General features: G+C 44.5%; 193 protein-coding genes and 1 pseudogene. 96 read left to right on the top strand and 98 right to left on the bottom strand.

The features are described from left to right. Positions 1 to 106: 106 nt before the first annotated feature. Entirely contained in the window at positions 107 to 394 is a 288-nt protein-coding gene (locus R7Z47_RS02955; RefSeq protein ID WP_017821594.1) for an alternative ribosome-rescue factor A, read from the bottom strand. Positions 395 to 759: 365 nt separating this feature from the next. Here R7Z47_RS02955 and R7Z47_RS02950 point away from each other — a divergent pair, with 365 nt between their 5' ends. The 4 genes from R7Z47_RS02950 (at position 760) to R7Z47_RS02935 (ending at position 2,604) form a co-directional block, all read left to right on the top strand. Further along, positions 760 to 969: a cold-shock protein gene (locus R7Z47_RS02950; RefSeq protein WP_005375625.1), complete on the top strand. Its 210-nt coding sequence runs from the start codon at positions 760 to 762 to the stop codon at positions 967 to 969. 89 nt (positions 970 to 1,058) lie between these two features. Continuing rightward, positions 1,059 to 1,604, top strand: a complete 546-nt coding sequence (locus R7Z47_RS02945; protein WP_064376786.1) for a YaeQ family protein — start codon at positions 1,059 to 1,061, stop codon at positions 1,602 to 1,604. Further along, positions 1,591 to 2,133 (top strand): hypothetical protein, encoded by a 543-nt coding sequence (locus R7Z47_RS02940; RefSeq protein ID WP_225477756.1) that lies wholly within the window; start codon positions 1,591 to 1,593, stop codon positions 2,131 to 2,133. Before R7Z47_RS02945 ends, R7Z47_RS02940 begins: the two co-directional genes overlap by 14 nt. Before the next feature lie 111 nt (positions 2,134 to 2,244). Continuing rightward, complete coding sequence (locus R7Z47_RS02935) at positions 2,245 to 2,604, top strand: glutaredoxin family protein (protein WP_005375631.1); 360 nt, start codon at positions 2,245 to 2,247, stop codon at positions 2,602 to 2,604. Between the two features lie 191 nt (positions 2,605 to 2,795). Here the strand turns inward: R7Z47_RS02935 and R7Z47_RS02930 are convergent, their stop codons facing one another. After that, the gene (locus R7Z47_RS02930; protein ID WP_225477758.1) at positions 2,796 to 3,422 is read right to left on the bottom strand and encodes an OmpA family protein; all 627 of its coding nucleotides are present in this window, start codon (positions 3,420 to 3,422) and stop codon (positions 2,796 to 2,798) included. 282 nt (positions 3,423 to 3,704) lie between these two features. On the opposite strand from R7Z47_RS02930, the gene R7Z47_RS02925 reads away from it, so the two are divergent. Both R7Z47_RS02925 and R7Z47_RS02920 read left to right on the top strand, forming a co-directional pair. After that, positions 3,705 to 4,337 carry a thiol:disulfide interchange protein DsbA/DsbL gene (locus R7Z47_RS02925; protein WP_005375635.1) on the top strand — a complete coding sequence of 211 codons (633 nt, stop codon included), beginning with the start codon at positions 3,705 to 3,707 and terminating at the stop codon, positions 4,335 to 4,337. A gap of 13 nt (positions 4,338 to 4,350) precedes the next feature. Next, on the top strand, positions 4,351 to 4,824 hold the full coding sequence (locus R7Z47_RS02920) for an FKBP-type peptidyl-prolyl cis-trans isomerase (protein WP_005375638.1): 474 nt from the start codon (positions 4,351 to 4,353) through the stop codon (positions 4,822 to 4,824). Positions 4,825 to 4,906: 82 nt separating this feature from the next. Here R7Z47_RS02920 and cyoE read toward each other — a convergent pair whose 3' ends face one another. From cyoE to R7Z47_RS02900, 4 genes are read right to left on the bottom strand one after another with little or no spacing between them, the layout of a single operon-like run. Beyond that, positions 4,907 to 5,806, bottom strand: coding sequence for a heme o synthase (cyoE, locus tag R7Z47_RS02915; RefSeq protein ID WP_005375639.1), 900 nt, complete (start codon positions 5,804 to 5,806; stop codon positions 4,907 to 4,909). After that, positions 5,799 to 6,818 (bottom strand): COX15/CtaA family protein, encoded by a 1,020-nt coding sequence (locus R7Z47_RS02910; protein ID WP_017635865.1) that lies wholly within the window; start codon positions 6,816 to 6,818, stop codon positions 5,799 to 5,801. The genes cyoE and R7Z47_RS02910 overlap by 8 nt, the downstream gene beginning before the upstream one ends. Before the next feature lie 11 nt (positions 6,819 to 6,829). Then, on the bottom strand, positions 6,830 to 7,366 hold the full coding sequence (locus R7Z47_RS02905; RefSeq protein WP_017635864.1) for a hypothetical protein: 537 nt from the start codon (positions 7,364 to 7,366) through the stop codon (positions 6,830 to 6,832). Further along, positions 7,356 to 8,147 (bottom strand): SURF1 family protein, encoded by a 792-nt coding sequence (locus R7Z47_RS02900; protein ID WP_031777208.1) that lies wholly within the window; start codon positions 8,145 to 8,147, stop codon positions 7,356 to 7,358. Before R7Z47_RS02900 ends, R7Z47_RS02905 begins: the two co-directional genes overlap by 11 nt. Here R7Z47_RS02900 and R7Z47_RS02895 point away from each other — a divergent pair. Then, complete coding sequence (locus R7Z47_RS02895) at positions 8,146 to 8,382, top strand: DUF2909 domain-containing protein (protein ID WP_005375504.1); 237 nt, start codon at positions 8,146 to 8,148, stop codon at positions 8,380 to 8,382. The genes R7Z47_RS02900 and R7Z47_RS02895 overlap by 2 nt on opposite strands. A 24-nt stretch (positions 8,383 to 8,406) precedes the next feature. Here the strand turns inward: R7Z47_RS02895 and R7Z47_RS02890 are convergent, their stop codons facing one another. The 4 genes from R7Z47_RS02890 to coxB are packed head-to-tail and all read right to left on the bottom strand — an operon-like array spanning position 8,407 to position 12,694. Beyond that, the gene (locus tag R7Z47_RS02890) at positions 8,407 to 9,291 is read right to left on the bottom strand and encodes a cytochrome c oxidase subunit 3 (protein WP_054574394.1); all 885 of its coding nucleotides are present in this window, start codon (positions 9,289 to 9,291) and stop codon (positions 8,407 to 8,409) included. Between the two features lie 51 nt (positions 9,292 to 9,342). Further along, on the bottom strand, positions 9,343 to 9,882 hold the full coding sequence (locus R7Z47_RS02885; protein WP_005385211.1) for a cytochrome c oxidase assembly protein: 540 nt from the start codon (positions 9,880 to 9,882) through the stop codon (positions 9,343 to 9,345). A 20-nt stretch (positions 9,883 to 9,902) separates the two neighbouring features. Next, positions 9,903 to 11,534 (bottom strand): cytochrome c oxidase subunit I, encoded by a 1,632-nt coding sequence (ctaD, locus tag R7Z47_RS02880; RefSeq protein ID WP_005375510.1) that lies wholly within the window; start codon positions 11,532 to 11,534, stop codon positions 9,903 to 9,905. After that, positions 11,531 to 12,694, bottom strand: a complete 1,164-nt coding sequence (gene coxB, locus R7Z47_RS02875; protein ID WP_136976477.1) for a cytochrome c oxidase subunit II — start codon at positions 12,692 to 12,694, stop codon at positions 11,531 to 11,533. Before coxB ends, ctaD begins: the two co-directional genes overlap by 4 nt. A gap of 330 nt (positions 12,695 to 13,024) precedes the next feature. On the opposite strand from coxB, the gene R7Z47_RS02870 reads away from it, so the two are divergent. After that, positions 13,025 to 14,719 (top strand): phospho-sugar mutase, encoded by a 1,695-nt coding sequence (locus R7Z47_RS02870; RefSeq protein ID WP_262606512.1) that lies wholly within the window; start codon positions 13,025 to 13,027, stop codon positions 14,717 to 14,719. A 99-nt stretch (positions 14,720 to 14,818) separates the two neighbouring features. Here R7Z47_RS02870 and R7Z47_RS02865 read toward each other — a convergent pair whose 3' ends face one another. Continuing rightward, a complete protein-coding gene (locus tag R7Z47_RS02865) occupies positions 14,819 to 15,241 on the bottom strand; it encodes a GNAT family N-acetyltransferase (RefSeq protein WP_262606513.1) in 423 nt (140 codons plus the stop codon). A gap of 79 nt (positions 15,242 to 15,320) precedes the next feature. Then, complete coding sequence (locus R7Z47_RS02860; RefSeq protein WP_005375522.1) at positions 15,321 to 15,953, bottom strand: LysE family translocator; 633 nt, start codon at positions 15,951 to 15,953, stop codon at positions 15,321 to 15,323. Between the two features lie 229 nt (positions 15,954 to 16,182). Here R7Z47_RS02860 and R7Z47_RS02855 point away from each other — a divergent pair, with 229 nt between their 5' ends. The 3 genes from R7Z47_RS02855 to R7Z47_RS02845 all read left to right on the top strand — a co-directional run bounded on the left by R7Z47_RS02855 (position 16,183) and on the right by R7Z47_RS02845 (position 18,111). Continuing rightward, positions 16,183 to 17,010: an AraC family transcriptional regulator gene (locus tag R7Z47_RS02855; RefSeq protein WP_167415929.1), complete on the top strand. Its 828-nt coding sequence runs from the start codon at positions 16,183 to 16,185 to the stop codon at positions 17,008 to 17,010. A gap of 79 nt (positions 17,011 to 17,089) precedes the next feature. Next, positions 17,090 to 17,800, top strand: a complete 711-nt coding sequence (locus tag R7Z47_RS02850; RefSeq protein ID WP_054574397.1) for an AzlC family ABC transporter permease — start codon at positions 17,090 to 17,092, stop codon at positions 17,798 to 17,800. Then, complete coding sequence (locus tag R7Z47_RS02845; protein WP_005385193.1) at positions 17,800 to 18,111, top strand: AzlD domain-containing protein; 312 nt, start codon at positions 17,800 to 17,802, stop codon at positions 18,109 to 18,111. Before R7Z47_RS02850 ends, R7Z47_RS02845 begins: the two co-directional genes overlap by 1 nt. On the opposite strand, the gene R7Z47_RS02840 is transcribed toward R7Z47_RS02845, so the two are convergent. Together R7Z47_RS02840 and R7Z47_RS02835 are read right to left on the bottom strand one after the other, a co-directional pair. After that, positions 18,108 to 18,722: a fumarylacetoacetate hydrolase family protein gene (locus R7Z47_RS02840; RefSeq protein WP_017635857.1), complete on the bottom strand. Its 615-nt coding sequence runs from the start codon at positions 18,720 to 18,722 to the stop codon at positions 18,108 to 18,110. The genes R7Z47_RS02845 and R7Z47_RS02840 overlap by 4 nt on opposite strands. A gap of 221 nt (positions 18,723 to 18,943) precedes the next feature. After that, the gene (locus R7Z47_RS02835; RefSeq protein ID WP_042521502.1) at positions 18,944 to 20,002 is read right to left on the bottom strand and encodes a porin; all 1,059 of its coding nucleotides are present in this window, start codon (positions 20,000 to 20,002) and stop codon (positions 18,944 to 18,946) included. Positions 20,003 to 20,611: 609 nt separating this feature from the next. Here R7Z47_RS02835 and R7Z47_RS02830 point away from each other — a divergent pair. From R7Z47_RS02830 to R7Z47_RS02820, 3 genes are all read left to right on the top strand, one after another. After that, a complete protein-coding gene (locus R7Z47_RS02830; protein ID WP_005375535.1) occupies positions 20,612 to 21,583 on the top strand; it encodes a porin in 972 nt (323 codons plus the stop codon). Positions 21,584 to 22,047: 464 nt separating this feature from the next. After that, complete coding sequence (locus tag R7Z47_RS02825; protein ID WP_005375542.1) at positions 22,048 to 22,905, top strand: DMT family transporter; 858 nt, start codon at positions 22,048 to 22,050, stop codon at positions 22,903 to 22,905. Between the two features lie 43 nt (positions 22,906 to 22,948). After that, positions 22,949 to 23,563, top strand: coding sequence for a glutaredoxin domain-containing protein (locus R7Z47_RS02820; protein WP_005385185.1), 615 nt, complete (start codon positions 22,949 to 22,951; stop codon positions 23,561 to 23,563). Between the two features lie 127 nt (positions 23,564 to 23,690). Here the strand turns inward: R7Z47_RS02820 and R7Z47_RS02815 are convergent, their stop codons facing one another. The 3 genes from R7Z47_RS02815 to R7Z47_RS02805 form a co-directional block, all read right to left on the bottom strand. Beyond that, positions 23,691 to 23,825 (bottom strand): hypothetical protein, encoded by a 135-nt coding sequence (locus R7Z47_RS02815; RefSeq protein ID WP_262606514.1) that lies wholly within the window; start codon positions 23,823 to 23,825, stop codon positions 23,691 to 23,693. Between the two features lie 133 nt (positions 23,826 to 23,958). Beyond that, positions 23,959 to 24,306: a hypothetical protein gene (locus R7Z47_RS02810; protein WP_005375501.1), complete on the bottom strand. Its 348-nt coding sequence runs from the start codon at positions 24,304 to 24,306 to the stop codon at positions 23,959 to 23,961. 176 nt (positions 24,307 to 24,482) lie between these two features. Beyond that, on the bottom strand, positions 24,483 to 25,676 hold the full coding sequence (locus R7Z47_RS02805) for a multidrug effflux MFS transporter (RefSeq protein WP_017821607.1): 1,194 nt from the start codon (positions 25,674 to 25,676) through the stop codon (positions 24,483 to 24,485). A gap of 105 nt (positions 25,677 to 25,781) precedes the next feature. Here R7Z47_RS02805 and R7Z47_RS02800 point away from each other — a divergent pair, with 105 nt between their 5' ends. After that, on the top strand, positions 25,782 to 26,669 hold the full coding sequence (locus R7Z47_RS02800; protein WP_025768470.1) for a LysR family transcriptional regulator: 888 nt from the start codon (positions 25,782 to 25,784) through the stop codon (positions 26,667 to 26,669). A gap of 183 nt (positions 26,670 to 26,852) precedes the next feature. Next, a complete protein-coding gene (locus tag R7Z47_RS02795) occupies positions 26,853 to 28,673 on the top strand; it encodes a putative bifunctional diguanylate cyclase/phosphodiesterase (protein ID WP_005375494.1) in 1,821 nt (606 codons plus the stop codon). A 106-nt stretch (positions 28,674 to 28,779) separates the two neighbouring features. On the opposite strand, the gene R7Z47_RS02790 is transcribed toward R7Z47_RS02795, so the two are convergent. Together R7Z47_RS02790 and R7Z47_RS02785 are read right to left on the bottom strand one after the other, a co-directional pair. Then, complete coding sequence (locus tag R7Z47_RS02790; RefSeq protein WP_318129806.1) at positions 28,780 to 30,063, bottom strand: peptidoglycan DD-metalloendopeptidase family protein; 1,284 nt, start codon at positions 30,061 to 30,063, stop codon at positions 28,780 to 28,782. Positions 30,064 to 30,187: 124 nt separating this feature from the next. Then, positions 30,188 to 30,817 carry a hypothetical protein gene (locus R7Z47_RS02785; RefSeq protein WP_017635850.1) on the bottom strand — a complete coding sequence of 210 codons (630 nt, stop codon included), beginning with the start codon at positions 30,815 to 30,817 and terminating at the stop codon, positions 30,188 to 30,190. Positions 30,818 to 31,017: 200 nt separating this feature from the next. Here R7Z47_RS02785 and R7Z47_RS02780 point away from each other — a divergent pair, with 200 nt between their 5' ends. The 4 genes from R7Z47_RS02780 (at position 31,018) to R7Z47_RS02765 (ending at position 36,372) form a co-directional block, all read left to right on the top strand. Continuing rightward, positions 31,018 to 31,419, top strand: a complete 402-nt coding sequence (locus tag R7Z47_RS02780) for a GFA family protein (protein ID WP_025768472.1) — start codon at positions 31,018 to 31,020, stop codon at positions 31,417 to 31,419. Between the two features lie 153 nt (positions 31,420 to 31,572). Then, positions 31,573 to 32,244 carry a YoaK family protein gene (locus tag R7Z47_RS02775; protein ID WP_005375484.1) on the top strand — a complete coding sequence of 224 codons (672 nt, stop codon included), beginning with the start codon at positions 31,573 to 31,575 and terminating at the stop codon, positions 32,242 to 32,244. A 455-nt stretch (positions 32,245 to 32,699) separates the two neighbouring features. Beyond that, positions 32,700 to 34,064 (top strand): YjiH family protein, encoded by a 1,365-nt coding sequence (locus R7Z47_RS02770; RefSeq protein ID WP_017635848.1) that lies wholly within the window; start codon positions 32,700 to 32,702, stop codon positions 34,062 to 34,064. 436 nt (positions 34,065 to 34,500) lie between these two features. Continuing rightward, positions 34,501 to 36,372, top strand: coding sequence for a methyl-accepting chemotaxis protein (locus R7Z47_RS02765; RefSeq protein WP_017821611.1), 1,872 nt, complete (start codon positions 34,501 to 34,503; stop codon positions 36,370 to 36,372). Positions 36,373 to 36,516: 144 nt separating this feature from the next. Here the strand turns inward: R7Z47_RS02765 and R7Z47_RS02760 are convergent, their stop codons facing one another. The 3 genes from R7Z47_RS02760 to R7Z47_RS02750 all read right to left on the bottom strand — a co-directional run bounded on the left by R7Z47_RS02760 (position 36,517) and on the right by R7Z47_RS02750 (position 39,283). Further along, the gene (locus R7Z47_RS02760; RefSeq protein WP_080276968.1) at positions 36,517 to 36,858 is read right to left on the bottom strand and encodes a hypothetical protein; all 342 of its coding nucleotides are present in this window, start codon (positions 36,856 to 36,858) and stop codon (positions 36,517 to 36,519) included. Positions 36,859 to 37,090: 232 nt separating this feature from the next. Beyond that, positions 37,091 to 38,248 carry an amino acid permease gene (locus R7Z47_RS02755; protein WP_017821614.1) on the bottom strand — a complete coding sequence of 386 codons (1,158 nt, stop codon included), beginning with the start codon at positions 38,246 to 38,248 and terminating at the stop codon, positions 37,091 to 37,093. A 723-nt stretch (positions 38,249 to 38,971) separates the two neighbouring features. Next, on the bottom strand, positions 38,972 to 39,283 hold the full coding sequence (locus R7Z47_RS02750) for a hypothetical protein (RefSeq protein WP_318129805.1): 312 nt from the start codon (positions 39,281 to 39,283) through the stop codon (positions 38,972 to 38,974). 141 nt (positions 39,284 to 39,424) lie between these two features. Here R7Z47_RS02750 and R7Z47_RS02745 point away from each other — a divergent pair, with 141 nt between their 5' ends. Further along, positions 39,425 to 39,757, top strand: coding sequence for a helix-turn-helix transcriptional regulator (locus R7Z47_RS02745; RefSeq protein WP_005375470.1), 333 nt, complete (start codon positions 39,425 to 39,427; stop codon positions 39,755 to 39,757). Between the two features lie 111 nt (positions 39,758 to 39,868). On the opposite strand, the gene R7Z47_RS02740 is transcribed toward R7Z47_RS02745, so the two are convergent. The 3 genes from R7Z47_RS02740 to R7Z47_RS02730 all read right to left on the bottom strand — a co-directional run bounded on the left by R7Z47_RS02740 (position 39,869) and on the right by R7Z47_RS02730 (position 41,781). Further along, positions 39,869 to 40,117 (bottom strand): hypothetical protein, encoded by a 249-nt coding sequence (locus R7Z47_RS02740; protein WP_005385163.1) that lies wholly within the window; start codon positions 40,115 to 40,117, stop codon positions 39,869 to 39,871. A gap of 299 nt (positions 40,118 to 40,416) precedes the next feature. Next, complete coding sequence (locus tag R7Z47_RS02735; RefSeq protein WP_170893337.1) at positions 40,417 to 40,803, bottom strand: GlcG/HbpS family heme-binding protein; 387 nt, start codon at positions 40,801 to 40,803, stop codon at positions 40,417 to 40,419. 9 nt (positions 40,804 to 40,812) lie between these two features. Further along, a complete protein-coding gene (locus R7Z47_RS02730; protein ID WP_170893338.1) occupies positions 40,813 to 41,781 on the bottom strand; it encodes an aldo/keto reductase family oxidoreductase in 969 nt (322 codons plus the stop codon). A 141-nt stretch (positions 41,782 to 41,922) separates the two neighbouring features. On the opposite strand from R7Z47_RS02730, the gene R7Z47_RS02725 reads away from it, so the two are divergent. Next, positions 41,923 to 42,798, top strand: coding sequence for a LysR family transcriptional regulator (locus R7Z47_RS02725; RefSeq protein ID WP_136976484.1), 876 nt, complete (start codon positions 41,923 to 41,925; stop codon positions 42,796 to 42,798). 9 nt (positions 42,799 to 42,807) lie between these two features. Here the strand turns inward: R7Z47_RS02725 and R7Z47_RS02720 are convergent, their stop codons facing one another. Next, positions 42,808 to 44,565, bottom strand: coding sequence for an SgrR family transcriptional regulator (locus R7Z47_RS02720; protein WP_136976485.1), 1,758 nt, complete (start codon positions 44,563 to 44,565; stop codon positions 42,808 to 42,810). A gap of 564 nt (positions 44,566 to 45,129) precedes the next feature. Here R7Z47_RS02720 and R7Z47_RS02715 point away from each other — a divergent pair. Beyond that, the gene (locus R7Z47_RS02715) at positions 45,130 to 45,669 is read left to right on the top strand and encodes a redoxin domain-containing protein (RefSeq protein ID WP_005385152.1); all 540 of its coding nucleotides are present in this window, start codon (positions 45,130 to 45,132) and stop codon (positions 45,667 to 45,669) included. Between the two features lie 511 nt (positions 45,670 to 46,180). Then, complete coding sequence (locus R7Z47_RS02710; protein WP_115386741.1) at positions 46,181 to 46,864, top strand: hypothetical protein; 684 nt, start codon at positions 46,181 to 46,183, stop codon at positions 46,862 to 46,864. A 180-nt stretch (positions 46,865 to 47,044) separates the two neighbouring features. Here R7Z47_RS02710 and R7Z47_RS02705 read toward each other — a convergent pair whose 3' ends face one another. Together R7Z47_RS02705 and R7Z47_RS02700 are read right to left on the bottom strand one after the other, a co-directional pair. Next, positions 47,045 to 47,410 carry a winged helix-turn-helix transcriptional regulator gene (locus tag R7Z47_RS02705; protein ID WP_005375456.1) on the bottom strand — a complete coding sequence of 122 codons (366 nt, stop codon included), beginning with the start codon at positions 47,408 to 47,410 and terminating at the stop codon, positions 47,045 to 47,047. A 167-nt stretch (positions 47,411 to 47,577) separates the two neighbouring features. Continuing rightward, positions 47,578 to 48,162 carry an NAD(P)H-dependent oxidoreductase gene (locus R7Z47_RS02700; RefSeq protein ID WP_017635228.1) on the bottom strand — a complete coding sequence of 195 codons (585 nt, stop codon included), beginning with the start codon at positions 48,160 to 48,162 and terminating at the stop codon, positions 47,578 to 47,580. Positions 48,163 to 48,432: 270 nt separating this feature from the next. On the opposite strand from R7Z47_RS02700, the gene R7Z47_RS02695 reads away from it, so the two are divergent. Together R7Z47_RS02695 and arsB are read left to right on the top strand one after the other, a co-directional pair. After that, complete coding sequence (locus R7Z47_RS02695) at positions 48,433 to 48,774, top strand: ArsR/SmtB family transcription factor (RefSeq protein WP_005375451.1); 342 nt, start codon at positions 48,433 to 48,435, stop codon at positions 48,772 to 48,774. Positions 48,775 to 48,859: 85 nt separating this feature from the next. Further along, the gene (gene arsB, locus R7Z47_RS02690; protein WP_005385145.1) at positions 48,860 to 49,915 is read left to right on the top strand and encodes an ACR3 family arsenite efflux transporter; all 1,056 of its coding nucleotides are present in this window, start codon (positions 48,860 to 48,862) and stop codon (positions 49,913 to 49,915) included. A 36-nt stretch (positions 49,916 to 49,951) separates the two neighbouring features. On the opposite strand, the gene R7Z47_RS02685 is transcribed toward arsB, so the two are convergent. Then, positions 49,952 to 50,731, bottom strand: a complete 780-nt coding sequence (locus R7Z47_RS02685) for an AraC family transcriptional regulator (RefSeq protein WP_005385142.1) — start codon at positions 50,729 to 50,731, stop codon at positions 49,952 to 49,954. Positions 50,732 to 50,750: 19 nt separating this feature from the next. Further along, a complete protein-coding gene (locus tag R7Z47_RS02680) occupies positions 50,751 to 51,284 on the bottom strand; it encodes a YbhB/YbcL family Raf kinase inhibitor-like protein (protein ID WP_017635230.1) in 534 nt (177 codons plus the stop codon). A 187-nt stretch (positions 51,285 to 51,471) separates the two neighbouring features. Between R7Z47_RS02680 and R7Z47_RS02675 the strand changes: the two genes are divergently transcribed. From R7Z47_RS02675 to R7Z47_RS02660, 4 genes are all read left to right on the top strand, one after another. Further along, entirely contained in the window at positions 51,472 to 52,263 is a 792-nt protein-coding gene (locus R7Z47_RS02675; RefSeq protein WP_115386742.1) for a PhzF family phenazine biosynthesis protein, read from the top strand. Positions 52,264 to 52,470: 207 nt separating this feature from the next. Then, complete coding sequence (locus tag R7Z47_RS02670) at positions 52,471 to 53,421, top strand: HlyD family secretion protein (RefSeq protein ID WP_373417462.1); 951 nt, start codon at positions 52,471 to 52,473, stop codon at positions 53,419 to 53,421. Between the two features lie 4 nt (positions 53,422 to 53,425). Then, entirely contained in the window at positions 53,426 to 54,352 is a 927-nt protein-coding gene (locus R7Z47_RS02665) for an ABC transporter ATP-binding protein (protein WP_213885946.1), read from the top strand. Beyond that, on the top strand, positions 54,352 to 55,449 hold the full coding sequence (locus tag R7Z47_RS02660) for an ABC transporter permease (RefSeq protein WP_318129836.1): 1,098 nt from the start codon (positions 54,352 to 54,354) through the stop codon (positions 55,447 to 55,449). The genes R7Z47_RS02665 and R7Z47_RS02660 overlap by 1 nt, the downstream gene beginning before the upstream one ends. A 109-nt stretch (positions 55,450 to 55,558) precedes the next feature. Here R7Z47_RS02660 and R7Z47_RS02655 read toward each other — a convergent pair whose 3' ends face one another. Together R7Z47_RS02655 and fdhF are read right to left on the bottom strand one after the other, a co-directional pair. Beyond that, a complete protein-coding gene (locus tag R7Z47_RS02655) occupies positions 55,559 to 55,930 on the bottom strand; it encodes a hypothetical protein (protein ID WP_005375433.1) in 372 nt (123 codons plus the stop codon). Between the two features lie 391 nt (positions 55,931 to 56,321). Beyond that, positions 56,322 to 60,560, bottom strand: coding sequence for a formate dehydrogenase subunit alpha (gene fdhF / locus R7Z47_RS02650; protein ID WP_318129804.1), 4,239 nt, complete (start codon positions 60,558 to 60,560; stop codon positions 56,322 to 56,324). Positions 60,561 to 60,875: 315 nt separating this feature from the next. Here fdhF and R7Z47_RS02645 point away from each other — a divergent pair, with 315 nt between their 5' ends. From R7Z47_RS02645 to R7Z47_RS02615, 7 genes are all read left to right on the top strand, one after another. After that, positions 60,876 to 61,298, top strand: a complete 423-nt coding sequence (locus tag R7Z47_RS02645; protein ID WP_318129803.1) for a hypothetical protein — start codon at positions 60,876 to 60,878, stop codon at positions 61,296 to 61,298. A 135-nt stretch (positions 61,299 to 61,433) separates the two neighbouring features. Then, a complete protein-coding gene (locus R7Z47_RS02640; protein WP_045394664.1) occupies positions 61,434 to 62,825 on the top strand; it encodes a TolC family protein in 1,392 nt (463 codons plus the stop codon). Positions 62,826 to 62,989: 164 nt separating this feature from the next. Continuing rightward, complete coding sequence (locus R7Z47_RS02635) at positions 62,990 to 64,708, top strand: efflux RND transporter periplasmic adaptor subunit (protein ID WP_318129802.1); 1,719 nt, start codon at positions 62,990 to 62,992, stop codon at positions 64,706 to 64,708. Between the two features lie 2 nt (positions 64,709 to 64,710). Further along, positions 64,711 to 67,878, top strand: coding sequence for an efflux RND transporter permease subunit (locus R7Z47_RS02630; protein ID WP_171344139.1), 3,168 nt, complete (start codon positions 64,711 to 64,713; stop codon positions 67,876 to 67,878). A 76-nt stretch (positions 67,879 to 67,954) separates the two neighbouring features. Next, positions 67,955 to 68,506 carry a copper-resistant cuproprotein CopI gene (copI, locus tag R7Z47_RS02625; protein WP_318129801.1) on the top strand — a complete coding sequence of 184 codons (552 nt, stop codon included), beginning with the start codon at positions 67,955 to 67,957 and terminating at the stop codon, positions 68,504 to 68,506. Between the two features lie 324 nt (positions 68,507 to 68,830). Continuing rightward, positions 68,831 to 69,682 (top strand): carbenicillin-hydrolyzing class A beta-lactamase CARB-42, encoded by an 852-nt coding sequence (locus tag R7Z47_RS02620; RefSeq protein WP_005375420.1) that lies wholly within the window; start codon positions 68,831 to 68,833, stop codon positions 69,680 to 69,682. Positions 69,683 to 69,964: 282 nt separating this feature from the next. Then, on the top strand, positions 69,965 to 71,014 hold the full coding sequence (locus R7Z47_RS02615; RefSeq protein ID WP_025998663.1) for a sensor domain-containing diguanylate cyclase: 1,050 nt from the start codon (positions 69,965 to 69,967) through the stop codon (positions 71,012 to 71,014). 112 nt (positions 71,015 to 71,126) lie between these two features. Here R7Z47_RS02615 and R7Z47_RS02610 read toward each other — a convergent pair whose 3' ends face one another. Further along, positions 71,127 to 71,279 carry a hypothetical protein gene (locus tag R7Z47_RS02610; RefSeq protein ID WP_005375418.1) on the bottom strand — a complete coding sequence of 51 codons (153 nt, stop codon included), beginning with the start codon at positions 71,277 to 71,279 and terminating at the stop codon, positions 71,127 to 71,129. Between the two features lie 246 nt (positions 71,280 to 71,525). On the opposite strand from R7Z47_RS02610, the gene speG reads away from it, so the two are divergent. Further along, entirely contained in the window at positions 71,526 to 72,065 is a 540-nt protein-coding gene (gene speG / locus R7Z47_RS02605; RefSeq protein WP_005375417.1) for a spermidine N1-acetyltransferase, read from the top strand. A gap of 47 nt (positions 72,066 to 72,112) precedes the next feature. Here the strand turns inward: speG and R7Z47_RS02600 are convergent, their stop codons facing one another. The 7 genes from R7Z47_RS02600 to R7Z47_RS02570 form a co-directional block, all read right to left on the bottom strand. Beyond that, positions 72,113 to 72,910, bottom strand: coding sequence for a hypothetical protein (locus R7Z47_RS02600; RefSeq protein ID WP_053350521.1), 798 nt, complete (start codon positions 72,908 to 72,910; stop codon positions 72,113 to 72,115). A gap of 176 nt (positions 72,911 to 73,086) precedes the next feature. Further along, positions 73,087 to 74,190: an OmpP1/FadL family transporter gene (locus R7Z47_RS02595; RefSeq protein WP_053350522.1), complete on the bottom strand. Its 1,104-nt coding sequence runs from the start codon at positions 74,188 to 74,190 to the stop codon at positions 73,087 to 73,089. A 120-nt stretch (positions 74,191 to 74,310) separates the two neighbouring features. Continuing rightward, positions 74,311 to 77,451, bottom strand: a complete 3,141-nt coding sequence (gene vmeQ, locus R7Z47_RS02590; protein ID WP_170893349.1) for an efflux RND transporter permease subunit VmeQ — start codon at positions 77,449 to 77,451, stop codon at positions 74,311 to 74,313. Between the two features lie 10 nt (positions 77,452 to 77,461). Beyond that, the gene (gene vmeP / locus R7Z47_RS02585) at positions 77,462 to 78,604 is read right to left on the bottom strand and encodes an efflux RND transporter periplasmic adaptor subunit VmeP (RefSeq protein WP_005385108.1); all 1,143 of its coding nucleotides are present in this window, start codon (positions 78,602 to 78,604) and stop codon (positions 77,462 to 77,464) included. Positions 78,605 to 78,694: 90 nt separating this feature from the next. Continuing rightward, the gene (locus R7Z47_RS02580; RefSeq protein WP_262606521.1) at positions 78,695 to 79,486 is read right to left on the bottom strand and encodes a hypothetical protein; all 792 of its coding nucleotides are present in this window, start codon (positions 79,484 to 79,486) and stop codon (positions 78,695 to 78,697) included. A 527-nt stretch (positions 79,487 to 80,013) separates the two neighbouring features. Beyond that, complete coding sequence (locus tag R7Z47_RS02575; RefSeq protein WP_258480878.1) at positions 80,014 to 82,173, bottom strand: prolyl oligopeptidase family serine peptidase; 2,160 nt, start codon at positions 82,171 to 82,173, stop codon at positions 80,014 to 80,016. A 206-nt stretch (positions 82,174 to 82,379) separates the two neighbouring features. Then, on the bottom strand, positions 82,380 to 83,951 hold the full coding sequence (locus R7Z47_RS02570; protein WP_137283091.1) for an ATP-binding cassette domain-containing protein: 1,572 nt from the start codon (positions 83,949 to 83,951) through the stop codon (positions 82,380 to 82,382). A 445-nt stretch (positions 83,952 to 84,396) separates the two neighbouring features. Between R7Z47_RS02570 and R7Z47_RS02565 the strand changes: the two genes are divergently transcribed. The 3 genes from R7Z47_RS02565 to R7Z47_RS02555 all read left to right on the top strand — a co-directional run bounded on the left by R7Z47_RS02565 (position 84,397) and on the right by R7Z47_RS02555 (position 87,567). Continuing rightward, positions 84,397 to 84,822, top strand: a complete 426-nt coding sequence (locus R7Z47_RS02565) for a universal stress protein (protein WP_005375398.1) — start codon at positions 84,397 to 84,399, stop codon at positions 84,820 to 84,822. Between the two features lie 166 nt (positions 84,823 to 84,988). Next, entirely contained in the window at positions 84,989 to 85,606 is a 618-nt protein-coding gene (locus R7Z47_RS02560; RefSeq protein ID WP_005375391.1) for an NAD(P)H-dependent oxidoreductase, read from the top strand. Further along, positions 85,603 to 87,567 (top strand): monovalent cation:proton antiporter-2 (CPA2) family protein, encoded by a 1,965-nt coding sequence (locus tag R7Z47_RS02555; protein WP_005375390.1) that lies wholly within the window; start codon positions 85,603 to 85,605, stop codon positions 87,565 to 87,567. The genes R7Z47_RS02560 and R7Z47_RS02555 overlap by 4 nt, the downstream gene beginning before the upstream one ends. A gap of 92 nt (positions 87,568 to 87,659) precedes the next feature. Here the strand turns inward: R7Z47_RS02555 and R7Z47_RS02550 are convergent, their stop codons facing one another. Beyond that, positions 87,660 to 87,953 carry a hypothetical protein gene (locus R7Z47_RS02550; protein ID WP_005375389.1) on the bottom strand — a complete coding sequence of 98 codons (294 nt, stop codon included), beginning with the start codon at positions 87,951 to 87,953 and terminating at the stop codon, positions 87,660 to 87,662. Positions 87,954 to 88,198: 245 nt separating this feature from the next. On the opposite strand from R7Z47_RS02550, the gene R7Z47_RS02545 reads away from it, so the two are divergent. Continuing rightward, positions 88,199 to 88,492 carry an ArsR/SmtB family transcription factor gene (locus R7Z47_RS02545; protein ID WP_005375388.1) on the top strand — a complete coding sequence of 98 codons (294 nt, stop codon included), beginning with the start codon at positions 88,199 to 88,201 and terminating at the stop codon, positions 88,490 to 88,492. Positions 88,493 to 88,600: 108 nt separating this feature from the next. Here the strand turns inward: R7Z47_RS02545 and R7Z47_RS02540 are convergent, their stop codons facing one another. Further along, positions 88,601 to 89,950, bottom strand: a complete 1,350-nt coding sequence (locus R7Z47_RS02540) for an alpha-amylase family protein (protein ID WP_318129799.1) — start codon at positions 89,948 to 89,950, stop codon at positions 88,601 to 88,603. Between the two features lie 519 nt (positions 89,951 to 90,469). Between R7Z47_RS02540 and R7Z47_RS02535 the strand changes: the two genes are divergently transcribed. Together R7Z47_RS02535 and R7Z47_RS02530 are read left to right on the top strand one after the other, a co-directional pair. Then, positions 90,470 to 90,826: a MerR family transcriptional regulator gene (locus R7Z47_RS02535; RefSeq protein WP_239945595.1), complete on the top strand. Its 357-nt coding sequence runs from the start codon at positions 90,470 to 90,472 to the stop codon at positions 90,824 to 90,826. A gap of 58 nt (positions 90,827 to 90,884) precedes the next feature. Continuing rightward, on the top strand, positions 90,885 to 91,262 hold the full coding sequence (locus R7Z47_RS02530; RefSeq protein WP_042521541.1) for a carboxymuconolactone decarboxylase family protein: 378 nt from the start codon (positions 90,885 to 90,887) through the stop codon (positions 91,260 to 91,262). A 77-nt stretch (positions 91,263 to 91,339) separates the two neighbouring features. On the opposite strand, the gene R7Z47_RS02525 is transcribed toward R7Z47_RS02530, so the two are convergent. Together R7Z47_RS02525 and R7Z47_RS02520 are read right to left on the bottom strand one after the other, a co-directional pair. Next, entirely contained in the window at positions 91,340 to 91,570 is a 231-nt protein-coding gene (locus R7Z47_RS02525; RefSeq protein WP_005375384.1) for a PAS factor family protein, read from the bottom strand. Positions 91,571 to 91,852: 282 nt separating this feature from the next. Further along, positions 91,853 to 94,279: a M9 family metallopeptidase gene (locus R7Z47_RS02520; protein WP_262606522.1), complete on the bottom strand. Its 2,427-nt coding sequence runs from the start codon at positions 94,277 to 94,279 to the stop codon at positions 91,853 to 91,855. 448 nt (positions 94,280 to 94,727) lie between these two features. On the opposite strand from R7Z47_RS02520, the gene R7Z47_RS02515 reads away from it, so the two are divergent. After that, positions 94,728 to 95,705, top strand: coding sequence for a hypothetical protein (locus tag R7Z47_RS02515; protein WP_151515396.1), 978 nt, complete (start codon positions 94,728 to 94,730; stop codon positions 95,703 to 95,705). 31 nt (positions 95,706 to 95,736) lie between these two features. On the opposite strand, the gene accD is transcribed toward R7Z47_RS02515, so the two are convergent. Continuing rightward, complete coding sequence (gene accD, locus R7Z47_RS02510; protein ID WP_193837195.1) at positions 95,737 to 96,600, bottom strand: acetyl-CoA carboxylase, carboxyltransferase subunit beta; 864 nt, start codon at positions 96,598 to 96,600, stop codon at positions 95,737 to 95,739. Between the two features lie 141 nt (positions 96,601 to 96,741). On the opposite strand from accD, the gene R7Z47_RS02505 reads away from it, so the two are divergent. Continuing rightward, a complete protein-coding gene (locus R7Z47_RS02505; RefSeq protein ID WP_262606523.1) occupies positions 96,742 to 97,641 on the top strand; it encodes a LysR family transcriptional regulator in 900 nt (299 codons plus the stop codon). Positions 97,642 to 97,788: 147 nt separating this feature from the next. Here R7Z47_RS02505 and R7Z47_RS02500 read toward each other — a convergent pair whose 3' ends face one another. Further along, complete coding sequence (locus R7Z47_RS02500; protein WP_017635256.1) at positions 97,789 to 99,348, bottom strand: methyl-accepting chemotaxis protein; 1,560 nt, start codon at positions 99,346 to 99,348, stop codon at positions 97,789 to 97,791. Between the two features lie 549 nt (positions 99,349 to 99,897). Next, positions 99,898 to 100,974: a nickel/cobalt efflux protein RcnA gene (locus R7Z47_RS02495; RefSeq protein WP_213969312.1), complete on the bottom strand. Its 1,077-nt coding sequence runs from the start codon at positions 100,972 to 100,974 to the stop codon at positions 99,898 to 99,900. A gap of 135 nt (positions 100,975 to 101,109) precedes the next feature. On the opposite strand from R7Z47_RS02495, the gene rcnR reads away from it, so the two are divergent. Then, positions 101,110 to 101,382: a Ni(II)/Co(II)-binding transcriptional repressor RcnR gene (gene rcnR, locus R7Z47_RS02490; protein WP_005375370.1), complete on the top strand. Its 273-nt coding sequence runs from the start codon at positions 101,110 to 101,112 to the stop codon at positions 101,380 to 101,382. Positions 101,383 to 101,648: 266 nt separating this feature from the next. Here rcnR and R7Z47_RS02485 read toward each other — a convergent pair whose 3' ends face one another. From R7Z47_RS02485 to ltnD, 6 genes are all read right to left on the bottom strand, one after another. After that, on the bottom strand, positions 101,649 to 103,142 hold the full coding sequence (locus tag R7Z47_RS02485; protein ID WP_005375369.1) for a GntP family permease: 1,494 nt from the start codon (positions 103,140 to 103,142) through the stop codon (positions 101,649 to 101,651). Then, on the bottom strand, positions 103,142 to 104,101 hold the full coding sequence (gene denD / locus R7Z47_RS02480) for a D-erythronate dehydrogenase (protein WP_005375367.1): 960 nt from the start codon (positions 104,099 to 104,101) through the stop codon (positions 103,142 to 103,144). The genes R7Z47_RS02485 and denD overlap by 1 nt, the downstream gene beginning before the upstream one ends. Before the next feature lie 61 nt (positions 104,102 to 104,162). After that, the gene (otnI, locus tag R7Z47_RS02475; RefSeq protein ID WP_213969311.1) at positions 104,163 to 104,939 is read right to left on the bottom strand and encodes a 2-oxo-tetronate isomerase; all 777 of its coding nucleotides are present in this window, start codon (positions 104,937 to 104,939) and stop codon (positions 104,163 to 104,165) included. Then, positions 104,939 to 105,586, bottom strand: coding sequence for an aldolase (locus tag R7Z47_RS02470; RefSeq protein ID WP_005385078.1), 648 nt, complete (start codon positions 105,584 to 105,586; stop codon positions 104,939 to 104,941). Before R7Z47_RS02470 ends, otnI begins: the two co-directional genes overlap by 1 nt. An 11-nt stretch (positions 105,587 to 105,597) precedes the next feature. After that, entirely contained in the window at positions 105,598 to 106,854 is a 1,257-nt protein-coding gene (gene otnK / locus R7Z47_RS02465) for a 3-oxo-tetronate kinase (protein WP_213969429.1), read from the bottom strand. Between the two features lie 25 nt (positions 106,855 to 106,879). Continuing rightward, complete coding sequence (gene ltnD / locus R7Z47_RS02460; RefSeq protein ID WP_064354560.1) at positions 106,880 to 107,788, bottom strand: L-threonate dehydrogenase; 909 nt, start codon at positions 107,786 to 107,788, stop codon at positions 106,880 to 106,882. A 274-nt stretch (positions 107,789 to 108,062) separates the two neighbouring features. Between ltnD and R7Z47_RS02455 the strand changes: the two genes are divergently transcribed. Beyond that, positions 108,063 to 108,821 carry a DeoR/GlpR family DNA-binding transcription regulator gene (locus R7Z47_RS02455; protein ID WP_005375354.1) on the top strand — a complete coding sequence of 253 codons (759 nt, stop codon included), beginning with the start codon at positions 108,063 to 108,065 and terminating at the stop codon, positions 108,819 to 108,821. Positions 108,822 to 108,998: 177 nt separating this feature from the next. Here R7Z47_RS02455 and R7Z47_RS02450 read toward each other — a convergent pair whose 3' ends face one another. From R7Z47_RS02450 to ppiC, 6 genes are all read right to left on the bottom strand, one after another. Further along, a complete protein-coding gene (locus R7Z47_RS02450; protein WP_411913049.1) occupies positions 108,999 to 110,753 on the bottom strand; it encodes an ABC transporter permease subunit in 1,755 nt (584 codons plus the stop codon). A gap of 4 nt (positions 110,754 to 110,757) precedes the next feature. After that, positions 110,758 to 112,272: an ABC transporter substrate-binding protein gene (locus tag R7Z47_RS02445; protein ID WP_005441857.1), complete on the bottom strand. Its 1,515-nt coding sequence runs from the start codon at positions 112,270 to 112,272 to the stop codon at positions 110,758 to 110,760. Then, a complete protein-coding gene (locus R7Z47_RS02440) occupies positions 112,262 to 113,110 on the bottom strand; it encodes an ABC transporter ATP-binding protein (protein ID WP_262606524.1) in 849 nt (282 codons plus the stop codon). The genes R7Z47_RS02445 and R7Z47_RS02440 overlap by 11 nt, the downstream gene beginning before the upstream one ends. Positions 113,111 to 113,130: 20 nt before the next feature. After that, positions 113,131 to 113,892, bottom strand: a complete 762-nt coding sequence (locus tag R7Z47_RS02435) for an ATP-binding cassette domain-containing protein (RefSeq protein WP_256913285.1) — start codon at positions 113,890 to 113,892, stop codon at positions 113,131 to 113,133. Between the two features lie 148 nt (positions 113,893 to 114,040). Next, positions 114,041 to 115,369 carry an MATE family efflux transporter gene (locus tag R7Z47_RS02430; RefSeq protein ID WP_262606525.1) on the bottom strand — a complete coding sequence of 443 codons (1,329 nt, stop codon included), beginning with the start codon at positions 115,367 to 115,369 and terminating at the stop codon, positions 114,041 to 114,043. Between the two features lie 343 nt (positions 115,370 to 115,712). Further along, positions 115,713 to 116,054, bottom strand: coding sequence for a peptidylprolyl isomerase PpiC (gene ppiC / locus R7Z47_RS02425; RefSeq protein WP_080276970.1), 342 nt, complete (start codon positions 116,052 to 116,054; stop codon positions 115,713 to 115,715). A 215-nt stretch (positions 116,055 to 116,269) separates the two neighbouring features. Here ppiC and R7Z47_RS02420 point away from each other — a divergent pair, with 215 nt between their 5' ends. Next, the gene (locus R7Z47_RS02420; protein ID WP_033906782.1) at positions 116,270 to 117,184 is read left to right on the top strand and encodes a chemotaxis protein; all 915 of its coding nucleotides are present in this window, start codon (positions 116,270 to 116,272) and stop codon (positions 117,182 to 117,184) included. Positions 117,185 to 117,264: 80 nt separating this feature from the next. Here the strand turns inward: R7Z47_RS02420 and R7Z47_RS02415 are convergent, their stop codons facing one another. The 4 genes from R7Z47_RS02415 to hutW form a co-directional block, all read right to left on the bottom strand. After that, on the bottom strand, positions 117,265 to 117,801 hold the full coding sequence (locus R7Z47_RS02415) for an ATP:cob(I)alamin adenosyltransferase (protein WP_005375333.1): 537 nt from the start codon (positions 117,799 to 117,801) through the stop codon (positions 117,265 to 117,267). A 97-nt stretch (positions 117,802 to 117,898) separates the two neighbouring features. Further along, complete coding sequence (gene hutZ, locus R7Z47_RS02410) at positions 117,899 to 118,429, bottom strand: heme utilization protein HutZ (RefSeq protein WP_005375331.1); 531 nt, start codon at positions 118,427 to 118,429, stop codon at positions 117,899 to 117,901. Positions 118,430 to 118,485: 56 nt separating this feature from the next. Then, on the bottom strand, positions 118,486 to 118,989 hold the full coding sequence (gene hutX / locus R7Z47_RS02405; protein WP_132936320.1) for a heme utilization cystosolic carrier protein HutX: 504 nt from the start codon (positions 118,987 to 118,989) through the stop codon (positions 118,486 to 118,488). Positions 118,990 to 119,021: 32 nt separating this feature from the next. Further along, positions 119,022 to 120,392 carry a heme anaerobic degradation radical SAM methyltransferase ChuW/HutW gene (gene hutW, locus R7Z47_RS02400; protein ID WP_213885929.1) on the bottom strand — a complete coding sequence of 457 codons (1,371 nt, stop codon included), beginning with the start codon at positions 120,390 to 120,392 and terminating at the stop codon, positions 119,022 to 119,024. A gap of 160 nt (positions 120,393 to 120,552) precedes the next feature. Here hutW and R7Z47_RS02395 point away from each other — a divergent pair, with 160 nt between their 5' ends. The 6 genes from R7Z47_RS02395 to R7Z47_RS02370 are packed head-to-tail and all read left to right on the top strand — an operon-like array spanning position 120,553 to position 125,134. After that, a complete protein-coding gene (locus R7Z47_RS02395) occupies positions 120,553 to 121,299 on the top strand; it encodes an energy transducer TonB (RefSeq protein ID WP_318129794.1) in 747 nt (248 codons plus the stop codon). Next, complete coding sequence (locus tag R7Z47_RS02390; protein ID WP_005385044.1) at positions 121,299 to 121,997, top strand: MotA/TolQ/ExbB proton channel family protein; 699 nt, start codon at positions 121,299 to 121,301, stop codon at positions 121,995 to 121,997. The genes R7Z47_RS02395 and R7Z47_RS02390 overlap by 1 nt, the downstream gene beginning before the upstream one ends. Next, complete coding sequence (locus tag R7Z47_RS02385; protein ID WP_005375322.1) at positions 121,994 to 122,407, top strand: ExbD/TolR family protein; 414 nt, start codon at positions 121,994 to 121,996, stop codon at positions 122,405 to 122,407. The genes R7Z47_RS02390 and R7Z47_RS02385 overlap by 4 nt, the downstream gene beginning before the upstream one ends. A 28-nt stretch (positions 122,408 to 122,435) precedes the next feature. Further along, a complete protein-coding gene (locus R7Z47_RS02380; protein WP_182016438.1) occupies positions 122,436 to 123,305 on the top strand; it encodes a hemin ABC transporter substrate-binding protein in 870 nt (289 codons plus the stop codon). 9 nt (positions 123,306 to 123,314) lie between these two features. Continuing rightward, positions 123,315 to 124,352: a FecCD family ABC transporter permease gene (locus R7Z47_RS02375; protein WP_053350537.1), complete on the top strand. Its 1,038-nt coding sequence runs from the start codon at positions 123,315 to 123,317 to the stop codon at positions 124,350 to 124,352. Next, a complete protein-coding gene (locus R7Z47_RS02370; RefSeq protein ID WP_005385036.1) occupies positions 124,352 to 125,134 on the top strand; it encodes a heme ABC transporter ATP-binding protein in 783 nt (260 codons plus the stop codon). Before R7Z47_RS02375 ends, R7Z47_RS02370 begins: the two co-directional genes overlap by 1 nt. A gap of 112 nt (positions 125,135 to 125,246) precedes the next feature. Here R7Z47_RS02370 and R7Z47_RS02365 read toward each other — a convergent pair whose 3' ends face one another. Next, positions 125,247 to 125,708: a TetR/AcrR family transcriptional regulator gene (locus R7Z47_RS02365; protein WP_005385033.1), complete on the bottom strand. Its 462-nt coding sequence runs from the start codon at positions 125,706 to 125,708 to the stop codon at positions 125,247 to 125,249. 607 nt (positions 125,709 to 126,315) lie between these two features. Between R7Z47_RS02365 and R7Z47_RS02360 the strand changes: the two genes are divergently transcribed. Beyond that, a complete protein-coding gene (locus R7Z47_RS02360; RefSeq protein WP_042521564.1) occupies positions 126,316 to 126,615 on the top strand; it encodes a YfcZ/YiiS family protein in 300 nt (99 codons plus the stop codon). Positions 126,616 to 126,703: 88 nt separating this feature from the next. Here R7Z47_RS02360 and R7Z47_RS02355 read toward each other — a convergent pair whose 3' ends face one another. After that, entirely contained in the window at positions 126,704 to 126,976 is a 273-nt protein-coding gene (locus R7Z47_RS02355; protein WP_047101743.1) for a YnjH family protein, read from the bottom strand. 319 nt (positions 126,977 to 127,295) lie between these two features. Between R7Z47_RS02355 and R7Z47_RS02350 the strand changes: the two genes are divergently transcribed. Next, positions 127,296 to 127,895: a hypothetical protein gene (locus R7Z47_RS02350; protein WP_017821237.1), complete on the top strand. Its 600-nt coding sequence runs from the start codon at positions 127,296 to 127,298 to the stop codon at positions 127,893 to 127,895. Between the two features lie 74 nt (positions 127,896 to 127,969). Here the strand turns inward: R7Z47_RS02350 and R7Z47_RS02345 are convergent, their stop codons facing one another. Then, positions 127,970 to 129,079 carry a 1-acyl-sn-glycerol-3-phosphate acyltransferase gene (locus R7Z47_RS02345; protein WP_053350090.1) on the bottom strand — a complete coding sequence of 370 codons (1,110 nt, stop codon included), beginning with the start codon at positions 129,077 to 129,079 and terminating at the stop codon, positions 127,970 to 127,972. Positions 129,080 to 129,270: 191 nt separating this feature from the next. On the opposite strand from R7Z47_RS02345, the gene R7Z47_RS02340 reads away from it, so the two are divergent. After that, a complete protein-coding gene (locus tag R7Z47_RS02340) occupies positions 129,271 to 129,879 on the top strand; it encodes a hypothetical protein (protein ID WP_064369671.1) in 609 nt (202 codons plus the stop codon). 109 nt (positions 129,880 to 129,988) lie between these two features. Here R7Z47_RS02340 and R7Z47_RS02335 read toward each other — a convergent pair whose 3' ends face one another. Continuing rightward, entirely contained in the window at positions 129,989 to 130,471 is a 483-nt protein-coding gene (locus R7Z47_RS02335; RefSeq protein ID WP_104976466.1) for a hypothetical protein, read from the bottom strand. 14 nt (positions 130,472 to 130,485) lie between these two features. Beyond that, on the bottom strand, positions 130,486 to 131,019 hold the full coding sequence (locus tag R7Z47_RS02330) for a nicotinate-nicotinamide nucleotide adenylyltransferase (protein WP_005375300.1): 534 nt from the start codon (positions 131,017 to 131,019) through the stop codon (positions 130,486 to 130,488). A gap of 178 nt (positions 131,020 to 131,197) precedes the next feature. Between R7Z47_RS02330 and nadE the strand changes: the two genes are divergently transcribed. Next, positions 131,198 to 132,028, top strand: a complete 831-nt coding sequence (gene nadE, locus R7Z47_RS02325) for an ammonia-dependent NAD(+) synthetase (RefSeq protein WP_005385021.1) — start codon at positions 131,198 to 131,200, stop codon at positions 132,026 to 132,028. 100 nt (positions 132,029 to 132,128) lie between these two features. On the opposite strand, the gene R7Z47_RS02320 is transcribed toward nadE, so the two are convergent. Continuing rightward, the gene (locus R7Z47_RS02320) at positions 132,129 to 133,946 is read right to left on the bottom strand and encodes a hybrid-cluster NAD(P)-dependent oxidoreductase (RefSeq protein WP_005385020.1); all 1,818 of its coding nucleotides are present in this window, start codon (positions 133,944 to 133,946) and stop codon (positions 132,129 to 132,131) included. Between the two features lie 267 nt (positions 133,947 to 134,213). Between R7Z47_RS02320 and R7Z47_RS02315 the strand changes: the two genes are divergently transcribed. Continuing rightward, on the top strand, positions 134,214 to 134,378 hold the full coding sequence (locus R7Z47_RS02315; protein ID WP_005375297.1) for a YqaE/Pmp3 family membrane protein: 165 nt from the start codon (positions 134,214 to 134,216) through the stop codon (positions 134,376 to 134,378). Between the two features lie 155 nt (positions 134,379 to 134,533). Beyond that, positions 134,534 to 135,562, top strand: coding sequence for a dihydroorotase (pyrC, locus tag R7Z47_RS02310; protein WP_005385019.1), 1,029 nt, complete (start codon positions 134,534 to 134,536; stop codon positions 135,560 to 135,562). 95 nt (positions 135,563 to 135,657) lie between these two features. On the opposite strand, the gene R7Z47_RS02305 is transcribed toward pyrC, so the two are convergent. Further along, a complete protein-coding gene (locus R7Z47_RS02305) occupies positions 135,658 to 136,563 on the bottom strand; it encodes a DUF808 domain-containing protein (RefSeq protein WP_017821242.1) in 906 nt (301 codons plus the stop codon). 172 nt (positions 136,564 to 136,735) lie between these two features. On the opposite strand from R7Z47_RS02305, the gene R7Z47_RS02300 reads away from it, so the two are divergent. Then, positions 136,736 to 137,653, top strand: coding sequence for a M14 family metallocarboxypeptidase (locus tag R7Z47_RS02300; protein WP_005385015.1), 918 nt, complete (start codon positions 136,736 to 136,738; stop codon positions 137,651 to 137,653). Here R7Z47_RS02300 and R7Z47_RS02295 read toward each other — a convergent pair. After that, positions 137,648 to 138,436 (bottom strand): AraC family transcriptional regulator, encoded by a 789-nt coding sequence (locus tag R7Z47_RS02295; protein WP_005385013.1) that lies wholly within the window; start codon positions 138,434 to 138,436, stop codon positions 137,648 to 137,650. The two genes, R7Z47_RS02300 and R7Z47_RS02295, sit on opposite strands and share 6 nt — an antisense overlap. Before the next feature lie 98 nt (positions 138,437 to 138,534). Here R7Z47_RS02295 and R7Z47_RS02290 point away from each other — a divergent pair, with 98 nt between their 5' ends. From R7Z47_RS02290 to R7Z47_RS02280, 3 genes are all read left to right on the top strand, one after another. Next, on the top strand, positions 138,535 to 139,440 hold the full coding sequence (locus tag R7Z47_RS02290; RefSeq protein ID WP_149191610.1) for a DMT family transporter: 906 nt from the start codon (positions 138,535 to 138,537) through the stop codon (positions 139,438 to 139,440). A gap of 145 nt (positions 139,441 to 139,585) precedes the next feature. Further along, positions 139,586 to 140,071 (top strand): acyl-CoA thioesterase, encoded by a 486-nt coding sequence (locus R7Z47_RS02285; RefSeq protein WP_005375279.1) that lies wholly within the window; start codon positions 139,586 to 139,588, stop codon positions 140,069 to 140,071. A gap of 171 nt (positions 140,072 to 140,242) precedes the next feature. Then, positions 140,243 to 140,488 carry a hypothetical protein gene (locus tag R7Z47_RS02280; protein WP_005375277.1) on the top strand — a complete coding sequence of 82 codons (246 nt, stop codon included), beginning with the start codon at positions 140,243 to 140,245 and terminating at the stop codon, positions 140,486 to 140,488. 367 nt (positions 140,489 to 140,855) lie between these two features. On the opposite strand, the gene malG is transcribed toward R7Z47_RS02280, so the two are convergent. From malG to malE, 3 genes are all read right to left on the bottom strand, one after another. Then, complete coding sequence (malG, locus tag R7Z47_RS02275; RefSeq protein ID WP_005375275.1) at positions 140,856 to 141,746, bottom strand: maltose ABC transporter permease MalG; 891 nt, start codon at positions 141,744 to 141,746, stop codon at positions 140,856 to 140,858. A 12-nt stretch (positions 141,747 to 141,758) separates the two neighbouring features. Then, entirely contained in the window at positions 141,759 to 143,333 is a 1,575-nt protein-coding gene (malF, locus tag R7Z47_RS02270) for a maltose ABC transporter permease MalF (RefSeq protein WP_005375273.1), read from the bottom strand. A 79-nt stretch (positions 143,334 to 143,412) separates the two neighbouring features. Then, positions 143,413 to 144,591 carry a maltose/maltodextrin ABC transporter substrate-binding protein MalE gene (gene malE / locus R7Z47_RS02265; RefSeq protein WP_005375272.1) on the bottom strand — a complete coding sequence of 393 codons (1,179 nt, stop codon included), beginning with the start codon at positions 144,589 to 144,591 and terminating at the stop codon, positions 143,413 to 143,415. A 672-nt stretch (positions 144,592 to 145,263) separates the two neighbouring features. On the opposite strand from malE, the gene malK reads away from it, so the two are divergent. The 17 genes from malK to R7Z47_RS02180 all read left to right on the top strand — a co-directional run bounded on the left by malK (position 145,264) and on the right by R7Z47_RS02180 (position 163,395). Beyond that, a complete protein-coding gene (malK, locus tag R7Z47_RS02260; protein ID WP_005375271.1) occupies positions 145,264 to 146,382 on the top strand; it encodes a maltose/maltodextrin ABC transporter ATP-binding protein MalK in 1,119 nt (372 codons plus the stop codon). A gap of 422 nt (positions 146,383 to 146,804) precedes the next feature. Further along, positions 146,805 to 148,205 carry an undecaprenyl-phosphate glucose phosphotransferase gene (locus R7Z47_RS02255; RefSeq protein ID WP_033906767.1) on the top strand — a complete coding sequence of 467 codons (1,401 nt, stop codon included), beginning with the start codon at positions 146,805 to 146,807 and terminating at the stop codon, positions 148,203 to 148,205. A gap of 10 nt (positions 148,206 to 148,215) precedes the next feature. Beyond that, complete coding sequence (locus R7Z47_RS02250) at positions 148,216 to 149,421, top strand: outer membrane beta-barrel protein (protein WP_262606527.1); 1,206 nt, start codon at positions 148,216 to 148,218, stop codon at positions 149,419 to 149,421. Between the two features lie 12 nt (positions 149,422 to 149,433). Continuing rightward, positions 149,434 to 149,967, top strand: coding sequence for a polysaccharide biosynthesis/export family protein (locus R7Z47_RS02245; protein WP_005375265.1), 534 nt, complete (start codon positions 149,434 to 149,436; stop codon positions 149,965 to 149,967). Positions 149,968 to 149,982: 15 nt separating this feature from the next. Further along, entirely contained in the window at positions 149,983 to 152,163 is a 2,181-nt protein-coding gene (locus R7Z47_RS02240; protein ID WP_262606528.1) for a GumC family protein, read from the top strand. Then, the gene (locus R7Z47_RS02235) at positions 152,141 to 152,950 is read left to right on the top strand and encodes a putative capsular polysaccharide synthesis family protein (protein ID WP_262606529.1); all 810 of its coding nucleotides are present in this window, start codon (positions 152,141 to 152,143) and stop codon (positions 152,948 to 152,950) included. The genes R7Z47_RS02240 and R7Z47_RS02235 overlap by 23 nt, the downstream gene beginning before the upstream one ends. 2 nt (positions 152,951 to 152,952) lie before the next feature. Further along, on the top strand, positions 152,953 to 154,005 hold the full coding sequence (locus R7Z47_RS02230; protein ID WP_085569347.1) for a glycosyltransferase: 1,053 nt from the start codon (positions 152,953 to 152,955) through the stop codon (positions 154,003 to 154,005). Further along, positions 153,971 to 155,218, top strand: coding sequence for an O-antigen ligase family protein (locus tag R7Z47_RS02225; protein ID WP_262606530.1), 1,248 nt, complete (start codon positions 153,971 to 153,973; stop codon positions 155,216 to 155,218). Before R7Z47_RS02230 ends, R7Z47_RS02225 begins: the two co-directional genes overlap by 35 nt. A 15-nt stretch (positions 155,219 to 155,233) precedes the next feature. Beyond that, positions 155,234 to 156,067 carry a putative capsular polysaccharide synthesis family protein gene (locus R7Z47_RS02220; protein ID WP_137283063.1) on the top strand — a complete coding sequence of 278 codons (834 nt, stop codon included), beginning with the start codon at positions 155,234 to 155,236 and terminating at the stop codon, positions 156,065 to 156,067. Next, entirely contained in the window at positions 156,064 to 157,095 is a 1,032-nt protein-coding gene (locus R7Z47_RS02215; RefSeq protein WP_262580338.1) for a glycosyltransferase, read from the top strand. The genes R7Z47_RS02220 and R7Z47_RS02215 overlap by 4 nt, the downstream gene beginning before the upstream one ends. Before the next feature lie 8 nt (positions 157,096 to 157,103). Continuing rightward, the gene (locus R7Z47_RS02210) at positions 157,104 to 158,411 is read left to right on the top strand and encodes an oligosaccharide flippase family protein (RefSeq protein WP_262606531.1); all 1,308 of its coding nucleotides are present in this window, start codon (positions 157,104 to 157,106) and stop codon (positions 158,409 to 158,411) included. A 2-nt stretch (positions 158,412 to 158,413) separates the two neighbouring features. After that, the gene (locus R7Z47_RS02205) at positions 158,414 to 158,809 is read left to right on the top strand and encodes a VanZ family protein (protein ID WP_149191616.1); all 396 of its coding nucleotides are present in this window, start codon (positions 158,414 to 158,416) and stop codon (positions 158,807 to 158,809) included. Between the two features lie 67 nt (positions 158,810 to 158,876). Continuing rightward, positions 158,877 to 159,197, top strand: a complete 321-nt coding sequence (gene yqfB, locus R7Z47_RS02200) for a N(4)-acetylcytidine aminohydrolase (RefSeq protein ID WP_005385855.1) — start codon at positions 158,877 to 158,879, stop codon at positions 159,195 to 159,197. Between the two features lie 50 nt (positions 159,198 to 159,247). Further along, positions 159,248 to 159,847 (top strand): TetR/AcrR family transcriptional regulator, encoded by a 600-nt coding sequence (locus R7Z47_RS02195; RefSeq protein WP_005385858.1) that lies wholly within the window; start codon positions 159,248 to 159,250, stop codon positions 159,845 to 159,847. 151 nt (positions 159,848 to 159,998) lie between these two features. Then, positions 159,999 to 161,033: an NADP-dependent oxidoreductase gene (locus R7Z47_RS02190; RefSeq protein WP_213873852.1), complete on the top strand. Its 1,035-nt coding sequence runs from the start codon at positions 159,999 to 160,001 to the stop codon at positions 161,031 to 161,033. 14 nt (positions 161,034 to 161,047) lie between these two features. Next, the gene (locus tag R7Z47_RS02185; protein ID WP_005375238.1) at positions 161,048 to 161,665 is read left to right on the top strand and encodes a glutathione S-transferase family protein; all 618 of its coding nucleotides are present in this window, start codon (positions 161,048 to 161,050) and stop codon (positions 161,663 to 161,665) included. A gap of 290 nt (positions 161,666 to 161,955) precedes the next feature. After that, positions 161,956 to 163,395: a catalase gene (locus R7Z47_RS02180; protein WP_017821260.1), complete on the top strand. Its 1,440-nt coding sequence runs from the start codon at positions 161,956 to 161,958 to the stop codon at positions 163,393 to 163,395. 195 nt (positions 163,396 to 163,590) lie between these two features. On the opposite strand, the gene R7Z47_RS02175 is transcribed toward R7Z47_RS02180, so the two are convergent. The 4 genes from R7Z47_RS02175 to norV form a co-directional block, all read right to left on the bottom strand. Next, positions 163,591 to 164,469 (bottom strand): NAD(P)-dependent oxidoreductase, encoded by an 879-nt coding sequence (locus R7Z47_RS02175; protein ID WP_262580341.1) that lies wholly within the window; start codon positions 164,467 to 164,469, stop codon positions 163,591 to 163,593. A 184-nt stretch (positions 164,470 to 164,653) separates the two neighbouring features. Then, on the bottom strand, positions 164,654 to 164,992 hold the full coding sequence (locus R7Z47_RS02170) for a DUF1971 domain-containing protein (RefSeq protein ID WP_005375231.1): 339 nt from the start codon (positions 164,990 to 164,992) through the stop codon (positions 164,654 to 164,656). 42 nt (positions 164,993 to 165,034) lie between these two features. Further along, on the bottom strand, positions 165,035 to 166,183 hold the full coding sequence (gene norW, locus R7Z47_RS02165) for an NADH:flavorubredoxin reductase NorW (protein WP_104976452.1): 1,149 nt from the start codon (positions 166,181 to 166,183) through the stop codon (positions 165,035 to 165,037). An 8-nt stretch (positions 166,184 to 166,191) separates the two neighbouring features. Continuing rightward, a complete protein-coding gene (gene norV / locus R7Z47_RS02160) occupies positions 166,192 to 167,694 on the bottom strand; it encodes an anaerobic nitric oxide reductase flavorubredoxin (protein WP_372052361.1) in 1,503 nt (500 codons plus the stop codon). Positions 167,695 to 167,884: 190 nt separating this feature from the next. Between norV and norR the strand changes: the two genes are divergently transcribed. The 4 genes from norR to azu all read left to right on the top strand — a co-directional run bounded on the left by norR (position 167,885) and on the right by azu (position 172,043). Beyond that, complete coding sequence (gene norR / locus R7Z47_RS02155; RefSeq protein ID WP_318129786.1) at positions 167,885 to 169,417, top strand: nitric oxide reductase transcriptional regulator NorR; 1,533 nt, start codon at positions 167,885 to 167,887, stop codon at positions 169,415 to 169,417. A gap of 398 nt (positions 169,418 to 169,815) precedes the next feature. After that, the gene (locus R7Z47_RS02150; RefSeq protein WP_005375218.1) at positions 169,816 to 170,334 is read left to right on the top strand and encodes a hypothetical protein; all 519 of its coding nucleotides are present in this window, start codon (positions 169,816 to 169,818) and stop codon (positions 170,332 to 170,334) included. A 270-nt stretch (positions 170,335 to 170,604) separates the two neighbouring features. Further along, positions 170,605 to 171,255, top strand: a complete 651-nt coding sequence (locus R7Z47_RS02145; RefSeq protein ID WP_042521594.1) for an HAD family hydrolase — start codon at positions 170,605 to 170,607, stop codon at positions 171,253 to 171,255. Positions 171,256 to 171,590: 335 nt separating this feature from the next. Beyond that, positions 171,591 to 172,043 (top strand): azurin, encoded by a 453-nt coding sequence (gene azu / locus R7Z47_RS02140; RefSeq protein WP_005375211.1) that lies wholly within the window; start codon positions 171,591 to 171,593, stop codon positions 172,041 to 172,043. Between the two features lie 226 nt (positions 172,044 to 172,269). On the opposite strand, the gene R7Z47_RS02135 is transcribed toward azu, so the two are convergent. From R7Z47_RS02135 to R7Z47_RS02110, 6 genes and pseudogenes are all read right to left on the bottom strand, one after another. Then, complete coding sequence (locus R7Z47_RS02135) at positions 172,270 to 172,620, bottom strand: ethanolamine utilization protein EutQ (protein WP_005375208.1); 351 nt, start codon at positions 172,618 to 172,620, stop codon at positions 172,270 to 172,272. Then, positions 172,617 to 173,933: an NAD(P)/FAD-dependent oxidoreductase gene (locus R7Z47_RS02130; RefSeq protein WP_042521596.1), complete on the bottom strand. Its 1,317-nt coding sequence runs from the start codon at positions 173,931 to 173,933 to the stop codon at positions 172,617 to 172,619. The genes R7Z47_RS02135 and R7Z47_RS02130 overlap by 4 nt, the downstream gene beginning before the upstream one ends. 12 nt (positions 173,934 to 173,945) lie before the next feature. After that, a complete protein-coding gene (locus R7Z47_RS02125) occupies positions 173,946 to 175,229 on the bottom strand; it encodes an NAD(P)/FAD-dependent oxidoreductase (protein ID WP_238975715.1) in 1,284 nt (427 codons plus the stop codon). Beyond that, a pseudogene (locus R7Z47_RS02120) lies at positions 175,218 to 175,379 on the bottom strand (rubredoxin); the annotation flags it as partial. The gene R7Z47_RS02125 and the pseudogene R7Z47_RS02120, both read right to left, overlap by 12 nt. Before the next feature lie 142 nt (positions 175,380 to 175,521). Beyond that, positions 175,522 to 176,958 carry an aldehyde dehydrogenase family protein gene (locus R7Z47_RS02115; RefSeq protein ID WP_104980126.1) on the bottom strand — a complete coding sequence of 479 codons (1,437 nt, stop codon included), beginning with the start codon at positions 176,956 to 176,958 and terminating at the stop codon, positions 175,522 to 175,524. A 1-nt stretch (position 176,959) separates the two neighbouring features. Then, a complete protein-coding gene (locus tag R7Z47_RS02110) occupies positions 176,960 to 178,147 on the bottom strand; it encodes an aromatic ring-hydroxylating oxygenase subunit alpha (protein ID WP_042521602.1) in 1,188 nt (395 codons plus the stop codon). Between the two features lie 319 nt (positions 178,148 to 178,466). Between R7Z47_RS02110 and R7Z47_RS02105 the strand changes: the two genes are divergently transcribed. Next, positions 178,467 to 180,203 (top strand): BCCT family transporter, encoded by a 1,737-nt coding sequence (locus tag R7Z47_RS02105; RefSeq protein ID WP_044129598.1) that lies wholly within the window; start codon positions 178,467 to 178,469, stop codon positions 180,201 to 180,203. A 93-nt stretch (positions 180,204 to 180,296) separates the two neighbouring features. On the opposite strand, the gene R7Z47_RS02100 is transcribed toward R7Z47_RS02105, so the two are convergent. The 6 genes from R7Z47_RS02100 to R7Z47_RS02075 all read right to left on the bottom strand — a co-directional run bounded on the left by R7Z47_RS02100 (position 180,297) and on the right by R7Z47_RS02075 (position 187,462). Further along, the gene (locus R7Z47_RS02100; RefSeq protein ID WP_115386780.1) at positions 180,297 to 181,223 is read right to left on the bottom strand and encodes a LysR substrate-binding domain-containing protein; all 927 of its coding nucleotides are present in this window, start codon (positions 181,221 to 181,223) and stop codon (positions 180,297 to 180,299) included. Between the two features lie 247 nt (positions 181,224 to 181,470). After that, positions 181,471 to 182,835, bottom strand: a complete 1,365-nt coding sequence (locus R7Z47_RS02095) for a TrkH family potassium uptake protein (protein WP_025768536.1) — start codon at positions 182,833 to 182,835, stop codon at positions 181,471 to 181,473. 1 nt (position 182,836) lies between these two features. Beyond that, complete coding sequence (locus R7Z47_RS02090) at positions 182,837 to 183,490, bottom strand: potassium channel family protein (RefSeq protein WP_053320111.1); 654 nt, start codon at positions 183,488 to 183,490, stop codon at positions 182,837 to 182,839. 151 nt (positions 183,491 to 183,641) lie between these two features. Beyond that, positions 183,642 to 184,340: a response regulator transcription factor gene (locus R7Z47_RS02085; RefSeq protein ID WP_171342477.1), complete on the bottom strand. Its 699-nt coding sequence runs from the start codon at positions 184,338 to 184,340 to the stop codon at positions 183,642 to 183,644. Continuing rightward, positions 184,337 to 185,371 (bottom strand): DUF4118 domain-containing protein, encoded by a 1,035-nt coding sequence (locus tag R7Z47_RS02080; protein ID WP_171342591.1) that lies wholly within the window; start codon positions 185,369 to 185,371, stop codon positions 184,337 to 184,339. Before R7Z47_RS02080 ends, R7Z47_RS02085 begins: the two co-directional genes overlap by 4 nt. A gap of 237 nt (positions 185,372 to 185,608) precedes the next feature. Then, positions 185,609 to 187,462, bottom strand: coding sequence for an ABC transporter ATP-binding protein (locus R7Z47_RS02075; RefSeq protein ID WP_318129783.1), 1,854 nt, complete (start codon positions 187,460 to 187,462; stop codon positions 185,609 to 185,611). Between the two features lie 145 nt (positions 187,463 to 187,607). Between R7Z47_RS02075 and R7Z47_RS02070 the strand changes: the two genes are divergently transcribed. From R7Z47_RS02070 to fhuB, 4 genes are read left to right on the top strand one after another with little or no spacing between them, the layout of a single operon-like run. After that, positions 187,608 to 189,710 carry a TonB-dependent siderophore receptor gene (locus R7Z47_RS02070; RefSeq protein WP_171342476.1) on the top strand — a complete coding sequence of 701 codons (2,103 nt, stop codon included), beginning with the start codon at positions 187,608 to 187,610 and terminating at the stop codon, positions 189,708 to 189,710. Between the two features lie 51 nt (positions 189,711 to 189,761). Continuing rightward, the gene (locus R7Z47_RS02065; RefSeq protein WP_005383893.1) at positions 189,762 to 190,547 is read left to right on the top strand and encodes an ABC transporter ATP-binding protein; all 786 of its coding nucleotides are present in this window, start codon (positions 189,762 to 189,764) and stop codon (positions 190,545 to 190,547) included. Further along, positions 190,538 to 191,467 carry an iron-siderophore ABC transporter substrate-binding protein gene (locus R7Z47_RS02060; protein ID WP_171342475.1) on the top strand — a complete coding sequence of 310 codons (930 nt, stop codon included), beginning with the start codon at positions 190,538 to 190,540 and terminating at the stop codon, positions 191,465 to 191,467. Before R7Z47_RS02065 ends, R7Z47_RS02060 begins: the two co-directional genes overlap by 10 nt. Further along, positions 191,464 to 193,431 (top strand): Fe(3+)-hydroxamate ABC transporter permease FhuB, encoded by a 1,968-nt coding sequence (fhuB, locus tag R7Z47_RS02055; RefSeq protein ID WP_171342474.1) that lies wholly within the window; start codon positions 191,464 to 191,466, stop codon positions 193,429 to 193,431. Before R7Z47_RS02060 ends, fhuB begins: the two co-directional genes overlap by 4 nt. Positions 193,432 to 193,526: 95 nt before the next feature. Here fhuB and R7Z47_RS02050 read toward each other — a convergent pair whose 3' ends face one another. From R7Z47_RS02050 to R7Z47_RS02015, 8 genes are all read right to left on the bottom strand, one after another. Then, a complete protein-coding gene (locus R7Z47_RS02050) occupies positions 193,527 to 194,375 on the bottom strand; it encodes a mechanosensitive ion channel family protein (protein ID WP_005375171.1) in 849 nt (282 codons plus the stop codon). Between the two features lie 95 nt (positions 194,376 to 194,470). Further along, on the bottom strand, positions 194,471 to 195,811 hold the full coding sequence (locus R7Z47_RS02045) for an HlyD family type I secretion periplasmic adaptor subunit (protein WP_005383906.1): 1,341 nt from the start codon (positions 195,809 to 195,811) through the stop codon (positions 194,471 to 194,473). After that, positions 195,786 to 197,504: a type I secretion system permease/ATPase gene (locus tag R7Z47_RS02040; protein WP_005383908.1), complete on the bottom strand. Its 1,719-nt coding sequence runs from the start codon at positions 197,502 to 197,504 to the stop codon at positions 195,786 to 195,788. Before R7Z47_RS02040 ends, R7Z47_RS02045 begins: the two co-directional genes overlap by 26 nt. 152 nt (positions 197,505 to 197,656) lie before the next feature. Then, a complete protein-coding gene (locus R7Z47_RS02035) occupies positions 197,657 to 198,247 on the bottom strand; it encodes a calcium-binding protein (RefSeq protein WP_005375168.1) in 591 nt (196 codons plus the stop codon). Between the two features lie 206 nt (positions 198,248 to 198,453). After that, on the bottom strand, positions 198,454 to 199,110 hold the full coding sequence (locus tag R7Z47_RS02030; protein ID WP_005383910.1) for a LuxR C-terminal-related transcriptional regulator: 657 nt from the start codon (positions 199,108 to 199,110) through the stop codon (positions 198,454 to 198,456). Positions 199,111 to 199,338: 228 nt separating this feature from the next. After that, positions 199,339 to 200,007 (bottom strand): LuxR C-terminal-related transcriptional regulator, encoded by a 669-nt coding sequence (locus tag R7Z47_RS02025; protein WP_021707603.1) that lies wholly within the window; start codon positions 200,005 to 200,007, stop codon positions 199,339 to 199,341. A 246-nt stretch (positions 200,008 to 200,253) separates the two neighbouring features. Beyond that, positions 200,254 to 200,454, bottom strand: a complete 201-nt coding sequence (locus tag R7Z47_RS02020; protein WP_005375165.1) for a restriction endonuclease subunit S — start codon at positions 200,452 to 200,454, stop codon at positions 200,254 to 200,256. 56 nt (positions 200,455 to 200,510) lie between these two features. After that, a complete protein-coding gene (locus tag R7Z47_RS02015; RefSeq protein ID WP_053303850.1) occupies positions 200,511 to 202,427 on the bottom strand; it encodes a methyl-accepting chemotaxis protein in 1,917 nt (638 codons plus the stop codon). Positions 202,428 to 202,737: 310 nt separating this feature from the next. Here R7Z47_RS02015 and R7Z47_RS02010 point away from each other — a divergent pair, with 310 nt between their 5' ends. The 5 genes from R7Z47_RS02010 to R7Z47_RS01990 all read left to right on the top strand — a co-directional run. Beyond that, the gene (locus R7Z47_RS02010) at positions 202,738 to 203,694 is read left to right on the top strand and encodes an AAA family ATPase (RefSeq protein WP_017635415.1); all 957 of its coding nucleotides are present in this window, start codon (positions 202,738 to 202,740) and stop codon (positions 203,692 to 203,694) included. Positions 203,695 to 203,707: 13 nt separating this feature from the next. After that, positions 203,708 to 204,634: a DUF58 domain-containing protein gene (locus R7Z47_RS02005; RefSeq protein WP_262606533.1), complete on the top strand. Its 927-nt coding sequence runs from the start codon at positions 203,708 to 203,710 to the stop codon at positions 204,632 to 204,634. Between the two features lie 37 nt (positions 204,635 to 204,671). Then, a complete protein-coding gene (locus R7Z47_RS02000) occupies positions 204,672 to 205,148 on the top strand; it encodes a DUF4381 domain-containing protein (protein ID WP_054578630.1) in 477 nt (158 codons plus the stop codon). After that, positions 205,141 to 206,145 (top strand): VWA domain-containing protein, encoded by a 1,005-nt coding sequence (locus R7Z47_RS01995; protein WP_318129781.1) that lies wholly within the window; start codon positions 205,141 to 205,143, stop codon positions 206,143 to 206,145. The genes R7Z47_RS02000 and R7Z47_RS01995 overlap by 8 nt, the downstream gene beginning before the upstream one ends. Beyond that, positions 206,138 to 207,475, top strand: a 1,338-nt coding sequence (locus R7Z47_RS01990) for a vWA domain-containing protein (protein ID WP_318129779.1), incomplete at its 3' end; no start/stop codon positions are given. The genes R7Z47_RS01995 and R7Z47_RS01990, both read left to right, overlap by 8 nt.

Here is a 207,475-nt window from a genome sequence, read left to right as displayed (position 1 = left end):
GCAGTTGAAGCAGTTGAAGCAGTTGAAGCAGTTGAAGCAGTTGAAGCAGTTGAAGCAGTTGAAGCAGTTGAAGCAGTTGAAGCAGTACATGATAAATTAGGAAAACTTATCTGGTACTAAAAAATTGAATATCATCAGTTTTGCAAACACCTAGTACCAATAAAAAAGCCCTATTCAAAATCCACCTTGGGGAGAACTTTGAATAGGGCTCTTTGCCTCTATGCTTCATTTTACGGCTGAAGCTACCTTTACCTTTTTTCGCTTTAACGACTCGTGTTTGGAACAGCTGACTGGTAACAACCGCTTTTAACGCGTTGTCTTTGATTTCACCTCTGCCGAAGTCGGTCTCATGTTGTGAGCCACTCGGTTGAGGACTGATTTTACGCTTTGCCATAAATCCTCCTTAATGGTCGAACCAGATTGGACAATAATTATATAAATAAGTCAAATTTATAGATTTAGTTGAATTTTATGCTAAAAAACTTCACATCACCGTCATTTATTTGAAATTTAATCAAAAACATGCTGGTTAAATAGTGACTAAATACAAATATTTGTCCATAAAGCACTAATATATGTTGACTCTTCGTGGAATTAACCTAGACTCAAACACGGCTAGAAAGAAAGTTCTTTGTTTTCACATTTCGTTGGATTACTTGTAACCCGTCGTCCTGTGGTACGCAATAGCAATTTATTTTTCCACGCTATAAGCGCCGTTGAGGCGAAAGATTACATTATTTAGATATTTAGGAAATAGACATGTCTAACACAGCTACTGGCACAGTTAAGTGGTTCAACGAAACTAAAGGCTTCGGTTTCATTCAACAAGAAAACGGTCCTGACGTATTTGCTCACTTCTCTGCAATCACTGGTGACGGCTTCCGTACTCTAGTTGAAGGCCAGAAAGTAGAATTTGTTATCTCTCAAGGTCAAAAAGGCCCTCAAGCAGAGCAAATCAAAGTACTTTAATTCTTAAAGAATTTGATACGATAGCCAGCTTTTAAAGCTGGCTATTTTTTTGCCTAAAACTTATTTTGCCAACAAAACGATATAAATCTATGGCTCTTAAACCAACCATTTACAAATTTCGTATCGCCATTTCCGATATGAATAATGACTATTACGATTCTAAAAATCTAACTATCGCCCTTCATCCTTCTGAAAAGCCGCAACGAATGTTGGCTCGCATTCTAGCTTACTGTTTAAATGCTCAAAGCAATCTGGAGTTTACAAAAGGACTCTCTACGATTGAAGAGCCTGATTTATGGCATGTTGGCGATGATCAAAGCATTACTCACTGGATTGAAATTGGCGAACCAGAACCAGACAGAATTAAGAAAGCTTCTCGCCTCGCAAAGCATGTAAAAGTTTACACTTATAACACCAAAGCGGCTGTCTGGTGGGACAAAATGTCAGGAAAGTTCTCAATGCTTCCCGTCAACGTAGAGAGCTTTGACTATGACGCTATCGACTTGATTTGTCAGCATCTTGACCGAGGTACTAACCTTTCTGTTATGATTACTGGCAGCTCAATTTTTGTTGATATCAATGATCAACATATCGAAGTAACGGTGAAGGAACTAAAAAACCATGACGTCTCTTAGTGAACTGAGTCAAGAGATGGGATTTGAAGAAATCCCCTTTGTTAAAGAACATAAAGCAGCAAAGCGACGTTGGTTAAAAGAACAGTCACAACTATTTACAAAAGTTTGTGAGAACAAACCCTCAACAGCACCTACTCTTCACCTGCTTGGCCTTTTGACCAAATCACATATTGAAGCAAGTGCTAACTACGAGCAACATGCTCACTCTACCCAGCTTATGCAGCAAGTTCTGACTGACTCCTTGGGTAATGAGCACGCGGATAAGTTTACTAACCAATCTGCTGAAGACCTAATCTTAGTCACCCACCTTTGGTTATACACGCAAGGCTATTTAAATATGGATTTCAGCTTGGCGCACGATCATGCCGAGCAGACTCAAAATACATTGCAGCATGAGCTTGTCATAAAACGCATGGACGTTGATGCATTCAGAACCGAACTCATGCAAAGTTTTTATCAAGGTAAAGAAGCCCGTCCGGCTTCAGCAAGTGGCTTTTGGGGTTGGTTTAAACGTCTATTTTCCGCATAAAATACATGGTTTTATCCATTTCAAACAACTGATAGACTTCACGTTCAGTGCAACAAGCATCATGATTGCATTCTTAAAGGACAATTACCCAATGAACATCAAGGGATCATTATGAAGTTTATCCGTTGGATTTTAGGCAAGGTTATCTTATTGCTGAACGCGGTGTTCTCACCTCGTGGTATTAAGCGCACCGCAGAAGAACAGCAACGTATTGATGAAAAAGCGAAACAATACGCACTTTACCAATTTGAAGCCTGCCCTTTTTGCGTAAAGGTCCGCCGTGCAATGAAGCGTCAATCGGTGAACATTGAGCTACGTGATGCAAAAAATAACCCGACTCATCGAGCTGAACTAGAGCAAGGTGGTGGGCGAGTTAAAGTCCCTTGTCTTCGTATCGAAAAAGATGGCGAGACACAGTGGTTATACGAGTCATCTGACATCGTCGCTTACGTTGAAAAAGAATTTGCCTAAGTTCCCCCTATGAACATTGGCGGATGTAAAAGAGGCACCTAACGGTGCCTCTTTTCTATTTTTTCTAGCTAAATGTTGCCGTGCGAGCTTTCCTTATTCAGTCTTCTTGCTCAACTCCGAACTTAAACTCCACTAAGCAAATAACGGGTATGCGAGAACAACACAACGAAGATTACCGCCTAACGTCTGCGTTATTCATCCACGATCAATGTTAGCTCTACGCGCCGATTGCAAGCTTTACCACTCGCTGTCACATTGCTGCACTTCGGTACATACTCTCCGAAGCCTCTAGAAAACACTCGTTGACGTGGAATACTCGTCGCCAATAGTTGTTTTTCTACTTCACGAGCTCGCTTTTCAGATAGCGTGTCATTGAAGCTTTCAGCTCCCGTGCTATCCGCATGACCATCAATCACGACATCAACATCAGTTCTTCCAGCCAGATAGTGACCAATGTTTCGAATCCAGTCTTGAGATTGAGCAGATAACCGTGCAGAACCCGTTTGAAAATGCACTTGCTCTTTCAAACGTATCATCAGGTGACCACCACTGAGCGTCTCGTGAGGAATGTTATGCCTGCTCAGGAACATTTCCAGAGAGGTCACGTTTTGCGACTTTTTTACTGACGCCCTCGCCGTTTGATATGAACGAGGGGAAGAAGCCACATTGGATGCGCTCGGGTATCCCCACTCTGGGTGTCTCAGCTCAGTGTTTGATTTAGGAGCTGTATCTAAAATGTTCCCACCAGGGACCATATCTTGATCGAGGCTGCTGCACCCGGCCAGAATGCCACAAACAATTAAAAACCAATGCTTCATACCATTACCAACGTAGAAAAACTCTTGTTCATTGTGTCGACAAAACACGCCGAATCTTTAGCGCTTTTGTCCACCGACTGGTTTGTCTATGCAGCGTTCATGCCACTGGAGTCAATGCAAAATCATCTCTCAAATAAAACGCAACACTAAAATACCCTACCCTTACAGTCCATACGTCAGGCAAAGTCTGTTACCAATGGTCTCACTTTATTGTTATTTAATGGTTTTAGTCACTATCGTTAACCGATAAACTAACGCAAATTTCTCATTTAGAGCACTACTATGTTAAAAACCATATCGAAAGGCTTTGCTGTTGTTGTTGCCGTAATGGCTTTGTCGGCATGCGATAGCGGCAAGAGTCAGCCTCAGCAAGGCAAACAATACGAAGTTTTGCCAGTATCCCTTGAAGAATATGATTTAGCTCCCCTGACTGAAGCATTCTCTTTAACTTGTGGCCACTGCCGCTCAATGGAAGAGTTTGTCCCTCAAATTGAATCATTGACCGATCAAAGCGTTGAAAAAATGCATGTAACGTTCAATGAAAGTGCACAAGTGAGCGCCATCATCTTCTATACTGCCGTAATGCAGCTTGAATCAACACCAGATAAAGCGTTTATGGCGGATCTTTTTACTGCTGTGCAAATGGGTGCCGATGCAACGGCTGAGGAACGCCAAATCGCCGTAGAGAAAGCCTTTGAGTCTCGCAACCTTATCAGCCCTTACCATTTAGATGAAGCACAGCAAAAAACGCTGTTTGAGTACATCACTAAGGCAGAAGCGATCACGACTCGCGGCCAAATTAACTCCGTTCCAGCCTTTATCGTAAACGGAAAATATCAAGTGATTACTGGTGGTCATGACAGCGTTGAAGCCATGGCAGAAACCATCAACTTTTTGCTAAAACAACCTAAATAGACAAGGAGATTACGTGTCTAAATTTTTGTTTCCTCTTATTATTTTTATTTTGGCGGGCTTTTTCATTTACCGTACTTGGACAAACCATAAAGTAGCGGATGAAAACTTTGCCAAAGGCCAAGCATTCTTACTAGAAAATGCGAAAAAAGAAGGCGTTATCACAACAGAAAGTGGCCTTCAATACATGGTTCTTGAAAAAGGCGAAGGTGAGGTTCACCCAACTGCAACAAGTAAAGTAAAAGTACACTACCACGGCACCTTGATTGATGGAACGGTATTCGATAGCTCTGTTAATCGTGGTGAGCCGATTTCATTTGGTCTTAACCAAGTCATTAAAGGCTGGCAAGAAGGTCTACAATACATGGTAGAAGGTGAGAAAATCCGCCTTTTCGTACCAAGCACGCTTGGCTATGGTAAGAGTGGCTCTGGCCCAATTCCACCAGCAAGTGTTTTGATCTTTGATGTTGAACTGCTAGAAATTCAATAAATCTAGAAAGCTTTGTCTTAAAGCCAAAGTATCAAAACCAAAAACGCCGCGAACCACGCGGCGTTTTCTGTTTTAAGAGAGGTTAAAAACCAATATAGTGATCCGAAAGCAATGCAATGAACAACGCCAAAAGATGATAGATAGAGAATTTAAACGTCTCCATCGCGGTATTTGGCTCTGGTGCATATTTTAGCTTCCATGCATGGTACATAAAGCCAACATTGAGTAGTAGCGAGGCAAAAAGATACACCACGCCGACCATGCCAACCAAAACCGGTAGAACACAAACCAAAGTCAATAGCACCGTATACAACAGAATAGAAGTTTTGGTGTACTCAATGCCGTGTGTCACTGGCAGCATGGGAATATCTACCTTGCGGTAATCCTCGACACGATGAATAGCGAGAGCCCAAAAATGTGGTGGCGTCCAGATAAAAATGATCATCACGAGCAGCCAAGCATTCGCATGTAATTGCCCTGTTACAGCAGTCCAACCGAGAAGAGGCGGCATCGCACCGGCAATCCCTGCAATGACGATATTTTGGGGCGTAGCACGTTTGAGGTACATTGTGTATACCATCGCATAGCCGAGCAAACTCATCAAAGTCAACCATGCCGTCAGCGGGTTGACCATCGCATATAGAAGTACAAACCCTAAGACACCTAAAACTGTAGCGAAGGCTATCACCGATGATGGCTTAGTCTCACCCGATGGCAATGGTCGTTTGTGTGTGCGTGCCATTCTCGCATCAATTCGGCGGTCAATTAGATGATTAAACGCTGCCGCAGACCCTGCCATCAGACCAATCCCCGTTAGGCCAACTACCGCCTGCAACCAGGGGAAATCATCAACCGGGGCTAAGCTCATCCCTACAACTGCCGTCACCAACATTAACGCCACCACTTTAGGTTTCGTTAACTTCAAATAAACGGAACTTAGTCGCTTTCGCCCATTTAACGACAGCGCGATTTCTTTACTCATAGCGAACTCCTTTCGCGGTGTAATTCCAAGCCGTTTTACCCTGCCACAAGTAAAACTGGCTAACACAAACGAGACTCAACATAACAGCGGCACCAAGGTTGTGCGCCACCGCGACATAGATAGGAAGTTGAAATACTACGTTGCTTACACCCAGCATAATTTGGCACACCAGAGTGAATAACAACCACCCACCGATTCTCTGTGAATGATGAGAATCTTGCCTCATAAGCCCAATACTATAAGCCAATACCACGGTGGCGGTAACAATAGCGCCTATACGATGAGTGACGTGTATAGTCATTCTTGCCGGATACTCCAAAACACCAAATTCATAATTCTCGAATCCAGTTTGCCAGAAAGAAAACGCTTCTTTCCATGAGAGATGGCTCATCCAGTCTCCCTCACAAATCGGCAGTGTGGTACACATCAGCGCAGCATAATTTGACGAAGTCCATCCTCCAAGGAGCACTTGCACCAAAACAACCAGGAAAACCAACAATGAAAAGCCTCTCAGAGAGCTAGAAGATGGAGAGAAATAGAGATTGTTTTGCGCTTTTAATTGGCAGTAAAAAATCGCCTGTAACGCCAATAAAACAAAACCACCGAGCAAGTGAAGCATCACGATGACGGGCATTAATTTAAGAGTAACTGTCCACATTCCCAAAAGTGCCTGCCCAATCACCAATACGCTTAGCAACATCGGAATGGTTGAATTTACACGCTCAGACCTTACTGATATCGCTGCCATCGCAAAAATGACTAAACCTAACGTTCCTGCAAAATAGCGATGAATCATCTCAAGCCATGCTTTCTCATGCTCTACTGCCCGCTCGGGGAAGTTCAGGTTAGCACGTATGACGTCTTCTTCTTGATGCGGCACAGAAAAGTGCCCATAACAACCAGGCCAGTCCGGGCAACCTAACCCTGCATCTGAAAGGCGAGTATATGCCCCTAGCATGATCACCACGAGAGTTAGGAGCAAACTGAATCTAACCAACTGAATTAATTTCATATGCACTTCCTCTAACCGACTCGTGACAGTTTTAAGAGCTTGCGTAAGTCCGCCAACATACCTTTATTCAATAGGACTAAGTCCTCATTTGGTTTCGGCGAGTAAGACATCACCAGTTGCCCAAGAGGATCAACGATCAACATTTGCCCAGGTTTCACTTTAGCGGTAACCAATTCATTCATTTGCATCGCTAACATCGATACTTCCATGGGATCTGAATGCTCAGTCTGCCAAACGACTGGCACTACTCGCTCTTGATACTTACCTAAAGCAACATGGCTTTGCTGAAGCAGGTAAAGCTGCTGTTTACACTGTTCAGTGCATTCGTTAGGCAATACATAAGCGAGTTGCCAACCATGGTCTTTGAGAGGTGACTCTTGACCAAGCTGCTCTAACGTCGTGTATGGTTCGACTAACTCGCCTCTATTGGTCACTCCGCTTTGATACCACCCTTGTGTGAGAATGACTTTTGCAATGACAGCGGGAAGCGCGAACGTACAAACCAGCGCAATCAACATTAGTCGTCCTTTGGTTACTTTAGATGTCATGCTTCACCTCCATGTGACGCAACTTTTTTTGCCAACGAACAAAAACAATTAAAGTCAGTATTAAGAAAACACCTGCCATCGAAAACCATTGAATCGAATAGCCAAAATGTTTGGCACTATTGAGTGGTAATGGATTCCAAGGAAAGTCATAGGGCCAACGAGTTAAATTGTCTGGCTGCAAGACTGCGGGCATAAGTTCAATATTCAGTAGCTGATTCAATTGAGCGATGTTTAGGTTTTGCACGCGAATAACATCGCCAACTTCCGGCATTAACTCTGAGCTCAGTGGATTAGTAGATTTTCGGTACAGGCGTCCTGTGATGAAAATCGAATTATCGAGTTTGGTGACCGTTGGTAACATTGAGCGATCTGCTCTTCCCTCGACAAAACCAAGCTCCAATAACGCATAGGTACTAGGCTCATCGCTCGTCAATACAATCTGAAATGCTAAATATCCCACACTGCCTTGATGCGTTTGGTTGTCTAACAAAATTACGGGAAACGCCTGAGGAACAACATTAACTTCCACTTTTTTCCCGAGGATACTTTCCTCTCGCCAGTCGTTGTCTTCAAGAACGACGCTTAGTGCTTGGTACGCACTATCCGCACGCGCGAGAATGGCTTGTTCCAATGCTTGTTTTTCTTGCCCTCTCTCAAACTGCCAAAAACCCAGTTTGACCAAAAGAGAAAACACAACCACAGTTAAACCAACTGCAACCCAAAACCGTTTCGATAGCCATAATTGTCTTGATAACAACAATGATGAAACCGGAGGTGCCATGTCCACCGTATTTCTATTCAAACTGACGCTTGTCCTTTTGCTGCTTTTCATTATCTTCAACCTCGCAAAAGCGCTTATCGAAATGGTTCGTGAAGACCCAGATAATCCTGAAAAAAGAGACAAACCCATGAGTCATTACTTAGGCCGTCGAGTCATGTTCTCCGCTTTGGTGGTCGTCCTTTTGCTTATTGCGCTCAGCTCGGGTTGGCTAGCACCAAACCCTCGCCCTTATTAGTCGAACCAAGAGTTCACACTGCGCCTAAAGTACGTAAACAAACACAAACAGACATAACCAAACCACATCCACGAAATGCCAATACCAGCTGCCGGCTTGAAAGGCAAAATGGTTCTTTGGCGAAAAGTGATCTTTAGCGATTCTGAACAGCAGCACGATCAAGAAGATAGTCCCAAGACAAACGTGTAAACCGTGGAACCCCGTCAACATGAAGAACGTGTTACCGTAAATACCGGACTGCAACGTGAGCCCTATGTCTTGATAAGCATGAACATACTCAACCGCTTGGTAATATAGGAAAAAGCCAGCAAGTACGATGGTTATCTCTAACCAAACAATCAGTGCCGTTCTTTTGTCTTGTTCAAGGCTTATATGCGCCATATGTAGCGTAATAGACGACAATAGCAGCAAGATAGTATTGGTAAGGGGTATGCCCTGCCACGGCATAGCTTGTGTTGTTTCTCCCCCCGGTGTCAGTGTGAGTGGCCACATCGCTTCGAAGGTTGGCCACAGGACTTCGTTGGTCATGAAGTTATTATCTGCCCCACCTAACCAAGGCACAGAAATCATTCTGGCGTAAAACAAGGCACCAAAAAAGGCACCAAAAAACATCACTTCAGAAAAGATAAACCAGCTCATTCCTTGGCGAAAAGAACGAGTAATTTGCGAGCTGTATTTTCCATTCAGTGATTCAGTAATCACATTACTAAACCAACCAGCCAACATGTAAAGCAAGAACAAGAAGCCCACCGCTAGCACAATGCCACCAATGGTTCCCACTGCACCGTCACTTTGTGTCCCCTGGACGGTCATGCCCGCGCCAACAGCAACCAAAAACAGAGCAAATGCACCGATGATCGGCCAGCTACTTTGAGCGGGAACATAATATGTTCCTGGCTTGTTACTCATAATTTTTCTCCTTACTGACCAACCTTGGTCTGTATCTCTCTCCCTGAGTGGCTAAGAGCCTGTAGGAGGGGGAAGTTTATAGAGTGTGTAAGACAGCGTTAACGTGTGTATAGACTCCGGCAAGTCCGGTTCGATATAAAAAATCAACGGCATTTGAGCTTGCTGTTTACCATCCAGAGGCTGCTGGTTAAAACAAAAACACTCAATCTTATTGAAGTAAGCAGCTCCAGTCCCGGGAGAAACAGAAGGAACGGCTTGCCCCACCAACTTCTGCCCGCTTTCATTAAATGCAAGGTATTCGGTTTGCACGACTTCACCTGGGTGAACATCCATCGAAATCACTTTGGGTCTAAACTCCCAAGGCATATCTGGGCTTACATGCGCCATAAACTCCACGCGAACAGTTCGGCTCATGTCCGGTTGCATACCTGTCGGTTGAATGGCGGCTACTTCACTTGTCTTTCCATTGATTCCCAGTGCGTCGCACATCACGTCATAAAGTGGGACTAGTGCATAGCCGAAGCCAAACATTAACAGGGTCGCCAAAAGCAACTTCACTGTGAGCTTCTTGTTTGATGGATTCGGTTTCATGTCACTCACCCCACTCTTTGCTAGTCAATCTTAGGCGGTGTAGTAAACGTATGATGTGGCGCAGGGCTTGGCACTGTCCATTCTAAGCCTTCCGCACGTTCCCACGGTTTTGCAGAAGCCTTCTCCCCGCCACGAATACACTTGATCACCAACCATAAGAAGATCAGTTGTGACAACCCAAATGCAAACCCACCAATTGATACTATTTGATTAACATCAGCAAACTGAATGGCGTAATCCGGTATGCGCCTTGGCATGCCTGCTAAGCCTAGGAAGTGCATTGGGAAAAACAGGACATTGACGGAAATAATTGAGCACCAGAAATGCCATAAACTCAGCTTGTGGTCGTACATATTGCCCGTCCACTTAGGTAGCCAGTAGTATGCCGCTGCCATGATCGAGAATACCGCACCAGATACCAACACATAATGGAAATGGGCAACTACGAAGTAAGTGTCATGATATTGGAAGTCCGCCGGCACAATCGCCAACATTAGTCCCGAGAAGCCACCAATGGTAAAAAGCACAATAAAGGCAATGGCAAACAACATTGGCGTTTCAAATGTCAGAGCTCCACGCCACATGGTGGCAACCCAGTTAAAGACTTTCACCCCCGTTGGTACCGCAATCAGCATAGTGCAATACATGAAGAAGAGCTCAGCAAAAACTGGCATCCCCGTGGTAAACATGTGGTGCGCCCACACAAGGAAAGATAACAATGCAATGCTGCACGTCGCGTAAACCATCGAATGATAACCAAACAGCTTCTTACCACTGAAAGCAGGCAGAATGGCGGAAATGATTCCAAACGACGGTAAAATCATGATGTACACTTCTGGGTGACCAAAGAACCAAAAGATGTGTTGGAACATTACCGGGTCACCACCACCAGCTGCGTCAAAGAAGCTAGTCCCGAAATATTTGTCAGTAAGAACCATGGTCACCGCACCCGCTAGTACCGGCATAACCGCGATCAACAAGAAAGCGGTGATTAGCCAAGTCCAAACAAACATTGGTAACTTGAACCAAGTCATTCCCGGAGCTCGCATATTTACGATCGTCACGATAACGTTGATCGCGCCCATAATGGAGCTGATACCCATGATATGAACAGAGAATACAAACAGCGCAGTGCTATCCGGGCCATAAGTCGTGGACAGCGGAGCATAAAACGTCCAACCAAAATCAGGACCGCCACCAGGTAAAAACAACGAGCTCAACAAAATAAGAAATGCAAAAGGTAAGATCCAAAAGCTCAAGTTGTTCATACGCGGCAGCGCCATATCTGGAGCGCCGATCATCATCGGGATCATCCAGTTAGCAAGACCCGTAAATGCTGGCATCACCGCACCAAATACCATTACTAAACCGTGTACCGTGGTCATTTGATTAAAAAACTGCGGATCGACTAGCTGTAGCCCTGGCTGGAACAGTTCGGCACGAATGATCATAGCCATCGCACCACCTGTTAGAAACATCGCAAAGCTAAACCAAAGGTAGAGGGTGCCTATGTCTTTATGGCTTGTAGAATACAACCAACGAGTGATGCCCTGGGGTGCATGATGCTCGTGACCATCATCAATCGCAATCGTACTGTTCGCACTGGCTTCTGCTGGCGCAGACTTCACTGCCTTATCTATTGGCTTACTCATATTTCCTCCTTAGCACTGCCTTGTGCCTTAAAGGCATTCACATCGGATGCTTGCACTGTATCGCCAGTATCGTTGCCCCATGCATTTCGTTGATATGTGATAACCGCGCCAATTTCTTTGTCACTTAACTGATTAGAAAAAGCCTGCATTGCGGTGCCAGGGCGACCGTTGACAATAATATCTATGTGCTCTGTAACATCTCCGGTTGCAATAGGACTGCCTTTAATCGCGGGAAATGCACCCGGAATCCCCTCACCATTTGCCTGATGACACACAGCGCAACGCGCCGTGTATATCGATTCGCCTTGCGACATCAATTCGCCCATAGATAAGTCTTGAGAGAGCGCTTCTTGTGCCGCCGCTTTTTGAAGTGCGAGTTCTTGCTTCTTACTCGCTAGCCATTCATCGAACTTTTCTTCTTCCATCGCATGCACCACCACTGGCATAAATCCATGTGCACGACCACATAGCTCCGCACACTGACCGCGATATACGCCTGGCTCATCAATTCTTGTCCATGCTTCATTAATAAAGCCTGGAATGGTGTCTTTCTTGACGGCAAAGTCCGGTACCCACCAAGAGTGAATGACATCATCAGAAGTCATCAAAAAACGCACTTTGCGATTCACAGGCAACACCAAAGGGTTGTCTACTTCCAGTAAGTAATGTGCGCCTTTAGCTTCGATTCCATCAATTTGTTTTTGGCTGGTGGCAAGCAAACTAAAAAACTCAACATCTTCACCAAAATAGCTGTAATGCCATTTCCATTGCGAGCCTGTGATCTTGACCGTGATATCCGATTGGCTTGTGTCTTCCATTGCTACTAGAGTTTTTGTTGCGGGAATCGCCATAGCGACAAGAATGATGATGGGTATGACCGTCCAAATAATTTCCACTTTTGTGCTTTCATGGAAATGTGCGGCAACTGCTCCTTTTGACTTGCGATGACGGAAGATGGAATAGAACATCACACCAAAAACAATCAAAGCAATTACACAGCAGATATAGAAAATCAGCATATGTAATTCATACACTTGCCCACTTATCTCTGTGACCCCTTTTGTCATGTTGTAGTCATTTTCCTTTGACCAACCAAAAGAGGAAAATGTGATTAAAATCACATTCAGTGATAAGGCTAGAGTAGTCGTTAATCTTTTCAAAAGATCTCTCCTCTGCTCAGCCGCTACGCCTACGCGAGCTTCCTTGCGTCCCGATGCAAATATCGAACAACTTTACGAAAAATCACAAAAACTACGATTTCGACACGGTTTGTTATATTTATGTTAAAAGGCTAGTTATAGTTCCAAGGTTCTTCAAGAAATTAAATATGATTAAATTTTGTTCGGATAAGAAAAATTAATTCGGTTTATCGATTGCCCTCTTTGAAATGTAATTGAGAACCATTTACATTGATTTAAAAGAAAACATTGAGATACTTACCAAACGAAGTGTCCAAGAAAGTAGGCTCCCCCTACTAAGGAATGACTGATATGACAGCACTAATTACGCAATGGCTAGAACGAGACCCTGATCCTAAGACTCGTGAAGAGCTACAACACCTCGTCGATACGAACAATGAACAAGAACTTACTGATCGCTTTGGCTCACGCCTTGCCTTTGGTACTGCAGGCTTACGTGGCAAAGTGGGCGCAGGTCCAAACCGAATGAACCGCTTGGTGATTCAAGAGACCGCCACTGGTTTAGGGCACTATTTGCTTGAGCAAGTCAAAGATGCAGCGAGTCGTGGTGTCGTTATTGGCTACGACGGTCGTCCCGATTCAAAACAATTCGCGCATGATACCGCATCCGTACTGACGGCCCTTGGTATCAAGGTTTACCTAACGTATGACGTTGCAGCAACCCCAATTGTTGCGTTTGGTGTCCGTACATTGAATGCTGCGGCCGCTGTTGTTGTTACTGCCAGCCACAATCCACCAGAATACAATGGCTTCAAAGTATATTGGGAAAATGGCGCACAGATTATTCCTCCACACGACTCTGGAATCGCAGCGAAAATTGATGACGCAACAACGAAGCCATTACCTTTAATGTCTCTCGATGATGCAAAACAGCACGGTTTGTTAGTTTGGTTGGAAGACGACTACTACCAAACTTACCGTAAGACAATGAATGAAAACGCGCTGCTTACTCCTGACAACAATACCGATATATCTATTGCTTACACCGCAATGCATGGCGTTGGCGCGAATATGGCGGAAACGCTACTTGCCGACGCAGGCTTCCAAAAAGTGGCAAGTGTTAAGGAACAGCGCGAACCTGATGGAAGCTTCCCAACCGTCAACTTCCCAAACCCTGAAGAAGCCGGTGCAATGGATATGGTGATGGCATTAGGCAAGTCCGTAGATGCCGATATCGCTTGCGCGAACGATCCAGATGCAGACCGTTTTGCCGTGGCAGTTAAACGCCCAGATGGCGAGTATCAAATGCTAACAGGTGATCAGGTGGGCTCACTGTTTGGCGATTACTTGCTGGAACAGCAACCTAACGCTTTGGTTGGCAACACCATCGTATCCTCAAGAATGCTGAGCAGCATCGCTAAGGCGCATGGCGCACAATACTATCAAACATTAACTGGCTTTAAATGGCTTACTAATGTTGCCATGGAACAAGAGACAGAAACCAACCCATTCTTGTTTGCTTATGAGGAAGCGCTCGGTTATACCGTGGGTAACAAGGTGTGGGATAAAGATGGTTTATCTGCAATCGTCGCGTTTTCACAGCTAACAGGCAAGCTTAAAGCGCAAAGCAAAACACTGTGGGATAAACTGGAAGAGCTGTACCGCGAGCACGGTTTCTACTTCAACGCACAACGCAGCATTGCTCTCGACCCGAACTCTCCACCAATCGGCGACAAACTCCGAGCAAATCCACCAACAGAGATTGCTGGTAAAAAAGTTGCAGTAACCGAAGATCTTAAAACATCGGTTCGCATGTTTGACGACGGCTCTGAAGAATCCATTGACTTACCAGCAAGTGACGTATTGATTTATCACCTAGAAGATCAATCTCGCGTGATTGTTCGTCCTTCTGGTACTGAGCCAAAACTAAAATGTTACTACGAAGTCATCAACCTCTTCCCTGCGGATATGAGCTATGAACAAGCACAGAAAGCAGCAGAAGCGAAGATGAACGAACTTATCGACGCGCACCAGCAAAGTTTGTAAGTCAAAGAGAAACATAGATATTTTATACAACAAGAGGCGCAAATTCGCGCCTCTTTTTTTGATTTTAACTAGAACAAGTCAAGCTAACCCGTGCTTTCCCTAGCCTGCAATTTCCTTTTGTAGAAAGTACTTGTGGATGCCCTCTGCAGGATAGCCTGAGTACTGCCCCACTTTCTCAAAACCCAATTTGAGATAGAACTCAAGAGCTTGAAAGCTGTAGGTATCCAAATAAACATGGGTAACCCCATGAGGCTTTACTTTTTGTTCTAGCATCGACATTAATTGACTACCGAGACCAGAGGTTCGACTTTCAGCGTCTACCCACAAAAACTCAACAAACACCGTATTTTTAAACATTTCGCCAGTCAAGCCACCCATGATCTTGCCATTCTCATCTTTTGCGAAACAGCCTATAGCATGCACTTCCCCTTCAGGTAAATGCAGTCGGTTATAAGATCGAATACCTTCACGAACAAAATCAAGGTCTGTTTGATCTGGATTTAAACAAAATTCAAGCTTCATATACCCTCTCCTTAGGAAACACCAATATCCTAAAACAAAAAGCCAGCAATTGCTGGCTTTCTGATGGAATATGATAACTTTACAAGGCGAAACTACTCAGCATCCACAACGCCAGAATAACAAACACTAACCCCATTAGTTTATGTTGATACGTGCGGAATTTTTCGTTCTCGAGCAGCCCTTTGCCCAATGTGCCTGCTAACCCAACAAGTAATAAATTGAATGACAAGCCAAGAACGTTCAACAATAACCCTAGCGCTAGCATCTGCTCACCAGAAGATGCCGTGATATTGCTTGAGACAAACTGCGGCAAAAACATCACAAAAAAGACCAAGGCTTTAGGGTTGAGCAAATTACTCATCAAAGCACGTTGATAATAAGTTGATGCCATTTTGTTTTGACCATCAAGCTCTGGAGCCGAAGATGCCTCAGCTCGTAAGCAGTCCCAACCCATTTTTAACAAGTAAGCGCCACCTAGTAGATGAAGGACTTTAAGGGCTATTGGGCTCATGGCAATCAGGGTAGATACGCCCATCGCAGCAAGCAAAGTAAGAATAACACCAGACGTCGCATTGCCTAAGCTAGCAAAAAGACCGACCTTCTTACCGTAACTCATACTAGAACTCGCTATCAGCAACATATCGGGCCCTGGTAACAGCAACAAAGCCACTACTGCGGTGAGATAAACAGGAAGTACAGATAAATCAATCATGATGGAACCGCTTTTCTACAACAAGGCGGCGAATGTTATACCAACAAAATAACATCATCCAGCCCAAAATAGCCAAGATAAATCAAAAAATAAAAATCATAGTTTGCCCAGCTGAAAAATAGCAATCAATTCGCCTGTTTATCAAAATCGAATAGCAATTTTGTACAAAAATAAGCACGATGGATCCGTTACACTTCTAAAATGATTTTCTTGAGCAGACCGGATAAAGATGAAAGAAAAGAATAAGGAAATCGCTACCTTCAAGATAGCTCAAGAGCTCGGCGGTTTAGAAATTCTCGATGCAAAGTATGAGAAGCAGAATTTTTCACGCCATAGCCACGAAGGTTACACTATTGGTGTCATCGAAAAAGGGGCACAACAATTTTTTAGGACGGGCGGGAATCATATCGCGCCACAGGACAGCATCATCCTTGTTAATGCAGATGAAGTACACAACGGGCATTCAGCCTCGGAAGGCGGCTGGGAATACAAAGCAATGTACCCCGTACCTCAGCAGTTTCAAACTTTAGGACAAGAGCTTGGTTCACCAAATGTAGCTCTGCCCTATTTCCCTCAACCTGTGGTTTACGATCCTGAGCTGGCTAGTCAGTTACGATTGGTATTTGAAACACTAGAAAAATCAGACAACCGTTTATTGAGAGAAACTTTGGTTTACGGCACGTTGATCAAGCTAGCCAGTAAACACAGCACTCATCGGGCACCACTGAAAGAGTCAACCAGAGCTCAGCGACAAGTGCAGCTAGTCAGAGAATTTTTGGAAGACTTTCCACAAACGGACGTCTCACTAGAAGAACTCGCCAAACTGTCTGGATTAAGCCCTTTTCATCTGCTGAGAGAGTTTCAAAAGCAATTTGGCTTTCCGCCTCATGCCTATCAAATTCAGCAACGTTTACGTATGGCGAAGAAGCTACTAAAAATGGGACAAAAAATTTCAGACGTGGCACAAGAATGCGGCTTCCATGATCAAAGCCATCTGCATCGACACTTTAAAAAAGCCATGGGCGTCACTCCCGGCCAATACGTCCGTCACAGCTAAAGCAGCAATATTGTACAAGGCGTTATGCGACTACCGAGCTATCTTGGTAATCTGATTTAGGAATAAATAAGAAGAAACTATGGACCACACTTTGCCGTTACAAAAAGAATCAAAAGCCACGCTATTTTGGCAAGGTACACTTGCGATGATGCCTCTGAGTATCGCAGTGCTCCCTTGGGGCTTACTCGCAGGCTCATTCGCAATTGATACTGGGCTTCACCCTTTGGAAGGACAAGCACTATCCGCCATTCTGTTCGCAGGTTCTGCACAGCTCGTCGCGATGGGTATGATTAAAACGGGAGCAGGTCTAGTGACCATGTTACTGACAACGTTTTTTATCACCTCTCGACACTTCCTCTACAGTGTATCGATGCGCAGTAAAATTGCACCGCTCCCTCTAAAATGGCGATTATCACTCGGCTTCTTACTTACTGACGAGCTGTTTGCGATTGTAGGCCACCATTCCGATAAACAATTTAATCGCTGGTATGCACTTGGGGCTGGTCTGAGTTTTTACCTGTTTTGGAATGTCGCGACATTGACGGGCATTATTGCGGGAAGTCTAATCCCTGAACTGAACGAAATGGGTTTGGAATTTGCTGTAGCCGCTACTTTTATCGCGATAGTAGTACCCACCATTAAAAATGCAGCGGTGCTCGCGAGTGTTATTGTGTCTTTGGTGAGCTCAGTTGCCCTAACCTATTATCAAATTGAGGGAAGTTTGATGATTTCGAGCATTTTAGCCATGCTTACTGGTTACTTTGTGGAACAAGTAAAGGAGAAACGCTAATGATCATGTTGGCTATTTTGCTGATGACGGTACTTGTTTTCACCAGCCGCTACTTGTTTTTAGAACCCAAGCTACCATTGCGATTAGGGACGCGCACTCAAAAAGTACTCAATTACGCTAGCCCCGCAGTACTGACTGCGATCTGGGCACCGATCGTTTTCATTCCCGATGGGGAGCTCAGCGTCAATGTGCAAAACCCATTTTTACTGGCTGCCGTACTGGCTGCTTTAATCGCGTATTTTACTAAAAATGTTCTTTTAACGACGGTTATCAGTATGGTGGTATTTCTCGTTCTACGAATTTGGCTTTAATCCGCCAACCACTCAATCTCCAACAAGGTGACATCGCCACACTTTAATCGACCAAGGAAGATGTCACCTTCATGTACCTCACCAACGCCCTTTGGTGTACCAGTCATCACTACATCGCCATCTTGAAGTGTTGTGTAACTGGTTAATTCATCCAGGATAGTTAGCGGCGGATAGAGCATTTGGTTAACGTGACCTTTTTGTACACGAACACAGTTGATTAAGAGCTCAAGGTTAAGATCATTGATATCAATGTTATCCAAAGAGACAAACCGACTAAACACAGCAGAGCCATCAAATGCCTTAGCTCGCTCCCACGGCAACCCCTGATTTTTAAGCGAGGATTGCAAACCACGCTTGGTCAGATCCAATCCCAAACCAACCGCTGAATAACGTCCATCCTTGATCAAAAAGCAGATTTCAGCCTCATAATGAAGGGGCTCTTGATGGAATGAACGCAGAGTTGTTGATACGGAAGTTGCGGGTTTATTAAATACAACCATTTGCTCAGGCATTGCATTATTAAGCTCATGAATGTGTTCAACGTAATTTCGTCCAACACAAAGCACTTTACCCACTTCTACTTTCTTTTCTTCAACTTGAATAACACTCATCATTCTTCCCTGCAAAACAAAAATCCCATCATAATCTAACCTATTGACTTAACGACACTAAATAGCAACCTCTAGTGTAAAAAATAAGACATTCACCCCGTTTTGAGTTTTGTATCATCTAATTGAAACAGCAAAGTATTTGTAAAACAAATAGACAAAAAAGCCAGCACGAGGCTGGCTTTAGATCAATGAGCTTGAATAATAGTTCTCGCTAAACCCTATTATAGGTAGTAACGAGCACCTAACGCCCATTTGTCATCAGTTTCACGACCATTGTCGTCATTTAGGTCAAACTGGTAACCCGCGTAACCAACAAATTTAGGCGTGAAGTTGTATTCTGCTTGTAGTGCCATTTCTTCACGAGCAGTTTCTGTTTTAGAGCTCTTAAACTCTTTACCTTCCACCATCTCATAGTTAACACTCAAGTTTAGGCTGTTTGCTAGAGCGTATGCGATGATCGCTTCGTATGCATCACTTTCTTCTAAACGGTCGCCTTTTGCACTGAAGTTCATGTTTTCGTTTGAACCATAAACCGCAGCAAGGAATAGGCCTTGGCCGTACGCACCGTAAGATGCTGATACAACGTGTGATTCCGCCGTGTGCTTACCTGCATATGCAGGGTGCTGGAAATCGCCGCCATTGTAAGAGTAACCGATTTTAGCGCCCATGATTGAGTAAGAAAGCGCAGCTTGCACACGGTCATCGTATTTAGCACCGCCAGTTATAACTCCAGCATCGTTGCGCGTGTAATCATCGTTTGCACCCTGCCAACCAAGACCAAAGTTGATCACACCTGCTTCACCCAGCTCGATGGCATTACGGTAAGAAAGCATTTTATCCGCACGGCCAGTGCCAAGGTTTCCATGATCGTCATAGATGAAGTCGTTGGCAAACGCGATTGGCATATCTGCAATACCTGCGACATCGTAGTAAGGTGACCATTGCGTACCACCTACTGCACGACCATAAACCTCATGCGTTATACCTAAGTAACCTAGACGAGTTTTAAACGACTCTTCACCACCGTCTAAGTAGTTTAGCGCCCATTCACCACGTGCGTCTGCGGTGAAGCCATTACCCAAATCCTGTGTCGCAGAGATATTGATACGAGGAGAGTTAGTACCCACATCCGTGTCACCTTGCTCTGATCCATTTAAATTAACAGAAACGTGGCCGCCCATCGAAAATGTTGTGCCATCGTTATTATATAGTTCCACTGCAACTGCTTGAGTACCGAAGGTTGCTGCCGCGATTGCCGCTGCTAATAATTTTTTATTCATTTCTAAATCCATTACTTATTAGTTGGTTAGTCAGTTTTAGACCCGGCTTTGGTTCACTTTCGTAAAAACGAAATGATGAACAAAGAGAGGAATACAAAGGCTATCCGAGGCATCGTTTCCACCAGATTAGTTTTACCTTTGTGTAACAACTGCCGACACTTTATTTGATTAGTTCCTGACAACCGAGTGAAAAGATCTCAGACAAAACCTAAAAAGCAATCGTTTACTTAGCCTTCAAGAAATCGAGAAATAAAAACCTTACAATAAGAAATGCTTTAGAGAGAGTTAGCTCACAAATAGCTGATGATTCGCTATTTTTAGGCCAAACTTCCCTGCCAAATTGAAATGTTTACTTACATTTAGGGTCAAGAAACAATTCAGGAACTTTTTGAAAAAAACACAGTCTTCAACGGAGAGGAAAAAACCTCAAAAAAGATAAACCTTTCTTTTTATAAGTGGTATGAGAAGGGGCACTTATTCTCGCCAGCAATAAAAGTGCAATCAAATCATAACTTAACAGAAATCTATCTTTCATTTTCAGCCTTTACCTTAGCGTCATCAACACATCGGGCAAGAAAGCCCATCGATTACAACTAGGGTAATAAGAAAATGAAAAAGGCAGCACTAACTACTGCAATTCTTACAGCATTGGTATCAGCACCATCATTCGCAGCAACTGTATACAAAAACGACGGTACTGAATTAAAAGTTGGCGGCCGCGTTGAGTTTCGTGGTGACTTCATCGGTTCAGACGGTGCTGAAGTTGAAGGTTCCATGGAAGATAAAAGCCGTGCTCGTCTTAACCTAAAAGGTAAAACAGACATCGGCAACGGCCTTTCTGCTTTCGGTGTTTACGAAGCCGAACAAAAAACGGGCAAGAGTGAATTCAAAAACCGCTACATGTATGCAGGCGTCGACTCTGATATCGGTGCTTTCTCTGTAGGTCGTCAAGACATGGCTGCAGTCATCATCTCTGACATGACGGATATCACAGAATTCTCTGGTGTTCAGCAAGTTATTGATTCGTCTTCTGATAAGCAAGACAGCGTTTTCGCATACCGTGGTGCGTTTGATGCACTACAACTTCAAGCAACCTACCAAGCAAACTCTAGCGATAACGAAGATAAATACGGCATCTCTGGAATGTACTCACTACCAATGGGCCTCGACTTTGGTCTTGCATACTCTGGTGGCGATGTAGATAAAGATAACTCTGAAGATCAAATTCTAGGTGGTATCGCTTACTCGATGGACAACCTTTACCTAGCAGGTACTTATTCTCAAGGTTCCCTGACTGACTCTGAAGACTTTACGGCTTACGAGCTAGTCGCAAGCTACAAAGTAGCAAGCAAAGTGACACTTGCAGCTCTATACACAGCTCAAGAGAATGATCCAGACAACGGTTCAAAGTACGACACAGTTGAAGGTATCGAGCTTGTTGGTTACTACAAACTAAACAGCAACTTCCGTACTTACCTGTCTTACTACATCAACCAACTTGATGAAGCAAAAGATGCAACAACAGGTCTAGTAACAGAAGGCGAAGATACACTGCGCCTAGGCGTACGTTACGATTTCTAATTCACTCTTGTCCTAAGAGCGAGTCCACTTGGCCAGCACCTTTGCTGGCCATTTTTTATGTAACCCAACACAACTCGATAAGTTTTCACACTATCCAAGCATCGCTCAGCAATGAAAAACGAGCGTAACGACGCCTACTTCTGCCCTCTTTTAATGCGATTGATCACTAAGTTAGTGCATTTCATCTAATCGACAAAATAGAAAAACCAAAAAACCATTTAAAATCAAACATATAAAAGTTGGCACGTGTTCTGCAATATTATTTATGCAAATGCATGGCAGCGTTTGTGCTTCTCGTTCTTTGTACCTGTTATAACAGGCACGTCCTTTGAATTGGTAATGTCGCCTCCCTCTGGGAGGCATTTTTTTATTGGCGCGAAAAACAATAGGACGTATGATCCCGCCACCTCTATCAAACTGGAATTTTTCAATTGAATCATCATCCTGTTCAAGGTGCGTCCTGGATGCTAACAGCTGGCTTGGCATTCGCCATAGTGAACAGCTTCGCCCAAATTGCTAGCATCAACTTTGGTGTCTCCTCCACCACATTTGCGTTATTCCAATATGCAATCGCCTTATTTGTTATTCTGCCCTACCTACGTACACTTGGGATTAGACGTTCTTTAAGAACCCAACACTTTGGCTGGCATGCATTCCGCATTTTTCTCTCTGTTATCGGGATTCAACTTTGGTTATGGGCTCTCGCTTACCCAGTTCCAATTTGGCAAGGTATTGCACTTCTCATGACCTCCCCGTTATTTGCCACAGTTGGTTCTGGCTTGTTACTCAAAGAGAAAGTAGGTACTGCACGCTGGCTCGCTACATTGACGGGGTTTGTTGGTGCCATGATCATTCTTGAGCCTTGGGCAGACTCATTTACATGGGCGACCCTGCTCCCTGTTGGCGCCGCATTTTTCTGGGCAGCGTATTCATTAATGGTTAAAAAAATGTCGGTAAACGATCCGCCTTCAACCATGGTTGTCTATTTATTACTGCTGATAACGCCATTTAATATCTTGTTAGCGATACCGACGTTTACTATGCCAGATACGTGGACGATATGGGGTGTGCTTTTAGCCGCAGGTGCACTTACAGCACTCGCTCAATGGGCTATCGTTAAAGCATATGCAGTAGCAGACGCCTCATTTGTGCAACCATTTGATCACGCCAAACTGCCTTTGAATGTTGTTGCTGGTTGGTTGGTGTTTGGTTGGGTGCCTCCTGGTCGTTTATGGTTAGGTGCTGCGATTATTATTGCATCTATTGCGTTTATTACGCATTGGGAAGCGAAAAAGACAAAGTTAGTTGAAAGAAAAATCTAATTTAAAAGTTCTATATTTTCAGGAAAGGAAATGAGGAACCCATATGAGTCAACCAATCAAAATTACACTGTATCGCTGGGCTGGTAGTTGGGGCCCATTCAAAGTCAATATTCCTTGTGGTGAATGTACATTAACCAAAGATATTTTAAAGGATACTTTTGAAAACGAACTAGCCGATGTGCCCGTTGAACTTGAAGTAAAAGATTGGTTATCGCACTGGTGGGAACCATTAAAAGCTGGTGCTTGGCATGCACCCATTCTTCTTGTCGAAGGGAAAGTTATCAGCCAAGGAGAAGCATTGAATCGGGGTGTGCTTGTACAGTCTGTTATTGCTGAGTGGGTAAAACGCGATGAGCTAAAAGGCAACATTGTTTATGGTAAAGCAACTTGCCCTTACTGTGTCAAAGCCAAACAATTACTTGACGAGGCTGGCGTTCAGTATGAGTACCATGATGTAGTTAAAGACAGCGCCGCCTTATACCGCATGATTCCTGAAGTAAAAGCCATCATTGGCGAAAAAACACCGGTAACAGTGCCGCAAATCTGGTTAGATGGAAAATATATTGGAGGTGCTGACGATTTAGAAAAGTGGTTATCAGCAAAGGGGCTAGATAAAGTGCCTAACAATGTTGTGGAGATACCAAGCCAATCCGCGTAATTCTAGATTTAAATGTCATCAGTCTTTGAGTAGCGTTTTGCCAATGTTGTGCAATATGTTGGCTACTTACTAACAATAAAACAGAGAAAAGCAAAAAGCCCTGATTTTTCAATCAGGGCTTTTTAAATTATTTCGCCAGTTTTTTAATAACACGAACAAAAACAGAAGCTTTTTTCTTCTTCGCTTTACCGTAAAGCGCTTTGTGCATCGCGTCTTTTGCAATCATCTGGCCAATATAAGCACCACCAAGTTCGTTACCCATGACCTTCTCCTGAATGTATTGACTTAACTATGTTGTAATTTTACACCACAATTAGATAAAAACAAGACTCCAGTCACATTTATTTTGTAATTAACTTTCAGTTTGATTTTCGTGGATTTCTTGAAATGAGCGTCTATCGCTTAGGTTGTTGGTATGTTTTTCCCGCTGCGACGTACGTATCTTTCTGTTTGATTTCAAAGAATGTTTCAAAGAACCACGCAGCAAACTTGATCAAGTGATCGCCTTCATTCATGACGTGCTCTACGTATTCTTGCTCTTCTCCGGACTCATCTTCTTGAGTGGTAATATGGTAAATACGTTTCTCACCATCAACTTCTGCAAGGCCAAACTGACCCGTTAGGGATTGCGCCGCTTGTGCAACTTCTTCTTCCTCACACGCCTTCAAGATTTCAAGTGCCTTTGGCATGCTTTCTTGCTGAGTAATTTCTTTTACCAGTGTTTCAAATTCGTTTTGTTGCATTCTTTCACCTAACGATTAGAGATCGGATAGCCATTGGGCAGAAATGTATTCCAAGCTTGAGAGAAGTATCAAGGTTCGCCCTCTTCCTTTCAAACCAAGTCATTCAGTATACACAACAGGCCTAGCTTAATTTAGCTGCGCATTTTAGAAAGCCGACCTTCTGGTTGCAAGTATATTCAGATGGAAGTTTCTGCTTGAACCGTCCCTTCTGGCACTTTACGAAATTGGCTTAGTACAAGAACAAAGCAAGAAAGTAACGCAATAAACAAATAAAACACCCCAAGCTGCTGCTGATTCGTAACCCATGAGTCTACTAAGTACCCACCAAACAAACCTGCTAAACACATTTGAATAGAGCCAGATAACGCAGAAACCGCGCCTGCCTGTTGCTTATGTGGCGAAAGTAGCAAACTGATCGATACTGGGAATGACATGCCTTGGGCAAAACTTAAACACGTGAATGCCGTCAGCAATGAAAATACACTGAAGGGGGTAACCAACAACATGAAGCCAGCAACAGCAACAATCGCGAAACTCATCAGCAAGATTTGCTGAGCTTTGTAACGAGCATTGATCAAATTCAGCACTAAGCTACCCGTCAGCAAACCAACTGACGGTATGATCATCAAAGAGCCGTAATCTGCCGCCGTTAATCCTAACTCTTGTTGCATTAAAAATGGATACAAGGAGAGCGTAACCAGAGCCGATAAATAACTAAGCCAGTTGTAGCTCGCACTACCAATCACTTGTGTATTCGTTAACAGACGCAAATAGTTCGCGCTTACTTCGCCTACTTTAAATTTTCTCTTCGGATAAGGCAGCGTTTCTGGCAGCACCAATAAACCAAGTGTAAAAATTGCCATTAAGTAAATCAGCACAAACACGAAGACAGCATGCCAACTCAGGTGAAAAGCGATCCAGCCACCAAACAGCGGAGCAATAATTGGCATCACTGAAGCAGTGACTGAAATATAAGATAGCGCTTTGGTTAGTTGCATACCGTCATAACTATCACGCAGTACTGACCGACCAAGTACCGAAGCGCTGCCCGCTCCTAGGCCTTGCAGTAACCGTCCCGCTTCAAGGGCAACAATGTTGTCCGAAAACGCGATGCAAATAACCGTACCAACTAAATATACACTTTGCCCCAGAATAAACACCGGCCGACGACCAATCGCATCAGACAATGGGCCGTAAAAAAGCTGAGAGATACCGAAGCCAACGAGAAATAGCGTGACGAGATTCTGAATCGAATGTTGCGGCAAATTCAAGTCATGACCAATCAATGGCAAAGAAGGAAGATAAATACTAACGCCAACTTGGCCTGTGGCAATGATCATCATCGCTAATAACAATGGTGTTTTACGCAAACGTTCCTCCTACTTTGTGACAGATTGATGGCAAACAGTGTATATTTGATACTCAAAGATGATAATCAGCTAAGTTGGAAAGGAATTAATTCCCAAGGAGATACAATGGACTGGATTCAAAGCGTGAAGAGTTATATTCGTGTGGTCGAAGAAGGTAGCTTTAATGCCGCAGCGCGGAAACTCAATACCACCAGCTCAGCTATCAGTAAGCGAGTTCAATGGCTAGAAGATAAAATTGGCGTTCAACTACTCAAACGTACGACCCGCTCAATTAGCCAAACTGAAGCTGGTGCTCTGTTTTATCAACGAGCAAAAAGTCAGCTTGATTCATGGCAATCGGTATTAGATGAAACTCGCTCAGTCAACCAATCACCAGCGGGGCTATTAAAGATTGGGGCAACGTTGGCCGTTGGTTCTAAATTTCTAGTTCATTATCTTGATGATTTTCTTGATAAATATCCAGACATCACACTTCAATTAACAACAACGCTACCAGGTCAATTGCCAGAGCTAAGCTTAGACCTGTTTATTAGCCGGGAATTAGAGCAACTGAACTCTCTGAGTTTCAAAGCCACTGCGCTTTTCGAACATAAAGCCCAGTTTTACGCTGCGCCTAGTTACCTAAAAAAATACGGCACCCCACAATGCGTTGAGGATCTGACAGAGCATAATGTCCTGATTTGGGGAGAAAAACCCTCACGAGAAATCAAAACAAATCGAGGCAAACGTATCAGCTTGTCCGGTAACTTTGCCACGACCAACCCAGAAGCGCTGTTTCATGGTGCCAAAAGAGGCATGGGTATTTTGATGACGAACAACGTCATGATCAAAGATGATCTCAAATCCGGCGCGTTAGTCCCTATCCTGCCCGATATCACAGCGGATAAAGCCACTGTATATGCCTACTATCCAAAGCTGGATTATCAGCATACCCGAACTAAGCTATTCCTCGATTATCTCAAATCACGATTAGAAGAGGAGAAGCGCGCCTAGCTTAGCGTTTTTATCGCTATAGCTTTAAAAGGTTCAAGCATAAAAACATGAAAATAATGATTTGTTCGTTCACAAAATTTGAAAAATCTGCCTTAGTAACCGATAGTTTATTTGATGCATATCAAATAATAATTCGTCGTGTCTTACACGATATGTAAATAACAACGCTAGGTGAAATGCTCAATGGGTCAGGTACAAATCAGTTTCCACAAAATTGATGAGATATTGAAGCTAAACGGCACGGCTCAGCTAAACCGAGTCACGCTAGATATTCATCAACACTTGCAGAGCCATTGCACTTGCGTTGTAGAAGTTGCGCATCTTCAGCATTCGGCTCATACCATTTCCTTCGCCAGCAATGGAAAAATTACAGACAACCTAAGCTACCACCTTTCAGGCACCCCCTGTGAAAAAGTGGCGAAAGACATTGGCGAACATATTTTCTATCAAGACCAGGTATACAAGCGTTTTCCTGAAGATCAGATGTTTCAAGAAGATGGCATTCAAGCTTACATTGGCCTGCCATTGAAGACACAAAATGGCGAAGTTCTGGGAATTTTACTGTCTACCTTTACCCGAAGCATCCACGCGAAAGAAGCGCAAGATATCCTCGACTTCCACCGATTTTATGCCAATGTCATTATTCATAGCTTACGTGAAAAGTGGGTCAGTGAACGTTCAGATAAGCTTCTTAATCAGCTTAGCTATGAGGTATCGCATGATAACCTAACTGGACTGCTCAACCGTAGCTGTTTAGCTGATACCTTGGAGACATTAACGCAGCAGGCGACTCGCCCATTCAGTTTGGCGTATCTTGATATCGATAATTTCAAATCGATCAATGATATCAACGGAAACTATATCGGCGACCAAATCATTAAGTTCACAGCTAACGCCATTCAACAGAGCTTGTCGTCGCCAAACAATGCGTTCCGTGTTGCAGGAGATGAATTCGCCTTCATCACGTACGACGAAGATCCTGTCGCCGTGTGTCAGGAAGTACTCGACAAAATTGAAAGCGGCTACAGCGACAAATCTAACCGGATTTCTTTCACCGTTAGTATTGGTATTGCACGTGCCCCAGTACATATGTTGAACAGCGATGAGCTGATTTTGAATGCCAGTCTCGCTCTCAAAGATTGTAAAAAACACCGCGATACACGGATTCAGCATTACGACACACACCTTAGTGCTTTATACCACCGTAGGACGCAGCTTATTGAGGCAATGCGAATCCAGCTAAGTACTGATATACAAGACAGCGATGAGTTGTATGTAGTGGTTCAACCGATCGTCGATATCACGAGCGACCGCTGGAATTACTTTGAAATTTTGACTCGTTGGAATAGCAATATCTATGGAAATATCTCTCCAGCGGAGTTCATTGAAGCTGCCGAACAATCAGGCCTGATTATCGAGTTAGGTGAACGGATTATTGAACTCGCGTGTATCGCAAAGCAAGAACTCGAAGCGAACCTAGGCTATAAAGTCAAACTCTCCATCAATTGCTCAGCGTATGAGCTGGTTGATTCCAACCGTTATATTAATCACTTAACCAACATGGTTGAAAAGTATCAGCACGAAGCAAAAGACTTTGTTATAGAGCTCACCGAGACCGTCTTACTCTCACAAAGTGGCCGTGAACAGATGGTACTTAACTCGTTGCGATACTTGGGTTTTAAAGTCGCACTGGATGATTTTGGTACGGGATACTCAAGCTTGAACTATATACACAATTATCCAATTGATAGCATCAAAATCGATGCTACCTTTGTGCAGAACATGCTCTCAAATACAACCTCTGAACAAGTAGTGTTTTTGATAGCGCAATTGGCAGAGCTGCTTGATGTGGATTTGATTGCCGAAGGCGTAGAAGACGATAGAGCACTACAAAAGTTAATTGAAATGGGCTGCCACTACATCCAAGGTTATTTTTACTCTCGTCCACACAGTGTTGAAGAAATCGTACACCTGATAAATGAACGTGAAGTGCGGAGTGCCTAACGTACTGAACAGACTGCTGTCATAGAATTCAAATCTAGTTAATGCACAAAGTAAAAGAGACCAAGCTATGCTTAGTCTCTTTTTGTTTTTTAAGCGAAGTACTTTATTACAGCACTGCTTTCTCTTTATCGCGTAATAGTCTATCCATTTCATCTCTGTTCGCGACAAAAGTAGCCATCTCTTTCTTAGGAACAGAACTCGCCATTGGGATATTTGCTCGCATAGCGTTAACTGGACGGCCGTATTCAATCAACTCATAGTGAAGGTGTGGCCCAGTCACTCGACCTGTTTTACCAGAAAGACCGATACGCTGGCCTCGAGAAACCTTTTGCCCTTTCTTCACCAAAATCTTACTTAGGTGTAAGTAACGGGTTTTGTATTTGCTGCCGTGCTCAACAACCACGTAGTTACCCGCATAGGGGTGTTTACGAGTCATGATCACTGTACCATCACCAGTAGAAACGACTGGTGTACCGGTTGGTACAGCAAAGTCAGTGCCGTTGTGCGGCGCAACACGCCCCGTTACTGGATGTAAACGATTAGGGTTGAAGCCAGAACTGATACGCCAACGGCTACTTACAGGGTAACGCTGGAATGCGCGCTGTAAGCTTTCACCTTTGGCATTGTAGAATTGACCATCAGTATGAAGGTAAGCGGTGATCTCGCGGCCGCGATTATAAATCTTAATCGCCTCAATTTCGTTCTTACCTGTTGGTACACCATTGATGCTTTGTGAGCGACGAACAACTTCAAATCGATCACCTGCACGAAGGTCACGTCCAAAGTTAAGTTGTTCTTTGAGTAAGCTTACGACTTGACTCACTTCCGCCGACGTTAAACCTAAACGACTCGCAGAAGAAGAAAAACTGCCTTGAATAACGCCAACTAAAGGCTCTTGGCTCCACACGCCAGGAATGGAAATATCAGTAAAGTCATAGCTACCATCACTATTCAGCTTGTAGACCACTTTATCTGCAATAGAAAATTGCAGTTCCATTTTCGCTAACTCGCCTGTCGCATCATCACGCCAGAAACGGAGCGTATTGCCCGGCTTAAGTGTATCAAGTGCCAAGTAGTTCAAATCCGTTTCCATTACTTTCATTAACGAGCTGTAACCGAAACCGAGCTGACTAAAAATAGTGCTTAGGTTGTCACCTGCTTGGATTTGATATTCGAAGTTCGGGGGAGTGGCAACTTCGGCAGTTGTCGCATCAAGAATTTTTTCAACGACCTGAGATTCAGGTAGGTTCAATGCGATGGTTTTGGTTAAAGATGACTCTTTGAGAGAGTGAGAAACACCAATCGCAACTAAAACTGGCAAGGAGTATAACAGCAGCGCTCTACGACTTGTCAGATTCGGCAACCGTCTTGTAATTTCATTTGTAGACACGGGAATTACTATCTCCTTTCAAACAAGGCTCATAGCTTATGCATTCCCGAATAAGAAATCACTAGGAAATTTCGAGATCTAGCGCAGAAAATACTGAATTTTTACAGAACTCAAAAAAAATTCATCACTGTTGCATATGTAAGTTATTCCCTACACGCTGTAATGTGGATGAATTGAATTGATTTGGCGTGTCTGCCATTGCTTGATCGTCACCGTGCGCTAAATATGAAAGCGTGATAGTTGTATCACTTTTCCATTCGAGCTGAGTAAATTTCACGCGGTCACCAACAAAAATACTGTCTAAAAGTACAACTCGGCTCGGCACGGGGTCAAACTTGAACAAGCCAACATAGTTAAACGAACCGCTACCTTGTGTCGTTACAATCATCGGTGCAACAACCCATGAAACACCTTCAATCTCACGCTGACTAATCGACGCAGTTGGGACAAGTACCTGACCTTTCGTCGCACCTGCATCATAGTCACCTATCAAATAGCCGTTTTCTTTATCCCACTCATCAAGAAAAGTGACCGCACCCTGCTCGGGGACTTGGATCGTCCAAGGATTACGTGCAGTGATACCAAGCGTCTCTTGCACAATAACGTTAGTTTCTACTTCTGTTTGAGGAAACTTAGCCATGATCTCGTCATCAGACAAACTAAAACGATAAACACCCGCGATCACAACCACAACTAATAAAACGATTGGAATAAGTAGAATAAGTGGTATCGGCAGGATTTTTTTGTGAGTCATGAAAGCTTCCTTGTTTCAAGGTATAAACGAAAAGCGAGTATACCATTGTATACCCAAATGATTTCACCTCTTCAAGTGTTTCAAAATTAAACTAAACTGATTATATCCAAATAGTTTCAAGTCCAGAGCTCATAACGAGCTAGTGACACAAGCTCTGTGCTCTAGGTCTATTGGTGTATTGGGACAAATAGGTAATCACGATGACAAAAACCATTCATACATGCGAGTGCGCCTGCGGTTTAGTTGAGATCCGTTGTAAGGGAGAGCCCACCCACACGTCTGTCTGCCATTGCTTCGAATGCCAAAAACGAACTGGCAGTGTTTTTGGGGTACAAGCTCGCTTTGAAAAAGAGCACGTCACTTTAAACGGTGAAGTCACTAGCTATACCCGAATTGGCGATGATGGCAGTGAGGTTCAGTATGACTTTTGTCCATCCTGCGGCACGACAATGAGGTTGTTCGTTGCTGCATACCCAGAAATCATGATCATTCCCGTCGGTCTATTTACCGATAAAGAGTTCCACCAACCTACCGTTTCAGTCTATGAACAAATGAAACACGGGTGGGTGAGTTTCGAATGCACAACGGAACACATCTGCTAGCGGGCAATCCACGTTCACATATTTACTTTGGCTCGGACAAACACCCTATAAGTGAGATTTTTTTGAGAATGATCAATCGAGTTTTACTGTAAAGGGTTTCGTAACTCGGTGTGAGCGTTATAATCGGCTCCTAATATTTGGTGGGGGTTTATTGTGATTTCCAGACTTCCTCGTTGGGTGGAATATGGCGCGTTTCTACTAGCTCTTCTCGCGGGCTGCGTCAACGCCGTTGGTCTTCTCGGCTTTCAACACCAAGCGATAACTCATCTTTCGGGAACCGTAACTCAGCTAGGGAACAGCTTGCTAACAGGTGTGGATAGCTCCATTCACCTGCTCTTCATCGTATTTAGCTTTTTGATTGGCGCTGCCTTTAGCGGCTTTTTTATTGAAAGCAGTGCGTTAAAGCTAGGACGAAGATATGGTGTTGCACTGTGCATAGAAGGAAGCTTGCTCTTACTCAGCTTGGGCTTTTTGGTGCAAGGGGATTTGTACGGCCAATATCTAGCATCAGCAGCATGTGGATTACAAAACGCAATGATCACCACGTTTAGCGGCGCAGTAGTCAGAACCACACATATGACCGGAATCATCACCGATCTAGGGATTATGATTGGAGAGAGCTTGAGAGGTCGTCAATTTGACCGACGTAAAGCAAAATTATTCCTATTCATTTTCTTTGGCTTTTTGTTTGGCGGCGTCGCGGGAGCGGCTCTATTTACGGTATATGGTTTATATACGCTGGTTTTCCCAGCAATATTGGCTTTTTCTACAGCTCTGATTTACTGGAGTTACCTATACATACTTAGCCGTCAACAAAAAGCATAAAATTTCGATCCGATTGAAGCGACATGCTTCAATCGGATTTGGCTCAATAGGTTCACACTGCAACGGTACAAGAAACGCTGAACGGTATTTTGACACCACTAAAAACCTTAAAATAGATAAGGCTAACTGAATTTCTGGCAAAGAAGTTAGTTAGATCAAAATCACATTTGTTTACCATTTTATTATTCCAGTCACAATGCGCCCCATAATTCACTGCGCAATTCGCCTCTCGTGCTACAATTTTCTAACACAAGCAACATATTCGCATACACTTAGACGTTATTTGACCAATTACCCGACAAATCGGCTGAATAACTAGATGTATTTAATGAATAGTATTGCAATGGATGCAGTTTGCGGGTACCCTCCGCAAAACTGTGATTAAATACGGATGTTTAGTGAATATTTATGTCATGGAAATGGCAAGTATTGACTAGTAGTAACACGAGACAACTATGCATAACACCACTAATGCTACTGAAGCTCCTAAGGGCAACTTTTGGATGTTTTTCATCCCTTCCCTAATTGGTCTTCTACTCTTTATGGCTCCGATCTCTTACGATGGCGGCCTAACCATTCCCGTTGCCGTGATGGCAAAAGTCATCCCAGCGGTGTTAGGCGATACCTTGATTGCTATCGTCACCAGTATCATCGCTTTCATGGCCGTTGCTTCTGTTCTTTGCAAAATTTTTAAGCCAGCTGCAATTTTACGTAATGGTTTTTTAAACGGTCTCTTCAACCCATCTCCACTTTGGCTCGTTGTTCGTTTAATCGGCGGCGCTGCCGTGTTAATGACGTTCTTCCAAGTGGGTCCAAAAGCAATTTGGGAAGAGAACACTGGCGGGCTTGTTCTTACTGGTCTCCTACCTACTCTGTTTGCCGTTTTCATTTTCGCGGGTTTACTGCTTCCGCTTCTTTTGAACTTCGGTCTTCTGGAGCTATTTGGTGCGTTACTCAGTAAAATAATGCGTCCGGTATTCAACCTACCTGGCCGCAGTGCAATTGACTGTATGGCATCTTGGTTAGGCGACGGAAGTGTTGGTATCTTGCTAACCAGCAAGCAATACGAAAATAAGTTCTATACTCAGCGTGAAGCGGCTGTTGTCGGGACCACTTTCTCAGCAGTATCGATCACGTTTAGCCTAGTTGTTATCGCTCAGGTAAAACTAGAGCACTTATTTTTGCCTTTCTACGGCGCTATCTGTCTAGCTGGTATCGTAGCTGCGATTATCATTCCTCGCCTGCCTCCGCTTAGTCTGAAGAAAGATCGCTACATTGACGGCAGCAACCCTGATAAAGACGCAGATGCAGTACCAGAAGGCCACACCACATTCTCTTGGGGTATGGATCTAGCTCTTAAGCGAGCTGGTCAAGTCACATCGGTTCAGTCTGTATTTAAAGAAGGCGTACACAACGCAGTCGACATGGTATTTGGCGTACTACCTGTAGTTATGGGTCTTGGTACCGTTGCATTGGTGATTGCAGAATACACGCCTGTATTTGCAATTCTGGGTCAACCGTTTATCCCATACCTAGAGCTACTGCAAGTCCCTGAAGCTGTTGCAGCATCACAGACAATCGTGGTTGGCTTTGCGGATATGTTTATTCCAGCAATTTTAGCGGCCTCAATCGATAACGAAATGACACGTTTTGTTATTGCGGCAATGTCAGTAACTCAGCTTATCTACATGTCGGAAGTAGGTGCCCTACTGTTAGGCAGCAAAATTCCAGTAAACATTGTAGAGCTCTTCGTAATCTTCATTTTACGTACGTTAATCACATTACCTGTGATTGCTGGCGTTGCTCATCTTATTTTCTAAAATCGAGACGTCAATAAACAAAGGCTCCGCATCGTCGGGGCCTTTTTTATACCCAAAACTCCGTTCACATTAGGCTTTTAGTAAAAAGCTCATAATTTACAAAGACAAAACTTGAACAAAACACCTGCCAGCACCAACAAAATTTTCACCACCTCACCTGTAAAACCAGTTGATACCACTGTTTGTTAAGCAATTCTTTTCATTATGACGATTTCATTAATCGAGCTCGCAAACATGATCACACTCACAAGTTTTAACGTAAACTATCGTTTTGTTTAAATTTAGTTAAAAAAGACGACAAATGAGTTCATGTTTTTGACAAAGATGTCGATAAAGATATAACCAAACACAATAGGTTTCTCTTTATACCCAATTCGCTCGGTTTAAAAGAGGCGAAAGCAAAGTGGAACCAACCGGGAGAATCAGAGGAAAGCTCATGAAATTCAGACATAAGGTTGTCACAGCCTCTTCATTTTTGCTGCTAATTACCGTGTCGTTATTGTCGACACAACAAGTTATGACCATCCGCTCCCAAACTCAGGAGCAAATCGACTCAAGTGTCAACGAGATATTGACCAGTGTTGGTAACACTGTGCAATCAGAAATGAATGCAAAGAAGGATCTCGCTCGCTCCATTACTGAAGTGATTGAGCTTGATCCCAGTTCACATAGCTATGTTCAAAACATACTTGAAAGACCCACACCAAAAAGCAGCTTCCTTGCCATCGGTTTTGGTTATGAAAGTAATGGCTTTGTGATTGAAAATGACGACGGCTGGGATGCGGGTCCAGACTACGACCCACGTCAGCGTCCTTGGTTTATTGCAGCTAAGAGCAAAGGCGATTTGGTCGTAACCGATCCGTACGTCGATGCGTCTTCGAAAAACGTTATCATCTCTGTTGGTACACCAGTAAAAGAAAATGGCCAGTTTTTAGCCGGTATGTTTTATGACCTCGAATTAACTACCCTTTCAGATCTGGTCAACCAAGTGAATCTGTTTGATGCTGGTTACTTATTTCTGGTCACCGCTGATGGCACAACCATTGCTCACCCTCAAAGTAAATACAACGGTGAGAAAGTCGGTAGCTACCTCCCACAAATCGAACTTACGCAATCAGCACAACATGTTGAGATTGATGGCAACCGCTACATGGTTAACCTGACTCACATTCCTGGAGAGAACTGGTACGTAGGTTCGGTGATCGATGAAGCTGTTGCCTATTCTGCCGTAGGAGAGCTCCGTAACAACGCTATTATTTATTCAATCATTGCCGTGATTGCATCTATTATCGCCCTAACTCTGTTGATTCGCACTCTCATGCGTCCTTTGGACACGCTAAATAATGCGATTAAAGATGTAGCATCAGGGAAAGGCGACCTTACACAACGCCTCGAAACAGATACTGACCAAGAGTTTTCTGAGCTTGCCACAAACTTCAATACGTTCATGGAGAACTTACAACAGCAAATCATTGAGTCGAAACGTATTTCTGATCAAATTTTAAACGGAACTCAAATCACCGCTGAGGGCGCAAAAGACTCGGCAGGCGCAATTCACACTCAGCTGCAAGAGCTAGAACAACTTGCTACCGCGATGCATGAGATGTCTGTCACCGCGACAGAGGTTGCTAATAATGCGCAAGGTGCGGCAAGTGCAGCCAAAGAAGCCGACCAAGCAACGGTTGAGGGGTCTTCTATCGTTGGTGAATCGACACAAACGATAAACATGCTTTCCGATAGCATTGACCTTGCAGTCGAAGAAGTACAAGTGTTGGAATCTGCTACCGCCAATATCGAAACGATTCTAAAAGTCATCAACGATATTGCGGACCAAACGAACTTACTCGCGTTGAATGCCGCAATCGAGGCTGCACGTGCGGGAGAATCTGGCCGAGGCTTCGCCGTTGTTGCAGATGAAGTCCGTACACTGGCACAACGTACTCAAGAGTCGACAACAGAGATTCGTACTATGATTGAGCAACTACAATCTGGCGCTTCATCTGTGGCAAATGCCATGCATCAAAGCAAAGGTAGTGCTATAGAGGCCGTTGAAAAAGCGGGTTTAGCAAATAGTGCGTTACAACGCATTCGTGACGCGATTCAGCGTATTTCCGATATGAACTTGCAAATTGCCTCAGCAGCGGAAGAGCAAAGCCTTGTCGCTGAAGAGATCAACAACAATACGGTGAATATTAAAGACCTATCGACTCAAGTCGCCGAATCGGCAAATCGAACCAACGACGCGATGCAGGCGCAACAAGAAGATGTACATAAACAAGATCAAATCTTAAATAGATTTACTGTCTAACACTCATTTAAGCGAAAACAGCGAGCACCGGCTCGCTGTTTTTGTTTTTAACCCTCTACCCTAGTATTGGTCGATGTTACATGTGCCATGTTGGTGCTATTAAGCTCAACATTACAAGAACGCCGACTATGTGTCCTTTCAAGTTTAATTGAACTCGACATGGATATAGCGATCATTAGAACGACGATAATAGCGGTCGTCCACTTTTAGATAAGTGAAATCTCCAATCTTTATGTAGGTACTATTCCGAGGAATTCGGTCATGGTAATAGTAACTGCGCCTTGGTCGTCGGGTCTCCACATAAATAACGTCACGATGTTTATGTTTATGCTTGTGCTTGCGCTTGTGTTTATGATGGTGGTGATGCGCATGATGGTGATCGTACCGATGTCCATGCTTATGCTTCGGGTCAGCCACCGCTTCTGTACTCAACACACCTAAAGACAACATAACGCCAACCATGGCAAAAGATAATTGCTTTGACACAACAGAGCCTCTTATTCATATCAACATCGATATAATAGAAGGGTGAATCACTGTACATGTCAGCCTTTCGCTAAGGAGTTTTACTAAAAAGTCAGCGCTAACCGTGATTATCAGAGAAACGTCAAACATCACAAATGCTGATGACTTTGAGTGGCCTGGGTTCGGCTATGAATACAAAAAAGCCGCCCGTTTGACTACGAGCGGCTCAGTTTTTAAATAAGCTAGCGTGATTTTATACTGCTTGGGCAAACAGCAAGAAACAGCCGAATAGGAAGATCATGCTCATTCCCATTGCGCCGCCACCAGCTTCATAAATATTGTCATCTTCTACCGGCACTTGGCGCACTTTCATGGTCATTGATAATGGGACAAAGACCGCGAGAAACACGAGAATAATCCCCGCGTAGCTGAGAATAGCTAGGAAGTGTTCTGGCGCAAATACAGCACCTAATAGTGGTAGCACAAAAGTAGTAACAAAAATCACTGGCTTACTTGCTTTCAGTAGGTCTGCATTTTGATCGTATAGCGCCATTGCAACACCTAAGAACGACGTTAGTAGTGCCAAACCAGTAAACATGGATAGGATGAACTCTAAGCCCTCGTATTGCTGACCTAGTACCGATATCAACTCTGTTACGTTGGAGTATTGAACAAGCTCATGAGGTGGTAGGTTGCCGACAACCGCTAACAACCATAATAGGTAACAAACAAGCGGAATAGTTGAGCCCACAATAATCATATTACGCAGCTGTGTTTTACTCGCTTCTTTGTTGTAAGTTACAAGCGATGGGATCACGACCATAAAACCGAAACTGGTGAAAAGCACCGAACTGGTTTTGATAAGTGCCATTTTATCGTCGCTCACAACCTCATCAAGTCCTTCAAACGAGACGCTTGGTGCAAGCGCAAAAAGTGTCAGGATCAGCGCTACGATCATGCCTAGGAACAAACCGCGATTCAGCTTATCTACTACCCCTGTACCTGCCGAAACAATGATACCAACTAAAAGAGTAAAACCGACTTGGCTTGAGATCGTAGATGTTGGAAGCCCAATTGAGGCTGTTACTTTTTGTACCAGATCACCCGCACCAATGATGTAAGCCATTAATAGACAAACTAACAGGGCGTAAAGCAAGCTGTTGGTTACCAACTGACCTCCTTTACCAAGCGTTTCGCGAGCAATTGCATTCATGCTCACACCACCACCTACTTTGCAACTGGCTTCAAGAAGGAGCAGCGCAGCATAAGTCGTTCCAGCCCAGATGAACAACATAAGAAGAGTGCCCCAAAGGAGGCCAAATTGAGCAAGCACCATTGGTATAGCAAGCATACCAGCGCCAAGAGCAGTACCTGCAACGATCAGGGAGCTGCCGACAAGTTTTAGGTTCACGGTTAATACCTCTAAATTCAATCCGTTAATTTCTCGCCAGTTGTGCTTTATCTAAAGCACACAACAAAACGCTCCGACTTAGTCAAAATTTGGTTACAAGAGCACTATGTTACAAGAGCCCTGTATGGCTAAGAAAACATGCAACAAAAGGTGGTTAATCATTTGCACATGAACACTTGAGAGTCATTTTTGGCGATGTCATCGTTGATGAAATGTGCGCAACTTTGGGTTCGAAGCAAAATTGTTCATCTTAATTCATCAACCCCATTCGTTATGAATGGATTTGGTTCGAAAAGATTGTAAGGCATAAGCAGGACGATTGAAAAGCAAAAGGTCAATCTTATAGCGATATATTTTAACAACTCTTATCTTTTACCTAAGATGTGTTGTTTTTTTCGTCACTAATTAGTCTTTTATCGCTTAAAGAGAAGGAAGAACGTGCTCAATGGCTCAATTTGGCTGGGTGTACAGATTAATTTACAGTTTAAGTGAAGGTGTTAGATTCCAAGGACGTAGCCTAGATCGGACAATATCGCTATTATTCGCTGCGTACCGACACTGTTCGGTTCACATACCTCTAAACACTGATTTACGGTTCGAAAATATAGGTAAATGAGTGTCCGAATGCTGGGTGTGGTTCCCCAGCATTTGCACCCTTTCTTTTAGATGTCATCAATTGATCGAAATTGCATAAATCTTGTATCGCCCGACGTTACGATTGTGTTAATACGCTTTATCTAGCGCGCCAATGATATAAGTTAACACTGGAATACCCATATCGGCGACCTGCTTCTCAGTCTCACTCATATTTTCATGCGCCATCCGCAGCTCTACTTCACTTATCGATTCTTTGTGAAGGTAAAGCTCTTTGTAGTTCATCAATCGCTGTTGTGACTGTTGAATCAGTGTCACAACATTCTCTTTAGTCTCACGATGTTTCTGATCAATTTCACTAAATAAATGATCTAAAATGCGTTGCATTTTGCGAATAGAAGCTTTCGTTTCTATTGATTTGTATGATTGATACTTTTCCATTGAGTTAATAACTGACTAAAATATTTACGTTTTTATAAGACAGTTATTTTTATACTGATTGCAAAGCAGGTAAATATGTGGTGGTTAAACTGGTCCACTTCTTGCTCCGTTTAGGTCAAAACTGTCCTTTCAGGAGAGCACATGCAGGTAGACCCTATAATTCAAGCACTGATCGCAAGACGAAAATCGAATGGCCTCTCCCGTGAGCAAATGGCAAACATCGCTGGAATGAGCGTAAAAACATATCAAAGGATCGAGCGCGGAGAGTCCGATCTTAAACTCTCACAATATCGTGCCATATTGCGTTCGCTTCATTTGACTGACCTAGATATTGCTTTAGATGTACGTGATGTTCAGCATGTCACAGCAAATGACTTAACGGCCGTGGCGCGATTGCTCTCACCGGAAGCTCAGTCCCTGCTCGTTCGCCTGTTATCGTTAATCCTTGAACAAAAGAACAAGAAAGGTGATTAACGACATTACTCATACCCAAACGATGAATGCCCTGTTGAGCGTTGAAACATGAATCGTTTAGACAAAAATAAAACTCGTCAAATGACGAGTTTTATTCTTTATATCAGTCCGTTACTCTAGGCTTTTCAATTCCGATGTATCAACGCCTTTTATTGCATCTTTCGCCACTTTATCAGGATCAAAGACATCACGTTCTTCATATGAATTATCAATCATGCCTTGTCCTATCGCGGTCGCCTGCTTTTGTAACTTGTTACCCTCTACCTCACCAGCATCCCAGCCTTGTCGATAATCTGAGTCGGTTTGATACCTTGTTTCGTCCTTAATATAGTGTTCAAAATCATTCCCTGCCTCTTGCATACCACTATGCCGACCGTCATGAAAGCCTTAGATATAAGCTTCATCATAACCGCTCTCTTTTAACGCGCTGTCACTCGTACCACAGCCTGAGAGGAGAACAAAAAATAGCGAAACGAATACCTTATGAAACATATTTAGGCCTCAAAGCTTTCAAATAAATTAATCATAGTTCGCGATTTCAACTTCTGCTTACTTCAGGCTATTAGATAGCACTGTGACTCGACGAAGCCTGTGAACTTGAGTCCCTACAGTGAGTACAAAGCTGGACAAAGCATCACACCTACTGATAAACATTATACTCAACGCGCGTTTAATACTTCCATCGCAAGTGCTTCATCATCTTGCTCAGCCAAACCACTGATACCAATTGCACCGACGACTTTCCCCTCTTGTTCTACAGGTACACCACCCATAAAGCCTGTGATCTTTGGGTCAGTCCAATAACTCAACTGCTTACCCGTCTCACGAGCCCAAGCGCCCAGATTGCCGCTAGGTTGGCGGTCTCTAGCCGAGGTGTAAGCTTTGTTCTGTGCCAACAAACCTGCTTGTACGCTCACATCATCCATTCGGGCAAAACCGAGCAATTCACCATGCGTATCAACCACGGCAATCGCAATGTTTTGCTTGCGAACAGCAGCAATTTCCAATGCCGTTTGAATCAGAGTTTGAACTTGTACGTATTTCATTTTTCTCTCCTAAGGGATCTCATGACCAAGGGTTTTCTCGAACAATCCATACCAATGGCTGCGTGATAGCGTGACGTTCTCTACTTGAGCACAAGCGCGAATACGCTGTGGGTTTGCAGTACCAATAACAGGCTGAATTTGGTTTGGGTGACGCGTCAGGAAGGCTAAAACAATCGCCTCTGACGGCACGCCATATTCAGCTGCTAGCGCCATCACCATCTCCGCCGTCTGTCTGGTGTTGTGATCATCAGAATGTAAGCCACGCTCTGAGAATCTTCCTTGCGCCATACTGCCCCACGCTTGCAGTTGGATATTGTGCTTACGGGCATGTTCCAATGTTCCCGCAACGTAGTCAGATGCCGACGAAGGAAGCCCCATACCTTGCTTGAAGAAGTCAGACTTAGCCAGACTCATTTCCAACTGGTTCGCCACAACAACTTCGCCCGTTGCTTGTTGAAGAAGATCAATTTGAGCACTGTTCATGTTAGAAACACCGAAGTGGTTAACTTTGCCAGCTTGTTTCAGTGCTTGGAGCGCTGTGCCCAGTTCTTCAAATTCAACCAGAGGATCAGGACGATGCAGCATCAAAACATCAAGGTTTTCCACGCCAAGGCGCTCAAGAATGCCCTCAACAGAAGCCGTCACCCATTTGGCAGAGAAGTCATACTGCTTAACACCTTGCTCATCTCCTAGACGGATGCCGCACTTGGATTGCAGATAAATTCGTTCTCGTAAGGTTGAGTCATTGGCTAAGATGCGCCCAAACACTTCTTCAGCCTTACCGAATTTGTAGATATCCGCATGATCAAAGAGATTGATGCCAACCTCTAATGCTGCCTCTACAGCGGCATAAGCTTGGTTTTCATCTTGGGCGGTTAATGGGTTGCGATTCCACTCCCCTCCAAGTCCCATACAGCCGAAGACCAAGCGGCTAACGTTAGGTAAGGTTTTGGCGAGCGGTAGTGTTGGATTGTTCATCGTTATTCTCACTTTTCCGATTTCTGCATCTTCAATTTCTTAAATTAACTCGAACCATCTTACCGTTCGTAAAAATTAGTTTAATACCGTAAAATCGAATTCATTTTCCTCGTTACCGAACAATTAAAGCGAGCAATAAAGATGGCAGATTATAAGAGAATCGAAAAACTGATGCTGTTTGCTGAAGTGGCTCAAACACTCAACTTTTCTAGAGCAGCAGAGCAACTTGGCATTTCTAAAAGTTACCTGTCGGAACAAATCAAGCGTTTGGAATCGGAACTCGCCACGCCTTTGATTGTTCGAACCACACGCAGCGTGAGACTAACAGCAGAAGGTGAATCGATCTTTGCACAAGCGGAAGATCTCAAACGCCGCGTAATGGAAATGGAAAAGAGTTTAAGTCAGCGATCTGAACAAATAGACGGTCTGATTCGTCTTACCGCTCCCAAGATGTTTGCTGAAGCGGTGCTGCATGATTTGTGCGTAGCGTTTCGCGCTTTACATCCAAACGTAGAGTTCGAGATTCTTTCTAGCTATCAAGCGTTTAATCTGACGGAAACCAGCGTTGATTTTGCGTTTCGAGCGACAAGAACGCCGCCAGAGAATATGATTGCTCATCACCTTTTGGACTACCACCACTGGCTGGTTGCCTCTCCTCAGTATCTGCAAGAAGAAGGTACGCCGGAGACATTAGATGATTTACAAGAGCATCAATGCTTAACCACATTGCATCAAAAAGAGTGGCCGTTAAAAACGGGAACAGTTCAAACCCAAGGTTGGCTTTCAAGCAATGAAAACCGCTTACTCAAAGAATCAGCCCTGTCTGGCAATGGCATTGCTCGGTTAGCAAGTTACTTTGTCGAACAAGACGTTGAGCACGGCCGTCTAGTGCAGGTTCTATCGGAAGAAACCGACCACCAGCACAACGCGGTTTACTTGGTGTATCCGCAGCTCATCTATCAATCGGCGAAAACCAGAGCCTTCATTGAATTTGTGAAGCAGCACTTTGCTCAATAACTAAAGCAGTTAATCCGCCGACCACACCGAGCGAATATCTGGCCAACCCCAGTTAGTAAGAGCGACGTCTTCTAAAACGCCTTGGAAACGCAAAGTTTGTGTATGGTGGAACATGGGTGCAATCCAGTATTCGCTGATCAACGTCGATGCAATTGGCTCCAATGCATTAAGGTAGTCCTCAAGTGGAACGAAAGATCTGACTCTCTGTAGTTGTTCATCTAACCATTGTGCGTTCTTTTCTCCCAAAGTGTGGAATAGCACAGCGTTGCTGAAGAAGTTCGTGAACGCTGAGGCATGACGATTATCATCTAGGTTTATGTTCGTTACGACCATTGTCTCATTTAGCTCACCGTTCTTAGCCTTCTCGTTCAGCTCACGGTAGGAATACATAACAATTTCTACTTTACTGCCAACACTCGCCAAACGATTAGAAATAGCCCGCGCACAGCGACGCAATGCGGTATAGTTATATCCTGCTATCGTAATGTGTTTAGGTAACTTAAGCGGCTCACTGAACGGACGGAGCACTGGCTTCCAACCTGGTAGCAGGTTATAAGCGGGTATACTCCCAAACACAATATTCTCGCGGCGCATCACTTCGGCCAAGTGCTCAGGTTGAATTAGCTCACTAATATAACGGCGCTGCGCTAAAGAGAGTTTGTGCTTAGCGTGCTGATTAAATAAGGCGAATAAACAACCATCTTCTACTCGGCTACGCTTGCTCGCCGATGAGTTTTCTCGGTTTTGCGTCGACATATAGTGTCCACACAAATCCTCCGCGGGCGACGCATCCCTTTGCAACGTATTTGCTGCCAATGACGGGTTCTCCATTTGCTCGTCATTAACAATCCAGATAGTCACCAAATCCGTTAGAACTCTACATGCATAGTAACCATTAAATGCTTGCAGTTTTAAACGACTTTCATTGTGCTCGACAACAGAGAATGGGCCACTTCCGACCACCAGCTTGTTATTCGCTACGTTAACTTGGCTTACTGGTTGAATGCCGTATTTCACTCCAGAAATAAGTCCAGCAAAGCCCAAGTCAGCTCGATTAAGCTTAAAAACAACTTTCAATGGCGTTGGCGCAGTAATGTTAGCAACATGTGCCAACTCTTTTTCGTAGTACTGTAGTGAACTCAACTTTGCAAACAAGCTAACCACTGTTTCTGCATCAATGGAATTACCATTATGAAAAGTCAGACCTGGACGAAGGTAGAAAGTCCATTCGTAGGTGTCTTCGTCATAACGCCAGTGATGTGCGAGTTCTGGTTGCACTTTCCCATTGTTATCACTCGAAACTAAGCAACAATAGATTTGCCTTAATAAGAAACGTTCGCTGCTACGCTGAAGTTGATGTGGAACGACGCGCTCAAACATTCGCTTATAGGTTAATTGAATATTGAGCTGTCCTTCTTGAACAGAAGCACCAGACGTTGTTTTTAACAAACGGCCAAATGCCATTTCGTCTTCATCTAATATCGCCAGTGCTTTTTCATACTTGCCTAACTTGATACGTTCAAGAGCCAAGCTCTCTTTTAAAACGTCTAACTCCATATTCAGAATAAGAGTCGATCGTTGGTTCCGCCCAGCTTTCGGGTGCCAGCTCAACCACGCCTTCTGCTGCATCTGCGTTAGCAGGCTACGAGCATGCCGAGAAGAAGTGAACATGATGTCGGCAATGTCCTGTAACGTGGTTTTTGTTTCATCACCAACGCTAAACGAGAGTAATCGTTGGTAATAGCGAAACAAATTGAGATCAGACACTGAATCAACCTTAGATCTGTGAAGTTTGTGGATAGGAATAGTTTACTTAAGTTGGCGGTAATAAAATAAGAAAACTTCCTAATTATCTGTTCCCCTTTTCCACAATTAACCTCCAAATTCGGCTTTAAAGCCCCATATATTTACGTTATTAGGAAAAAAGCCAACAAAAGCACTCTCTTTTTTATATCCCCTTTTATACACATAATTTACTCGTCAGCTAAAGGAGGAAAAAATGAAGAAGCCAATGATGGCGTACTTTTTTCGCCAACGCCTAGCTCAATCGAGTAATAAAATAGAAGTGATGACTCTGGTTTATCTTAACGATATGTTCCAGTGGTCATAGCCTAACCTCAAGCAGAACTTAGCTCCTGATACTACACCCCCACTTCGTTGTATCTTAAGTTCTGCTTTTTCATCTTTTGCACTCTACTACCTTATTTCAGGTTACTAAAAGTTAACTAGTTGAAACACCGCAAAACAGAGTCTACATTGAAGTCTCATCCCCCAATCGCTTTGTTGAGAAAGGGGCATTCATGGATATACACCACCAATTCGGGAGTCAATATGGCAACTTCAGTGAAACTTAAAGCGGGCGACAGCTTCCCTCATCTTCAAGCCACTTTGCTAGATGGTTCAAGCGTGACGTTGGGTCAGCCGCAAGGTGATGCGACTTGGCAAGCAGTATTCGTTTATCGTGGTAAACACTGCCCTCTTTGTACTAAGTACCTCAACGAGCTTGAGAGTTACAAACAGGCTTTCGCTGATGCTGGCGTCGATATTCTTGCCGTTTCTGGCGACTCAAAAGCACAGCTAGAGGGGCATCTAGAGAAACTCGAAATCAGCTTCCCTATCGCTTACGGCCTGACCGAAGAACAAATGAAAACGCTAGGCTTGTATGTATCTATTCCTCGATCTGAACAGGAAACCGATCATAATTTCGCAGAACCAGGTCTGTTTGTGGTGAATGAACACGGCGACTTACACGTGGTGGATATTTCAAACAACCCGTTTGTTCGCCCTGAGCTTGGCGCGCTATCACGCGGATTGGCATGGATTCGCGATCCAAACAATAACTACCCTATCCGTGGCACATTGGATTACTAATATCTTCTACACCCAAGTAAACTTTCTATCCTTAAATAAGCTAGGATTCTTGCCTCAGTGAGAATAACTTGGAATGCATATCAGATCCGTGAGATCTGATATGTATCAACAAGTTGGAAATAGAGTCCTTGTTCATTATACAACGCCTTGATGAAAAACGAGATCAGTGAAGCTCAGGCTCCCCTCAAACGACGTTAAGTATTTACTTCTAAGTCACTTTCACGATAAATACATGAAATTAAGACTAAAAACTTAGACTTAACGGATATATAAATCATAACGGTATCTACACAAGTAGTTGGCTAGCGATTATTATCCTATTGCAGCCCACAATTGTGCAATTCTAATAATTCATACCATAAATGAAAACATAGATACCGTAAGAGACAAAATAAAAGCAAACGATTAAATTATAAATAAAACACCGTTCAATTAAAAATAAAAATTTTCACTTTATATAAATATAATTAATCGTTATTTGCAATCACACATCTTAATTGAGAAATACAGTATGAATAAAATCTCTTTGCTTTATATGGCCGTTTGTATCGGATTAGTTGGATGCGGTTCAGGAGGAAGCGACAACGATCCAGCAAAATATATACATCCCACCATTTCAAATCCGGAACAAGTCAACGCAATGATGGTGGACAAAGGTCATTTCTATTGTTCTGTAAACCAACAAAAACTGGAACACGGAGGGACATCTGCAAGCATGTCCTACCTGATTGAAAAGACAAGAAATTCTACGGTTGTCGATGATTATGAATGTACCGAATACGGTTTAAAGAAAGGTGAGTCAATTATCGTCACTAAAAGTGTAATTGAAAACTTTTCATACTCAAAACATTATAAAAGCACGAAGAAGAATGACATTCATGGGTTTAAAATCATCTACCCTACAGGCCTTACGACTCCGATTAATAAAGATTATGAAAAAATTACGATCACGTATAATACGGAGAGACCTGACGTTAACATTAAGATAATTCAATATTTTGACGAAAAGTCTAAATTATATACCATCAAAAAATATGAAAGCCACGTTAACGACAACTCACCAATAGGTTTAGTTGAGAAAGAGGAATTCGATAAATATTCCGATTTTGAAAAGAAACTGGAATTAAATAGTGCTTTTTTAAATTCAACTGAAGTGAGTGATTTATTCTACAACTTATTAAGTATGATAAAATAATAACTAAAAATCAAAAACTTAAAAAGTACGATTATGCTCAAGTAGCCTCGAAAGAGTACGTTGTTTTACGAAACAAATTACGATTTGAATGAAGCACATCTAAGTTACTTGAGCATAAAAGGCGATGTGTTGTTATCAGCTTTCAAAAGAGAGTAACGTTTGCGATTAACTACTTTGGTCTTAACGAAGCTCAATTTGATGCTTTTCAGACCAAATTCGCAAATCATCGAGAATCTTAAGTGCGGTACGGCCGAACTCTGTTAGTTCATAGCTGACTGCAATTGGGCGGTCGCTGATCACTTTGCGCACCACCATACCTTCCGCTTCTAGCTCTTTAAGGCGTTGATCGATCATCTTTTTACTTGCACCGCCTAGCATGCGTGCTAAGTCATTGAAACGAACTGGGCCGTCTTTCAAATGATAAATCAAAGAACCTTTCCATTTACCACCAATTAGACGCATCCCTTTCTCGATAGCACATGGCTCCGCACATACGTTCGCCACTGACTTACGACCTTTGCTATCTACACTGATTCTGCTTTCCACAATACACCTCAAGATACGCACCTAATCTAGGTAACGAAAAGTAAGCTAGATACATTTAGTGCTTTAGAGTAATAAAAACGTCACCTCGCCGCAAACAAATAAAAATGGACCGCATGTAGCAGTCCATCTCAATTCATCATTCAGTTCGCACTATCTTTCTAAAAGGATTAGAAGTTTTCGTTAATGTGAGCTTCGAAACGAACAAAATCGTTTTCGATATCTGCGTTCTTCATCACGTCGTAACAAGCGAATGTAGGCAGTGCTGACATACCAAAGAAGCGGAAGTTAGCGTGCATGTGGAACATCAAATCGTCCACGCCTTTACCTTGGAATAGGTATTCGCTCTCATCATCAAACGATTCTTCTGGCGCGTTGAATGTCAGTGACAGCATGTATTTGCTGTTGGTTTGAGTGCCGCCTGTACCATAGTTTTTCTTTGGTTCTTCTGCGCTACGGCCATCGAATGCACATAGTGCGCCGCCCATACCCGCAGTAAACACGTCGTCCATGTATTTTTTGAATGACCAAGGCACAGACATCCAGTTGATTGGGCTTTGGATGATCACGCGATCAGCCCACTCAAAGTGTGCGAGTTGCTCATCTACGTTGATCTCATCTTGCATTGTCACAACGCGAACCTCATGGCCTTTTGCTTGCAGAAGCGTCTGTGCTTTGTCGACAAGAGAAGCATTTAGACGACCTTCTGAATATGGTGATGGTTCGTGTGCATTGATGATCAGTACGTTGCTCATGGGATTACCTTTAAATAAGTTCACAAGATGACGCAGTAACCATTGTGCGTCGGATGTGGTTTATTATGGTAACCTAGAAATATAGTGCAATTAGTTAACTTTTAGTAACCTACTTAATTTTTTATTATATCACTGTTTTTAAAACATATATTTTTTCAATTTTTTATTCATCGTTATTTTACGATTAATTTTTTCATCGAGTTGTTGCATCTTCCACAGAGCAGGCGTACACTTTATCGCAATTCGACGATTAACTATTAAGGCCAGCGAATGAGTGATAAGTGCAAGGACACGTGCGAAGTTGTTTTTCAGACAACGCAACAACAGCTCGAGAAAGAACAAACTCTCGCAGCGCAAGCAAAAGCTTTGTCGCATCCAGCACGTTTGCGCATTCTGCATATCCTGCACACGCTCGATACCATGGGCGGTTGTTTGAACAGTGATTTGGTTTCTGAACTGGGTCTTGCGCAATCTACTGTTTCCGAGCACTTGCGTATTCTCAAGCAAGCAGGCTTTATCAGCGCCGAGCCAAACCCACCTAAGGTGTGTTACCGCATTCAACGCGACGCGTTTGATCAGTTCAATCTAGGATTTTCCAAGTTATTTGATTAATTCCCTTTGCACGCTGGTCAGGCGTGCAGAGATAAACTATACCTTTAACTATCGCCTTTCGACGATAAACGAATAAGAGAACACTATGACTACTCAAGTTTTAAATAGTGCCAGCGACAAAATGAGCTTCTTGGACCGTTACTTAACGGTGTGGATTTTTGTTGCAATGGCAATCGGTGTAGGTATTGGCGCAGCATTCCCTCAAGTTGCTGAGTGGAACGAGTCAATGTCAGTTGGTAGCACAAACGTACCGCTAGCGATTGGTTTGATTTTGATGATGTACCCGCCACTCGCAAAGGTGAACTACAACCTGCTAGGCACAGTGACGAAAGATAAAAAAGCAATCACGCTGTCTTTGGTCATGAACTGGATTGTCGGCCCTATTTTGATGTTCATCCTTGCATTGACTTTCCTAGGTGATCATCCGGGTTACATGGTTGGTATCATTCTGATCGGTCTTGCTCGTTGTATTGCGATGGTATTGGTATGGAACGATATCGGTGGTGGTAACAAAGAATACGGCGCAGCCCTAGTTGCATTAAACAGCGCTTTCCAAATCGTGACTTACAGTGTGATGGCATGGTTGTTTATCACTGTGTTGCCACCAGTCTTTGGTTACGAAGGTTTCGTAGTTGATATCTCGATGATGGACATCGCGGAAAGCGTTCTTATTTACCTTGGTATCCCATTCCTAGCGGGCTTCCTAAGCCGCAAATGGCTGGTCGCTGCGAAAGGTGAACAATGGTACAACGACGTATTCATCCCACGCATTTCACCAATTACGCTTATCGCCCTGCTTGCGACCATCGTACTGATGTTCAGCTTGAAAGGTGAAATGATTCTTGAACTGCCAATGGATGTATTCCGTGTAGCAATTCCACTGGCTATCTACTTTGTGTTGATGTTCTTTGTCAGCTTCTTCGTTGGTAAGAAAATGGGCATCGACTACGACAAAAACGCGTCAATTGCTTTCACGGCAACAGGCAACAACTTTGAATTGGCTATTGCGGTTTCTATCGCGGTGTTTGGCCTAAACTCAGACCAAGCTTTTGCTGGTGTCATTGGTCCGCTGATCGAAGTGCCTGTGTTGATTGCTTTGGTGAATGTAGCATTGCGAATGAAAGCCAAATATTATGGCTAACTTAAAAAGCACAAAAAATACAAAAGCGGTAAAACATTAACTCACTACCGTTTTAATATACTCGCTGGGCGTTAGGCCGAACTTACTTTTAAAGCGTTGGCTAAAACGCCCCTCTGACTGATAACCACACAACTGTGCGAGCATAGCAACGTTATACGAGCCATTTTGCATCAAGTAAAGTGCGTGATTTAAGCGCACTTCTGCCAATACTTCACGATACTGGGTACCTTCTTGTTTCAGTTTTCGTATCAATGTTGCTCGGCTCATAGCAAAGTGCCCCGCGACCATATCTAATGGATGCTCCTCCCCTGGAGAGCGCGATAAGTAACGACTAAGTTTCTGACTAAAAGAGATATGTGAACTCGAGAACAACCGATGCAATAACCCTCTCTCAGCTAGCTGCTGATATAGGCCCATAATCCAATAGCGTTGTGTCGCTTCACTTAAGCTTTCCCGCTCAAACGAAAACAAAGCATTTAACGTCGCTTGCAATGCTTTATCTGTCTCAACAACGGGTACATAGTTTCCTAATGCGTTGCTCATGCTTAGCTCCAACATTTCATCGCTAGGCACACAGTGAAAACTGAACATTCGAGAAAGAAATCGCCCTTGTAGAGGAAGATTTTCAAAATTTAGGGATGCATTTGCTTCACAAAGCATGATATTTGGATGATGGATGTCGAGTACTTCATCTTTCCAGAAAAGATGTTTACTCCCCTTAACAATCTGAATAAGGCTTGGGGAGTGAATCCTGACATTACGAAGCTTCTGCTGCTGCTCCGCACGAAACAGCGTAACCTGATATTGGTGACCCATTCTCTCCCCTTATATTCAATTATCGCGTGTAAGTCGTGGTTAATGTCGCTTTACCCAAAGCAACACTATTCAAAGTAAACCCTACAATGGCTGGTGGCGTGTTTTCATCCAAGTTCAGTTCTTCAGTTGGCAATGCCCACACCGTAAACTGGTAACGATGCATCCCATCATTCTTTGGAGGACACGCGCCGCCGAACCCCGTTGTGCCGTAGTCAATACGAGATTCTTTGCCGCCTAACTTGTTCATATCAATGCCTCGAGGTAGCTCGCTAACGGTGGATGGAATATTAAACGCTATCCAATGCCAAAAACCACTGCCTGTTGGTGCATCGGGGTCATACACGGTGATCGCAAAACTTTTTGTGCCCTTTGGAGCTTCTTTCCACATCAATTGTGGTGATTGATTCCCGCCATCACATCCCCAACCAGAGTATTCAAATGTCTTCGCCATCGGGTGGCCTTCTTGAATATCTCTACTCACGAGTTCAAATGCATGGGCAGAACCGACCGCAAAAACACTCAATACCAAAACTGACTTGTATATCGCTTTCATGTTTTTCTTCCTTTCAATGAATTCAACACTAGTCTAAATACCCAGCAGTCCGAATCCTTGTCAGTAAGTATCAAAAACCACAAAATAATCTATAATTTTGACACTTTAAGATTCTAACACAAACTTCTTACTCTCTTAATTGCACTTGGTTTATGCTAATTAATCGCTCACGGAATAAGGAAGGAAAATGGAATTGGATATCTACGTGGTGGACGCCTTCACCGATACGCAATTCAAAGGCAACTCAGCAGCGGTGATACCTTTAGAGGAATGGCTAGCCCCAGAATTGATGCAAAATATCGCGACAGAAAACAACTTGTCGGAAACGGCTTTTCTAAAATCCATTGGCGCAAACCGATATGAGATTCGTTGGTTCTCTCCGATTACTGAAATCGATTTCTGTGGACACGCGACACTGGCCTCGTCGTTAGTTCTGTTTGATGAGTTTGGCATTAATGGCACGATTGAATTTCATACTCTGGAAGTAGGAACCCTCACCGTAGAGAAGAATGCGCAAGGTAAGATCGAGATGACGTTCCCTGCTCGTCCTCCAAAAGCCGTTTCTGATATTCCCTCGGCATTGATTGAAGGCCTAAGTTGCGATGTGGAACGCGTACTGCTTAGCCCTCAAGCGTATTTCGTGGTGGTCGGCAACCAGCAGGAGGTACTTGAGGTTCAATACCGTTCAGAGCACCTCAAGACACTCGCTCCTTACGATGTGGTCGTTACCGCAAAAGGCGATCAACAAGACTTTGTATCTCGTTACTTTTGGCCTGCAAATGGTGGTGACGAAGACCCCGTAACTGGCTCGATTCACGCTGGATTAGCACCGTTCTGGACAGAAGAATTAGGCAAGACGTCACTGGTCGCTTACCAAGCTTCTCAGCGCGGAGGTATTTTGCACTGTGAAGTTACTGGCGAACAAGTAAGAGTATCTGGCGACGGCGTGCTCTACATGAAAGGCAAGATTTTTGTTTAAATGATATTCATGTAATCAACTTAAAAGAGCCAAGTAAAGCACGGCTTCCGCAGGATCAAGCCAGCTTCAATAATTAATCAATTGATGAATATTGAAGGAATTAACTTCCTAGCCGGACAAAACTGACTCACGTTACATTGAATGCAGTCCCACACTCTTCTATAGCTTGATACGATTTCGAGCTCACCTTCTTAGAGGAAGCGTCGCATGATGAAGCGAATCATTCTTTGCACCCTAGCCCTGACTCTTTTAACTGCCTGTTCCAAAGATGACGGACAGCAAGCCCTTGGTACGCTTGAGCGTGACCGCGTAACTTTTACTGCAACCTCTAGCGAGATAATTCGTGCCCTACCCATTAAGGAAGGCAGCCAAGTCACCGAAGGAGAAGTGCTGGTTCAGCTCGATACAAAGAACCAAGAAGCCGTTTTAGCTCACGCCGTTGCCGAACAAGCCAAGGCTGACGCCTATCTTTTGAAATTGACCAATGGTGAGCGACCAGAAGACATTGCCGCAGCGCAAGCTCGCGTTGCCAGAGCGGAAGCTCAATTGATTGAAGCGCAAAAGAACTACCAACGTAAAGCGGAATTAGTTCGTAAAAAGCTCATCAGCCAATCAGAAAAAGACACCGCTTTAGCAGCCAGAGATTCTGCCCGTGCAGAGCTAGACTCCTCACAAGAAGAGTTCAGCAAACTGACCGCTGGCTCTCGTCCTGAAGATATTGAACAAGCGAAAGCCGCACTCATGGCAGCAAAAGCCGATGTGGCACTGCAAGAACAGAAACTGGCAGAACTCACCATCACGGCCACGCGAGATGGCTTGTTAGATAACCTACCGTTTAACCTTGGCGAACGCGTTCCTGTGAATGGTGTGGTTGCTGTAATACAAGCCAGCCGCGTCCCATACGCTCGCGTTTATGTTCCTGCTAACTATCGAGTCGACTTTGTGCCTGGTAAAACGGTTAACGTGCATGTAGATGGCGTTGAGCAACCATATAGCGGCACCGTTCGTTGGGTAGCGACTGAGCCTTCATTTACGCCTTATTTCGCGCTTACCGAGGAAGAACGCTCGCGTTTGATGTACTTAGCAGAAGTCGACCTTCAAGACTCAGCACAACCCTTGCCTTCGGGCATTCCAGCGCAAGTGGATTTGGTGGAGTAAGCCAATGACCGAATACGCGATTCAAGCTGAAAATGTAGTGAAGAAGTTTGGTGACTTCACCGCCATCAACAACATCACGCTTAATGTGCCCAAAGGCAGTATTTATGGTTTTCTTGGCCCTAACGGTTGCGGTAAATCGACAACCATTCGTGTGTTGACTGGCTTGCTTAGCCCAAGTGAGGGCAATGTCGATGTACTCGGGCTAGAGATCCCAAAACAATCTGAGCTTCTGCGCCTCAAGATTGGCTACATGACACAAAAGTTCTCGCTTTATGATGACCTGACGGTTCAAGAGAATCTTGAGTTTATTGGACAAATCTTTGGTATGGAAACCAAGGCCCTGAAAGCTCGCATCGAAGAACAACTAGCCACCTACGGTCTCGACCAGTTGCGTAAACAGCGCGTCGGCGGAATGAGTGGCGGCCAGAAACAACGCTTGTCTCTCGCCGCAGCCACTATGCACAAGCCAGAACTGTTGTTTCTCGATGAGCCCACATCTGCGGTTGACCCAGAGAACCGACGCGATTTCTGGGAGCAGTTGTTTGATCTCTCTGACCAAGGCACGACGATTTTAGTCACAACGCACTACATGGATGAAGCAGAGCGCTGTCATCGTCTGGCTATTATGGAAGCGGGGGAAATCCGCGCCGATGGTGAGCCAGAAGAACTCATGGCCCAAATGGGCGTTAACATCGTTGAAGTCAAAGCGGATAACTTACGCGAGCTAAAAGAGAAAGTCATTCGACGCGAAGAAGTCCGTTCTGCCGCACAGCTCGGCATTCGCTTACGCATTTTGATCCACCAGCACATCGAACAACCGATCGAATGGTTAACCCAAACCTTTCCTGAGCTTGATGGCTGCGAGATGAACATTGCTCGTCCTAGCTTGGAAGATGTGTTTGTCAGCGTGACGGGAGAAGGTCGCCAATGATGAAATCTATTGCCCGCATGAAAGCGGTGATGATCAAAGAGATCCGTCAGCTTTCACGTGACCGCATTACCTTTGGCATGGTCGTAATGATCCCCCTGATTCAACTTCTGCTATTTGGCTTTGCCATTAATACGGATATTCGCAACATTCCCGTTGGCGTCGTCGATCAAAGTGGCAGCACTGCCGGGCGCGTGATCACTGAGTCCGTCAAAGTCACACAAGTGGTCGATGTGGTCGAAACCTTCGCTACCGCTTCTGAAGCCGAGCAAGCCATTCAAGACGGTTTGGTGCGAGCGGCTTTAATTCTACCTAGCGACCTAACCCAACGCATGGTGCAAGGTAGAGAGCTTGGCCAGTGGATTGTGGATGGCTCAGACACCATGATCAGCTCAGCGATTCTCTCACTGCAAACCATGCCGTTAACGGATTTTGATTTTGAGATACGCCCTGCCCCAACCAAAACCTTTGAAGTTGCGCTGTATTACAACCCGAGTCGGCGCTCGGCGGTGAACATTGTCCCCGGTTTATTGGGCGTGATTCTAACCATGACGATGATCTTGTTCACCAGCGCAGCCATTATTCGAGAACGGGAACGTGGCAATTTAGAGTTACTGATTACTACGCCAATCCACTCCATCGAACTCATGGTAGCGAAGATCATTCCCTACATCTTTGTTGGTCTGATACAGGTGTTTATCATTTTAGGCTTGGGTCATTGGATATTTGGTGTACCGATAAACGGCGCCATTAGTCAGATACTGTTTGGCACGCTGTTGTTTATCGCCGCGAGTTTAACCTTAGGTTTGGTGATATCCACCATTGCGACGACGCAGCTTCAAGCAATGCAGATGACGGTGTTTATTCTTTTGCCATCGATTCTTCTGTCCGGATTTATGTTCCCTTATGAAGGAATGCCCATCGCGGCACAATGGATATCCGAAGCGCTGCCTGCCACCCACTTTATGCGAATTATTCGTGGTGTGGTGCTGCGTGGTGCAGACCTAATGGAGCTATGGCGAGATACAGTTTGGTTACTTGGATTCACCGTTATCGGCCTTATTGTCGCTTCATTTCGCTTCAAAAAATCACTCGACTAATTCCACGATATTGCGTTCATTCCTTAAAAACAAAAATAGCCCCAACGAAGGGCTATTTTTTGTTTCTGTATTCATACACTGCGCTATCGAGCTCAACTCTCAGACAATATTAATAGTACTCACCGTAGGAACAATCTCGTAAATCGGAAATATTGTAGTTTTTCAAAGAGTTTATTTTAAAGTTGAACACTACCTGTTTACAGACAACGCCTTCGCGATCCGTGTACGTGATAATACCTTCACTGTACGCACGCTGACCATCAGAGGATGTCACGTCAGCAACAAGTTCCAAATGGCCCTTGTGCGCGTCTACGCGATTCATCATCTCAAACACATCGACCCACTCTTCGCGATTTGCCATTTGTATTAGCATGGACTTCGCCTGTGTTTCCAACTGCTGGGGGTATACATAATAACGGTTGTAACCAAAGTATGCGCACATAAGTAATAAAACGAGTGCAAATGAGGTTGTTCTTGTCATACAAGCTTCCTCTTGTTGTTATAAAAATCTTGCTTCGTTAATTCAGTATAGGAAGCGAGCAAAGTTTAGGTTATAGAACTTGCCCAAATAACAGGGGACAGTCAGAGACAGTCAATTCTATGACAAGCTCAACAACAAACTTTATTGCACTCTCATCATGGGCTTGAACAAAAATACGCCACAGAGACAGTAAGAAGTAAGAAGTAAGAAGTAAGAAGTAAGAAGTAAGAAAGGAAAACTAACCGGAGCGCGGTGATAACAGAAAAGTAAAAGGAGTTGGAAGAAAAAGACAATCCGAGTGAATGTAGTGAGAGCGGAAATCAAGATTAGATTATCCGCCCATCAACTAGGCTCAAATTGTCAGTGACCACAACAATGTGACTCACCGAATTTAAACGTGTTGGTAACTATCTTCGAGAGACTCTGTCTGCGTTGTTTTTTCGCTCACTTCCACTTTAACCGCAGCGACCTTGAACTCAGGGATCTTCGCATGCGGATCCGTCGCCGTTGTCGTTAAACGGTTGACTGGCGATTCAACAAAGTGGAATGGAATGAACACCACTCCTTTTTGAATACGCTTAGTCACAAAAGCATCAATCTCAATGCTGCCGCGACGTGTAGACACCGTCAGACGCTGACCATTACTGATGCCAAGTGCTTCTGCGTCTTCCACGCTCACCATCGCGCGAGGGCCAGCAAGGTTATCCAACCCTTTGGTTTTGCGCGTCATGGTGCCAGTGTGGAACTGCTCAAGTACGCGACCCGTCGTTAACACAAGTGGGTACTCTTCATCTGGCAACTCAGCCGCATAACGGAACGGTACACCCACCATCTGCCCTTTACCACGTGTAAACTGGGTTTGGTGCATGATGCGAGTACCTGCCGGGTTGTTCTTGTTGCTCGGCCATTGCACACCGTTTGGCGTAATGGCATCCCAACGAAGACCCGCGTATTGAGGTGTCACACGTGCGATTTCGTTAGTGATATCAGACACGCAGTGGTAATCCCAATCACTGCCCATGGCATTGGCAATTTCTTGAATAATCCACCAATCTTCTTTCGCTTCACCCGGCGCCGTTACGACAGGATTCACACGCTGAACACGACGCTCCGTATTGGTGAAGTGACCCGCTTTCTCTGCAAACGAGCAAGAAGGCAGAACCACATCCGCGTATTGCGCGGTTTCCGTTAAGAAGATGTCTTGAACCACCAAGAAATCGAGCGCTTCTAAACCTTCAATCACATGCGCTTGGTTCGGATCACTCAACACTGGGTTCTCACCCATGATGTACATACCACGAACGTCACGATGGCAAGCCGCATCAATGATTTCTGTCAGGGTTAGACCTTGCTCAGAAGGCAGATTAGGTGCGTTCCATTCAATCGCAAACTTCTGACGCACAATTGGGTTGTATACCTTTTGGTAGCCTGGGAAGCTGTTTGGCAAAGCGCCCATATCACACGCGCCTTGCACGTTTGATTGACCACGCAGCGGGTTGATACCACCACCTTCAATACCGATGTTGCCACACAGCAATTGCAGGTTAGCGATAGAACGCACGTTGTCATGACCTGTCGTGTGCTGAGTAATCCCCATCGAGTAGTACACAGCCGTACGATCTGCCGTACCGATCATGCGCGCCATTGCTTGAATGTCTTCGGCTTTTACGCCCGTAACCAACTCCACTTTATCGAGGTTGTAAGCTGGCGACATCACCTCTTGCAACAAGGTATCAAAGCCGTCGACACGTTCTTCGATGTACTCTTGATCGTACCAACCGTTCTTGATGATCTGCTGCATGACGCCGTTCAGGAGCATCACATCCGTACCCGGACGGTGCGCCATATACAGCTCTGCATGCTCCGCCATATCGACACGTTTCGGATCAGCCACAATCAAACGAGCGCCGTGGTGACGAATTGCTTGTTTGATGTGTGAAGCGATAATCGGGTGCGCCGATGTGGTATCCGAACCAATAATAAAGATCACATCAGAGTGCTTAATACTTGGGATGTCGTTGGTCATTGCACCACTACCGAGTGATGCCTCAAGACCTGTTACACTCGATGCGTGACACAAGCGCGCACAGTGATCGACGTTGTTAGTACCCAGTTCACGACGGACAAATTTTTGGAACGCGTAGTTGTCTTCGTTAGTGGTTTTCGCTGAAGAGAAACCCGCCAATGCGTTGCTGCCAAAATCTTGCTTGATGCCAGAGAACTTGCTCGCAATCAGTTGAATCGCCTCTTTCCAACTTGCAGGCTGCAACCAACCGTCTTTGCGGATCAATGGCGTGGTAAGACGCTCTTCACTGCCAATGAAATCAAAACCAAAGCGCCCTTTCACACACAGCATGCCTTGGTTCACTGGCGAGTCACCGCCCTTCACGTAACGAATCGTATTGGTTGCTTCATCCAAGAACATAGTCAACTTACAGCCCACACCACAGTATGTACAAATGGTGTCGACCGCTTTCAGATCTTCGGTACGACCTTGTGAACGGTCACGACTATCGACCATTGCGCCCGTTGGACACACTTGAACGCACGCGCCACATTGCACGCAGTTCGAATCACCCATTAGGGTTAAGCCATTCTTGTTACTTCCAAAGTGTGGACGATCGTCAGGACGTAATGCCGGACGACCTTGTTTATCGCACACGAAGTTCAGTACACCGTGTACGGCTTTGTCGCGGCACGCTTGGATGCACTGACCACAGCTAATACAGCGGTTAGCATCAAACTCAATAAACTCAGAACTGCGGTCAACTTCGTACTTATGACGCAAGTCTTTCGCACGAAGATCTAACCAATCTTGGTGTGATTTAATCTGCAAGGAGAAGTCAAAGCTTTGCTCGGCTTCATATTCGGTGGAGTAGTCACGTAGCGCACAATCGGTATTTGCCTGACAGCCACATTCTAGACAGCGCGCAGCTTCCTTCATCGCTTCTTCGTTATCAAAGCCTAACTCCACTTCAGCGAAACTTTGCTCGCGTTGTGCTGGAGTCAGTTCAGGCATGATAGAGCGAGCGACTTTCTGGATGTTCTCAAAGTGAAGCGGATCGACTTGAGAAAGTTTCTTCTCTTTGCGCGAGTTGAACGCCACCTTTGGCATGTCTGCCATATCGCCATTCAAAAACAGGTCAATCGCTTTTGCCGCAACGCGACCATCACCCACGGCTTCAACTGCCGTTGCTGGACCACGGCGGAAATCACCAATACTGAAGATGTTACCCGTGCCTGTGTGCATGGTCTTTTCATCTGCATCGGAGGTGTTCCAACGCGTAAGCGGAATCGACAAATCTTCGCCCTCTAGGAAGCTCAGATCTGGCTTTTGCGATACTGCCGCAATCACGGTGTCGAACTCTTCGGTGAAGAACTCGCCGGTTGGTTTAGGGCTTCGACGACCAGATGCATCCGGCTCACCCAACGCCATGCGTTCTAGACGAATCGCATTCACGCGTCCGGTTTCATCGGCAAGGTTTTCTGCCGGGTTGGTTAAGAAGTGGAATTTCACCCCTTCGTGTTCCGCTTCGACAATCTCGTAGTCTTCTGCCGGCATTTCGTCACGGGTACGACGATAAATCAACGTGGTGTCTGCACCAGCACGACGCGCAGTACGAGCACAGTCAATTGCTGTGTTACCACCACCGATCACCGCGACTTTATGACCCGTTACATAGTTTTGCTCAGTAACGTAATCTTTAAGGTAATCAACGCCTAAGTAGCAACCTTCAAGGTCGCTGCCTGTGTAATGCATTTCAACCGCTTGAGACGCGCCAACAGCCAAACACACTGCGTCGTATTCTTCACTCAATTGAGAAAGCGTGAAATCCACACCCAGCTTTTGATTGGTGTGAACTTGCATGCCATTGCGGCACATCAGTTCGATTTCTTTATCGAGAATGTCTTTTGGTAAACGGTATTCTGGAATGCCATAACGCAACCAACCGCCCGCTTTTGGCATGGATTCAAAAACCGTAACGTCGTAGCCTTCGTTCGATAGGTAGTAGCCAGCTGTCAGACCACCAGGACCACTGCCGACGACGGCAATGTTCAAACCTTTGCTTGGTTTCTTTTCTGGTACGTAGGCTTCATGCGCAGACAAATCCGCATCCGCGGCATGACGTTTAAGCTGACGAATTGCAATAGGCTCATCGACTAACGAACGGCGACATTCGCTCTCACAAAATGCCGGGCATACGCGGCCAATCGATAACGGCATAGGAAGCGTACGCTTAATCACTTCAATCGCTTTTTGATGATCGTTCTGTGCGATGTGATAAAGGTACGATTGGATATCCACGCCCGCAGGACACGCGGTTTTACATGGCGCTTCACAATCGGCGTAATGGTCCGTCATGATGCGGTTGAGTGCTTTTCTGCGGTGCTCGCTTAATTGTTCTGATTGCGTGACCACATTAAGGCCGCGGTAAACTTCGAGTTCACACGCACGCTTAGTACCGCCACTTTCGACTTCAACCTCACACAAGTCACACGGTACTTTTTCATTACTTTTGTTCATTCCGCACAGCGATGGGATCTCGACCCCACACACTTTTGCTGCTTCTAAAAGGGTTAGACCCTCTTCTACAATTCTATATTTTCCATCGATGACAATTTCTATCATGCAACCCCCGCAGCAAAGCAAATCCAAATCTGCACAAGTAAAACCATGCATTCTATAAGGATAATCATTTGTAAGACAAGTTAGTGTGATGTAAAACTTATAAACCACATTTTTCACGTGTCATAAAAAGCGAGGGCTTCTTTCGCTAACTTTCAACACTCGGTATTTAACAAACGTTTTACTCCCTCGAAAGTGCGAAAACTGAAGGGGTGGACTATTTTGATAATAAGAGTAATAAATGATTGACCTTACCCTTAGGTTAACCTTTAGAATCGAAGGGTTTTCATCATTTTCATCAAACACATGGGAAAGGGTATGCACTTAAAATCGCTGCATACAATCTGGTTAACTCTCTTCACGACACTAGTGCTATTAGTATCTAGTGTGGCGAACAGTGAGCCGTTGATGAATATTCAAATGATGTCTACTGGCATGGCTCATCATCCTTCTATGATGAGTGACAGCGAACACTGCGGTATGCCTCGCATGATGGACGTCTCCATGACTGACGCTTCTATGTCCGAAGATGGCGATGCAAGAGAAACCAGCATGAACTGTGGTGGAGGCTCCGGCATGGTTCATACCTGCTGTACTGCCGCGTGTACGATAGTTTTCGTCCCCCTACCGAATCCTATCAATAGCCCAATGCCCGTCGTCTATCGCGCAACTATTACTCCTGAAGTTGCTTCCCCTGTCGTACACGTAAGCCGCGACCTATACCGACCTCCTATAGCCTAAATCCGTCCTAGCATTCGACCCTGCGCGTGTATCGCAGGCTGTTTTAATGCGCCTGAACGATGAGGTAACAAGGCTTTACTGTTCCCGCAATAAAATCCGCACCTCCATCGATCCGGCGAACACTGGATTTAGATTATGGATATCAAACCATACCGCTTAGCTGCACCTATTTTTATGGTGGCTCTGGTCGCTGCGCCAACCTTGGTTAACGCCGCTGGTAAAGAGACGCACGCAGCACAAAATTCCGCATCAAGTGAGCGAGCTTCGACGACCAAGCTTGCCCAACTGATCAACGTCGCTTTGAGTAACGATGGCAATCGTAAGCAATACTCAGCGCAATCTGCTGCCATGCGTGAAACGGGCGTCGCGAGCGCGACCTTGATGGACCCAAAACTGAAAGTGGGTTTTGGCGGCTTGCCTGTCGACAGCTTCAAATTCGATGAAGACCCAATGACCAATATCTCCGTTGGTTTAATGCAACAGTTTGAGCGTGGCTCTACGCTTGATTTACAGCAGAAGAAAGCCAATCAACAAGCCGACGGCCTTGGGCTTCAAGTTCATGCTCGTGAGCTTGAGGTAGCCAACAGCATGACTCAACTTTGGTTAGAGCTTGGTTACCAGCAACGCGCTGAACAAATCATGCTTGAGAATCGCAAGTTGATGAAGGAGATGGAAAGCTTTATTCAAACCAACTATTCGATTGGTAAGAGTGAAGCGCAAGATCTGCTCAACGCCCAGCTTCAAGTCAGTAAGTTAGATGAGAAACTGCAAGCCAATGCACAAATGCAACGTCGTCTTATCTCTCAACTCTCCGAATGGTTGGGGTCAGATTGGTTGGCAAACGAACAGGCTTTGCACGCGAGCAACCAATTGAACTGGGACACACTGAACAGCAAACTTGCTGCCAGTCAGGGTTCCACCAAGCATTATCAGCAACTCAGCCAACACCCGATGGTTAAGATGGCCGACGTCAGCATTTCTGCCAATAAAACGCAGGTGGAAATTGCTGAGCAAGCCTACAACCCGCAGTTTGGCGTCGAAGTAATGTACGCCTACCGCCAAGCCGACAACATGATGGGTGAGCCCGCCTCTGATTTGGTTAGCGCTTACCTCACCATGGACATTCCGTTGTTTACGGGTGACCGCCAAGATCGCAATCTTGCTGCCGCTCAATACCAAGTTGGCGCGGCACAATCGCAAAAAGACACCTTACTAACGCAGATGAATGCCAAGGTGAACACTTTGCTGGTTGATCGCGGCAACTTAACCCAGCGTTTAGAACGTTATCAATCCACCTTATTGCCTCAAGCGAAAGCGCGCATTCAAGCCGTTGAGCGGGGTTATCAAAACAACACAGCGCAGTTTAACGATGTGATTTCCGCCACGACTGACGAGTTGGCTCTGCAATTGGAGCAACAACGTCTACTGACCGATCTCAACATCGCAAACAGCAATTTAGCCACCCTACTCGGTGGTTTCGACTACCAAGTGGCTTCACCGGAAGCTCGCTCTATTTCGACATATTAATTTGTGATTCCCCAAGACAGTTGGGGCTGCAGCTAGACGGCAAACGAGAGAATCCCATGAGCACTTTCCCTTATAAACCAAGGGATCTTCTATGTGATTTGGGTGAACGAGAGCAGGCAACAACGCTGTAGCGTCAAATGTGAAGGGGAAAATAAGGTAAAACAATGAAAACATTAAAAATTGCAACCATCGCGCTGATTGTTGGTGGTGCTTTAGGGTTTGGTGCTAATCATTTTCTTACGGGCTCGGCTCACGACATGAGTGCAATGGGTGGCAAATCTGCTGCAAGCTCTAATGATCCACTTTACTGGGTTGCCCCAATGGATCCGAATTACAAACGCGACAAACCGGGTAAGTCCCCAATGGGCATGGATTTGATTCCGGTTTACGCAGAAGACCTATCCGGTGAACAAGACGCACCGGGTACAGTGACTATTGACCCTTCAGTAGAAAACAACCTCGGGGTTAAAACCGCAAACGCGACACTGCAACAGCTATCACCACGCATCGAAACGGTTGGCTATATTGCCTTTGATGAAAGTCTGTTATGGCAAACCAACGTTCGTGTGGCGGGTTGGGTAGAAAAACTCTACATCAATGCCGTGGGTGAGAAAGTGAAGAAAGGCGATGTGCTTTTCACGCTCTACTCTCCAGAACTGGTTAAAGCACAAGAAGAATTGCTGAATGCGTACCGCACTGGCCGCAAAGGTCTTGTAAAAGGCGCGACCGAACGCTTGGTAACGCTTGGTGTTGACCGCGCTCAAATCAAATCCATTACTCGTAGTGGTAAAGCATCGCAAACCATTGAAATCAAAGCGCCTGCTGATGGCGTTATCGCGAGCTTAAACGTGCGTGAAGGTGGCTATTTATCCCCTGCTCAAGCGGTGATCAGTGCAGGTCCTTTGGACAATGTTTGGGTTGATGCAGAAGTCTTTGAGCGTCAAGCACACTGGATGAAAGCGGGCTCTCAAGCCACGATGACCCTTGACGCGATTCCGGGCAATGAATGGCAAGGTGTCGTAGATTACGTGTACCCAATCCTCGATCCGAAAACACGTACGTTGCGTGTGCGTCTTAAATTCCCTAACCCAGATGGCGCATTGAAGCCAAACATGTTCGCCAATATTGCCTTGCAGCCTGTCACTGACGACGCAGTGTTAACGATTCCTAAGTCATCTGTTATCCGCTCTGGCGGTATGACTCGCGTTGTTCTGGCGGAAGGTGATGGCAAATACCGTTCTGCTCGAATTGAAGTTGGCCGCGAAGCTGGCGAACAAATCGAAGTATTACAAGGACTTAAACAAGGCGACAAGATCGTTACTTCATCTCACTTCATGCTCGATTCTGAATCAAGCCAGTCTGCGGATCTGTCTCGCATCAATGGTGTAGAAGCAGCGGCAGAAACAGCATGGGCCAAAGGTGAGGTCACAGACGTAATGAAAGATCACCGCATGCTGACCATCAACCACCAGCCTGTACCAGAATGGGATTGGCCGGGCATGGTAATGAACTTCACTTTCGCAGATAGCGTTGAGATGGGTGACTTGAAAAAAGGTCAGGCTATCGAATTTGAAATGCAAAAGACGGAGTCCGGTCAGTACCAAATCGTCAACTATAAGGCTGATGAAAGCGTCATTGCCGCAGAAGTTTGGCTAACTGGTGACATCACCATGCTGATGGCCGACTTTGGCATGATCACCTTAAACCACTTACCGGTTGCAGAATGGAACTGGGATGCGGGTGAGATGAACTTCTCTGTGGGTGAAGACGTTGATCTATCGGGTTTTGAAGAAGGACAGAAAGTTCGGTTTCTAGTTGAAAAACAAGGATCTGACTACGTTCTTAAACAGCTAGTTCCTGCAACATCAGCCGTCGAGGGTTAATTATGATCAATGCTATTATTCGTTGGTCACTGAGCAACCGATTCCTAGTGTTGGTCGCGACCTTAGCCCTTGTATTAGGCGGACTTTACAGTGTAAAGAATACGCCTGTTGATGCGATTCCGGATCTTTCTGATGTGCAAGTGATCATCAAGACAAGCTATCCGGGTCAAGCTCCTCAAGTCGTCGAGGATCAAGTTACTTACCCACTCACCACCGCCATGCTTGCCGTGCCGGGTGCTGAGACGGTTCGTGGCTACTCTTTCTTTGGTGACTCTTACGTTTATATCATTTTCAACGATGATACCGACATGTACTGGGCACGCTCACGCGTGTTGGAGTACTTAAGCCAAGTAGCACCAAAGCTGCCACCGAACGCAAAACCAACCCTAGGTCCTGATGCAACGGGCGTGGGCTGGGTTTACAGCTACGTATTACAAGACAAAACCGGCAAGCATGATTTGGCGGATCTTCGCAGCCTGCAAGACTGGTTCTTGAAGTACGAATTGCAAACCGTTGATGGCGTTTCTGAAGTCGCGACCGTGGGCGGTATGGTGAAGCAGTATCAAGTGCAGATTGATCCTGCCAAGCTACGTGCTTACAACCTCACTCTGCAACAAGTGAACATGGCAATCCAAAACGGTAACCAAGAAACTGGCGCGTCCGTTATCGAAGTGGCTGAAGCCGAACACATGGTTCGTACCACGGGTTACTTAACCAGCATTGAAGACATCAAATCACTGCCGCTAAAAGTCACCGAGAAAGGCACGCCGTTGCTATTAGGGGACATCGCAGACATTAACCTTGGCCCACAAATGCGCCGTGGTATCTCAGAGCTGAATGGCGAAGGTGAAGCGGTCGGCGGCGTTATCGTGATGCGCTTTGGTGAAAACGCCAGTGAAGTGATTGCGAAAGTTAAAGACAAACTCGCAGACTTACAACGCAGTCTACCAGAAGGCGTGGAAATTGTTGCAACCTACGACCGTTCTACCCTCATCGATTCAGCGGTAGAAAACCTATGGAAGAAGCTTGCAGAAGAGTTCATCGTCGTCGCGATTGTGTGTGCGTTGTTCCTGTTCCACATTCGTTCTTCGTTGGTTATCGCTCTGAGCCTACCGGTTGGTATTCTTAGTGCGTTTATCGTAATGCATTGGCAAGGCATCAACGCCAACATCATGTCTTTGGGTGGTATTGCGATTGCCATCGGTGCCATGGTGGATGGTGCAATCGTTATGATTGAAAACGTTCACAAGCACATTGAACGAACGCCATTGACCGACAAGAACCGCTGGCAAGTAATCGGCAAAGCCGCAGAAGAGGTCGGCGCACCGCTGTTCTTCTCGTTGTTGATCATTACTCTTAGCTTCGTACCAGTGTTCGCCTTAGAAGGCCAAGAAGGCAAGATGTTCTCGCCGCTTGCCTTCACTAAGACGTACGCCATGGCAGCGGCAGCAGGTTTGGCAATCACACTCGTCCCAGTACTCATGGGCTACTTCATTCGCGGTAAGGTGTTACCGGAACACAAAAACCCGGTTAACCGCGGCTTGGTCGCGCTGTATCGCCCGCTGTTGAACACCAGCTTAAAATACCCTAAGACCATGATTGTTATCGCATTAGGTCTAATGGCGTCGGCTTACTACCCAACCAGTAAACTGGGTAGCGAGTTCATCCCTCCGCTGGATGAAGGCGACTTGATGTACATGCCAACAACCTATCCGGGTATCTCAATTGGTAAAGCACGCGAGCTTCTACAACAAACCAACAAGCTGATCAAAACCGTTCCAGAAGTGAAAACCGTATGGGGCAAGATTGGCCGAGCTGAAACTGCAACCGATCCAGCGCCACTCACCATGATTGAAACCGTGATTCAGTTGAAGCCACGCGACCAATGGCGTGAAGGGGTAACAACCGAGTCACTGCGCAAAGAGTTCGACAAGTTGGTTCAGTTCCCTGGTCTTACTAACGCTTGGGTAATGCCGATCAAAACGCGTATCGACATGCTGGCAACGGGCATCAAAACCCCTATCGGCATTAAGATCGCCGGACCCGATCTGAAAGTGATTGAGAAGATCGGTTCTCAGTTGGAGCCAATTCTTAATGGCGTACAAGGCACGGCATCGGTTTACGCAGAACGTGTAGCAGGTGGTCGTTATGTCACGATCGACATTAAACGTCGTGCCGCTGCGCGTTATGGCTTAAGCATCAAAGACGTTCAGCAAGTGATCTCCACTGCGGTGGGTGGCATGAATGTGGGTGAAACCATCGAAGGCTTGGAGCGTTACCCAATCAACGTTCGTTACCCACAAGACTACCGTGATTCAGTGGTTAAACTGCAAAACCTACCGTTAGTGACACCAAATGGCGCTCGTATTGCGCTGGCTGATGTAGCGGACATTCGTTACGAAGACGGCCCTCCGATGATCAAGACGGAAAACGCGCGTCCAAACGGCTGGGTGTTTGTCGATATCGATGGTCGTGACCTTGGCTCTTACGTCGTGGAAGCACAGCAAGTCGTGGCCGATCAGTTGGAGCTTCCTGCGGGTTACTCGCTGGCTTGGTCTGGTCAATACGAATACATGGAACGTGCGAAAGATCGCTTGAGTGTCGTGGTGCCAATCACCATCGCCATCATTATGTTGCTGCTTTACTTCAGCTTCCGTCGTGTCGGCGAAGTGATGATCATCATGCTTACCCTACCGCTCGCTATGGTTGGTGGTTTGTGGCTCATGCATATCCTCAACTACAACTTCTCGATTGCTGTTGGGGTCGGCTTTATTGCCCTAGCAGGCGTCGCGGTTGAAATTGGGGTCATCATGCTCGTCTACCTCAACCAAGCATGGCACTACAAAAAGCTGGATGCGGAAGAGAGCCAACAGAAGCTTGAGGCGAAAGACCTAACCGATGCCATTCGTGAAGGTGCAGGCCTGCGTGTTCGCCCAGTAATGATGACGGTACTGACGGTCATTATTGGCCTTATTCCGATCATGTACGGCGAAGGTACAGGATCAGAAGTAATGCAACGTATCGCCGCACCAATGATTGGTGGTATGGCATCGGCACTGCTACTGACGCTGTTGGTGCTTCCAGCCATCTTCAAGCTGTGGAAACAACGTGAGTTACGCCAAAGCAATGCGACTAATCACCAAGCTAGTGATGTAAACAACAACGCTTAATCCCTACCTTCCCCTCAAACATGCCGTTTGGGGGGAAGCAACCAAGTTATTAATGAATTAAAACAAGGATATAAAAATGAAAAAGACACTAATCACTCTTGCTCTAGCCCTAACAACAACGACTGCGTTTGCCCAAATGGATCATTCAAACATGGACCATGGCAACATGAAGCATGAAAACATGGACCACGGCAGCATGAAGATGGACCACAGTAAAATGGACCATTCAAACATGATGGATATGCCGGGCATGTCGGCAGTAGGTATGCCAGCAAAAGGGGCAAAGCCAGACAAGGTGGTACACGTTATCTTGGGTGATGACATGACTATTAAGTTCAAAAAAGACGTTAAAATTGAGCCAAACGATGTGGTGCAATTTGTGGTCATGAACACCGGTAAGATCAACCACGAGTTCACAATCGGTTCGGCCAAAGAGCAGCTAGAACATCGCGAAATGATGAAGACGATGAGCGGCGATCACATGCATGACTCAGGCAACGCTGTTACGGTAGAACCGGGGAAAGCGAAGCAGTTGTTGTGGCATTTCCACGGTGACAACAACGTTGAGTTCGCGTGCAACATTCCGGGCCATGCAGAATCGGGCATGGTTAAAAAGATTGAACTGTAAGTAATTATCCAACTAGACAAAGGAGCTGATGATTCAGCTCCTTTTATTTCTGGATCAAACTATTCGTTAGCTCATGATAAGAAATTCTGAGCCAGTGTCTCTCGCTAAGATATTTTTGTGACCGAATCACCGACGTAATATATAAGCCAAACTACAGGCCTTGATAGCAACACTCTTCTCCCCATATTGAGACCGTTTAAGCGTATTGCAAAGAATCCTACATAAAATAGACATAGATTTAACAGTGTTTAGAGTATTGGCTCGTTATAGTTTACGTGACATCGCTACCGTGCGAACTAAAACTAAAATTGAAGAACACGATCCATGAAAAAGTTATTTTTGTTGGCTGGGCTAATGGTTTGCTCAACCCTAAGTTACGCGTCCCAACTGAATGAGGACATTTCTCTCCTCGAGCAACAAACCTCAAGCAGAATTGGGGTGTCAGTTTGGGATACCCAAGCAGACGAGCGTTGGGATTACCGTGGCGATGAACGCTTCCCACTCATGAGCACATTCAAAACCCTAGCTTGTGCCAAAATGCTAAGTGATATGGACAGCGGTAAGCTAAGTAAAAATGCGACCGCAAAAGTCGATGAGCGCAGTATCGTTGTATGGTCTCCAGTGATGGATAAGCTCGCAGGCCAAAACACACGCATAGAGCACGCGTGTGAAGCCGCTATGTTAATGAGTGATAATACCGCAGCCAACTTAGTATTAAATGAAATTGGCGGCCCTAAGGCCGTAACAATGTTTCTGCGAACAATTGGAGATAAAGCAACGCGCCTAGACAGAATAGAACCTCGCTTGAACGAAGCCACACCAGGCGACAGCCGCGACACAACCACACCTAACGCCATACTAAACACTCTTCGAACTTTGGTCGAAGGCGAAACGTTGTCTTATGAGTCTCGTGTACAATTAAAAATCTGGATGCAGGACAACAAAGTTTCAGACTCGTTAATGCGTTCTGTATTACCAACAGGTTGGTCTATTGCAGACCGTTCTGGTGCGGGAGGTCATGGTTCGCGTGGCATTAACGCGATTATATGGAAGGAAAATCATCGACCTGTTTACATTAGTATTTATGTCACAGAAACCGAGCTCTCACTTCAAGCTAGGGACCAGCTCGTTGCGCAGATAAGTCAGTTGATTTTACAAAAGTACAAAGACAATTAAGTCTCTACTCACCTGACCCCATTTGTATCCTTTTCTAGCCCTTCTCTTCCAGAAGGGCTCATTCTGTACTTCCATCTTAAAAACACCACTTATTGAGTAATGACTTACTTATAAATAGGTATAAGATTTACTTATTTAGGGTGAGTTAACGCCCACATTAAGCAACTAAATGCACACAAATGGCGATAATTAAACCATACTCTTACCAAGAAGCACATTTTCTACAAAATAGCTTCACGTAATTTATTGTTGGTATTTCCAACATTGCCAAGGAGATGTCTATTGAGACTTGAAAGAACTTTTAACCCTGATGACTTATCGATGCAAAACATGGAAAGTCCGATATGTATGCCGATAGGGTTTGTTCACTTTTTAGCTCAATCGGAAACACTACAGCAAGTACTTGATACGGTGGCAGAATGGATAAATCGTATATTTAATTCTGACCGTGCGAGTATCACACTTTATGAAAACAATGATCATTTAAAGGTCTACTCTTTCTCTGGTAGTAAAGCGATTCCCGCTGAATTTTTAGTGCCCATTCATCAAGCGTTTGTTGGCCGAGTGTTCAAAAAGCAACAACTGATGATCTGCGACGATGTTACGCAATCTGATGAGATCGATTGTGTGATGCTCGCATCCAATGGTATGGGGACGTGTATGGACGCGCCTTTAATGCACGGTAAAGTCTGCCTAGGAACGCTTAATGTTGCGCATCATCAAACGCACATTTACACAAACGAACAAGCGGCACAGCTTCAGTGCATCGCTAATTGGATTGCTTTAAACATTGCCCTTCATATACAGATTATGAAAATGGAACACCTCGCCACGACGGATGATCTAACAGGTATTCCAAACCGCAGAGAGTTCATGCGACAAATCGAAAGCCGCCTAAATGAATACCGAACCCTGGGCATTGACTTCCATGTTGCTATTTTAGATCTCGACAATTTTAAAAGCCTCAATGACCGATTTGGTCATGACGCAGGCGATAAATCACTGATCCATGCAGTCAATACTATTAAAAGTCATCTACTTGATTGTGACTTACTTGCCAGAGTTGGCGGTGAAGAGTTTGCCATCGTATTAAGAAGTCGCTCATCACAGCAAGCTCTAGACACATTAGAAACAATTCGTAATGCACTAGAAACGACGACCGTTCAACATTCAGGTTGTGATATGAGCTTCACCGCGAGTATTGGGGTAACTCAAGTCTGTCGTCTCGACGACTCATTTGAACCACTCGTTAAACGCGCCGACTTAGCACTTTACAAGGCAAAAGAAACCGGAAGAAATCGCGTTGAGTTTCATATTGGTGAAGAAAGGTAGAAAAAATAAAAAAAGGTAGCGACTCATTGCGCTACCTTTTATCGATTCTAACCCGCTTAAAATAACTAATACGAACTTTAAGCCAGTTAAAAATAAGAATGAGCAAATTTAATTATGCTTTCTTAAGATCTTTAGCTGGGTAAGTTAGTGTTTTTTCGCCTGCTTTTACATGTGTGTAAAAACCGCCACTGCTTAAACCTGTAACAACCATTTCGCCAAGATCGATACCTTTAGTCGCTACTACTACGTCACCGATTGAAAACATATTGAATACCTTGTTTGTTTAGATTAAGACACTAAGTCGTTGCGCGGTATTTAATACGATATTAGGCAAAGCACCTAATCGAGTTTTTTATCGTAAAGATTAATTTATATTTGTCGTGAACTCTAAGTTTCCACATTGAAAATCACAGGATATTTTCCAAAAAAAGATGCGCTATTCTTGTGAAATACGGTAATATTTTCTAGCATCAAGTGCGGAGGTATTCTCCGCCCTCATTGGAGAAAAATGATGAAGAAAGGCCTAAAAATGCGTGCATTAGAGCGTTCTGATTTGCGCTTTATTCATGAACTGAATAACAACCGAAATATCATGGCCTACTGGTTCGAAGAACCTTACGAGTCTTATGACGAGCTCGAAGAACTTTATCGAAAACATATACATGATGACGCTGAAAGGCGTTTTGTCGTCGAAGATGAAGACGGCATCGTAATTGGCTTAGTTGAGCTGATCGAGATTAACTACATTCACCGCAGCGCGGAATTTCAGATAATCATCGCCCCAGAGCATCAAGGCCGAGGTTATGCGACAGAAATGATTAATCGTGCGTTAGATTACTCATTCTCAATTCTTAATCTACGTAAAATCTACTTATTAGTCGCAGTGGATAACGAAGTCGCTATTCACTTATACAAAAAGTGCGGCTTTATCGAAGAAGGTCACCTTGTAGAAGAATACTTTATTAACGGCGCTTACAGCGATGTTAAGCGCATGTATATATTAAAACACCAGTACCAGAAAAAGATCGAAGAAAACAACTCAATTCACTAGTTCATTCTATCAAAGTAAAAACGCAGCTATTTGGGCTGCGTTTTTATTTATTCAAATTGATATTGATATGATAATACGATGCGCTTGTCTGCTTCATCCAAATAGGTGTTGTTGTCCATGACAAACGTCATTACGGTAAAAGAGTGGCGTTTGCTCACGAGGTAACCAAGACCAATACCACCAAAGAAGCCTTTGTAGTTCTCTCCTTCACTGTTTTCTGAGCCGTAAGTGCCTGCTGCGAAGCTGATTAACGTCAGCTCTTTGGTAAACGATTTCAGCGCAAATGCACCAACGTAACCGCTACTGCCTGAAGAGCTCATCATATTGAAGCCATTCTCTGCACTTGGAGTGCCCGTAAAGTTAGGCTCGCTACAGTGGCTACTTTCTGCACCGTCACAAACAGGAACATCACCAGTGTTGTACGTATAGCCTGCCATTGGGAAAATTTGGAAGCCTGCTGGCTCAATCCCGAAATAACTTAGCGGCATAAAGGTACCAACGCTGTAGTTGGTTTGATCCGCGCCATTTACGTATTCATTTTTACCGAAGTTGAAGTTCACGATACCGACCGGAAACAACCACGAGCCACCAATACGCCACTCGCTCGCATCATCATTGATACGCAGGTTGATTTTGCGCGCTTGGTCAAGCGCAAGTGAGCCCGAGAATGAGATGTTTTGATCATCAAAATCGTAGTTGTTTGCGTACGAGGCGCCAAATTTCGTGATGACTTTTGTTGGGTCATCCGCCAACTTGTTTTTATTGTCTTTTACTCGATGCTCGGCACCATGAGCCAGCGTACTGACCAACAAAGTCGTACACACTAACGCTAGTTTATTTTTCATTTTTTAGTCCTTTGAGATGTTGAATACCCGCACTTAGCTGCGCAGATACTTTTTGAATCATCACTCACTGGATGCGACAGAAGCGCCCTAACTACCTTAGATGGCATGACAGCATCCAGTGCAGGTAGTTAGGGTAGAATGGCCTGTAAGGAAGGCGTTTTAGCGATTAGGAATGATTAGTTTTTCCAGTTGTAGCTCATGCTCATGAAGTACAGAGCAGGCTCATCAAAGCCAGCTTGTAAGCGTGGCGTTTCTGACGATTCCATCAAGATCGCTTCAAACGCGAAACCAATTGAGTTTTCTGAATCCAATTTGTAATCAATGCCTGTACCAATGCGGTACGCCTTGCCAGTAGGAACGGTAATGTCACCGTTTGATTGGCTTTCATACATGCTGGTATCGAATGCAAAACCTGCATTCCACATCATTTTTTCATTCAGTTTGTACTGAGTACCCAATGCGATTTGGTAAGTGTCTTGTGTCTCTACATCGACCAATTCTGCAGCCTTAAGCGTGGTTGTGTATTCGCTCCAGTCTTGCCAGTTCACGTTCCACATCACCGCTAGGTCATCATTCACTTCATGGTAAGCACTGAAGATCAGTTGTTGCGGAGCAATGGAGTTGCTGTTGTCGAATTCAAATTCGGTTTCAGAAGAGTAAGACAGACCAAGACGAGTGCCTGGTGTTGCCTCATAAAGCACACCTACTCGACCGTTGACCTGAGTATCTTGGTCTTCGTCATTGAAGTTCAGGGCTCCCTTCGTTTCCACTTCATACATACCGTACTGAATGCCAAGCGCCGCACCCACAGACCAGTGATCATTGATGCGGTAAGAAGCGGAAGGTTGAATGGTCAACGCTTGTGTCGTTGCTGTAGGAATATCTAAATGATTATTCAAAAGACCTTCGTACTCGAGGCCAAGGCCGTAGTTGCCATACAGACCAATACCCAGCGTCCATTTGTCGTTCACTTGTTGGCTGTAAAATGCCGACGCCATAGGAACAAAACCAATCACGTTGCCCGCATCGCTAGTCATCGTGTCTAGTTGCGCGTCACCGTAAAGGCCAATCAGGTTACCAGAGAAAGATTTACCAGAAACATTCGCCAGACCAGCCGGGTTTGCTGCCATTACTGAGGCATCTTGCGCACGAGCCGCCATACCAGCGGATGCCAAACCAATATCCGATGCTGTAGTTTCATAAAGGTATAACCCACCCGCTTGCGCAGCAGCACACGTCAGTAGAGAGCTCGCTACGACGATTTTTGAAAGATTTTTCATGCTAAAACCTATTATTGTTAGGGGAACCCACGCTGCGACGGTGGTTGTATATCAATGAAAGGCATTGGCCAATCGCACACAGCGTGGGGGTGTTGTGGAGTCAGTCAGTTAAAATCAGCGTTATTGCTCGCTCACCTCAAGTTCAGTGGGTTTCTTTCGCTTAAACTTCTCGCGCAGAGATTGCATCATCACGAAGAACACTGGCGTCAGTAACGTGCCAACAAACGTAGAGAGAATCATGCCGCCGAATACCGCAAAGCCCAGTGAGTGACGAGATGCCGCACCGGCACCCGATGCAATCACCAACGGGAATACCCCCCAGATGAAGGCGAATGCGGTCATCTGTACTGCACGGAAACGGATTCGAGCAGCTTCTTTGGCAGCATCAATGATGGATAAGCCCTTTTCTTCTCGCAGAACTTTGGCAAATTCCACAATAAGAATCGCCACTTTGGCGGACATACCGATCAAGATGACCACACCAATCTGAACGTACAAATCGAACGGTTGTCCTACCAGCAGTAGCGTTCCCATTGCGCCGAGAATCGCGACTGGAACCGCCATCATTACCGCAGCAGGAATGGTCCAACTTTCGTACTGGGCCACCAAGAACAAGTAGGTGAACAGCAAAGACAATGCGAACGCGATTGGTGCCATGTTGCCTGCTTTCATCTCTTGGTAAGTCATGCCTGACCACTCGTATGAGTAACCACTTGGCAAAGATTCCGCAGCCAGTTTTTCAATGGCTTTTACAACATCACCCGAGCTGTAACCTGGCGCTGGCGCACCGTTCACGGTTGCAGAACTGAACATGTTGTAGTTCGACAAGGTATCAGGGCCAAAGATCGGCTTCACTTTCACTAGTGTTGCCAGTGACACCATTTTTCCAGAGCTTGAGCGAACAAACAGATGGTTGATGTCGTCGATGTTGTCACGGTATTGCTCTTCTGCTTGCACTTTCACTTGGTACGAACGACCAAACAAGTTGAAGTCAGAAATGTAGGCACCGCCCAACTGTGCTTGCAGTGTGCTGAAGATTTCATTCAACGGTACGCCCATCGAAATCGCTTTATCGCGATCAATATCGATGTAACGTTGCGGAATATTCGCACGGAAAATCGAGAACGCACGTGCCACTTCAGGCAGTTGGTTGATTTGGGCAACAAAATCAGCGGTTGTTTTTGCCAACTCTTGTGGAGAACGGCCCAAGTTGTCCTGCAGCACAAGGTTGAAACCATCCACCGCACCCATACCTTTGATTGCCGGCGTCGCGAAAACGAACGAAGCGGCATCTGGCGTTGAGTTCAGCATTTGGTTAACTTTATTCATCAATGCGCGTTGGTGTAGTTCAGGGTCTTTACGTTTGCTCCAGTTATCCAGTTTGATGATCAACATGCCCGAGTTTGGAATCGACGCCATGTTAATTACCGAGAAGCCCGCAACCGAAACCACGTTCTCCACACCTTCCATCTGTTTTAGCTCATCAACGTACTTCTTCATTAATGGTGCAGTACGCTGCAGTGCTGCAGCGTCTGGCAAACGCATTTCGACCATGAACACGCCTTTGTCTTCGTTCGGAACGAAAGAAGAAGGTACGGTCATGAACGCAAATGCCAGCACCGCAATAAGCGCGCCATACACACCGATACTCAGCACAATACGACGGCTCAAGAAGCCAACTAAACCTTGGTATTTACGTGTTATTGCTTCAAAACCGCGGTTAAACGCACGCAAAGGCGCAATAGGTTGCGAGTGAGTAGATTTCAACATCAACGCACAAAGCGCTGGCGTTAACGTTAATGCGTTGATCGCAGAGATCAGCACCGACACACAGATGGTGACTGCGAACTGGTTGAACATTCGACCGGAAATACCCGGCAATAGCGCAACCGGTACGAATACCGCCAACAAAATAAGCGTTGTTGCCAATACTGGCCCCGTCACTTCTTTCATAGCTTGGATCGTGGCCGGAATCGGGTCTAAATGCTCTTCATGGATAACCCGCTCCACGTTCTCTACCACGATGATCGCATCGTCCACCACGATACCGATGGCGAGGATCAAGCCAAACAACGAGATCGTGTTAATGGTCATGCCCATCACGCCCATGATTGCGAACGTCGCAATGATGGAAACCGGAATCGCTAAGGTTGGAATGATGGTCGCTCGCCAGTTCTGCAAGAAAACGTACACAACGAAGGTGACAAGAAGTACCGCAATCACCAGCGTCTCGTAAACTTCATCAATCGACGTCTCTACGTATTCAGTAGAGTCATAAGCGATGTCATAGACCAAATCATCAGGAAACGATTTTTCGTACTCTGTCATGGCCTCTTTCACGCGTTCCATCACGTCTAGCGCGTTCGCGGTCGGTAACTGGTACAAGGCCAGAACGGCGGCTGGTTCGTTATTCATACGACCATCAGCTTCGTAACCTTGTGCACCAACTTCCACACGAGCCACATCTTTCAAGCGAATCAAAGAACCTTTCTTGCTCGCACGAATGATGATGTTCTCGAACTCTTCCGCAGAAGTGAGTCGACCTTTAGTTTGCAAAACATATTGATATTGCTGATCATCTGGAGCTGGCATACCACCGATCTTACCCGCCGCCACTTGGATGTTTTGCGTTTTAATTGCGCCAATAACGTCGCTAGCAGAAAGCTTCAAGGTAGCCAGTTTATTTGGGTTCAACCAAATTCGCATTGAGTAGTCTTTCTTACCCAGAAGCGTAATGTCACTCATACCTTCGATACGTTTTAGACGCTCGACAATATTGAGATCCGCGTAGTTAGAAAGGTAGATACTGTCGTGAGACTGTTTCGGAGAACGCAGTGTGATAACGCCCAGCATGTCGGAAGATTTCTTCTTAACCGTCACACCGATTTGGTTTACTTCTTGTGGTAGAGACGACGTCGCCTGTGCCACCAAGTTGTTCACACGAACCTGCGCCATATCGCCATCTGCGCCCACTCGGAAGTAAATACGCAATGTGTATGAGCCATCGTTACCAATCACAGAAGACATGTAAATCATGTCTTCAACGCCGTTGACTTTGGCTTCTATCGGTTGTGCTACGGTCTTTTTAACCACGTCCGCGTTTGCACCCGGATACATGGTGCTCACCGTAATTACCGTTGGAGAGATTTGAGGATACTCAGAAATTGGCAAGACTTTCAGGGCGATCATACCCATCAATGTCATCGCCAGTGAGATCACCAAAGCAAACTTCGGCCGGTGAATGAAAAATTTACTTAACATCAGTACTCACTCAGCCTTGTTCACTCTGTAGCTCAACGTCTTTCACCGTTGCACCCGGACGCACTTTTTGTAGACCATTGACGATGACTTTTTCGTTAGCCGCCAAACCAGTCAGCACAGCACGTTTCACACCGTAGGTCTGACCGAGTTCAACGTTACGACGAGACACCACGTGATCATCACCAACCACCATGACGTAGTCACCCGCTTGGTCTTGTTGAACAGCCGCCGATGGGATAAGCAAACCATCAATGGTTTTGTTGCGCAGCTTGATGGTCAAGTTGCCATATTCACCCGGCATAAGCGCGTAAGTTGGATTATCGAATTGTGCTTCTGCTCGAATTGAGCCTGTTTCTAAATCGATCTTATTGCCAACGGCGTAGATCTTGCCATCAAGCGGATACAATGAACCGTCTGAAAGCGTCAGTGTTAAATCAACATCCAGTTTGTCATCGTTACGATGAGCTACATCAATCGCACTTCTTACGCGGCGGTAGAGCTTCTCATCCACATCAAAGCCAAAGTGAATTGGGTCTACTTGAGTGATCGAAACAAGAGGAACGAGTTGAATTTTCGAAATACGGTCACCCACTCGGAAGTTGCTGAAACCCACGCGACCAGAGAAAGGAGCACGCACAGAGCTAAATTCAAGATCGAGCCTTGCTGAAACCAGCGTCGCCTTCGCCTCTTCTACCGAAGCAATCGCTGCGGCTTGCGCGGCAATGGCGTCATCGTATTGCTGCTCACTGATGCTTTTATCTTTGATGAGTTTCTTCACACGTTCTGCATCACGCGTAGTTTGAACGAGTTGCGCTTTTGCTTTTTGCAACGACGCTTTTGCATACGCCAGTGCCGCTTTGTAAGGACGGTCGTCGATTTCAAACAACAATTGGCCTTTTTCGACCATATCGCCATCTTTAAAATGAATCGCGGTTAATTCGCCACCGACTCGCGGCATAATATCAACGTCATTTACCGCTTCAGTTCGACCGATAAAATTATGATAAGGAGTGATTTTTGTTTCGGTTAGGGTAACGGTTTCAACAGAGGGTGCTTGGGCTGTTTTCGTTACGATATCGCCAGTTTTGCATCCTGATAGTAATGCAGAAGATATAGCAATAGATACCAACGCAAATTTATATTTGGCTTTCATGATAAACCTACTTTATGTAGAAAGTGCTTTGGCCTAAATATTTAAATATATGGATAAACACACTTTCCATTCTGGAAATAAACGAGGGAGTTAGAATTGGTAGTTAAATTCGATGCGGTGATCACCATCACCGAAATTAACGTGCTCATTCCAGTTTGCAAAGTAACGAATATTTGCGCGAGGATTAATTTGATAAGACAACGCAAACTCATGAGTCAAGATATTATCTTCACCCGCATAATAAGTATCTTTATATTGACTAGACCCTGACAACGTATGCATATACATTGGGTTGTAGTTAATCCAGATTTTATCGGTTAATTCAATTTTTGTGTACATACCCACAACAGTGAAAGTACCTGGAATTTCATAACCTTTGTCATCACCACTAAAATCATTAGCAATAGTGACACCCGCACCAGCTAAAGGAAATAGCTGCAACATACCAAACTTAGGTAGACCTTGAATAAAGCTATAAGATGCATCTAATTTATCGTTATCAACGTCGTAGTTTACATCTAATTGACGGCCTAGACCTTTTGCGACTTCTACTTGGAAATTACGTAGTCGGAAAGAGTCAATGCTGTCATCAACGTTGGCATATATTGGATCGTCATTGTCGCGAATGCCAAATAGCTCACCACCAATGCCTTTCATTTCAATGATGTTCATCGCCATGGTACCAGGCTGGCTAGATTGGTAAGTTTGACCGATTTTGATGTTCGCACCTTTATCAGTAATACCAAAGCCAGCTTGGGTGTATACCGCAAGTGGGTCAGACATATCTTGAAGTTCTTCGTTATTGTTTGTCTGCGCATAGGCAGAAGACGCGAGTTGTAGGGCTGCAACCACAATGGCAACAGACGGTTTCACTAAATTCATAAAACTGTATCCATTTTAATGATTATAAAATTATTCACGTCATGAGGTCATCATAAATAGCAAGCAACACAACTCGCTTTGGATAACATAAATTATCAAAGCAAATTCAATAATGACGAAACATTCGACGTTTTAATTAAAATAAAATAAAGCATCGTAAAAGTTCAATCACCGCTACTTATATCTTATATAACTTGAAATTTGGTAATAACAATGAAGAAGGAAATATTAAAACTTATGAAAATTCAATTATCATTAGAACGAATGATTAATTAATTTTACCATATAAATAGAGAGTGCAATGGATTTAGGTGATCGCGATCAATGTTTCATTTCGACCGTACAACACTCTTCAGATTAATTAGAACATTATAATAATTTAAAAAACCTTAGTTTGATTAGCCTAGCATCAGATTAGAATAGTAGGCCTATAATAAATAAAAGGGAATCACTCTCTGTGATTCCCTTTTATTATCGAGCGATAAAGCGCCGATGCGTTTCGATAACTAAAACGCAAACAATTCGCACTATTGCAGTTTCTCTATTCCCATATTGAACAGTGCAAAACTATAAATATCTGCATTTGTCTCAATTATTTTACGCGTTGGTGTGCCTGCACCATGTCCTGCATTGGTTTCGATGCGAATTAAGGTCGGATTTGAACCCGCTTGCTTCGATTGCAACTCAGCAGCAAATTTGTATGAGTGAGCAGGAACAACACGGTCATCATGATCACCCGTTGTAATCAATGTTGCTGGGTATTCCACCCCTGCTTTTACATTGTGTACCGGCGAATAACTTTTCAGATATTGGAATATCTCTTTACTTTGCTCTGCCGTGCCGTAGTCATACGCCCAACCAGCACCTGCGGTAAAAGTATGGTAACGCAGCATATCCAGTACGCCGACTGCTGGCAGCGCCACTTTAAACAGCTCTGGACGTTGCGTCATAACGGCCCCTACTAACAAGCCACCATTCGATCCACCGTTAATGGCTAACTTGTTTGATGACGTTACCTTTTCATCAATTAGGAATTCAGCCGCAGCAATAAAGTCATCAAACACATTTTGCTTTTGCATTTGAATGCCAGCGTTGTGCCATTCTTTGCCATATTCCCCACCACCACGAATGTTCGCTACCGCGTAAACACCACCAAGCTCTAACCAAGCCGCACGTGTCGGGCTAAAAGATGGCGTGAGGCTAATGTTGAAACCGCCATAACCATATAGGATGGTTGGTGCACTGCCGTCCATCGGTGTCCCTTTTTTATAGGTGATGATCATCGGCACTTTTGTTCCGTCTTTTGAGGTGTAAAACACCTGGCGAGATTCATACAAAACAGGGTCAAATGGCGCTTTAGATTTGTAGTACACCTCGCTATCACCATCTTTGATGTTCAGACGATAGGTAGTGCTTGGCATCTTGTAGTTGGTGAAAGAGTAGTAGACTTCGGTTTCTTCTTTTTTCCCCGAGAAACCGTATGCGCTGCCAATATCAGGCAATTTGATTTCTCGGATGAGTTTGCCGTTCATGTCGTATTGCTTCACCATCGAGATCGCATCAACAATATAGCTCGCAAACAAATTGCCACCCGCGGTAGAAACACGTAACACGTTCTTTGTTTCAGGAATCAAATCTTTCCAGTTTTTGGGCTGCGGCTGACTTGCATCCACCGTCACGACGCGTTTGTTCGGCGCATTAAGGTTCGTAACCAAGTACAGTTTCGTGCCTTGGTTGTCTATCACCCAAGTATCAGAACTGGTGTTATCTAAAATGGTTTTCAGCGGGCTATTTGGCTTACTCAGGTCTTTGAAGAACAGTTTGTTGCCCGACGTCGATACGCTGGCTGAGATAAACAAGTAGCGTTCATCTTCCGACGTGTAACCCCCAACGTAGCGATACTTTTCGTCCTTTACACCACCGAAAATTAATTGGTCTTCACTTTGTTTCGTCCCTAGTTTATGAAAGTAGAGCTTGTGTTGGTCTGTCTTCGCGGAAAGTTCACTCCCTTTTGGCTTGTCATAACTTGAGTAATAGAAGCCTTGATTGCCGAGCCAACTGATGCCACTGAACTTAATATCCACCAGCGTTTCACCGACGGGCTTTTTGGTTTCTGTGTCTAACACAATGACTTTGCGCCAATCGCTACCGCCTTCCGAAATGCTGTATGCAACCAAAGATCCATCTCGTGAAAAGCTCACTCCCGCTAACGATGTGGTGCCATCTTCACTAAAAGTATTTGGATCGAGGAAAATTTCTGCTTCGCCATCACCTAACTGCCGATAAAGCACATCTTGGTTCTGTAACCCGTCATTTTTGTAGAAGTAAGTGAACTTACCCTCTTTGAACGGTTGGCTTTGCTTTTCGTAGTCCATGAGCTTAGTGATGCGCTCTTCAATCTGCTCGCGGTAAGGGATTTTCGACAGATAATCAAACGTCACTGCATTTTGTGCCTTAACCCATTCTGCGGTTTCTGGGCTGAGATCGTCTTCCAACCAGCGATAAGGATCACTCACTTTTGTACCAAAGTAGTCATCGACAACATCCACTTTTTGTGTGGTTGGATACGTGATGGTTTTCGGGGTTACCTGTTCAACCGACGATTGCGCCGCTTCATTTGCATACGCCACAGACAACACACTTCCGAGTGCGAGAGCCGTTGTGAGTGCTAGGGTGTTCTTTTTCATGAAATTCCTTTTTATTTTTCTGTTGTCTTTTTGTGCAATACATCAGAACTCTACTATATATCGACAAAATGAATCTAATTTCATTAAACGAGTTGTGAAAGCCATCCTAACTCCCTCATTTCCTTCCAGTTCTACAAACTAGTAAGTGGAAGTGTAGAACTTGGGAACAATACTGAAGAGCTACGATGACGTTTACTCTCTTTCGTCTAAGTCAGCTCGATTTGGCGCAAAACCCCAGACTCAGAAGCGAAATCTTGGTCGTGACTAATCAGAACAAATCCACCTTTGTATACATTTAACGCCTGACTAAGCATTATTTTTGACTCCAGATCGAGATGATTATCTGGCTCATCAAGCAGCAGCAAAGGCTGAGAGTTTTGGTGGCTGACTATCAGCATCGCGAGCTTCATCTTCTCGCCACCGCTCAGTAGGCGCCCCAACCGAAACACAGCATCTCGACGAAAACCGATCCCGGCCAATAAGGTCCTCGCTTCACTTTCCGTCATCTCTTGGCAGCTCTCCATTACGTTTTCAAGTAACGAAAGATTTGGATTCACTGCGCCAAAATGTTGGTCGAGATAATACAAAGACGTATTCACTTGCAACTCACCACTCTGCAACGATAACTCGCCAAGCAATGCCTTTAACAAGGTTGATTTTCCGCAGCCATTTTTCCCTTTGAGATGGACTTTGTCGTTCGCAAAAATCTGCAACGTGATAGGTGTAGAATTCCCAAAAGGTAATATACCTTCTTGTATCGACAATACTTTTCGCGAACGGTTCGGATTATCTGTAAGATAAAACTTTTGCGCCTTGAGCTGCTCATGTCGCGATTGCAACGCCTGTTCTTTGGCTTGTAAATGCGCTTGTCTGAGTTGCTCATTCTTATTGCGATTTGAGGCACTGGCGGTCGCGCTATCCTTTTTTCCATCAAGCAAAATTTTGGGCTGACTGCCGTCTTTGCGCAGTTTGTTCCCTTGCGCGGCGCGTTGGTCTGCTTTTTCGCGATTTTTCTGGGCTTGCTCGGCTAACCGTTTTTTCTGTTTATCGACTTGCGCTAACTGCCTCTCGACCGCTTGCAGTTCAGTGCGTTTTTTCTCGGCGTACACATCGTAATTTCCACCAAAAGCCTGTAAACCTAGGCCCGATAGCTCCCAAATTTCCTCCATCTCTCGCAGCAGCTCACGATCGTGACTGATGAGTAAAATCGCGCCGCTGAAGTGCGTCATAGACTCTATCAACCATTGTTTCGCCTCGGTATCGAGGTGATTGGATGGTTCATCGAGAATCAAAAGCTCCGTTTCGTTTTCAAATAACTGCCATAACTGCAAACGCGCCAACTGACCACCACTGAGCCGAGCACAAGAGAAATCAGGATCTTGCGGTAATCCCATCGCAGCGAGCTGCTGTTTGAGTTTTAATTCAATATCCCACTGCTCGCCAACCAGTTCGAACCAATGTTCAGAAACATCACCTTGTTCAATCTGCTTTAAAGCATGCAAGACCGCATCTTTGCCCAGAAACTGGGCGATCGATTGCTGACCTGAAAGCAGATCAGACGGCTGCTGGCGATACATCATGAAAGAAGAGGGAGCAGTCACAACACCGCTGGCAGGCTGAGTTTCGCCCGCCAAAATGGAAGCCAAAAGCGACTTGCCGATGCCATTGCGCCCAACCAAACCAACACGTCGTTTAGTCATGGAACAAGAAATAGACTGGAATAGCGTATCGCCATTATCAAACTGATGGCTAACATTAAAAGCTTGTAAAACTGGCATAATTTGCCTCCTGTATGACAGGGACAACAGCCGTAGCTATGATTTGAAATGGCAACAAAACGCGTGCACAAACGCATTAAGCTCTATGTAAAGCTCGACGATATACGTCAAATCAAAAAGTCGTCTTGTTGCAAAGAAATATCGGAAAGTGAGCTACGCCTACTAACCCTGCAGATCCAAAAAATAAGTAAAAATATGGATGACAGGTTTAGTTCTTCATGTTGGCGTAATCTCCTAGAGAAATGATGCACAGAGTGTAGCCGCTTTTTTGTTCAAAAAGCAAGCTTTCTAACCAAATGTGAACAAAAAGAAAGTTTCACAGTAAGTTGTTATATCACATTAACTTTTTAACAAGTCTTTGAACAATTTCGAGATCTTAGCAACACAATTTTTATCCAAGCCATACTATGCTTAGGGTAAAGATAATCCACATAAGGGCGTGGTTATGAAATACAAACATATCCTTGTTGCACTCGAACTGTCAGATGAAAGCACCGTGCTTATCGACAGAGCGGTATCAATGGCAAACTATCTCGACTCCGATATCTCCTTTATTCATATTGATGGTACGCACGGAGAAATCTATCGTGAGCTTGTAGACATTAAAGAAAACCCGGATCAAAGGCCGTTGAATGAGCATTCAATGGAATGTTTAAAAACATTTAGTGATTACATGGATTACCCACTTAAACATTTCTTCGTAGGTACTGGCGACTTAGCTGATAAATTAGAGGTCACCATTAAAGAGCAAGAAGTGGATCTTCTGATTTGTGGCCACCACCAAGATTTCTGGAGCAAGATTATTTCTTACTCCAGACACTTAATTAACAAGTCACCGGTGGATATTCTAGTCGTCCCTATTCATGATTAGTAAAACGTAACACTTCCCAAAACCACCAATTTATTTGGTGGTTTTTTATTGATATTGAAACAGCTTAAACAGTTTTCCAAACTAGCTTGGCGATCATTTATGAGTTACATTTTCTAACCAACCCGCGCTCCTACTGGGCATGGTTATTTAGATAGCAAGGATCCCTATGGCAAATAAAAAAGTACTCATTCTCTTTGCTCATCCTTCCCAGCATCGTTCAGAAGTGAATACTCCACTTTTCAAAGAAGCTCAAAAAATTGAAGGCGTGACATGTGTTGATCTCTATGGCGAATACCCTCGTTTCGATATTAATATCGACCGTGAGCAGCAACGCTTACGTGAGCATGACGTGGTGATTTTCCAATTCCCACTATATTGGTATTCAACGCCTGCGATTTTAAAAGAGTGGCAAGATCTGGTTTTGGAATATGGCTTTGCTTACGGTACAGATGGCACAGCACTGCAAGGCAAGACCATGCTTTGTGTGCTGTCTGCAGGGGGCAAAGAAGAAGCTTATAAGGCAGAGGGCTACAACCACTTTACGATTCGTCAACTGCTTGCGCCTATTGAACAAATGTCCGCACTGACCGGCATGAACTACATTGCCCCTCTCGCGATGTTTGGCGCACGTACAGCAGATGAAGAAGGGCGAATCCCTCGTCATGTTGAGCGGTACAAGAGCCTGCTAACAGCTTTAGTCGAAGATAGGTTGGATGTTGAAGCTGCGGCGTCATTAATCAAGCTTAACAGCGCATTGCCAGAGCTCATTAAGGAGGCTTCATGACAGGGATATTCTTACAAGCCTTCGTATATTTGATTGCTGCTGTAATTGCAGTCCCACTTGCTAAGCGTTTGGGACTTGGGTCCGTTTTAGGCTATCTCATCGCAGGTGTGGTCATTGGCCCAATTATCGGTTTAGTCGGTGAAGAAACAACAACAATCCAGCACTTTGCCGAGTTTGGCGTGGTGATGATGCTGTTTCTCGTTGGCTTAGAGCTCGAACCCAAAATGTTGTGGGCGATGCGCAATCGCTTAATGGGCTTAGGAGGTCTGCAAGTCGGCGGTACCGTCGCGGCGATTATGGGTATTGCCTTATACTTTGACCAGCCTTGGACCATAGCCTTAGCCATAGGTTTGATCTTCGCCCTCTCTTCTACTGCGATTGTTTTGCAAACTTTTAGCGAAAAAGGATTAACGAAGACGGAAGGTGGACAAAACGCTTTCTCCGTGTTGCTTTTTCAAGATATTGCAGTGATACCAATGTTGGCGTTCATTCCCCTATTGGCCTTACCTGAATTAATTGAACAGGCACAGTCCGCAGCACAAACAGCCGCAGCGCACCATGAAGAATTAAGCCTCGTTGCGGGGTTGCCCGGCTGGGCATACGGCATCGTAATCACAGCATCGATTGCAATCGTCGTCGTTGGTGGACACTTTTTAAGTCGACCGCTGCTCAATTATGTGGCTAGCTCTGGTTTGCGAGAAATCTTTACCGCAACTGCACTCATGCTTGTCATTGGTATCGCTGCACTGATGAGTTTAGTGGGCTTATCTCCTGCCTTAGGAACCTTCTTGGCTGGCGTTGTATTGGCGAACAGTGAATTCCGCCACGAGTTAGAATCCAATATCGAACCATTTAAAGGCCTATTGTTAGGTCTGTTCTTTATTACCGTTGGCGCAGGGATCAACTTCTCGGTCCTTTTTGGTGATTTCTGGTTGGTCATGGCATTGACCATTGGCGTGATGGTTTTGAAAGCCTTGGTGCTGTTTATTCTTGCACTGATATTTAGGGTGAAAGGAAGCAACCGCTGGCTGTTTACCCTAAGCTTGGCTCAAGCAGGTGAATTCGGCTTTGTGCTTCTAAGCTTTTCAGTGCAAAACCACGTCATCCCATTTGAACTTTCACAAACTCTTGCGTTAGTGGTTGCGATTTCGATGTTCCTGACACCAGGTTTGTTTATTCTGTTTGATAGAGTGATTCTGCCGCGCTTTGAAAGCCAGTCAAATGAACGCGAAAGCGATACGATTGAGGAAACAGGCACGGTGATCATCGCCGGCATCGGCCGCTTTGGACAAATAGTGAATCGCCTATTGGTATCAAACGGCGTGACTACCGTGGTACTTGACCATCAATCTGACCAAGTCGATAACATGCGCCAGATTGGCACTCGCGCCTATTTTGGCGACGCGACTCGACCAGATATGCTACATACAGCCGGCATTGAGCACGCCGCTGCGTTGGTTGTGGCGATTGATAACCAAGAATCGAGTGTAGAACTGGTGAAGTACGTTAAGCACACGTACCCAAAAGTAACAGTGATTGCACGTGCCTTTGACCGTGGACATGGCTATCTTTTGCGTCAAGCGGGAGCTGATATTATTGAATCAGAGACCTACCATTCTGCATTGGAGATGGGCGGTCACACAATGAAAGCACTTGGCATTCACCCCTTCTTTGTTGAACAACAGAAGGCGACATATAAGCGTGTTGAAGCACGTAAGTCAGAAATACTCTACAAAGCTTGGGAAGATGATTCTGAAGGTGAACGCTATGACAACAATTTCCGACAACTGTTTATTCAGTTAGAGGAGAAAATGGCGGAAGAGATGCAAAAAGATCGTCATGACAAACTATCGCGGTCAGAACGTGGTTGGACACCGCCACCTAAAGGTTACGCCGATGACTTTAATGAAGATAACGTCCAAGAGCTAACACCACCAAGAGAAGAGCCTATCCAACGATAACGCACTCCATATTAAAAACCTCCCGCTTGGGAGGTTTTTATTTTTTCAGTACAGAGCCACACGCCGTGCAGGATAAAATGATCTTCTCGATATTACATAAGATCATTCATTAAAATCTCATACTCTTCGTTTGCTTCTTCCACTAAATGAGAAAGCTCTAACGCATCAGTAACTGCAAGATTGAACTGCCACGGAGTTGTGTCTTCTTTACCACAGATTCGAGTTTCACACCCACGACTCTCAAAAGACAAATCATCAAACTCTGTGGTGTGGCGCTCTTGAAGTTCAACAATCTCAACTTCTAATTTACCGACAGGATTGACTTTAACGTGGGCATGTAACTCCGAACTGTTAGACAAACAATAATCTCTATGAACCGCAATCATGGCCGCCTCCTTGGTCTGCCAACTGACAACTCAACATTGAGTGTAGACGAGGGATTTTGAACGTGGCGTGAAATAATAATGAAGATTGATCTGTCTCATTAGAACAGACAATTGTTGTCATGAAGGCATGAGCCAGTATGAATCTCATCTGATTTAAATTGTTCTGAGATCGTAATAGTTGGCATTTACTGAGACTTTCCCTATTATCGAAACAAAATTACTGTGGTCATTCTTTAGAGGTCAGTATGGAGCTTGAAGCCGTTGCTAAAGCACTAAAAGAGTTAGGGCATCCGACTCGTTTAAGTATTTACAAAGAAGTCGTCAAAGCGGGATACAAAGGTATCGCGGTAGGCGGCGTACAAGAAAAGCTTGGCATTCCAGCATCCACTCTCTCTCATCATATCTCGAGCCTTGCTTCAGCTGGTCTTCTCACCCAGCGCCGCGAGGGTAGAACCCTTTTTTGTGTTGCAGAGTATCAGTGCTTAGATGACGTAATTGGTTTTTTAAAAGCAGAATGTTGCGTTAACGAGTGCTCATAAATTTCTAGCAAAAACGAGAGAGTTTGAGTTTCTATTGAACTTCAGCAGAACGTGAATGACGATGAAAAACATACACACCGAAGTTGCTAAGCTCGGTGTGTACATCTTCTAGTTCGCGACAAGTAACATCGACGACTTAGATGGTACGATTAACTTACCGTCAGTTGGAATGATTTGTTCTGTCATCAAATCAACCCAATTGCCATCCGTTTTTAATGTCAAAGACTGTTGACGCTGTGATTTATTAAGCACCACAATACCTTTGTCACCTCGCTTAAGTACGAGCATGTCATCGTTACCTTCAAGAACACTCATCGGCTCGCCATGCGTCATATTATGGAACTGGATCATTTTTGCCATTCTCGGATCGCTCCATGCACCTTGCCACCTTGGCTGACCATTTTTACCTTTAATACCGCTGGTGTTTAAGTCGGTATAAATCAACGGCACACCGCCATCTCGGCCTAGAATATAGGCATAAGCTAACCATTCGTTTTCCTCGTCCATGATGAGATCAAGAAAGACATCATTGTTAGGAATATCATGTGTGATAGCAAATGTAATCGCACGACCGGGGGACAAAGCCTGACCAAAACAATAGGGATCAATCAGAGACTTGAAGCTGCCCTTTTTAGCAAACGCCTTAAACATGGTTGAGAACAAAGGGAAATCGTACGCACCTAGGCGAGTTTCCTGTAGATACGGCTCAAGAAACAGCTGATACTCTTCTTCCGTCGCACCGCCATCGGTAATAATTTCACCAAATATATGCACATCCCGCATGATGTCGTCTGTCCAAACACGCTTAAGATGCTCTAACGTCATGTGTTTCGCAGCGTCAATACGAAAACCTTTCACACCAATAGCTTTCAGCGCCTTTAGGTACGCTCGCTGCTGCTCAACGACATGGTCACAAACACGAAGAGTTGGCAAGCCAGGATCGGTTGGTCCACCTGTGATACGTCCGTTTTGAACCTGCCACTTATCTTTCCAGTCTTTGATGCCGAATGCTTCAACAAAGTCCTCTTCATCAAAAAGTGGTTGAGATAGATCGCCAAACAACGTTAGCGACTGATATTTCTGCTTGTTGTTCTGGTATTCCTCCAAGACCTCTTGTCTTGGGTACTGAAGGTCTCTGCGAAGGTGGGCCTCGTTTGCCATATGGTTAAACACTACGTCGGCATAAACCCACACACCAACTTGCTCCAGTTCACGAACCATATGAATAAAATCTTTGGTATCACCCAAGGCATTATCGATAACACGATAATCTTGTGGTTGATAACGCTGCCACCAGCGCTCATCGTGTGCGCTTTTCATTGGTGGCGAAACCAACACAGAGCCATAACCAAGCTCGCGGATTTCTTTTGCTCGTTGGGCAATGTCAGCATACTTCCAATCAAACGCATGTAAGATAACGTTTGCACCGAATGATTGTGTTTCCTGTGAGCCACTCATGTTGTTCTCCTGCTCGTTTCCACTCACGATTACTTGTTTGCATTTTTTTGTGAGTGAATTCAATAATCGAAATTATAAAAGCTATTCATCAGAGGCACTCACCCTTTTAGCACTAACTCAAGGCTGAAATCGAAGGCGTAGCGACTCATCCATTGCACAGCGATAAATCGTTCTGAGTGAATAACGGGCACACAACATACACCCCAAACAGCCCAGAACAAACCTAAGGCATTGTTTTATTTAGCAAAATATCAATCAAAAAAGATGCAACATAAGACCTACGTACGCCCTAAAATAGGCCCAAAGGATAAAAATAGCCAAGCCAACCCGTTGAGTAATCAATTGTTAATAAAACGAAACTGGCAGATGGATCACGTTTGGCGCGTTTCAAAAATCCAGTAAATCACCATACCTAGCGTTAAAAGACTAAAGATTTCTGTTTGTATCTGTCCCGAAATGACTTCAAAATGCGAAACTTAGCTTATCTCTATGGGGTATGCTCTACCTTGGAGGATAATAATGAATATCAAAGAATTTTCTGACCTCGTCGGGCTATCTGCTCATACACTTCGATACTATGAAAAAATCGGTTTACTTAAACATGTCCATAGAAACGCGAGTGGACATCGAATGTATAGTTCGAAAGATCTAAACTGGATAAGCTTTGTTAAGCGTTTAAAAGACACTGCAATGCCACTTGAAGAGATTCTAGAGTATGCCAAATTAAGGGAAGTCGGCTCTCTATCTGTACCACAACGTCAAGCTCTGTTAGAACAACACCAAGAAAACCTCAAACGCCACATTGATCAGCAGAAAAAGCACTTATCGGCTCTAGAAGAAAAAATTGCCTTGTATAAAAGCGGAAAAGTTCGTTGACTTAGAGTTAACTCTAACGATTAAGGTGTGTTTACGTTTATTCACTAGGAACATACCAATGGAACAATCACGCTTTAACAAAGGATTAGAACTACTCTCTCAAATTGATGGCGACGCTGGTCATAATGTCATCGAAAGCTTACAAGATATTTGTCCAGATTTAGCTCAGTACACCATTGAGTATCCGTTTGGCGATATTTATGCTCGCCCGGGCTTAGACCTAAAATCGAGAGAAATCGCAACCGTCGCCGCGCTAACGGCAATGGGGAATTGCGCGCCGCAACTAAAAGTGCACTTAAATGCAGCGCTGAATGTAGGCTGTAGCGAGGATGAGATTAAAGAGATCATTTTGCAGATGTCCGTCTACGCAGGGTTTCCCGCGGCATTAAACGGCATGTTTGCATTCAAAGAAGTGCTAGCGGAAAGAGCAGAGTAATAACGACGTTGAAATCAATTTAACCGCAATTAAAAACGGCCCTTGGGGATCGGGCCGTGATTAAAACAACGAGTGAATTAGCGCTCAGGAGTTTCAAGCAGTTTAACCGCGCAATCTACCGCGTTGTTAATGCCTTGACTGCTCTCCAACTTGCCTGAACTTGCAGGACCAAGGGCACAAGAATACAAAGCCAGCTGCTTATCGAACGGCAGATCCAACTGTTCATAGAGATTTTGTCGGATTCTTGCATGTTGTTCTGGTTCTTGGTTAGCAAGGCTAATCAACGTTTCATAAATAAGCGTTTTCATGTCTTTCCCTTTTCACTTTATTGCACGGGGTGCATATATATTGTATCCATTTGGGAAGCACAAATCAGAAGCTAGGTCACAGAACGCGTCGCTAAAAAAGTTTATGTGCGCGGTAAATTGCAATACAAACCTAAAGCCGTTCAGAAAAAGGGCAACTGATAACTCGATAGATCAGCCGATTAACTAGCATTCGCCGCTGTTTGTTTATAATCGTGTCCGATATAAACAAAAACGTCGCTGTATCAGCGACGTTTTATCTCGACTTTAGCTAATCGAACCTGTTTAGTTGAAGTGCACTAGCATTTCAACTTCATCACCTTGCTCTGGAGCCTGAAGAGCGAAGTGCACGTACCCTGCTTCAGTAACAGGAATCGCAAGGTATTCATTGCTGCCTGCATAGTTGGACGCATACTCGTGCTGCTCTACTGTAGGCCAATGCTCCCTACTCGCGTATAGATCGACATTACCAGTTTGAGAGTGAGCCGTTAGCCATACACGAACCTCTTCAACACCTTCAGGCACATAAACTGCTGCATAACGCTGCTTGTGAACGGTAAGCATTTTGGCTTCACCAGACTCTAATACCACAGGTGCTAAATCATCTTGCACTTGGGTTGGCGGTGTTTGCGCTTCCACTTCTAACGCAGCCACAAGATTCACTGAGTCATAGCTATCACGTCCAGTTAAGCTGATGTAGTAACGACCCGCTTTAACGTAACCATCTTGCTCTGGTTCAAAAACAATCTCTTCATTGCTGCCATCAGCATATTGACTCATTTCGAAATCATAGTAATGCGCGACTTTGTTGTAGCTCATGTAAAGATCCGCATCACCCGCACCCTCAATAGATACATTGAAGTTAACGGTGTTGGCTGGAACATCAACATAGAACAATTTTTCGCTGTATGCTTCGCCACTGAGCTGAAGGCTTTGGTTCGCCGTCAATTCAGTCACTTGTGCTTCAGGGCTTGTTGGCTCTGTTGGCTCTTCTGGGTCTGTATCAGGTTGCTCAGGTTCCACTTTTAATGTGTCCAACCAACGTTCAAACTCAGCATCGTATTGTTGACCTAAAGACGTCACCTGCTGTGCCCATTGTTCGAACTGGCCAGAGCGCGACAATGCCAACAAGCTTTCGACGTCTTGTGGATGATTTTCTAACATGAATCGAACAGCTAGATAACCCCAACGATAGATACGATTGGTATCGTGAGAGTACGTGGTATCAAACACAGTGGAAAGGCTCAGTTTACCATCTGCAATCAGCTCAATCGCAGCTTGGTAACCTTGCTTGTAATGCATATATTCAGCAAAACCTTCTAGCCACCAAACAATATGACCATGAGCCAAGTTATCGCTGAACGAACCGTATTGGTTAAATCGTGCATCTAAATAGTGCGTGTATTCATGTTCTAGGTTCAAGATAGAGAGATCTTCACCATTCGCGTAGCGATAAGCGACGAAACGCGCAGTATTGTCCGCTTTTGAAGGGTCACCTTCTAGGTACTGACCACCGTTGTCCGTTGTATTACCAAATAGGAATGAAGAGTAATCAACGTAACTAGCGTTACTCGCGAATACCGCCACTTCAACACGATCATTCAAATCATCAGCGACAGGTTGATTACCCGTATTCGCAACTCGATGGAAGTCGGCTTCTTTTGCCGCTAGCACTTCACACGCTTTCGCTGCTTGAGCATCGGTCAGATCTTCAGAGCGAATAATGGCAGGTCCCTGACATTCAAAACGATTTGGCATTACACGTGCAGCTAAATCTTGCTTGGCTTGCTCAATATTCAGACCATTTAGGCCTTCTGGTGCGTAGTAGCTCATCATTTCAACGGCAGCAAGCCATAGTTTGTCATGCTCACTACCCAGTGGATAACGCTGCATCACCTGTTGCATTACTGCCAATGCTTTGCGTTTGGTCTCCTGATCTGGGCTCGCGAGCAAACGACCAGTTTCACGTAATGCATTGAAAACGATAAAGCTTGCATCCGTATCTAATGCCCAAGCATTATCAGATGCAAATTTCACCAACGTATCAATATGGTGTGTATTGTTTGCCATGTATCGGTAGAACGCATCGTTCGCCGCATGGCCTGCCATAGAGCGGAACAAGTTGTTCAAACCATCGACCCATTGCGTGTCCTGCGCGGTTTCACGATTAAAGTGCATCAACGCGGCCATCATGCTATCCATGGTCAGCGGCAACTGCTTAACGTTATCAACCATCAAAGTCAGGCTCTTCATTGCACCAACTTGTTCACGACCCTGATCCAAAGCATGAGGGTTGTTTAGGAATAGGTTCGTCGACTGAGCAAAACGCTGACTCAACGCTTGCGAAAACTCAGGTGTACCAGTACCAGCGTTGTAGCGAACGTAGTAGGCCGCTCGAACAAATTCGCCTAAGTTCTCTAGAACACGGGCTTGATCTGCTTCACCACGATAGCGAGCGATTTCTTGATCCAGAGCGACTTGGATACGGCTTAGGCTCGCTTCACTATAGATATCATTCAGCGTTTCTGAAGGTGCTGAAAACCAAGCGTGGTAGCAATCATACTCAGCACCAGAAACGGCAGTAGCCAGATCTCGCGATTGTTGTAAATCAGCAACAGCACACTGATTTTGTGCAAAAGAGAAGCCAGACACACTCGCTAGCATACAAGCAAGCGCCAAACGATGGCGCGGGAAAAAACGGATATGAGACATAACAACACTCATTGATTATTAACATACATTGAGTGGGGATTTATATTCTTTACAGCTCAAACAGTGAAATCAGTGTCATAAAATTTATGAAACCGCTCCCAAAAATAGGTCTTTTACTCTAATTAAATGGGAGCAATCCCACTCCCAAAAAACTCACAATTATCAATAAAAACATTAAGTTACCTTTTTCTAAATAACGACTTCATGAGGAAAATTGCCCTTAAACGCCCCTCTTAACTCTTCCAGATAGAGTTCACGAAAATCAAAGGTTCTAAATTAAATTTTGATGCTTGATACCATCTATTTTTATTTGTGACTCATTCCCAATAAGTCATCGAGTGCATATCAAAAGGTTGGCATTAATGGTAAATTCTCCGCCAAATCAAACACATTTACTCCTCGAGTCATTGATGAGTGAATTAAGCAGATATTTGGCTAGGGATAATACATGTCACTTTGGGGATTTTTGGGAACGGGGATTGCCTACTTCATGACAACATTTGCCTTTGTTTTTGGCGGCATTTTTTGGTTATGTGCTGAAGGTAATACATTAAGAGAAACAAAGCGCCAATCATCAATAATGTCCGGGGTTATTGCTTGTACTATTGGAACTTGGGTGCTTGCTTTTGGTGTTTACGTTTACGGTTACTTTTGGGATAACTCTTCTCACTATTATTTTTATTTGCTCGCTCCATGGGGACTTGCCATTTTTGGGGTAAAACTTCGTAACCGCTGGGTTAAGCAATACGCGCGTGTAAAACACGCAAAAGAAGAACAGTGGCAAAAGCGCTGGCGAGAATTATTAGGGGAAGATACTGAAGAGCTTCCACCATATACACATGATTACGAGCTCTACTCGGGCATTTGGCAAGCCAATGAAGCGCTCCAAGAACAGTGTTTTGCAGCCCTTCCTCACGGGAAAGCAGTCTACGAGAGAGTGAAAGCCTTCCAAACGATGGCCTCCCCCGCTGGTGACATAAACAATCAAGTTTTGCTGATTAAACTCGATCAACTAGAGGATGAAATCATTCAAGTTCTTGAGCAACACTCGCAAAAGAAAGTAAGCATTGAAACTGGCGCAGGTACTTTACACAAAGAGTCAAAACGCAATGTTTATCACCATGAGAATGGCCCAACAGAAGAGCAACTGTACGACTCAATCAACCTCCAACATGATTTGGATCGAGAGCTACGCAACATTATCTATGATCGGCTCGGTTACGATGGCGAAGATGAGTACTTTTTCCTCCAAGCGCCACTCGAAGAGCTTACCGAGAATGAAACCGCAATCAACTGGATGCTCTGGGGGTTAGTAAGCGACCATTTTGCTGTTGACCCATACCAAACGGCGTTGGATCTCAGCCTAATGAATGCGGAACCAAGATGGGGGCAAAATGAACGGTTTGTAATGATTACGGCTCAATAAACGCAAGTACTAAGTCTAACTTTAATACAACCTATTCTGAGACCACCCTCGCGTTGGTTAACTTAGCCAGTAAGCGGCCAACGCGATCGCGCATTTCACGTCTATCGACAATCATATCTAGCGCACCATGCGCTAGTAAAAATTCACTTCGCTGAAACTCGTCTGGTAGCTTTTCACGTACCGTTTGCTCAATGACCCGTCTTCCCGCAAAGCCAATACTTGCTTTAGGTTCACCAATATTGATGTCTCCTAACATCGCTAAACTCGCCGAGACGCCACCATAAGTTTGGTCCGTCAATACTGAGATATAGGGTAATCTGTGCTCAGATAAGTGGTTTAACGCGGCGCTGGTTTTTGACATTTGCATGAGTGCCACCAAAGACTCTTGCATGCGCGCCCCTCCGCAAGCGGAAAAACATACTAACCCAGATTTTGTATTAATTGCGCTTTCAACTGCTCGGACAAACTTCTCGCCAACCACTGCGCCCATCGAGCCTGCCATGAAAGAGAATTCGAATGCACACGCAACAACAGGCAGCCCCAATAACTTGCCCTCCATCACCACCAACGCATCTTTTTCTCCAGTCGTTTTCTGTGCTAAAGCAATTCGCTCTTTATATCGCTTTAAGTCTTTAAAACCCAAAATATCTTGTGGCTCCAACTCACTTGCCAACTCTTGTTGTGTTCCATAGTCCAGAAAAGAGATCAACCTTTGACGCGCAGCCATTCTCATGTGATATGAGCATTTAGGGCATACTTCCAAATTTTCTTTTAACGCGGCACGATAAAGTATTTGTTCACACTCAGGACACTTTGTCCAAACTCCCTCAGGGATAGACGCTTTGCGCGAACCTATTATATTTTTATTCTCAAATAACCGTTCTAACCAGCTCATAAATTCACCACTATTGATTACGTTCTAGCGCGATATCTCGTTGTTTGTTCGCTTAAACTTGTAAATAAAATTGTATGTAACTTAGTACAGGGATAAAGTGCGATATGCTGGCTTGATAATCCAATAAAGTGGGATAATGAAATGTTTGATAACGTTGACCAAATCTGGTTAAAAAGTTTTCACTGTGTTTATGAGAACAACAGCTTTAAGCGAGCCGCTGAGTGTTTGAATATACCAACATCAAATATCAGCCGACACATTGCCCTGCTTGAAGAAAAGTTAAACATTAGGTTGTTCAATAGAACAACAAGGCGAATGACGCCTACCGAGGCTGGAGAAGAGCTCTATAGCAGCACTCGTCCGTTATTGGAGCAACTCAACGCCGCACTAGAAACGGTAACGCGCCACTCGCACACGGTAACAGGGGAACTGCGAATTCTTATGCCAGACACACCTGTACTGGCCAAAGCGGTTGTCACCTTTTGCACGCAATACCCGTCAATCTCTTTGTCTTGCGATACAACGCTAAACCCTAAAGATGATGTTATTGACAGCTTTGATGTCATTTTGAGTTTTCATAGAGGGACTTTGTCAGACAGTAACTGGGTGGCGAGAGAGATAAAACGCTGGCCCAGTGCCATTTTAGCCGCGCCTCAACTAATTGAGAAATACGCCACCCCTTACAAAATTACGGATCTAAGTCATGTTCCCTGCATCACGACGCTTACCGCAGTAAATGGTGCACCATGGGTATTCAGAAACCCTGTTGGGGGCCATATTACTCAAACTGTGCAATCTTCACTCAAAGTAAACAGCGGTCATCTCGCCAGATATGGCGCGTTATTAGGGCTTGGATACGCAATATTGCCAATTGAGTCATGCCAAAATGAGATCAAAAATGGTGAGCTAGAAATCGTCACTCTAGAGTACGAACCTGAGGATTTAGTGCTTTACGCCTTTTACTCGTCAAGAAAACATGTAGCTAAGAAAATATCTATGTTTGTTGAACATTTAAAGCAAAACGCAAAACTCAACGCCTAGCTAAGCTTTACTCAACTAATTTATCGTATTCTGTTTTATCGTCTAGAAAGGACAAACACCGCTAAGCGATTTGAGACTCGATTTTTTCAAATAAAAAAGCCAGCAATTAACATTTACTGGCTTTTATTAAAGAGGGTCAGTTGGCGTTTAGATTCTAAACGCTCCTACGTGACGATCGAGTGTTCGCGATAGCTCCGCGAGTTGTTGACTTGATTCTTCTAGTTGCTCACTCGCTGTTAGCGCACTTTTCACTGAGTGGCTGACGGTATCCATGTTCATATTAATTTCGTTTGCTACCGTTGATTGCTGTTCTGTTGCGGTTGCTACTTGAGTATTGATATCTGAAATAGTCGTCACTTGTGCAGCTATTGCTTCTAAAGCCTGTCGAGCTAACTCAGTTTCTGCCGTTCCTTCTTCAATAAGAGTCTTACTATTACTCATTGAATTCACCGCACTTTGAGCTTCAGTTTGTAGCTGGTGAATCATATTGTCAATTTCATCGGTAGAATGAGCCGTTTTAGTCGCTAGGTTGCGAACTTCATCAGCGACTACTGCAAAACCTCGGCCGGCATCACCAGCGCGTGCCGCTTCGATAGCCGCATTGAGAGCCAATAGATTGGTTTGCTCCGAAATACCTCTAATCACCTCTAGAATACTACCAATCGACTGAGTATTTTCAGCAAGACTCACGATAATGTTGGAAGTGCTGTTCATCTCGTTTTCAAGATTAGTCATCGCCGTTTTGGTTCTTTCTAGCGTCGTGTAGCCATCTTGCGCTTCATTACTTGCTGCACTCGCAGCATTTGCCGCTCCGGCAGCATTGGAGGCAATTTCATTGACCGTCGCAATCATTTCGTTCATGGATGTGACAACCAGCATGGTTTGCTCGTTCTGCTCTTGCCCTCTTGTGAGCGCTTGTTGAGATTGCCCACGCAAAGCGACAGCTGAACTATTAAGCTCCACACCAGTATTTACAACTTGTGTAATAATCTCATGTACTTTCCCAACAAAAACGTTGAAAGCAGAAGAAATTTGCGCGACTTCGTCATTACCTTTCGCTGGCAAACGAACGGTTAAGTCTCCGTCTCCTTTTGAGATGTCTTGTAGAGCGTCTTTAAGCGCAGAAAGCGGTCTCATCAGTTTATTTAGCAGAAGTGACAGAATCAAAACACACATAACGAAGATCGCCACCATAGAGATCAACTGGTAAGTAATAATTCCATTTGTCGCTTGGCTCACTTCGGTAATAGGAATACCGATATCAAAAGTACCGTATAACTGACCATCCACATAAATTGGTGCCATGATGTCAAACACCCATACTTTCTGGACATCGGCATACCACTTTGAGTACTGTTGAACACCTCTCGTCGCGCCTTCAACAGTATATTCATCGTTATAGGTTTTGTTCAGCTTGTGCTTATCACTGTGGGCTACTGCCGTTACGTTACGGTCAATTACAACGGCATAACTCACGTCTGAACGTTGTTTCAGCCCCTCAACAAGCGATTGTAAATCTTGCATTGGATTGGCTGAGTTCTCCAAAATATAACTCGCATTTCCCGCTAGAAACTCAGCTTGAACTTGGGATTTGTTTAAGATGATGTCATCGATTTTCTGACTCGAAATTAGGTACGTTGATGCCATACTCGCCACGACAGCAATACCAAACATGGCGCAGACTGCTAATAAGATGATTCTTTTCATTATAATTGTCTCAATACAATTCAATTGATGCTCATTAATCGAGCGCTAAGCCTTTCTTCTCCAAAACCAACCAAACTGCATTTTGGGTCTGTTTGGCAGAGCAAGACATAACTTTATAACTATGTATCTGCTTGGTTCCCGATTACTTTAGACAGAAGGAAAAAAAGTCTTCAAAACGTCACATTTCTACGAGGTTTGGCGAAGGGACGAGTACGCAAAAGGAAACGTTTGCATAGTTAAATTTAACTATGCGACCAAATTGGTATCGAACATTAAAGAAAAGAGTGCTAATTAGCGTTTTGCCGTCGGGAGCGCTGTGGTCAGTGCTCCCGTTTTATCATTTAGTATCTCAGGTTCAGATATTAGAGCCACAATCGCAGCGGTTGTAATCCGAGATGCTTGGTGAAGCGAGAATGACTTGGTTTGTAGATATGGCAGCGATGTCAGATCGAGTGATTCTCAATCAAGAATCGGCAGCAAAATATGCAAACCAAGGCATGAAGCCATTGCCCATAAAAAAAGAAAGGAAAAAAATCTTTACCACAGAGTTTAACTCGTCAGCGATATGTATCCATGCATACCCATGTATAAACCAACTGCACTGATCAAGACGCCCGATAAGTAAGGAGCTCGACGTGCAACATCATTCAAACCGCTCCATTTAGATGTCGCTTTTTGCACGCCCACTGCTGCCACAACGCCAACAGCAACCAGAGTCAAGGCTAAGCCAATACTGAATGACACAACTAAAGTCGCACCAAGAGTCATTGCCTTAAGCTGCAAACAGATAAGCAAAACCGTTACCGCAGCAGGGCATGGAATCAAACCGCCCGTTAATCCAAACAGCAGAATTTGCCCATTCGTCACGTCTCGATTCTCAAAGCGTTTTTGAATGTCTAAAGCGTGAGCGCGTTCGTGAGCATCTTGATATTCCTTATCTTCGCTTTCTAAATGAGAACTAGAACGGAAATGTACATCAAAGTCATGGGTATGATCATGGTGCCCGATGATCAAAGTGACAGAAAGTCCATTAGAGACTTCAATGCAAGACGCCGATTCCAAGTATCCATCACGCTCTATAAAGTGATAGATATCAGCAGGTTGATAACCATCACTCGATACCGAAACCTTGATACCTTCAGCAGTTAAAGGTTTACCGCTGAGTGTTCGCAACTGGAAACGGTGATGCTCCCCTTCCTCTGTAATCGAAAGCGAAACATGCCCATGTCCTGTATCCACAACTTGCGTCGTCCAATCGCGAGCATGATCCTGAGCTTTGTTCCAAGCTCGCTCATCGCTCCATGTCCGCCAAAACATCCATACGCCGGTTGTCACGATAATGACCCCAGACATAAGTTGCATCCATGGTTCAGCCGCTTCAGCGGTGAATTTCTGGCTAATATACATCCCGCCAACAGCGATTAACCATACAATTACAGTGTGAGAAAGTGTGGCAGCTAAACCCAGCATCACGGCTTGTTTGACCGTTCCTTTCACCGCGACAATGAACGCCGCCATCATCGTTTTAGAGTGCCCAGGTTCTAAACCATGCAAAGCGCCAAGCAAAATGGCACTGGGAATAAAGAACCACCCATTACCTTGTTGTAGTAACGCGACAAAATCCATTGTTGTTCTCTGTTGTTGATTCTAATTTATCGCAAACTATACTCCCCCCTAGTATTAAATACTACCCCCCAGTATAAATTGAGTGCTACATTATCAGTTAGAATAACTCGGCCCGTAACTTAAAGAAGATAAGACATGTCGCATACAACCAGAGATCAAAAGAAGCTCAACACTCGAGTCAGTAAAATACAGGGTCAGGTGAATGGACTTAAAAAAATGCTGGAAGAAGAGCATGAATGCCAAGATGTGTTGCAGCAGATTGCCGCTATTCGGGGGGCAGTAAATGGTTTGATGCGAGAAGTAATTAAAGGTCACTTACTTGAACACGTCGTACTTGAGGAAGACAAAACTCAACGTGAAAAAGATATGGAAGTCGTATTAAAAGTACTGGACTCTTATATAAAGTAACCCTACTTCGCTAGAGTAAAGTCACTAGGGTTAAACTCGAATAGATCCTTTATAGGTAATCGCTTACTAAGCGGGAAATAACAATTCCATTTCATATTGATTAAGTTGAAAACGGAACCTATATCGGTTCAAGTTAAATAGTTTATTTATAAGAACTAAAACGGCCCAAACATAGGGCCGTTCATACTATTAACAATCTCTAAACCATCTGATAAAAATACATGTTGTGATAGGTTTTTACTTTATGGAAGAGTACAAGTAAACCTTTATACCTCTTGTAATTCGACGTGCTTAGCGCTGTAAGATTTTGTAAATGCAACACACCCCAAAAGTACAGCAAGTGGTAACACGGGATCAAAGATTGAACCATGAGATCCGAAGAATAAGTTAAGAATCATTACTAATGAACCACCAATAGCCCAAGCAATTGTTGTTGGAATAGTCCAAATAATGAGTTGTTTCTTAACCTCAGTCACCCCCATTAATCGATTAACAATATGGAATAGCGAGTCATTAAAGTAGCCAGCAAATAGAGATCCCATCGTAGCTGCCGTCGCTGCGAATAAAAGGTTAACGTCAGGAATATTTACTAAAACTGGGGCAGATATAGAAGCAGCGGTTATCATGGAGACTGTACCAGAGCCCTGAATAATACGAACTAACGTCGCAATAATAAATGGAATCATAACCGCAGAAATAGGAAGCCCTGCAACTTGGTTAGCAATCTCTGCGCCCGCACCCGTTTCACGCAATACGGCACCTAACGCGCCACCAGCTCCTGTTACTAACAAAATGATGCCACAAGTGGAGATTCCTTGTTCCATCTTTTCATTCGCTTCTTCTTTGGTAAGGTTATTACCCAATGTGTAAACCGCTAATAACGTCGCTATTGATAGTGCAATAGTAGGGCTGCCGATAAAAGCGATAAATTGACCAAATGTTGTTGCAGTCAGCCCTTCGAAACCGAAAGTCCCCTCTAATAAACCCATCACTGATTTCGCAAGTATAAGTAAAATAGGGATAATAATTGGAGCGATAGATTTACTTAAAGATGGTAGGTCTTTCGCTTCTTTACTTGCAATGTACTCTTTGTGATCATTAATCAGTTGCTCACTAGACTTCGAGAAATGTTCGGTTGGAATGAATTCAGGAAACTGCTTTTCTAACCATCTTGCATACCAAACAATACCCATGACACAAGGCGCTGCGATCATCAAACCAAAACCTAACATGCTGGCAAGATCGACACCAAAGATACCAGCAACGCCCAAAGGCCCTGGAGTCGGCGGAATAGCGTGATGCGCTACGACCAAGCCGCCCGCCAGAGCAACCGTAAGCGTTAAAATCGAGCGATTGGACGTTTTTGACAAAGACTTCGCTATTGGATAAAGAATGATAAGCGCGCTATCCACAAAGATTGGGATGCTAACAATATAGCCAGTCACAGCAAGAGCGGCCTCTTCTTTCTTTTTTCCTAACCACTTTATAAAATTATAGGCAATACTTTCTCCTGCTCCAGAAGCCTCTAAAATAGCCCCCATCATAACGCCGAGACCGATGACAATCCCTATACCGCCTAATGTTCCACCAAATCCTTTGCTAACGGTCGCAATCGTGTCGTCAACACTTAACCCACCAATAATACCTGCGATACATGCCGCAATTAACATCGCAATTAACACATGTACTTTTGTACGTAATACAAGAAAAACAAGGACTGATACGGCTACTATTAGTCCAATTACTGAAGTTGGTAACATTAGACAATCTCCATATTGTTAACAGAAATAAATTGTTGTAATACATCCTTGAAATTACTGTCTGATTTAAATCCAAGCTCCAGTTCTTTAGTACAATCAATTTTTTGTGGCCAACTACTCACAATACGATCAATACCCGCATCATGCTCATAGGTAATATAATTAGAAAGTTGTTTACCCATTAGAGTGTCCATTGTTTGAATCATCTCAGCTGGTGTAGTTTGAATACCAGGTAAATTAAGCGTTCTATAGGACAGATTATTTAACTGCTCATAAGGCATTAGCCCTGCATATTGAATATTGTCCACCACTCTAGACGGGCTCGATATCCAAAGTTTTAGCGTAGGGTCTACAGGACAATTTGATTCTTGAGCATTCAAAGGCTCACGAATAATTCCGCTTACGAAAGAGCTAGCGGCAAGGTTTGGTTTCCCAGGGCGAATACAAATAGTCGGTAAACGTACGGATACAGCTTTAACAAAGCCTTTACGGGCATAGTCGTTCACCAATAACTCACCTATAGCTTTTTGCGTCCCGTAGGATGACTGAGGATGAAGTGCTGTTATTGGTGTAATCGTTTCCGGAAGATCACCACCAAATACAGCTAAAGATGAAGCAAACGTAAAACGAATATTAGGGTTTACTTTACGGCAACGCTCAAGCAATAACTGTGTGGTCGTCAGGTTTACAGCTACGCCTAAATCAAAATCTTGCTCAGCATGGCTCGATACAATTGCCGCTAAATGAAAAATGTGTGTCGTTTCGGCAGTAATAACTTGGTCTATATTTTCTCGCTTTGTCATATCCATGACTAAAGAAACGACTCGGTCATCAATGCCCTCTAAGCGCGACTTTTGAATGTCGACAATAGTAATACTTTCAGCTTTGTTTTCTTTTAGTAGTGATTTGGCAAGTAGGGTTCCGAGAAAACCCGCCCCTCCAGTTATGATAATATTCATAGTCACGACCCTTTGTTTTTGTAATTGGTTTCAAGTTATTTATGGATAGAAATTAAAATTGTTATAGGTATGGTTTAACCCAACTAAGGCCCAGCTGCGTGCTATGCCTTGGGTTGTATTCACAACCGATCCAGCCTTGGTAACCAGAGTCATCCAAAACATTGAATAGGTGTGGGTAATTCAGTTCGCCTTCCGATGGTTCGTGCCTTTCAGGCACAGAAGCAATTTGAATATGGCCTGTGTATGGCGCCACATCGCGAATCAACGTACTCAGATCACCGTCCATAATTTGTGCGTGATAGAGATCGAGCTGCAATTTCACGTTTGGACGAGCCACTTGTTTGATGAGTTCCACCGCTTCACGTTGATGTGCAACAAAGTAGTTCGGTACATCGCGATTGTTGAGTGGCTCAATCATCAGCTCAACACCATGTTCGGCAAACTTATCCGCTGCATAACGAATGTTTGAGATAAAGGTTTCAATATGCTGATCACGAGTGAAGCGTGAATCAACAATGCCAGACATAGCGTGAACCTTTTTACAGTTCAGTGCCTTGGCGTACATCAACGCAGTCTCGACGCTCGTTTTAAATTCATCCTCACGCCCCGGAATAGCTGCAAAACCTCGTTCACCTGCATCCCAATCACCTGGAGGCATGTTGAATAACGCTTGCTCAAAACCAAACTGCTGTATCTTGCTTGCTAGTTCTTGCGCTTCGAATGCGTATGGGAAAAGGTATTCCACCGCTTTGAAGCCCGCTTGGTCTGCTTTTTCGAAACGATCTAGAAAAGGAACTTCTGTGAATAACATTGTCAGATTTGCCGCGAATTTAGCCATTACTTACCTCTCCCTTTTAGGTCTTGAATCTCAGTATCCGTTAAGTAGCGGATGTTGCTGTCTTTAAGAATGAACGCTAGCTTCGCTGTCTCTTCTAACTCTTCTGCGTTATCCACTGCATCTTCAAAGTCCGTACCCGTGATCACTGGACCATGGTTCGCCAGGAGGAAAGCTCTGTAGTCACTAGCCCGCTGCGCAAGTTCTTCAGCAATCTGAGGGTCGCCCGGGCGCAGGTACGGAATCACTGGCAGTTCGCCAATGCGCATTACAAAGTAAGGTGTAAAAGCTTTGATGGCATTCTCGCGATCTAGACCTTCAAGACAAGAAAGCGCCGTCAAGTAAGTAGAATGCAGATGCACAATCGCATTACACTTTGAGTTATTTCGATAAATCGCCAGATGAAAAGCGACTTCTTTTGATGGCTTTTCACCAGAGATATGGTTGCCATCAATATCCACAACCGAAAGCTCTTCAGCAATCAAGCGGCCGAACGAGGAACCAGTTGGCGTCGCCAGAAAGTGTCCATTAGGCAGCTTTAGAGAAAGGTTGCCAGCGCCGCCAGTCGCATAGCCACGTTCAAACATAGAGCGCGCCATAGTGACCATTTGCTCTCGCAGTTGTTGTTCTGTCATCAATTCTTTATTCATCACAACCTCACCTATTCAAAAAACGACTGTGCTTTGGCAAAGAAGTGTTCATCGCCGAAGTTGCCCGATTTCAGAGCCAAAGAAAGCTCGCCTTCAAGTGACTTCACCCAAGGTACACCTGGTGCGATTTGAGGACCGATATGAAAACCTTTTACGGCTAGGCTTTGGGTTACAACCCCTGAGGTTTCCCCACCCGCAACGATGAAATTTTTCACACCGTGCTGCTGAAGTTTGATTGCAAGTTGGCTAAAGAATTGTTCAACCGCGTGACTTGAAGCATGCGCGCCAAACTCTTGTTGAATCGCTTTTAACGCCGCTGCATCTGCGGTTGCGTAAACCAGTGGTGCGAACTCGCTTTCGATGTTGGTCATGACCCAATCAAACACTTGATTTGAGTAATCTTCTTCCGTCAGACACGCCTTCACATCAATAGCAAAGTGTGGCGCTTTTTCTTTGTAAACAGCGACCTGTTGGTTGGTCATGACAGAACAAGATCCAGATAACACAACGGTTGGTGCCTTTTTAGGGTTCCCCCCTTGCTTCGCATCACTTTGATCTTCAAGGTTCTCTATCCAGTTCTTAGCAATACCCGCAGCCAAACCAGAACCACCAGTTACCAGTTTTAGAGACTTCGCCGCTTGGCCAAGTGTGACAAGATGCTCTGCATTGAATGCATCAACCACTGCATAGCGGTTGCCTTGTACTTTTAGCTCTTCAAAGCGCTCAATTACCGCTTTTGGACCTTGTTCAATTATTTGGAAGTTCACCAGGCCAGATTTGCCTTGAGATTGAGCATCCATCATACGAACTAGGCTTGAATCAGTCATTGGGGTCACAGGGTGATTACGCATACCTGAGTCGCTTAGCAAGTCTTGGAATACAAATAGATGGCCGTTGTAAACTGTGCGACCATTCACTGGTAATGATGGGCATACAATGGTGAACGCTTCACCTAGCTCTGCAAGCAGTGCATCCGTTACAGGACCAATGTTACCTTCTGCTGTGCTGTCAAACGTTGAGCAGTACTTGAAGTAAAACTGCTGACAGCCATTTGCTTGCAGCCACTTAAGCGCAGCTACTGAATCCTCGATTGCCTCATCTACAGGACAAGAGCGAGATTTAAGACTGATCACGACCGCATCTGCGTTTACATCAATCTCTTCTTTTGGAATACCGTTAAGCTGAACTGTGCGCATGCCGTTTTCTACAAGAAAACCTGCGATGTCTGTTGCGCCAGTAAAGTCGTCTGCGATAACGCCTAATAACATCATTTTTTCTCCGTTTTACGTGCGCTTATTTCTGTTTGTTTTCTACACCTGGAAGCTCAATACCATCAAAAATCTTGATAACGGCACTGTCGTCCTCCTGACCAAAACCAGCATTGCTTGCACTCAAAAACATGTTTAGTGCTGTGCTTGATAGAGGAAGTGGAAATTTGAGATCTTTTGCTGTGTCCGATACGAGGTTTAAATCTTTCACAAAGATGTCGACCATAGATTTAGGGGAGTAATCACCATCAACTACATGCTTCATGCGGTTCTCAAACATCCAAGAGTTACCCGCTGCATTCGTCACCACGTCGTACATCAGGTCAAGAGGAATGTTTGCACGTGCCGCTAATGCCATTGCTTCAGCACCAGCTGCGATATGAACACCTGCTAGCAATTGGTGGATAATCTTCACAGTTGCGCCTAGGCCAATCGCTTCACCGATGTTGTAGACTTTAGCTGCCGTTGCGTTGAGTACTGGTTCAAGTGCATCAAATGTGCTTTGCGCTCCCGACGCCATAATAGTCATCTCACCTAATTCTGCTTTTGCAGCACCACCAGATACCGGTGCATCAAGCATCACAAGATTGTGTTCTGCCAATTTCGCTTCAATTTGTTTTGCGTCTTCTGCTGAGATGGTTGCTGAAACCATCACTGGCGTATTCGGCTTAAGCACTTTAGCAAGACCGGTTTTGAACAAGACCGTGTTAACTTGAGCTGCGTTCACAACAAGAACTAGAACCGAATCAAGCTTATCTGCAAACTCAACTGCATTTGTAGAAACTGCTTTTGCACCGAATGAACCTAGTTCTTCAAGCGCTTGAGAATTTAAATCGAAACCATAGACATCTAGGCCTGCACGCACACATGACTTTGCGGCGCCCATTCCCATAGAGCCTAAACCGATAACACCTACAGATTGAACTTCACTCATAAAAACAATGCCTTCTGGTCTATTAAACTTTGTTAATTCTTGTTTGGTTGATGTGATTATATGTGAAGATTAATACTAAGACCTCGCTTTGAATCACATTTTTTCACACAAATTAACAATGTCGTGATATATACCTCTTTATGGGCAGAGATATTCCGGGTAGTTAACACAAGCGAAGGCTGTTCTTACAACGTTGAGAACATAATTCACAGATATTCACAACAAATGAAAAGATTGGTAGGATACTGAAAAACAAGAATATAGAAGTGAAACTATGATCCCAGCAGAACGTCAAAGAACCATATTATCCCTGTTATCACATCAAGAAGTGTTAAGCATTTCAGATTTAACCGACCACCTTGGCGTATCACATATGACCATTCGTCGTGATATCGTGAAGCTTGAATCCTCAGGTAAAGTCGTTTCTGTTTCTGGTGGAGTGCAACTCGCTCAAGCTCTACATTCCGAACTTTCCCATGATGCGAAGGTCGAGCAACAAGCGGATGAAAAGATTCAAATTGGTAAGCTGGCGGCTACGTTAATTGGTCAAGACGCTACGATTTACTTGGATGCGGGAACAACCTCTCTAGAAATCGCCCATCAAATAGCAAATCGTAATGATCTTTTAGTGATCACCAATGACTTCTCTATTGCTGCTTTCCTTATGACGCACAGTGAATGTGAGCTTTACCACACAGGGGGAAAAATTGACCGCGAGAACCAATCCACCATTGGTGGAAAAGTCGCAGAGTTCTTGAATGGGCTAAATATTGATATCGCCTTTATTTCGACTTCATCTTGGAGCTTGAAAGGCTTATCAACACCTAATGAAAATAAAGTTCTCGTTAAAAAAGCAATCATCAAGGCGGCACAAACCAATTATCTGATCTCAGACTCAACTAAATACGGTCAGATAGCGAGCTTTCATGCATTAGACATCGAGCAATTGGACGGAATTATTACCGATCGAAACCTATCCGAAGTGGTCACTCAAGAATTAACGGATAAAGGATTACGTGTGTATAAAGAGTAATACTACCTAAACATCTGAGTTCGCGTAACTTTTATACTCGTTAATTTATAGGTGCTTCCAATATACGTAGACCGTGCTGTGTACTTTCTGGCAGAAAACACATCCTTTTGTTTTCTAAATTACCAAATTACTGATTACATCTGGATATGGAAGCTCACTTCGCTTTATCGCTGCTCGTCACTTGTCATCAAAAATCAAATTCACCGCAATTGCCATCAAAACCAAGCCTGAGATTGGTAGTAAGACACCTAATGGCGAGCGCTCGATATAAGGCAGATTCTCTGCAATCAATAAGCCCCACTCAGGTTCTGGCGGCTTAACGCCAAGTCCGATAAAACTCAGAGACGTCAGACTGAGCGTAATGTACGGCAAACGCAGAAACGCGTGACGAATCAATGGCGGCAGCACATAAGGCAACAAGTAGTAGCGGAGTACTCGCCACTGATTGGTTCCCCAAATGGGCGCAAGATGCGTATAAGGCTGCGCTTTGGCTTCCATCAACAAGCTCGCACAGTGCGCCGCTAATGGTGCCCATGACACCATAACAATCGCAATCAAGGCACTGTTTGGGTTCATTCCCGTTAGACCAGCGATCAGCAGACCCGCCACAATGTATGGCACACCTTTGGTGATCTCAATTAAGCCTTGGCTATAACGAGTCACAAAGCCGAGCAGCAAACCAATCACCAAACTTAGGAACGTCGCGATGATGCCCATTTTGATTGTCGACATCATACCCCCGCCAACACGAGCAAGCAGATCTCGCCCGACCGCATCGGCACCAAACGGGGCTGCTAAGCTTGGCGATTCAAGGCGAGTAAATTGGATGGTGTAAGGATCGCGCATTAACGCCCATCCCGCACAACCAATCAGCAAGGCAAAGATTGTGGCACTGACGATGCGTTTGGTAGTGCTTTGGGTAAAACGGAACGTACTGTGACTGCTGATCAACTTGCCACTTGTGACACTGTGTCCGAGTAACCAGCGTTGCAATAAAATACTCGCACTGCTGATCAACATCGAGAACACCAGTAACACCAACAAGCCACCTTGCAGCATCGGCAGATCTTGTGACTTCGCTGCACCTAAGATTAGTCGTCCGATGCCCGGAATGGAAAACACTTGTTCCACAGCAACCGCGCCGCCGGTTAAACCAATCACCGTCATTGCGATTTGAGGAATCAAGTTACTAACGGCACGCCACAAGGCAAAGCGTAAGATTTGAAACTTACTGACGTTCGCCGATAGCCAAGTGATCACCCAAGGCTCATCTAGTACACGCTTGAGGCTGTCATTGAGCAAGCGACCGAACAAGCCAGCAGCAGGTAATGCCATTGCCAAACTGGGTAGCCAGAGGTTTTGCACGCCTTGCCAACCATAGGGTGGGAACCAACCCAACCAGATGGAAAACACCATGATCAGCAATGAAGCAATCACATATTCCGGCAGTGAAACTAACACCGAACTGAGCGTGTCATGATGTTTGTCTAAACGATTCTGTTGCCAACGACGCACAGTGTAAAGCACGCTCGCCATGCACATTACAAATGCCATGCCTAACGCTGTAAGCATCAGTAATAGCGACGTTTTTGCGGTTTGTTGAACGCTCTCCATCACGGATGCCCCGCTCACCCAAGAGACACCTAAGTCACCTTGCATGGCAAGCGTCAACCAATCCCACAGTCGCTCTGCAGCGCTGCGGTCAAGTTGAAGATCTTCTCGAATTGCTTGCAGAGCTTCTGCCGTCAGCAATTGTTGAGCACCCGCACGAGCACGGAGGATTGATTGGCTTGGGTCGATACCGGCAATATCCGGCATCAAACCCACCAGCACAACCACTACCCCGAGTGACAGGAAGCGCGACAAAAAACGCGTAAACCATTCAGGCATACAAGCGCTCCAACGAGAGCGCATGTTGGCAACAGACGACATCGAGTTAGTTCACCTCAGTAAACTGGTCGATCAGGCGACGCTCACGTGGGTCACGTTGTGCATTCTTCACGCGGTCACTCTCACCTTGGATTACACGCTCGTGAAGCAGTGGAATCACAGCGTATTGCTCAAGGATTTTGCTTTCTGCTTCGATGATCGCTTGTTGGCGTTTCTCACCCAATGGCTGACGATCAGCGTGTTTCAATGCTGCGTCCACTTCTTCAGAGCAGAACTGACCTAGGTTGTAAGAACCTTTACAGCTAAAGTCACTTTGCATGTACGCCACTGGGTCACCAGAATCCAGCACCGTTGCACGTGACAACAAGAACGCATCGAACTTACCTGCTAGTGCATCGTTTTCGATTTGTGCGTATTCACGAACGTCTAGTTCAACCACAAAGCCAGCCGCTTCAAGTTGTTGCTTTAGCAGCACCGCTACTTCTGGCAACTCAGCACGGTCGGTAAATGTACCGATGGTGATCTTCTCACCGTTCGCGTGGCGCATTTCCATGGTTTCCATACGAGGGTTCGCATCACGAATTGGTTGAGCCCATGCCAATGCTGGACCTAACAGACCTTTTGCTGAATCGGCGTGGTTCTCGTAAACCGTTTTGATGATTTGCTCACGGTTAACCGCTTGAGCCGCTGCTTTACGCAAACCGAACTGGCTAAACACATCTGATTTGTTGTTTAGGTAAAGCGTGTTGGTACGTGGCATTGCGACTTCGTGCAGCTGTGAAGATTCCATCATCGCGATTTGCGATACAGGAACCGCTTCAACGACATCCGCCTCACCGGTACGTAGTGCAGCAGCACGAGCAAAACCGTTTGGTACGTATTCAGCAAAGATACTGTCTACTTTTGCTTTTTCGCCCCAGTAACCGTCAAAACGCTTCAGTTTCGCGCTGGTTGTACCGTTGATTTCTGTCAGAACGAATGGACCGGTACCCGCATTGATTGGCACAACGCGACCATTTTCTTGATATGCAGCACCAGAAAGGATCGCTAGCTGTGGGCTAGATAGACGGCTTGGCAACAGTGGATCATTAAAGGTCGTTTTGATTTCAACAGTGAAGTCGTCCAGTGCGCGAACTTGCCATTCGATACCATCCAAAATACGTGGCTTAGGTGCGGCATCTAATGCTTTTTGTAGAGAGTTCACAACCGCGTTGGCATCAAGGTCAGAACCATCGTGGAATTTCACGCCCTTACGTACCGTAAATTGCCACGTCATCGGGTCAACTTGTTCCCATTCCGTTGCCAGCATAGGCTCTGCTACCGACTGATCGTTTAGGTTTACCAACGTTTCTGCCGTGCTCCAACGTGACAGTTTGAACGCGTCATCTGAAAGTGGTGACAAACCTGTGCGTGGTGGCTGCATCATGGCAACGCGAATTTCCGTTGCTTGCGGTGCAGCTGCTTTTTCCGCTTCTGGCTTGCTTTCGCCAGAGTCAAAACAACCCGTCAGCAATGCGCTTAAAGCCAGCGACAAAGCTAACTTGGGAGTACTAAGGTGCATAAGAAACCTCTCCAATGGTTTTTGTGAATTCATTACTTTTGTGTTGAGCGCTCATCAAGGCTCTCGTGATCAAGTGTGATGGGTTATTTGTCACGTTCTGTGCTGTGCCGTGCTCGACAACACGTCCTTTGTCTAACGCTAGGATTTCATCGCATAGGGTTTGTGCCGCATCGAGGTCATGTGTCACCAAAATCAGGCGCATCTGACGACTTTTTTGAATGCCTGCCAACAAGTCGAGAATCTGTTTACGACTGACGGGGTCTAAGCTGCTAGTTGGCTCATCGGCAACCAACACACAAGGTTCGACAATCAAAGCTCTAGCGATAGCCACGCGTTGGGCTTGCCCAACTGATAATTGCTGCGGGTTACGATCCAACAATGTGAGATCCAAACCGACATCCGCCAAGACCTTTTCCACCTTCTCGTTAAGCTCTTGCGTCAAACCAATGTTGCTTAGCGGCTCCAGTAAGATCTGGCGAACGGTGTAGTACGGATTCAAGCTCGATTGCGGCTCTTGTGGGATCAGCTGAATGTGCTGACATAACTCTTGGCGCTGCTTAGCCGAGCTACGCGATAGCGGATAACCACACACATACACTTCACCAGATGTGGGTTTACGAATACCGAACAGAAGCTCAATCAAAGTCGATTTACCCGCACCAGAAGGACCAACAATCGCGATGTTCTTTGTGTCGATGGCAAGATCCAATTGTTCGAGCGCTTTAAACGGTTTACCCCCTAACCAACTTGGTTTGGAGTAATAGTGAACACTGGCTTGCTCAAAGCGAACTTCCGCCGATTTAGGCTGCGTGTGCCCGCTCAAGTTGTGCTTAGTCAAAATAGGCTCCAAAGATGAGGTTAAGGCAGCAGTTGCGCAAGTTGTTGGCAGAAAGGATGCGAACTTTGCTGAATGGCTTGCCATGGTTCGCCATAAGCCACCATGGTGTTGTCCGCAATCACCAAGACTTTGTCACACGCCAAAGCCGCAGACAGATCGTGCGTGATCAACAAACCACTGATGTTGCGTTGCTGAACACTACTGCGAAACAACTCAAGGATCTCCGCTTCGGTGATTGGATCGAGCGCACTGGTGGGCTCATCAGCGATGATCAAGTTGGCACTACCAAGCAACGCAATCGCAATACAAATACGCTGACGCTGACCACCAGATAACTGGCTTGGATGCTGCGCCAATGCTGCTTTTGGGTCCACAAACCCGAGTTGAGACAACAAGGTCGTCACCGTATCTCGGTTTGCTGAAGACAAGCGTGTTTTGTTGCCCGTCAATGCCAAACACAGTTGTTGCTCGACAGACGCCAATGGATTCAGCGCTTTAAGTGCATCTTGGAAAATGACCGCAGGACGCTGCGATTGACTACGTTGCAGCATGGCAGTTTGTGCGACTTCACTGCTGTTAAGCTGGATACTTCCGTCTACCCAAATATCAGACGGCAAAAAACCTGCGACGGCTTTCGACAACATGGATTTACCAATGCCGGAAGGTCCCATAATGGCAAGAACTTCACCTTGAAACAGCTCAAAAGAAATGTCTTTGAAGAGTGTGCGTTCTGAGTCTGTAAGGCTGAGATTATTAACGGAGAGTATTGGTTGAGAAATCACGGCATAAAACTAAATGTAATAATATAACATCACAAATAATATCATGCGGGTTAAAGCAAGGAAACCAGTCGGAAAGGTTATTTCATCACCTTTTTCAGATTTATCAGCAAGGGCAGATGGCTCCACCCTTGTTATAAGAACATCTAAATTAGGTCGTTTGTGACAGTGTGAATTGCTGACACTTTTGTTTGACTTGTTCGAGGTATGGGAACAAGAAGACAAAGCGCCCAACGTAGAACAAAGTGAATGCCAGCCATAAACCGTGGTTGCCCCAATATTGCACCGCAATAAATTGAGTCACTAAGAACAACACCATGGTTAGAAAGGTAGAGTTACGCACTGGTCGCGTCGTCCCTGTACCGGTAAAGATGCCGTAAAACGTAAGACCAAAACCAGCAACCAACGGGAATGCCAATAACCAAGGGCTCATGTCTAAATACAGTTCAACAAGGTTTGGCAAGGTGGTAAACAACATCACCACTTGGTGTTTGAACAGCACCAACAGCAAGGTCAAGACAACAACGAACGCCGCGGTCCATTGTGTGTTTAGCTTAATCACGTTATCAAGCAATGTTGGATTCTTCTGGCCTACCGCTTTACCAGCAAAGAGGCTCGACGCGTTCGCTACACCGTCGAACATGTAGCTGACGATAAAGGTCACTTGCATCAAGATTGCGTTCGCAGCAAGCACATCAGAACCAAGCTGAGAGCCTACACGCGCCATCATGTTGAAGAACACCAATAGACACACAGTACGAAGCAGCAGATCCATATTGGAAGACGCGATAACTTTGAGATCTTTACGCGTCATTTTTGCGGTCTGAATGTAATCAAACAGCGGGAAGCGGCAGGTTTTCAACACCAGCACCGCACCAATAACAAACGTCGAGATTTGCACGATAAGTGTCGCTACCGCAACGCCAGCAATGCCCATATCGAAGTACAACACAAAGACGATATCCAACACGATGTTCAGCACGTTGCCAAACACTTGCGTGAACAAGGTTTCTTTGGCTTTCGCTTGCCCCATCAACCAACCAATCACGGTGTAGTTCAGCAGTACAAACGGCGCACCAAAGATCATGATATCGAAGTAAATCTTAGCGTTTTCTGCCACGACTGCATCAGGGGAGATAATCAGCTCTGCCCCCATCCAAATCACGGACTGCAACGCAATGAAAATCAAGCCAAGGCAGAGCGAAAGCACGAAAGGACGGAATAAACTGCTCGCTTGATCCTCTGGGCTGTTTTTACCTAATGCGATTGCACTTTGCCCGGTAGTACTGACGCGGAAAAAGCCAAACAGCCAATACAAGGTATTCATGATGACGGTGCCGATCGCCACACCACCAATCATCTCAGCCACACCGAGTTTACCGATCACCGCGGTGTCCACCGCCCCCAATAATGGCTGGGTAACAGTAGAAACGATGAAAGGAAATGCGATTTTAAAATAGTCTTTATGAGTCAGGGACATCTTAAATAATGAACGGGGTTAATTTTTATAAGGTCGCTATCATATGCGAATGGCGCCCGAACATGAACCAAAGTTCGCCAGCAAGGAATAGCATTGATAATTGATACAACCAGCCAACGTATTCTCATACCAAAGCTTGAAATAGGGTAACGACTTATGAGAAAAGCCAAGTTAACTGCATATAAATGAGTTTCTAGTTTGGAAAGATTAGCGTTTGGTTGAGCATGGCAGATCAGAATGTATCTGCCATGTCATAACGGTAGTGATTGGTGAAAAGAGACCGTACAGATGATATTTAATGCTTGTGGGTTTCATCTGACAATGTTTAGGTTGATACCAGGCCTTATGTTCTGTAAAGCACCTTCACAACATGCCAACCGAACTTGGTTTTAACTAAATGCGGCGTTAACACTTCGCCAGAAAAGCACACTTTGTCGAATTGAGGTACCATTTGACCACGGCGGAATTCACCAAGGTCACCACCGCGTTTGCCTGACGGGCAAGTTGAATACTTCTTCGCTAATGTCTGAAACTTTGCGCCTTTTTTCAGTTGCTTGATTATGTCTTCCGCTTGCTCTTTGTGCTTCACAAGAATATGTAATGCGGCTGCTGTATTTGCCATTGATCTATCTCTCACTATTCTGGTCGCGCAAGTGTACCCAATCCTTTTTAACAGACCAAACATTTCTTAATAATAGCTCAGCGGTAAAGGCCCCAATACACGAGGAATATAAAATCGTCTACATAATGAGTTTAAAATACAAACAAGTTTTGCTCAGTTAATCACTATGTCTCTAAAAGATTGTCTAAAAAGCTCACATTTGTCTCTCCGATGGTTGAAGCCTTCGTCTGATAAGATTAGATTAGACACAATTCGGTGGTGTTTATAAGGTTATTTTCATGGCAAAAGTCATTAGCAAAGCGAATCAATCTCAGGGCATGTTGATGTTTAAGCTCACCCTGCAACAGAGTTTCGCTATCGGTACGCTAAAAGTCCGTGAAATCGTCCCGTACATGCCAACGACAAAGATCCCTTACTCGCATCATCACGTCATTGGAACCGTTACGATACGTAACTTAACAGTACCAGTGATCGATATGTCAGCGGCTGTTGGCTTTCGTCCTATAAGTGAAGAAGAATATAAAAGCTGCTACTTGATCGTGACAGATTGCTTGCGAACCGTGGTTGCTTTTATGGTTCGTAGTATAGAGAAGATCATTGAGTGCGATTGGAAAGCTATTGAAACGCCACCTCCGAGCGCTGGAAAAAATATTTTCGTGACTGGAATTACTCGCTACGAGGACAAAACTGTTCAAATGCTGGATGTGGAACTGCTACTTTCCAAAATTTATCCGCAGTACGAGAATTCAAAGATACCAATGCTGACAGATATTGAGCGAGAACGCCTAAAAGCACTCAGTATTCTATTGGTGGATGACTCTTCCATCGCTCGTAAACAGCTGTGTGACGCGCTCGATAGCATCAATATTGGGTATCAAATCTGTAAAAATGGTTTAGATGCATTGGAACTGATGAAAAGTGACGCTGCGGCTCATCGCCCAATTGATATTCTGGTCAGCGATATTGAAATGCCCGGATTAGACGGTTATGAGTTAGCATTTGAAGTTCAGAATAATTCCTCTCTGAACCATTCATACCGCATTTTACACACATCGTTATCGAGCGAAATCTGTGTAGACAGAGCTCACCAAGTTGGCGCGCATGAGGCACTTGAGAAATTCAATGCAGGAGAACTAATCGAAGCGATGCTTCGAGGAGCAAAAGAGCTAGAAGCCAAAGCTATGACTTCTTAACTCTTATTGGACGAGTTGATTTGAGAATATAATGCAGTGCTTGTCCTATCCCTGATGCTCACATCCGCTAATTTCTCAGCTCACTTCTTTGGCATCGCGTAACTACGAGAAACGAATTCCGTCTCTTTGACTTGGTGAGCATGATTAATATAAGAAGCTAGGCTGTAAAGTACATTCGCTAATAAGTTCGCGTAACGAAACAAAATAGGTGCGGGCTGCTTCTTACCTGTATGTTCAACGGCAACTAATGCTCGTACCGTTTTTTTAGCTTGGCAACGGCACAAATGCAATTGACTGGCTGCCGGGTGCCCTCCGGGTAGAACAAAGCCTTTGAAGCCGCCATCAATACGTTGCTTGAGCAAAGCATAATCGGCCTTTAACTCTTCAACTTCCGTCTCTGTAATCGCTAATTTTCCGCGAACCGAACCATTTAGATGATAAACATTAGGCTGCATTCTTGTCAGTATATCGCGGCTAAACTCGTCCAATTCCATAGCGAGAACAAGGCCAATACGACTACAAAGTTCATCTGCTGTAATTTCAAAGTCACAAACCGGACTGTCCTCGTAAATAAACGGATAGCAAATCTCGCTCAATTCCTTGCTTACAGGTTTCATGCTTTTGTTCCAATATAAAAAAGGGAGTCAGTATAACCTAACTCCCTTTAAACGTTCATTATGCCAAATGATCGACATTCATATGATCGGTTTACAATCAGGCACTTTCGACTTTCTTATGACCTTCTTGAAGGTGAACAAAATCGACTAAATCATCACCAGACACTTGATACGCCTGACCAAAACCTTTAACAAATAGCCCCGATTCTGGCTTTAAGTTGAACAACACGAAATCCTCTAGCTGGCTTAGACCATCAATAATCTCACCAAAACGCTCTTTCATTTGTCCAACAACTTGTTGCCACATCTCTGTGTCTCGCTCAACTACATTTGCTACTGCATCAAAAGTTAAGCGCTTACGAGCAAACAGCTGCTTTGAAGACTCTTCATCTTCAATCATCATCAATGAAACATTTGGATTTTCTAAAAGGTTACGGGCATGACGAGCGATTTTAGAAATGAGAACGAAATAACCTTCCTGGTTTTGAACATAAGGCGCGTAGCTTACATTCGGGCGACCTTCTGCATCGACAGTTGCAAGCTGAAGTGTACGGCGCTCCTGACGAAACTCTTTGATCTCTGGCCCTAAACGACCTTGCAAACGCTCTTGTTTAACTTGTTGATCCATATTGATACCTGACTTTACTAATTAGTATTCGAGTTAAGCCTCGATTATGTTTGTGATTACTTTTTTAATTCGGCTTGTAGGGCGCGAAATGCGGTGACTTGCTCTTCAATCAACTCGCGCTTTTCGTTACGGCCTAAATAAACCTTGAAAATATTGCTTCCGCACTCTGAGAAAAAACCAAAATAGTGACTCTCTCTACCCATAAACGGTTTACTGACTAATGCGACATTTTTAACGTTATCTAATTTAAGGTGGCCGTGCAGTTCACCTTCTCTACCCATTAAATTGTAATAGCCACGCGCCACTTTTCCTTTTGGAAACGGCGCTTTAACTTCAAAGATAGAACCAAAAGAGTGGACGATGGTCGTCACCGGGCCAAAACCAACCAAACTTTCTAAGATGCTTTGCGCTTGCTCTCCTGGTGCAATAGCCACCATTTCCTGAGGTAGAGCCGCAACAACCTCAAACTCGGAAATGCCAAGACGCTCTGCCATCGCAGCTGGCAATAATCGTGGTTCTTGCTCTAGTAATACTTCAACTTGTTGCTTGATTGATTCCATTGTGTCTTCCGTTTTTGTTCAATTTGTTTTCATTAATTATTGGATGCTTTCGGTACGGTTTCGTTCATCTCCGACGTGAGTACCTGAATACAACTTTGAGCCAATGACACTGCCCAGAAGCTGCCTGCAAGAGTAAGGACTGCGCTACGTTCATGTAGTTGTACTAAGCCTTTCGCTTGCCACACTTTAAATAGAGGCAATAAAAACCCGAACGCGTCCTCTCCCATAAATGATGGAAGTTGATTTGCTTGAACAATGCCACGGTCAAACGCAGATTTGAGTGTAGAAAAAAGTGGTTCTAGAGGGCTTTGCTTCATCATCATCGCGATGGTGCTTTGACCTTCTTTGACCGCTTTAATATAGGTCTCTAGTGTGCGGTGTTGCATCATCCCGTAGCCACCTATATTACCTCCAGCACCACAGCCAATTGGCAATACCTCTGCATAAGTCTTGGCTAAACTATTGTATAAACTACGCTCGCGGTTATCGATTGCCCAATGGTTCACACTCAGTTGCTTCATATGGTGTTTGGCCATAAAGTTCACACCGAGCTCATACATTCCCGCTTTTTCTGGTGTGGTCGCAGGTGGCGGGATTTTTCCCTTTTCTACGAGGTTGAGCATGGGAGCTGACCCGCCAACCACTAACTGATACAAATCCAGTCCGTGTGCGCCAGTCGAGAGGGAATCATTTAAATCTTGCTCTAACACTTCTTTGGTTTGATAAGGTAAGCCATAGAGTAAATCGATAATGACCGGAATTTTGTCTTCTTTGGCGATCTCGCTCACTCGTTTGAGGACATCTTCCCTATCATCTAAACGTTTTGCGCTGCGGCGCACTTGTGTATTAAAACTTTGCACACCAAAAGAGAAACGATTAAACCCACCCTCTAAAGCGCCTTGATACAACTCATCAGAAAAGCGATTGATGCGGCCTTCTAAGGTGATTTCGCAGTCTGCGGCCAAAGGAAAGTGGTCTCGGATAGCCTGGCCTAACACACGAACCTGTATTGGAGATAAATCCGTTGGCGTTCCGCCCCCGATATATACGGCGTGAAAAATACCATTTTGTGTCCAAGGTAATGCCGCTTTCTCTCTAAGCTCCTGCATTAATGCTTCAAAGTACTCATCAACCAGTGTGCGACTTGCAGCATTTTGAAAGAAGTTACAAAAAGTGCAACGAACGCGACAAAACGGAACATGAATATAAAGACAGCGTTTATTGGTCGCTTTAATTGAGTTAGCCGTAATACTCGAAAAAATCGCCTGTTGTTGAGACGAGGGCACAGGTACGCTCGCTCCCCCGGCATGTGCAGAATGCTTCTTAACAAAAGCAAATCGCAATGGATCAGGACTATCACTGCCCAACACTGATTCATCAAGCTTATCGATATCGACGCTCATATATACTCGCTTAACTCCCATCATGTAAGGGATGGAAGCTGATCTTGAAAATTCTGCAAGAATCATAATTTGAGCGTAATGATAATGCAATTGATAATTGATCTTATTTCCATTGTAAGTAATAATCTGCCCAAGTTTTCATAGTTTCCCGAGATATTCCGTGAACGTACAAAGATATGTCATTGCAGGAGGTGCTTCCCTTGCCATCCATGCCGCACTTCTTTTTGTTTCTCAAGAGACAAAGGTGTTCGCGATGCCGGCTGGAAACCCAGCAAGTTCGGTAAGTCTAAATCTTGTGTCTGCTCCTCCCGCTGTCGAAAAATCTACACCAGAAAATGTAGCGCCACCAAAAGAGCAGCAGCCTCAAGACCAACCTGAACCAGAAAAGAAGATTGTAAAAAAACAGGTCGTCAAGAAAGACTCTGTTAAGAAGAAGGTAGTAGAGAAAAAACCAGAACCGGTTAAACAATCTAAACCTAAAACGGTCGAGCCCACCAAAACCGTAACAAAGCAAAAGGTTCAGCCCGAAGCGAAACCAAAGAAAAAAACGGAACCGGTGAAGAAAGAGACGGTAGCTCAACAATCCGCACCTGCGAGCCAATCCAAAGGGGCAACGTCTCAGCCTGTCTTGGTCGACAAACCAACGTTTGTGAGTCAACCAACACAACCCCGTTACCCAAGGTCTGCACAAAGACGCGGTATTGAGGGTGTAGCCTTGTATGAGATATGGCTAGATGAGAATGGTAACCAGATTAAACAGGTTTTGATTGAGTCTTCCGGCACAGAGTCGCTAGATGCCTCAGCACTTCGTGCGATCAAACAGTGGCAATTTACACCACATATTTCAGGTGGGCTAAAAGTCGCTCACCGAGTACAAGTACCTGTTCGTTTTAAGTTGGATGGATAATGGAACAACTACAAGAATTACAAACTCAATTTGGGCTGATGACATGGCCTTTGATCATTTGCTCAGCTCTAACCGTGATGATCATCGCCGAGCGATTATTCCATGTGTTAATTAGCCTTGGTGTAGGAAAGCGAGCCATTCGCCAAAAGCTCACAGGATTAGACCCAACAAATGGGAGCGAGCTTGAAGCACTTGCTGAAGAGTTGTCGAATAAGCGGCCGCTTCTGTACCGTGGTGTTGCGATGTTGCTTGCTCATCATTCTTTCTCGAAATCTTTAAGAGAAGATGCCGCAGGTATTTGGCTGCAAGAAAAACGCCATCAGCTGCATTCCGGCCTTCGTTTGCTGACGCTGATTGGCGTCATCAGCCCTTTAATTGGCTTGCTTGGTACGGTACTTGGCTTAATTGACATGTTCAAAGGCATCGCGGTTTCAACGGGGAATATCACTCCGAATGATTTGGCTGACGGCCTAGGTCTTGCTATGCGCACCACTGCCGCGGGTCTCATTATCGCACTTCCTGCCATTTCAGGAGCGCAGATCATTGGTTTGTGGGCGGATCGTGTAATCGCCAAGCTTGAGCACACTTTAAACTACGTCAACTTATGGCTTGAAGGTATCTCGTTACAGCATGTCTCGCCAGACCACTCAAAAGTAACACTGCGCTCTTCTGAGAAGATTGAGGCTGCAACTCAATGATTAAAACACCACAAGAAAATAGTCGTAACGGTTTAACCCCCGATTTAACACCGCTGTTAGACATTATTTTTATCGTCATGGTTTTCCTGATGTTAACCGCAGCGGTCAAACTCGATTCATTAGACGTCAATTTACCGAGCACAGAATCTCAGGCTGTTGCAGATGTCGATAAGCAATCCATCACGGTAAATATTCTTAAAGACGAGCCTTACTGGGCTATTAACGGCAAGACATATATCGATTGGGACAACTTTACCCTCGCGCTGTTAGAAGAGAGTAAGTCAAGCGATAAACCGATTGTAATTGGAGCAGAAAAAACCGCGAATATTCAGTCGCTAGTACAACTTCTCGGCTTTTTACAAGAAAACGGAATTCAAGCAACTCAGTTACTCACTGAAGAGCCATCATAAAAATAAGTAAGATAGAGATCCTTTCAAAATGAAGAACACACGCATCACTATTCATGCTGTTGTCACGGCAGCTATTTCCCTACTCGCGAGTAGTCAACTTTTTGCCAATGAAACGCCATCCTCAGAGCGCGTTGTTAGCGCAGGCAGCGCCGTCACTGAACTCTTGCTTGAACTCGACGCTAAAGATAGCTTGGTTGCTATCGACGTCACCAGTCAATTACCAAAAGGCATGGAACTGCCTAAAGTGGGCTACCATCGTCGTCTTTCAGCGGAGGGGTTGCTCGCCTTACGTCCGACAAAAGTCATTGGTTCTGATGAGATGGGGCCGAAAACAACATTGAGCCAATTGAAATCGGCTGGCGTAGAGGTAGAAATCGTTAATACTGATGCAAATGTCGAGGGCCTTTATCAACGTATTGATCAAATTGCGAACCTTATGGATCGCAAAGCTCAAGCTGAAAGCTTAAAGCAAGATGTCCAAGCGCAAGTACAAGCACTCAATGCAAACCAGCCTGATCAAGCAAAGAAAAAGAAAGTGCTCTTTCTGCTGATCCATGAAGGGCGACCTGCAAATGTTGCGGGCTCACAAACGACACCCGATGCAATTATTCAACTCGCCGGCGGACAAAACCCAGCCGCTACACAACTCTCGTCTTACAAGCCTCTATCCACAGAAGCGATGGTAGAGATGCAGCCTGACGTGATTCTTGTTAGTGGTCGCAGCTATGAAACGTTGGGTGGTGCCGATGCCATTTTAAAAGCAATGCCGCTTCTTGCTGCAACACCCGCTGGAAAGAACAAAGACATCATAACGATTGATGGCCATGCTCTGGTAGGTGGTTTGGGCCTTAAAAGCCTTGCAGAAGCTAAACGCTTGAATGCACTGCTTTACCCATAGAGACATGACATGTTGTTAAGACGCATCCCCCTTTCAACGACGTTATCAGTGCTTAGTGGATTTTTAGCATTTATTGCTATCGCCTCTATTACCGTTGGCCCAATGAACATTAGCTTTGCTGACAGTTTGCGTAGCCTAACGGGAGGCAGTTCTGATCTCGCTCCTCACATTCAGTTGGTCATTAACGAAATCCGATTGCCTCGCACCATTTTGTGTATGTTCATCGGCGCCATTTTGGCAATTTGTGGTGTGGTTATGCAGGGCTTGTTCCGTAACCCATTAGCCGAGCCTGGTATCATTGGTGTGTCTGCTGGCGCTGCTCTTGGTGGTGCATTCGCTATTGTTGTATTTGCTGAATTTAGCCAAAACTATCCGCAACTAATGAACTTAGCGGCTTTGCCTCTTTTTGCTTTCCTTGGCGGTGCACTAACGACTATTCTCGTTTATAAACTCGGCACAAGTAAGTTTGGTACCTCAGTTACAATTATGTTGTTAGCCGGCGTTGCCATCAGCGCGCTCTCGGGTGCTGCGATTGGCTACATGAACTTTATCGCAGATGATCAGATGCTGCGAGATTTGACGCTTTGGTCGATGGGCTCATTAGCTGGTGCAAATTGGTCAGGGATTGCTCTATCTGCTATAACACTCGTCATCCTATTGCTCTGGTTTCAGAAGAAGTCGATGGCGCTGAATGCTCTGTTGTTAGGGGAATCAGAAGCAAGACACTTAGGAGTTCCGGTTCAAAAACTCAAACGTCAGCTTATTTTACTTTCTGCACTGGGTGTTGGTATTACGGTGAGCATCAGTGGTGCAATTGGCTTTATTGGGCTCGTGATTCCTCACTTAGGGCGCATGCTCGCTGGGCCTGACCATCGAACGCTATTACCAATATCTGCCTTAATGGGAGCACTGCTTCTTACTGCCGCAGATATGTTTGCTCGTGTTGCCGTGGCACCAGCTGAATTACCAGTTGGAATCGTGACCGCATTGATTGGCGCGCCCTTTTTCATCTACTTATTGTTCCAGCAAAAAGGGAAGATTTTGTAATGAACCAGATCGTTTTATCGGGGAAAAACATTTCGATGACATATGGCAACCGTGTGGTGCTCGATGACATCAACATTGATATCCGAGCTGGTGAAGTGACCGCCCTACTCGGCCCCAATGGCGCAGGTAAAAGTACTTTACTCAAGCTTCTATGCGGTGAGATCTCTTCGAATCATCACATCACCTACTTCGGTAAACAAAAGCATGATTGGGAGCCTGAAAAAAGCGCCAAACATATTGCAATGCTCCCGCAGCACAGCACCTTAACCTTCCCATTTCTAGCCAGAGAAGTAGTAGAGCTGGGGGCAATACCGCTATCACTGTCCAATAAAGAAACCACTAAACTGGCTTTACATTACATGGAACAAACCGACGTATTGCATTTAGCAGAAAGCCTGTACCCGTCTTTATCTGGTGGAGAAAAGCAACGACTGCATCTAGCACGAGTGATGACACAACTACATCAATCTGGCGAAAAACGAATCTTAATGCTTGATGAACCTACCTCAGCGTTGGATCTCGCCCACCAACACAACACGTTAAAGATTGCTCGTGAAACAGCAAAAGCACAAAACGCAGCGGTGGTTGTGGTGTTACATGACTTGAATCTAGCCTCTCAGTACGCAGACCGCCTTGTACTCTTGCATAACGGGAAACTAGTTTGTGATGACACGCCATGGAATGCACTAACGTCAGAGCGCATTGAGCAAGTTTATGGCTATCGATCTATTGTGACAAAACATCCGACGCTAGACTTCCCTCAAGTGCATGCCGCAGCATAAAGCGTATCTCCTCTAAGCCGTCTCTAAAACACTTCGATACGACAAAGGCCCGCAATATGAGAGTTGCGGGCCTTTGCTTTGATAGTGGCAGAATTTGGTGCTTTAAAGGCTATTACTTGCTCATTTGGATCAATGATCGACCAATCAACCACTCAAGCTCTTTGTCACCACCCGCACCAAACTGGCTTTCAACCATTTTGTATAAGCGGTCAATACCATTAGCAGCAAATTCTTGCGCATTTTCAGCGGTGACAATGTGATGGAATAGCAGTCGTAAAATCGCGAGAAACTCAGCATCTTCCAGCGCTTTAATCCAACTTTGTGAAAATGCATTTAATCCTTTATCAAACTCTAAGTGTTCAATAAACATTTTAAAGATACGGCCATCCAGTGCGGCGGTGAAGTCCGTTTTCTTAGGGAAGTGATGGCTAATACCGGTACGCGATATACCTGTCTGCTGGCTTAGCGTCGTGTACGACATTTTGTCGTAACCTAATCTGAGTAGCTGATCAATAACGGCATCCATGATCTTTTGGATAGTGATTTCGGTATCTTCTTTACTACGCTTTGGCATATTTTAAGCTCTTCTCTTTGTAAATCCATCTAACTCACTATTAAATGAGGCCAGAATGAAATCATTCTTAGCATTATACCCGGCTCGCCGATGCGGTTCGATTAGCGAAAACCTAGAAATCAGGTTGCTAAGCGCTGCACTTGAAAGCGCTTTGGGTATATGTATTGCGACTATTTAATATCATGTCGAGTTCCAAACCATAACGTCTTTACACTGCGTAATGTGTAATTTTCAGTTATGTTTTTGTCAATACATGCTACTCAAAATAAGGCGAAAAGTTAGTCTCATCAAAACCTTGCGCCAATTATTCATCGAAACTATTCAAAGACCAAGAATGATAATTATTAAAAATAATCAATCAAGAAATAGTCTTATAAATTAACCATTAGTTCAACTGGACTGAGCAAAATCTCGTCACTATGTTCGTTAATTGATTTTAAATGTTGATATATATCACATTAACGTTCTTGATGATTTAGTAATCCAATCTTTAACCCTTACTTAACAAGTGCCTATTCTGTTCCTTTTTTACACAAAAGTCGTCATTTTTGTAGATACAGATCAAATACCTGATAGAATACCCTTAGTATTTACAAGAGGATTCGTTATGAGTGTCGAATTAGAAAAAAACCAAGTATGTGAGGCCTGCGGCTGTGCTGGCGAGATTGGCTTTATCATCAAAGAAGGTGACGAAGTTGCCGACGTAACGGTTTTCGCACAGACAAAAACAGAGCTAGAGTCTGAACTACAAAAATACATCGAGCTCGCTAAATCAGTATGTGTTGATGTTGAATACAATGTTTCAGAAATAACCGAAGAATCGAACCAAGCGACGGCTCGATTCAAATTTGAAGTAAGTGCTGAAAAACTTATCTTTGAATTAAAAACTCGCTCACTCGCGCGTTAATGAAAAAAGCGAGCATGATGCTCGCTTTTTATTTTTCCAATCTCTTAATCTTAAACCGCTCTAAATGAAACAGACAACTTCGGCGCGTTTATTTATCTTTTTTGAACACGACCCACTTTAACGAGCCATTGGTTTCAAAATCGTTCTCAGCGGTACACATCAGTAATACGCCTTCAACATTAATCACGGCCCCTGTGCTGTAGGCTTTATCATCGTAGTAACAGATATGCTGACCTACCTTACCGTCAGCAACTATTAGCGCTTTGTTTTCTGGTGTACTGTATGATTTAGCAAAAACGGAACCCGACAGCAGTACTGCAAAAACACCAGCGGTAAAAATAGATACACTTTTTAACTTCATGAAAATCTCCCTCAAACCTCAATAATACTAACAAGGACCCTTGTGAAGTTCTTGGAAGAATCTCATATTATTCAAATATCTACTGATATTTTTCTCACCTCTACGCTTGAATCTGCTTCACATTCAATCATTTAATTTATCTCATTTTAGTAAGCTTGAAGTTACTTAGCGCAGTAAAGAAGCGCACACTTTTAGCGTGCATCTCTAATTTGAATATTTAAGTTATGAATCAAAAACTGTGAGCAAAAAATGCATAATAGGTTTATTTAAGTATAAGATAAGCACCTGTTGATCTCGGTATTTAACTAACTCTTTGACTATGCGTTTTGTTTCCCTATGCCTTACTTCAATCCTGCTCTGCTCGTCTCCTTTGGCATATGAGCTAGATTACTATTCTAAGTTTGGTCACATCGATAATTACGGCAATCTTGATCTTAGAAACAAGCCTTATACCCAACTACCCTCTGGCCTAGTGGTAAAGGGCAACTTAAACATCTCACAAACCCCTATCAAAACCTTGCCTAAAGGGCTTGATGTTGAAGGCAGTCTGGAAGCAACTAACAGCGCACTCAAAGTTATTCGCTCAGGAACAAAGATAAAAGGCTATGCAAACCTACTAGGTAGTAAGATCGAAAACTGGCCTAAAGGCATCAAACTAGGCGGTTACCTAAATCTGACAGATACACCGTTAAAAGCGCTTCCAGCTAAACTTCGAGTAAAAGGTGATCTAAGTGTTATTCGCACTCCCATTTCTGAACTTCCTGAAGGATTGGTGGTTGATGGTAATCTTTATATTGGAGGATCAGCGCTGAAAGTATTTCCAGACACAATGACGGTGAAAGGGAATATCTATTTAGGTGGTAACAGGATCACCAAATGGCCTAGCAATTTAACCCTTGGTGGCGCCGTCGCACCTTAAAGAGCAGATAAACAAAAGCCCCGGCAGACCGAGGCTTTAAGGCATTCTGAATCAACAGAGTTCAGTGACGAAAGTTACTCTTGGTTATTCACAGGATTGGCATAGCTCGCCACCAAATAAGGTCTTGCGCCTTCAGGTAGCTGATCCAACTTATCCGCGAGATGACGCTTAACTGCTTCCGTAATGATGCTCGAATCTTCATGCCCAGCAGCTAACAAGTTGATTGGGTACAACTTGTAGTTGTTGTGAATTTGGCGGTCGATTTCACCAGCAAGAGATTCCGGCGTTTCAAACTCTTGCTCAATCACATCACCAAACGCAACATGTACACGGCCTTTATAGCCAACGATACCTTGAATGATGCTTTCGATATCTTCAAATTCGCCTTTTTCATAGCGGCCATTTTCTGCTTTTTCGTACAGCTCTTTTGCTTTGGCAATGTCACATGGATCATTTTCATAGGAAATCGAGACAGGAACGATTTTCAGAGAACGCGTGTACTCACCAAAGCTGATCTTTTGTTTACGACCTTCAACATGGAACATTTTTAAAATCGCAGGATCAGTAAAGTCGTTTCCATCTTTAGCACGGCCTTCCTTTTGGGCAATCCAAATTGAATTGCCAGTATCAAGCGAATGTTTGATATAGCTTGACAGTTGTCCCAATGCTTTCATCATTTCTCTAGGCGCCTTAGCAGAGCGCTTAACGATGAAGCTCTTATTGAGTCGCATCAATTCTGTCGCACATGGCTTCTTCAGCAGGTTATCGCCAATCGCTATACGAACTGTACGGTGCCCACTTTGGTACAAGCCATAATTTACGAGCGCAGGGTCCATCGCAATATCACGGTGGTTAGAAACGAATAGGTATGACGTGTTTTTATCCAGCTTATCCAAACCAGAAAAAGTGACGCCATCCGTTGTCTTATTCAATGTATCTTTCAGATACTTCTTCACTTCAATCTGAATTGCTTCGACAGAATCAAGCTTGCTCCACTTGGCTTTCAGGTAGATGCGCAGGATCGGGCTCATTAGCGTTTTGAACCACGCTGCTTTATTAGCAAAGCGATGTTCTAGGATAGCAGTGATAAATTCATCATCTTGGATTAGACGATCCAGCGCTGCTGGAATTTCTTCGTCGTTGTAAGGACGAATTTCAATATAAGGATCGGTATTGGCTGTCATTGTTCATTACATATCAAAAAAAGCTGGCACATTTTACGCATAGTTTTGCTGACAAGCAGCATTTCAACCCATACTTTTAACATGGTCATACCAGTTAAGCCACCATTTATCATGCTAAAAAATTCTCTCTGCAGGTTGGAATCGTATGGGTTTAACGTTACCCTTAGCGCCAAAAAACACTGGTACTCATAATGAACTACGCAATTGAATTTCACGACGCTAAATACCCCTTTCTTGATGTAGCTGCGCGTAAAAAAGCACTGAAGCACAGTCTACTATCTGTCATCGAAGGGTTAGCCGTCATTAAATTGGGTAAGCAGGAGTATGCCATTGAACCAGGCCAATATTTTTGGATTCCTCAAGGATGTTTGAGCTCCCTCACCTTTTTACCTAATTCTCGTGTATATCGTTGTGATTTTTCTGTGCGTTTAAATGACGAGTTCTCACAACAGGCGGGCTTTGTGAAGCCTTCACCGCTACTAAAAGCGCTCGTCGAGAAGCTAGCAACAACTGCCGAACGCTCGGATCTGCAAACCGATCTACTGACAGTAGTAAGACATGAAGTATTGACGCTGTCTCCTAAACTAGCGCACTCAACGTTAACGAGAACCATCAATCAATGGACTCCTGGCTGTGACATGAATATTTCTAAAGAGCTTTGCTTGGTACTAACACTACGTGAAGCAAGAAAAATGAAACTGTCGGGGAAGAAGGAAGAGCAAATTGTTGACTCTCTTTTTGCTGGTAACACCGAAGAATATGAACAGCTTTGCTTTTTAGTCTTTGGAGAAGCGCTATAACTTGCTCTTCAACAAGCTACGTCTTCAGCATTACGGACACAGAAAGTAGATTAAAACAAAAAGGGCGTACATTGATAATGTACGCCCTTTTTTCATTTGCTTGAGGTGTCTAGAAAGGTACCTCTATTTGCATCATCCAGTCAGCGTCATAATATTCGTGCCAACGATAATCAAACCGCATTCTTGGCTGTCCGTCGGATTTATCACCAAAACCAACGCTGAACATCAACCCGTGACTACGAAGCCACTCTTCTGTATCCATTTTACTCTCTTCGTCTCGAAGCTCTTCCGGCATCCAAAAACCAAGACCAAAGTAATTCTTTTCTAAGTTTTGAGTTAGAAGTGGGGTGTCTTCCGGCTTAATCGCCCACTCCTCCCAATAGTTTTCTGTTGGTCCTTCAAGCTTCGCTTCCGCTGCATACCAAATCAATGCTTCAGTACTTAACACGCCGATGGAATCTAAAATTTCTTCACAGATTGGAAGCGTGTTATCTTCAAACACCACGGAACGATCAGAAAAATAGTTACACGCGGAATGAGCTTGTGTCACCACAAGCAGCGCACATGCACTAAATAAAACTGCTCTGACCATGAAAATCTGACCTCTCAGTTCCCAGACAATGTTTCTCTGTATAAGCCTTTACTAAGTAATAAATCACGTACGGAAGGTGTTGTATAGGCGCCGATCTCTTCACCCTCGGCCAATGCTTTGCGAATATCTGTGCTTCTGACTTTTACTTTTTCAGGACATGCCATAACAGTCCAACGTTCCGTAATCTCTTCAGCTCTACTAAATTTAGCAAATTTGAAGAAATTATCAGGACCAATGACAAAAGTTATATCGGCAGTTGGGTAAATTTCTTGAATTTTTTCTAACAACGCATAGGTCGTCACACTTTGTCCAGGTTGGTATAAAGCTTGCTCTGCATCAGAACGCTGAACATTAGAAAGCCCCATATCCTTGATGAACGCGTCAACCATTTTGCACCGAGTTGGGTAATCAAGCATGTTCTTGCCCCAAGCGTGTGCAATGCTTGGCTCAAGTAGCACAAGATCAAAGTGGCTCAAAGACTCAATAACACTTTTATGCCCTAAACTAGGTGGGTTAAATGCACTACCAAAAATGGCGATTTTTTTCATATCCGGTGATTACCTGGTTGAAGAGAGTTTTCTAATCTGATGATTTCGGTATGATACTACTAATCTTTACAGCTTTTGACCCTAAAGTCGCGTTTAATGAGCCTCAACTGTATGGTTTATGACCATTTGAGCAAATGCGCTTTAGAGTCTGAAATATTTGCAGGAAAAGGAACCCTAAATGGAACAATCCATCCGTGACGAAATGCGCGTACTCCCTTCAATTGATCCGCATTTTGAAATTGAACGCCGTGTCGCTTTTATTAAGCGTAAATTGCAAGAAGCGGGCTGTAAGTCTCTTGTTCTTGGCATCAGCGGTGGCGTTGACTCAACGACATGTGGTCGTTTAGCTCAGTTGGCTGTAGACCAACTAAACGAAGAAGCGGGCAACAATAGCTACCAATTTATCGCAGTTCGCCTGCCTTACGGGGAGCAAAAAGATGAAGATGAGGCTCAGCTCGCTCTGTCTTTTATCCAGCCAACCCATTCTGTATCGGTGAACATCAAAGCAGGTGTTGACGGGCTTCATTCGGCTTCTCACGTTGCATTAGAAGGCACAGACCTTCTACCAACTGATGCAGCAAAAGTCGACTTCGTAAAAGGCAATGTAAAAGCGCGTGCTCGCATGGTAGCTCAATACGAGATCGCGGGCTACGTAGGCGGCCTTGTTCTTGGTACTGATCACTCAGCAGAAAACATCACTGGTTTCTACACTAAATTTGGTGATGGCGCTTGTGACATGGCACCATTGTTCGGATTAAGTAAGCGCCAAGTTCGTGAAGTGGCTGCTACATTGGGTGCACCTGAGCAACTAGTGAAGAAAGTGCCAACGGCAGACTTAGAAGAGCTTGCTCCACAGAAAGCAGACGAAGATGCCCTACGCCTAACTTACGAGCAAATCGACGACTTCTTAGAGGGCAAACCTGTTCCACAGCAAGTGAGTGACCGTCTGGTAGCGATTTACAAAGCAACGCAGCACAAACGCCAGCCAATCCCGACGATTTACGACTAAGCGATATTTTCAGCTCTCTTTAAAACTCAAAACGCTGCTAAAAATAGCAGCGTTTTTTTGTCTAGGAACAGTTTTTGTCGAAGGACAAAATTGCTCTCGCCTAGTTGGTTACTGTTACGTCCGTCTCTGGCACAGCACAACACGCCAACACGGTTCCCATTGCACGTTCCTCATCAGTCAGCGCGGGCACGTCCGGATGATGAACTTGCCCCGACGTAAGCTGAACTTTACACGCGCCGCATAAGCCAGCACGACAGCTATTGCTGATGACCTTCCCAGCATCTTCGAGCTGATCTAACAACGTTTTTTGGTTGTTGCCTACGACTTTAGCTCCATTAAAGTCAATAGCGAGACTTTTCTCTGGCTTTGACGTAAGAGAAGAAACTCCAAACGCTTCTTGATGGTAGTTTTCCTCTGGCAGCCCTTTTCTTAGTAGAAGACTTTTTGCTTTATCCATAAAGCCATCCGGGCCACACACAAACACCTGCCGCTGTTCAACATCTTTGATTTGCTTAATGTGTGACAAACTTAAACGCCCTTTCAAACCAAACCAATCAACAGCAGGTTGCGTTAAACAGACTTTTACTTCTAGCCCTGGGTGCTCACGCTTTAACTGCTCCAACTCTGAGCGACAAGGAATATCATTCTCGGTGCGACATTGATGGTAGAAAACCACATTATCCAACTGATTGTGATCTGCTAAGTAACGCACCATTGATAACATTGGTGTTACTCCGCTACCCGCAGAGAGTAACAGCAGAGGCTGCGCTTCATGCGTTTTAAGGTGGAACTGACCGTCAGGTTGTTCTGCCTCTAAAACATCACCGACTTGTAAGTTGTCTAAGAGTGAGTTAGAGACTCTTCCACCCGCGATACGCTTTACAGAAATAGCATAACGACCCGGGCGAGAAGGACTGGATGATAAGGTATAGCGTCGACCCACTTTCTTACCATCAATATTCACCTCTATTGGCAGGTGTTGTCCTGGCAAGTAATTAGGCAACGAACCTTTGTTTGGCTCTAACCATAAGGTCACAAAGTCTTGGGCAATTTCTTCACGCTCAACACATGTAAGCTTCATGCGCACTGGCGAGTTATCTGCGTAAAACTCCGGCTCTTTGTACTCCAATACTTCAACTTTATCGCCTTGACGAATAATGCCTTCATTTCGCGCGACAAGATTCTGGCCAAAGAACACACCACCGACATCGTTTGCACGGAACTGTTGCAAGGTTTTGAGCGGCTCTTTGCTCTCACGGAATGTGCCTCTTTGGGTATTCACCGTAGTCAGGATACAGCGCTCGCAAGGTTTGAGAGACTCAAACTCTACCTCACCGATTCGTATGCGCTTCCATGAATCTTCTTCAAATGGCTTAGTATCAGAGACAACTAAGTTAGTACGAAACTGATCCATTGAGTGTAGCTCTGAACTTCTTCGGTTCAGCTCATCAAGTGAAGCTTGGCTGATCACTAAAACCGGATAACCATCAGCAAAACTGACGTTTTGACCTAGCTTTTCACGGACACGATTCGATTGCTCACCACTAAACAACAACTCAACGCGCTGCCCCAACACACGACTAAACCAGTCATCTGCATCATCTGTCGTGGTATAGGCAGTAAACGTATCTTTCCAAACCGTTGCAGGTGTCTCCTGCATTTTGAAATCTTGGTAACGGATTTTAAGTGGCTCCATACCCAAACTACTAAACACCACTCCATCGGACAATAAGGCAGACTTAATGGTTACCATTTGCGGATACTTTCGCGCAGTGATCATCGAGCCATCAGCTTTCGCAATCATAAAGCGACGATCGAAGCTCAATCCTTGCTTCTCAACCCATACGGACGACAGCGATAATCCGCCAACTGACTTAACCGGAAAAACATTAATTTGGGATAAAACGGGTTGCGACATAGCCTTCTTCCTACGGGTGTTTTTTATTTGTTGCGGTATTGTATACTCAAATCACATTAAGTTGCAGAGTCTGCTGCCTCTTCATCCATTTCAACTTTCTCGAAACCATATTCTTATAAATTTGGTTTTAGTGACAAGTATTTACTACACTCAATATTCGCGTTTTTTAACACCGTTCTGACCAAATACCGTTTGATAAAGTGTGATACGACACACATAATTCACCCAAGTTATCACTACTCCCATTTATCGATTTGGAGCTTAATTATGGATACAAGAAAACTGGTTCTGATTTTGTTATGTATCTTTCTTCCGCCTGTCGCGGTGTTCATGGAGAAAGGTCTAAATAAAGACTTTTTGATTAATCTAATATTGACGTGTTTCTTCTTTCTACCAGGTACGATCCACGCGCTTTGGTTAACAATGAAGTAACCACTTACACTCTCACTCTTTATAAAATTGAAAAATGGGATGAAATATGAGGGCAATTCCTCTATCATCCTGTCGCCTAAGCGCAAGCGTTTGCTCAAAAGCAAATACGGCGCTTAGGCTCCAATCAGACAACTTTTCAATGGTGGGAGCAATTAATGACAACACTGACTATCACTCGTCCTGACGACTGGCACGTTCACTTACGCGATGGGGAAGTTCTTAAAGACACCGTTCGCGACATCAGCCGCTACAATGGCCGTGCGCTGATTATGCCAAATACCGTCCCACCTGTTACTACAACTGAGCTCGCCCTAGCCTACCGTGACCGAATTCTCAAAGAGCAACATGGCGAACAGTTTGAGCCTTTAATGGCGCTTTACCTTACAGATAACACGACACCAGACGAAATACGTAAGGCTAAAGCAACCGGACACATTGTTGCTGCCAAGCTCTATCCTGCTGGCGCCACAACAAACTCAGATTCCGGTGTGACCAATGCGAAAAACATTTATCACGTTTTAGAAGCAATGGAAGAAGTAGGAATGTTACTTTTGGTTCATGGGGAGGTAACACATCACGATGTTGATATATTCGACCGAGAAAAAGAATTCCTTGATACCGTCCTCGCTCCTATCGTCAATGATTTCCCTAATCTTAAAATCGTACTAGAACATATCACCACCGCCGACGCAGCAAACTTCGTTAACAATGCCTCAGACAACGTAGCGGCTACCATCACTGCCCACCACCTTCTTTTCAACCGTAACCACATGCTTGTGGGTGGTATTAAACCTCATTTCTACTGTTTGCCAATTCTTAAGCGCGGAACCCACCAGCAAGCGCTGATCGAAGCAGCAACTAGTGGTAGCAAGAAGTTTTTCCTAGGTACAGACTCAGCGCCACATGCGAAAGGGGCAAAAGAATCGGCTTGCGGTTGTGCTGGTTCTTACACTGCACACGCTGCGCTAGAGCTTTATGCAGAAGTCTTCGAAAAAGAAGGCAAGTTGGAAAACTTGGAAGCTTTCGCAAGCTTCAACGGTCCTGATTTTTACGGCATTGCACGTAACACAGATACAGTAACGTTAGAAAAATCCGCTTGGGATGTGCCAGAAACGATGCCATTTGGCAATGATATCGTTGTGCCTATTCGAGCAAATGAACAGATCGAGTGGAAAGTGAAGTAAGTACTTTACTGACGTTTCACCCATAAAACAGGGTCATGCTTTTTGTAAAAAGAAGTCATGACCCTTGTTATTATCGTCTCATGTTTTAGATGTGATTATTGACCACGAAGCTTTTCAACCATCGTCCATACCGCAACCACAACCAACCCCGCCACAAAGCCGATAATACCGTTCAGTAAAATAGGCAAAATGGCTGTAGCAACCGAATGACCACTAAAGTTCATAATAATCGGCTCTACAAAGTGATGAATGGCTGGCACGTTGTGCACCACAATTCCTCCACCCACCAAAAACATCGCAGCAGTTCCTACAATGGTTAACAACTTCATCAACTTTGGTGCAAAAGCGACCAAGGCCCCTCCGACTTTCGCTACCCAACCTTTACCGTTTGAGCGACTTTCAAGGTAAAGGCCTAAATCATCTAGCTTCACAATCCCAGCGACTAGTCCATAAACTCCAACCGTCATAATCACTGCAATTAAACTGACAACTAAAATTTGCGTAACAAGACTGGCTCCTGTCACGGTACCTAACGCAATCACGATGATCTCTGCTGAAAGGATAAAGTCTGTTCGAATCGCACCAGAAACTTTACGCTTTTCATACTCTTCTATCGACTCGCCAGTATTAACTAGCTCCTCTTTTTCTTCGTGCGGATGCGAGTGAGGAAACACTTTCTCAAGTACTTTCTCTGCCCCTTCAAAGCAGAGAAATAAGCCGCCAATTAGCAATAATGGCATAATAAGCCATGGAATAATCGCGCTAATAAGTAAAGCTGAAGGAACTAAAATCAATTTATTTTTGAATGAGCCTTTTGCAACCGCCCAAACCACTGGAATCTCTCGCTCAGATGCAACACCAGACACTTGTTGAGCGTTTAACGCTAGATCATCTCCCAATACACCTGCGGTTTTCTTTGCCGCCATTTTTGACATTAAGGCGACATCATCAAGCACCGTGGCAATATCGTCCAACAGTGTGAGTAAACTTGCTCCAGCCATTTTTTGTCTCTTATATGAAATTGAGTAAGTAACAAAATGTAACACCAATGAATCACTCATCAAAGTGATGATTTTGCAAAGAATACCACCCCAAATGGTGTTTTATATTGCCGTAAAGATAAGACAGGTCTAGTCTTGTGATACCTTTCAGCAGTCAAAAGAAAAAGTATAGATGAAAAGTGGATACATTTACCCGATCGGTACTCCTGGCCAACCTTGGAACGAAGAAGAACGTAAAGCTTGGTTAGCAACGCAAGAAGTAAAACGTAGCTACCAAGATGAAGTCGTCAGTAAAATCGATGCCCTACGCGAGCGTTTTGATGTTGAACAATATGGTGCGCTCTCATACAACGAGGCACGCTTCCCTCTGTTTTGTATCAAAACACGCAATTGGGATTCAACTAAACCTGCTGTGTTGGTCACAGGCGGCGTGCACGGTTACGAAACCAGCGGTGTACATGGCGCATTAAAGTTTGTAGAAACAGAAGCAGAGCGCTATGCAGAGCATTTCAATATTGTCGTTGCACCCTGCGTAAGCCCTTGGGGTTACGAGGTGATCAACCGCTGGAATCCAAACGCGATTGATCCAAACCGCTCTTTCTATAAGGATAGCCCTGCCGAAGAGTCCGCTAACCTCATGAAGCTCGTTGCAACTTTAGGCGATGTGTTAATGCACATTGATCTACATGAAACGACAGATTCTGACGAAACTGAGTTCCGTCCAGCCTTAGCTGCTCGTGATGGTATTGAGTACATTGAAGGTATGATCCCAGATGGCTTTTACACGGTGGGAGATAGTGAAAACCCTCAGCCTGACTTCCAAAAAGCGGTCATTGAGTCAGTTGCAAAAGTGACTCACATTGCACCAGCAGATGAAAACGGCGAAATCATTGGTTCACCCGTCGTACAGTTTGGCGTTATCAACTACCCAATGGTAAAACTGGGCCTGTGTGGCGGCGTAACAAATTGCGTTTACGGCACGACAACGGAAGTGTACCCAGACAGCCCAACGGTGACCGACGAAGAATGTAACGATGCACAGGTTGCAGCCGTGGTGGGTGGTTTGAATTACATAATCGCTCAGCTATAACAATCGATTCTTGTATTGCTCCGGTGTCATGCCGGAGTATTTCTTGAACATCGCGATAAAAGGGCTAGCTTGGTTATAACCTAACGTCAGAGCGACTTCTTTTACGGTCTGCCCTTTACGCAGCAACTCCATAGAATGCAAATAACGTACACGTAAGCGCCACTCAGTAAAGCTCATTCCTAATTCACTCTGGCAATGTCTCGCTAACGTGCGTTCTGTGGTATGCACTTTTGCCGCCCACTCCGCCAAACTGATCTCATCCGTCGGCGATTCTTCTACTGCTTTTAAAATCGGTTCAAGATACTTATTGTCGGTAGTCGGTAAAAAGTGATGTTCGACTTCTTGCTTTGCAAGCTGGTCCAATAACACTTGTACCAAGCGCTTGTCTTCATCAGTTTGCGCCACGTTAATGTCTCGCTGACGAAAGTCCTCAATAATAGATGACACGATTGGAGTCACTTTGATCAAGCTCGTTTTGGTAGGAAAATGCGCTGTCAATTCAGGGGCAATGTTCAAAGAACAATATTCGATTGGCTTACGGTTGTAGCTAGTGTGACGAATTCCGGCGGGAACCCAAATAGCAAGATGTGGAGGTGCTAGAAATCTTGTGTCTTCTGCATCCATCTCCAGAATCCCACCGCTGATCAGTTGCACTTGCCCCCAAGGGTGGCTATGAATTCGTGTTTCTGTATTAGAGAGAAACGCTTCGAAATTCATAAATACATCTGATGGCGCACGATCGATTGATAAGGAGGGGTGAAGATTTCTGGCGCTCTTTTTCAAAATTGTCTTCCTATCGCTTACGATGTCTTTTAAGAGATACTTTTTATTATAAAGACCTGCCAGACTAGCGCCATCAATAATTGTGCTATAGGGTTCTCATGATTTATTTACTTCCGTTTTTCACCGTTATGATTTGGGGTGGTAACTCAATTGTGAACAAGATGGCTGCGAGCGCCATTGAACCAAGTGCGATGAGTTTCTACCGTTGGTTTGTCGCAATGGTACTCCTAACGCCATTTTGCCTGCCTGCAATCATCAAACAACGACACATTATTCGACCTTACTTAGCTAAGTTGGCGTTTCTTGCGTTACTTGGTATGGTTCTCAACCAGTCACTTGGATACTATGCCGGTTTAACAACAACGGCCTCTAATATGGCTCTGATCACCTCTTTAGTTCCTTTGCTCAGTGTGTTTTTAAGTGTCCCATTACTCGGTAAATCTATATCAATGTTAAGTATCGTCGGTGGTGTCATTTCGCTCGGCGGCTTGGCATTTATGCTTGGTCACGGTGATATCACTTACTTTTTACATCAAGACTTAACGCAAGGTGACAGCTTAATGCTCGTTGCTGCCATGGTATACGCGGCTTATTGTGTTCTGCTAAAACGCTGGAAAATGCCATTCAGTAGTTTAACTCTGGTTTACATGCAGGGCTTCTTTTCTGTTTTGATGCTCACACCACTTTGGCTCTCTAGTGAGCAACTGTTACCAAGCCAAGATGCGCTACCATTAATCGCTTATGCTGGTATTGCTGCTTCCATTTTCGCGCCGCTAATGTGGGTCAAAGCGATTGATTCAATTGGTGCTGATTCAAGTGCTATGTTCATGAACCTAATGCCTGTGGTTTCCGTCATACTTGCTTCAACACTAATTGGTGAGAAAATTTACGCTTACCACATTATTGGTGGGTTGTTAGTCATCTCTGGCGTTATCCTGTCGCAAGTAAAAGTAAGACAGAGAAAACCATTATCCAATTCTGAGATTGCCTCTACCGCCAATTAACATCTACACCCCAAGCCACAGAACTACGCTGTGGCTTGTCACTTCCAGCGTTCGAATAAAAGTTAAAATTTTGTTTCATTCGCTATTCCCGAAAATTCATCTTGCTGCTAAATTGGGAAAACAATAACCCATCAAGGAAAGACAGATGAGCAGTGGTCAAAGAGACATTACCCTTCGCTTTTTAGCAGAACCCAGCGACGTAAATTTTGGCGGAAAAGTGCACGGCGGCGCCGTAATGAAATGGATCGACTTGGCAGCGTACGCCTGCTCTGCAGCGTGGAGTGGTAAATATTGCATTACCGCATATGCTGGCGGCATTCGGTTTGTTGCGCCGATTCATGTCGGCAACTTAGTCGAAGTTAGCGCGAAAGTCATTTATACCGGACGAAGCTCAATGCACATTGCGATTGACGTGCAAGCCAGTGATCCAAAGCAAATGAAAAACAGACTCACCACTCACTGTATCGTTATCATGGTTGCTGTAGATGAAAACGGAAAACCAACCGATGTACCGAAATGGATTCCAGAGTCAGATGAAGACAAAGCCTTAGAGCAATCCGCGATCCGTCTTATGAACATGCGTAAAGAGATTGGGGAAGAAATGGAAGCACACGTTAAATATCTCAAGTAACTGGCATCCGTTAAGAACACTATTAAGTACCTCAACGTTACCCAGACCCAGAGTGTGGAGCAACATCATGGTTTTGCCATTTGTTTCACGCTCGCCCTTCTCTGTCATAAATCCTTCACCTAGCTTTGCTTAAATCCATCCATTATTTTAGAGTTGGATAGAGTTTGGATCTTGAGACTAAAAGAAACGACCTTAAGTGAAGAGACGTTGACCAATTTAAAAGCGGTCGAGTACCAGTGGGTGAGAACCATGTACGTCGAGGGGTATAACGAAACAGAAATTAATCATTACATTCAAACTTGCTTTGGCGGTGACGTTACCTTTGCTAATCTATTTCGTCGCGTCGCACTGCAGCAAGAAAGTTTGTACACGCTGCTTCAATACGTTGGATGCGCACCTTCCAGCCGAGAGTTTTAATCTCTTCCTTCCCTACCTCAATTTAGCTTTTTACTAAGCTCTAGTTATTTATGTGAAGTGCTACGCAGGGCATTATTCAAGCCCTGTGTAATCCATTGCAAAGCCGCTAATCTCTATCTACTTATTGCACAATTGCCTTTAACAGGCATAAAAAAACCTGAGTCTAAACTCAGGTTATGGTTACAAAAACTGTTAGTGATTGAATCGTAAGGAACTAAGCTAACAGCCAGCTATGCGTAACGCCAATAAAAGCCAAGATATTACTGATCGGCGGCCAAACCAAAATTGTAATATCCGTGCTAAGTATAAGGGCGACCATGTGGTCGCCCTTTTCTAGTTATTCTTATCAATCTCAGACCACAAGAGATTATCCTTTCACACCACCAGCGGTTAGACCACCAACCAACCAGCGCTGCGCAAGTAAGAATACGGCAGTGATTGGCACTGCTGAAAGTACAGCAGCTGCGGCAAAGTCACCCCACAAGTAGTTTTGTGGATATAGGTATTGCTGCATACCCACTGCAAGTGTGTACGAGTCTACATCAGAAAGCAGTAGTGACGCTACAGGAACTTCACCAATTACCATGATGAACGACAAGATGAAGACTACCGCTAGGATTGGCACAGACAGTGGCAGCAATACCAAACGGAATGCTTGCCATGGTGTAGCACCATCAAGAGCCGCCGCTTCCTCTAGAGACGAGTCAATACTTTCGAAGTAGCCTTTAATGGTCCAAACGTGCAGTGCGATACCACCTAAGTAAGCGAAAATCAGACCGCCATGCGTGTTCAGACCAAGGAAAGGAATGTACTGACCCAGTTTGTCGAACAACGCGTACAGAGCAACCAGTGCCAACACCGCAGGGAACATCTGGAAGATCATCATCGCTTTAAGAATGGTGTTCTTACCTTTGAACTTCATACGAGCAAACGCGTAAGCCGATGTGGTTGATAGCGCCACGATTAGGATTGCAGAAATACCACCCACTTTTACCGAGTTCCATAGCCATGTCATTACTGGGAATGGTGGCGGTGTAACTGTACCGTCTGGATTAGTCACCGAGAAACCTAATGCCAATTTCCAGTGATCAAGTGTTGGGTTGTCTGGGATCAGGCTACCCGTTGCAAAGTTACCTTCACGGAATGAAATCGCGATGATCATCAGTAAAGGGAAAATAATCAGTGCCAAGAATGCCCACATTGCAATATGAGTAGCCCAAACACGATACTTTAATGACTTACCTTGTACCATTGCCATTGTAATTTCTCCTTAGTCCTGAGCTACTTTAGTTACGCGTAGGTTGATAAGTGCCAATGCGCCAACCAATAGGAAGATAAGCGTTGCTACTGCACTTGCTAGACCGAAGTCTTGACCACCAGCACCTTCGAATGCGATTCGGTAGGTGTAACTTACTAACAGGTCGGTGTAACCCGCAGGCTCTGATGTACCAATCATGTTTGGACCACCGCCAGTCAACAACTGGATAAGTACGAAGTTGTTGAAGTTAAATGCAAAACTCGCGATCAACAATGGCGTTAACGGCTTCAACATCATTGGTAGTGTGATACGTGTGAAGTTCGTGACAAAGTTCGCACCATCAATTGCTGATGCTTCATATAAATCGTCTGGAATCGCTTTTAGTAAGCCCATACACAAAATCATCATGTAAGGGAAACCAAGCCAAGTGTTAACAATTAAGATCATGGTTTTCGCCATGAACGGATCAGAGAACCAAGCCGGGCTAATGCCGAATAAGCCTTCCAACAACATGTTGATCTCACCAAAGCTTTGGTTAAACAAACCTTTAAAGATCAAGATAGAAATAAACGCCGGAACTGCATAAGGCAGGATTAGCAACAAACGGTAAACCGAGCGACCTTTAAGTGCTTCCCACTGAACCACACTGGCAAGGACAAGACCAATAACAAGCGTAAATAATACGGTTAGCGCAGAGAAAACAATGGTCCAGATAAAGATACTGATAAACGGCTCTTTGATACCATCATCTTTCCAAACACGCTCAAAGTTGTGGGTACCAATGTTCACCACGAAACCTGGTGACACTGTGCTACCAACAAATTGACCGTTTTCATCGACAGGCTGGTAGTAACCTACTTCCATATTTGGACGTAGCGTTTCTTCAGTCCGGTTGTTGTAAAGCGTTTCACCATCTTCTTGTAATGTGTACAAAGGTACAACTGCAGCAAATTTGCGCAGCCCACTCATGCGGATATCATCACCACTTGGCAAATGTAAATCGACACTGCTCAACGCACTGCGGTTCTTAACAATCGCCTTGATTGATTCTTTTTCACCCGTTACTTCTTCAATTGGTGAAAGATCAAACTCCGATGCTGAAAGGTTATCAAGCTGAAAAGTCGGGCTTGCAAGTAGCTCACCATCTTTTTCAACCACAAGTTGATGGCCTTGCTCCGTTTTATACAAAGTGAACGGGTAGCTATCACCACTTTGGTAAGTTCGGTCCAAAAGTACGTTCTGAGCGCGATCAAAAGAGAGTTGGTTTTTCGCGCTATAGTTGGTAAACGCCAAACCTATGGTGTACGCCAAAGGAAAAAGAATGAAAAGGATCATCCCTGCTATACCAGGGTAGATGTAACGGTGTGCGTACGTCTTTTTACTACCAAAGATGAACAACGCTAAAGCGGTAAGAATGAGCGTAAGTAGTGCAAACGCAATCTCACCGCGAGAATACATAAGGATTGTTGCGTAGCCATTGATGATGCCGACTGTGCCTAAAAGTGACCATTTCATGAACACTTTTTTGCTGCTCGGAAGGCTGGCTTCTGGTGCTGTCATAGCATTTGTACCTTGAACTGACTGCATAGGGAACCTGCTAGCGAATATAGAATAAATATAGAAAAGTAAGGAGGAGTTGCCTCCTCCTTAAAAAGGTCTTACTTAATTATTTAGTCATTTGTTTTTCTGCATCTGCAAGAGCTGCATCGACAGTTTGACGACCGTCAACTACGTTGATGATTGCGTTCTTAGCCGCACCCCAGAATGCGTTCATTTGAGGGATATTTGGCATGATTTCGCCGTTCATCGCATTGTCCATTGTTGCTGCGATACGAGTATCTGAATCTAGCTCACGTTGGAACGAGTTAAGTGCTACCGCACCTAGAGGCTTATCGTTGTTAACCATACGTAGGCCATCGTTTGTTAGTAGGTAGTTCTCAATGAACTCAACTGCTAGATCTTTGTTTGGAGACGCAGTGCTGATACCAGCCGTTAGAACACCAACGAATGGCTTAGAAGATTGACCTTGGAACTTAGGTAGCGTAGTCACGCCGTAGTTAACGCCAGACTTCTCAATGTTGCCCCAAGACCATGGACCGTTGATCGTCATCGCTGTTTTGCCTTGGTTGAACGCAGACTCAGACACTGAGTAATCCATATCCGCAGAGATTACGCCTTTGTCAACTAAGCCTTTTACGAAGCTCATTGCGTCTTTAACGCCTTCTTTCGCGATACCTGCGTCTTTAACATCGTAACCTTCAGAAGTGTATTTAAACGCGTAGCCGCCATCAGCCGCCATTAGTGGCCAAGTGAAGTACGGTTCTTTTAGGTTCCACATGATTGCAGACTTGCCGTCTTTTTTAAGTTTTGCATCTAATGCTGCAACCTCTTCCCAAGACTTTGGTGGGTTTGGAACTAGGTCTTTGTTGTAGATTAGAGATAGAGACTCAACCGCAACTGGATAGCCGATCAATTTGCCGTCGTAACGTACTGCATCCCAAGCGAAATCAACGATACCTTCTTGAATATTCTTAGAAGGTTTAATTTCTGCTAGCAGGCCAGCTTCTGCGTAACCACCGAAACGGTCGTGAGCCCAGAATACGATATCAGGACCGTCGCCAGTCGCTGCAGTTTGAGGGAATTTGTCTTGAAGGCCATCTGGGTGAGCCACAGTCACTTTAATGCCTGTGTCTTCTTCAAATTTCTTACCAACTTCAGCAAGGCCGTTGTAGCCTTTATCACCGTTGATCCAGATAGTAAGTTGTCCTTCTTCGATGGCAGCATTAGCACCAAAAGAACCCAAAGCAACAAGAGTACCTAGTGCTACAGCGCTTAACTTTTTCATGTTCGTATCCTTTTTATATTTTTGATGTAGGGCTAGTCCATTGAGGTTCAGCCGTATTTCGACATATATCATCTGAAATAATCCAATATGTCTCATCCTCCTAATCCCTACGCCCTTACAATTATGACGTATTTTCGTGATCTAAATCGCCAAGGGTAAGAGACTCAAATCACAAAATGGATAGTTCCTGTGATCGGTTTCAACTTTAGGTGGTGCAATAATGTGATTTCCGACCAACTGCTTTCTTCCTCCTCCTTTTTTACTCCTCCCTTTCTACTCCCCCTACAATTATTTCTATTAGGAGGATGTCGCACTACGCACAATCTTAGAAACTGCAGTCATCCAAGAGTGGATGGTAAGAACCCTTTCCCAGCAGTGCCTACGTATTAGGAAAAAGATTTGCTGGTTTTGCATTGCCAGACGAGTGGAATGTCATTATTAGTGTTGTTTGTGGTAATTATTTCACGGGGGAGACAATACGAATAATGTGGGGGAGAGAAACTCGTACTTGGCTATGATGGGTAGCACTTCTATTCAGGACATTTTATTGAAGTGCTACCCTACTTTTCTTACCAACCGCAAGAACTTACCGATTCCTACTGTTACTGCTCGCTAGATAATTCATATAATGATGAGCGGTGAATAATAAAAAATTGATCGAGGACGAGCTACATGGCGAGTGTCACGTTAAAAAATGTTTGTAAAGCGTATGGCGACGTACTGATTTCTAAGAACGTAGACCTAACAATCAACGAAGGTGAATTTGTTGTTTTCGTAGGTCCATCAGGTTGTGGTAAATCTACCCTTTTACGTTGTATTGCCGGTCTTGAAGACATTACTTCAGGTGATTTGTATATTGGTGACCAGCGCATGAATGACGTCGAACCATCCAAACGTGGTGTTGGTATGGTATTCCAGTCTTACGCTCTTTACCCGCACCTTAACTTATATGACAACATGTCATTTGGCTTGAAACTAGCAAAAGCAGACAAAGCAGAAATCGACAAGCGTGTTGAACAAGCAGCAGAAATCCTACAACTAGGCCACTTGCTTGAGCGCCAACCAAAAGCACTTTCTGGTGGACAGCGTCAACGTGTGGCGATTGGCCGAACATTGGTATCGCAGCCAAATGTATTCCTTCTAGACGAGCCACTATCAAACTTGGATGCGGCACTGCGTGTAAACATGCGTGCACAAATCACGAAACTTCAGCGCCAACTTGGTTGTACCATGATCTACGTAACGCACGATCAGGTAGAAGCGATGACAATGGCAGATAAAATCGTTGTACTAGACGGCGGTTATGTATCGCAAGTTGGTAAGCCGCTTGAGCTTTACCATTACCCACAAAACCGCTTTGTAGCTGGCTTTATCGGTTCTCCGAAAATGAACTTCATGAGCGTATTCATTGATGAAGTAGAAGCAGAGCGCGTCAAAGTTCAACTATCTAACGGCGTATCTTTCTGGATTCCGGTGGATGGTACAACAGTTAACCGCGGCGACCGAATGTCTTTAGGCATTCGCCCTGAGCACCTATTATCCGCTTCTGAAGCCGATGCAAGTATTCACGGTGAAGTGATGATTGTTGAGAAGCTAGGTAACGAAACTCAAGTATACCTAAATCTAGAAGGCGCGGACGCCGACGTTATTTTCCGTCAGCCTGACACACTTGCAGTCGACACTGGCGATAAAATCGAGATCGGTATTCCAGCTCATCGTTGTCACCTGTTCCACAGTGATGGTCGCGCATGCCGCCGCCTATACAAAGAAAACGGCGTAGAAGTCGAATAGTTCATTCGTCCTTACTCAAAAAAATCCCTCTCACTTGAGAGGGATTTTTTTATCTTAATAAATATCAGCAATTCGATACTAAATCATTAATCGTTAACGAATCAAATCACCCGTTTCTTCTACCCTCACATAAACCATTGTCTTTGTACTGATACTTCATTTTTAATACTTTTCCTCATTCCTCATAAGTAAGTACCAGCTTTTTCCTAACCCTCCAAACTTAGCCAAAGGGCTAAATATCATTCTTATTTCCACTTACCTCAACAACGCAAATTTTTACACTTATCAACGAAATTACACGTGACAAAAAACTCAGCAGCATTCAACAGAATGCTCTGTGCACCAACTACTAATAACGTTCACGACACGGCAATTGGGGAAGACACCCAAGGGCGGTAGCGTGTCAGAAGGGAAACTGAGTCATGAAACAAAAAGGACTTATCCGCTCTCATGAGATGGAGTTCGCTTTTTTATATCGCATCTCAGATCTTGCTGTCATCGTCTCTTTTATGCTGCTTTTAGTGTTCAAAGACATGAATACTGCGATGGGGAAAGATTACGTCATATTGGCTTTCGTTGGAGGCATCTCTTTTCTATTTATGGCAGAAAGCGGCAATCTGTATCGCTCTTGGCGAACCAGTTCGTTTAAAGAGCAGATGTTTATTGTCTGTGTTGCTTGGGCGGTGACTTCTGCACTTATCTTTATTGTGCTGTATTTTTCTGAAGTCCATACCTTATTTGATAACACAATTTTAGCGCTGTGGTTTGCGATTACGCCCGCTCTGCTCTTAGCATGGCGAGTAACATTCCGTACCGGATTAGCCTATTTGAGAAAAAAAGGATTCAACACTCGCACTGCGATCATCATCGGCCAAACTCCTCACGGCATTACCCTAGCTAACGAAATTCAAAACCACACAGAACACGGCGTGCTTTTTGATGGCTTTTACGACGAACGATCTTCCGACAGATTGCCAAATTCTGATTATCCTATTAAAGGAGCTGTTGACCACGCCCTTGAGCGAGCTAAAAAAGGGGAAGTAGATTACGTCTATATCGCGATGCCAATGCACGCAAAAGAGCGCATTGCGTCACTTCTTAACCAATTCTCAGATACCACCGCAAATACGTATCTGATTCCCGACTTCTTCACTTATAACCTTTTACATTCTCGTTGGGCGCAGATCGGCCAAGTTCAAACACTAAGTGTCTTTGATACACCTTTTGCTGGAATTTCTTCTTGGGTAAAACGGTTTGAAGACATCTTGTTTTCGAGCATTATTTTGGTCTTAATCGCCCCTATTCTATTCGTCATTGCGATTGGCATTAAGGCAACTTCTAAAGGCCCTGTCATCTTTAAACAACATCGGTACGGTCTTGATGGACGCAAGATTGAAGTCTGGAAGTTCCGTTCAATGACAACCATGGATCAAGGTTCCAACGTGAAACAGGCGACAAAGAACGATCCTCGTATTACGCCTTTTGGCGGATTTCTACGTCGCACCTCTTTGGACGAACTACCTCAATTTATCAATGTACTGCAAGGGACCATGTCTATTGTCGGCCCACGCCCTCATGCCGTGGCACACAATGAAGAATACCGTCAGATCGTGGATCGCTACATGCTACGTCACAAAGTAAAACCAGGCATTACTGGCTGGGCACAGATTAATGGTTATCGCGGCGAAACCGACACCTTAGAAAAAATGGAAAAGAGAGTCGAGTTTGATTTGGATTACATCCACCATTGGTCGGTTTGGATGGACATCAAAATCATCTTTATGACCGTTTTCAAAGGCTTCACTGGTGCTAACGCTTACTAAGGTTGAGATTATGAAGAAACTGACAATGGCAATAGCATTGAGTCTGTTTTCTACTGACTTGCTCGCAGAACCGATGGCTTACCAAACCGAGTCTGGTATAGAGTTGATTCCCCTCGTAAAAACTTTCTACGAGGGAGATGACAACATCAATAAAGCGGAAAAATCCGGCAATGTAGAATCGGTCAATATTTGGGGTATAGAACCAAGCTTACTAGCACGTATAGAACGGAATCGCTATCGCGCAGATATTTTATATAAGTTAAAAGCGGGCTTTTCATCTGACGATCGCAACGACTTCAACGACCACACTTTTCAGTTTTCCAACTTTTTCGAATTTAATCATCGTCATCGTTTAGTGGTTGATTACCGTTTTCGCGCCCAGCATGAAGTTCGAGGAGAAGATATTACCGAAGGTAATGGTAGCGCAATCGACTCACCAATAGAGTTCAACCGTAACGATGTAAAAACCAATTATGTCTTTGGATCTAACGGTGCCAAAGGCAGACTCGAATTCGGTTTAGGCTATAGTGATAAAACCTATCAAAACTATCGTGACGGCTTGCCTGGGCGCCCAAACGCTAAAACTAAATACAACGATTTTCGAGCTCCCAATGCACATTTGGAGTTCTATTTAAGAGCGACGCCAAGAACCTATTGGTTAGTCGGAACAAACCAAATCGTAACCGAGTATCAGCACCGAAATTCTGCGCAGCCATCGAAAGATAACAACACCAGTTTCTATTACACCGGTGCCGAATGGGAAGTCACAGGAAAAACCAAAGGCATCGCTCGACTCGGTTATCAAATCAAAGATTTTGACAGCGCTCAACGAGAGACATTTAAAGGCTTTAGTTGGGATATCGGCTTTGAATGGTTGCCTCAAGAACAAACTCTAGTCAGCGTGAAAACCACTCAAGCGGCGGTTAACCCCGATCAAGATGGCGATTACAACCTACAAACTCGTTACCGACTGAACCTCAAGCACGATTGGAATAGTTACCTTGCAACTCGCTTAGGTGCTGTTTATCAACAAGATGATTACACGGGAATCTCCAGAAACGACGATCGGTACACTCTATCTTTTGGTATCGATTATCAGATCAAACGTTGGATACAGCTGCAAGCCGATTGGCAATACCAAGATAAAAACTCTAGCCGATCGGATTATAGCTTCGAACAAAATATTTGGACTTTAAGCGCACAGTTTTCTCTGTAAAAAGGATTATTAATGAAGGCATTCATCAAATTCATGAGTGTAGCGTTGTTGCTATTTAGCACTTTGGTCAACGCTGACTCAAACGAGGAAGATTACTTACTCGATACTGGCGATACCATTTCCGTGCAGGTCTATGGTGAAGAAGATCTTACGATTAAAAATATTCTAATAACGTCAGATGGCTACTTTGATTACCCCTACCTTGGCCGAATTAAAGCAATCAAAAAAACACCAAAACAACTCAAGTACGAAATAGAAACGGGCTTAAAAGGCGATTATCTCATCAATCCAAAAGTGATGGTCACCATCAATAACTTTCGTCTGTTTTACGTTAATGGCGAAGTTAGGAAACCAGGTGGATTTGAGTACCGTCCAGGGTTAACCATAGAGAAGGCCATCGCTCTAGCAGGCGGCTTGACCGACAGAGCCTCACGCAAAGGCATTAACCTCACCAAGCATAAAACGGGTCAAACGATGGAAGGGGTCAGTATGCACCGCAACGTTGAACCTGGTGACATTGTATTTATTGACCAGAGCTTCTTTTAAGTGACAGGGAATCAAATGAACGGGACTCATCCAAATAATCTCCAGATGAACAAAGTAGAACTGATTCGTTTTGGCCATCACTTCAAAGCGATTAAAAAGAATTGGCTAAGCATCGCAGCATTCACGCTTCTGTTCTCATTAACTTGTACTTGGTATATCTACTCCAAAGCATCGATATACCAAGCTACAGCTACGCTACTCATCCAAGAGGAGCAAAAAAGCGCCCTTTCAATCGAGGAAGTATATGGCGTCGACACGACAAAAAAAGAGTACTTTCAAACGCAAATCGCCATTTTAAAATCGAATCATATTGCAGATAAGGTCATTAGGGAGCTGAACCTCACCCAATTACCTGAATTCACAAGCTCAGGGGGGTTAAATAAAAAAATCGACCAAATAAAGTCGATTCCTTTTGTTCAAGACCTACTGAATGTGGCACCAAGCCCAAAAGAAACCGCGCAGTTTTCAGAGTCCTATTATCAGGCACTTCAAGCTTTCAGAAGTAAACTCGATATTGAGCCAGTACGTAACACCCAATTAGTCAGAATTCGCTTTCGTTCTACCGATCCTAAGCTTGCGACGACAATCGCCAACGCGGTCGGCCAAGCCTATATTGACGCAAATTTTGAAGCCAAATTGGTCGTTACACAAAATGCGGCTACTTGGTTGACAAATAACTCTCAAAAATTGGAGGAGCGATTACGTAACTCGGAGCAAGCGCTGCAAGAATTCTTGTTAAAAGAAGGGTTGATCGATATAAACGGTATTGATGAAATTTACGCAAATGAGCTAGAAGAACTCACTCGCAAGCTGAATATCGCTGTTAATAAGCGTATTGAAGCGCAGACGTTAATCCAACTGTTACGACGTAAATCTTCGCAAAGTTTAGACAGCTTGTTGTCAATTGATGAATTCGCTAATCAAGCGCAAATCCGCGATCTAAAATTGTCGGAAGCACAGGCAGCCAAAAATCTCTCTGAACTGGCACAGCGCTACGGACCTAAGCATGATCGAATGATTCAGGCGAAAGCACAGCTTGCTGAAATTCAATCAAGAACCCAGCAACTCATCCGGGACATTTCCTTCAGTAAGCAACAAGACCTTCTTGCTGCAAAAGCGCAAGAGGACATGCTTCGCGCAGAACTCGATAACAAAAAGTCAGACTTCCAATCGTTAGGGTCACAAAAAGCGCGTTACGAACAGTTAAAACGCGAGGTTGAATCCAATAAGGCACTCTATGAAGCGTTCTTAAATCGTGAGAAAGAGACCAACGCCACCAGCGACTACAAGAATGTCACGGCTCGCTTTACTGATAAAGCCATCATTCCTCTATTCCCGGTGGCACCACAACGAATCAAACTGGTACTAATTGCCACCTTTTTTGGCTTTGCCATTGCTTGCGCTCTAGTCATCATCTTAGAAACGATGCGAGAAGTTATCCGAAGCACAGCCGATGTGCAGGAAAAACTTGGTGTTACGTGTTTAGGTGTGATTCCTATGGTCAAAAAACGCAATTTGCGTAAAAACGGCGTCAGTTATACCGCGTATTTAGATGATGAAGAAAAGCTATTTAGTGAAGCTTGCCGCTCCGTCAGAACCTCGCTTCTGATCAGATTAACCAACACGAAGCAAAAGATATTGCCCTTTACCTCTGCTATTCCAGAAGAAGGAAAAACATCAACCAGTATCAATATGGCGGTGTCGTTTTCAAAAATGGAAAAGGTATTGATCATCGACTGCGATTTACGTCGACCTTCCATAGCAAAGCGATTCGGTATTGCTGAATCAAGCCCTGGCTTAACGCATATCCTGACGATGGATACACCAATCAAAGATTGTGTTACACATATAAAAGAAGCCAACTTAGATGTATTACCGGCCGGCCTAATTCCGCCAAACCCACAGGAATTACTGGCTTCTGATCGCTTTAAAAAGTTGCTCGAACATTTTCAAAATAAGTATGACCGGATCATTATCGATACACCGCCCCTACTGTCAGTGAGTGACGCACTTATTCTTGGTCAGTATGCCAATGGTCTAATTACCGTCATTCGCTCAGAATCAACAAAATCATCACTGGTTAACCTTGCGTTATCGAAACAAATACAACACTCAGTTCCATCTCTTGGCGTCTTAATCACACAAGCCAAGGCCAAGGAAGGAGAGACGCTCTATGTCCAGAAATACGCCTACTAACGTAAACCTATCTTGGTACCAAACCTTGAAAAGCCAAGAACAACCGGTATTGATCTATCAAATGGGCAAAGTAGGTTCGAGTGCATTAGAGCATTCCATTCCTAACTCGATTCACTTGCACGACCTTATGACCGTCGATGCGCAAAAACAAATATCCCCCGTTAGAGCGCAATTGCATAAGCCTCAGATCAATGCGTTAAAGCGACGACTAAAGCGTATAACGATGAGCCATATGTTAAAGCGCAAGAAAAAAGTTCGAATTATCTCGCTGGTGCGTGAACCGATCGGACGAAATGTCTCAATGTTCTTTCAAGCACTTCCTTTTTGGATGGCGGACAAATATCTAAAGGATGACAGCGCAATACGTACCGAACGACCGCAATTACTCCAAGAAGCATTTGATAAGCACATGAATCATCAATATGCGCTGCAGTGGTTTGACAACGAGATCAAACAACTAACAGGGATTGATGTGTTTAACGAGTCTTTTAATCACGAAGTAGGCTATCAAACATACCATAACAATAACTTCTCACTGTTGGTGATTCGAAGTGACAAGCTAACGAAGGCTAACTCCGCAGTTGAAGACTTTTTAGGTTACCCCGTGGATGTTGTTTATGAAAATCAATCAGACAACAAATGGTACTCGCCACTAATGAAAGAATTCAAAACGCAATTTCAACCTACACCCGAGTACGTTGAAGAAATGCTGAATTCTAAATTGACTAAGCACTTTTTCTCAAATGCAGAAATCACCGACCTTAAACAGCAATATCTGACCCATTAATCATGAAAACCAAGATTCTACATATTATTAATGATCTTTCTCAGAACGGCGGTGCTCAGAAGTTCTTAGTCGATCTTGTTTTAGAACATAAGCCTGAATACGAAATCAAAATTTTGGTCTTATGTGATGAAAATGATTATTTACCAATGCTATCCGCCCAAAGTATAGAGTGTTTTAACTGGCGCACATTGTCATTGAGTGAGAAATTCTCTTTGCTGCGTTGGCCGGATGTCGTTCACGGGCACCTCTACCCTTCCATTTACCTAGCGCTATTGGCGGTAGGTAAAAAACGAATCCAGACTGAGCACTGTTCTTATAACCGTCGACGTGACTATCCGCTGTTTAAGTTCATGGAATACGTCTTGTATTGGGGCCACGACTTGACGGTCAGTATTAGTGAAAAAGTACAAGATGAACTGGTGAAGTTCATGCCTCGCTACCAACACAAATATCACGTGGTGCACAATGGCGTTGATTTAAAAAGGTTTTCTATGACGCCAAGATGCGCCAGCCACCTAATCGACAAACCAGTTATCAAGATTGGAATGGTGGGCCGACTTCACCAACATAAAGATCATGAAACGCTTATCCAAGCACTTATCCATTTACCAAGACGATACGAACTCCACCTTGCGGGAGATGGAGAAAAAAAATCGTCACTGCAAGCATTGGCAACAAAAATCAACGTCGCGCAACGTGTTCACTTTCATGGCGTAGTTTCTGACGTTCCAGCCTTTTTGAACGACATGGATATTTACGTGCAATCGTCGCACGTCGAAGGCTTTGGTTTGGCGGCGGTTGAGGCGATGGCAGCAGGCTTACCCGTACTATCGTCGGACGTACCTGGTTTGGATGACGTCACCGGACGTGCCGAATATTTATTTCAAGTTGGTAACGCCACTGAACTGAGCCAAAAAGTTCTCCAGCTGTGTGAAAGTGTTGAGCGGTACGACGCTGCAAGTCAATACTCCGTCAATAGGGCCTCTCTCTACACCATCGATAAATTTCGTGAAGGTTACTATGGAATCTACCAGCAGCTTTGCGCCAACAAATAGTTCCGCGCCATCGAGCCATCGCGCCTCATTGCTTGCAGCATGCCTATTAGCATTGTTCTTTATTCCTATGAAGTTTCGTGCTGGAGGAATAGCGCTAGCCCCATCTGACATCGCAAGCCTTTTGTCTATTGGTTTTACTGCATTAGTGGTATTGGAAGGAAAAGCTGAAAAACTCATGCATCCCTGTATGGGATTCCTCGTATTGTTCACTGGGTATGTGTTCATAAATGGTCTGCTAAATCGCGTCCCTTTAATGCCGCTAGTTATAGAAACTGTGCAATGGTTAGCGATTTTGTGCCTACTGAGCCTAATGTACGCCTATGGCGTGTTTGATGACGAACGGGTAATGGTTTATTTCACGTATCTGTTGTTTTTCATCTGTTCGCTCGTTGCCTTATGGCACTTTGCTCAGGGCTATCAAAGTGGGTTTAAGTTACTCGGGGTAAGTAAATACGGGTTCGGTGTACTGTGCTCACTACTGTACCTTTATCGAAATAAAATTCGCGCTTTCCACCTTTTGATGCTCGTAGCTTTAGTATTACTGGTGTTGTCACAAGAAAGAAAAGCGCTACTTGGTTTTTGTCTGCTTTTCTTCTTTGACCAACTGCTCGTAAAAAACTTAATGAGAAAATCGCTCAGCGAAACGTACACGTGGACGATTTTATTAGCCTTAAGCTTCATTGTGTTTACTGCCGTCACAACCACACTCTACGTTGGGTTTGAAACGCTAGCAGACACATTGGAAATAACCCAAGAAGACGTCTTATTTGCCAACCAAAGTGAAGCCCGCTGGGTATCGAATCTTCATAGAAAACTTTTACTTGCCAATGGGCTAGATATTTTATTTCAACACCCGGTGTTAGGTGTCGGCGCGAAAATGTTACCCAACTTTATGATCAGTTACTTTAATTATGATGAGCTGGCGATCTACACCCACAACTTTGTGTTAGATACCGCAATTGAATACGGATTGCTTGGTATCGGTCTGCTGTTTGGTGGTTATTTTCTTTTTATTCGCTTTTGCTTCCGTAGTCTTAATGAAAACAGAAAAAGCCTATTACTTGCGATATACGCCCTCATCATGGTGTTTTTCGTTGCGGTAAACACCACCATAATTTTAATACTCTTATTACCCGTCATGATCAGCATGAGCAACGACTCAAGGGCCATTGCTCATACTTTTCCGGTAAACCATCACCACGAATATGAATAATCAAGGATAGGATAGATGAAGTATTCAATCTCTCGACAATTTGAAAAGAACCGAGAACTCCAAGCTGATAATTTTGTTTTAGTTTACCAAATGGGCAAAGTTGGCTCCTCATCAATTGAGCACACGCTAGGGGAGAGAAATATCCCGAGCTATCACATCCACACCTTTGATGATCACGAAGAATTTCACATGTATCACAATAAAAAAGACGTGAGTAAATTCTTCGACTTCCGAAACCGCGCACTCTATCGCTTAGTGCTCAAGCAGCGAAAACGTATCTTACAAAAACGCGAGCAGATTAAAATCGTTACGCTGGTCCGCGATCCAATCGCAACTGTCTTTTCTCGCTTCTTTCAAGATCTCCATTTGCAATTTATCGAAGGCAAAAAGAACGATGCAATTCACCGAGATATGGAAGTCACGTATCAGCACCTCGAGCATTGCTTTGATAACTATATCAATCTCAACTATTTTGCGGACTGGTTCGACAACGAGTTAAAGCGTAATTTCAATATCGATGTGATGCGCCAAGAGCTGGACAACACTCAACCTTTCTTCACATTCCAGAACGATCAGGCCAACGTCATGCTAATCAAATGCGAACAGCTCAGTTCTCTTGATAAAGAAATCGGTGAGTTTCTTGAGTTGCAAGACTTCGTGCTGAAAAACAGCAACGAAGCGAAAAACAAGTGGTACTCCAATATCCACCAACACTTTAAGAATCACTACGACTTCTCAAAACTGTTCTATATGTACGATCTTCCCTTGTATCGCCACGTTTATTCAGAGCAAGAGCGTGATGCTTTTAAACACAAATGGATGCAAACACCAGGGACAAAATCATCATGAAGAAAGTACTCCATGTTACAGAAGCGTTTGGAGGTGGCGTTCAAACTGCCCTCTATAGTTATGTTCACTCATCCAGAGACGAGCCTTACCAGCATTTCTTGCTAGCCAGAGCCCGAGAAAACGACTTAACCAATGAGAACAACCACCACATTTTCGTACAGACAAAGTGGGTAGAAGGCTGCTTGCTTCAATTTATTCGCGATGCAAACCACATGATTGCATCACTTGGTCCCGACGTCGTGCATTTGCACTCGAGTAAAGCAGGATTTCTCGGCCGATTTCTAAAGCTTGGCAAGGCACGCTTGGTTTACACACCGCACTGTTATGCCTTCGAACGTGAAGATATCTCAGAGCTTGCACGCCAGATCTATAAAGCACTAGAGAAAGTAAAACTGAGCAAAATTGATGTGGTTGCAGGCTGTAGCCAACGAGAGTGTGACCTAGCCATTAGCATTGGTGCAAAACATGCCGAACTGCTCAACAACTACGTGTCTTATCAAAGTGAAGATCGTATAGAGCGAGACAAGCAAGAAGCGCTGAAGCTCATTGTACTTGGTCGTGTCGCGCCCCAAAAAGATCCTCAGTTTCTTATCAGCACATTGCAGTTCCTTAATCGGTATGCGCTTAACCGCCCGATAGAGATCACATGGATAGGTGGCGGTGACCAAGTACTCGAACAGAAATTACGTACTGAAAATGTGGATGTAACGGGTATGCTGCCTCGCGATGAGGTAGTTGAAAAGCTCAAAGGTTCAGACCTTTATCTACACACTGCAGCATGGGAAGGGATGCCGTTAACCATTCTAGAAGCATCCAAGTTACATCTTCCTATGGTTATTCGGACCATCGGCGCAACCAAAGATCTCAACTACCCGTTTTTAGCGCTCACACCTGAAGAAATGGCCAAGCAGATCGCGCATTGTGTCAATCATTATGAAGAGATCGATTTTCGCCAATATACAGCAGAATTAAACAATGCCTTCAGTGAAGAAAAACAGCGCCTAGCACTCAATAAACTATACGGTTAAATGCTCCTATGTTTCACACTGTTCAACAAAAATTACTGTTGATGCCCAGCGGTAAAAAAAGCTTGTTATCTACTGGATTAAAAACCGCAATCACGCGTGTGTTGAGTGCGCTATTTGCTTTTTTACTGACTCTGATTGTATCGAAGACCAGTGACGCTTCGACGGCCGGTCAATTTTTCTTTTTATTCAACCTAGTCTCGCTACTCGCCATCGTTTCTCAGCTAGGTTTTGATGTCTCGTTAGTTCGTTACAATGCGATCGCTTTTAATAACAAAGAGAAGCTTGAACAAAGCCAAAACTATAAAACCGCACTTTATCGAAGTATGGCATTTTGCTTGCTCGCCATAGGCGTTTTGTTGGCAGGGTTTAATCTGTTTCCAGAGCAGCTAAACCAGACTCAATCACCAATGTATGCGATTACTTTATGCTTGCTTTGCATACCTTTCTTGGTGCTTGCGCAAACCAACAGTCGGGTGCTTCAAGCATGTAGAAAAGTTGTATCATCTCTGTTTGCGTTGCAGCTTGGGGTAAGCATGTTGATGGTCATTTTTGTCTTTGCCCTAGACTATATCGGTCAGCAAAATATCAACAATCTAATGACCGCACTGCTTTTAGCGAGCATAGGTGTCGCGGTCATATCTAGTGTCAATTGGCTAGGCTCAGATCAATATCAAACATCGGCTTTCGTACCAAACAAAAAAATGGTCGCTTCTGCCAAGCAAGTTTGGGTTGGCAGTATCTTCACGAATGTTCTTCAGTGGGGAAGCCTTGTTATTGCGGGCTTTTTTATCTCAACAGAGGAACTCGGTTTGTTAGCCGCAGCCCAACGCACATCACTACTGATTGGCTTTGTGCTGATTACCATTAACTTTGTGGTCGCCCCGATGTTTGCCTCTCTCTACAAAGAGCGTCAAATGCGCAAACTGCAGAATCTGAGCCGCTTGGCGTGCCGAGCCAATGTTGGTTTAGCGATTGTACCCGTAATTATTTGCACCCTCTTCCCCGAGTTTGTAATGCAGTTTTTTGGTGAGGAGTTTCTCGCCGCGGCACCACTATTAGTCGTCCTTTCTCTGGGGCAGTTAGTCAATGTTGCGACTGGTTCAGTAGGTTTTTTATTATTAATGAGCGGTCATGAGAGAACCATGAAATACATTACAATTTCCTCCGGTACGGTGTCCATCTGCCTACTTGTTACGCTTTGCCAAATGTTTGGGGTGATTGGTGCAGCATGGGCAATGGCAATTGGCATGGCTATCCAGAATTTAGCTGCACTGTACTTTGTAAAACGTTACTTAGGCTTCTTTCCAATAGGTTAATTATGGCTTTAATACTGGCACGCACGAGTTTTGTTTTAGTCCTGACGCTAACCGCTTCACTCTCTCTGTGGAAAAGCTCTGACTTACACCATACTGCTTACCTGCAAATGGAAACCTACTTAGGCGGTTCGAGTACGCTTCACTTTACTTTCAGTTTATTGATCGGCTTTTTATCGGTCTTCACGTCCCCTTCTCTGGTGAGCTCGAATAAAACCGACGTTTTTGGGATTCGTCTTTTGCTACTGCTGTTAGCTATCGTTTCAATGGAAGAAATAAGCCAACTTTTCATTCCAAATCGATCATTTAGTTTTGATGATCTCAGCACCAACTGGATAGGCGTTATCTCAGGTTACTTTAGTGCCAAGTTAATTCGCTTCATCCGCACTCGATCGTTCTAGTAATACAGGAATCTCTGGGGGATTTGGGTATATAATTACGCCAAACAACCAGACTAACGAGTACATCATGCCATCTCATCCAACCAAGATTACTTTTTTTGAATTCTTAACCCCGTTGATCACGTCAGGCAAAAAGACGATAACGATTCGAGATGAATCAGAAAGCCATTACGTTCCCAATACAGAAGTCGAAGTTTTTACCTTAGAAACGGATCGTAAAGTCTGCGATATCAAGATACGTTCTGTAGAACCACTTCACTTTGAAGATATTAATGAGTTTCATGCAGAACAAGAAGCCATCGAACTACCAAAACTCAAGCAGTTAATTCGAGAAATCTACCCAAATACCGACACGCTATTTGTTATTGAGTATGAGCTGATTAAATAACCCACAACAAAGGCTAGACGACTGGTCTAATTCATTCTATAGTACACTTCATGAACGCAAAGACGAATGACACACGCCAACATATTCTCGACGTCGGATACGAGTTGATCGTAAACCGAGGGTTCACGAGTGTTGGTCTTTCAGAGCTGTTAAAAAAGGCCGCAGTGCCAAAAGGCTCGTTTTATCATTACTTCAAGTCCAAAGAACAATTTGGTGAAGCGATGATTCAAGACTACTTTACTAAGTATTTTGAGCGTTTAAACGCACGCTTTACCAATACTGAATTGAGTGGCTACCAACGCCTAATGAGCTATTTCGAAGAAATGGTCAAAGTAGAAGACGACGTGTGTAATGCGAACAAATGTTTATTGGTCAAGTTAAGTGCAGAAGTCTCCGATCTCTCTGAGTCAATGCGCTTGGCATTACGCCAAGGAGCAGACAAAACCATTCAAGCGATAGCGGATTGCATAGACATCGGCATTCAAGATGGCTCAATCCCCAATGGTGACAGTGCGTTATTAGCAAGGCAGATATACTACCTTTGGAATGGCGCTAGCTTGCTGAACAAACTTTATCAAGATCAGGCAGCATTGACGCAAAGTCTGACCTATACTCAACACTTACTGCAGAATACGCGCACTTGTCCATAACAGGCGGCGTGGAAGCATAATGAACACCCTACACACGTTTCACTGTCAGAAAAAGCGTCAGTGTTAACACAGTAAACCTTCCCGCTTTAAATAAGCGGGATATTTTGAAATAAATACTAGACGACCGGTCTAATCAACAAGTGAGATAGATATGACTAACGCAACAAATCGCAGAATCGTACTCGCGTCACGTCCCCATGGTGCACCGACACAAGAAAACTTTCGTTTAGAAGAGGTAACGAAACCGACTCCGAGAGAGGGTGAAATGCTATTGAGAACGGTTTATTTATCTCTAGATCCATACATGCGTGGTCGCATGAGTGATGCCGAATCATACGCTGACCCTGTTGCAATTGATGACGTAATGGTCGGTGGTACAGTTTGTCAGGTAGAAACATCAAACCACCCAGATTACGAAGCGGGTGAATGGGTTCTTGCCTACACTGTTGGCTGGCAAGACTACGCTATCTCAACTGGTGAGATGGTCATTAAACTTGGTAAAGAACCGCAAAACCCTTCTTACGCGTTGGGCGTTGCAGGTATGCCAGGATTTACCGCGTACATGGGTTTACTCGACATTGGTCAGCCAAAACCAGGGGAAACCATCGTGGTAGCAGCTGCTACGGGGCCTGTAGGCGCAACAGTTGGTCAAATTGGTAAAATCAAAGGTTGCCGAGTTGTTGGTATAGCAGGCGGAGAAGAAAAATGCCGTTACGCTAAAGAGGTGCTTGGTTTCGATGAGTGTATTGATCACAGAGCTGAAGACTTTGCAGAACAACTGAAAAATGCCTGTGACAAAGGTATCGATGTTTACTTCGAAAACGTAGGTGGCAAAGTATTCGAGGCTGTAATGCCACTTCTGAATACAAATGCGCGTATCCCACTTTGTGGTTTGATTTCTCAGTACAACGCGACAGAGCTGCCTGAAGGTACCGACCATCTTCCATTACTAATGGGTAAGCTCCTGACCAAACGAATCAAGGTGCAAGGCTTCATCATTTTTGATGATTACGGACATCGTTACGGTGAATTTGCGCAAGATATTAATCAATGGTTGGCAGAAGGAAAGATCCAATACCGCGAACATCTAGTACAAGGACTGGATAATGCGCCAGAAGCATTCATCGGTCTGTTGGAAGGTAAGAATTTCGGCAAGCTTGTAGTACAGATTAACGACCCATTATAAAAAGGGATATGTAAATGATTAAACTTCACCACCTCAATCAGTCTCGTTCAAAGCGCATCATTTGGTTACTTGAAGAGCTAGATGTAAATTACGAGATTGTACCCTATGTCCGTGATTCCGTGACCTTCATGGCACCGCCAGAACTAAAAAGTGTTCACCCATTAGGAAAGTCACCTGTTCTTGAAGATAACGGCGAGATTATCATTGAGTCAGGTGCAATGACCGAATATTTGATTGAGAAATACAGTGACGGAGCCTTTGCTCCTGAGCGTGGTACAAAAGCACACACAGAATATTTGCAATGGATGCACTTTGCAGAAAGCTCTGCAATTTTACCTATGCTGCTAAAAATCTTCGTAAGCAAAGAGCCAAATGAAACTCAGTTTTTATCAGGCTATGCCGACAAGGAAGCAATGAATGTACTAGGCTACTTCGAGCAATCCTTAGAAGGCAAAACTTACCTAGTAGAAGAGCGTCTGACTGGCGCTGACATCATGATGTCTTTCATTGTCGAATTGGTTCAAAAGTTTGGTTTAGTTAATCACTTCCCTAATATTGAACGTTATGGGAAACAGCTCGCGACACACCCAGCATTTGCAAAAGCTGAACAACTTGAAGTGAAGTACTCTTAATTACTTCCCCCCTTTCGCCCCTTTGATGACACGTAAAACTTCATTTAAGGGGCGATATTACTAGCATCGCAGACACGCTAACTGGATAGCGCTCCCCCCAGTCAATCGCTTTCGAGAACGCCGATTGTTATGTCAATCAAGCTAATGTAGTAAATTTCTGATTCTAATATAGTTTCGACCATAGTCACCATCTATTGAATTGATAAGCAATATCAGTTTTCTCCCCCAGCTTTTCCGTAATAACCTCCTCTACAGTTTCTAAGGTATTGAACCCTGGAGGGGGAAGAAAAATGACAAACAAGAAATTGACTACAGCAGCAGGCTGCCCTGTCGCACATAACCAAAACGTTATGACTGCAGGTCCTCGTGGCCCTCAACTATTACAAGACGTTTGGTTCCTTGAAAAATTGGCACACTTTGACCGCGAAGTGATCCCTGAGCGTCGTATGCACGCAAAAGGTTCTGGTGCTTACGGTACGTTCACAGTAACGCACGACATCACAAAATACACTCGCGCTAAGATCTTCTCTGACATCGGCAAAAAAACAGAACTATTCGCTCGCTTCACTACTGTAGCTGGTGAGCGCGGTGCAGCAGACGCAGAACGTGACATCCGTGGTTTCGCACTAAAATTCTATACTGAAGAAGGTAACTGGGACTTGGTTGGTAACAACACACCAGTATTCTTCCTACGTGACCCACTAAAATTCCCAGACCTAAACCACGCAGTAAAACGCGACCCTCGCACTAACATGCGTAGCTCTACCAACAACTGGGATTTCTGGACATCACTACCAGAAGCATTCCACCAAGTGACTATCGTAATGAGTGACCGTGGTATCCCAGCTTCTTACCGTCATATGCATGGGTTTGGTAGCCACACATTCAGCTTCATCAACGCAGAAAACGAGCGTTACTGGGTGAAATTCCACTTCAAAACTCAGCAAGGCATCAAGAACCTGACTGACCAAGAAGCAGAAGCGATCGTAGGTAAAGACCGCGAAAGCCATCACCGTGACCTTTACGAAGCGATTGAGCGCCAAGACTTCCCTAAATGGAAGATGTACGTACAGATCATGCCTGAGCTAGAAGCGGATGAAGTCAACTTCAACCCATTCGACCTAACACGTGTATGGTCTCAAAAAGATTACCCACTGATCCCAGTTGGTGAGTTCGAACTGAACCGTAACCCAGAAAACTTCTACGCAGAAGTTGAGCAATCAGCGTTCAACCCAGCTGCAGTCGTACCTGGTATCGGCTTCTCTCCAGATAAAATGCTACAAGGTCGTCTGTTCGCTTACGGCGATGCTCAGCGTTACCGTCTAGGTGTGAACCATCATCAAATCCCAGTGAACGCACCTCGTTGCCCTGTTCACAGCTACCACCGCGATGGCGCAATGCGCGTTGATGGCAACTTTGGTTCAACACTGGGTTACGAGCCAAACTACAAACAAGAATGGGCAGAGCAACCAGATTACTCTGAGCCACCTCTACGCATCAATGGCAACGCTGATCACTACGATCATCGTGTAGACGAAGACTACTTCAGCCAAGCGGGTGACCTATTCCGTCTGATGAGCGAAGAGCAACGTCAAACTCTGTTCGATAACACAGCTCGCGCAATGGACGGTGTGCCAGAGTTCATCCAACAGCGCCACGTTCAACACGCATACCAAGCGGACGAAGCGTACGGCAAAGGTCTTGAAATTGCACTAGGCTTAAACAAGTAAGCGAACGCTGCAATCATTACACTGTGTGATTTAAAGACGAAAAAAAGGAGGTGCTCTACAGCACCTCCTGATTTCAAATCACTAATCCTTAATCACAAGTCACAAAACATGCTCAAGATGATTCATTATGATTAACTTAGATTTCTTTAAGCTCTTTGATACCAAAGAACTGTTTATCTATTACTGATTCATCAACTACTGATTTTTAGCTACCGCTTTGATCAGTACTGATGTATCCATGCGACCTAAACCATCACGTTGAAGGTCTGCGTATTGCTCATCCACTTTCTTAGTCAGTGGAAGTTCTAGACCCACTCGCTCAGCTTCTTGCAGACAGAAACCTAAGTCTTTGCGCATCCAATCAATAGCGAAGCCAAAATCGAACTTGTCTTCAGCCATCGTATTTGCGCGGTTTTCCATCTGCCAAGAACCTGCAGCGCCATGCTTAAGTGTTTCTACAACTTGAGCAATGTCCAAGCCTGATTTTTGTGCTAGCAACAAAGCTTCACTCAGACCTTGTAAAACGCCTCCAATACAGATTTGGTTTACCATCTTACAGCGTTGACCCTGACCGTTTTCACCCAGTAGCCTCATCTGCTTCGCGTACACATCCATCGCCGGAGACACACGGTCAAAAATGCTTTGTTCACCACCACACATGATGGTTAGAACACCATTTTCTGCGCCCGCTTGACCACCAGAAACTGGCGCATCAATAAAGTGATTACCGTACTTAACACACGCTTCAGCCAGCTCAACCGCTAGGTCTGCAGAAGTGGTCGTGTGATCGACTAGCACTGCGTCCGCTTTCAAGCCGACCAGAATGCCCTCTTCACCGTAAACAACGCTACGAACGTCATCATCATTACCCACACAGGTAAAAACGATGTCACAGCCTTCCGCCGCTTCACGTGGTGTTTCACAAGCTACGCCTTGGTATTCTTCAGCCCATTTGTCGGCTTTCGCTTTTGTGCGGTTGTATACTTTGGTTTCAAAGCCCGCTTTACTTAGGTAACCAGCCATTGGGTATCCCATCACACCCAGACCAATAAATGCTACTCGTTGTTTTTCCATTGCACGCTTCCCTTAGTTCACCTGACTGAAATATTTCGTAACATGCTACTAAAGAATTGAAATCATTACTCGTGATTTCTCTTTCCTCGGTCTCGATGATCCTGCATTGCAGTCCGTTTATTGCGCCTTCTACACCCCTTTACTTGACGATTAGCGTAACAGTCAAAGCACTTACATAGGTTCACTACTGCTTAGCATGGAACATCGCTTGCCCACTCTTGTCCTTGTTCGACCAGAAATTGATGTTGAACTGAGCATCATCGCTCATCTCAATGCGGTGCCAGTACTGCGGTGGACTTGTAGCAAACTGGCCTGCATTAATCACCACCACTACTTCTGCTTCTGTGGCATTTTCATCAGCAAAGCCGTAGTAAGTCACTTGCCCTTCCATGACGCAAAGCTGTCCAAACACTCCCTCAGCGGTATTGTGATGAGTCAGTAGCGCTGGTGGCACATTGTCTTTAGTGAAGAAAGGCGTTGAACGTTGAACAGTCCAGTCTTTAGGAATTCTTAGATGCGACATAATGATACCCTCTCTAATTACAATTCTTTTCGTTAAAATCGGTTAAGCCTGAGCGGCTTGAGACAACTCTCGAAGCAATGGAAATGCTTGCGTAACTTGTTCTCCCGTCACGACGAAGCCCATGAGTCGGCTATTTTCATCTTCTGCTTTCGCGGCAATGCCAGTTTGAGAAATCTGCACGCTCCAGTTCGTCACCGAACTAAAATCGCCTGCCAATTGAATTGGGTAGCTCGGCGTTTTGACCTTTACCATCATAGGCGGTAGTTTCAACTCTGCTTCTTGCCCCAGTAGTTGTTTGCCCAAAGCATTGGCACTTAGCACGATCGGTTGGAGGTACGGCATCATTCGACCTTGGATCTCAGCACAATCGCCTAATGCGAACACATTGGCTGCTGATGTCTGTAATCGAGCGTCCACCTCGATGCCTTTATTGACACTCAACCCACAAGCCTTCGCTAACCAAGTGTTAGCACGTAAACCCGCAGCTGAAATCACTACATCGGCTTCGATTGCTTTACCTTTGCTCAAGCTTGCCACCAGCGAATCATCCGAGTGATTGATCGCGACAACTCCAGTCTCTAAGGCAAGTTGAATACCTTGCTGCTTAAGTTGATTCTCCAGCGGCAATGCAACAAATTCAGGAATCAAGTTAGCGAGCAAACGGGGATTTGGCTCAACCACCGTAACGGCTTTACCACTGGTTGCGAGATCCATGGCGATCTCGACGCCGATCAAACCACCACCCATTACTAGAATTCGTTCCGCCCGGCTAATTTGCTCTTCCGCTAATTGATATTCTTGTAGCGAGTTCAGCGTTATCACCTCAGGTGCTGCATCGCCAGATATTGGCGGCACAAAGGCTTTCGCGCCTGTCGCAAACACCAGTTTGGAGTAAGAATAGGTTTGGCCGTTGGCTACCACTTGCTGGGCTTGCACGTCGACATGCTCAATCATGGTATGGGCGAACAGTTCGATGTTGTGTTCCTGTGCGAACGCCTCACCACTTTTAACCACTAAGTCTTGGGCGGTTTGCTTGTTGCTGAATACATGACTCAAATCAGGCTTGTTGTATTCCGCGCCGTCATCAGCAGTAAACACTTGCAGCGGAATATGTGCGTCCATTCGACGCACTGTTTTCACCAATTGGTAAGCCGCAAAGCCGCTACCAATAATCACAATAGGTGCTTGCATATTCCCTCCTAACCGTTGTATTCAACGAAAACGTCTTTACCTAAATGGCATTCTGGGCACAAGAAGTAATCTGGCACTTCCGACCAAGCTGTACCCGGTTCAACACCTTGGTTAGGCTCGCCTTTAGCTGGGTCGTATACCCAATTACAAACCGTACAAACCATGCATTGACAATCTGCGGGATGCGCCTCAGTACTAGGGTTGCTAGGAGCAGCATCTACTACCGCTTGTGTTGTCACTGGCGCAACGGGTTGTGATTGAACTTGTGGTACAGATGCAGTAATCGCAGGAGAAATAACAGGACTTGTCAGGTCATGCTTTGCCCACAATTTTGCGATGTTCTGACCATGTTCGCGACATTCACGCATCGCTTTACCATCTGGTCGCCATTTGGTTTTCAAGCTCACTGCGGTTTCAAAACCTGCGTCAGTCAATCGAGCATGGATACGATCCACCGCGCCACCATTCCACCCGTAGCTACCGAATGCAGCGGCCTTTTTCGCTTTAAAGCGCAGACCGGTAATTTCTTCTAGCATGCCAGCGATCTTCGGCATCATGACGTTATTCATGGTAGACGAACCAACCAAGATGCCTTTTGAGCGGAATACATTGGCGAGAATTTCATTCTTATCATGCTTAGAGACATTAAAGACTTTGACCGCCACACTAGGGTCGACATCGTGAATGCCTTGCGCGATTGCATCGGCCATCATTCGGGTGTTGTTTGACATAGAATCGTAGAAAATCGTAATGCGATCTTCTTGATAATTGTCTGCCCACGCTAAGTATTGCTCGATGATTTGAACCGGATTATCGCGCCATACAATACCGTGTGACGTTGCGATCATGTCAACAGGCAAATTAAAGCTCAGCACTTCTTTGATTTTAGCGGTTACCAAGCTGCTGAATGGCGTTAGGATGTTTGAGTAGTAACGCAAACACTGTTCCATCAACTCATTTTGATCCACTTCATCATTGAACAAACGTTCATCGCAGTAGTGCTGACCAAATGCGTCGTTACTGAATAACACTGCATCGCCAGTTAGGTAAGTCATCATGCTGTCTGGCCAATGCAGCATCGGCGCTTCCACGAACACCAATTGCTTACCGTTGCCAATATCAATGCTGTCGCCTGTTTTTACGGTTTTGAAGTTCCACTCAGGATGGTGGTGATGACCCACAATCGAATCAATCGCCGCTTCTGTACAGTAAATTGGCGTGTTCGGAATCTTCTCCATCAATGCCGACAATGCACCTGAGTGATCTTCTTCTGCATGGTTTACCACGATAAAGTCGATAGACTTAAGGTCGATTTCCATCTCTAAATTTTGGATGAATTGTTGACTGAATCGATGATCGACCGTATCAATCAATACGGTTTTCTCTTCACGAATTAGATAACTGTTGTAGCTGGTACCTTTTGTCATTTTGTATTCTGTACCGTGGAAGTCTTGAACTTCCCAATCGCGTTGACCTACCCAGTGGATGTTGTTTTTTACGTGAATTGTCATAATTACTACCTTGAATGACGGGATAAACAAAAATAATTTCTTCTTGTATTGCACTGGGCATGCCAACTTTTTATTACTATATATTTCAATATCTTAATTAAAATCCAACTTTGATAAGTGTCATTTGGACACAGTTGAAAATTGTCATTAAGACACTACAATAGTCATATTGACACAATCGGTATTGGCTATGACTTCTTTAATCGCGCAATGGCTACACATCACGCAAGACCTTAACTCGGCGCTCACTCAACAGGCTCGCTTCGATACGTTATTAACGGCGATTCGAGATGTATTGAAGTGTGACTCTTCTGCCCTTCTTTTGTATGAAGACCAGCACTTTAAACCTTTAGCGATCAATGGATTGGCGAAGGAAGTGCTTGGACGCCGTTTCTCCATTGAGCAGCACCCAAGGTTAGAAGCCATTGCCCGAGCAGGCGACATCGTGCGCTTTCCCTCCGACAGCGACTTACCTGATCCATACGACGGCTTAATTCCAAACCACGATGACAAACTGCATGTCCATTCCTGCATTGGTTTACCTCTGCTGATCGACGATCAACTGATTGGTGCCATTACGATTGACGCCTTCGACCCCAACCAATTTGATGGGCTACGCAACCAAGAGTTACGTTTTGTCAGCGCATTGGCAGCAGGTGGCTTGCACACTGCACTCCTACTAGAACAGCTCGAGACACAAGCGAGCCTGCCACGCGACTCTTACGCCGAGAAACGCACCTTAAGTAATGAAATCATTGGCAACTCTAAGGGGATGAAGAATCTTCAAGAGCAGATTGATGCAGTCGCCGATACTGAATTGTCTGTGCTAGTGATGGGAGAAACGGGCGTAGGTAAAGAGTTGGTTGCCAGCGCTATTCACCATCGCTCTAGCCGCTCGAACAATACTTTGGTTTACCTCAACTGTGCAGCGCTGCCCGAATCAGTCGCGGAAAGCGAGTTGTTCGGACATATCAAAGGCGCATTTACGGGCGCGATCAGCAATCGTAAAGGTAAGTTCGAACAAGCCGATGGCGGCACACTGTTTTTGGATGAAGTCGGCGAACTGTCGTTAGAGCTGCAAGCCAAGTTACTTCGAGCTCTACAATATGGAGACATTCAACGTGTGGGTGATGACCGCCATATTCGAGTCAACACACGCATTGTCGCCGCAACTAACCGTATATTGCATGAAGAAGTGACTGCTGGTCGCTTCCGAGCCGACTTATATCACCGCCTAAGCGTCTTCCCGCTTCATGTTCCACCTCTTCGTGAACGTGAAGACGATGTGGTGTTGTTAGCGGGCTTTTTCGCCGAACGCTTAAGAAGCAAATTGGGATTGAACAGCATTCGTTTGTCTCCCACTTTGGTGCAGGCACTCAAAGACTATTCATGGCCAGGCAACGTGCGAGAGCTTGAACATGTCATTAAACGTGCTGGTGTTTTGGCAAAAGCACGTACTCACGCCATAGACATTGAGTTGGTTGAGCAAGATTTTGATATTCGAACGCCGAATCAGAACATCAAGAATGTTGAAGAAACGGAGCAAAACTCTCGGCGTGAGCTACCAGAAGGTGGATTAAAGCCTGCCACAGATGCCTTCCAAAAAGCGATGATTGTTCGAGCACTGGAAGAAAACCAAGGCAACTGGGCAGCAACGGCACGTCAGTTGGAACTGGACAACGGCAACTTACACCGATTAGCGAAGCGCTTAGGGATAAAATAGACACTAACGAATATCACCTAATATGGCATATTCATCGCCAAACAATGTGCCTGATGCCCAACCGCGCACTCAGCCCACTATAAGTAGTGGGCTGAGTGCTCAGATAGAATAGCCACCTAAGTTTGACGGTATTTTCTTCTAAATTTTATTGTCTTGAACCACCTCACAGATTTAATAACCCTTAACAATAAACACAATAATAGTTAAGGTATTTTTATGAGTCAGATCTAATAAAATTAAATATATAGTATTTATTTTAAGAATCTAAACTTTCAAAGTTCATCATAATAAATACAACCTCTATGTATACACTTTACCTTCAAAAAACATCAAAATATAATCCCTTCGATAAAAACACTTAAATGAATTTAACTGTATAAAAGTGAGGAGAATAAAATATGGGATATGGGGCGACAGTATATTCATTAGATACTGAAAAGGTTTTTAACGTACTAAAGAATGAGCGTAATCCAGAGCTAGAAAAAGCCATCATGGAAAGGTGTCAAGACTCCTTTAAAGTGATTAATGAAATGCTGGAAAGTAGTGGCGAAAGCATCCGAGCTGAAGAGCTTCTTATGCAGATGCTGTCTGAAGAGATAAAATACAGTCACTTGGGTTACGCCTATGCTTACTTGCTTGAAGCTATATGTAAGATAACTGGTTATTACTTGTCCAATAACTCTTGGTATCCATGCGATGTAAACGATTTCTGCGATATCCCATTCACTAACACCGATTATCCTATAAAATTCCCATTCCCTGACGATTTCCCAGTTGTTTTTATGATAAAAAATCAAGATATTCACCAAGATAACGTTGACTTCGGGGGCTTATCAGAGCAACAGATATCTGAAGTCAAGAGCTGGTACACTCATGCAGTCGTAAATAATCGTGACTTGGTATTATTTTATTATTAATTTTAACTATTACTAAATCATCCAATAGTTAAAATAACAATAGAATATTAATAATAACTCTAGCTTAATATAAGCTAGAGTTTTATCTATTTAACTGAAATTTTTCTAATTTTAAAAACATTATATTTCACACCTAGTTTATAGACTCTGTGTATAGTGTGTTCAGAGGCAATGTGAACTCATAGGATCAAAATCAAGTTCTAATTTTTAGAAGAAAAACCGATCTGCTTGTGTCAAAATGCGCCATCCCAACCAAAAAGTCTTAATGTAATGAACTACCAAGCTGCTATTTTTGATATGGATGGTTTGCTCCTTGATACTGAGCGCGTCTGTATGCGTATTTTCCAAGAAGCATGTGAAGCCCAGAACCTACCCTTCTATAAAGATGTTTACCTTTCAATCATTGGTCGCAATGCAGCGGGCATTGAAGTGATTTTTCGTAAAGCTTATGGGGATGATCTTGACCGCTTACACCAAGAGTGGCGCGACCGTTACGACGCTGTGGTTAAGCACCAAGCGATACCGGCAAAAGAAGGGGTGATTGAGCTGCTTGAGTGGTTGAAAGGTCAAGGGTTGCCAATTGCAGTCGCCACTTCTACAGCAAAAGAAGTGGCACAGAAGAAGTTGGAGTTAGCGGGCCTAAGCAAGTATTTCGACAACTTAACGACGGGCTGTGAAGTGTCACACGGCAAACCTGATCCAGAGATCTACCTGCTTGCAGCAAGTCGTCTAAGCGTAGATCCAACCAAATGTCTCGCCTTTGAAGATTCAAATAATGGCGTGCGTGCTGCTGTAGCAGCGAACATGATCACTTATCAAATCCCTGATTTGGTTGAGCCTTGTGACGAAATAAAGCAATTAGGCCATACTGTCTCACCTTCACTGCATGATGTGTTGCACACGTTAAAACAAACTCGCTAGGTTTACTTGTCGTCTGTTCTCTAGAAGCTCAGCAATTTAGCTGAGCTTCTTTCTCGAAACCTCTCCAATACCGTAAAACCAAACAATTCTTCCACCCGTTTAGCGAGATTATTTTCACCTTAACTCTGGCTAATCACGACTTTTGATTTAACTCACGCAATCGCATGAAATAAGGCATTTGAGTGATCAAATAGCGGAACTGACCAGTACAAGCTTGCAACAAAACGTCAATATACCGATTGAAGCACGTTTTTGGAGTGAAAATTGGCTGATAATGAGAACTATTGGATAAGATCAATCCAAGTCAGCCTAAAATACAAAATGGAGAGTGTTATATGTCTTTACGTTTATTAGCAACAACCTTCGCATTAGTAGGAATGAGCTTTGGTGCCCAAGCCAGTGCCGAGTGTGAAGTGTCATTAGATGCTAACGATATGATGCAGTTTTCTACTAAAACATTGAGCGTACCAGCCACTTGTAAAGAGGTAAAACTGACGCTGAACCACACAGGGAAGATGCCAGCGCAATCGATGGGTCACAACGTGGTCATATCTGACACTGCCAACCTACAAGCAGTCGGTACTGACGGCATGGCAGCTGGAGCAGAAAATAACTACGTAAAACCAAATGATGATCGCGTCTACGCTCACACAAAAGTAATTGGTGGCGGTGAAAGCACCAGCATTACGTTCAGTACTGAGAAAATGAAAGCCGGCGGTGACTATTCATTCTTCTGTTCATTCCCGGGTCACTGGGCAATCATGCAGGGTAAATTTGAGCTAAAATAAAAGATTTAGCCAAGCCAAAAGAAGACTCATTATAGGGAAGCCAAGGCTTCCCTTTTTGATAGATAAAATAGCAATTGAGAAAGGTCTAACACGTCTGGAAACGTGACCAAGAAACATAGCAAGTAAGAAACCCTTGCTCCATTGAGATTAAGTTCTTTTACGAAAACTCATGGGTAAAAATCGGATTTTTGTTTTGCCTTTCCGAGACACTACTAAATGATAAAAGTCATTCAATACCATGTAACTCTTTCCAGTTTCCTGGATGAACCACATAGCCGAACAGAGCATGCCCACCATAAACCAATTCAGTTCCTTCCGGTATCCACAGCATCTGACCTGGGTGCACAAAATGTGTTTCACCATTTGCGGTCAGCTCGAAACAGCCTTCAATCACGAAAATAACTTCATCATAAAGCACTGTCCAAGCCACTTTAGCGCCTTCCCATTTAGCAAAGCCTACGCCAATGTTTGGTGAAATTTCTGGGCTTAACGCCCTGGCAACATACGCCATTCCCGGCGTATCACCACGAACATTGAAATCTAGACTTTTACTATCAACAAGTTTGACTTGCTTCATAATTCACTCCGGCTTTGCCATTTTGCTAATTGGATACGCGTTTTTACTCCCAAACCTAAAAAAGGCTCTGGCGGATTCAAACAAGGCATTCCTGTCACTTGCTGTATGTCATCCAATGATTTAGATGTCGCACCAACGACATAGTCAGCTAACAGTGTTCCAGAAATGGTTCCCCACGCAGCACCAACACCATTGTCACAAGCGCTGGCATAAACACCTTCATCTAATTGACCGAAAAAGTTAGTAAAGTTACGAGAGATGGCATACACCCCACCCCATGTGTGAGTAAATGGTACGTCGGCCAGCTCGGGATAACGCGCCAGAAAGACCTGACGATGATCGTCGCGAATTTGTTCTCTGACTTTATCGTTCATGCTTGAGCCATATTTCGGCACGTGTTTGTAAGTATTGCGGATCAAAATACGTCGATCGGCGGTCATACGTAACGTCGTTCCCGCATGATCAGCTGGAGTTAGGCCCCAATTCAACTCTCCTCCGTATCGCTGCATTTCTGCGTCGGTTAATGGACGCGTCCAGCTTGCAAACGTCATCACTGGAAGTAGTCTGTTTTTAAGATAACCAAACTCCCGAGTAAAAATGCTGGTCCCAAGCAGCAGTTCAGGGGCTTCAACAGAGCCACTATCTCCATGTAATACCCAGCAACCGTTTTCTTTACTGAGCTTGCGGATTGGCGAGTTCTCTAACACCTCGACGTTCTCTGGAAGGCTTTCCCCTAGCCCACGCACCAAAGCAGCAGGTTGCATTAAATAACCACCTGGCGTGTAAATTGCGCGGCTGTAGTAGTTTGTTCCCAAGACTTTCGCCAGCTCACTGCCATTAACATGGAAGTATGGTTCGCCAAGGTCTTTCATTAGGTGCTCAAAGTGATCGAGATACGCTTCACCGCGCGCCCCTACGGCTCCTTGATATTTGCCCTTTGCTGACCACTGACAAGAAATACTGTGCTTCGACACTAAAGTGTTTAGCTGAGCAATCGCAGAACGGTTGAGTGATAATAACTTTTGCTTGTGCTCAGGGTCGGGATGCTCAAGTGAAAACTTATGAGGCAAATCGATAACAAAGCCCGAATTTCTTCCTGAAGCCCCTTGGCCGATACGTTGCGCATCAATCAGTATAATTCGTGCATTAGGCATAAGTTCAGCTAAACGTCTTGCCATAGCTAAGCCTGCGAAACCGGCACCTAACACGGCATAGTCAGCACTTTGTTTACCTTTTAACGCCGATTTTTCTGGAATACTTGGCAACGCATGGTACCAACCACACGTCACGTCATCATTGGGTAAATGAATCATCTTCTTTCTCCGCTACGCTGCTGACAGTTTCAATGACAATTGATCTAGCCAAGGGCCGCGTAATGACTGTACTTTTCTTCCTAGCAACGCAAAACCGAGCATTGCTCCTTCTGGTGAATAAAACGCAGCGGTCAATTCATCTGCTTGGGTCTCGATGTACCATTGTCCCTGTTCTTCAGCGGCTACCGTGAAAATCGTGAGTGGAAGAATCGGCGTTTTTACAATCACTGGAGTTGGTGTTAACGAGATAGGGGCGACATCGCCTAGCAAGCTTTTCGCTACAGAAGGGATCATTTGATTAATCGGTGCAATATAGGGCTGCCAACCTTGCTCCGTTTCAACACAGTCGCCTAGCGAGTAAATATTCTCATCACTCGTCTGGCCGAATTGATTCACTTTAATGCCCCGGCCAACTTCAAGCCCCGCGCGCTCAGCCAGAGAAACATTTGGCTTGAGTCCAACCGCGCTCAGCACTAGATCTGCTTCAATCTGCTTGCCACTGTTTAGATGTAAAACCGCACTGGATGCGGACCTTGGCTCGATTCTGGTGATACTGTCTTGTAGAGCCCATTGCACGCCTCGATCGGCAAGTGCGCTTTGTAATGATTCACCCAACTGTTGCGGGATCAAACGCTCCATTGGCCATTGACCCAACCCGATAACTGTTACTTCATAACCGCTTTCGATCAGATCATTTGCGAACTCACAGCCAATTAAGCCATCACCTAGGATCGCGATGCGCTTTTTGTCTTGCAGCTCCGCTCTGAAACGGCGGTAATCAACTAAGTCGTTCACACTCATAACCCAAGAGCGATCGCCCTCAATTGGGATTTCAATCGGTGATGCACCTGTTGCCAGTACCAAGCGGCTGTAGGCGTATTTACCGATGGAGGTATGTAACGTTGAATTGGCACGATCGATCTGTTCAACACGGGTATGCGGGTAAACTCGGATGTTGAGACGGCTTTCCCACTCCAACGCGCTCTCACTTTGTAGCGCGTCGCCGTCTTTATTCATGACCAGTGCATTAGACAAGGCAGGCTTGCTGTACAGTGCGCCATCATCAGCGGTAAAGACAGTGATCGGAACCGTTTCAGATTGTGCTCTAAGTGCCGCTGCCAACTGGTAACCACTGTGGCCACTGCCGATGATAACGATAGGGTCAGCTGAAAATATAGGTTGAGTGACTTCAGATGGAAGTGGCTGAGCCGTATTTGGCTGAACAGACGATCCTACCGATACCGAAGACACTGCCACGACCTCTTCTACTGGCGCATCGTCGGTGATTTCGATCATTTCAAAATCGGCCTTACCCACTAAACAATCGGGGCATAACCAATCATCCGGCACATCTTCCCATGCTGTTCCTGGTGCAATGCCATCGGATGGCCAACCTTGTGCTTCATCATAGATTAAGCCGCAAATAATACAGAGCCACTTTCTCATCACTTATACTCCAACTACCTTGTTCAGAATTTCCGTGTTTACAAACCGCTGTCAGATTTGTTGTGATTCCATCAACCTCGCCCTAGCTTGTGGTCTGAAATCCAAGCCGGTACGAGGTGATGAAAATACAGTTACACGGTAGCTATACGTTGCTGTCTTGCTGCAAACGAATGGCAATATTGCGTGTCTGGACATAGCTATAAATCGCTTCTTGTCCTTTTTCTCGCCCAAAACCGGACAAGCCCACGCCACCAAATGGTGTTTCGATGCCACCAGCAAACCATTCATTGATGAACACTTGTCCACCACGCAGTTGCTGTGCCACATGTAATGTTTGGTTTAGGCTTTCACCAAAAACACCAGCGACCAGGCCAAAATCGGTGCCATTCGCGATCTCGATTGCTTCTTGCTCAGTTTCAAACGGTGTAATCACCAATACAGGACCAAACACTTCTTCTTGTGCAATGCGCATATCTGGCGTGGCTTCAATCACTGTTGGTGCCACAAAGTAACCCGATAGATCAGGTGCGTAGCCACCCGTTAGGATATTCGCGCCGTCGGCTTTTGCTTGTTCTATCATTTCAAGCACGCGTGCTTGTTGATCAGCAGATACCAACGGTGTGATGTCCGGCTGGCTTTCGCCTTGGCCAATGGTTAGGCTTTTTGCCATTTCCACTACTGCCGCTTTTACTTCTTCATAACGCTCTTTTTGAATCAGCAAACGAGACATTGCCGAACACACTTGACCAGCGTTAAAGAAAATACCGACCTGAACGCTTTTCAAAAGTGTTTCGAGGTTCGCATCTTTCAGCGCGATAGCAGCCGATTTACCACCCAGCTCCATCACCGATGGAGTAGCGCGTTGCGCTGAATCTTGCAGGATGTGTTGGCCGGTTGGAACGGAACCCGTAAAGACAATTTGATCGACCTCTTGGTGCTGCACCAAATGACTGCCAACGACTGAGCCTTTACCGCATAGAAGGTTAATCGTACCTTTCGGGAAGCCCGCTTTTTCAATCGCTTGAATCAACAGAGTCATGGCAAGTGGGGAAATCTCTGGCGATTTGATCACCACTGCGTTACCTGCGGCTAATGCAGGTGCCAATGAGCGTGCACAAATAGAGACAGGGAAATTCCACGGCACAATCTGCACCGACACGCCAAACGGCACATATTGAGTGAAGTCGACATAGTCTTTACCCAACGGAATTGACGTGCCTTCCAGCTTGTCGGCCATGCCTGCGTAGTATTCAAAGTAACGTGCCGACTCTAAAAACTCATCTTTGGCATCTTGCAAAGATTTCCCATTTTCACGACAGGCAACTAACCCACCTTCATCAACCATTTCACGAATAGCTGCGGCGGCTTTTAACATCCACTCGGTTCTGACGGCTGGACGAACGTCCGAAAGAAGGCCTTGATTGACCACTCGGCGTGCCGCTGCCATTGCGCGATCTGCATCGGTGATAGTGGCTTCTGCAATCGTCGCATACGCTTCGGCTGTGCCAGGGTTCATGACGGTCAGTGCTTGCTCTGAATCGCACCACTCACCATCAATATAATTAAGGTAATGCATCATATTACTGCTCCAGTGCCGCTTTCACTTGCTTTGCCAACCAGGTTTGGAAGAAATGCGTCGGAACATCCATTTCTGGTGAGAACACACCACCACCAAAGCCAGGTGAGTAACGACCTTCCTGCATGCCCTCGACCGCTCCAATATCTTCGCCGAATACGACTCGCCATGACTCAACGGTAGCAGTACGGCACGCAGCGAACTCATCTTTCGTTGCTTCATCACCCACATAGAAAACACGTAGGTGCTCAACACTCTTATTCGCAGTGATTGGTTCAATCATCATCGCAAAGGCATGATCGGCTTGAATACCAAGCAACACGTTTGGAAAGAGTGCAACATATTCTGCATGACGCAGTTTATCTTCTGGCCAGCTTGGAAATTTAGGTAAGTGTGTTCCTGCAGTATCAGAGAGGTTGTATGCGAGACTACCTTGGCCAGAAAAACGCTCTGCAAACATGATGTTGTAGTGATCCTCTAGGCGAGAATAACTGTTCAAACTCGGATGCACCCAAGGTAAGTGGTAAGCTTCACAGTAGTTTTCTACGGCAAGCTTCCAGTTACTTTTCACTTCTATCTCTAAGTTGCCACCCATGTTCACGCGGCGAAGAAGCCCTAATCCTTCTTCACCTAAGAATTGCTGCCAACGTTGCTCTAGCGGCGCGATATGGTCTTCAAAGCTTTCTGCATTGCCCGATAAGTTGACGAATACCATGTCCATCCAAACGGCTGAACGAAGTGGCTTAAGGCCGTGCTTTTCACACTTAAATCGATCATCTTTGTGTTTTGCGATACCACCAATGTGTGGTGTGCCTTTTAGATTGCCGTCAAGATCGTACGTCCATGAATGGTAAGGACAGCGAATCATTCCTTGAACTTCGCCTGCCTCATGAACCAGCTTCATACCACGATGACTACATACGTTGTGGAAAACTTGGACTTCACCTTGGCGATTTCTCATCATGAGTAGTGGAAGATTCATGAAATCAAGTGGCATCACATAACCATTTTTAAGCAGGTCTGATGCAAAACCAATACATACCCAAGTGTTACCAAACACCTGATCACGCTCAAAAGTAAAATACTCTTCGCTGGTGTAGGCCTGATTCGGCATTCCTGTTGCTTCACTGATTGGGTTCAGTACATTATCAACAAGTTCAACAGGAATAATGGTTTGGTTGACATTGCTCATATTCTTATCTCCGAGAGTCGAGTTGCATCCAGTGCGTACAACATCGTGTTGTGTTAGTGGAGATGATTTTGATTAACAACCCGGAAACAAACAAACGACTTTTTCGCCGGGCTTGGATGAGTTTTTGTCATTCATGCATTGATCTCGAACAAAAAAATAACCTTTTAATTAACAATGATCTTCTTGTCATGATTAATACTCATTAACCGATGAGTATTAATCAGTTGAAACACAAAAGCCCTCTCTCTACTCTCTTTCAAAAATTAACAATAACGCAACAAACAATAACGCTAAAACAAACGCACTGTGAGGGATGCCTATGAGAGCAACATCTGGGATATTGAAAGGACTCAATCCGACTGTGACAATCGCATCAAAGATCGTCGTTATCGGTTTTGTACTTTTCTGCGCCATTCTCGCCAATCAAGCGGGCCAATACTTCGAAACGATTTCCGGCATTTTGCTACAGAATATGAAGTGGTTTTACATCGGACTTGTTTCACTCGTTGTCGGTTTTCTTCTTTACCTTATGGTTAGTCGATATGGGCATATTCGTTTGAGTAAAGATGACGAAAAACCAGAGTTTAGTTATTTGTCTTGGGTATCCATGCTTTTTTCCGGAGGCATGGGGATAGGCTTAATTTTCTGGTCGGTCGCCGAACCGATGTGGCATTACGCTGACAACCCATTTACTCAAGGCCTGACCAATGAAGCCGCAACAACATCAATGAAACTGACATTCTTTCACTGGGGTCTACATCCTTGGTCTGTCTTTATCATTGTTGCACTCGCATTAGCTTACTTTTCCTACCGTAAAGATCTGCCTTTTACCCTACGCTCTATCTTGTACCCTTTGATTGGTGATCGTATTTATGGGCCTATCGGGCACACGGTTGATATCCTAACAGTCGCGGTGACTGCTTTCGGTATCTCTCAAACCTTGGGGATGGGAGTTATCCAAATAAACTCTGGTTTGAATCAAGCCTTTGGTCTAGACATTAGTTTGGGGATTCAACTCTTTATTATCGTTTCCCTTTGTACTTGTGCGGTTGCGTCGGTGCTATCTGGTGTAGGAAAAGGTATTCGCCGTTTATCAGAATGGAACATGCTGCTTTCACTCGCACTCGTGCTAGTCGTACTTTACATTGGTCCAACTCGCTATATCTTAAATACGCTACTCGAAAGTACGGGGCTTTATGCACAAAACATTGTCGGTATGAGCTTATGGAGCGATGCACAGAATGACTCTGGCTGGCAAAACTGGTGGACGGCTTATTACTGGCCTTGGTGGATGACTTGGGCGCCTTTCGTTGGCATGTTTGTAGCTCGTATCTCTAAAGGACGCACAATACGTGAACTTATCGGTGGCGCATTAATCGTACCTACGCTAATCACGTTTTTATGGATTTCAGTATTTGGTGGTGCAGCGTTGAAGGTAGAGCAAGACGCTCGTGTTGCTCATCAAGAGCAAGTCACTGCGGCACAAGAAGCCAAACAAACACCACCTGCGGATTTTTCTGGCGGCCCGATTCTTGAAGCGACTAAAGCCGATACGACACGCGCTTTGTTTACGCTATTCGACAATCTAGATACAGGTATGTTTGGTAAACTACTTAGCGTGCTTGCGTGTCTATTACTCGGTACTTATTTCATTACCTCCGCAGACTCGGGTACCTTGGTTCTATGTACCCTCGATGCCGCTGGGCACAGTGAGCCTCCTACCTCTATACGCGTATTGTGGGGGATCATGATCGCAGCCATTGCGGGAGTACTTCTATACGCAGGAGGGTTAAAAGCAATGCAAACGGCCTCCATTATTGCCGGTTTCCCTATCGCCATTTTTATCGCAGTGATGAGCTTAACGCTGTTTCATAGTATTCGACGCGAACCTAAGCCATGGGCAATGCTTCCAGAGCACGTTCACCCAGAGCAAGAGAAACTTGATGGTCCTGTTGAACCGCTTGTTGAAAGCAAAACAGTGGTTTCCGAGCCTATCGCTTCAACATCCTCACTAAAAGATGATTCCACACTCAATCAGGGACCAGTACTAAGTTAGTGCGTCGTTTCATCAATCAATTAAAACAAAGCGGGAACTGGTACTCCCGCTTTTTAACATGACCAAACTCTGTTATTTTCTCTGCTTATTGATTTAGGCTAAACCTCGATCACCCACCTCATCTGGCAACTGTTGCAAAAGCCACTCTCTAAAACGCTTGACGCTTGCTGGGATTAAACCTCTATTTTTAGGTTCAAGCATAGAGAAATTGGAAGGTGTTGAAAGCACGTGTTCGACTGGCCTAACTAAAGCACCGCTTTGTAAATAGTCGTCCACTAATGACCCCCAGGCTAACGCGATTCCCTGACCATTAATTGCCGCTTGTAACAGCATTGGATAGTTATTGATGTTCATGCGATTACGAGGCGAAATATTTGGCAATCCTACACTCGCAAACCACTGCTCCCAATTCACCCAATCTCTTTGAGACTCTTCCAGATAGAGTAACGTTTTATTGAAGATTTCTTCTGGCTTACTAGGCTGGCCGATTTTCTCTAAATAAAGCGGGCTACACACAGGGAATACTTCTTCTGAAAACAGCGTTGTCACATCCATTTCCGCAGGTGGAGTGCGACAATAAAACAAGGCGAGATCGCAATCTAATCGGCGTAAGTCCAACACATTATCTGAGGCCAATATTCTTATATCGATGTCATCATGTTCATTTTGAAATTGAGCAACCTTAGGCAACAACCACAAGGCTGCCATTGCATTTGTCGTCGCAACCGTGATCTTTTGTTCGCCCTGCCACTTCTTCACTTCACCAGTTATTTGAGCAATATCGAGCAAAGATTGGCTGACAGCTTGATAATATTGAAGACCTGTAGGCGTTAAATTAATGCTTCGATTGGCTCGCGTGAACATAGCCTTGCCTAAGTATTCTTCTAATTGTCTAATTTGGCGACTGATAGCACCTTGGGTCACGTTTAGCTCGTCAGCGGCTAACGTAAAACTCAAGTGCCGCGCCGACGCTTCAAACGCAACGAGGCTATTTAAAGGTGGGAGGGGTTTGATTTTCATGTATCTTCCAGTAAGGCAGTATTGTAATTATTTTTATTCCCGGCAATCTTATGTTGCACGTGGATAATGCCATTCTGGACAACACCTCAAAAACGACAATTTATAAATGATAAAAAATAGAGATGAATCATAAATTGTTGTGAGAGAGACTGCCGTATACAGTTTCGTGGCTACAACGAGCACAAAAAGAGGAGCAGTTACTCCTCTTTTGTCTAGCCTTTTGCTCACTTTGTACGAGTTAGCCCATTTACCCTATTGCCAGTTTAGTACTCGCGTAACGCGCTTTTTTCTTTCTTGGACTGGCTAAGAAGTACGCTAATGTAAGAGGCCCTAATCGTCCCATAAACATCATGAAGATGATCACTAACTCACCCGGTTCGGACAAACTGCCCGTTAAGCCTCGCGATAACCCAACCGTACCCAGTGCCGAGACCGCTTCGAACATAATGTCTAACATAGACGCTTTCTCTGTCAGTAACAGCGTGAATATGGCAAACCAAGTCACCCCCACCGAGATCAGAGTCAGCGCCAATGCCTTGCTGATGGTCTCTTTGGGAATCTCGCGTTGAAAGGCATAGGTTGCTTCATCGCGACGCAAATAGCTGTAAGTCGCCAAGACTAACACTATAAATGTCACAACTTTAATGCCACTTGCCGTACTCAATGATCCACCGCCGATAAACATCAACACCAGAATGATCGCCGTTGTGGCATCTTCCAACTGATCGATAGCTAAAGTGTTGAACCCTGCCGTTCTTGGCGTCACCGCTTGAAACCACGATGCCCACCATTTCCCTGCTTCGCTCAACGGGGCAAGCGTGTTGGGGTTGTCATATTCAATCAGATAAATCGCGATAAGTGCCACCACGTTAATGATCATCGTGCCTAAGATCATCATTCGACTGTAAACGGTGAGTCGATGCCAACGGCGATTGCGTTTTAAGTCAATCCAAACCGAGAAGCCTAAACCACCAATAATGAACAAACTGGTAATGGTGAAGTTAACGACCGGGTCGTCCACGTAAGGCATTAAGCTATCGGCACTCAACGCAAAACCTGCATTGTTAAACGCACTGATGGTGTAGAAGAAACCATGGAACAAACTGGTTTCCCAGCCCAGCTCTTCACTCCAATAAACGCTCAAAATAGTGAAACCAATAAGTTCAACGAGCAGAGCGAACATCAATACAGATTTAGCAGTGGCAATGAGTGTCGATGAATCAGTCTGGTTGAACGCCTCTCTCGCGACTGCTCGCTCCAAAAAGCCAATTTTTCCGCCCAGAGCCAGCAAGGTCACGATAGCAAACGTCATCAAACCTAGGCCACCACATTGAATCAGGAAAGCAATAACCACTTGCCCAAAAGGCGTAAACGCCGTGCCCGTGTCTACCACAACTAATCCCGTCACCGTAATGGCCGATGTTGCTGTAAACAGGCTTTGAATCCAAGTGATGGGCTCTGTGGTGGCAATCGGCAGTTTGAGTAAGACCGTGCCGAGCATGATCAAGCACGCAAAGCTGAGGCTAAGTATTAATGGCGGTGCGCCCAACAATTTTTTGCCCGCTTTGGGTTTTCGCTCGATTGGGATAATAGAGGGATGCCACAAAACCATGTTACACCAACCTTGGAGCGACGTATTTCAGCTCAGCGCGACTACCGCAAAGCAACAGCGTGTCGAACTCATTAAGCACAAACTCATCATTGATATTGGTGTAGACGGCTTCTTCGCGCTTCACCAAGATTGGCTGAATGTTGTAACTGCCTCGGCTGATCAACTTAGAAAGCGGCGTATCGTGCAGATTGGATTTAACGTGGATTTCCACCACATACAAGCCATGCCCCATTTCTAAATAGTTGTTCACCATCGGATAGTTGAGTGCCTGCGCGACTCTTACGCCCATCTCCTCTTCCGGATGAATAATGCGTTGTACACCAAGCTTAGACACGATGGTATGGTGCGCTTTGGTGCTCGCTTTGACCCAAATAGATTTCACACCCAGATTTTTCAGCGCCAGCGTACACAACAAACTGGCTTGCATGTCTTCGCCAATCGCCACCAACACCACATCACTGTTCGCTAACGCTAACTCTCTGAGTGCACCTTCGTCTGTTGCGTCACATATGACCGCTTGCGTTAACTCTTCGACGTATTTTTCGACGATTTTCGGGTCGCTATCCATCCCCGTTACGGTGTGTCCAAGATGAATAAGTTCTAAGCTGGCGGCAACGCCAAATCGCCCTAGACCAATTACTGTAAAGTGAGCCATATCAATACCTAACTGTGTTTTATGTATAGAAAATGCTAATGCGTTAAGGGTTAGACTGATTTTCCGTCACGGAAAATAGGCAACACGAATCCTGTTCGAGTGCCGATAACCAGCACTAAACCTTGGCATTAACGTTGATTAAATTTGGAATTTAGTGGTGCTTGGACGCCTCTAGCACTAAACGATAACCCAGCCCCGGCTCGGTTTTTAATAGCCGCTGTTCGTCAGCACTATCGTTCAGTTTTTTGCGTAGTTGACTCACTAGCACGCGTAAGTAGTGAGTATCTTCGACATGACTTTTTCCCCAAATCACCGCTAGCAAATGAGTTTGCTCAATGAGTTTTCCCGGCTTGAGAATCAATTGTTCAATGAAAGAAAACTCTTTCTTGGTGAGTGGAATTTCCCTCTGATCCAACCAAAATTGGTGAGTGCTTTTGATGATTTTGACTCGGCCAGCCACCAGCTCATCAGCGACGGTTTGCTCATCCACCAAATCTCGAACCAGCACTTTGATGCGCGCGATGAGCTCTTTTACGCCAAAAGGCTTGCTCAAGTAATCATTCGCGCCCGCTTCTAAAAGGCGGATTTTTTCCTCTTCTTGATCGCGAGCTGTCAGCACTAGCACTGGCGTTTTATAGGTCTGACGAAGCGTAGTGAGAAACTCCTTCCCATCGCCGTCGGGCAAGCCTAAATCTAGCAGAATGACGTGCGGCGAATGCGCTTCGAAACACGCTTTGGCTTCTGAAATGGTACTCGCGCCAATGTAATCAAACCCTTCAGCAGACAGCGAAATTCGAATAAAGGTATGAATGCGAGGCTCATCGTCCACGACTAAAACTTTGTAACTCACGCCTGCTCTGCTCCTTGATTGAGTGGAAGTCGAATGCGGATCAGCGTCCCTTCTGATACTGGCATAGATTGAATATATCCTTGGTGTGCGGTGATGATGCCTTTGGCAACCGCGAGTCCCATTCCGGTGCCTGAATCGGCCGATTTGTTGTTCGTGCCGGAATAGAAAAGGCTGAATATTTTTTCCGCATCTTCAGCTTTAATGCCAATCCCCATGTCCCGAACATCAATCACGCACGACGAACCCTGCTTAGAAAGTGAAACCTCAACAGATTCATTCTCTGGTGAAAATCGCATGGCATTATCCAACACATTAAAAATCGCTTGTTCGATGAGCGAACGACTTACTGACAAATAATCAACGGAATCATCCATATTCATGGACACTTTCTCGGTGTAATTTGGCAAACGAGAAACCGCATCCCGAACAATATCTGCAATCAACTCATCTTTTTTGGTAATTTTTAATGTGCCGTGCTGGAGCTTAGTCGCCTGTAAGAGGTTCTCGATATATTGATGCAAGCGATGGCTTTCTGAAGTCGCACTGTCGAGCAATTCTTTACGCTCTAAGTCATTGAGCTTGGGCATGTACTCGTTGAGTGTGGTCAATGTTCCAATAATGGTTGCCAGCGGCGTGCGTAAGTCATGGGACACCGATAGCAGGATGCTGTTTTGCAGCTTGGTTTGTTTTAACTCGCCCTGCTGGCGACGATAAAGATCCGCAAAGGTGCTGGTGATAAATGCCACCACCATAAACACGACTAAATTAAAAATGTCTTCCGGACGAAACATCTGCAAAGAGTAACGAGGCGTCGTGAAAAAGAAGTTGAAGCTCAACGCTTCGATCACCGCCGCCGCATAAGCGAATCGCGAGTTGCATTGAAACGCCACTACCACGACCGCTAACTGTAAAATCAGCAGGACTGCGGCTGTAGAGCCAAACAGTTGGTCTAACAACCATGAGACGACAACCGCGCCAACAATCACGGTAGTAGAAAAGAGAAAGGTGTTATCTCGCCATTGAACAAACATAAAATACATCAACCAAAATTCGATGTAGAAAACTTTAGCAAAAGCCCATTCGGAGTTCGCGTAAAAAAAGCGTAAAAAATTCAATAACGACAGTGAGTTATAAACATAATCATCATTAAGTTGGCCTAACTCAATGAATAATCACAAGTTAACGTTGCCCATTAACGCCTACTTACTCGGTATAAACGACAGACACAAAAAAGAGGAGCATTTGCTCCTCTTTCGTGTAGCGTCATATTAGATGACTTGCAGTTGAGCATCACCTTGCTCAGACAAAAATCCGCCGGTTTGATGCTTCCACAACTGAGCGTAAACACCACCCAATTGCAGCAGCTCGTAATGCGAGCCTTGCTCAATGATTTTGCCGTCATCCATTACAATCAAACGATCCATCGCGGCAATCGTTGATAAACGGTGAGCAATCGCAATCACTGTTTTTCCTTCCATCAGAACTTCAAGGTTTTCTTGAATTGCCGATTCTACTTCTGAATCAAGTGCAGACGTTGCTTCATCCATGATCAAAATTGGCGCGTTTTTCAGCAGAACGCGAGCAATCGCCACACGTTGACGCTGACCACCAGACAGCTTCACACCGCGTTCACCCACTCCAACGTCATAGCCAACGTTACCTTGCTCGTCTCGTAGAGATTGAATGAAATCATGAGCATGTGCTTTCTCAGCAGCTGCGATAACGGCATCCATTGAAGCATCTGGATCACCGTAAAGAATGTTCTCTTTAATTGAACGATGCAGCAAAGAGGTGTCTTGCGTGATCATACCGATGTGTTGGCGAAGCGACTCTTGTTCGACTTGAGAAATGTCCTGCCCATCAATACAAATCTTACCCGTATTCACATCGTAAAAACGCAGCAACAGGTTAACCAACGTGGATTTACCTGCCCCAGAACGACCGACAATGCCGACTTTTTCGCCCGGTTTGATAGTCAGATTCAAGTTCTCAAATACTGCCTTCTCATCACTGTAGTTAAAACCTACGTGATCAAAGCAGATCTCACCTTGAGAGATTTGCAAAGGCTTAGCATTTGGTACGTCTTTCACTTCAACATCGTTTGAAATCGTATTAATACCGTCTACTACTGTACCGATGTTTTCAAACAGTGCGCTAACTTCCCACATGATCCACTTCGACATACCTTGTACGCGCAACGCAATACTGATAGCAATCGCAATAGCACCAATTGTTACAGCGTGATCTAGCCATAGATAAACCGAAATAGCACTAATAGACATCAGCAGCAAATAGTTGATGGCATCCACACTAAACAGTAAACAAGTCACCATGCGCATTTGGCGGTAAACCGTCACCAAAAATTGCTTCATGCTGCTTTCTGCGTATTCCAACTCTCTTTGCGAGTGCGCGAATAGCTTTACGGTAGATATGTTGGTGTAAGAATCGACAATGCGCCCAGTCATTACAGAACGAGCATCCGCTTGCTCCGTCGCTACTTGTTTCATTTTAGGGATAAAGTAGAACTGGATAACCGCGTACATTCCTATCCAAATCACAATAGGCAACATTAGCAAACCATCGGCTTCGCCCATCATCCAGAGCATCGAAAGAAAATAAACGCTGATATAAACCAGTACATCCACCAGCTTCATGACCGTTTCTCGTACCGCTAACGCACTTTGCATCACTTTGGTCGCAACTCGGCCTGCAAAGTCACGCTGGAAAAATCCAACCGCTTGTTTTAGCAAGTAACGGTGAATCAACCAACGGATAGACATCGGGTAGTTACCCAATAACGTTTGGTGCATCACCATTGAGTGGACAAAACCGAGAGCTGGCATCACAACCGCCACTAAGAACAGCATCATTAGCATGCGATCACCCTGGTCTTGCCAGAATGTTGCGCGATCTTGATTAGAGAGAATATCGACGAGCTCGCCCATATAACGCAACAGCGTCACCTCAGTAATGGCAATAAGCGCACTGAACACAGCCATAACGAGTAAAGGGGCTTCAAAGCCACGAGTGTAAAAACGACAAAAGCCAAATAGCGTCTTCGGTGGCTTTTCGGTTTCCATCTGGGGAAAGGGTTGGGTCAGCTTTTCAAACCAATTGAACATAACAATGACTTTAGGTACCGCGAATGAATTTGCGAACGTTTTACTATCTTTTGATACAAAAGTCAGTAAAATACCGAAACAAAAGCTCAAATGATAATAATTACAATTAAGCTTAGCGTTAATCATAATTATCGGGAATAGATTTATGCAAAAGAATAACTCACTGACCATCGCTATCCGCAACGCGTTGGTTTGTGCTTTAGCACCTACAGCAGTGGTTGCATTCACAGCACAAGCTCAAGAAGACGTCGTACAAGATGACGTGATTGCCATGGAGACCATAACGGTCACCGCGCAAGCACTTAAAGTAGAAACCCCGGCAGCAGAAACGCCGCGCAGCGTATCTATCATTTCTGAAGATGAACTTCGTGTTCGTGCACCGAAAAAGCTAGATGAAGCATTACGCTACACGTCTGGTGTAACCGCTCAGCCTTATGGCGCAGACAACGACACTGATTGGTTCAAAGTTCGTGGATTTGATGCAGCGACTTACCTAAACGGCAACCGCCTATTCCGCGATGGTTACTACACATGGTTGGTCGAACCTTACGGCCTAGAAAGTGTAGAAGTCGTTAAAGGTCCATCGGCTATTCTGTTTGGTGAATCGGCACCAGGCGGTATCGTGAATGCGGTGCAGAAAAAACCAACGTTTACGCCTCAAGGCGAAGTAAAAGTCGAAGTTGGCAACAACCAACACCAATCCGTAGGTTTTGACATTGCTGACGAAGCAAACGACGCAGGCACTGTGCGCTATCGTTTGGTTGGCTTGATGACAAGCCAAGATGGTGAACTGGACGGCACAAATAACGAGCGTTTCTACCTAGCGCCAAGTGTCGAGTTCGACATTTCTGACCGTACAATGCTGACCGTTTTGGCAACTTACCTTCATGATGACGGTGTACCAACTAACCCATTCTTCCCGGCAGCAGGTACTCTGATTGGTTCTAACTTTGGCAAAATCGATCCTTCGACTAACCTTGGTCAGCCAAACTACGATAAATACGAACGCACGCAGTTTTCTCTAGGTTACTTACTAGAGCACGACATCAATGACACGTGGTCACTCTCGCAAAACCTCAACTACGGTTCGAATGAGTTGTACTTGCGCAGCTCTTACGCGTTCTCAAACAACGATCCAGCGAAAGAAGAGTTAACGCAAGGCATCGTATTCCGTGACGGAAAAAACCAGAGCATCACGTTCGATAACAATGCCGTCGGCAACTGGATGACAGACAACGCAGAGCACACAGTGCTTATCGGTATGGATCTGCAATTCCACAAAACCGATGGCGACGAGCAGGACAACTACGCATTTGGTACCATCAATCCGTGGAACCCAGTTTACGGCAACTTCACCCCTCTTGATCCTGCCAACAACGTGAAACGTGAGATTGAGAAATCTCAAGCAAGTCTCTATTCACAATACCAATTGAAACTGCATGAACAGTGGATTGGTAACATAGGTGCTCGTTACGATTGGGTGAAAACAGAAAACTCTGGCAAAGGCGCTACCGTTGATCAAAGTGAATCTCGTGATGATGGTCAGCTCTCTCTAAGTGCGGGTGTGATGTACCTTGCAAACAATGGCCTGTCACCTTACGCAAACTACTCTCAGTCGTTTGAAGTGATCAGCACTATTGATGCGGCAACCAATGAACTTTACAAACCGCTGGAAGGCGAGCAAGTAGAAGTGGGTGTGAAGTATGAGCCAAACTTTATGGATGGCTTTATCAACCTTGCATGGTTCGACATCACGCAAAAGAACGCGTTGGTTACTAACCCATCAACATGGATTGCGACACAAACAGGTGAAGTGACATCTCAAGGTATTGAGCTAGAAAGCACGGCGCAGCTAACCGACGATCTAAAGCTGATGGCAAGCTACACCTACACTAAAGCGAAAACAGATGAGAGCTTTGGCCAAGGTAAAAAACAAGCCGCACTTATTCCTGAGCACCAAGCGTCTGCATGGGTAGACTACAGTGCCTACAGCCTGATTCCAGGCCTCAATATCGGTACTGGTGTGCGCTACGTAGGTGAGTCAAAAGATAACCCTAAGAGCTCGAACCTAACTGTTCCTTCAGTCACTCTTTGGGATGCGTCAGTCACTTACGACATCACTTCACAGTGGCAAGCACAGCTAAACGTGAACAACATCCTAGATAAAGAGTTTGTTTCAGGTTGCGATTACTGGTGTTACTACGGCCAGTCTCGCTCTGTTATGCTAAACGCAAACTACCGCTGGTAATTGTACTTCTACTCCCCTCTATTGAGGGGAGTTTTCTCCTAAGAGCCATCCATGTTTCAACTGTCTAATATTGAGATCGTGCGAGGTGGACGTCAGATCCTCGGCATCGAACAACTTAACATCCCAACAAATGAGCTAACGGTCGTTTTAGGCCATAACGGTTCAGGTAAGTCGACACTGGTGAACCTGCTTTCTGGTCAAATGCCACCAGATAAAGGCACGGTAACACTAAACGATACTTCCCTTTCATCACTCAAAACCAAAGAGTTGGCAAAACAGATCGCCTATTTGCCACAAAAGCTGCCCTCTTCGGCTGGTTTAACGGTAGAAGAGCTAGTGCGCTTAGGTCGCTTTCCGTGGCGTGGGGCACTTGGTCGTTGGAAAACCGAAGACAAACAGATCATCACGCAGGCTATGGAACGAACAGGAGTTACACCTTTTGCTCAAGCTTTGGCGGATGACTTATCGGGCGGCGAACGCCAACGTGCTTGGGTGTCTATGCTACTGGCTCAACAATCGCCAATTTTAATTCTCGATGAGCCAACCTCGGCGCTCGATGTTCACCATCAGTTTCAACTAATGGCGCTGCTGGCAGAACTGAATCGAACCGAGAATGTAGGCATTATCGTGATCCTGCACGATCTGAACTTAGCACTGCGCTACGCCACCCACATTGTTGCGCTCAAAAAAGGTAAGATTGCCTTTGAAGGCAACGCCGACATGTTGTTAGACGAGGCACGCCTTTCTAAACTATATGAGTCACCAATTAAGCTGATTGAGCACCCAAGCCCGGCTAACACATTAGCGAGCCAAAAGGTGGCTGTTGTATGCGCATAATGGCTCGTTTACTTACCGTGGTTACACAATCTGCTTTTCTCCTCGCATTTTTTATGACCAATGCACATGCAGTCATCACCGTTACCGATGAATATGGTGAGCATAGTTTTGAGCACGCGCCACAACGCGTTGTAGCCTTAAACTGGGACATCTTAGAACAAGTTTTGGCGCTAAACGTAGAACCAATCGCAGCCCCAAATTTACCAGGCTACCGCCAATGGGTCGTCAATCCAACTGCACCAGAATCAATTGAAGATATTGGAACCCGAGCAGAGCCCAACTTAGAAAAAATAGCCAGTTTGAAACCAGATGTCATCCTTGCTGCGTCTCCACAGCAAGACTTGATTCCGTTACTCAAACAAATTGCTCCGGTAATCTATTTACCTAATTTTTCTGAAAATGAGGCCGCTGCTGAAACGGCCATTCGTCACTTTCGTACGCTCAGCAAGCTATTCAATAAAGAGGCACTTGCTGAACAGAAACTGGCAGAATTAGATTCTTCATTTGCGCAGATGCGCCAGCGAATTCGCCACTATTACTCTTCTCCACTCAGCGTTCTTGTGATGCGATTTTCAACTCCGAATACTGTATTACTTGCAACCGAAAACTCCACCACTGACTACGTGGTTAGAAAACTGGGATTACAGGCTCCAATTAAAGAGGACCCACGAGCGTGGGGAGTAAAGCAAGATCGAATCAATCGGCTTCAGGGCCTTCAAAACAGCTACGTTCTCTACGTACAACCTTTCCCAGAAGAACGAAAACTGAAAGAGTCGCCACTTTGGCAAGCGATGCCGTTTGTGAAAAAGCAGCGGGTAAATTCAGTCAGAGCAGTGTGGGCGTATGGCGGTGCCATGTCTTTGCAATACACCGCTGAAGCGATTACCGACAGTCTAATAGAGTTGGCACCAGAACAATGAGAACGAAACATTATATTGGTTATCTGGCGCTGATTACGTTACTTAGCGTCTTTAGCCTACAAATTGATACTAATTTATCACTTTTCGAACAATGGCAATTATTAACAAAACCAGAGGTAGCAACCGAGTTTCGTGATGTATTCTTTACGCAAGCGCAACTTCCTAGGTTAAGTATGACCCTGCTTGTTGGTGCCATGCTTGGTCTCACCGGCAGCTTAATGCAGCAATTAACGCAGAATAACCTCACCTCGCCGTTGACTCTTGGCACCTCTTCTGGTGCTTGGCTTGCATTAGTCGTGGTAAACATTTGGTTCGTCGATTGGGTCGCCGATTACTCTGCATTAGCCGCAATGTTTGGGGCTTTAGTGGCGTTTGGCCTGATCGTATCAATTGCCGGTGTGCGTAATATGACAGGTTTGCCGTTGGTCGTTTCGGGGATGGTGATCAATATCTTGCTCGGTTCTATCGCCACAGCCATTATTATTTTAAACGCCCAGTTCGCACAGAATATTTTTATGTGGGGAGCAGGAGACCTCTCTCAATACAGCTGGGATTGGTTTGAGTGGTTATTGCCTCGCTGCGCTATCGCAATCGTAATTTTGATCGTCGCACCACGTATTCTGACCTTAATGAAACTAGGACAAGAAGGCGCAGCAGCCCGAGGCTTAGCGGTATTACCCGCGTTTGGTGCGTTAATGGTGATGGGTATTTGGCTGGTATCTGCCTCCATCACCGCAGTTGGTATTATCAGCTTCATCGGATTACTGACACCCAATATTGCCAGAGCGATGGGGGCAAGAACACCGCGCGACGAATTGATCAGCAGCATGCTTTTGGGCGCAATGCTACTAATCATCACAGACTCTGCCGCTATCTCGCTGAGCTTATGGTTAGAGGAAACCATTCCTAGCGGCGTAGCGGCTGCAGCTATTGGCGCTCCCGCTTTAATTTGGTTTACTCGTAAAAAACTGACGGCAACCGATCAACTTAACCTTTCAATGAGCCAAGGAAAAACGGCGCTTTCTAAACGCGCGGTATGCAGCATTGCGCTATTCAGTCTGGTTGGGATTCTAGCTTACTCATTCGTTACCCATGGTATAAACGGGATCCAATGGTCTGTGCCAGGTGAGTTCCAATGGCAATTGCGTTGGCCGCGAATGTTAACCGCACTTTCTGTCGGTATTGCGCTATCCGTTGCCGGAATCATTTTGCAACGCATTGTTTATAACCCTCTGGCAAGTCCCGATATTCTCGGTGTGTCTTCCGGAGCCACGTTTGCCATTATAACGACAGGAGTCATCGCTGGGTCGCTTCTCTCCGCATTTAGCTGGGGTATCGCTTTTTTCGGAAGTATGTCCGTATTGATGTTATTGCTGATTATCGGTAAACGAAGCCATTTTAATCCATCTAACTTCGTGTTGTCCGGCATCGCACTAACGGCACTACTAGAAGCCCTCGTTCAATTTTCGCTAGCTCAAAGTTCTGGTGACAGTTACAAAATTTTATTGTGGCTAACTGGTTCTATTTATCGAGTCACAGCCGACACCGCACTGATGCTATGTTTGGCCATAATAGTTCTGCTTGCCGCTGTATTCTCGATTTCTCGTTGGCTAACACTAATTGCCATCGGGCGACAATTCTCAAATGCACGAGGGCTTAACCCTACCGTAGCCAATACGCTTATGCTCACCATCGTTGCTTTGTTATGCGCCTTTTCTACCGCTACAGTTGGTCCAATATCTTTTGTTGGCTTGGTCGCTCCCCATATGGCGATGATGTTAGGAGCAAGAAAAGTGAAAGAGCAACTGTGTGTCGGTGCCTTAATTGGCGCAACCCTAATGTTGTGGGCAGATTGGCTAGGACAAATCGCTATTTATCCAAGTCAGGTCGCAGCTGGCACGTTGGTCGCTATTATAGGCAGCACTTACTTCCTATTTTTAATGCTGAAGAGTAAATTCAGCTAAGTTGGGAATATTGTTACAGCCTAAAAATACGCTAAGAAAAACAAACCCCGCTATTTTGATAGCGGGGTTTGAAATTAAAGGCGAAGTACGATGCTCTATTCTTCTCGCACTACAGGAAAACGTTGCTCATAAAGTTCCATAAAGTCCTTACGAATTAAGTGCTCTAAGTGGTTAGCTTTATCGGTTGGGCAGAAAATCATCACGTGCAGAATTTGTTCACCATTAATGTTGCTAGAAATATGCATATGTGGCTCAGAACCAGGAAGGTCAACACCGGCATGTTTTTCAATCATCGCATTGTAACGATGTGCAACATCAGCAAAGTAACTGCAATGTTCTTCAATTTTATCAGTTAAAATCGGTAACAGTGGATACAAATTGACGAAGTCTTTCACCACTACAGAAAAGTTGTGGTAAACGTACCGCTTCATGAAGTTGAGGTTCTTTACTGGATAGGTAAAGAACATACTATTAGGCAATGTCGCTGTTTTGCCGGTGTAATGATATTGCCCATGATGCAGGTCGATCTCTTGAATCACCGTCGCCATCATATTGTGCTCAATCACTTCACCACACAACTTTCCGACCTCAATCCAGTCTCCAACGCGAAAAGAACGCGAACTTGCTCTTTGAATCGAACCCGTAAAACACAAAATGATTTCTTTGGATGCCACTACAATGGCAACGGCAATCGCCGTTACACTCAGAGCAAACTCGTTAATTTCTGATTGCCATAAAATAAATAAAATCAGTAATGTAACAGCAAAGGTGCCATTTTTAGTTCTGGACATCCAACTACGCTGATCTTCTGAGAGAAAAGCGTGATCACCACGAATCATCGATAAAATTGCACGACGAATTAACCACATAATCGCAAAGATCAGTGCGGTAAAAATCAATTTATGAGTGAGAAGAAAATCGACAACTAACTGCACTTTCTCCATTCCACGGCTCCCTCGAATAAAAATACGGCCCAGTAACAGCTAACGATAACAAATTATTTTGTCTGTTGTCCGTGCTCACTCAAGTCTTTTTGAAATTACTCCTCTCTAAAGGCGCGATTCATGCTTTCTGTAATTGGCTTTATTAGGTAGCTCAATGGCGTTCGTGGCTCAGATAAAATAAGCACTTCGGCATTCATGCCTGAGGTTAAACGATGTTTTGTCACATCTTCCGGTGAAATTGCAATTCTAGCGAGATAAAAATCTTCTTGGTTTTCTTGCGAGAGCTTATCGGCAGAAATCGTCAGCACAGTACCGTCTAAAGGTGCCAACGTCCGTGCATTCAGAGCGGTCAGACGAACATGCGCTTGCTGGCCTGGATTCACTAAATCAATATCCTGAGGATTAACACGAGCCTCGACTAACAACTTATCGTCTTGCGGGACCAGTTCTAGTAACGTTTCACCCGAGCCAATCACACCTTTTTCGGTAAACACTTGCATGTTGACTACGCGACCAGAAATAGGTGCGTTGATCGTTGTTCTTGCGACAATATCTTGAGCGGAGCGATATTCTTCCCGAATTGCGACAATTTCCGTTTTGGTATTTCGTAGTTCCTCGACAATCTCATTCAGCCTTTCAAGCTTCAACTCTTCAATTTGCGCTAGGTTCTCATCTAACCTTTTTCTAACGGTGAGCGACTGCCTATCTAACTGGCTTAAGGTACTTCTCACCTCCGCTGCTAAGCGCTTGAGTTGAAGTAAAGTAGATTTTCCCGAGAAACCTTTTTGCACCAAGGCTTGGTTGCTGTCTATTTCTTCAGCAATAAAGTTGAGCCGTTCCGTCTCAATCACTTTGGTTTGCTGAAGGTTTTCAAGCTCTAAGTTTGCTCCAGAAATACTCTGCTCAATGATACTCAGTTTACTATCAAAGAATCGCTTTCTCGCTTCAAAGATCTTGTTTTGAACCAGTTGTGCTTCTTGTACGATATCGACACGGGGAATGCTTTCAAGATCATCAGACCATACAATCGTTGGAAGCTCATCAAGCTCCGCACTTAAACGGTTTTCCTTTGCTAGAGTATGGATAAAACGACCACTTAACGAATCCAACTTAGCCATAGCTTGACGCTTAGAAAGTTGAATTAATAACTGACCTTTTTCGACTAAATCCCCTTCCTGTACATATAGCTTTTCAATAATACCGCCTTCTAAATGCTGAATTTCTTGTCGCTTAGTGAGAACAGACAAATCACCATAAGCAATCGCTGCACTTTCTAATTTGGCTGTTGCAGCCCAGTAGCCAAGGCCTCCAAGAAAAACACTTAAGGTCACCACACCAAGTAAAATTGGTTTTCGAAAGCTTAGTCTCGCTTTGGGGCTAAAACGGTATACGATCTCGGTAGAACTCTGATTAACGGTTGGCAGTTGATTGCTCATTTCTTACCCTTGGGATATCTGTTCTTTCTTCGCCCATCAAACGTTTTAATACTTCATCTTTAGCGCCGTATAACTTGACTCGGCCGTCAGCCAAATACAACAGCCTATCCATTTGTCGTAACGTACTCGGATTGTGGGCAATGACGATAATCGTTGTACTCTGTGCTTTTAAATGGGCAATCAAACGTTGATACGCAGCCTCTCCCTCACCATCGAGGTTGGCATTCGCTTCATCGAAAATCACAATAGATGGGTCGCCATAAACGGCTCTTGCAAGAGCGATTCTCTGCCTTTCCCCCCCAGATAAACCACGGCCATTTTCACCAATAATGCAATCATAGCCTTTGTTTTTCTTGAGTATTAATTCATGACATCCTGCTAGTTGCGCCGCCTTGATGACTTTAGCCGGGTCTTCTTCTTTAAAGCGCGCGATGTTCTCTCGAATTGTGCCAGGAAATAACTCCACCTCTTGAGCGAGATACCCAAAATGCACGCCGCGATCTTCAGATGCCCATACGGAGACTTCCATTCCATCAAGAGTCACTTTACCCGCTAATGGCTTAACCGTACCTAATAACAGCCGAGCAAACGTCGATTTACCCGTACCAGAAGGGCCAATCACCCCAACAGCAACACCCGAAGGAATCGATAAGCTGATCGATGAGAGCACTGGTTCGGTTGCTCCAGGATGGCGATAGGCCAGTCCGGTAAGCTCATAGTGTCCTTTTGGTTTAGGCAGTGGCATATCTGATTCATCTTGGCGCACGATCGCATCGATTTCTTTCAACCTTTTATAGGCGCCTTTAGCAGACATCGCGCTTCGCCACGTGCCTATCGCCTGCTCCATCGGCGATAATGCCCGACTCATTAATATGGAGCTCGCGATCATCGCCCCTGCCGTGATTTCATGTTGGATTACTAACCATGCACCACCTCCCAGCAAAAATATCTGTAGTGATCCACGCACAAACTTAGAAAAGTTAGCCATGTAGATGGACTTACCTGCAACTCGCTCTTCAAGCACATTCACTTCACTCACGCGCGACTGCCACTTCTCTAAAAATGCATTCATCATCCCCATTGCGAGAATTGAATTGGAGTTTTGCGTGGCTAATTCAGCGTTGTTGATATGAGAAATCGCTCTGACTTCGCTCTCTTGCATTGTTTTACGCGTCATCAGCTCATTAAGTAGACCTAGGCTAAACAATACGATAGATCCAAGTAACGCGATGTGACCTAGTATCGGGTGCAATAAATACACAAATAAAATAAACAGCGGTGTCCAGGGCGCATCCAACAGTGGGTAAGGTGCTTGACTGCTCAAAAAGCTTTTGATGTTCTGAATGTCTCTCAGAGTTTGCGAGGTATAACTCTTCCCGGTATGTGATTGATATTGAATCGTGCGCTTGAGCATGAAAGCGGAGAGTTTTGTATCCATCCAATAACCAAAAGATTTACTCATTTGTGCTCGTGCAATGTCGATGATGGACATGGTTAACAGCGCGACAATTACGATGACAGTGAGCAAGAATAAAGTATCGGTTGAGTAGGAGGATATCACTCGGTTGTACACTTGAAGCATGTACAACGGAATCGAGAGAACCAATAAGTTGATAAAAAGGCTAAAAACGATCAGCAAGCCCGCAAGCGTGCATAGTTTTTGTTTCACTTCTTTGAAAACCGTTTTTTGCACGACTACTTCCGTTTAACGTGAAAATTGTAGGCGCCAGAAATACTAGCGCCTAGCTTAAGGTAACCTCAAATCGCTCTAGAGTGTCCGATTAGTGCACCTCAGCATGGCAGAGCCACGCAAACTAATTCCCATCCAGAGTTATTTTCAGTCGTTTAGATTACGAACAGATCAGCACCATAGGTGTTGATGTCAGTTTCAGTCACGCCAATAAGTTTCACTGTTAGATCAGCCCCATCGGTAAACACTGCATTCCCAACTGCATCGTAGCTAAAGCTTAAATCACCAAAGTCTGTGACAGAGTCGCTAATGATGTGCAAAGAGTCTTCACCAATGGTGAAATCAACAACTTTGGCTTCGCCATGGCCACCAAACTTATCCGTGAACACAAACTTATCGCCATTGCTGCCGCCAACTAAAACGTTGTCACCAGAACCAGCAACAAGAATATCTTCACCGACACCACCATTTAATTTATTGTCGCCCAGCAAACCCAACAGCAAGTCATTACCGGTACCACCGCCGAGGTAGTCGTTTCCTGTACCAGCCCTAAGGATGTCATCTCCAGCACCACCAGTTAGGCGATCATCGCCGTCGCCGCCGATCACATAATCATTACCGCCACCGCCAACAAACGAGTCATTACCACCAAAACCGATAAACAAATCATCGCCGCCATCGAAATCAGCAAATTGGTTATTTACACCTGCATCGCCTAAATACGTGTCATTGTCACTTGCGCTCATTTTTATTCCCTCTTAGCTTATTAATTGAATAGACCTTCTGTTCCACGTCTGACTAGATTCGTCACGACATGAGAAGTCTAATAGTCAACTGAATAGGAATAAGTTTGAATATGGGATGATATTTCAGACTGACATTTTAATAATAAATATAAAATTTAGTACTTTATAGAGTATTTTCTTTTTATTACAGCAAGTTAATACTAGTACTACAGGTTTCTCTTAGCCCAACTTGTAGCTTGCGTACGGTTCTTTACTTCTAACTTTCTAAAAATATTGTATAGATGTGATTTAATAGTATGCTCGCTGATAAATAAAGAATCAGCGATTTCCATATTTGAACCACCTTCTTTCAACATTTTTAAAACCTGAACTTCACGCCGAGTAAGCTCAACCTCAATAGCAGGTTCGATAATGTTATTTGCTTCTCTACCTCGATAATAATTTACTAGCTGATCAAGTAATCTTCGAGACAGCCAGTTATCCCCTTTTATTATTGCTTTTAATCCCTGACAAACCTTGTCCATTGAATCTCCTGGACCAAATATACCTTTTACATGAGGCCAAGAAGCGAGTTCTTCTGTGTCTAAGTCATAACCTAGATTAAGCATTATGGTTCCTAGCACTTTATTACTATCTTTTAAATAAACTAAAGTTTCGGAAGGAATCTCAACTGAAAAATCAACAAGCAAAAAGTAGCGTTCCGGAATGAGTTCATGATAGCTAGGGTTTTTAGTATCAATGATCGTTATTTTAGTTTCTGTATTTTTAGAAAGCATTTCCTTAAAGTTTTCACTCTGTAAACTTTGTTGAGTGAGCATTAGGATTTCAGGCTTTTCCATATACTGTTCCATAATGTTTCTCATACTTTCAGTGACTTAACATTCTTAAATTAGTAGTTAATCGTCAGCACTTAGTTTGATATGTAAGTGCTAGTTCACAGAGTAAAGTTATTTGCTACTTTTTTAAATTCTAAAGTTATTAAAAAGAGAATCAAAAAAAGTGTTTCTCATAAAAGAAACACTTTTAACACATTCAGGTCACAGAAATTATTAAGAGTTTACTAAATTAGGCAACCTAATATTGCAATAGCATTACACCGTTAACGAGTTGTCTGAAATATTTTCCTTTGCCCAAATAAGTGCTTGAACTCTATTTTTCACATCAATCTTCTTGAAAATATTATGTAAATGCGTTTTTACCGTATTCTCGCTGACAAATAATTGTTCGGCGATTTGTTGATTGGACGCCCCCATGGAAAGAAAGGTAATTATTTGTTGCTCTCGTTTGGTCAGAATAGCGGAAACATTCTTATTTATAGGTTTGCAATGTCGACGAAGGTAAGTAATGTACTGCTGAGAAAACTTACGGCTGAACCACATATCTCCTTGAAGCACCTTACCAATACCAACTTGCAACGTTTTTATATCATCAGAGGTATAGAAAATACCGGCCAAAGTACGCCAAGCAAAGAGATCTTCTGTCGATATGGATTGCTCACAATTAATTAAGATTTCAAGCGTGTCTTTCTGCTTGGCGGCTTTAAACTCCGCATAACGGCGAAAAATTTCATCCGTGATCACGCTGCAATCAACAATAATGGCTGATGCAAGAGATTCATGTAACACTCCGTGAATCAGATTATCTGGCGTGATTAGAGCAACACTAATACCGAGTTTGGTCTCCAATACATCTTTCAACAGAGATGACTGTAGACTTCCCTCCGTAATTAAAATAACGTTTCTTTTTTTTTGCTGCTCCATCCTGATCGCATTCCCTTGGTCGTTTTTATTGAAATACGCAATAGATTTAGATAGAGCGGTAGTATTGTCAAGTATGAAAATCACTAGTACTAATTAATAACTCATTGAAGTGTCAATAATTTTTAAGTGGCAAGTATATGAGAGGTATTAGCATTTTTCAGACATTAAAAAAGGGAGTATAAACTCCCTTTTTGTGTTTGAGCAGGTGATTTAATCACGCACGTTAGAGGCAAAACACCACCTAACTTAGTGGATTGGAACTGCGTTTTTTTGGTTAAACTTACCAAAGTGTTGTTCTAACACTTCTGGCGTCAGCTTACCTTCCGCTTCCAGCTTTTTCAGCTCAGCGACGATCGCTTTTTGCTCTTCTAGCGACGGCAGTTTTACTTCTGGCTCCTGAGCGGTTTCTTGAGAAATTTGCTCTAGTTCTTTTTCGAAGTCATTCATAGTACTTACCTAAAATTAATGATTGAACTTTTAAACTTCGCCTATTCTATCCAACTCTATAACTTGAAGCTACCAACCATCTTGTCTAAACGAGAAGAGAGCGCTTGAAGATCGCGACTTGCATCCGCCAACTCTTCTGCTGTCGCGGTTGTCATTTCATTTATCGCGTTGATTTCTTCGATATTTTGATTAATGGTATGCACCACCGTGGATTGCTCTTCCGTCGCCGTTGCAACTTGTGTATTACGATCAGAGATGTCGGTGATTCGTTCAGAAATACTGATTAATACCTCGACTGCTTCATCGGTAGAAGTAACCCCTTCTATGGTGACCGCTTTGCCCGCTTCCATAGCATTTACCGCGTCTTGTGCGTCACTTTGAAGCTGATTGATCATGCGCTGAATCTCTTCTGTAGAATCAGCCGTGCGTGAAGCTAGGTTTCTTACCTCATCAGCAACAACCGCAAAACCACGTCCCTGCTCACCAGCACGAGCAGCCTCAATTGCAGCGTTTAGCGCAAGTAAATTCGTTTGCTCAGAGATGTCACGAATTACACCCAGAATCGAGCCAATATCTTTGGTTGTCGATGCCAACTGCGTAACAACAATATTGGTTGTTTCAACATCATCGGCTAGGCGGCTGATCACCTCTTTTGCTTTCATCACAACTTCTCGACCAGTTTGAGTGTTATCTGAAGCCTGATTTGCCGTATCAGCAGCGGTAGCAGCGTTCGATGCAATTTCACTGATGGTCGCACCCATTTGGTTGATAGCTGCAACTACTTGAATGGTTTGATCACGCTGCTCTTGGCTGTTGTCGTGTGTGGATGTTGCTTTCGTTGACACACTTTCTGCCGCTTGACTTAATGAGCCACTGGTTAAAGCAACCTCTTTCATCGTGGCATGAATCTTCTCAATAAATCCATTAAAGCCTTTTGAAAGCTGAGCAATTTCATCATTACCCTTAATTTCAATACGCTGCGCCAAATCGCCTTCACCTTGCCCAAGGTCGGTAAAACGATCGGCAATCAGTCGGATTGGTTTCGTAATGCTGTTTGCCAACCATACGCCCATGAGGATGAATACAACGGCAACAATGATGGTCGTAAACAGCATTTTTTTAGCTGTCGCATTCAGGTCTGCGAATACTTCATCAACGGGAACCACGCCAATAACAAACCAGTTCATTGAAGGAACATACAAACTAGAAACAAAAGTATCCTGCCCTTCAAACTCCACATTAATTAGGTTGAAGCTATTTTTGTTCAACAGCGCACTTGCGTCACTACCAAATAGTTTAGTGATAGAAGTTTGGTTCTTACCTTGTTGGCGGTGTATTTGAATCTGGCCTTGTTCATTAGTGAGGAACACGTAACCCGTATCTTCAATTTTAAACCCATTGAGCAAAGCAACCATGTCTCCCATAGATTTAGAGAGACCTGACATTGATGTACCATTAAGATCTTGGAAATTGGCAAACATTTTCACTTCGCCATTTGCCTCTTGGAACACACTCACGGACGTTTCTTGACCAGACGACGTAAATCCAAAGAACCAAGCATCTTGCGTTCGGTTAAGTTGACGTAAGAATCCGTTTTGATTCCAGTAATATGCCGTTTGACGATTCGCTACCGACGCATCATTAAGACCATACTGTGATTTAACGTTATTGAGCTGCTGAACCAACTGAACTTCTACTGACGGATCACGGTCTGTATTAGATAGGGCTTCAACAATAAATTCGTTTGTAGCCAGCTGTTTTGCCGCTTGTTGCATTTCGACAACTTCGCGGTCAATTTCGGTATTGATTTGCTGCAACATCGCAGGTAGCTCGATGTCAATAAGACGATGGCTCAATACATCTCTCGCATGACGCTGAGCCATAACACCAACAATGATTGTTGATGCTAGAACAGCAAACGTAATGCCAAGTACAACCTTCTGTTTGATGCTCAAGGAATGAAGTTTCAACATATTCGGACCTTTTAAAAGAATCACTTGTTATTGCCCCCACAAGGGGAATCAGGTGCATATCTCATGACACGCACACCACGGAATCTTTATCGGCTCATATGTACAAAACTAGAGGCATTTCTCATTATATTATGAAAAATAAATGTAACACACTGTCAAATAAGCACTTTCAGAGACAGCACGTACTTGCAATTCTCTGTAGCGTCCCAATATTGAAAAGATAAATTGCAATAGAGCGTTGGAACTTTTTTCACATGGAAAATGACCAATACTCAACACGAAAATCATATGGATACCGAGAGTCCAAAGCATGCATAAATCTAACTTCGAAACTCTTCAGCAATACTTAGAGTCGCAGATCATCGGACAGCAAGATCTGGTAAAGCAACTGCTTGTTGCGCTTCTTGCGGATGGGCATATTTTAGTTGAAGGCCCTCCTGGGTTAGCAAAAACCCGTGCAGTAAAATCACTCTCAGACTGTGTTGAAGGCGACTTCCACCGCATTCAGTTCACCCCTGATTTGCTGCCAGCCGATTTAACCGGCACCGATATCTTCCGTCCCGAAACCGGAGAATTCACTTTCCAATCAGGTCCTATCTTCAACTCGCTTATTCTTGCGGATGAGATAAACCGTGCGCCAGCCAAAGTACAAGCGGCAATGCTTGAAGCAATGGCAGAGAAACAAGTCACAGCAGGTCGTCATACCTACCCGCTGCCAGAGTTGTTTTTGGTTATGGCAACTCAAAACCCGATAGAGCAAGAAGGGACCTACCCCCTTCCTGAAGCGCAGCTAGACCGCTTTTTATTGCATTTAGAAGTGGAATACCCAGATGCGGAGCATGAGCTATCTATCTTGCGTATTAACCGCGGAGAAGCAAAAGGCGAAGCAAAGGTTGAACGCCCAATGTTAAGCCAACAAGATATATTCACCGCACGTAAAGAAGTGTTGGATATTCATATGGCGGAAACGATAGAGCAGTACATCGTCCGTTTAGTTATGGCGACACGTCAAGCCAACAAATATGACACTGAGTTGGACAAATGGTTGTCAATGGGTGTGAGTCCGCGTGCTACCATCGCTCTTGATCGCTGTGCACGTGCGCACGCTTGGCTTGCTGGTCGTGATTTTGTCTCTCCGGAAGATGTTCAAACCATGGCTTATCCGGTACTGCGCCACCGTTTATTATTGAGTTACCACGCTCAAGCTGAAGGCATTACGGCAAACCAGGTCATCGATAAACTGCTAAACCTTGTTGGCAGTGCATAAACGAGTGAGTGATATGTCCGCTACACATTCATTACCACCTCATGCGAATGGGGTGACATTAACCCTTGAAGAGCTGCTCCAATATCGCACTCAATCTGTACGTTGGTTACCACCAGCACAGAGTCTCTGGTCGCAGATGAGTGGTAACCATACCAGTCGCCAAAAAGGGCGAGGTATGGATTTTATGGAGGTGCGCCAATATCAACCTGGCGACGATATTCGCAGCATTGATTGGCGAGTCACCGCTAGGACCGGTAAAGCACATACGAAGTTGTTTGCAGAAGATAAAGAGCAAGCGGTCATTCTTTATCTTGATCTAAGTTCTAGTCTACATTTTGGATCTAAGTATGTACTCAAATCCGTTCAATTGGCCCACTTTGCCAGTGTTCTAATTTGGCTAACTCTAGCTAAAAAAGATCGCATCGGCGCAGTGATTGATGACGGACATCAATGTCTTGAATTTCGCCCCTCTTCTTTACAAAGACAAGGGCTGCGGATTCTTAACGACATAGTCGACATACATAATGCGCAAGTAACTCGTACTGCAAGCAACGACACTCGTACACTGCCGTATGCACAAGTATTGGAGACACTTCATACGCTCACCCCAAAAGGCAGCGAATTGATTATGCTCAGTGATTTTGCCCACGTAACACCAACGGAACTGGCACAACTACGTCGACTCAAACAACACAATAGCGTAAGGGCTGTTCAGTTTTATGATCCGTTAGAAAGAGGCGAAACAGACTTTAGAGGTCAAGTGAAAGCTTCGGATGGGCTGCATAGTCAATGGTTTAACTTTGGCTCTAAAGGACAACGAAGAGAACTCGAAAGCCACTTTACCCAACATCAAGAAACCATTAAGCAGCAATGCCATTCGATAGCAATTCCATTTAACACGCTATCAAGTGGCTGGCCCTTAATTTCACAATTAAGCTAACAAACTGACAAGCAGTATTTATTAAGCAGTAATAATAATGACAACAAACAACCAAAGCCTAGACCTTGAACCTTTGATTTTGCCAAACGCACCGGATTGGTTTCCGCTCGCTTGGGGATGGTGGGTGGTGCTTGCAGCCACCTTGCTCTTCGTTTTCGGCATTTGTCTTTATGTGAGATGGCGTAAAAAACACTTACGCGCAAAAAAGACAGCATTAACACTTTTAACTCAACCTACCGCGCCTCATACCCCCTCTTCTGCTCTGGAAATATTGCGCCAGGCAGCATTGAGTTACTTTCCGCGTGAAGAGATCGCACCATTAACTGGAATCGCTTGGTATAAATTTCTCGATAGCCATACCAAAGAGACTCGATTCGTAGATAAACAACATCAGTGGCAAGAAGCGTTGTATCAGAATTCCTCCCAAGGGCATCATCAAAGCTTGATAGACGATTGTGTCTTTTGGATAACCTACGCTTTGCCACCAAAGAAAAAGGCAAATAACCGTGACTGAGCAAACACTCATAACCGATCTTGCCCAATGGCTAAACATTGAATTTGTCTGGTGGTGGGCACTGTTTTTGTTGCCCATCCCCTGGCTGGTATACAAGTTCCTGCCACAAGAATCTCAACAAGCCGAGATCAAATTGGCGTACTTACCAACTAATGAGAATCGCAGCAAGCCTAAGCAAGCGCTGCAAAAAACGCTTTCAATCGCGATCTGGGGCCTTCTTGTCGTCGCTTGTGCGCGTCCAGTTTGGTTTGGCGATCCCGTTGAATTCCACCCCAAATATCGGGACTTGATGTTAGTCGTCGATCTGTCCGGTTCGATGCAGCAGGAAGACATGGAACTCAACGGCGAATATATCGATCGCCTCACAGCAGTCAAACAAGTTCTGTCTGATTTCGTAGCAAAGAGAAAAGGTGACCGTCTCGGAGTTGTTTTGTTTGGCGACCATGCTTATTTGCAAACACCACTCACTGAAGACCGCAAAAGCGTCATGCAACAGATTAATCAAACCGTCATCGGCTTGGTTGGTCAACGAACCGCCATTGGTGATGGTATTGGTTTAGGCACAAAAACCTTTGTAGACAGTGATGCTCCGCAACGAGTCATGATTTTGCTTAGTGACGGCAGCAATACTGCAGGGGTTCTCGAGCCGCTAGAAGCAGCGGAAATTGCGAAAAAATACAACGCCACTATTTACACCGTGGGCGTGGGCGCTGGTGAAATGATGGTGAAGGAGTTTTTCATGACTCGCAAAGTCAACACCGCAGCCGATTTAGATGAACAAACACTGACTAAAGTGGCAGAGGTGACAGGTGGACAATATTTTCGAGCGCGAGATACAGAAGAGCTCGAAAATATTTATGACACCATCAACCAGCTAGAACCCGTATCTAGCGACACACAAACTTGGCGCCCACAGTCTGAATGGTTTCCATATCCATTAAGCGCTGCATTTGTATTATCGGTATTGTTATTCCTGTTAAGGAGAAAACATGGCTGAGTTTATTTTCCTCAATCCTTATTGGCTTTTGGGGCTCATCGTGATCCCTATCGCACTCTTGCTTAATCACAAATTTAGAGCCCAAAAATCCACACTGATTGCCCCTCACCTAGCGCGGATGCTCGGACAAAACACGCAGTCTAAGCATTACTTCACTCTATGGGGTTTAGCTTGGGCAATAACTTGCATTTCATTAGCGGGGCCAAGCTGGCAGTCCAATGCTCGACCAAGCTTTGAGTTAAACCAAAACCGTATCTTGGTGCTTGATATGTCTCGCTCTATGTTTGCTACAGACATCAAACCCAATCGGCTAGCACAAACACGTTATAAGGCGCTCGATTTGCTGCCTAAATGGAAAGAGGGAGCCACTGGACTTATTGCTTACGCTGGCGATGCCTATAACTTAAGTCCACTGACAACTGATTCCAGTACGCTTGCGGGCATTATCGAAAATTTGTCACCAGAGCTGATGCCTTTTCAAGGAGCAAACCTGCCTGCCGCGATTGAACTTGCGATCAACCAGTTTTCTCAAGCCGGCACGCAACAAGGCGATATCATCGTGTTAGCGGATGATCTTGATACGTCAGAGCTGTCTCGCGCGTTAGATTTAGTCCAAGATACAAAGTTTCGCATTTCTGTTCTTGCCGTCGGGACTCCTAACGGTGCGCCTATCGCGCTGCCCGATGGCTCTCTGCTAAAAACTGCACAAGGCACTACCGTCGTAGCGAAAACAAATCTGAAAAATCTACAGACGCTAGCGAATAAGACTGGTGGCCTATTTGTTCCTATTCAGCACACCAACCGTGATGTTGAAAACATCGCGGCCTTTACCAATAACATTGGTAGCCAGCTTTCTGCGACCCAAAGCGAAGAAGTTAAAACTGATTCTCGTCTCAACAGTGGCTTTTGGTTACTGCCGTTGTTACTTATTCCTGCGGCTTTACTGTTTCGACGCGGCCTGATTTGGGTGGTAGTTGCGACTGTAGTCCCAGTAACGTGGACACCGCATGCAGAAGCTAATCCGTTCTTAAATGCCGACCAACAAGGAGCGGAACTCTACAAGCAAGGTGAGTATGAACAGGCGCAAAACCTATTTACAAACCCAAGCTGGAAAGGAGCCGCCTGTTATCAAAAAGGTGACTACGAAGCCGCTATCGAAGCATTTTCTCATGATGCCTCCCTTAACGGCCGCTATAACCTCGCCAACTCGCTCGCTCAAAATGGTCAATTAGAAGATGCGGCTGATTTGTATAAAAAACTGCTAGAGGAAAAGCCTAACTTTGAAGCCGCGAAGAAAAACCTATCGGTTGTAGAAGAAAAGCTAAAACAG

Origin of the sequence: Vibrio sp. 1641 (assembly GCF_033339995.1) — a bacterium.
Lineage (GTDB): Bacteria > Pseudomonadota > Gammaproteobacteria > Enterobacterales > Vibrionaceae > Vibrio > Vibrio alginolyticus.
The sequence above is the reverse complement of the archived record's forward strand: the minus strand, read 5'-3'. Positions and strand labels throughout refer to the sequence as shown.

Bases quoted from the DNA above. Each gene is read 5' to 3' on its own strand.
- R7Z47_RS02125 (WP_238975715.1), bottom strand. From the start codon at position 175,229: ATGATCGAAATCACCGACGATGCGCCAGTAGAAGAGGTCGTGGCAGTG.
- R7Z47_RS02840 (WP_017635857.1), bottom strand. From the start codon at position 18,722: ATGAGTGTTATTCAAGTTGAAGAAAAGAAAGTAGAAGTGGGTAAAGTG.
- pyrC (WP_005385019.1), top strand. From the start codon at position 134,534: ATGACAACACTGACTATCACTCGTCCTGACGACTGGCACGTTCACTTA.
- R7Z47_RS02660 (WP_318129836.1), top strand. From the start codon at position 54,352: ATGAAATCTATTGCCCGCATGAAAGCGGTGATGATCAAAGAGATCCGT.
- R7Z47_RS02905 (WP_017635864.1), bottom strand. From the start codon at position 7,366: ATGACATCTAAAGTAACCAAAGGACGACTAATGTTGATTGCGCTGGTT.
- norR (WP_318129786.1), top strand. From the start codon at position 167,885: ATGACTTCTTTAATCGCGCAATGGCTACACATCACGCAAGACCTTAAC.
- R7Z47_RS02630 (WP_171344139.1), top strand. From the start codon at position 64,711: ATGATCAATGCTATTATTCGTTGGTCACTGAGCAACCGATTCCTAGTG.
- R7Z47_RS02065 (WP_005383893.1), top strand. From the start codon at position 189,762: ATGTTTCAACTGTCTAATATTGAGATCGTGCGAGGTGGACGTCAGATC.
- R7Z47_RS02770 (WP_017635848.1), top strand. From the start codon at position 32,700: ATGCATAACACCACTAATGCTACTGAAGCTCCTAAGGGCAACTTTTGG.
- ppiC (WP_080276970.1), bottom strand. From the start codon at position 116,054: ATGTTTGGTCTGTTAAAAAGGATTGGGTACACTTGCGCGACCAGAATA.
- R7Z47_RS02220 (WP_137283063.1), top strand. From the start codon at position 155,234: ATGAAGTATTCAATCTCTCGACAATTTGAAAAGAACCGAGAACTCCAA.
- R7Z47_RS02010 (WP_017635415.1), top strand. From the start codon at position 202,738: ATGCATAAATCTAACTTCGAAACTCTTCAGCAATACTTAGAGTCGCAG.
- R7Z47_RS02370 (WP_005385036.1), top strand. From the start codon at position 124,352: ATGAACCAGATCGTTTTATCGGGGAAAAACATTTCGATGACATATGGC.
- arsB (WP_005385145.1), top strand. From the start codon at position 48,860: ATGACTACTCAAGTTTTAAATAGTGCCAGCGACAAAATGAGCTTCTTG.
- R7Z47_RS02885 (WP_005385211.1), bottom strand. From the start codon at position 9,882: ATGAAACCGAATCCATCAAACAAGAAGCTCACAGTGAAGTTGCTTTTG.
- R7Z47_RS02455 (WP_005375354.1), top strand. From the start codon at position 108,063: ATGATCCCAGCAGAACGTCAAAGAACCATATTATCCCTGTTATCACAT.
- R7Z47_RS02750 (WP_318129805.1), bottom strand. From the start codon at position 39,283: ATGGAAAAGTATCAATCATACAAATCAATAGAAACGAAAGCTTCTATT.
- R7Z47_RS02600 (WP_053350521.1), bottom strand. From the start codon at position 72,910: ATGAAAAATAAACTAGCGTTAGTGTGTACGACTTTGTTGGTCAGTACG.
- R7Z47_RS02215 (WP_262580338.1), top strand. From the start codon at position 156,064: ATGAAGAAAGTACTCCATGTTACAGAAGCGTTTGGAGGTGGCGTTCAA.
- R7Z47_RS02865 (WP_262606513.1), bottom strand. From the start codon at position 15,241: ATGAAGCTTGAATTTTGTTTAAATCCAGATCAAACAGACCTTGATTTT.
- yqfB (WP_005385855.1), top strand. From the start codon at position 158,877: ATGCCATCTCATCCAACCAAGATTACTTTTTTTGAATTCTTAACCCCG.
- R7Z47_RS02105 (WP_044129598.1), top strand. From the start codon at position 178,467: ATGAGAGCAACATCTGGGATATTGAAAGGACTCAATCCGACTGTGACA.
- R7Z47_RS02730 (WP_170893338.1), bottom strand. From the start codon at position 41,781: ATGAACAATCCAACACTACCGCTCGCCAAAACCTTACCTAACGTTAGC.
- R7Z47_RS02570 (WP_137283091.1), bottom strand. From the start codon at position 83,951: ATGCCAGTTTTACAAGCTTTTAATGTTAGCCATCAGTTTGATAATGGC.
- ctaD (WP_005375510.1), bottom strand. From the start codon at position 11,534: ATGAGTAAGCCAATAGATAAGGCAGTGAAGTCTGCGCCAGCAGAAGCC.
- R7Z47_RS02795 (WP_005375494.1), top strand. From the start codon at position 26,853: ATGGGTCAGGTACAAATCAGTTTCCACAAAATTGATGAGATATTGAAG.
- R7Z47_RS02060 (WP_171342475.1), top strand. From the start codon at position 190,538: ATGCGCATAATGGCTCGTTTACTTACCGTGGTTACACAATCTGCTTTT.
- R7Z47_RS02845 (WP_005385193.1), top strand. From the start codon at position 17,800: ATGATCATGTTGGCTATTTTGCTGATGACGGTACTTGTTTTCACCAGC.
- R7Z47_RS02315 (WP_005375297.1), top strand. From the start codon at position 134,214: ATGGATACAAGAAAACTGGTTCTGATTTTGTTATGTATCTTTCTTCCG.
- R7Z47_RS02005 (WP_262606533.1), top strand. From the start codon at position 203,708: ATGTCCGCTACACATTCATTACCACCTCATGCGAATGGGGTGACATTA.
- R7Z47_RS02210 (WP_262606531.1), top strand. From the start codon at position 157,104: ATGTTTCACACTGTTCAACAAAAATTACTGTTGATGCCCAGCGGTAAA.
- R7Z47_RS02695 (WP_005375451.1), top strand. From the start codon at position 48,433: ATGAGTGATAAGTGCAAGGACACGTGCGAAGTTGTTTTTCAGACAACG.
- R7Z47_RS02035 (WP_005375168.1), bottom strand. From the start codon at position 198,247: ATGAGCGCAAGTGACAATGACACGTATTTAGGCGATGCAGGTGTAAAT.
- R7Z47_RS02015 (WP_053303850.1), bottom strand. From the start codon at position 202,427: ATGTTGAAACTTCATTCCTTGAGCATCAAACAGAAGGTTGTACTTGGC.
- R7Z47_RS02560 (WP_005375391.1), top strand. From the start codon at position 84,989: ATGGCAAATAAAAAAGTACTCATTCTCTTTGCTCATCCTTCCCAGCAT.
- R7Z47_RS02820 (WP_005385185.1), top strand. From the start codon at position 22,949: ATGAGTCAACCAATCAAAATTACACTGTATCGCTGGGCTGGTAGTTGG.
- R7Z47_RS02175 (WP_262580341.1), bottom strand. From the start codon at position 164,469: ATGGAAAAACAACGAGTAGCATTTATTGGTCTGGGTGTGATGGGATAC.
- R7Z47_RS02815 (WP_262606514.1), bottom strand. From the start codon at position 23,825: ATGGGTAACGAACTTGGTGGTGCTTATATTGGCCAGATGATTGCAAAA.
- R7Z47_RS02595 (WP_053350522.1), bottom strand. From the start codon at position 74,190: ATGAAAAATCTTTCAAAAATCGTCGTAGCGAGCTCTCTACTGACGTGT.
- R7Z47_RS02135 (WP_005375208.1), bottom strand. From the start codon at position 172,620: ATGAAGCAAGTCAAACTTGTTGATAGTAAAAGTCTAGATTTCAATGTT.
- R7Z47_RS02715 (WP_005385152.1), top strand. From the start codon at position 45,130: ATGGCAACTTCAGTGAAACTTAAAGCGGGCGACAGCTTCCCTCATCTT.
- R7Z47_RS02305 (WP_017821242.1), bottom strand. From the start codon at position 136,563: ATGGCTGGAGCAAGTTTACTCACACTGTTGGACGATATTGCCACGGTG.
- hutX (WP_132936320.1), bottom strand. From the start codon at position 118,989: ATGGAATCAATCAAGCAACAAGTTGAAGTATTACTAGAGCAAGAACCA.
- R7Z47_RS02685 (WP_005385142.1), bottom strand. From the start codon at position 50,731: ATGGGTCACCAATATCAGGTTACGCTGTTTCGTGCGGAGCAGCAGCAG.
- copI (WP_318129801.1), top strand. From the start codon at position 67,955: ATGAAAAAGACACTAATCACTCTTGCTCTAGCCCTAACAACAACGACT.
- R7Z47_RS02340 (WP_064369671.1), top strand. From the start codon at position 129,271: ATGAACTACGCAATTGAATTTCACGACGCTAAATACCCCTTTCTTGAT.
- R7Z47_RS02835 (WP_042521502.1), bottom strand. From the start codon at position 20,002: ATGAATAAAAAATTATTAGCAGCGGCAATCGCGGCAGCAACCTTCGGT.
- R7Z47_RS02235 (WP_262606529.1), top strand. From the start codon at position 152,141: ATGTCCAGAAATACGCCTACTAACGTAAACCTATCTTGGTACCAAACC.
- vmeQ (WP_170893349.1), bottom strand. From the start codon at position 77,451: ATGTTAAGTAAATTTTTCATTCACCGGCCGAAGTTTGCTTTGGTGATC.
- R7Z47_RS02230 (WP_085569347.1), top strand. From the start codon at position 152,953: ATGAAAACCAAGATTCTACATATTATTAATGATCTTTCTCAGAACGGC.
- R7Z47_RS02090 (WP_053320111.1), bottom strand. From the start codon at position 183,490: ATGGCTCACTTTACAGTAATTGGTCTAGGGCGATTTGGCGTTGCCGCC.
- malF (WP_005375273.1), bottom strand. From the start codon at position 143,333: ATGCAGTCAGTTCAAGGTACAAATGCTATGACAGCACCAGAAGCCAGC.
- R7Z47_RS02285 (WP_005375279.1), top strand. From the start codon at position 139,586: ATGAGCAGTGGTCAAAGAGACATTACCCTTCGCTTTTTAGCAGAACCC.
- R7Z47_RS02525 (WP_005375384.1), bottom strand. From the start codon at position 91,570: ATGAAAACGCTTATTTATGAAACGTTGATTAGCCTTGCTAACCAAGAA.
- R7Z47_RS02000 (WP_054578630.1), top strand. From the start codon at position 204,672: ATGACAACAAACAACCAAAGCCTAGACCTTGAACCTTTGATTTTGCCA.
- R7Z47_RS02580 (WP_262606521.1), bottom strand. From the start codon at position 79,486: ATGAATTTAGTGAAACCGTCTGTTGCCATTGTGGTTGCAGCCCTACAA.
- R7Z47_RS02495 (WP_213969312.1), bottom strand. From the start codon at position 100,974: ATGGATTTTGTCGCGTTACTACAACAAGGTAATGGGTGGTTCTTTATT.
- denD (WP_005375367.1), bottom strand. From the start codon at position 104,101: ATGAATATTATCATAACTGGAGGGGCGGGTTTTCTCGGAACCCTACTT.
- R7Z47_RS02680 (WP_017635230.1), bottom strand. From the start codon at position 51,284: ATGAAAGCGATATACAAGTCAGTTTTGGTATTGAGTGTTTTTGCGGTC.
- R7Z47_RS02110 (WP_042521602.1), bottom strand. From the start codon at position 178,147: ATGAGCAATGTCAACCAAACCATTATTCCTGTTGAACTTGTTGATAAT.
- R7Z47_RS02245 (WP_005375265.1), top strand. From the start codon at position 149,434: ATGAAGGCATTCATCAAATTCATGAGTGTAGCGTTGTTGCTATTTAGC.
- R7Z47_RS02765 (WP_017821611.1), top strand. From the start codon at position 34,501: ATGAAATTCAGACATAAGGTTGTCACAGCCTCTTCATTTTTGCTGCTA.
- R7Z47_RS02365 (WP_005385033.1), bottom strand. From the start codon at position 125,708: ATGCCAAAGCGTAGTAAAGAAGATACCGAAATCACTATCCAAAAGATC.
- R7Z47_RS02955 (WP_017821594.1), bottom strand. From the start codon at position 394: ATGGCAAAGCGTAAAATCAGTCCTCAACCGAGTGGCTCACAACATGAG.
- R7Z47_RS02240 (WP_262606528.1), top strand. From the start codon at position 149,983: ATGAACGGGACTCATCCAAATAATCTCCAGATGAACAAAGTAGAACTG.
- R7Z47_RS02515 (WP_151515396.1), top strand. From the start codon at position 94,728: ATGTCACTTTGGGGATTTTTGGGAACGGGGATTGCCTACTTCATGACA.
- R7Z47_RS02360 (WP_042521564.1), top strand. From the start codon at position 126,316: ATGAGTGTCGAATTAGAAAAAAACCAAGTATGTGAGGCCTGCGGCTGT.
- R7Z47_RS02655 (WP_005375433.1), bottom strand. From the start codon at position 55,930: ATGACAAGAACAACCTCATTTGCACTCGTTTTATTACTTATGTGCGCA.
- R7Z47_RS02130 (WP_042521596.1), bottom strand. From the start codon at position 173,933: ATGATTCATTTACCCAATGATGACGTGACGTGTGGTTGGTACCATGCG.
- R7Z47_RS02050 (WP_005375171.1), bottom strand. From the start codon at position 194,375: ATGGAGAAAGTGCAGTTAGTTGTCGATTTTCTTCTCACTCATAAATTG.
- R7Z47_RS02645 (WP_318129803.1), top strand. From the start codon at position 60,876: ATGCACTTAAAATCGCTGCATACAATCTGGTTAACTCTCTTCACGACA.
- R7Z47_RS02825 (WP_005375542.1), top strand. From the start codon at position 22,048: ATGCTAACAGCTGGCTTGGCATTCGCCATAGTGAACAGCTTCGCCCAA.
- R7Z47_RS02735 (WP_170893337.1), bottom strand. From the start codon at position 40,803: ATGAAATACGTACAAGTTCAAACTCTGATTCAAACGGCATTGGAAATT.
- ltnD (WP_064354560.1), bottom strand. From the start codon at position 107,788: ATGAGTGAAGTTCAATCTGTAGGTGTTATCGGTTTAGGCTCTATGGGA.
- R7Z47_RS02675 (WP_115386742.1), top strand. From the start codon at position 51,472: ATGGAATTGGATATCTACGTGGTGGACGCCTTCACCGATACGCAATTC.
- R7Z47_RS02470 (WP_005385078.1), bottom strand. From the start codon at position 105,586: ATGAATAAAGAATTGATGACAGAACAACAACTGCGAGAGCAAATGGTC.
- R7Z47_RS02335 (WP_104976466.1), bottom strand. From the start codon at position 130,471: ATGGTCAGAGCAGTTTTATTTAGTGCATGTGCGCTGCTTGTGGTGACA.
- R7Z47_RS02520 (WP_262606522.1), bottom strand. From the start codon at position 94,279: ATGTCTCATATCCGTTTTTTCCCGCGCCATCGTTTGGCGCTTGCTTGT.
- R7Z47_RS02390 (WP_005385044.1), top strand. From the start codon at position 121,299: ATGGAACAACTACAAGAATTACAAACTCAATTTGGGCTGATGACATGG.
- R7Z47_RS02665 (WP_213885946.1), top strand. From the start codon at position 53,426: ATGACCGAATACGCGATTCAAGCTGAAAATGTAGTGAAGAAGTTTGGT.
- R7Z47_RS02030 (WP_005383910.1), bottom strand. From the start codon at position 199,110: ATGAGAAACATTATGGAACAGTATATGGAAAAGCCTGAAATCCTAATG.
- R7Z47_RS02535 (WP_239945595.1), top strand. From the start codon at position 90,470: ATGAATATCAAAGAATTTTCTGACCTCGTCGGGCTATCTGCTCATACA.
- hutZ (WP_005375331.1), bottom strand. From the start codon at position 118,429: ATGGATCAACAAGTTAAACAAGAGCGTTTGCAAGGTCGTTTAGGGCCA.
- R7Z47_RS02555 (WP_005375390.1), top strand. From the start codon at position 85,603: ATGACAGGGATATTCTTACAAGCCTTCGTATATTTGATTGCTGCTGTA.
- R7Z47_RS02785 (WP_017635850.1), bottom strand. From the start codon at position 30,817: ATGACTCACAAAAAAATCCTGCCGATACCACTTATTCTACTTATTCCA.
- R7Z47_RS02910 (WP_017635865.1), bottom strand. From the start codon at position 6,818: ATGAAATTAATTCAGTTGGTTAGATTCAGTTTGCTCCTAACTCTCGTG.
- norW (WP_104976452.1), bottom strand. From the start codon at position 166,183: ATGCAAGCACCTATTGTGATTATTGGTAGCGGCTTTGCGGCTTACCAA.
- R7Z47_RS02780 (WP_025768472.1), top strand. From the start codon at position 31,018: ATGACAAAAACCATTCATACATGCGAGTGCGCCTGCGGTTTAGTTGAG.
- R7Z47_RS02745 (WP_005375470.1), top strand. From the start codon at position 39,425: ATGCAGGTAGACCCTATAATTCAAGCACTGATCGCAAGACGAAAATCG.
- R7Z47_RS02415 (WP_005375333.1), bottom strand. From the start codon at position 117,801: ATGAAACCTGTAAGCAAGGAATTGAGCGAGATTTGCTATCCGTTTATT.
- R7Z47_RS02800 (WP_025768470.1), top strand. From the start codon at position 25,782: ATGGACTGGATTCAAAGCGTGAAGAGTTATATTCGTGTGGTCGAAGAA.
- R7Z47_RS02225 (WP_262606530.1), top strand. From the start codon at position 153,971: ATGGAATCTACCAGCAGCTTTGCGCCAACAAATAGTTCCGCGCCATCG.
- R7Z47_RS02545 (WP_005375388.1), top strand. From the start codon at position 88,199: ATGGAGCTTGAAGCCGTTGCTAAAGCACTAAAAGAGTTAGGGCATCCG.
- R7Z47_RS02345 (WP_053350090.1), bottom strand. From the start codon at position 129,079: ATGACAGCCAATACCGATCCTTATATTGAAATTCGTCCTTACAACGAC.
- R7Z47_RS02020 (WP_005375165.1), bottom strand. From the start codon at position 200,454: ATGAATGACTTCGAAAAAGAACTAGAGCAAATTTCTCAAGAAACCGCT.
- R7Z47_RS02070 (WP_171342476.1), top strand. From the start codon at position 187,608: ATGCAAAAGAATAACTCACTGACCATCGCTATCCGCAACGCGTTGGTT.
- vmeP (WP_005385108.1), bottom strand. From the start codon at position 78,604: ATGAAAGCCAAATATAAATTTGCGTTGGTATCTATTGCTATATCTTCT.
- R7Z47_RS02670 (WP_373417462.1), top strand. From the start codon at position 52,471: ATGATGAAGCGAATCATTCTTTGCACCCTAGCCCTGACTCTTTTAACT.
- R7Z47_RS02080 (WP_171342591.1), bottom strand. From the start codon at position 185,371: ATGTTTGTTCAATGGCGAGATAACACCTTTCTCTTTTCTACTACCGTG.
- R7Z47_RS02190 (WP_213873852.1), top strand. From the start codon at position 159,999: ATGACTAACGCAACAAATCGCAGAATCGTACTCGCGTCACGTCCCCAT.
- R7Z47_RS02375 (WP_053350537.1), top strand. From the start codon at position 123,315: ATGTTGTTAAGACGCATCCCCCTTTCAACGACGTTATCAGTGCTTAGT.
- R7Z47_RS02430 (WP_262606525.1), bottom strand. From the start codon at position 115,369: ATGTCCCTGACTCATAAAGACTATTTTAAAATCGCATTTCCTTTCATC.
- otnK (WP_213969429.1), bottom strand. From the start codon at position 106,854: ATGTTATTAGGCGTTATCGCAGACGACTTTACTGGCGCAACAGACATC.
- R7Z47_RS02145 (WP_042521594.1), top strand. From the start codon at position 170,605: ATGAACTACCAAGCTGCTATTTTTGATATGGATGGTTTGCTCCTTGAT.
- R7Z47_RS02565 (WP_005375398.1), top strand. From the start codon at position 84,397: ATGAAATACAAACATATCCTTGTTGCACTCGAACTGTCAGATGAAAGC.
- R7Z47_RS02810 (WP_005375501.1), bottom strand. From the start codon at position 24,306: ATGCAACAAAACGAATTTGAAACACTGGTAAAAGAAATTACTCAGCAA.
- fdhF (WP_318129804.1), bottom strand. From the start codon at position 60,560: ATGATAGAAATTGTCATCGATGGAAAATATAGAATTGTAGAAGAGGGT.
- R7Z47_RS02255 (WP_033906767.1), top strand. From the start codon at position 146,805: ATGAAACAAAAAGGACTTATCCGCTCTCATGAGATGGAGTTCGCTTTT.
- R7Z47_RS02500 (WP_017635256.1), bottom strand. From the start codon at position 99,348: ATGAAAAGAATCATCTTATTAGCAGTCTGCGCCATGTTTGGTATTGCT.
- R7Z47_RS02195 (WP_005385858.1), top strand. From the start codon at position 159,248: ATGAACGCAAAGACGAATGACACACGCCAACATATTCTCGACGTCGGA.
- R7Z47_RS02170 (WP_005375231.1), bottom strand. From the start codon at position 164,992: ATGTCGCATCTAAGAATTCCTAAAGACTGGACTGTTCAACGTTCAACG.
- R7Z47_RS02250 (WP_262606527.1), top strand. From the start codon at position 148,216: ATGAAGAAACTGACAATGGCAATAGCATTGAGTCTGTTTTCTACTGAC.
- malE (WP_005375272.1), bottom strand. From the start codon at position 144,591: ATGAAAAAGTTAAGCGCTGTAGCACTAGGTACTCTTGTTGCTTTGGGT.
- R7Z47_RS02940 (WP_225477756.1), top strand. From the start codon at position 1,591: ATGACGTCTCTTAGTGAACTGAGTCAAGAGATGGGATTTGAAGAAATC.
- R7Z47_RS02445 (WP_005441857.1), bottom strand. From the start codon at position 112,272: ATGCACCTTAGTACTCCCAAGTTAGCTTTGTCGCTGGCTTTAAGCGCA.
- R7Z47_RS02115 (WP_104980126.1), bottom strand. From the start codon at position 176,958: ATGATGCATTACCTTAATTATATTGATGGTGAGTGGTGCGATTCAGAG.
- R7Z47_RS02205 (WP_149191616.1), top strand. From the start codon at position 158,414: ATGGCTTTAATACTGGCACGCACGAGTTTTGTTTTAGTCCTGACGCTA.
- R7Z47_RS02075 (WP_318129783.1), bottom strand. From the start codon at position 187,462: ATGTTCAATTGGTTTGAAAAGCTGACCCAACCCTTTCCCCAGATGGAA.
- accD (WP_193837195.1), bottom strand. From the start codon at position 96,600: ATGAGCTGGTTAGAACGGTTATTTGAGAATAAAAATATAATAGGTTCG.
- R7Z47_RS02025 (WP_021707603.1), bottom strand. From the start codon at position 200,007: ATGGAGCAGCAAAAAAAAAGAAACGTTATTTTAATTACGGAGGGAAGT.
- hutW (WP_213885929.1), bottom strand. From the start codon at position 120,392: ATGAGCGTCGATATCGATAAGCTTGATGAATCAGTGTTGGGCAGTGAT.
- R7Z47_RS02300 (WP_005385015.1), top strand. From the start codon at position 136,736: ATGAAAAGTGGATACATTTACCCGATCGGTACTCCTGGCCAACCTTGG.
- R7Z47_RS02320 (WP_005385020.1), bottom strand. From the start codon at position 133,946: ATGTCGCAACCCGTTTTATCCCAAATTAATGTTTTTCCGGTTAAGTCA.
- R7Z47_RS02870 (WP_262606512.1), top strand. From the start codon at position 13,025: ATGACAGCACTAATTACGCAATGGCTAGAACGAGACCCTGATCCTAAG.
- R7Z47_RS02100 (WP_115386780.1), bottom strand. From the start codon at position 181,223: ATGAAAATCAAACCCCTCCCACCTTTAAATAGCCTCGTTGCGTTTGAA.
- R7Z47_RS02925 (WP_005375635.1), top strand. From the start codon at position 3,705: ATGTTAAAAACCATATCGAAAGGCTTTGCTGTTGTTGTTGCCGTAATG.
- R7Z47_RS02450 (WP_411913049.1), bottom strand. From the start codon at position 110,753: ATGTCGTCTGTTGCCAACATGCGCTCTCGTTGGAGCGCTTGTATGCCT.
- R7Z47_RS02640 (WP_045394664.1), top strand. From the start codon at position 61,434: ATGGATATCAAACCATACCGCTTAGCTGCACCTATTTTTATGGTGGCT.
- R7Z47_RS02945 (WP_064376786.1), top strand. From the start codon at position 1,059: ATGGCTCTTAAACCAACCATTTACAAATTTCGTATCGCCATTTCCGAT.
- R7Z47_RS02635 (WP_318129802.1), top strand. From the start codon at position 62,990: ATGAAAACATTAAAAATTGCAACCATCGCGCTGATTGTTGGTGGTGCT.
- R7Z47_RS02380 (WP_182016438.1), top strand. From the start codon at position 122,436: ATGAAGAACACACGCATCACTATTCATGCTGTTGTCACGGCAGCTATT.
- R7Z47_RS02550 (WP_005375389.1), bottom strand. From the start codon at position 87,953: ATGATTGCGGTTCATAGAGATTATTGTTTGTCTAACAGTTCGGAGTTA.
- malK (WP_005375271.1), top strand. From the start codon at position 145,264: ATGGCGAGTGTCACGTTAAAAAATGTTTGTAAAGCGTATGGCGACGTA.
- R7Z47_RS02150 (WP_005375218.1), top strand. From the start codon at position 169,816: ATGGGATATGGGGCGACAGTATATTCATTAGATACTGAAAAGGTTTTT.
- R7Z47_RS02900 (WP_031777208.1), bottom strand. From the start codon at position 8,147: ATGGCACCTCCGGTTTCATCATTGTTGTTATCAAGACAATTATGGCTA.
- R7Z47_RS02710 (WP_115386741.1), top strand. From the start codon at position 46,181: ATGAATAAAATCTCTTTGCTTTATATGGCCGTTTGTATCGGATTAGTT.
- R7Z47_RS02830 (WP_005375535.1), top strand. From the start codon at position 20,612: ATGAAAAAGGCAGCACTAACTACTGCAATTCTTACAGCATTGGTATCA.
- speG (WP_005375417.1), top strand. From the start codon at position 71,526: ATGAAGAAAGGCCTAAAAATGCGTGCATTAGAGCGTTCTGATTTGCGC.
- R7Z47_RS02385 (WP_005375322.1), top strand. From the start codon at position 121,994: ATGATTAAAACACCACAAGAAAATAGTCGTAACGGTTTAACCCCCGAT.
- cyoE (WP_005375639.1), bottom strand. From the start codon at position 5,806: ATGAGTAAAGAAATCGCGCTGTCGTTAAATGGGCGAAAGCGACTAAGT.
- azu (WP_005375211.1), top strand. From the start codon at position 171,591: ATGTCTTTACGTTTATTAGCAACAACCTTCGCATTAGTAGGAATGAGC.
- R7Z47_RS02610 (WP_005375418.1), bottom strand. From the start codon at position 71,279: ATGTTTTCAATCGGTGACGTAGTAGTAGCGACTAAAGGTATCGATCTT.
- R7Z47_RS02725 (WP_136976484.1), top strand. From the start codon at position 41,923: ATGGCAGATTATAAGAGAATCGAAAAACTGATGCTGTTTGCTGAAGTG.
- R7Z47_RS02420 (WP_033906782.1), top strand. From the start codon at position 116,270: ATGGCAAAAGTCATTAGCAAAGCGAATCAATCTCAGGGCATGTTGATG.
- R7Z47_RS02355 (WP_047101743.1), bottom strand. From the start codon at position 126,976: ATGAAGTTAAAAAGTGTATCTATTTTTACCGCTGGTGTTTTTGCAGTA.
- R7Z47_RS02330 (WP_005375300.1), bottom strand. From the start codon at position 131,019: ATGAAAAAAATCGCCATTTTTGGTAGTGCATTTAACCCACCTAGTTTA.
- R7Z47_RS02935 (WP_005375631.1), top strand. From the start codon at position 2,245: ATGAAGTTTATCCGTTGGATTTTAGGCAAGGTTATCTTATTGCTGAAC.
- R7Z47_RS02485 (WP_005375369.1), bottom strand. From the start codon at position 103,142: ATGTTACCAACTTCAGTAATTGGACTAATAGTAGCCGTATCAGTCCTT.
- R7Z47_RS02180 (WP_017821260.1), top strand. From the start codon at position 161,956: ATGACAAACAAGAAATTGACTACAGCAGCAGGCTGCCCTGTCGCACAT.
- norV (WP_372052361.1), bottom strand. From the start codon at position 167,694: ATGACAATTCACGTAAAAAACAACATCCACTGGGTAGGTCAACGCGAT.
- R7Z47_RS02505 (WP_262606523.1), top strand. From the start codon at position 96,742: ATGTTTGATAACGTTGACCAAATCTGGTTAAAAAGTTTTCACTGTGTT.
- R7Z47_RS02095 (WP_025768536.1), bottom strand. From the start codon at position 182,835: ATGGTTTTGTGGCATCCCTCTATTATCCCAATCGAGCGAAAACCCAAA.
- nadE (WP_005385021.1), top strand. From the start codon at position 131,198: ATGGAACAATCCATCCGTGACGAAATGCGCGTACTCCCTTCAATTGAT.
- R7Z47_RS02930 (WP_225477758.1), bottom strand. From the start codon at position 3,422: ATGAAGCATTGGTTTTTAATTGTTTGTGGCATTCTGGCCGGGTGCAGC.
- R7Z47_RS02620 (WP_005375420.1), top strand. From the start codon at position 68,831: ATGAAAAAGTTATTTTTGTTGGCTGGGCTAATGGTTTGCTCAACCCTA.
- R7Z47_RS02290 (WP_149191610.1), top strand. From the start codon at position 138,535: ATGATTTATTTACTTCCGTTTTTCACCGTTATGATTTGGGGTGGTAAC.
- R7Z47_RS02890 (WP_054574394.1), bottom strand. From the start codon at position 9,291: ATGAGTAACAAGCCAGGAACATATTATGTTCCCGCTCAAAGTAGCTGG.
- malG (WP_005375275.1), bottom strand. From the start codon at position 141,746: ATGGCAATGGTACAAGGTAAGTCATTAAAGTATCGTGTTTGGGCTACT.
- R7Z47_RS02740 (WP_005385163.1), bottom strand. From the start codon at position 40,117: ATGCAAGAGGCAGGGAATGATTTTGAACACTATATTAAGGACGAAACA.
- R7Z47_RS02855 (WP_167415929.1), top strand. From the start codon at position 16,183: ATGAAAGAAAAGAATAAGGAAATCGCTACCTTCAAGATAGCTCAAGAG.
- R7Z47_RS02540 (WP_318129799.1), bottom strand. From the start codon at position 89,950: ATGAGTGGCTCACAGGAAACACAATCATTCGGTGCAAACGTTATCTTA.
- R7Z47_RS02850 (WP_054574397.1), top strand. From the start codon at position 17,090: ATGGACCACACTTTGCCGTTACAAAAAGAATCAAAAGCCACGCTATTT.
- R7Z47_RS02575 (WP_258480878.1), bottom strand. From the start codon at position 82,173: ATGAAAAAGAACACCCTAGCACTCACAACGGCTCTCGCACTCGGAAGT.
- R7Z47_RS02045 (WP_005383906.1), bottom strand. From the start codon at position 195,811: ATGAGCAATCAACTGCCAACCGTTAATCAGAGTTCTACCGAGATCGTA.
- R7Z47_RS02950 (WP_005375625.1), top strand. From the start codon at position 760: ATGTCTAACACAGCTACTGGCACAGTTAAGTGGTTCAACGAAACTAAA.
- rcnR (WP_005375370.1), top strand. From the start codon at position 101,110: ATGTCGCATACAACCAGAGATCAAAAGAAGCTCAACACTCGAGTCAGT.
- otnI (WP_213969311.1), bottom strand. From the start codon at position 104,939: ATGGCTAAATTCGCGGCAAATCTGACAATGTTATTCACAGAAGTTCCT.
- R7Z47_RS02185 (WP_005375238.1), top strand. From the start codon at position 161,048: ATGATTAAACTTCACCACCTCAATCAGTCTCGTTCAAAGCGCATCATT.
- R7Z47_RS02860 (WP_005375522.1), bottom strand. From the start codon at position 15,953: ATGATTGATTTATCTGTACTTCCTGTTTATCTCACCGCAGTAGTGGCT.
- R7Z47_RS02700 (WP_017635228.1), bottom strand. From the start codon at position 48,162: ATGAGCAACGTACTGATCATCAATGCACACGAACCATCACCATATTCA.
- fhuB (WP_171342474.1), top strand. From the start codon at position 191,464: ATGAGAACGAAACATTATATTGGTTATCTGGCGCTGATTACGTTACTT.
- R7Z47_RS02350 (WP_017821237.1), top strand. From the start codon at position 127,296: ATGCGTTTTGTTTCCCTATGCCTTACTTCAATCCTGCTCTGCTCGTCT.
- R7Z47_RS02530 (WP_042521541.1), top strand. From the start codon at position 90,885: ATGGAACAATCACGCTTTAACAAAGGATTAGAACTACTCTCTCAAATT.
- R7Z47_RS02895 (WP_005375504.1), top strand. From the start codon at position 8,146: ATGTCCACCGTATTTCTATTCAAACTGACGCTTGTCCTTTTGCTGCTT.